Genomic DNA, 230686 nt, shown 5'->3' with positions numbered 1-230686 from the left:
GGCCGCCTCCTCGTTCTCGTCGGTGGCGTCGGTCGCGGAGACGGTGACGGTGGTCTCGTCGGCGTCGTTCTCGGCGGTGGGGGCGGTGGGCTCGTAGACGAGCACCGCGCGGTTGTCGGGGCGCAGGCGGGCCTTGGCGACCTCCTGGACCTCCTCCGCGGTCACCTCCAGCACCCGCCGCACGGCGGTGAGGGCGAGCTGCGGGTCGCCGAACAGGACGGCGTAGCGGCACAGTTCGTCGGCGCGGCCCGCGACGGTGCCCAGCCGGTCGAGCCACTCGCGCTCGAGCTGGGCCTGGGCGCGCTCCATCTCCTCGGGCGTGGGGCCCTCCTCGGCGAACCGGGCCAGTTCCTCGTCGACGGCGGTCTCGATGACCGGCACCTCGACGTCGCCGGACGTCTTCACGTCCAGCCACCCCAGGGAGGGTGCCCCGGCGAGCCGCAGCAGGCCGAACCCGGCGGCGACGGCCGTGCGGTCGCGGCGTACGAGCCGGTTGTAGAGACGGGACGACTCGCCGCCGCCCAGGACGGTGAGGGCCAGGTCGGCCGCGTCGCACGCGCGCGTGCCGTCCTCCGGCAGGCGGTAGGCCGCCATCAGGGCGCGGGCGGGGACCTCCTCCTCGACGACCTCGCGCAGTTGGCCGCCCATGACGTCGGGCAGCGAGCCGTCCCGGGGAGGCTGCTTTCCGTCGTGCGAGGCGATGGAGCCGAAGTACTTCTCGACCCAGGCGAGCGTCTGCTCGGGGTCGATGTCTCCGACGACCGACAGCACCGCGTTGTTCGGCGCGTAGTAGGTGCGGAAGAACGCGCGCGCGTCCTCCAGGGTCGCCGCGTCCAGGTCGGCCATCGAGCCGATCGGCGTGTGGTGGTAGGGGTGGCCCTCCGGGTAGGCGAGGGCGGTCATCTTCTCGAAGGCCGTGCCGTAGGGGACGTTGTCGTAGCGCTGGCGGCGTTCGTTCTTGACGACGTCCCGCTGGTTCTCCATCGACTCCTCGTCGAGGGCCGCCAGCAGGGAGCCCATGCGGTCGGCCTCCAGCCAGAGGGCCAGCTCCAGCTGGTGGGCGGGCATGGTCTCGAAGTAGTTGGTCCGCTCGAAGCTGGTGGTGCCGTTGAGGGAGCCGCCGGCGCCCTGGACCAGCTCGAAGTGGCCGTTGCCCTTGACCTGGGCGGAGCCCTGGAACATGAGGTGCTCGAAAAGGTGAGCCAGACCGGTGCGCCCCTTGACCTCGTGGCGCGAGCCGACGTCGTACCAGAGGCACACCGCCGCGACCGGGGTCAGGTGGTCCTCGGAGAGCACCACGCGCAGGCCGTTGGCCAGGCGGTGCTCGGTCGCTGTCAGGCCGCCGGAGCCTGCCTGGGCTGTGGCCGTGTGACCCATGGGCATGTGCATCCCTTCGATCGCGAAATCCTTGGTGGAATCACTGGGTGAGTCACTAGGTGAATCACTGGGTGAATCATGGGGCGGAACTGCGGGATTCCGCCGGTCCTGCCACTGTATGCAAGCGTGCGGGCCGCCGGTGGAGTTCCCGGACCTCGTACGCCGAGAGCGAGAACGCGGTTGGCGGGCCGCCGGGGACGGCGACCCGGGGCGAGGGCGTACCCTGCGGGCAGCGCCGGGCCGGCAGCCCGTGACGGGTCCTGGTCGGTCGCTGTCAGTGCCGCAGTCCACAATGGACGGCGTCAGATCACCGTTCACGCTTCAGCAAGGAGCCGGCAGCGATGGCCCGCCGTAGTACGAAGACCCCGCCGCCCGACGACTCGTACGAGGAGAAGATCCTCGACATCGACGTCGTCGACGAGATGCAGGGCTCCTTCCTCGAGTACGCGTACTCGGTCATCTACTCCCGCGCGCTGCCGGACGCCCGCGACGGCCTCAAGCCGGTGCACCGCCGCATCGTGTACCAGATGAACGAGATGGGCCTGCGGCCCGAGCGCGGCTATGTGAAGTGCGCCCGTGTCGTGGGCGAGGTCATGGGCAAGCTGCACCCGCACGGCGACGCCTCGATCTACGACGCCCTGGTGCGCATGGCCCAGCCGTTCTCGATGCGCGTGCCCCTGGTGGACGGCCACGGCAACTTCGGCTCGCTGGGCAACGACGACCCGCCGGCCGCCATGCGGTACACCGAGTGCCGGATGGCCGAGGCCGCCGGGCTGATGACGGAGTCCATCGACGAGGACACCGTCGACTTCGCGCCCAACTACGACGGCCAGGAGCGGGAGCCGGTGGCGCTGCCCGCCGCCTTCCCGAACCTGCTGGTCAACGGCGCCTCGGGGATCGCGGTCGGCATGGCCACGAACATGCCGCCGCACAACCTGCGCGAGGTGATCGCGGCGGCCCGGCACCTGATCCGGTACCCGAACGCCGACCTCGACGCGCTGATGAAGCTCGTGCCGGGCCCCGACCTGCCCACCGGTGGCCGGATCGTCGGTCTGCCCGGCATCCGGGACGCGTACGAGACGGGCCGCGGCACGTTCAAGATCCGCGCCACGGTGTCCGTGGAGACGGTGACGGCCCGCCGCAAGGGCCTGGTCGTCACGGAGCTGCCCTTCGCGGTCGGCCCGGAGAAGGTCATCTCGAAGATCAAGGACCTGGTCGGCTCGAAGAAGCTCCAGGGCATCGCGGACGTCAAGGACCTCACCGACCGCGAGCACGGGCTGCGCCTGGTCATCGAGATCAAGAACGGCTTCGTGCCCGAGGCGGTCCTGGAGCAGCTCTACAAGCTGACGGCCATGGAGGAGTCCTTCGGCATCAACAACGTCGCCCTGGTGGACGGCCAGCCGCTCACCCTGGGCCTCAAGGAGCTGCTGGAGGTCTACCTCGACCACCGCTTCACCGTCGTACGGCGCCGAAGCGAGTTCCGCCGGAGCAAGAGGCGCGACCGACTGCACCTGGTGGAGGGGCTGCTCACCGCCCTGGTCGACATCGACGAGGTCATCCGCCTCATCCGCTCCAGCGAGAACTCCGCGCAGGCCAAGCAGCGCCTGATCGAGCGCTTCTCGCTGAGCGACGTCCAGACGCAGTACATCCTGGACACGCCGCTGCGCCGGCTCACCAAGTTCGACCGCATCGAGCTGGAGTCCGAGAAGGACCGGCTGAACGCGGAGATCGAGGAGCTGACCCGGATCCTCGACTCGGACACCGAGCTGCGCAAGCTGGTCTCCACCGAACTGGCGGCGGTCGCCAAGAAGTTCGGCACCGACCGCCGTACGACGCTGCTGGAGTCGAGCGGCGCCCCGGTCGCCGCCGTGCCGCTCCAGGTGGCGGACGACCCCTGCCGGGTGCTGCTGTCCTCCACGGGCCTGCTGGCCCGCACCGCGACCGGCGAGCCCCTCGTCACCGAGGCGGGTGCCAAGCGCGTCAAGCACGACCTGATCGTCTCGGCGGTGCCGGCCACGGCGCGCGGAGAGGTGGGTGTGGTGACGTCCGCGGGGCGTCTGCTGCGGGTGAACGTCGTGGATCTGCCCCAGCTTCCGGAGGCCATGCCGACGCCGAACCTCGCGGGCGGCGCACCGCTGGCCGAGTTCGTGTCCCTGGAGGGCGACGAGGACGTCGTCTGCCTGACCACGCTGGACGAGTCCTCGCCGGGCCTGGCACTCGGCACGGAACAGGGCGTCGTCAAGCGGGTGGTGCCCGACTATCCCTCCCACAAGGACGAGTTGGAGGTCATCGCCCTCAAGGAGGGGGACCGCGTCGTCGGCGGCGCCGAGTTGCGCACGGGCGACGAGGACCTGGTCTTCATCACCGACGACGCGCAGCTCCTGCGCTACCAGGCCTCGCAGGTCCGCCCGCAGGGCCGTCCGGCGGGCGGTGTGGCGGGCGTGAAGCTCACCGACGGTGCCAAGGTCATCTCCTTCACGGCGGTGGATCCGGCCGCGGAGGCGGTGGTCTTCACCGTCGCCGGTTCGCGCGGCACCCTGGACGACTCGGTGCAGACCACGGCCAAGCTGACCCCGTTCGACCAGTATCCGCGCAAGGGCCGCGCCACGGGTGGTGTGCGGTGCCAGCGCTTCCTGAAGGGCGAGGACTGCCTGGCCTTCGCCTGGGCGGGTGCCGTGCCGGCCCTCGCGGCGCAGAAGAACGGCACGCCGGCCCAGCTCCCGGACATCGACCCGCGGCGCGACGGCTCGGGCGTGTCGCTGCCGAAGACGGTGTCGGTGGTGGCGGGCCCGGCCTAGGAATGCCTAGGGAGTGTCGGCGCGGGACGGCTCCTCGCCGTCGCGGTCCGGTACGTAGCGCAGGACGCCCCACATGCCGTGCTCGTCGGCGGGTGGGGCGTCGGCGTCCCGGCGGCACGCGTCCAGTTCCTCGCCGAGTGCGGCCGCGTCGATGCCGGAGCCGATGAGGACGAGTTGGGTGCGGCGTACGTCGGCGGCGTCGGCGGGTGTCCATGGCTCGGGGTAGAAGCGCAGGAAGCGTCCGACGGCGTGCACGGCGTACCGGTTCCGCGTGTCGTACGGGCCGAAGTCGACGTACCCCTTGATCCGGTACAGGCCCTCGGGCCGGCTGTCGAGGAAGCGCATGAGCCGGCGCGGGTCGAGCGGCAGGTCGGAGACGAACGACAGGGTGTCGTAGGCGGCGTGCAGGTGCCCGGCGTGTGCGCCGCTCTCGGCGTGGTCGTGCAGGTCGTCGAAGGACAGCTGCCCCACGCGTTCCTCGCTCGGCCGGCAGTCGTAGAGGAACTCGGGGTCGATACGGCCGTAGGTCGCCGGCACGACGGCGGCGCCGTCGACGAGCGAGTGGACCAGGGCGAGTACGCCCTCGGCGTCGTGGACCCGGTCCGTCTTGTTGACCACGACCAGGTCGGCGAGGGCCAGGTGCCGGTCGATCTCGGGGTGTCCGGCGCGGGTGTCGTCGAACTCGGCGGCGTCGACGACCTCGACGAGCCCGCCGTAGACGACCTCCGGCTGTTCGCTGGCGAGCAGCATGCGCACCAGTTCCTGCGGTTCGGCGAGCCCGCTGGCCTCGATGACGATGACGTCGATCCCGGCCTCGGGCCGGGCGAGGCGCTCCAGGTACCCGTCGAGTTCGCCGACGTCGACGGCGCAGCACAGGCATCCGTTGCCGAGCGACACGGTGGAGTCGCCGAGGGCGCCCGCGACGGCCATCGCGTCGATCTCGATCGAGCCGAAGTCGTTGACGACGGCGCCGATGCGGCTGCCTCCGCTGCGGTGGAGGAGGTGATTGAGGAGTGTGGTCTTCCCGGAGCCGAGGAATCCGGCGAGTACGACGACCGGGATCTGCTGCGGAGTCGGGCGCTGGCCCACCGTGCGACCTCTCTCTCACCCACGCGTACGCCGGCCCGCGGCCGGGTGTACGTCCATGTACGGAATTGCGGGCTCAGGATACGAGCCGGCGGAGTGCCCGCGGAGTGAACGATTGTTAGCCGCTCTTGCTGGGCAGACGTTGGGCAAGGCGCCGGACTGTGCGACCCTCGCTTCCCTCCGTGCGCCTCCTCTCCGCCTCCCCGCCGGTCAGCGCCGCTCGGCACTCTGGAGGCGGCAGCACCACCCATCGCTCGCCGGTCCCCGTCAGCCGACCCGCACTCGACGACCGGCGGGCGGTCGCCTGATTCGGGGGTTGACATGGTCACACGGAAGAGCGTCACGGGGAGGTTCGGCTCCGCCGCGGCTGGAATGCTGGTCGCCACGGCGGGAGTCTCGCTGGCCGCGCGGCAGCGGCGGCTGGACAAGATCCGCCTGGAAGAGCGGCGGACGGAGTTGGAGCAGCTGGCGATCCGGCACAAGTCACTGCAGCATCAGCAGCGCATGCACTGGGAGTTGCTGACCCGGGCCATGGACGACCCCTCGCTCGCGGAGGTCATCGACACCTACGACAAGAGCATCCCGGCCGAGAGGCGTCGCCAGTTCCTCTACGCCAACGCCTGGTACACGTACCTGTACCACACCCATCGGGCGGGGCTGCTGGACCGGGACGAACTCTTCCGTCACCTGCGCGAGTTCTTCCAGAGTCCCGTCTTCCGGGAGTACTGGGAGGCGTCGGCGCCCATGCGCGCGTCCCTGAGCGAGACGTCCGAGGAGGCGCAGGTGGGTCAGATGGTCGACGGGCTCGTGAGGGACCTCGACGAGGCCGACACCGACGAATGGTGGGTGGTGGGCAACCCGCCGGTCGACTGACGGCGCCCCGCCCCCGCCGGACAGGTGGACACCGGCACGCCGGGGCGGGGAGGGGCGGGGCGGGGCGGGGCGGGGTCAACGCGGACACGGGGGAGACACGCCGGAATGAGAATTCCGTCGACCAACCGCGAGAGTCTCAGGAACACCAGTACCGTGTGCTCGCCACATCTCCGCAGGCTCTCCGGCAGTCTGCTCTGGTCATAAGGAACGGTACCTTGAAGATCGTGCGCCGCATCGGTGTGCCTCCCAGCGCCCGGGGGAGCAACTCGGGAGCCACCTGCCCCGACGTGTTCGAACTGAGCGACGGCAACTTCGCCGTCATCGGCACCGAGGCCACCGAGGCGCTGGAGCGTGAGCTGCCCGCCGACGCCGCCCGCGCCGACTACGAACGCATCGTGGTCATCAGCCGGGAGACCCTCATCCGCGCCAAGGCGGACATCCCCGACGCCTGACGTCACCACGTGTCTCCGGTCGCGCCCATGCCACAGCGCCGGACACCACCACCGGCGAGCAATCCGGCACCCCGTCCTTGCTCGACGCTCCCCGACCAGGCCTGGCGCCCGAACGGCACCAGGCCGCTCGTGCTCCCTCAGGCCACCTCCGGCACCCCGACCGGCGCACCCGGCCCCACGTACCGGGCGGCCGGGCGGATGATCTTCGAGTCGTGGGCCTGTTCCAGGATGTTCGCGCTCCAGCCCACCACCCGTGCCGCCGCGAACGTGGGTGTGAACATCTCGCGGGGCAGACCGCACAGTTCCATGACCACGCCCGCGTAGAACTCGACGTTGGTGTGCAGCTCACGATCCGGTTTCAGCTCCGCGAGGATCGCCTCGACCTGTCGCTCCACCTCGACGGCGAACTCCACGCGCGAGCCGCCGAACCGCCGTGCCACCTCACGGAGCATCCGGGAACGCGGGTCCTCCGTGCGGTAGACCGCGTGACCGAAGCCCATGATGCGCTCACCGGCGAGGACCCGTTCACGGATCCACCCGTCGATGCGATCCGGCGTGCCGATCGCGTCCAGGGTGTCCAGCGCCCGGCTGGGCGCCCCGCCGTGCAGCGAGCCGGACAACGCCGACACGGCACCGGTCAGGCAGGCCGCGACGTCCGCACCCGTCGACGCGATGACCCGCGCGGTGAAGGTGGACGCGTTGAACCCGTGGTCGATGGTGGAGATCAGGTACTGCTCGATCGCCCGCGTGCGCCCCTCGTCCGGCTCCTCGCCGGTCAGCATGTAGAGGTAGTTCGCCGCGTACGACAGGTCCTCGCGGGGCTCCACGGGCTCGAGTCCCCGGCCCAGCCGGTGCAGCGCGGTGAGCAGCGTGGGTACGGCCGCGGCGGCCACCAGGGTGTCCCGCCGGCGCTGGTCGGCCGACAGGTCGTACACGGGCCCGAAGCCCAGGGACGCGCCCAGCAGGGACAGCCCCGTGCGCATCCCGGCGAGTGGGCCGGAGCGACCGCCGGCCGCAGCGATGCCGGGCAGTGCCGCGCGCACCGCGGCGGGCAGCCGCCGCATGGCCGCGGTCTCGGCGGCGAAGGCGGCCCCGTGTCGGGCGTCGGGGAGTTCCCCGTGGACCAGGAGATGCCAGACGTCCTCGAACCCGCGGCTCTGTGCGAGTTCGACGGCCGAGTACTGACGGTAGTGGTAGAAGCCCTCGAGCCCCCGCACGTCGCCGACCTCGGTGTCGGCCACCACGACACCGGCGAGCCCGCGCGGTACCTCGACGAGTGTCGGGACAGCCGCGGTTCTGTTGACGGACATGATTACCTCCTCGAACTTGATTCAACTGTCCACACTTGACTGATGCTCTGTCAATATTGATTGAATCAACACGTGGCTCGGCGTGGCTCAAGGCAGACCTTCACGATCGATACGGTGACCTCATGCGCGATCAAGACACCGGACACCCTGCGGACAGCCCGGACGGTGCGGACAGCCAGCGCGGCGAGCCGCGCCTGACCACCAGGGAGACCGCCGAACTGCTCGGTGTGAAACCCGAGACCGTGTACGCGTACGTCAGCCGCGGTCAGCTCGGCAGCCGGCGCGCGCCCGGCGGCCGGGGCAGCACCTTCGACGCGGGCGAGGTGCGGGCCCTCGCCCGGCGCAACCGACGCGACGGCGGCGCCTCCGCGCCCTCGGGTCAGGAAGCGGCCGTGCGGACCCGCCTCACGCTCATCGAGAGCGACCGGTTCTACTACCGGGGAGTCGACGCGGTCGACCTCGCCGCCCGCCACACCTACGAGGAGGTGGCCGAGTGGCTCTGGACGGGGCAGTTGCGCCCCGGCACCGTCTTCTCCGCCCCCGAAACCTCCGTGGCCGTCGCCCGCCGGGCCGCCGACGCGCTCCCCGAGCACGCCGGCCCCACCGACCGGCTGCGTGTCGCGGCGACCGCCGCCGCGGTCGCGGACCCGCTCCGTTTCGACCTCTCCGAGGACGCCGTACTGGGCACGGCCCGCATCCTCATCCCCACCCTCGTCGCCGCGCTGCCGCCCGTACTGCGCGACGGGCACGACCGGGACCCGCTCTCCCACCGCCTGTGGACGCGGCTCAGCGGTCGGCCCGCCGACGAACCGGCCCTGCGCGCCCTCGACACGGCGCTCTGCCTCCTCGTCGATCACGATCTGGCGGCCTCCACCCTCGCCGTGCGCGTCGCGGCGTCGGCACGGGCGCACGCCTACGCGGCCGTGTCCGCCGGGCTCGGCGTGATCGAGGGCCCCCTGCACGGCGCCGCCGGAGGTCTGGCCCACCGGATGCTGCAGGAGGTGCTCGAAGTGGGCAGCGCGGCTCCGGTGGTCGCGGAGGAGTTGCGGGCGGGCCGGCGCATCCCTGGACTCGGCCACCGCCTCTACCCGGGCGAGGACCCACGCGCGCGTGCCCTGTTCGCACTCCTGGAGGGCATCCCCCGGGCGGCGCCCGCGCTCGCGGCGGCCCGGGACATCCAGGCCACCGCCGCCCGCCACGCCCCCCTGCACGCCAACGTCGACCTGGCACTCGCCGTGCTCACCGCGTCCTCGGGCATGGCTCCCACGGCGCCCGAGACGATCTTCGCCGTGGCCCGTACGGCGGGCTGGATCGCGCACGCGCTGGAGGAGTACGGGGAGCGCCCGCTGCGCATGCGGCCGATCGGTCTGTACTCGGGTCCGAGGCCGCCGCGCCCCCTGCCGGAGTAGCGTTCGGGCGCGGCTGGAAGTCACCGCGAGGCAAGTCAGGTTAGGCTCACCTCTGTGAGTACGTGCTCAGCCGTCTCCTGGGACCTCGACGAGCCCGTTTCCGGCACCGCACCCGTCGCGAGGACCTGGTTGCTGCTCGAACAGCCCGGCCCGTGGGGCGCCAGGGCGCTCACCTCGAGCCACCTGGACCCCGTGCTGGGGCGTGCCCTGGAGGCGGCGGTGAAGGGTACGGGCGTACGCGTGGCGCTCGTGCGCCGCCCGGGGCGCCATGCGGATCGGGGCACACCCGCCGCGCGAAGGGTGTTCGCGGCGCACGGCGTGCCGGGGAACGTGTGGTTGCACGGCACCACGGTCGAGGATCCCCGCCGGCTTCTCGACCTCGACTTCGCGGCGCTGGGCCGGGGCGACCACCGCACCTTCGACTCGGTGCTCGACGGCGCTCCCCACCTGGGCGACCCGCTAGCCCTCGTCTGCACCAACGGCAAGCGCGACCGCTGCTGCGCACTCCTCGGCAGGCCCCTGGCGGCCGAACTCGCCGCGTCGGGGACCGACGGCGTCTGGGAAGTCACCCACCTGGGCGGACACCGCTTCTCGCCGACCGTCCTCGTACTGCCCCACGGATACGTGTACGGCCGGGTCCAGGCCCACGCCGTCAAGGGGATCCTGCACGGTGCCCGGGAGGGCCGGATCGTCGTCGAGGGCTGCCGCGGGAACTCCGCGTGGGAGCGTCCCGGCCAGGCGGCCGAGCTGGCCCTGCGCCTGGCCGTCGGCGAGGAGGCGGCCCAGGCGCTGACCGTCGTACGCACGGACGGCGCCGCACCGCGCTGGGAAGTGACCCTCGCCCACGGCGACGGCCGGCGCTGGCGCGTCACCGTCGTGCAGGACGCATCGTCACCGCCGCGCCCGGAGAGCTGCGGAGCCTCGGTGCTGGGCTCTCCGGCGCGCATGGACATCACCGCCGTGCGCGAACTGTCGATGGCGGCGGCACTGGCGAGCTGACCTCCCGGCTCACTCGGACCACCTAGGTCGGCTCGCCGACGCACACGGCCGGCCGACGCGAGCGGCGGGCACGCGGGCATGACGGGCACGAGAGCGCCGGGAACGCGGGAGCCACGGGGACGCCGGGGTGCGGGGACGCCGGGGCGCGGGGACGCCGGGGCGCGGGGACGCCGGGGCGCGGGGCCGTCGGGTGCGGAAGCGCCGGGGGCGCGGGAACGCCGGGGTGCGGGGACGCGGGGACGCGGGACCCACGGAAACACCGGGGCGCGGAACGGCAGACGCGCGGAACCGGCGGAGGGAGATCCTCGCCACACCCCTCTACGGCAGGCCGCCACCTCCCACGTACCGTCATGGCCATGAGCTCGACTCCCTCCGCACGCCGACTGCGCCTGGGCCTGCCGCGGCGGGTGTTCTCGCAGGTGCTGCTGATGCAGCTGGCGATCGCCGCGGGCGTCGCCGTGCTCGCGACCGGGCTGTTCCTGGCGCCGCTCGGCGACCAGCTGGACGACCAGGCGATGCGCCGGGCGCTGGCGATCGCGCAGACCACCGCGCAGCAGCCGCAGATCGTGCGGGACCTGCGGACCACCCGGCCGACGTCGAACGGACCGGTGCAGCGGGAGGCGGAGCGGGTCCGCGAGGCCACCAAGGCGGAGTACGTCGTCGTGATGGACCACAAGGGCGTGCGCTGGTCGCACACCGACCCGCGGCGGATCGGCGACGTCGTCTCCACCGACCCGGGGCAGGCCCTGGCCGGGCGCGAGGTCATGGAGATCGACAACGGCACCCTCGGCCGCTCCGCCCGCGGGAAGGTGCCCCTGCGCGACGAAGACGGCCAGATCGTCGGAGCGGTCTCGGTGGGCATCGCCTACGACAGCGTCCGGGCGCGGCTGATCCACGCCATTCCCGGCCTGTTCGCCTACGCCGGCGGCGCGCTGGCCGTCGGCGCCCTGGCGTCCTGGATCATCTCGCGCCGGGTGCAGCGGCAGACCAGGGACCTGGCCTTCTCGGACATCGCGGGGCTGCTGGCGGAACGCGAGGCCATGCTGCACGGCATCCGGGAGGGTGTCGTCGCCCTCGACCGCGGCGGGCGGGTGCGGCTGCTCAACGACGAGGCGCAGCGCCTGCTGGGCATCGGGGGCGAGGCCGTCGGCCGCTCCCCCGACGAGGCGCTCGGCGCGGGGCGCACGGCCGACGTCCTGGCCGGCCGGGTGACCGGCACCGACCTGCTGACCGTGCGCGGCCAGCGGGTCCTGGTGGCCAACCGGATGCCGACCGACGACGGCGGGGCCGTCGCCACGCTGCGCGACCGCACCGAGCTGGAGCAGCTCGGCCGGGAGCTGGACTCCACCCGCGGCCTGATCGACGCGCTGCGCGCCCAGGACCACGAGCACGCCAACCGCATGCACACCCTGCTGGGGCTGCTGGAACTCGAGATGTACGACGATGCCGTGGAGTTCGTCGGCGAGGTGGTCGGTGACCACCGGGTCACCGCGGAACAGATCACCGAGAGGATCCAGGACCCCCTCCTCGCCGCCCTCCTGGTCGGCAAGGCGACGGTCGCCGCCGAGCGCGGGGTCGCGCTGTGGGTGTCGGACCGGACGCGGCTGCCGGACCGCCTGGTCGATCCCCGGGGACTCGTGACGATCGTCGGCAACCTGGTCGACAACGCGCTCGACGCCGCCGCGGGAACACCGCACGCGCGCGTGGAGGTCGAACTGCGTGCGCGCGGACGCGCCGCCACGCTCACGGTGCGCGACACGGGACCCGGTGTTCCGGCGGATCACCGTGAGCTGGTGTTCACGGCGGGCTGGTCCACCAAGGAGCCGCCCGCACACCGCCGGCGCGGCATCGGGCTCTCGCTCGTACGGCGCCTGGCCGAGCGGCAGGGCGGCAGCGCGACCGTCGGCGAGGCGTACGGCGGTGGCGCGGAGTTCGTCGTCGTCCTGCCCGAGGCACTGGCCGAAACGGACCCGGAACCCGCCCCCACCACCCCTGTGACCACCCCCGCCGAGAAGGAGTCCCGATGATCGAGGTCCTGGTCGTGGACGACGACACGCGGGTCGCGCGGGTCAACGCCGCGTACGTCGAGAAGGTGCCGGGTTTCCACGTCGCGGGTGAGGCGCACAGTGCGCTGGAGGCACTGCGCACCGCGGAGCGGCTGCCCCGGCTGGACCTGATCCTGCTGGACCACTACCTGCCGGACCGCACCGGTCTGGAACTCGTCCAGGAGATGCGGCGACGAGGACTCCAGACCGACGTGATCATGGTGACGGCCGCCCGGGACGTGTCGACCGTGCAGGCGGCGATGCGTCAGGGCGCCCTCCAGTACCTGGTGAAACCGTTCGCCTTCGCCGGTCTGCGCGCCAAGCTGGAGGCGTACGCGGGGCTGCGGCGCACCCTCGACGGCGGCGGTGAGGCGGAACAGGCCGAGGTCGACCGGATCTTCGGCGCCCTGTCCGCCCCGTCCGAGCCCGGGCTGCCCAAGGGGCACTCCCCCACCACCGCCGAACTGGTGCGGCAGTGCCTGCTCAAGGCCGACGGCGCGCTCTCCGCCCAGGAGATCGCCGACCGGACCGGGGTGAGCCGCCAGACCGCCCAGCGCTACCTGAAGCTCCTGGAACGCACCGGACGGGCCAGGCTGACGCTCAAGTACGGCGACGCGGGCCGCCCCGAGCACCGCTACGAGTGGGTGACCCGCGCCTGAGCAGGCCGCCCGGCGGGGGCGCCCGGACGCCGCCACTCCCCCTTGCTACACGGCTCCCGCCCCGGTCAGCGACCGGACCTCGGTCTCCGCGTGCTTGGCCTCGTCCGGGACCTCCGCTGAGGTGACCGTGCCCAGCCAGCCCGCCACGAAGCCCAGCGGGACCGAGACGAGGCCGGGGTTCTGCAGCGGGAAGTACTGGAAGTCGACGCCCGGGAAGAGTGACTGCGGGCCGCCCGACACCACCGGGGAGAGCAGCACGAGCACCACGGAGGGAACCAGTCCGCCGTACACCGCCCACACCGCGCCGCGCGTGGTGAAGCCCCGCCAGAACAGCGAGTAGAGCAGCACCGGCAGATTGGCGGACGCGGCGACGGCGAAGGCCAGGCCCACCAGGAACGCGACGTTGAGGTCCCGGGCGAGCAGACCGAGCCCGATCGCCACGGCGCCGATGCCGACGGCGGCGACCCGCGCCACGGCGACCTCGCTGCGGGGCTTGGAGCCGCGGCGCCGCAGGGACGCGTACAGGTCGTGGGCCACGGACGCCGAGGAGGCCAGGGTGATGCCGGCGACCACCGCGAGGATGGTGGCGAAGGCGACTGCGGCGACGACCGCGAAGAGGACCGTCCCGCCGGTGGACTGCGCGCCGCCGCCGAGGTCCAGGGCGAGCAGCGGCACCGCCGTGTTCCCGGCGGCGTTCGACGCGCGTACCGCATCCGGTCCGACGACGGCGGCCGCACCGAACCCGAGCACGATCGTCATCAGGTAGAAGCCGCCGATGAGGCCGATCGACCAGACGACTGACCGCCTCGCCGCCCGCGCGGTGGGCACCGTGTAGAAGCGGGACAGGATGTGCGGGAGTCCGGCCGTGCCCAGCACCAGGGCGAGCCCCAGACTGATGAAGTCGAGGCGGGAGACCCAGTCCCCGCCGTAGGCCAGGCCCGGCGCCAGGAACGCCTCGCCGTGGCCGCTGCGCTCGGCCGCCGAGCGCAGCAAGTGGTCGACGTCGCCGTGGAAGCGCACCAGGACGAGCGTGGTCAGCGCCACGGTGCCGCCGAGCAGCAGCACCGCCTTCACGATCTGGATCCACGTGGTGGCGCGCATCCCGCCCAGCGACACGTAGATCACCATGAGGGCGCCGACGCCGATGACGGTCCACGTCCGCGCCGCCTCTGACGTCCCTCCCAGCAGCAGCGCGACGAGACTGCCCGCGCCCACCATCTGCGCCACCAGGTACAGGACGGAGACGGTGACCGAGGAGGTTCCCGAGGCGATGCGCACCGGCCGCTCCCTCATCCGGGCGGCCACCACGTCGGCGAGGGTGAACCGACCGCAGTTGCGGACCAGTTCGGCGACGAGGAACAGGACGACGAGCCAGGCCACCAGGAACCCAACGGAGTACAGCATGCCGTCGTAGCCGTAGAGCGCGATGAGCCCCGAGATGCCGAGGAAGGACGCGGCCGACATGTAGTCGCCGGCGATGGCAAAACCATTCTCCATCGGGGAGAAGAGACGGCCGCCCGCGTAGAACTCCTCCGCCGAACCACGCCGGTGGCGGCCCACCCACGTGGTGATCCCGAGCGTGACGGCGACGAACGTGCTGAACAGCAGCAGGGCCAACGTCTGATGGTCACCGGTCACGACGCTCCACCCCGCACCCCGCGTGTCAGCTCCTGGGTGTCCCAGCGCAGTTCGAGCGCTGCCCGGTCCCTGCGCAGCCGGGCGTGCCGCGCGTAGGCCCAGGTGAGCAGGAACGTGGTGAGGAACTGTCCGAGCCCCGCGACCATCGCCACGTTCACCGCGCCGGCCACCGGCCTGGCCATCAGGGCGGGCGCCGTCGTGGCGGTCACGACGTAGGCGACGTACCACAGCAGGAAGGCGGCGACCGCCGGGACCACGAACCCGCGGTAGCGGCTGCGCACCTCCTGGAAGGCCGCGCTCCGCTGAACCTCCAGGTACACGTCGGCCGCGGCCCGGGGCGCCTCCCCCGCCGGATCCCGGCGCGTCGTCGGCGGTGCCGGCTCGGGGTCTCCGGGACCGGCCGCCTCGCCCCAGCCGGAGGCGAGCGCGTCGTACCACGGATCGTCGTACCGGGAGTCGTCGTGGCGGGGAGCGTGGTGCGGGAGATGATCGTGCCGCGCGCTCGGGGGCGCCTCGACGTAGGCCCTGCCCGGCGTGGCGTGGTGGTCGACCGCGCTTCCCGGACCGCCCCCGGCGCCGCGGGGCCGATCGTTGCTTGACTGCATGCCCAAGGATGGACAGAACGGGAAGATCCCCGACTCTTCTTCGCCGCGCACTTCACCCCATCAGGTGATTCATCCGTTCGGTGGCCGTACAAGCCCCTTCCCGTAGGCGTAACGCACCGCTTGAGCACGTCCCTTGATGCCGGTCTTGGCGAACAGGTTGTTGATGTGGGTCTTCACCGTCGCCGTGGAGACGTGCAGTCTGCTCGCGATCTGCTGGTTGTCGAACCCTTCGGCGATGAGGACCAGCACCTCGATCTCCCGGGTGGTGAGGCCGTCCGGTGGCTCGGGCGGGCCCGCTCGCCTCGGCTCGGACTCGGACAGTCGCTCCAGCAGCCGCCGCTGGATGCTCGGAGCGAGTCCCGCGTCGCCGGACAGGACACTGTGCACCGCCCGGACGATCTCGTCCCCGCCGGCGTCCTTGGTGAGATAACCACGTGCCCCCGCTCTCAGCGCGGGGAACAGTGACGCGTCGTCCACGTAGGTCGTGAGGACGACGACCTGCGTCGCGGGGTGTTCGGCCCGAATCCTGGCGGTGGCCTCCACGCCGTCGCACCGGGGCATGCGCAGGTCCATCAGCACTACGTCCGGGGAGAGTTCGGCGACGAGCCGTACCGCCTCCTCACCATCGGCGGCGGCGCCCACGACGTCCACCCCGGGCAGCAGTCCGAGCAGCATCACGATCCCCTCCCGCACGACCGTCTGATCGTCCGCGACCACCACCCGCGCGGTCCTGTCCCCCGCCTCCTGCGTCATACAGGCACCTTCAACGTCACCACGAACCCCTCCTCGCCCGGGCCTGCCCGCAGCGAGCCGCCCAGCAACTCGGCACGCTCCCGCATGCCCAGCAGACCGTACCCAGCTCCGGTGCCGGTGGTCTCGTCCGGCGGGCCTCCCGAGTCCCGCACGTCCAGGATCACTTGGTGGACGCTGTATTCCAGGCGCACCCGTACTCTCGCGCCCGGGGCGTGTCTGCGGGCGTTCGTCAGCGCCTCCTGGGCCACTCTGCGCACGGCCTGCGACGCCTCGGCAGGCAGTGGTCGGCGGTCCCCCGTAATGGTGATCTCGGCTCCGCCCTCGGCCGTGTCGACGAGTTGACCCAGGAAGTCCTCCAGCGGCGTCAGCTCCCCTCGCAGCGCGGACAGCGCCTGCCTGGTCTCGGCGAGTCCGTCGCGGGCCATTCCCCGGGCCGCCACCACCCGGTCGAGGATCTGCTGCCGGTCGGCGTCCCGCTCGATCAGCAGCCGGGCCGCCTCCAGGTGCACCAACTGCGCCGAGAGACTGTGTGCCAGTACGTCATGGATCTCCCGGGCGATGCGAGCCCGTTCCGCGAGTGCCGCGGACTCCGCCTCGGCCGCTCGGGCCGCCCGCTCCTGGGCCAGCAGCCGTTGCGAGCTGCCCCGTGCTTCGGCGTCGAGCCGCAGGACGTACCCGGCGAGCGCCAGCCCGGCCGACGTCGCCCCCGTGGCCGGCCACGCGTCGTCACTGGTCACGGCGTAGGAGGCCAGGGCCGCCGAGGTCACGGGCAGCGCGGCCGCGAGGGGCAGCCGCTCCAGGGCCACGACGGCGCAGCCGCACCAGATGACCAGCGCGGGGGCACGGAAGCCGGCGGGCTGCGCGACGGCCCCGATGGCAAGCATGACGGCGACCAGCCCCAGGGAGGGCCACAGCCGGTGCTCGAGCGTGGTCCGGAAGAAGCCCCACGCCACGCTCACGGCCGCCGGCAGACCGAAGGCAGCGGCGACCGCCCCCGGCCCGTCCAGAGAGCCGCTGGTGAACGCGCCCCACAGCAACATCCCGCACACCACCAGGCGCACCGCCCAGGCGAGCAGGCGCCGGGGACGGGAAACCCCCTCGTGCAGGAGCGCCTCCCTGGAGGGCCACCTCGTCCAGACGTTCTCCCTCACGCAGGCTCCTTCCAGGTGGGCTGGGGCACGGCGGCACCGTACGCGGAGCCCGGCACTCCGGCCGGTCGCTGGGCCTGAACCCGCCAGGCCAGGATGCCGGAGCGGACCAGCAGGGTCGCCGCGAGGGCGAGCAGCAGGGCGGAGCTGTCCTGGCGCAGCCCCAGGAGCGCACCGATTCCGAAGAGCCCTGCCCGCAATGCGATGCCGACGCCCCACACAGCGACGCTCGCCCGGCTGCCCCTGCTCCACACGGCACCGTCGCCCTCGACCCATACGCGGGTGGTCCAGGCCCAGCCGGCTCCGGTGGCCAGGCCGACGAGTATCTCGGCGGCGAGCAGCAGCACGGAGGCAGTGGGGTGGTGGGCGTCGATCAGGCCCGGTTCGCGCAGGGCGACGACGGCGAGCACCGCGGGGAGCACCCACCAGCGCCGGTCGGTGTCGATCCGGCTTGCGCGGAACTGGCGGACGATCACCAGAGCGGCCACCGCGGCGATCACCAACACGTCTACGAGCCCGGACATCGTGCCTCCGTGAGCGGAAGGAGGTGATGTCGGCAGCGGTCCCGCCGACGCCTTCGACGTTACGGAAACGACGAGGTCACAGGATCGGAGCCCGGGTGGACCATGGGTGGAGCTCCATGAGCACAGCACTCCACCCGGGGGTGGAGAAGGGCCGGGGCCCGGGACGGGCGGCCAGACACGGGCCCGCATGCCGAACCGGACCCGGTTCTCGCTCCCGGGTCCGGTTCGACGACTCAGCGTGCTCAGGCGTCGATGCGCGACCGGTCCAGCGTCGCCGCCGAGTTGGAGATGAACTCCTTGCGCGGTGCGACGTCGTTGCCCATCAGCAGGTCGAAGACCTGCTCGGCGGATTCCAGATCGGTGAGGTTGATCCGACGAAGCGTACGGCGCCTGGGGTCCATGGTGGTCTCCGCCAGCTGGTCGGCGTCCATCTCACCCAGACCCTTGTACCGCTGGATGGAGTCCTTGTACCGGATGTTCTTGCTCTGGAGCTCCATGAGCTTGTCGCGCAGCTCACGGTCCGAGTACGTGTAGACGTACTTGTCCTGGCCCTTCTTCGGCTGGACCAGCTCGATGCGGTGCAGCGGCGGCACCGCGGCGAAGACCCGTCCGGCCTCGACCATGGGCCGCATGTAGCGGTGGAAGAGGGTCAGGAGCAGGGTGCGGATGTGGGAGCCGTCCACATCGGCGTCGGTCATCATGATGATCTTGCCGTAGCGGGCCGCGTCGATGTCGAAGGTCCGGCCGGACCCGGCTCCTATGACCTGGATGATCGCCCCGCACTCGGCGTTCTTCAGCATGTCGGTCACGGACGACTTCTGGACGTTGAGGATCTTGCCGCGGATCGGCAGCAGTGCCTGGAACTCGGAGTTGCGGGCGAGCTTCGCCGTGCCCAGCGCGGAGTCGCCCTCGACGATGAACAGCTCGCTGCGGTCCACGTCGTCGCTGCGGCAGTCGGCCAGCTTCGCGGGCAGGGAGGAGGACTCCAGGGCCGTCTTGCGGCGCTGGGCGTCCTTGTGCTGGCGGGCGGCGATGCGGGTACGGGCCGCGGCGACGGCCTTCTCCATGACCACGCGGGCCTGCTGGGCCGCGTCACGCTTGGTGGAGGTCAGGAACGCCTTGAGTTCCTTGGTGATCACGTTGTTCACGATGCGGCGGGCCGCCGAGGTGCCGAGGACCTCCTTGGTCTGCCCCTCGAACTGCGGCTCGGCGAGACGCACCGTCACCACTGCCGTGAGTCCCTCGAGGGCGTCGTCCTTGACGATGTCGTCCTCGGCGACGCGGAGCATCTTCTTGGTCCGCAGCACCTCGTTCATCGTCTTCGCCACCGCCTGCTCGAAGCCGGCGACGTGGGTGCCGCCCTTGGGCGTGGCGATGATGTTGACGAACGACTTGAGGGTGGTGTCGTACCCGGTGCCCCAGCGCATCGCGACGTCGACGCCGAGGTCGCGGGAGACCTCGGTGGGCGTCATCTGGCCGTCCTCGTCAAGGACCGGCACCGTCTCCTTGAAGCTGCCCTGCCCGGTGAAGCGGAGGACGTCGCAGACGGGCCTGTCACTGGCCAGGAACTCGCAGAACTCGCTGATGCCGCCGTCGAAGCGGAAGGACTCCTCGCCCTTGCTGCCGCCGTCGCCGAGGCCGAACTCGTCGCGGACGACGATGGTCAGTCCGGGCACCAGGAACGCGGTCTGGCGGGCCCGCTGGTGCAGCGTGTCCAGGGAGAGCTTGGCGTCCTTCGTGAAGATCTGACGGTCGGCCCAGTACCGCACGCGTGTGCCGTTGCGGCTCTTGGGGATCTTCTTGGCCTTGCGCAGCCCGTTTCCCGGCTCGAACTTGGCATCCGGGCCCCCTCGCGCGAACGCGCCCGGAACCCCGCGCCGGAAGCTGATGGCGTGGGTGTGCCCGCCACGGTCCACCTCGATGTCCAGGCGGGCGGACAGGGCGTTCACCACGGAGGCGCCGACGCCGTGCAGACCGCCGGAGGCGGCGTAGGAGCCACCGCCGAACTTGCCGCCGGCGTGCAGCTTGGTCATGACGACCTCGACGCCGGACAGGCCGGTCTTGGGCTCGACGTCGACCGGGATGCCCCGGCCGTTGTCCCGGACCTCCACCGAGGCGTCGTCGTGGAGGATCACCTCGATGTGGTCGCAGTATCCACCCAGGGCCTCGTCGACGGAGTTGTCGATGATTTCCCACAGGCAGTGCATCAGGCCACGGCTGTCGGTGGATCCGATGTACATGCCCGGGCGCTTGCGTACGGCCTCGAGCCCCTCGAGGACGAGCAGGTGCCGCGCGGTGTAGTTGGATCCGTCCCGGTCTGCTCCTGCCAGCAGCGCAGTGGACGGCACGGATGTCTCGGCGGTCACGCGGTTCGCTCCTCGCTGAATTTCAGATGGGGCCCCGCTGGGTAAGGGCGCGGCTCGGTTCACCGGTCAGAGGGTACCGATGCCTGGTAGAGCCGTTGTAACGCCACCCTCGTCGCGGACTCACCCTAGTCCAGCGTCGTATGCCTGTTCGATCCCTCGATGGGGTGAAGTACACATCACGTTCCCTTCGAGGCATGAACCATTTAGGCTCCGGGCACGTCCTCTTGAACAAACCGGCAACCCAGCCGGCGGGACCGACACTGACCGACCGCGCGAACCCGTACGACACAGAGACACGCAATACGGCACATTCGCCGCCAATCGGCAGCAGCCGACCCCTCGGAAAGTTTTTTCGAGGAAAGGCCTCGAGCGGGAACGTTTTGGGGCTGGTTGGATGTTGACCCTGGTACGACAGCTCGTCGAGCTAGAGAAGAGGCGACGTGACTACTGTTCTGACTTCCGCAAGCCCGCTGACGGCCGCTGATCGCTGCGACCGCTGCGGCGCTCAGGCATACCTGCGCGTCGTCCTGCTGAGCGGCGGAGAACTGCTCTTCTGCGCCCACCACGGTCGCAAGTTCGAGCCGGAACTCAAGAAGATCGCCGCTGAGATACAGGACGAGACGGAGCGGCTGACGGCCGTTCCCGAATCTTCCGCCGAGGAAGAGCGCTGACACGACGCGCCCGACGACGAGCCGACTCGGCACAGGCCGATGAGCGGGCGGCCGCCTCCGGATTCCGGAGGCGGCCGCCCGTGCTCGTACCCTGAAGGCTCTCAGTGGCCCCTCAGGCGCCCTCGCGCTGCGATGCGGCGGTGTCCCAGCCAAGCGTCCGCAGTATCGAGGAGACGCGCGTGTACACCCCCGGGCTGCCCGGCCGCCCGCAGCCGTTCCCCCAGGACACGAGGCCGATGAGCCTCCCCCGGCCGACCAGCGGCCCCCCGCTGTCCCCCTGGCAGGCGTCGCGGCCACCGGCGTTCTCACCGGCGCAGAGCATGCTGTCTGACAGGTAGCGCCCGTCCTCGTCCCCCGGATACGCGCGCTCGCACGACGCGTCGGGAAGGACTCGCACGCGGGCCGCGTGCAGGCCGTTCGCGTAGTCGCCGGCGCCCGAGGTGTCCCCCCAGCCGTAGACGAGGGCTCCGGTGTCCGGCGTGTACGCGGGGTCGCCGTCCGCCGCCATCCCTATGACCGAGTCGGCGGGGAGGGCCTCGGAGAGGGTGAGCACCGCGAAATCGCCGGCGTTGCTGCCGTCGTCGTGCGACGGGTTCACCCAGACGGACCGGACGGGGATCTCCTGCCCCTGGTCCGACAGCAGGTCGGTCCGACCCGCGATGATCCTCAGGTCGTCCACCTGTTCCGGCGGCGACCCGAGAACTTCCTCCCCCAGGCAGTGGGCCGCCGTCAGCACGGTGGTCCGGCCGACGGCCACTCCCCCGCAGAACTGCCCCGCCCGCGTACCCCCGAACCGGTCACGGCTGGAGAGGGCGACGGTCCACGGGCTGTCGGACACTTCGACCGGAAAGCCCCCGACGACGATGCTGTCGGCGGCAGCGGGGGCGGCGGTCCCCAGCGGTATCGCGGTCGCGGCGGCCGCCAGCACCAGCGGCCCGGCCAGTGCCCGGGCAAAGAGACGACGCATGCGGGCTCCTCACTCCTAGGTGGTCATGGGAGACCCAGAGTGATCCACTGCACCCTGCCGCGCACCCGCTGCACAGCGCTGGGGCCCGGTTCCGACTGACGGAACCGGGCCCCATTCGCTCGTACTGCCGCGGTCTACGCGATCCGGTCGGCCTAGTCGAGGTAGTCGCGCAGGACCTGAGAGCGCGACGGGTGACGCAGCTTCGACATGGTCTTCGACTCGATCTGGCGGATGCGCTCGCGCGTGACGCCGTACACCTTGCCGATCTCGTCGAGGGTCTTCGGCTGACCGTCGGTGAGACCGAAGCGCATGGAGACGACGCCCGCCTCACGTTCGGACAGGGTGTCGAGCACGGAGTGCAGCTGCTCCTGCAGGAGTGTGAAGCTGACCGCGTCGGCCGGGACGACCGCTTCGGAGTCCTCGATGAGGTCGCCGAACTCGCTGTCGCCGTCCTCACCCAGCGGGGTGTGCAGCGAGATGGGCTCGCGACCGTACTTCTGGACCTCGATGACCTTCTCGGGGGTCATGTCGAGTTCCTTGGCCAGCTCCTCCGGGGTGGGCTCGCGGCCCAGGTCCTGGAGCATCTGGCGCTGCACGCGCGCGAGCTTGTTGATGACCTCGACCATGTGCACCGGGATACGGATGGTGCGGGCCTGGTCGGCCATCGCGCGGGTGATCGCCTGACGGATCCACCAGGTGGCATAGGTGGAGAACTTGTAGCCCTTGGTGTAGTCGAACTTCTCCACGGCGCGGATGAGACCGAGGTTGCCCTCCTGGATGAGGTCCAGGAAGAGCATGCCGCGGCCGGTGTAGCGCTTGGCCAGGGAGACCACGAGGCGGAGGTTGGCCTCCAGCAGGTGGTTCTTGGCGCGGCGCCCGTCCTCGGCGATGATCTCCAGCTCGCGCTTGAGCTTGGGCGCGAGCTTGTCCGAGTTCGCCAGCTTGTCCTCGGCGAAGAGACCGGCCTCGATGCGCTTGGCGAGTTCGACCTCCTGCTCGGCGTTGAGCAGGGGGACCTTGCCGATCTGCTTGAGGTAGTCCTTGACCGGGTCGGCGGTGGCGCCGGCCGCGGCGACCTGCTGGGCCGGGGCGTCGTCCTCATCCTCGTCGGACAGCACGAAGCCCGCGTTCTCGGTGCCCTCGGGCTCCTCCGTCGCGGCCTTCGGCTCCTCGGTCGACTCGTCCTCGAGAAGCTCGCCGTCTTCCTTCTTGGCGGTGGTCTTCTTGGCCGCCGTCTTCTTGGCGGTGGTCTTCTTGGCCGTCGCCTTCTTGGCCGTCGCCTTCTTGGCCGTCGCCTTCTTGGCGGTGGCCTCTTCCTCGACGGCGGGCTCGCCGGCGGGCGCCGCCGGGGTGGCGGGAGCGGTCGTCTTCCTGCTGGTCACCGTCTTCGCCGCGACCGTCTTCGTGGCGGTGCGCTTGGCGGGACTCTTCGCTGCGACGCTCTTTCGGGTGCGCTTGGGTTCTGCGGCACTGACCATCAGCGTCACACCCTCTTCCTCGAGGATCTGGTTGAGGCTGCGCAGTACGTTCTTCCACTGAGTGGCCGGAATCTGGTCAGCTTCGAAGGCCCGACGCACGTCATCGCCGGCGATCTGCCCCTCAGCCTTTCCCCGCTCGATGAGCGCCATGACAGAGACGGACTCGGCGATCTCCGGCGGGAGCGTACGGGATGTGCTGGCCGACACGAACAACCTCTCGGAACGTTGAAAAACGGCTTCCGGCCCCGTCCACGGCGGACAGGAGCCGACCACCGGCTTGGGAATGGGCCGACGGTGCGGGCGGGCCGGGGAGATGCACAGCGCCGTGAACGGCGTCCGTATTCCTCCGCGGCTGTCACCTCTTAGGTCATCGTGTTGTTCCCAAGAGCGTTACGCCCAATCCGCGTGGCCCGAGTCACACCCCGTAAGCGATCAAAACCGGTCAGATGCGAATAAACAAGGTCACCAACTCGGGGTTCGGCCGCTTCGTAAGGGCTCAGCCTCTCATCAGACCGTCGGACCCCGTCGAGCCTGGAGCGGCTCCACGGGGTCCGACGGCGACGGCGAACGGCCGGCCACTGCCACAGGAGGGGTTTGGCGTGCCCGGCACGCGCCGTCCGGCGGAAGGCGGTCAGTGCTCGCGCGGGGCGGGCACCACGCGCTCCACCTCGGGGTGGACGGTCAGAAGCTGACGCATGGCGGACTCGGCCGCCGCACCGTCCCCGGTGGCGAGGGCGTCGACGATCCTGCCGTGCTGCGCCAGCGACGCGTCGTTCGGCCGGTCACAGCCCGTGACCGGGCCGCCGGAGACGTGGAGCGCCGCGGAGACGATCCCGGAGAGGTGGTCCAGCATCCGATTGCCCGCGACCTGGATGAGCAGGGTGTGGAACTCGGCATCGGCGCGCGAGAAGGTGAGCGCGTCACCCTGTCCCATGGCGTGGCCCATGATCCCGACCATGTCCGACAAGCGCTGCTGGACCTCCTCGCGCCCATGCCCGGCGGCCAGGCGCGCGGCGAGCGGTTCGATCGTCCAGCGCAGCTCGCTCAGCTCGCGGCGCTGGTCGTCGCGCTGCGGCCCGAAGGCACGCCACTCGATGATGTCCGGATCCAGAAGGTTCCAGTCACTGACGGGGCGCACGCGCGTGCCGACGTTGGGGCGGGCGCTGACCAGCCCCTTCGCCTCCAGCACGCGAAGGGACTCGCGGACCACTGTGCGCGAGACCTCGAAACGCTGCCCGATCTCCTCGGGCACCAGCGGGCGGTCGGCGCCCAGGTCGCCCGAAACGATCATCTGGCCGAGCTGCTGGACGAGTTGCCCGTGCAGTCCGCGGCCACGGTTGCCCGAGCTGCGCCGGCCCACGCGGCCCAGCTCGGGCTCCACTCCTTCCCAGGAGGGCGCCCCGACGCGGTCGACGGCGGGCGTCTCGGCGTACGGGTAGCGGTCGAGTTCGCCCGGGTTCGCGAGGCCGGAGTCGGCGGAGCGGGCGGCGGTCATCATGGTGTGCGCAAGGGTACTCACGCATCCTTTGTCGGCTCTGATCCCAACTCCCTTGAGGTCTTTGGTGAAAAGCACACGAAAGGGTGATCGCTCACCCCGTCGCAATTGACGCCTTATCGGAAAGAAATGGGCGTTCCCCGGGGAGTTGCGCACAGGGTCGGACCTGAAGGGTGGCCGGACGTCACCGGACGCGGCTGCGCAGAGTCGTGAGCAGGTAGGCGCAGAGCAGAGCGGTCAGTGACAACGTCATTGCGCCGCCCACCGGTTGGGCGACGAGACGCAGCACCTCCGCCACGTACCGCTCGCCGCCGAAGGGCCACTGGGTGAGGAGGACCTCGCGCACCCGCATCGGGAAGCCTGCGGCGGTCCGCACGGACGGACCCTCCCAGACCTTCTGTACGAGCGGCACGACGACCACCGGAACGGCGACCACCGCCGCCAGTCCGGCAGTGGTGGACCGGAAGACACCCGCGGCGAGCACCCCGGACCAGGCGCAGCCGACGACGAGTCCGAGCCAACCTGCGCTCAGCGCGGGCAAGTCCGCGGGAAGCTCCGCGAGCTCCTGTCCGAAGACCAGGCGGAGCACTTCGACGTTGCAGCCCACCGTCAGGGCGGCCAGCAGCAGCGCGACGGCGGCGGAGCAGACGAGTTTGGCGCTCAGCAGCCCCATGCGGCGGGGCACGGTCCCGCGGTCGGCCGCGAGGGCGGGGTGGCGGAACTCGTCGCCGAAGGCGAGCGCGCCGAGCAGGCCCGCGCCGAGTGCCGCGGGCGGCAGCGGGAGCTCCCGCGGCCAGGCCGCCAGGAGCCGCGGGTGCGGGGTGTGTCCGATCCGGGCCAGCACCACGGCGGTGACGGCGGACACGACGAGCACGACCGCTCCGGTGACGAACCCGGTACGGACACCCGTCGCGCGACGGACTTCGTAGCGCAGCGGGCGCAGCGGGCTGGGGGCGGAGCGGACGGAGATGGGGGGCGGGAGCGTGGAGGCGGCTGCCCGGGCCTTCGCCGTATTGAGGACGAGGGCACCCAGCGGGCGACGGGGGGCGGCATCGGCCGTGACCGAGTCGTCGGGGGACGGGAGCGGCGGGTTGGCGGTTGACGGGAGGCCGGGGGACGGGTGGGTGGCGGGTGCCGCCCTGGAGATCCGCGCCCGATCACCGCCCGCCGCATCCGGGGATTCCTGGTGCTCCTGGTGCTCCTGGTGCTCCTGGGCCTCTTGGGACTTTCGGGCCGCTTGGGGCTCTGGAGCGTCCGTGATGTGCGTCTTCGAGGGCTCCTGTGACTTCTGCGTTTCGCTCAGCGTCTGTCGCCTCTGTGCGGCCTGCTGCTGCCGGGCTGCGGGGACCGCGTCGGCACCGGGGCCCATGTCGCCGATCTCGTCGGCCAGTTGGTGTACGAGGATCCCGTGCCGGAAGGCTGCCTCGCCGATGTCGGCGCACGTACTGCCGTACACGGCGAGCCGGTTGCCGCCTTCGCACACGACCTCGACGGAACGGCGTGCCGTACGCGCCTCCTTGACCAGGAGGGCGCCGAGGCGGACGGCATGCGGACTGCGGACGGCGACGCGGGAGCGCAGCCGGGTGCGGGAGAAGTCCGCCGCCTCCTGGTCGGCGACGACTCTGCCCCGTTCCAGCGTGACGACGTGGTCGGCGGTACGCGCGGCCTCCTTGGGGTCCGCCGTGCTGAACAGGACGGTGCCTCCCTGGGCGGCATGGGTGCGCAGTGCGCCGTGCAGCCCGCGGGCCTCTCCGGCGGAGAGGGCGGCCGCGGGGTCGTCGAAGACCAAGGTGTGCGGGTCGGGAACCAGCGCGCAGGCCAGTCCGAGGCGTCGGTCCATGCCTCGGGAGAGGGTGCCGAGGCGTTCGTCCCGCAGGCTCACGAGACCGAGCGACTCCAGGACTTCGTCGGCCCTGCCGACCGGGACGCCCGCGGCCGCGCACAGCATGCGCAGATGGCCGCGCACCGTACGGGCGGGGTGCCCCGGGACGTCTCCCAGCAGCACGCCGACCTCGCGCGAGGGGTGGGCGATGCGGTGCAGGGGGCGTCCCCTGAAGTAGGTGAGACCACGCCCGTGTTGGAGCTCGAGCATGAGTCTGAGTGCCGTCGTCTTGCCGGCGCCCGGTGCTCCGAGCAGTGCGGTGACGCGGCCCGCGCGCGCCTCGAACGAGACGTCGTCGACGGCGGGCGGAAGCTCCTTGCGGGGGTTGCTGGTCAGTCCGAAGGCCTGGATCACCCGTAGCAAGATAGCGCGTCATATCCGATTTTTCGGGCATTGCGCGGCCTGCTTGGCCCCCCCGAACGGGCCGCACCGTCACATCTCGGGACGCAGCATCGGGGGGTTGAGAAGGGTGGCGCCGCCCGCACGGAAGAGCTGGGCGGGACGGCCGCCCTGACGGGTGGTCGTCCCACCGGTGGGCACGAGGAAGCCCGGTGTACCCGTCACCTTGCGGTGGAAGTTGCGGGGGTCGAGCGCCACGCTCCACACCGCCTCGTAGACGCGCCGCAGCTCACCGACGGTGAACTCGGGCGGGCAGAAGGCGGTGGCCAGGGACGAGTACTCGATCTTGGAGCGGGCTCGTTCCACTCCGTCCGACAGGATTTGGGCGTGATCGAAGGCGAGCGGTGCCAGCCCTTCGCCGGGGCGACCGTAGCCGCTCTGTTCCAGCAGTTCCTCGACCGGTGCCCAGCGGGCGTTGCTGGCGTCACCGCCCGCCCGCGGTGCGGGCAGGTCCGGCGCGAGCGCGAGGTGGGCGACGCTGACCACCCGCATCCGGGGATCGCGCCCGGGGTCGCCGTACGTCGCGAGCTGCTCCAGGTGAGCGCCATTGTCCTGGGTCGGCGCAGCGGGGTCGTGGACACACAGCCCGGTTTCCTCGGCCAGCTCCCGCGCCGCCGCCTGCGCGAGGTCCTCGTCGGCCCGCACGAACCCGCCGGGCAGGGCCCAGCGCCCCTGGAAGGGCGGCTCGCCCCTGCGCACCGCCAGCGCACACAGGGAGTGGCGGCGCACGGTCAGCACGACCAGGTCCACGGTGACGGCGAAGGGCGGAAACGCTGACGGGTCGTAGGGCATGCGGCGATCATAGTCGTCTGCCTGACGATAAACACTCCTTTCACCCACCGCTTCGGGCACTGATCCACTTGCGCACGCCGCGCGTGCCGCCGCGTGCCGCCGGGTGCCGAGAAGTCGCACGATGTGCCCGTCGCGCCAGGTCAAAGCCCTGACCGCGGTCCGCCCAGTCGATCCGACGGACGGGTCCCGGCCACCGGTTCAAGGACGCTCACCGCACCCCTCGCCGCCCCGTTCTCCCGCACGCGCCCCGTCCGGGCAGGCGCCCTCCCGTCCCATGGCCTGTGTGCCCGCGGCGCGAGAACGGGTCAGTCCCGTGCCCGCGGCCCCGGGCCGGTCGGTCGCGGAAGGAGTGCGGGGACGCACGATCTTCGCACTCGGCCCCTGCCCCCGCGCCCCGGCACGGCGACGGACGCCGTTGGCGGAGGCGAGGGAGCGCGAGCGGCGGCGACGGCCGGGCGGCGGACCGGACGAGGGCTTGGCGGGCTCGCGGTCCACGGGGTCGTCCGCGCGCCCGTCGCCTTCGGAACCGCCGCCTCCCTGGCCTGCGTCGCCTTCCCTGCCCTCACGCAGACAGCGGCGGATCGACTCGGGATCGAGGCCCTCGTTGCACGCCTGGTGCAGGAGCCGGGCGAAGAGGTAGTCGGGGTCCGCGCCCAGGGCCATGGCCAGGGCCTCCCGGGCCTCCAGCTCGTCGCCGGCGGACCAGGCGACCCATCCCGCGAGGGTGAGGGGCGCGGCCGCGTGTTCGCCGTACGGTACGACGCAGCGGCGTGCCAGGGCCCGCCAGAGGCGCATCGCGGGTGCCGCCTCGTCGCCCTCCATCCACGCGGCCGCACGGTCGCGCGTCGTACGGTCCTGCAGTCCGAGGATCAGGGCCGCCGCCTCGTCGTGACCGAGCAACTGGTCGTCACGCAGGTCCTCTGCGGGCAGGCCGGACACGGGCGGGGCCTCGGCGAGGCGTCGCATGACCCGCTCGGCGGTCTCCAGTGTCTCCTCGGCCACGTCCGAACGGCCGGCGGTGTCGAGGATCCGGGAGACCAGCGTCGTGGCGGCCCTGTCCAGGGCGGTCGCCTGCTCGGCCGCCACGCTCTCCCGGGGCAGCAGCCTGGCCCGCAGCTCACGGAGCGAGCCGCGCACCTGGATACCGGCGTAGGTGGCCGCCGCGGCCAGCACCGACGTACCGGGCAGCCCCATCGGGAGGCCTTCGGACGGGCAGCAGGCCTCCTCGTCGCAGCAGTAGGACCAGAAGCGTCCCGCGGAGATGCACAGCGCTTCGACGACGGGCACGTCGAGGGCGCCGCATTCGACGCGCAGCTTCTGGGCCAGTGGTCGCAGTCGCTGCATCACCTCGCGGCCGGTCTCGCCCGGGCTCGGTTCCTGGCAGAGGTAGGCGACCATCTGCTCCGGCCTGACACCTCGCCGCTCGCTTCCGGTCACGAGGCCATGGACCAGTTGACCGGCCGCGCCCGCCCAGTCGTCGGTGCTCGCCGGAATGCCGAGTCGCGCCCGGCCGCCGAAGCGGCCCCGCCCGTCCCTGTCGCGCAGGGCGGCCAGGACGATGCTGTCCTCGGGCCGGTACCCGAGCAGGTACGGCAGGGCGTCGGCCAGTTCGGCGGGGGTGCGCAGAGTGACCTGGTGTTCGTCCGCGGCGTCCTTGTACGAGGGGTGGTTCGTCCGACCCGGCTCCGCGCCTTCCGGGATGTCGCCGTTCTCGGGGGATCCAGTCGTTTCGCTGTGGTTCGTCATGGACCGACGATCTCGCGAATCGGGAAGTTCCGCTTTTGCCTGTGGATAACTCTCATCAGGGACACATCACCCCTCGGGTTCCTCCGGGTGGCGCGGAGGAACCGAGCGGCGGGCCTTGCCTACCCGGCCAGGGCGAGGACCAGGGGAAGCACCTCGCCGGCGCCCGCCTGGCGCAGGAGGCGCGCGCCTACGGCCAGGGTCCAGCCGGAGTCGGTGTAGTCGTCGACGAGCAGCACCGGGCCGGGGTTCTCCGCCAGGGCCGAGGCGAGTTCGTCGGGCACCGTGAACGACTCCGCCAGGGTGCGCAGCCGCTGGGCGGAGTTGCTGCGGTGGGCGGCGTACTCACCTGCACGGGGGCTGTGGGCGAGGCTGCCCAGCAGCGGGAGCCTGCCGACCCGCGCCACGCCCTCGGCGAGCGAGGTGACCAGCCGGGGGCGGGTACGGGAAGGAACGGCGACGACGCCCACCGGCCGCGCCACCGCGTCGGGGGAGCCGCCGGCCCAGCCGTCCGGTGACCGGGCCCAGTCGGCCAGCACCGTCACCACGGCGGCCAAAACGTCGTCCGGGACGGGCCCGTCCGCGGCCTGCGCGGACAGGAGAGGCCGCAGGCGGTTGCCCCAGCCGATGTCCGAGAGCCTCCCCAGCGCGCGCCCGGTGGCCGCCTGCCGGCCCGCGGGAATGCGCCCCTTGAGGTCCATGCCCACGGCGGCGAGGCCGGTCGGCCACATCTTGCGGGGCTCGACCTCCACGCCCGGGCGGCCCAGCTCGCCCGTCGCCGCCGCGAGGGCCGCGGAGGAGACGGCCGGATCGAGCCAAGGTCCGGCGCAGGTGTCGCAGCGGCCGCACGGGGCCGCCTTCTCGTCGTCGAGCTGCCGCTGCAGGAACTCCATTCGGCACCCCGTGGTCGTCACGTAGTCCCGCATGGCCTGCTGCTCCGACTGCCGCTGCCGGGCCACCCAGGCGTACCGCTCCGCGTCGTACGCCCACGCCTGGCCCGTGGCGGTCCAGCCGCCCTTCACGCGTCTCACCGCCCCGTCCACGTCCAGGACCTTCAGCATCGTCTCCAGTCGCGAGCGGCGAAGGTCCACCAACGGCTCCAGCGCCGGGAGCGACAGCGGCCGATCCGCTTCCTGCAGTACGCCCAGCGTGCGTCGCACCTGCTCCTCCGGCGGGAAGCCCACCGACGCGAAGTACGCCCAGATCGCCTCGTCCTCCCGCCCCGGCAGCAAAAGGACGTCCGCATGGTCCACGCCGCGCCCCGCCCGGCCCACCTGCTGGTAGTAGGCGATCGGCGACGAGGGCGAACCCAGATGCACGACGAAGCCCAGGTCGGGCTTGTCGAAGCCCATGCCCAGGGCCGAGGTCGCCACCAGCGCCTTCACCCGGTTCGCCAGCAGGTCCTCCTCGGCCTGCAGCCGGTCGGCGTTCTCCGTCTTGCCCGTGTAGGACGCCACCGGATGACCGCGCTGCCGCAGGTACGCCGCGACCTCCTCCGCCGCCGCCACCGTGAGCGTGTAGATGATCCCGGAACCCGGCAGGTCCCCCAGCCGCTCCCCCAGCCACGCCAGCCGGTGCGCCGCGTCCGGCAACTGGAGCACCCCCAACCGGAGGCTCTCCCGGTCGAGCGGTCCCCGCAGCACGAGCGCGTCCCCGCCACCGGTGCCCAACTGCTCCGCCACGTCGGCCGTGACCCGGGCGTTGGCGGTCGCGGTGGTGGCCAGCACCGGCACCCCGGCCGGAAGCTCGGCCAGCATCGTGCGCAGTCGGCGGTAGTCGGGACGGAAGTCGTGCCCCCAGTCGGAGATGCAGTGCGCCTCGTCCACCACGAGGAGACCGGTCGTGGCCGCGAGCCTCGGCAGTACCTGGTCGCGGAAGTCCACGGAATTGAGGCGTTCCGGGCTCACGAGGAGGACGTCGGTCTCCCCCCGCTCGACCTCCCCGTAGATCGTTTCCCACTCCTCCGGGTTGGCCGAGTTGATCGTGCGCGCGCGGATGCCCGCCCGCGCCGCCGACTCGACCTGGTTGCGCATCAGTGCCAGCAGCGGCGAGATGATCACCGTGGGCCCCGCCCCGCGCCGGCGCAGCAGCGCGGTGGCCACGAAGTACACGGCCGACTTGCCCCAGCCGGTGCGCTGCACCACCAGAGCACGCCGGTGCTCCTCCACCAGGGCCGCCACCGCCTGCCACTGGTCCTCCCGCAGGCGTGCCGGCCCCCCGGGGTCGCCGACGAGCTCGGCGAGGACGGCGTCGGCTTCGGTGCGGAGCTCCAGATGGTCCATACCCCCATGCAACCCGATGGCACTGACAATGGGCGAATCCGGAACGCGCGGCCCAAGATCAGCCACCGGCACGCAGCCGCACCGTGCCCCGGCGCCACCACTGCCCGCTGCCCGCTGCCCGCTGCCCGCTGCCCGCCCCGGGGTGTAGCACGTGCCGCGTCCCATGCGTCGCCGGGAGACACTCCGGGTAGGGATATAGAACGCACATCAGTCGATAACGGCCGTCGGCCTCAATTGCTCGTTGCCGCATTCAAGTTCGACAGGAAGAATTGAAGTCCGCTCCCCGCACGGCCCGTCCGTGATCCGGCAGGGCTTCACTGCGGTGCGCGCTCCCCGAATCCGACCCTGCCCGCAGTGTGGGCGCGTAGCCGAAGGGAGGAACGTGACCTTCGGATTCGCTCCGTCCTCGGCGGCCTCGCTTTCGTCGTCCGCCGTTTCCGCCACTCGCATGCTCGAACCGGCGGAGTGGGCCGCCGCCGGGATCCCGCTGCTGCGCAATCCTCGGGAGGTCGTCAGCGGGCTGCACTCGCGGCACCACCCGAAGCCGGCGACCGCGGTCGTGGCCGTGCTCGATCCGGACGAACGACTGCGCGCCAGCGCATCGTTCACCAGCCGCCGCTCACCCGCCGACGGCTGGATGTTCCGCAACGCGCTGCTGTCCCAACTGCGCCGTGTCATCCCGCACGATCTGCGGCGCCGCACACCGGTGCGCACCGCGGTGCTGCTCTACTGCCGTGAGGGCGACGCGCGTTGGACGGAGGAGGACGGCGCGTGGATGTGGGGACTGCGGGACGCGTGCACCCTGCACGGGCTGCGCTGCGGCGCGTACATCACGCTGACCCGGGACGGCTGGCAGGTCCTCGGCGAGGGCCGCGGCGGGCGCAGACCCAACGCGGCGTCGGCGCCGGAGCCCTTCGCGACGTCGGAGGCACCGCCCCCGGCACCACGCACCGGCGGTGTCGCGTCGGACGTACTGCGCCGCGCGGCGGCCCGCTGACCGTCCCCGGGACTGGACGGGACGCCGCGGCCGGCAACACGGGCCACCGCCCCACGACCGGCCGGCGACCGGGTCGGCCGGCCACCGGAGGGCCGCCCTGCGCCAGGACCGGTCAACGCCCGTACGCCGCCAGCGCCCTGGCGGCGCACACCGCCACTTGTCCGCTCGCGACGTGGGGGCCGGCGACGCATCGTGGGGCGCCGGGTGCGCCCGGGCACACCGAAGCCACCGCTGTGCGGGGGCCGCGGTCCGGCGGCCCCCGGTGTCACACCGGCGTCCGCCGCACCCGGCGCAACGGGCTCAGACGCCCGCGCCCAGCACCGAGTTGATCCGCTGCGGGTCGCCGCAGACGATCAGCAGGGCACCGGCCCGGGAGTGGGCGGCGGCCAGGGCGGTGGCAGCGGCGGCCTCCGGGCCACCGTTGAGCGCGACCACGACCACGGCCCGCGACGCGGCACGGTCGGCGACGGCGGCGTCCGCGTAGAAGACGTCGTCGCCCGCATCGTGCTGCGCCCAGTAGGCGGCGTCGCCGAAGGACAGTTCGTGGGCCGCCCACGGGTGGGGCTCGCCGGTGGTGATCACCAGCACGTCGCCCGGGGTACGGCCCGAGTCCAGCAGCAGGTCCACGGCCTCTTCGGCGGCGTCGAGCGCGCCGTCGGGAGTGGCCGGGATCAACTGGATCTGCGGGGCGGCCGGGGCAGCTGCCGGGGCGGCCGGACCCGAAGGTGCGGGCTTGGCCTCGGCCGTGTCACGCGACGCGCGTTGCGTCGGCGGCGCCGGCCGCACCGGGCCGGGACGGCCGGGGCGCGGTGGAGCCGCTGGGCGGGGACCGGGTACGGGGCGGGGGGTCGGCGCGGTGCGGCCACTGGCCGGAGTGGCGCGGGGACCCTGGGCCTTCTCGTGAATCTGAGGCTCCTCGGGAATGAGAGGCATGAGCTGATATTTATCAAACGTTGGTGCGGCTCGCGTCGGCGGGTGGCACATGCCTGCGAGCGGAACCGTCAGAAATCGAATCCGAGCTGACCCTCGATCTCCGGAACGCTTCCGTCCACCCAACTGCGGACCTTCTTGAGGTGCCGCCACTGGGGCAGCGCATCAAGATACGCCCACGACAACCGGTGGTGCGGGGTGGGGCCCCGCTCCGCCAGTGCGGCCTTGTGCACGGGCGACGGGTACCCGGCGTTGTCCGCGAAACCGAAGTCTGCATGGTCGACGCCCAGTTCGGCCATCATTTTGTCGCGCTGAACCTTGGCGAGCACCGAGGCGGCCGCCACGGCGACACAGGACTGGTCACCCTTGATCACTGTGCGCACCCGCCAAGGCGTCCCGAGATAGTCGTGCTTGCCGTCGAGGATGACGGCCTCGGGACGGACCGGCAGGGTCTCCAGGGCCCGCCCCGCCGCCAGTCGTAGCGCGGCGGTCATCCCCAGTGCGTCGATCTCCTCCGGGGAGGCGTGGCCCAGGGCGTAGGACGTGACCCAGGTCCGCAACTCCACGGCGAGTTCGGTGCGTCGCTTGATGGTGAGCAGCTTGGAGTCGGTCAGACCGACCGGAGGCCGACGCAGTCCGGTGATCGCGGCGCAGACCGTGACCGGACCGGCCCACGCTCCCCGCCCCACCTCGTCGACACCGGCAATGATCTTCGCTCCGGTCGTGGCGCGGAGAGAGCGCTCGACGGTGTGAGTAGGTGGTTCGTACGGCATGGCGCCCCTAGCCTACGCCGCCTGGATCAGCGGGCGACACCCCGGTTCCCCGAACGTGACCGGCCTCGTCGCCGGACGCGATCAGGTGCCATCGGGCCGCAGTAGCGGAACCATCAACTGGTCGATCATTTCCTCGAGCTCCCAGTCATCCCATTCGCTTGCACAAATTTTCGAGCGGTACATCATCATCGCCGGGATGGCGTCGAAGACGTAGCCGTTGGCGGCGTCGCTTCGGACCTCTCCCCGCTCTATGCCGCGGTTGATGACCTCGCAGAGCATCTTGAGGGTCGGCTCGACCACCCCCTTGATGATCACCGCATGGAAACGTTCGGCCTGCGCCGTGTCGCATTCGTGAATCACCGACCGCAGCGCGAATCCGGGCCTGGAGAACATCGCGTCGCGCGCTCTGCGGCAGAGTTCCAGCAGGTCCTCGCGCACGCTCCCCAGATCCGGCACCGTGTCGAAGCTCGGCAGCCCGGAGCGCAGGGCGTCCGCGACCAGGTCCTCCTTGGACGGCCAGCGGCGGTAGACGGCCGCCTTGCCGGTCTGCGCTCCCGCGGCCACTCCCTCCATCGTCAGGCCGTTCCAGCCGACCGTGCCGAGCTGATCCAGTGCCGCCTCGAGGATCGCGCGCTCCAGGACCGCGCCACGTCGGCGGGAGGGCGTCTGAGCGGAGGCGGCCGCCCAGTGCGAAGCAACCATGTCGGAGGACTCCAGAAAGCGGTGAAATCGGGTATTCGGGGACAAGGCACGCATCGTGCGGCCGCGACGGGGGACCGGACGCACGACGGCTCAATAAGTGAACGGTTGCGTTCACTGTCGGCGAGTCACTAACGTTGAAGCAACAGTGAACGCGAGCGTTCACTAAGCCATTCGTGGGGGACACATTGTGACAACCTCTTCTCTGATCAAAGACCAGAAGCCGGGTGCGGCCCGCCGGGAGGGGCATCCCGGCATCGCGCTCGCCGTCATCGCGGCCTGCCAGCTCATGGTCGTACTCGACGCGACGATTGTGAACATCGCACTCCCGCACATCCAGAACGCACTCGATTTCAGCACGACCGACCTCACCTGGGTCGTCAGCGCGTACACGCTCACCTTCGGCGGCCTGCTCCTGCTCGGCGGCCGGGCCGGAGACATCCTCGGCAGGCGTCGGGTCTTCATGACCGGCATCCTGCTCTTCACCTTCGCCTCGCTGCTCGGCGGCTTCGCCCAGGAACCCTGGCAGCTGCTGGCGGCACGCGTCCTGCAAGGCGTGGGAGGCGCGATCGCGTCGCCCACGTCGCTCGCCCTCATCACCACCACCTTCCCCGAGGGGCCGGAGCGCAACCGGGCCTTCGGCGTCTTCGCCGCCGTCTCCGCGGGCGGCGGCGCCATCGGTCTGCTGGCGGGCGGCATGCTCACCGAGTGGCTCGACTGGCGCTGGGTGCTCTTCGTCAACGTGCCGATCGGCGTGTTGATCGCCGTGCTCGCCCCGCTCTACATCAGCGAGTCCGAACGGCACTCCGGCCGCTTCGACATCGCCGGGGCGGTGACGTCGACGGCGGGTATGGCGTCCCTCGTCTACGGCTTCATCCGGGCCGCGGACGAGGGCTGGCGGGACAACCTGACCATCGGCTCCTTCGCCGCCGCGGTGGTCCTGCTGCTGGCCTTCGTCTTCATCGAGTCGCGGGCCAAGGAGCCGATCACCCCGCTGAAGATGTTCGCCGACCGCAACCGCTCCGGCACGTACGTGATCATGCTGAGTCTGGCCGCCGCGATGTTCGGCATGTTCTTCTACATCGTGCTGTTCGTGCAGAACGTGCTGGGCTACACCCCGATCGAGGCCGGTCTGGCCTTCCTGCCGGTGACGGTGGTGATCGCACTCGGAGCGGGGTTGTCGCAGCGGTTCCTGCCCGTGTTCGGCCCGAAGCCGTTCATGATCGTGGGTTCGGCGCTGGCCGCGCTCGGGCTCGGTTGGCAGGCCCTCATCAGTTCCGACAGCTCGTATGTCGGCGGGATCCTGGGACCGATGCTGATCTTCGGCTTCGGCATGGGGCTGAACTTCGTGACGCTGACGCTGACCGCGGTCTCCGGGGTCGCCCAGCACGAGGCGGGCGCGGCGTCGGGTCTGCTCAACGCGATGCAGCAGGTGGGCGGATCGATCGGGCTCGCGATCCTGACGACGGTCTTCGGCACGGCCAGCAAGGACGAGGCGGCGAAGCAGGTGCCGGACTTCCTCACCAACGGTTCGGCGGAGCAGAAGGCGGAGTTCGCCCGGACGCAGCAGTTGCCGGCGCCCTGGGAGCACGACGTGCTGGCTCAGGGCATATCGGCGGCCTTCATTCCGGCCGCCGCCATGGCCGTCCTCGCGCTGGCCACGGCGTGGCTGGTGATCCGGGTACGCAAGAGCGACCTGGAGGCCCTGTCCGGCTCGGCCGGTCCGGGGGTGGGCTGACGCCGCGGCACCAGGGGCCGGGCCGGGTCCGACGGTGGGCGTGCCACACGCCCGCCGGGGACCTGCCGCCCGGCCCGCGGCCGGCGCCCGGCCCGGTCGACCCGGCAGGACGAGGGAGAGGACGACGAAGAGGGCGACGGGCAGCAGCGCCACGAACAACGACAGCCCCTCCACCTCCCACCACACCCCCTCATGACCTACCAGGCCTGCGATTCGGGGCGACGCCCCGCACAGCGGTTGTCATGACAACGAGCGGGCGGTCACGGAGAGTTCCCACCATGCACGGAGAGTTCCCGGCGAGCGTCGCGAGTCTCCGCGCGGGCCTCTCAGGCCGATGCCGTCATCCAGGCGGGCAGCGCCTCGACCCGTCCGGCCCACTCGGCGGGCGGCGCCCCCGCCCGGTCGGCCGCGACGACTCCGCCCACGATGGCACAGGTCGTGTCCACGTCACCGCCGACCTGGGCGGTCGTCCAGAAGGCGGTCTCGTACTCCCCCAGGGCGCGGGCGGCGGACCAGAGCGCGAAGGGCACCGTGTCGTGCGCGGTCGTACGCCGACCGCAGCCCAGTACCGCCGCGACCGTGGCCGCGTCGCCGTAGTCGAGCATGTCCCGGGCGCGGCGGAGTCCGGCGCCGACCGCGCTCTTCGGCACCAGGGCGATCACCCCGTCGAGGAGGTCGTGCGCGCGGGGCGGGCCCGCCGGGTCCGCGGCCAGCGCCGCGGCCGCCGCGACGGCCATGGCGCCGACCACCGCCTCACGGTGCTGATGCGTGGGGTAGGCCGAGATCTCCGCCTGGTGGGTCGCCTGTTCCGGATCGTCCGCGTACCAGGCGCCGAGCGGCGCGATGCGCATGGCGGCGCCGTTGCCCCACGAGCCCTGGCCGTTGAAGAGGGCCGCGGCCAGCTCGCGCCAGTCGCCGCCCTCCCGGACCAGCCGCAGCAGCCGGTTGACCGCGGGGCCGTAACCCCGGTCGAAGTCGTGGTGCCGGGCGAAGGAGAGCGCCAGCGCGTCCTGGTCGATGCGGCGGTGGGAGGCCAGGACGGAGACGACGGAGCAGGCCATCTCCGTGTCGTCCGTCCACTGCCAGGTGCCCGGCGGCAACTCGCGGCGCCCCAGCAGCGGATAGTTCGCGGGTACGAAGAACTGTGAGCCCAGCGCGTCCCCCACCGACAGTCCGCGCAGGCTGGACAGGGCCCGGTCCAGGCGCCCGTCGGGAGAAGAATGAGCGGTCATCGCCCTGCCACTCTATCCGGTGATCCCGTACGGTTCCGGATCTCGCCAGCGTTCGAAAGGCCGGTCAAGAAGGTACTTGCCGTCCTCACCGAGAACGAGCATCCGCATCTCGGCGTTCCCCGGGTTGGACAGTGACTCGAACTCCGCGACCGTCCAGTGGAACCACCTCATGCAGAACAGGCGCATGGCGAGTCCGTGGGTCACCAGCAGCACGTTCTGCGGATGACCGGGGTCCTCGAAGCTGCGGAACAGGCTCTCGAGGAAGCCGCCGACCCGGTCGTACACGTCGGCGCCCGACTCGCCCTGGGCGAAGCGGTAGAAGAAGTGGCCGTAGGCGTCGCGGTAGGCCTTCTGCAGGCGCACGTCGTCGCGGTCCTGCCAGTTGCCCCAGTCCTGCTCACGCAGCCGCGGCTCCTCGCGTATCCGTATGAGTTCCGGGTCGAGGTGGAAGGCGCGAAGCGTCTCGTGGGTGCGGCGGTACGGGGAGACGTACACGCTGACCCGTTCGCGGCCGAACACTTCGCGCAGCCCTTTGCCGGTCTCCTCGGCCTGGGCCCGGCCCCGGTCGGTGAGGGCCAGCGCGTGGTCGGGTTCGCGCTCGTACACGGTGTCGTCGACGTTGCCGGTCGACTCGCCGTGCCGGACAAGAACGATGCGCCGTGGTCGTGCCATGCCAGAACCCTAGATCGAGACGGGCCGCGGCAGGCACTCGTACGGGCCCCGTACGGCGTACGTCACACGGTTTCCACACCTCGACGTGGACGGGCGGGTCCGGATCTCACACGGTCCAGGTGGGTTCCATCTGGATGATGTCCCCGGTCAGCGCCGCTATGTCGGCCTCCGTCCGGGCGCGCAGGGCGAGCCGCTCCACCCGCTCGGTGCGGTACTTGCCGTGTTCCGCGGCCGACCGCCACATGGACAGCACCAGGTACTCGTTGAACCCGTTCCCGGGCGCCTCGCCGAAGAGGCCCCGGACCATGCCGGGCGAGCCGGCCATCGCGGGGTTCCAGACCTTCTCCTGCATGAGGACGTAGTGCTCGGACCGCTCCTCGTGGACGCGGCACAGCGCCACCCGCAGCAGGTCCGCGTCGGTGAAGCGCGGCTCGAACCCGGTCTTCACGTCGAACCGGTGGTCGAAGAGCCTGACCTGGGCGTCCTTGAAGGTGCCCACCTGCGTCGAGGCCAGCCTGTCGTGGGAGCGCGCCATGAAGGAGTCGTAGAAGGCGCGGCTCTCCCAGAAGGCGAAGACGTGCGCCACGTCCGGCCGCCCCCGGCTCCAGCCACCCCCCTGTCCCCGAAAACCCGGCTCCCCCGGGAGCCCCGCCCACTTCCGCTGCCCCCGTTCGAAACCGCGGCGGTCCACCACGGTGCAGCGAATCCACTTGACCAGCACCGCGCCATGGTAAGGCCAGGGAACGTGGCACCGGTCACTCTCCGGGAGACCTCTTGTGCCCACCGTGGTCTCTCTGCGTGGCAGGATGGACAACCGGCCGTCACCGTCCGGCACTTCAGGTGGCCGGACAGGGCGGGGACCGGGGAAGGGGAAGTCTGTGAACGGCCTCAGCAAGGGAATGCGCAAGGTCGAGGTCGCACTGCGTTGGGACCCGAGTCCGGCGGGGCAGCCACCCGCCGACCTGGACCTGGTCGCCGGAACCTATCCGGCGGAGGATCCCTGCGGCAGTCCCTCGTACGTGGTGCACTTCGACAGCCGCTCGCCGGACGGCACCATCTATCTCAACCGGGACAGCAAGGACGGCAAGGGCTTCGGCTTCGACGAGGTCATGACGCTGGAGCTGGAGCGGCTCGACGCCCGCTACGCGCGCGTGGTGGTCGGCGTCGCCATACAGCAGCGCACGGAGGACCGGACGTTCGGCGACGTGACCAACCCGGGCCTGCGCATCCGGGAGGGCTACACGGACCTGGCCTCCGAGGACTTCGCGGGCGTCCTGGGCGCCACCGCGGCGACGGTCGCGGAGTTCGTCCGGGACGAGACGGGAGCCTGGGAGTTCCGGGCCGGCGTCCACGGCTTCGCGGGGGATCCCGCGACGTTCACCCGCGTGATGGGCGCGGAGCGTCGGTCCTGACGCCGCACTCATGAGTAAGGGGCGCCCGCCATGGCGGGCGCCCCTTACTCATCGGCGACTACGCGACCACGCGCCCCCTACGGGAGGCGGCGGGCCACCACGCGTCAGCTGCAACCGCTGGTCGAGCCGCAGCCCTCGCAGATGTAGCAGGAACCGGCGCGCTGCATCTTCGTGCCGCAGGAGAAGCACAGCGGGGCGTCGGCCTGGATACCCAGCTGCATCTCCACCAGTTCGGCGCTGGTGTGCGCCTGCTGCGGGGCGGGCTTGGCAGCCTCGACCTCGGCCTTCGGCGTGACGACGGCCTTCAGCTCCTGGGCGAGCGGCGCCGACTGGGCCAGGCCCTCGACGTCCATCTCGTCGTCGGACGGCTCGTACGAACCCGTCTCCAGGTGGCGCTGGCGCTCCTCGGCGGAGTGGATGCCGAGCGCGGAGCGCGTCTCGAAGGGCAGGAAGTCCAGCGCCAGGCGGCGGAAGATGTAGTCGACGATCGACTGCGCCATCCGCACGTCCGGGTCGTCCGTCATGCCGGCCGGCTCGAAGCGCATGTTGGTGAACTTCGAGACGTAGGTCTCCAGCGGCACGCCGTACTGGAGGCCGACGGAGACCGCGATGGAGAAGGCGTCCATCATGCCCGCGAGGGTCGAACCCTGCTTGGACATCTTGAGGAAGACCTCGCCGAGACCGTCGTCCGGGTAGGAGTTGGCGGTCATGTAGCCCTCGGCGCCGCCGACCGTGAAGGAGGTGGTGATGCCGGGCCGACCCTTCGGGAGGCGCTTGCGCACCGGGCGGTACTCGACGACCTTCTCGACCGTCTGGCGGATGGTGTCCTCGGCCTGCTTCGCGACGGCGTCGGTCGCGGGCTTCTCCTTGGTCTTGGCGGAGAGGGGCTGGCCGACCTTGCAGTTGTCGCGGTAGATGGCGAGCGCCTTGACGCCCATCTTCCAGGCCTCGAAGTAGACCTCCTCGACGTCCTCGACGGTCGCCGACTCCGGCAGGTTGACCGTCTTGGAGAGCGCGCCGGAGATCCACGGCTGGATGGCGGCCATCATGCGGACGTGGCCCATCGCGGAGATGGAGCGCTCGCCCATCGCGCAGTCGAACACCTCGTAGTGCTCGTGCGCGAGACCGGGGGCGTCGACCACGTTGCCGTTCTCGGCGATGTGGGCGACGATCGCCTCGATCTGCTCCTCCTGGTAGCCCAGGCGGCGCAGGGCCTGCGGGACGGTGCCGTTGACGATCTGCATCGAGCCGCCGCCGACCAGCTTCTTGAACTTGACCAGGGCGAGGTCGGGCTCGAGGCCGGTGGTGTCGCAGGACATCGCCAGACCGATGGTGCCGGTCGGGGCGATGACGGACGCCTGGGAGTTGCGGAAGCCGTTCTTCTCGCCGAGGCGGAGCACGTCCTGCCAGGCCTCGGTGGCGGCGGCCCAGATCGGCGTGTCGAGGTCGTCCATGCGGACGGCCTTGGCGTTCTCGTCGGAGTGCTGCTTCATGACCCGCAGGTGCGGCTGCGCGTTGCGGGCGTAGCCGTCGTACGGGCCGACGATCGCGGCGAGCTCGGCGGAGCGCCGGTAGGAGGTGCCGGTCATCAGGGAGGTGATGGCACCGGCCAGGGCGCGGCCGCCGTCCGAGTCGTAGGCGTGGCCGGTCGCCATGAGCAGGGCGCCGAGGTTGGCGTAGCCGATGCCCAGCTGGCGGAAGGCGCGGGTGTTCTCGCCGATCTTCTGGGTCGGGAAGTCCGCGAAGCAGATCGAGATGTCCATCGCGGTGATGACCAGCTCGACGACCTTCGAGAAGCGCTCGGCGTCGAAGGACTGCTTGCCCTTGCCGTCGTCCTTGAGGAACTTCATCAGGTTCAGCGAGGCGAGGTTGCAGGACGTGTTGTCCAGGTGCATGTACTCGCTGCACGGGTTCGAGCCGTTGATGCGGCCGGACTCCGGGCAGGTGTGCCAGGCGTTGATGGTGTCGTCGTACTGGATGCCCGGGTCGGCACACGCCCACGCGGCCTCGGCCATCTTGCGGAAGAGCGCCTTGGCGTCGACCTCCTCGATGACCTCGCCGGTCATCCGGGACGTGAGGCCGAACTTGCCGCCGTCCTGTACGGCCTTCATGAACGTGTCGTTCACGCGGACCGAGTTGTTGGCGTTCTGGTACTGGACGGACGTGATGTCGTCGCCGCCCAGGTCCATGTCGAAGCCCGCGTCGCGCAGGGCGCGGATCTTCTCCTCCTCCGAGACCTTGGTCTGGATGAAGTCCTCGATGTCGGGGTGGTCGACGTCGAGGATGACCATCTTGGCGGCGCGGCGGGTGGCGCCACCGGACTTGATCGTGCCGGCGGAGGCGTCGGCGCCGCGCATGAAGGAGACCGGGCCGGAGGCGTTGCCGCCGGAGGAGAGCAGTTCCTTGGAGGAGCGGATCCGGGAGAGGTTCAGGCCGGCGCCGGAGCCGCCCTTGAAGATCATGCCCTCTTCCTTGTACCAGTCGAGGATCGACTCCATGGAGTCGTCGACGGACAGGATGAAGCAGGCGGAGACCTGCTGCGGCTGGGGCGTACCGACGTTGAACCACACCGGGCTGTTGAAGCTGAAGATCTGGTGCAGGAGGGCGTAGGCCAGCTCGTGCTCGAAGATCTCGGCGTCGGCGGGCGAGGCGAAGTACTTGTTGTCCTCGCCCGCCTTCCGGTACGTCTTCACGATGCGGTCGATGAGCTGCTTCAGGCTCACCTCGCGCTGCGGGGTGCCCACGGCGCCCCGGAAGTACTTGCTGGTGACGATGTTGACCGCGTTCACCGACCAGAACTCGGGGAACTCGACGCCACGCTGCTCGAAATTGACCGAGCCGTCGCGCCAGTTGGTCATGACGACGTCACGACGCTCCCAGGCCACCTCGTCGTAGGGGTGGACGCCGGGAGTGGTGTGGACGCGCTCGACGCGGAGTCCCTTGCCCGCCTTGGTGGCCTTGGCGCGGGAACTCCGTGCCGGACCGCTCGCCGTCTCTGTCATGCCGCCTCCCTGTACGGGCGAAAACGCCCTGAAGTGCCCCGAATGTTCCCGTGGCACGGTGTTCTGTCTGGCGTTGCGGGCATCTCTCGCTGCGCCCGCAACAGGTTCTTCTCATCGCCGCCGTCCGGCCGGGCCCGGGCACCTGTCCGGGTCCGGCCCGCCGATCAGTCGGCGGCGCCTGCGGGCTCGGGGACCTGTCCTGCCCCCGTCGACCCGCGGTCGTTCTTCTGGCTCCCCGCGCCGGCGTCCTCGCCCGGGCCGGGGCGCCCCGTCGTCTCCCTCAGTTCCGCGATCGCGGCCTCGAAGTCCTCGAGCGAGCCGAATGCCCGGTAGACGGAGGCGAATCGCAGATAGGCGACGAGGTCGAGTTCCTGCAACGGGCCGAGGATGGCCAGCCCCACGTCGTGGGTGGTCAGCTCGGCGCTTCCGGTCGCCCGCACCGCCTCCTCGACCCGCTGGCCGAGCTGGGCCAGCGCGTCCTCGGTGACGGGTCGGCCCTGGCAGGCCTTGCGCACACCGTTGATGACCTTGGTGCGGCTGAAGGGTTCGGTGACCCCGGACCGCTTCACCACCATGAGCGAGCACGTCTCCACGGTGGTGAACCGCCGGGAGCAGTCGGGACACTGGCGGCGCCTGCGGATCGACGTGCCGTCGTCGGTCGTACGGCTGTCGACGACGCGGCTGTCGGGGTGCCTGCAGAAGGGGCAGTGCATGGGACTCCGAACCCTCCTCACAGCAGACTCAATAACCTCGAAAGGCCCTTCAGGCCCCTCGAAGCAGCCCCCAGCATAGGCGATCGCGGCGGGCCCGAAGACCCGGGGGACCACAACTTGTGGGCTGCTGATGCAATCCAACCACTAGATGTGGGGATTGGCCCATACAAACACGCCCCGCACGCGTGTCGCGCCTGTGCGTACGCGCACATCCGGCCGCGACTGCGTGGCGCACCCGTGCGCGCACGGTCGCCGGGCACTCACACACGGCCGCCCCGCCCCGAGGCATGCGGAGATACGGTGGCCACCGCGGGGAGGGGGCGTGGGACTACCGCAACAGATGGGAGACCCGCCCCGTCGAACGGGATGCCGAATGGCAGACTGGACCGACAGCCCCGAGGTTGTCGCCACGGCGGTGAAGAGTACAGCAATGAGCCCTTTTGTCCGCCAGGCACCACGGTAGCCATACACCCAGACACGCGAGACGGGCGAGAGATTCGCGGTTTTTCACTCGAACGTGTGTTTGGCGCAACCTTTCGAAAGCTACTACCGTTGTGCAGCAGGGAGACCATCGAGAGGGGCCGACGTGACCACCACCGCCGACAGTGCCGCCATCACTGCCCAGGACCGCCCCCAGGGCCGACCTGAGCCGGTGCACGCGATGAGCGACGCCGCGAATCCCGAGGGGCACAAGCGCTCCCTCCCGGGGCGACCTCCCGGCATCCGGGCGGACAGCTCGGGGCTCACCGACCGCCAGCGCCGGGTGATCGAGGTCATCCGCGACTCCGTGCAGCGGCGCGGATACCCGCCGTCGATGCGCGAGATCGGTCAGGCCGTCGGCCTTTCCAGTACCTCCTCCGTCGCACACCAGTTGATGGCGCTGGAGCGCAAGGGCTTCCTGCGCCGGGACCCGCACCGTCCCCGCGCCTACGAGGTGCGCGGCTCCGACCAGGCCGCCTCGGTGCAGCCCACGGACACCGCCGGAAAGCCGGCCGCGTCGTACGTCCCGCTCGTCGGGCGCATCGCCGCCGGTGGGCCGATCCTCGCCGAGGAGTCCGTCGAGGACGTCTTCCCGCTCCCCCGGCAGTTGGTCGGCGACGGCGAGCTGTTCGTGCTGAAGGTCGTCGGCGACTCGATGATCGAGGCCGCGATCTGCGACGGCGACTGGGTCACGGTCCGCCGCCAGCCGGTCGCCGAGAACGGCGACATCGTGGCCGCCATGCTCGACGGCGAGGCCACCGTCAAGCGTTTCAAGCGCGAGGACGGCCACGTCTGGCTCCTCCCGCACAACGCGGCGTACGAGCCGATCCCCGGTGACGACGCGACGATCCTCGGCAAGGTGGTGGCCGTACTGCGTCGCGTCTGAGCGCCACGGCGGGCGGGTACGCGCGACAGCGCCCCGCCGACCCGACCGGGCCCCGGAACCTCTGCGCCGGTTCCGGGGCCCCGCGCTGTGCGGGGCAGGCGGTCCGGCACAGCGGCCCGAGCGCTCAGTCGCCCTCCGTCCGCTCGGCGGCCCCGGTCTGCCCCGCGGCCCCGGGCTGCCCGGTGCCCTCCGCCTGCCGTGCCTTCGCGTCGATCGCTGCGAGGGACTTGCGGACCTGGTTGCGGTCCGTGGTGAACCAGAAGTCGGGCAGGGACGCCTTCAGGTAACTCCCGTACCGGGCCGTCGCCAGCCGCTGGTCCAGCACGGCGACCACTCCTCGGTCCCCGGACGCCCGGACGAGCCGGCCCGCGCCCTGCGCCATCAGCAGCGCGGCGTGGGTGGCGGCGACCGCCATGAAGCCGTTGCCCCCGGCCTCCTCCACCGCCTTCTGGCGGGCGCTCATCAGCGGGTCGTCCGGACGCGGGAACGGGATCTTGTCCATGACGACCAGCTGACAGCTCGGCCCGGGAACGTCGACGCCCTGCCACAGCGACAGGGTGCCGAAGAGGCAGGTCCGCGGGGCGGCGGCGAAGTTCTTGATCAGCTCGCCGAGGGTCTCCTCGCCCTGGAGGAGGATCGGGTACTCCGGGATGCGGGAGCGCAGCTCCTCGGCGGCCAGCTGGGCCGCGCGCATCGACGAGAACAGACCCAGCGTGCGGCCGCCCGCCGCCTGGATCAGCTCGGTGAGCTCGTCGAGCATGTCGCCGCGGTCGCCGTCCCGGGCGGGGCGGGCCAGGTGCTTGGCGACGTAGAGGATGCCCTGCCTGCGGTAGTCGAAGGGGGAGCCCACGTCGACGCCCTTCCACTGGGGCACGTCGTCGCCCTCGGTGCCCTCGGGGGCCAGGCCCAGCGACGCTCCGACGCCGTTGAAGTCGCCGCCCAGTTTCAGCGTCGCCGAGGTCAGGACCACCGAGCGGTCGGTGAAGAGCTTCTCGCGCAGCAGGCCGGCGACGGACATGGGCGCGACCCGCAGGGAGGCACCGAACCGGTCGTGCCGCTCGTACCAGACGACGTCCCACTCGGAGCCGTTCGTGATCCGCTCCGCCACGTCGTGCACGGACTCCACGGAGGCCAGCGCCTGCTTGCGGACCGCGTCCTCGTCCTGCACGGACTTGTCGCGGGTGCTGCCGATGGCCGAGATGACCGTGCGGCAGGCGTCCCGCAGCGCCATCAGGGCGTAGCCGAGGTCCTCCGGGATCTCCTCGAGGCGGCCGGGCAGCGCCAGCTCCATCAGCCGCTCGAAGCCCTCGGCGGCGGTCTGGAGCTGGTCGGCGGCCTTCTCGTTGGCCAGCTTCGCGGCGCGGCGCACGGCGCGGTTGACCTGGCCGGGGGTCAGCTCGCCGGTGGCGACCCCGGTGACCCGGGAGACCAGCTCGTGCGCCTCGTCGACGATCAGCACCTCGTGCTGCGGCAGGACGGGGGCGCCCTCGATGGCGTCGATCGCGAGCAGCGCGTGGTTGGTGACGACGACCTCGGAGAGCTTGGCGCGCTCACGGGCCATCTCGGCGAAGCACTCGGCGCCGTAGGCGCACTTGGAGGCGCCCAGGCACTCCCGGGAGGACACGGACACCTGCGACCAGGCGCGGTCGGAGACTCCGGGCGTGAGGTCGTCGCGGTCGCCGGTCTCGGTCTCGTCCGCCCAGTCGCGCATCCGCAGCAGGTCCTGGCCGAGCCTGCTGGTGGGGGCGGCGGCCTCGAACTGGTCGAAGAGGCCCTCCTCCTCGTCCTGCGGGACGCCCTCGTGCAGCCGGTGCAGGCACAGGTAGTTCGATCTGCCCTTGAGCATCGCGAACTCCGGGCGGCGGCGCAGCTGCGGATGGAGCGCGTCGACCGTACGGGGCAGGTCGCGCTCGACCAGCTGGCGCTGCAGGGCCAGGGTCGCCGTGGCCACGACGACCCTCTCTCCCTGCGCGAGCGCGGGCACCAGGTAACCGAGCGACTTTCCGGTGCCGGTACCGGCCTGGACGAGCAGGTGGGAGCCGCCGTCGATGGCTTCCTCGACGGCTTCGGCCATGGCCACCTGGCCGGGACGCTCCGTGCCGCCGACGGCGGTGACGGCGGCGTGCAGGAGTTCGGGGAGTGAGGGCTTCGTCATAGCGCGACCACCCTACGGCCCGGGACTGACAAACGGGGCGCCGCAGTGGACGCCGGGGGCGGGAAGGACGGGCCGAGGGGCAAGAGGGGCTCCGGTATGGCTGATCGGCGGGCGGGACAGGAGGGGCGGCGGTGACGGGTGCGGACCGTCACGGGGACACCCGCACCGTCCGTTCGCGGACCACGAGAGCGGCCCGCTTGGCCGGGAGGTCCACCTCGGCCTCCAGCCGGAACCCGGCACCGAGGAAGGCCGCGACGGACGCCTTGTTGCGGACGTCGGGTTCGGCGAGCACTCGGGTGCAGGCGGGGCGCCCCGCGAGGACAAGGGCGGCGACGGCCCTGATCAGCTCGGTCCCGATACCCCGCCCGCGGTCGGCGTCGTCGCCGATCAGAAGGTGGATGCCGGTGTCGTGCGGCCGGACCGGGCAGTACCGGGCCAGCGGGTCGAGGTCGGCCCGGTAGATCTCCCAGTAGCTCATCGGCGCCCCGTCCAGCATGCCGACGCACGGGACGCTGCGTCCGTCGCCCGCCAGCTGGGCCCGTAGGTGGTCCTCGGTCACGGCCTGCGGTCCGGTCAGTTCCCAGTACGCGCCGACGACGGGGTCGTTCATCCAGCGGGCGATGAGCTCGGCGTCCCGTTCCACCTCGACGGGGACCAGTCGGAACACACCGTCCGAGGTGTCGCTCGGACCCCAGTCGGCGAGGCGGTCGAGGAGGTCCTCACGCGCGCGTGCCGCCGCCGTCCGCTCGGGGCCGTCCCCCGCTTCCCGGAAGAGGGCGACGAACTCCTCGGGCAGGTGCAGGTCCAGGGTGTCTTCGGCGCTCGCGTCGGTGGAAGCCAAGGGATCGCTCTTTCGGGAGGGGCGGGAGGGCGGACGGGCCTGAGGGCGGGAGGGCGGAGGGAGCGGGAAGGAAACGCGCGGAAGGGGACCCGGCAGGGAGCCCGCTCAGGCGTGCAGGGGGTTGGCGATGGTGACGTAGACGGACTGGGTGTCCACCGGACCGACGAGTTCGTCGAGCCCGTGCAGCCGGGTCAGCAGGTTCGCCTTGCAGCGCAGTACCGGCGAGTCGAGGAGGTACGCGGGGAGCGGACCGCCCAGAGGGGCGGGGCCCCGGACCAGTTCGCCGAGGAAGCGGCGGAAGGCCGCCAGCAGTGTTCCCTCGTCGGCGAGACGCTGGGAGCCGAAGGCGCCGATGAGGCCGAACACGTTGTTGACGGCGAGGTAGTAGGCGAAGCGCTCGTCGGTGACGTCGTCGGCCACGAACGTGTCGCTGTGCTCGCCGATCCCGGGCAGCAGGGCGTCGAGTTCCGCGCGCCGGGACTCGCGGAAGTAGTACCCCTGGTTGTCGCGGTACCGGCCGCCCGTGGGCCAGCCGTCCGCGTCCAGCAGTACGAGCGTGTTCTGCTGGTGCGCCTCCAGGGCGATCCCCGCGTGGGTGTCGAGCCACAGGACGGGAAGCACGACGTGGTGGAGGTAGCGCAGGAACCACTCGACGGCGACGGCTCCGCTCGGGCGACCGGTCCGCCCGGCAAGCCGTGTGACGACCTCGGTCAGCCGGGAGCGCGTGGCGGCGCCGGACACACCGAGCGCTGGGGGGCCGTGCCGCAGCGCGGCGAGAGAGGCCACGCAGGAGACGTCGTCCGAGGGCCGGAAGGGGTTGTGACGGACGACGACGTCGAGTCCCCGCACGGGCCGGCCGTCGGGGCCGTTCACGCCGAGCCAGGCGGGGTCGCGGACGATGTCGAAGTCCGGGTGGGCGGCCTGCCACCGGCGGAACAGGCCCCGGCGCAGCAGGCGGTGGACCTCGACACCGCGGTGGAGTTCCTTGCGGAGGTTCTCCCGCCGGGAGTTGGTGATGCGCAGGGCCAGCGACAGTTTCAGTATGGCGGGGGCGCCGGTGCGGTGGACGGTCCGCAGGGAGGATGTGGCGTACCAGGGGGCGCCCCGGATGCCGAGGTCCCTCAGCAGCCCGGCGTCGAGGAGCGCCTCGGTCCGCGGCCGGTGCAGTACGGCGCGGAACTGCCACGGGTGCAGGGGCAGGAGCGCGAATCCGTCGGGCGGTGCGGGTCCGTCGCCGGAGAGGCGCGCGGTGAGCCGGGGTGCGGAGACCGGACGGCCGCGCTCGGTCCAGGCCGAGTCGGCGGCGAGCACGGAGGGCGCGACCGCCAGCCAGTGCAGGGGGAAGGAGCCGCGCAGCTCCGGTGAGTACCGGCGTGCCTCCGCCTCGGTGAGGCCCTCACGGCTCTTCGGAGTGGGGTGCAGCGGGTGCCCGAGGAGAAGTGCCTGTTCGGCGGCGAGGAAGAGGTCGGGCCCGCCATGGGCCCCGGGGCCTTCCCGCTGCCCCTTCGTGTCATCCGTACCGTCCGTGTCGTCCGTACCGCCCGTGTCGTCCGTACCGCCCGTGTCGTCGCCGGGGCGTTCCCCGCGGTGCCGCAGGAACACGGCGGTCCGGCGGACGGAGTCGGCGACGCGCGCGACGAGGTCGGGACCGTCGCGCCCCGGGGCGCCGGTACCGGCCGCCTCCCGCACGAGCAGCGCGGCCAGCGTGACCGCGTCCACGGGCGGCGCCGAGGCGGGCACGCCGACCAGGCGCGGGGGCCCGAAGCGGTGGCCGCCGGTCGGGGACCAGTAGTGGACGGGTACGGCCAGGGCCGTGCCGCCGGCCGGGAGCGGCACGTGGAGGACACCCCCGACCGGGGCGGGCGCGTCGGTCTCGCGGGCCCAGCAGCGGATCAGGTTCTCCGTGGCCGCGGCCTGGGCGGCGGCGTAGGGATCGGGACAGCCCAGGGGGTCACGGACGGTACCGGTACGCGTGACCGGTACGCGCGGGATGTCCGAGGAGGCGGGCCCTGTGCTGACGCGGCGTGCCTCGGCGGTCGGTGCCCCGGGGTCGGAGACGGCCGCGGGGGCCGGTTCGGGTGCGGAGTCGGTGTCCAACGCGGGTGCTCCTGACGTGCGGTGTCCGGGCGGTGTGTCTCAACGCGGAGGGTGCTGCCCGCGTATCGCGACAGGGTCGTCGGCGCGACGGTCCACCGCCTGTACGGCGTCGGCGAGTCGGGGCGGCAGGGTGCGCCGCGGTTCCGTGACGAAGGCGTCCTCGACGGGCGTGGTGAGGTCCATGACCTGCGAGGGGGCGCCTGAGTCGAGAACCCTGCGGATCGCTTCCAGCACGAGGGGGTGGTTGTGTCCGAGGGCCAGGCTGCCCGTTCCGGAGACGCAGTCCAGGCAGCGGTGGCCGTCGGCGCCCTCGATGGTCAGGCCCCGGGCCCGGACCGGTACGACCGGAAGGGCGCGCGGGGAGGTGCGCGCCGCGGCTTCGCGCGCCGGCTGGCGCCTCGAAGCGCCTTCCCGCGCGGCGCACTCCGGCGTCCCACCGTTGTGCGACGCGCACGCCCGCGTGCACACGGCACCCTCGCGCTCCCGCTCCCGCTCCTGGTCCCGGTCCATGGCCGGCCCGGCGTTCCCGCCTCCGGACGCGAGCGCCCCGTACACGGATTCCGTCACGGCTTGTCGACCTCCCGCCGCCCGGACACGGTGCGGCCTGCCGGGGCGCCCCGGCACGGGGACCCGCGTCCGGACAGCAGGCCCCCCACCGCTACCAACCGTCGACCGTTCACGGGGTTACGGCCTGTCCGAAGATCCCCGCCCGGACGGGCGGTTCACCGCCCGCGGCGCCGACCCGACGCTGCCACGGCGCTGCCTCGCGAACCATCTGACGCAGCGCGCCAGGTCAGAGGGCTGTGTCCGAACCGTTGCCGTTCCGTCGGGACTCCCCCACAGCCAGCTAATAGTGTGTGGTGCCGTTCCCGGTCCGCCGCCGTTCGGCGGTTCGGTCGCGGCACCACGTACGTTCACAGCAGGGGGAGTCAACACCATGCGATCCATACGTCCGTCGTTCACCACGCGCGGGTCCAGGCGCGGACGGCGCGGAACCTCCTCGGCGGCCGCCGCCGTGGCGCTCGTCTCCGCGCTCGCCCTCACCGCCACGGCGTGCGACGACGGCGACGCCGAGGCGGGCGGCGACGCCTCGGCCTCCGCATCCGCCGCGGACGACGGCAACGGCGGGATCCGGATCCCGGACCACATCAAGGACAAGCTCAAGGAACACGGGATCGACGTCGACGAGTGGAAGAACGGGGCCTGGAAGAACTGGAACAAGGACGACTGGCTGCGCGAGGCGCAGGACTTCGTCAACCCGATCATCGAGGGCCTGTGGGACCCGGACCGGATGCGGGACGCCGAGGAGCCGGACCAGGAAGTCGACGAGAACGACATCTCCGGTGACCAGGGCGTCACCGATCCGGAGCCCGCGCCCGTCGACGCGGAGGCCGTGCCGGCCAAGTACCACGACAACGCCGCCACGGCCGGCAAGCTCCTCTTCGACTCCCCCAAGGGCTCGATGGTCTGCTCGGCGACGGTCGTGAAGGACCCGGCCCACCCCGGGAAGTCCAACATGGTGTGGACGGCGGGTCACTGCGTGCACGCCGGCAAGAGCGGCGGCTGGTACCGCAACATCGCCTTCGTCCCGTCGTACAACGACGCGGACATGTCGGTCGAGGAACTGCAGACCGCCACCAAGGAGGAGGTGGCCCCCTACGGCGTGTGGTGGGGGGACTGGGCGCAGACCTCGGACCAGTGGATCGAGCAGGGGGGCGCCACGGGCGGTGACGGCGCCTCGTACGACTTCGCCGTGATCCATGTGACGCCGGAGGAGGGCAGCGGCGGCAAGTCGCTGGAGGAGACGGTCGGCTCGGCACTGCCGGTGGACTTCGACGCGCCCGCCGTGCCGGAGGTCGAGAGCATGAAGGCGATCGGCTACCCGGCCGCCCCGCCGTACGACGGGCAGAAGCTGTACCAGTGCCAGGACAAGCCCGGACGGCTGTCGATCAACGCCTCCGACCCGACGATGTACCGCATCGGCTGCACCATGACCGGCGGTTCGTCCGGCGGTGGCTGGGTCGCGGCCGGTTCCGACGGCAAGCCCGCGCTGGTCTCCAACACCTCGATCGGCCCGGTGACGGCCGGTTGGCTGGCCGGCCCGCGCCTCGGCAAGGAGGCCGAGGGCGTGTTCGACTCGGTGAGCGGCAAGTTCGCCAAGTAGCGGCCCGACGCGTCACGGCACCCGAAGCGGCGACCGCGCGACGGCCGAGGGCCCGCCCCCGACATGGGAGGCGGACCCTCGGCCGTCGCGGTACGTGCTCAGGCGAGCGGCGCCGGAACGTACGGCGTGAGCTCCGCCGCCAGTTCCTCGTGCACCCGGACCTTGAGCAGGGTGCCCTCCGGGGTGTGCTCCTCGGAGATCACCTCGCCCTCGTCGTGGGCGCGGGCGACCAGCTTGCCGTGGGTGTACGGCACGAGCGCCTCGATCTCGACCGAGGGACGCGGCAGCTCGTTGTCGATCAGCGCGAGCAACTGGTCGATGTTCCGGCCGGTGCGCGCCGAGACGGCGATGGACCGCTTCTCGACCCGCATCAGCCGCTGGAGCACCAACGGGTCGGCCATGTCGGCCTTGTTGATCACGACGATCTCGGGCACGTCGGTGGCGCCGACGTCCCTGATCACCTCACGCACGGCGGCCAGCTGCTCCTCCGGGACGGGGTGCGAACCGTCGACCACGTGCAGGATCAGGTCGGACTCGCCGACCTCCTCCATCGTGGAGCGGAACGCCTCGACCAGGTGGTGCGGCAGGTGCCGGACGAAGCCGACGGTGTCCGCCAGGGTGTACAGGCGGCCGCTGGGGGTCTCCGCGCGGCGCACCGTCGGGTCGAGGGTGGCGAACAGCGCGTTCTCCACCAGCACGCCCGCGCCGGTGAGGCGGTTGAGCAGAGAGGACTTGCCGGCGTTGGTGTAGCCCGCGATGGCGACGGAGGGCACCTTGTGGCGCTTGCGCTCCTGGCGCTTGATCTCGCGGCCGGTCTTCATCTCCGCGATCTCCCGGCGCATCTTCGCCATCTTCTCGCGGATCCGCCGCCGGTCCGTCTCGATCTTGGTCTCACCGGGGCCGCGGGTGGCGAGGCCGCCGCCCTTGCCGCCGCCCATCTGCCGGGACAGCGACTGGCCCCAGCCGCGCAGCCTCGGCAGCATGTACTGCATCTGCGCGAGCGCGACCTGCGCCTTGCCCTCTCGGGACTTGGCGTGCTGGGCGAAGATGTCGAGGATCAGGGCCGTGCGGTCGATGACCTTGACCTTGACGACGTCCTCGAGGTGGATCAGCTGCCCCGGGCTCAGCTCACCGTCGCAGATGACGGTGTCCGCGCCCGTGTCGAGGACGACGTCCCGCAGCTCCTCGGCCTTGCCGGAGCCGATGTAGGTGGCGGCGTCGGGCTTGTCGCGGCGCTGGACGACGCCGTCGAGGACGAGGGCGCCCGCCGTCTCCGCGAGGGCGGCCAGTTCGGCCAGCGAGTTCTCCGCGTCCCGCACGGTGCCCGACGTCCAGACGCCGACGAGGACGACCCGCTCCAAGCGGAGCTGGCGGTACTCGACCTCGGTGACGTCCTCGAGCTCGGTGGACAGGCCCGCCACGCGGCGCAGGGCCGCGCGGTCGGAGCGGTCGAACTGCTCGCCGTCCCACTGGGACTCGTTCTTGTGGCTCCAGGCGACGTCCTCTTCCATCAGGGCATCGGCCCGAAGGCCCTCGGGGTAGGTCTGCGCGAGACGCTTGGTGTCCTGGGAGGGGGAAGAAGAGGAGGTCATTGGATCCTTAGGTAGCTGGGAAGCGGTCGGCGCGACGCGTTCGCCGCGACATCGTGTACAACGTGCGAGCCGTCGGGGAGATTCCCGCGGCCCGTACCGCACCGTCCCGAAGATGGTCGCACGGCACGGGCCGTCTCGTCACCGGCTTATTCCCCGTGCGCCTTCGCCGACGCCTTGGCGGTGCCCTTCTCGGCGGGGGTCTGCTTCCAGTCCGGGTGGCCGGGCATCGGCGGGGTCTTCTCTTCGTACAGCCAGGCCTGGAAGAAGTCGCGCAGGTCGCGGCCGGAGATCTCCGAGGCGAGCCGGACGAAGTCGGCGGTGGTCGCCGTGCCGTCCCGGTGGCGGTCGACCCAGGCGGCTTCGAGGCGTTCGAAGGCCGGGCGGCCGATGTCCTGGCGCAGGGCGTAGAGCACGAGTGCCGAGCCGTCGTACATGTTGGCGCGGAAGATGCCGGTCTTGCTGCCGTTCTTCGGCGGCTTGGGGGCCGCGGGCGGTCCGCCCGCGGTGCGCCAGCGGTCGGAGGCGCCGTAGGCGGCCTTCATCCGTGCCGCCATGGGCTTCTCCGCGGTCTCCTCGGCGTACAGCGCCTCGTACCAGGTGGCGTGCCCTTCGTTGAGCCACAGGTCGGACCAGGTGGCCGGGCTGACGCTGTCGCCGAACCACTGGTGGGCCAGCTCGTGGACCATGATCGCCTCGACGTACCACTGCGGGTAGGCGGGCTCGGTGAACAGCTCCCGCTCGAAGAGGGAGAGCGTCTGGGTCTCCAGTTCGAAGCCGGTGGTGGCGTCGGCCATGAGCAGGCCGTACGTCTCGAAGGGGTAGCGCCCGACCTTCTTCTCCATCCAGGCGATCTGCTCCGGGGTCTTCTTCAGCCAGGGTTCCAGCGCCGTGCGGTGCTTCGTCGGCACGACGTCTCGGAGGGGCAGCCCGTGCGGGCCGGTGCGGTGCAGCACCGTGGAGCGGCCGATCGAGACCTGGGCCAGTTCGGTGGCCATGGGGTGCGGGCTGCGGTAGGTCCAGGTGGTGGTTCCACCGGTCCGGTCCACGTCCGTCGGCAGTCCGTTCGCGACGGCGGTGAGTCCGTCGGGGGCGGTGACGTGGAAGGTGAACCGGGCCTTGTCGGAGGGGTGGTCGTTGCAGGGGAACACCAGGTGGGCGACGTCGGCCTGGTTGGCCATGGCGAGTCCGTCGGCGGTGCGCACCCAGCCGCCCTGGCGGTCCTCGGGGTAGACGGGGTCGCTGGTGTGCCGCACGGTGATCCGGGTCCACTCCCCCTCGTCGAGCGCGTCCTCGGGCGTGACGACGAGGTCCTCGCCGGCGGTGGTGAAGCCGGCGGGCTCGCCGTCGACATCGACGGAGTCGACCCGGCCGTGGGCGAAGTCGAGGTTGACCCGGTCCAGGTCCGCCGTCGTGCGGGCCTCGATGGTGGTGACGGCCTTCAGCGGCTTGCTGTTGTCGCCGGAGTAGGTGAAGGAGAGGTCGTACGCCGCCACGTCGTAGCCGGGGTTGCCCAGGTGCGGGAAGAGGCGGTCGCCGACACCCAGCGGAGCCGGCGGGGCGCTCGCGGCGACCAGGCAGACGGACACGGCCGAGGCGAGCAGCGCGGCCGCCCTGAGCCGGCGCCGGGCGCGTGCGCGGGTTCGCGGAGTCGGGGAGTGAGGGGTGTGCAGCATCCCTCACCGCTATCAGCGCGCGCGTGCCCCACGGCGACGGCGCGCGCCCGGGGCACCCGAACGGGTACGTCCCCGGGCCCGGCGGCGGCTTCGCGGTGCGGCTCTCCCGTACGCCTCTCCCGGCGCGGCGCTGCGGCGGGAGGCCGTACCGGAGAGCCGCGGCGCGCGTACGGGTCAGGCGCCGGTCGGCTGCGGCGCGCGTACCGGTCAGGCGCCGGTCGGCTGCGGCTGTGCGCGGCTGACGTCGTAGACGCCGGCCACCTCGCGCATGGCGCGCATGAGGGCGGGCAGTCGGGCCGCGTCCGGGAGCAGGACGGTGTAGCTGTGCCGGACCCGCTGCCGGTCCGGGGGTTCGACGGTCGCGGAGACGATCTCGGCCCCTTCGAGGGCCATGGCCTCGGTGAGGTCGGCCAGCAGATGCGGGCGGCCGAACGATTCGGCGAGCAGGGTGACCCGGCACTCGGTGCTCTCGCCCCAGCGCACGGCGACCTCCGTGCGCCCCGCGTCCTTCATGCGCGCCACCACCGGGCACTGGGCGCGGTGCACGGTCACCACTCCCCCGCGCACGGCGAAGCCGGTGATCTCGTCCGGCGGTACGGGGGTGCAGCAGCCCGCCAGCCGCACGGTCGCACCCGGCGGGTCGACGAGGACGTCGGCGGAGGCGGGGCGGGCGGCCGGAGTGTCGGCGGCGGGACGCGGGGGGTGGGCGTCGGGTGCGGCGGGGTCGCGGAGCGGCTCCTCCGCTTCGGGCACGGGCTCCGGGTGGGCCGCGAGCCTGCGCTGGATGGCGATCCGCGCGGCGGGCGTGCGGGCGTGCTCCAGCCACTCCTTGGACGGCTCGGAGGCGGAGTCCTGACCCATCAGGAGCTGGACGGTGTCGCCGTCCCGCAGCACCGTGCTCATGGGCGCCAGGCGGCCGTTGACCCGGGCGCCGATGGTCGCGTGCGCGTCCTCGCCGTACTGGGCGTACGCGGCGTCGACGCAGGTCGCGCCCTCGGGCAGACCCAGGGTGCCGCCGTCGGGGCGGAAGACGGTGATCTCGCGGTCCTGGGCGAGGTCCTCCCGGAGGGTGGACCAGAACGTGTCGGGGTCGGGGGCGCCGCGCTGCCAGTCGAGCAGCCGGGAGAGCCAGCCGGGCCGGGTCGGGTCGGCGCGCTCGCCGTCGCCGGGGCTCTGCTCCTCCGCGGGCTGGGCGTAGGGGTTGCCGAGTGCGACGACGCCGGCCTCGGCGACCTTGTGCATCTGGTGGGTGCGGATGAGGACTTCGACGACCTGGCCGTCCTCGGCGCGGGCGACCGCCGTGTGCAGCGACTGGTACAGGTTGAACTTGGGGACGGCGATGAAGTCCTTGAACTCCGAGACGACGGGCGTCAGACAGGTGTGCAGTTCACCGAGGACGGCGTAGCAGTCGGCGTCCTCCTGCACGAGCACCAGGAGGCGGCCGAAGTCCGCGCCGCGAAGGGTGCCGCGCTTGCGGGAGACGCGGTGCACCGAGACGAAGTGGCGGGGCCGGATGAGGACTTCGGCCTGGATGTCGGCCTCGCGGAGCACGCCGCGCACCTCGTCGGCGACCGCGGTGAGCGGGTCGTCCGCGCGGGCGGCGTTGTCGTGGACCAGTTTGCGGGTGTGCTCGTACTCCTCGGGGTGCATGACCGCGAAGACCAGGTCCTCCAGCTCGGACTTGAGCGCCTGGACGCCGAGCCGTTCGGCGAGCGGGATGAGCACGTCGCGGGTGACCTTGGCGATGCGCTCCTGTTTCTCGCGGCGCATGACGCCGAGGGTGCGCATGTTGTGGAGCCGGTCGGCGAGTTTGATCGACATCACGCGGACGTCGTTGCCGGTGGCGAGGAGCATCTTGCGGAAGGTCTCGGGTTCGGCGGCGGCGCCGTAGTCGACCTTCTCCAGCTTGGTGACGCCGTCGACGAGGTAGCGGACCTCGGCGCCGAACTGGTCGCCGACCTGGTCGAGCGTCACCTCGGTGTCCTCGACCGTGTCGTGGAGGAGCGAGGCGGTCAGGGTCGTGGTCTCCGCGCCCAGCTCGGCGAGGATCAGGGTGACGGCGAGGGGGTGGGTGATGTACGGCTCGCCGCTCTTGCGCATCTGGCCGCGGTGCGAGGACTCGGCCAGGACGTAGGCGCGGCGCAGCGGGTCGAGGTCGGCGTCGGGGTGGTGGGCGCGGTGGGCCTCGACGACGTGGCCGATGGCGTCGGGCAGGCCCCGGCTGCGGGTGGCGGAGCCGAGCAGGGCGGCGCGGCCCAGCCGGCGCAGGTCGATGCGGGGGCGGGCCTTCCTGCGGGGCGTCGGCGCGGCGGCGCCGGTGGCCGCGGGCGGCACAGGGCCCGGGCTCGCTGGATTCACGGCCTCCGCGTTCATGGGCACCTCCGGCTGCGCGGACCGGCGGACGGGGAATCCCAGGGCGGACACGGCTCAGGGGATGGTGTCGGTCCCCCGTCCGGGCCGGTGCTTGATGCTATCGAGCCCATCACGTGCGGCCGACCGCCTCTCGCCGAGCGTGAAACGGATCACCCATTCGAGCGATGGTCCGAGGGTTTACGTTTTCGCACTGAGTGTCATGGACCGGGCTGTGGTTCACCGGTTTGCCGGACACCGGCCGGTCCGTCATCGGGTCGTGGTTCAGCCGAGTACCCCTTCCAGCCATGCGGAGTCGAACGCGCCCTCCGCGACGATCACCGCGGGCCCCGTCATGTCGATCTCGCCGTCGGGGCGCTCGGTGATCACCAGGGTTCCGCCGGGCACGTCGACGGTGTACGTCACCGGGGTGCCGGTGACCGCCGGGTCGACGCCGTCCCGGCGGGCGGCGGCGACGGCGACGGCACACGCGCCGGTGCCGCAGGAGCGGGTCTCCCCGGAGCCGCGCTCGTGCACGCGCATCGCGACGTGACGGGGGCCGCGGTCGACCACGAACTCGACGTTGACCCCGTCCGGGTAGGCGCCGGCGGGCCGGTGGGGCGGCGGGGCGTACAGGTCGCCGGCGTGGGCGAGGTCGGCGACGAAGGCGACCGCGTGCGGGTTGCCCATGTTCACGTTCCGCGCGGGCCAGGTGTGCTCGCCGACGCTCACCTCGACGTCGCCCTCGGGGAGCCGCGCGCGGCCCATGCCCACGGTGACGTCCCCGTTCTTGGCGAGGTGCACGGTCTTGACGCCCCCGCGCGTCGCGATCGCGAGGTCACCCTCGGTGGCGTGCCCGGCGTGCTGGAGGTAGCGCGCGAAGACCCGCACGCCGTTGCCGCACATCTCCGCCACCGAGCCGTCGCCGTTGCGGTAGTCCATGAACCACTCCGCGTCGGCGGCCATGCCCCTGGCCTCGGGATGGGCCGCGGACCGCACCACGTGCAGCAGTCCGTCGCCGCCGAGGCCCGCGCGGCGGTCGCACAGGGCGGCGACGGCGGCGGGGGGCAGGTCGAGGACGTTCTCCGGGTCCGGAACGATCACGAAGTCGTTCTCTGTGCCGTGCCCCTTGAGGAAGGCGATCCGCGTGCTCATTCCTCGATCGTACGGGGTGGGCGACCGGTGACCACGAGGGGCGGAGAGAGGCAGGTCCGGGGGTGCGCGGCCGGGTCAGCTCCGCAGGCGGGCCACCCGCCACACGGCGAGGACGACGACGGCGGCGACCGCCAGGGCGTACACGAGGATCATCCGCCAGTCGGCACGGCGTCCCGATCCCCGCTGCGGCAGGCCCGGCCACGTGTAACCGACCCGGCGGGCGGCCATCATGCCCCACCCCGCCGCGCAGGAGCAGATCAGCAGTCCCAGCATCGCGATCACGGCGCCGCTGTCGCCGAAGTCGAAGGCGAGCGGGAAGGCGAACATCAGGGAGCCGAGCGCGGCCAGGCACACGATCGGGGCGAGCTGCCAGATCCGCAGCCGGCGCTGGGGGCGCAGTTCGACCTCGACCTCGTCCCCGTACATCTCGTCGGCCTCGGGGCCGTCGGCCGCGACACCCTCCGGCGCCTCGTCGGGGCCGTCGGGGCTCAGGGCGACGCCGTCCGACTCCGGTGCGCCGGGCCGGCCGGTGCCGTGCTCGGTGCTCGGTGCGGTGTCACGAGGGCCGGCCTCCATCGCCACGCGCCCTCCCAACTTGGACTCACTCGGTCGATCGAAGCTCGATGATGGCACGCCGCCGCAGGCCCGGATGACGGCCGGGGCGTCCCGATGCCATCACGTGATCAGGCTGTAACCGGTCGTTCGACCAACGACAGGGCGAGCCGCGGAAGTTCCGTGCGGTCCGCCACACCCCCACTCAACCAGTGCACCCGCGGGTCGCGCCTGAACCACGAATCCTGGCGGCGCGCGAAGCGCTTGGTGGCACGGACGGTCTCGGCACGCGCCTCGTCCAGCGTGCACGCGCCGGTGAGCGCCGCGAGCACCTGCTGGTAGCCGAGCGCGCGCGACGCCGTGCGCCCCTCGCGCAGACCCTGTGCTTCGAGTGCCCGGACCTCGTCGACCAGGCCGCCCTCCCACATCCGGTCGACACGCGAGGTGATGCGCTCGTTCAGTTCGGGGCGGGCCACGTCGACGCCGATCTGCACCGTGTCGTAGACGGAGTCGTGGCCGGGGAGGTTGGCGGTGAAGGGCCTGCCGGTGATCTCGATCACCTCGAGGGCGCGCACGATCCGGCGTCCGTTGCTGGGCAGGATGGCCCGCCCGGCCTCCGGGTCGGCGGCGGCCAGGCGCGCGTGCAGGGCACCGGGACCGTGCAGTTCCAGCTCCGCCTCCAGCCGGGCCCTGACCTCGGGGTCGGTGCCGGGGAACTCCAGGTTGTCGACGGCGCCGCGGACGTAGAGGCCGGAGCCGCCGACGAGGACCGGCCAGCGTCCGGCGGCGAGCAGCGCGTCGATCCGCTCCCGTGCCAGCCGCTGGTACTCCGCGACGGAGGCGGTGACGGTGACGTCCCAGATGTCGAGGAGATGATGCGGCACTCCGCCGCGCTCCTCGGGGGTCAGCTTGGCGGTGCCGATGTCCATCCCACGGTAGAGCTGCATGGAGTCGGCGTTGACGACCTCGCCGCCGAGCCGCTCGGCCAGAAAGACGCCCAAATCGGACTTTCCGGCTGCGGTGGGTCCGACGACGGCGATGACGCGGGGTGCGGGGAATGCGCTGCTCACCACAACAGTCTCGCAAACCTCCCACGTCGCCCTCGAACGAGCTACGTGACGGTTGGCGGCCGGGGTCGTTGCCCGTTGCGAGGTTCCCGCTCCCCGGACCTCCGGGTCAGGGCCCCGGAGACGCGAACGGACGCACCGGATGCCGCGGGATGTCGCCCGCACGAGTAACGTATGGAGTTGATATGGGCGTTTTTGCACGGTTTTTCAGGAGGTCGAAGGCCACCGGGTCGAAGACCACCGAGGAGGCGTCGGCCGCCGAGATCCGAACCGACACCCCGGACACCGGGCGCGCGGCGGAGGAGAAGGCTGCCGGAGCCGCGGAGGCGGCCGACACGGGTCCCCGGAACACGGCGGAGGTCGACGAACCCGCGGCAGCCGCCGAAGCCGGCGACTCGGAGGGTGTCGGCATCCCCAAGCAGCAGTCCGCCGAGGAGGCCGTCGACAACGAGGCCGACAAGGGCGCCCGCACCTGACTGCCCCGTGAGGGAAGGCGAACCATGGGTCTCCTGGACAACTTGAAGGCCAGACTCGAACCGGCGAAGGGCAAGGTCTCCGATCTCGCGCAGCAGCACGGCGACAAGATCGATCGCGGTCTCGACAAGATGGCGCGGACCGTCGACGAGAGGACCAAGGGCAAGTACAGCGACCGGATCCAGACGGGCACCGGCAAGGCCAAGGGCGCCATGGACCGCCTCGCGCACAAGGACGACGAGGGCACGGGCGGAACCGGCGGCGCACCGGGCGGCACGCCCGGCGGCCCCCCTCCGGCCGGGCCGCCTCCGGCTTCCTGATCCCGGGTCCGCCCGTGTCCCCGGCGCTCGGCGGCCGGGGACGGGGCACCCGTGTGGCTGCGGACGGCTGCGGAGCGGATCGGCTCCGGGTCGTCCGCGCGCGGTTCCGCGCCCGGACGGACGACCGCGCGCGTGTCTCGCTCTTCGCGCCCGCGCGCGTTCCCGCCCCGAGTCCCTACGACTACGATTCCGACTCCGCCTACGACCAGGTGGCCGCGACGTAACCCACCCCGTAGGGCGCGTCCTCGTACAGCAGCGCGCCGCCGAGGTCCGTGCCCTCGGCCGCGCCCGCGAGGACCTGCCAGGGTGCCCGGCCGGACACCTTCAGCTCACGGGCCAGTGCCACGTCCAGGGCGGCCAGGGCGGCCACGTCCGCCGCTCCCAGCGCGCGTGCCGCCTCCGCGTCGAAGGGCGCCGCCCGGGCGTCGAGGTAGCCGGGCGCCTTGAGCGTGCGGCACGCGCTGGCGTCGCCCAGCACCAGCAGCGCCGTCCGCCCGGCCCGCTCGGCGACGTCCCGGCCGAGGGCCGCACACCGCTCGGCGGGCAGCGCCTCCCCCACACCGACGGCGTCGACGGGGACGCCGGCCCACCCGGTCCGCCCGAGCAGCCAGGCGCCGACGGCGAGCCCGTACGGCAGAACTGCTCCACCCACGTCGCCGCCGGTGCCGTCGGCGCCCAGGCACACGTCCAGGTCCACCCCGAAGCCGCGGAAGGAGCCCCGCGCGCCCTGCGGGTAGGTCTCGGGCCCCGCGGTGTCCGCGGGGCCGACGACCACGAGCCGGTCGGGACGGGACGCGGCGAGCACGCCCAGCGCGTCCGTGCACGCGGCGCGCGCGGCGTCCAGCTCGGGTGCGGCACCCGCGGCGACCTCCGGTACGAGGAGCGGCGGGCAGGGGCAGACGGCGGCGGCGACAAGCATGATCGGCAGCGTAGCCCCGTACCGCCGCCCCTCGCGGCACCCCCCGCGGTCAGTCGCAGCCGCAGCCGCTCGCCACGGCCGGCTGGGGCTCGGGCACGCCGATCTTCGGCAGGCCCAGCATGACGCCGGCCGGCTTGGCCTGCTCGGCGGCGTTGCGCTTCTCCCAGGCGTCGCCCGCGCGCGTGCGGCGCACCTCGAGCACCGCGCCCTCGGCGAGGAGGTGGTGCGGGGCGGCGTAGGTGACCTCGACGGTCACCACGTCGCCGGGGCGGACCTCCTGCTCCGGCTTGGTGAAGTGCACCAGGCGGTTGTCGGGGGCGCGGCCGGAGAGCCGGTGGGTGGCGCCGTCCTTGCGGCCCTCGCCCTCGGCCACCATCAGCTCCAGGGTGCGGCCGACCTGCTTCTTGTTCTCCTCCCAGGAGATCTCCTCCTGGAGGGCGACCAGACGCTCGTAGCGCTCCTGGACGACCGCCTTGGGGATCTGGCCGTCCATCTCGGCGGCCGGGGTCCCGGGCCGCTTGGAGTACTGGAAGGTGAAGGCCTGGGCGAAGCGGGCCTCGCGGACCACGTGCAGGGTCTGCTCGAAATCCTCCTCGGTCTCGCCGGGGAAGCCCACGATGATGTCGGTGGTGATCGCCGCGTGCGGGATGGCGGCCCGCACCTTCTCGATGATCCCCAGGTAGCGCTCCTGCCGGTACGAGCGGCGCATCGCCTTGAGCACCGGGTCGGAGCCGGACTGGAGCGGCATGTGCAGCTGCGGCATCGCGTTCGGCGTCTCGGCCATGGCGGCGATGACGTCGTCGGTGAAGTCGCGCGGGTGCGGGGAGGTGAAGCGGACGCGCTCCAGGCCCTCGATGCTCCCGCACGCGCGCAGCAGCTTGCCGAACGCCTCGCGGTCGCCGATGTCGGAGCCGTAGGCGTTGACGTTCTGCCCGAGGAGGGTGATCTCGCTGACCCCCTCGGCGACCAGGGCCTCGACCTCGGCGAGGATGTCGCCGGGGCGGCGGTCCTTCTCCTTGCCGCGCAGCGCGGGGACGATGCAGAAGGTGCAGGTGTTGTTGCAGCCGACGGAGATGGAGACCCAGGCCGCGTAGGCGCTCTCGCGCCGGGTGGGCAGCGTGGACGGGAACGCCTCCAGGGACTCGGCGATCTCGACCTGCGCCTCCTCCTGCACGCGGGCGCGCTCCAGCAGCACCGGGAGCTTGCCGATGTTGTGGGTGCCGAAGACGACGTCCACCCAGGGAGCCCGCCGCACGATGGTGTCGCGGTCCTTCTGCGCGAGGCAGCCGCCGACCGCGATCTGCATGCCGGGGCGGCTCGCCTTCCGCGGGGCGAGCCGGCCGAGGTTGCCGTACAGCTTGTTGTCCGCGTTCTCCCGCACGGCGCAGGTGTTGAAGACGACGACGTCCGCGTCGCCGTCGGCACCCTCGGGGGCGCGGACGTAGCCCGCGCCCTCCAGCAGGCCGGACAATCGCTCGGAGTCGTGGACGTTCATCTGGCACCCGTAGGTGCGTACTTCATAGGTGCGCGTGCCGCCCACTGACTGGCTCCGGTCGATGCTGCTCATGGCGACAAGGGTAGGCGGTCGCGATCGCGGCGAACGCCGCCCGCGGTGGAGCGGCCGTGCGGGCGGGGACGGCTCAGGGCTCGATGAGCCCCGCGCGGATCGCGTACCGGGTGAGTTCCAGGCGGTCGCGCACGCCCAACTTCTGCAGGAGGTTCGCGCGGTGGCGTTCGACGGTCTTGGCGCTGATGAACAGCAGCTCGCCGATCTCCTTGGAGGTGTGGCCCTCGGCGACAAGCTTGAGGATCTCCTCCTCGCGTTCCGTGATGGGCCGCTCGGGGAGGCCGCCGCCCCCCTGCATGCGGTCCAGGTAGGAACGGACGAGGGCCCGCTCCGCGCCGGGGTAGATGAACGGCTCGTCGCGCACCGCGGCCCGGCACGCCTCGACCAGGTCCCGGTCGGCGACGGACTTGAGCACGTATCCGCAGGCGCCGGCCTTGAGCGCCTCGAAGAAGTACTGCTCGTTGTCGTACATGGTCAGGATCAGGATGCGCAGCTCGGGCAGGCGGCGGGAGAGCTCGCGGGCGGCCTGGAGGCCGGTCATGCGGGGCATGGCGACGTCCAGGACCGCCAGGTCGACCTCGGTGGCCCGTGCGGCCGCGACCGCCTCGGCACCGTCACCGGCCTCCGCGACCACCGTCAGGTCCGGTTCGCCGTCCAGGATGAGGCGGACTCCGCGGCGTACGAGGGTGTGGTCGTCGGCGAGCAGGACGCGGATCGGGGGCCGTGCTGACATCAGGGGCTGTCTCCGGTTCGGTCTGCGGGACGGTCCCCCGGCGGCGCGGGGACGCGCAGGCGTACGTCGGTGCCCCCTCCGGGGGCGGGTTCGAAGTGGATCTCGGCTCCTATCAGCAGGGCCCGCTCCCGCATCCCCCGGATGCCGGCGCCCTCGGCGGCCGTGCCGAGGCCGGTGCCGTTGTCCCGGACGAGCAGTTCGACACCGCCCCCCTCGGGCTGCGGCAGCGGGCGCAGGGTGAGCGCGGCACGGTCGGCGGCGGCGTGGCGGGCGGTGTTGGTCAGACCCTCCTGAGCGACCCGGTACAGCACGAGTTCGGCCTCCGGGGCGAGCGGGGGCAGGTCGCCGGGGACGTGGTGGTGGACGGTCAGTCCGTGATGCGTGAACTCGGCGGCGAGCGAGCGCAGGGCGCTGGCGAGGCCGAGTTCCTCCAGCACGCCGGGGCGCAGGCGGCGGGCGATGCGGCGGATCTCGTCGAGGCCGGCCCGGGTGGCCTCCTGCGCCAGGGTCACCTCCTCGCGCAGCTCCCCGGGGACCCGGTCGGCGACCCGCTTGAGCTGGAGGAGGACGGCGGTCAGGGTCTGACCCACCTCGTCGTGGAGTTCGCGGGCGATGCGGTGGCGTTCGCGTTCCTGGGCCTGCAGCGCTCGGCCGGCGCCGGCGGCGCGTTCGGCCTGGAGCCGGTCCAGCATGGTGTTGTACGTCGCGATGAGCTGCGCCGCCTCGGCCGGTCCCGAGACCCTCGGCCGCGCGCCGGGCACCAGCAGGTCGGCGGTGGACATGGCCCGCCCCAGCCGGTGCAGCGGGGTGAGTCCGATACGCAGCACGACCGCGTTGCCGGCGAGCAGCGCCGCGAGGCCGGCCAGCAGGACGAGGGCCTCCCCGGCGAGCACGGGCGTCGACACGGTGACCGGGCCCAGCAGCAGTGCGGTGGCGACGACCAGGCCCGCGGCGTTGAGCGAGAAGATCCGCCAGAACAACGACACGTTCCTCTTTCCGCTCCTCCCGGATTTCGCGCACGACAGCCCCGCAGCCAGCTTCGCCGCCCGCGACCGGCTGCGTATATCCGTCACGACACCCATATCGCCACCGTACGTGCGGATGGCAGCATGGCGAGGTCGCGAGCACGTCACCCACGTGCGGGAAGTGCGGCACGAGACGCAGGACGAGTGAGGGGAAAGTACGTGTCAGCTCCACGCCTGAGGGCCACGCCGCTCCCGGGTATCGGGGTCCAGTACGACCTGGTGACCCGCGAACACCGCCACCTGTCGGTGGTGGCGCACCGCGACGGCACCCGCACGGTGAACGTGTACCGGACGGACGACCCCGACTCCTGCGCCCACTCGCTGCGGCTGACCTCGCCCGAGGCGGGCGCGCTGATAGACGCGTTGAAACCCTCCCACCACAGCGCGAGCCTGCTCTACACCACGGATCTGGGCCTGGTCGCCGAACGCGTCGAGGTGGCCGCCACCTCCCGCTGGAACGGGCGGCTGCTGGGCGACACCCGGATGCGGACCGACACGGGGGCCTCGATCGTGGCCGTACTGCGGCGGGCCGAGGCGATTCCCTCGCCGGCCCCGGACTTCCGGCTCGTGGGTGGTGACACCTTGATCGTCATCGGCACCCGCGAGGGCGTCGATGCCGCCGCGGCGATACTCGGGCAGGAGTGAGCCGGTGCACTCCGCGGTTCTGCTGATCGAGTTCGGTTCCATCATCCTGGGGCTCGGGCTGCTCGGCCGGTTCGCCGGCCGTTACCGGCTGTCCCCCATCCCGCTGTACCTGCTGGCCGGTCTGGCCTTCGGCGAGGGCGGGCTGCTCCCGCTCGGCGCGAGCGAGGAGTTCGTCGCGACCGGCGCCGAGATCGGCGTCATCCTCCTGCTGCTGATGCTGGGCCTGGAGTACACGGCCAGCGACCTGGTCACCAACCTCAAGTCCCACTATCCGGCGGGTCTCGTCGACTGCGCGCTCAACGCGGTGCCGGGCGCGGTGGCCGCGCTGCTGATGGGCTGGGGCCCGGTGGCCGCCGTCGTCCTCGCCGGCGTGACGTGGATCTCGTCGTCCGGTGTGATCGCCAAGGTGCTCGGCGACCTGGGCCGGGTCGGCAACCGCGAGACGCCGGTGATCCTCAGCGTTCTGGTCCTGGAGGACCTGGCGATGGCGGTGTACCTGCCGATCGTCACGGCCCTGGTCGCCGGTGCGGGCCTGATGACGGGAAGCATCACGCTGGCCGTCGCGCTGGCCGCGGCGGGCCTGGTGCTGTTCGTGGCGGTGCGCTACGGCCGGCTCATCTCCCGCTTCGTCTCCAGCGACGACCCGGAGAAGCTGCTCCTCGTGGTGCTGGGCCTGACGATCCTGGTCGCCGGTGTCGCGCAGCAGCTGCAGGTGTCGGCCGCGGTGGGTGCCTTCCTGGTGGGCATCGCGCTGTCCGGGGAGGTCGCGGAGGGCGCGCACACGCTGCTGAGTCCGCTGCGGGACCTGTTCGCGGCGGTCTTCTTCGTCTTCTTCGGGCTGCACACGGACCCGGCCAGCATCCCGCCGGTCCTGCTGCCCGCTCTCGCGCTGGCGCTGCTCACCGCAGTGACGAAGATCGCCACCGGGTACTGGGCGTCGAAGCGTGCGGGCATCTCCGTGAAGGGCCGCTGGCGCGCGGGCGGCGCGCTGGTGGCCCGCGGCGAGTTCTCGATCGTCATCGCGGGCCTCGCGGTCTCGGCCGGCATCGAACCGTCCCTGGGCCCGCTGGCCACGGCGTACGTCCTCATCCTGGTCGTCCTCGGCCCCCTCACGGCACGCTTCACCGAGCCCCTGGCGATGCGTCTGTTCCGCCGCCGCGACAACCCGGACCGCCCCGGCGGCCCCGGCGGCTCCACGGAGGAGACGCCCCGGACGACCGCGACGGAGGCGGAGGCCTCGGTGGGCGACTGACCCCACCCCACCCGGCCCTGCCCGCTGCCCTCACGACCCCGGCGCCCGAGCGCCGGGGTCGTCGCATCGACAGCGGGCGTGACCGGGGCGCGGGCCGTCGCACGCCCAACCCGGACGCGCGCGTAGCCGCACGACGGAGCCCAGGCCGCGGGTCGCGGCCCGACGGAGCCGGGCCGGGACCCGTCGGGATCCGGGGCGCGCGGCGTCTTCGTGGCCGAGCCGCTGGACCCGTCGGGCCCGCCGCCGCCTGTCCGGCATCGCCGTGTGAGCCCGGCCCTGGTCAGCACGGGTGCGGGCTGGCAGGATCGGGCGCATGTCCACGCTGCTCTCCCGTATCGGCAGGCGCCGGGCCGTCCAGGGCGCGGTGGCCGGTGCCGTCGTGCTCGGGCTGCTGCTGTGGTGGCTGCTGCCCCTGGGCGAGAAGCCGCCGAGCGGGACGATCACGTTCAGCACGGGCACCCGCGCCGGCGTCTACCAGAAGTACGGCGAGCTGCTGCGCACCGAGCTGCGCAGGGACATGCCAGGCCTGGAGGTGCGGCTGATGACCAGCGCGGGCTCGCAGGAGAACGTCGAGCGGGTGGCGTCCGGGGAGGCCGACTTCACCATCGCCGCGGCCGACGCCGTCGAGACGTACAAGCTCGCCGGAGGCCCCGGCGCCGATAGCCTGCGCGGTGTCACCCGCCTCTACGACGACTACGTCCAGCTCGTCGTGCCGAGTGACTCGGACATCCAGTCGGTCGCCGACCTGCGCGGCAAGCGGGTGGCGATAGGGCTGCCCAACTCCGGCGTACGGCTGATAGCCACCCGGCTGCTCAAGGCCGTGGGCATCGATCCGGAGACGGACATCACGCCCCGCGCGGACGGGATCGACACCGGTCCGGGGCGGCTGGGCGACGAGCTCGACGCGTTCTTCTGGTCGGGCGGCGTGCCGACGGACGGTCTCAAGCAGATCGCGGAGAAATCCGCCTTCCGGTTCGTGCCGATCGGCGACGACCTCGTCACGGAGCTGCACGAGTCCGGTGGCGCGACCCGCTACTACCGCACCACCAACATGCCGGAGTCCGCGTATCCGACCGTGCAGAACGGCGCCGTGGTGCCCACCATGGCGGTGTCCAACCTGCTGGTGACCCGCGCGGACGTCGATCCCCGGCTCACCGAGTGGCTGACCCGGACCGTCCTCGACAGCCGCGACGGCATCGGGGCGCACGTCCACTCCGCCCAGCTGGTCGACCTGCGTACGGCGATCTACACCGACCCGCTGGAACTGCACGAGGGCGCCCGGCGCTACTACCGGTCGGTCAAGCCGTAGGGCCGCTCCGGCTCCTTGGGCGCCGTACCGGTCCTGGGCACCGTGACCGTCACCGCCAGGCCGTGCGGCGCGTGGTGGTCGAAGGAGACCGAGCCGTCGCCCGCGGCGAGCAGCGCCCGGCTGATCGACAGGCCCAGCCCCGAGCCCTTGACGTTCTGGTGCCGCCCGCTGCGCCAGAAGCGGTCGCCCACGCGCGCGAGCTCGTCGTCGGTGAGCCCGGGGCCGTTGTCGGTGACGACGACCGTGACGGCGTCCCCGGTGGAGGCCACCTCGACCCGGACGGTCTCCTCGCGCGGCGTGAACTTCACGGCGTTGTCGATGACCGCGTCCAGGGCGCTGGAGAGCGTCACCGGGTCGGCCCAGCCCGTGGTCGGCGGGCAGTCGCCGATGAGCCGTACGCCCTTGGCGTCGGCCGTGGGTGCCCAGGACGCCACCCGCTCGGCCGCCAGCGCGCCGACGTCGGTGACCTGCAGGTCGGCCTGGCTGTGCTCGGCCAGCGCCAGGTCGAGCAGGTCGTCCAGGACCCGGGCGAGCCGCTTGCCCTCGGCCTGGACCGAGGCGATCTCCGCGTTGCCCTCGGGCAGTTCGAGGGCGAGCAGCTCGATGCGCAGCAGCAGCGCGGCGAGGGGGTTGCGCAGCTGGTGCGAGGCGTCGGCGACGAAGGCGCGCTGCTGTTCGAGCACGTCCTCCACGTGGTCGGCCATCTCGTTGAACGATCCGGCCAGCCGTCTGAGTTCCGGCGGCCCCCCGGACGGCGCGACGCGGGACTTGAGCCGCCCGGTGGCTATGTCGTGGGTGGTGGCGTCCAGCACGCGGACCGGCTTGAGCACCCAGCCCGTCAGCCGGAGCGCGGCGCCGACGGCGAGCAGCATCGCGGCGAACTCCCCGGCGGCGATGACCAGCCAGCCGCGCAGGGTCCGCGACCGCGTGGAGTCCGTCGGCGACTCGGTGACCACGACGGCGACCACGTCGCCGTCCCGGATGACCGGCGAGGCCACCACGAGCCGGCCGTCCTGCCAGGGCCACACCTGCTGGGGGTCGTGGCTGCGGCGGCTGAGCAACGCCTCGTCGAAGGAGTCGCGGACCTCGCCGGTCTGCGGCAGGAACCACGTCGTCGGGGCGTTGGCCATCGGGATGTGGTTGCGGTAGAAGACGCCCGCCTTGATTCCGTAGACCTCGTAGTAGCTGGTCAGCTCGGTCTGCAGGGTTTCCAGGCGTTCGTCGGTGTTCGTCCGGCGCGAGCCGCCCGGCACGTCCTCGGTGACGAACTGGGCGAGTGCGGCGAAGCGTGCCGTGTCGTCGATGCGGTCGATGACGACCTTCTGCTGCTCCGCGCGGGCGACGCTGACGCCGAGCGGAACGCCGAGCGCGAGCAGGACGGCCGCCATCAGGACGATGAGCAGCGGAAGCAGGCGTGTACTCACCCGGCCCCGCTGCCCGTGGGGGCGACGAGGCGGTAGCCGACGCCGCGGACGGTCTCGATCAGCGCGGGCATGTGCAGCTTGGAGCGCAGGGAGGCGACGTGCACCTCCAGGGTGCGTCCGGTCCCCTCCCAACTGGTGCGCCAGACCTCGCTGATGATCTGTTCGCGGCGGAAGACGACGCCGGGGCGCTGGGCGAGCAGGGCGAGCAGATCGAACTCCTTGCGCGTGAGCTGGACCACCGAGCCGTCGACGCTCACCTGGCGGGTCGGCAGTTCGATGCGCACCGTGCCGAGGCGCACCACGGTCTCGGTGCTGCCGGTGGCGTCCTCGTGGACGGTGCGCCGGCTGACGGCGTGGATCCGGGCGAGCAGTTCCCCGGTGTCGTACGGCTTGACCACGTAGTCGTCGGCGCCGAGGTTGAGGCCGTGGATGCGGGAGCGGACGTCGGAGCGCGCGGTGACCATGATGACCGGGGTGCTGGTGCGCTTGCGGATCTTGCCGCAGACCTCGTAGCCGTCCTGGTCGGGCAGGCCCAGGTCGAGCAGGACGACGCCGAAGCCGTCGACCTCAGGGACGAGCGCCTGGAGGGCTTCCTCGCCGCTGCGCGCGTGGGTGACGTCGAAACCGTGCCGGGCCAGGATCGCGGACAGGGCGGCGGCCACGTGGTTGTCGTCCTCGACGAGCAGCAGTCTCATCCGGGCTCCCTTCGGTTCATCGGCCGTACGCTCGGCGCGGGTAGAAATCGGGACGGGCGAAAGCACGGGCACGCGCGCGTGCGTCCTGTGCAGTGACGCCGATGGACGGGGACGGCGTCAAGAGGGTTCCGGTCACGGCCGCTCGAAGTTATCCGGCCGATATGCGCCCAGGTCACAAGTGCTACGACTCGTGTCCGATTGCTATCGGATCGTGATGCTCAGATCTCGCTCAGATGTAGAGACGCGGGGTGTCCGAGGTCACTACTGTCCTGCGAAACCCAGGAGGACGGAGCCCGAGAGCGATGACCGAAGTATCGGTGGCCAAGGAAGACAAGGCTGCGACCGGCGAACTGGTCGTCCTGAAGAGTGTCAACAAGCACTTCGGCGCGTTGCACGTGCTCCAGGACATCGACCTGACGATCACCCGCGGCGAAGTCGTCGTGGTCATCGGACCCTCAGGGTCCGGCAAGTCCACCCTGTGCCGCACCATCAACCGCCTGGAGACCATCGACGACGGTTCGATCACGATCGACGGCAAGCCGCTGCCCGCCGAGGGCAGGGAGCTGGCCAGGCTGCGGGCCGACGTCGGCATGGTCTTCCAGTCCTTCAACCTCTTCGCGCACAAGACGGTGCTCGAGAACGTGACCCTGGGCCAGGTCAAGGTCCGCAAGGTCGACGCGAAGAAGGCCGAGGAGCAGGCCCGCGCCCTGCTCGACCGGGTCGGTGTGGGCGCCCAGGCGGACAAGTACCCCGCGCAGCTCTCCGGCGGTCAGCAGCAGCGCGTGGCCATCGCGCGGGCGCTGGCGATGGGTCCGAAGGTCATGCTCTTCGACGAGCCGACGTCGGCGCTCGACCCCGAGATGATCAACGAGGTCCTCGAGGTCATGAAGCAGCTCGCCGAGGACGGGATGACCATGATCGTGGTCACGCACGAGATGGGCTTCGCCCGCTCCGCCGCCAATCGCGTGGTGTTCATGGCGGACGGCCGCATCGTCGAAGAGGCCACGCCGGACCAGTTCTTCAGCAACCCGCGCAGCGACCGTGCCAAGGACTTCCTGTCGAAGATCCTGCACCACTGAGACGCACCACGAGACGCGTCAGCGAGACGCGTCACCGAGATACACCTCTGAGACTTCGGAGCGGCTCCGGCGCCTCGCGCCGGCCGCCCCGGCGGCCCACTCCCGACGGCCGCACCCGATCGTCTGATCGCCTGATCGCCCGGTCCCCCGACCGTCCGATCGCAGCTCGATCTCAGCTGGACCAAAGCCAAAGGATGTTCACCATGAAGCTCCGCAAGGTCACCGCCGCCTCGGCCACCGTCCTCGCCCTCGCCCTCGCCGCCACCGCGTGCGGCAGCGACGACGACAGCGGCGACAGCGGCTCCTCCGGTGGCGGCAAGAAGATCACCATCGGCATCAAGTTCGACCAGCCGGGCCTCGGCCAGAAGACCCCCGACGGGTACGAGGGCTTCGACGTGGACATCGCCACGTACGTCGCCAAGAAGCTCGGCTACACCGAGGACCAGATCGAGTGGAAGGAGTCGAAGAGCGCCGACCGCGAGACCATGCTCCAGCGCGGCGACGTCGACTTCATCGCCGCCACCTACTCGATCACCCCGAGCCGCCAGGAGAAGGTCGACTTCGCCGGTCCCTACCTGCTCGCCCACCAGGACGTACTGGTCCGCGCCGACGACGACAAGATCAAGTCGCCGGAGGACCTGAACGAGGCGAAGCTCTGCTCGGTCACCGGCTCGACCTCGGCCCAGAACATCAAGGACAAGCTCGCTCCCAAGGCGCAGCTGCAGCCGTACCCGACGTACTCGGCCTGCCTGCCCGGTCTGCAGAACGGCGCCATCGACGCGCTGACCACCGACGACTCGATCCTCGCCGGTTACGCCTCCCAGTCGCAGTTCAAGGGCAAGTTCAAGCTCGGCGGCTTCAAGCTGACGAACGAGAACTACGGCATCGGCGTCAAGAAGGGCAGCGACCTCAAGAACAAGATCAACGACGCGCTCGAGGCCATGGTCGCGGACGGCGCCTGGGACAAGGCCGTGAAGGACAACTTCGGCCCGGCCAACTACAAGAACGAGCCGGCGCCGAAGATCGGCGACATCAAGAGCTGAGGCCGGGCCTGACGGAGTGCGCCGCCCCCGGACGGGGGCGGCGCACCGGGGCGGGCATCCCTACACGCGGAAGCGCGGGAGATCGTGTTCGACTTTCTTCAGGATTACGACCTGGCGGGTGCCGTCTGGACGACAGTGCAGCTCGCTGTGCTCTCGGCCGTCGGCTCGCTGATCTGGGGCACCATGCTGGCCGCCATGCGGGTCGGCCCGGTGCCGTTGATGCGTGGTTTCGGGACCGCGTACGTGAACATCGTGCGGAACATCCCGCTGACCGTGATCATTCTGTTCGCGTCGCTGGGACTGAGCCAGACGCTGGGGGTCACCCTCGGCGGCGGGAACGACTTCGAGACGATCAACTTCCGGCTCGCCGTCCTGGGCCTGATCCTCTACACGTCGTCGTTCGTGTGTGAGGCGCTGCGCTCCGGCATCAACACGGTGCCGGTCGGCCAGGCGGAGGCGGCCCGGGCGCTCGGCCTGAGCTTCGGGCAGGTACTCCGGCTGGTGGTGCTGCCGCAGGCCTTCCGCTCGTCCGTCGTTCCGCTGGCGAACGTGCTGATCGCTCTGATCAAGAACACCACGGTCGCCGCCGCCATCGGTGTGGCGGAGACGGCGCTGCTGATGAAGGAGATGATCGAGAACGAGGCTCAGCTCCTGCTCATCTCCGCGGTCATCGCTCTCGTGTTCGTGGTGTTGACGCTGCCGACCGGCCTGATCCTGGGCTGGGTGGGCAAGAAGGTGGCGGTGAAGCGATGAGCTCGGTCCTCTACGACGCGCAGGGACCCCGCGCCAAGCGGCGCAACGTCCTCCTCACGGTCGTCTTCCTGGTGGTCTTCGCCGCCCTGCTGTGGTGGGTGTTCAGCACCCTCAACGACAAGGGTCAGCTGGAGTGGGCCCTGTGGAAGCCGTTCTTCACCGGCACCGAGGCCTGGTCGACGTACATCTGGCCGGGTCTGCAGAACACGCTGAAGGCCGCGGCCCTCGCGGTGGTCATCGCGCTGCCGCTCGGCGCCGCACTGGGCATCGCCCGGCTCTCCGACCACAAGTGGGTCCGGGTGCCGGCCGCGGTCGTGGTCGAGTTCTTCCGGTCCATCCCCGTGCTGGTCCTGATGATCTTCGGTCTCGCCCTCTTCGCCGAGTACACGAACGTCAGCTCGGACGACCGTCCGCTCTACGCGGTCGTCACCGGCCTGGTGCTGTACAACGCCTCCGTCCTCGCCGAGATCGTCCGGTCCGGCATCCTGGCCCTTCCCAGGGGCCAGGCCGAGGGCGCGATGGCGATCGGGCTCCGCAAGGGCCAGGTCATGCGGCTGATCCTGCTGCCGCAGGCGGTCACGGCGATGCTGCCGGCCATCGTCAGCCAGCTCGTCGTCATCCTGAAGGACACCGCTCTCGGTGGCGCGATCCTCACCTTCCCCGAGCTGCTCGCGTCGGCCAACACGATGAGCGGCTACTACGGCGCCAACGTGATCGCCAGCTACACCGTGGTCGCCGTGATCTACATCGCGCTGAACTTCGCTCTCACGAGCTTCGCGAGCTGGCTGGAGCGCCGGCTGCGGCGGGCGAAGAAGTCGACCGGCGCGGTGCTCAGGGCGGACGACGTGGAGACCGCCGACGCCGGGGTCGGCGGCAAGGTCTGACGCACCTGACACTCGGTCACCTCGGGTGACCGTCGACGGAGGCCGTGGCGCGATCGCCACGGCCTCCGTCGCTTGACGCGGGCAGCGGCAGTAGGTTGCATACGTTCTGTGACCGTGCACCCTGCTCAAACGTCCTGTTCACTCACGTCCCCCGGGACACCGCCACGGGCAGGGGGCGCCGCGCCGTGGACCCGGTGATCGTCACCGGAGCGGGGCCCGTCGGGCTCACGCTCGCCCTGGCACTGGCGCGGCAGGAGGTGCCCTGCGTCGTCCTCGACGAGGGGCCGGGCAAGGACGAACCGCGCCCCGCGCGTACCGTCGTGCTGCGCGAGGACGCCGTCGCGCTCGTCGAGCGGCTGACCGGCACCCCGCTGGCGGGGCTGGGCAGCCGTTGGGCCGGATGGCGGTCGATGCGGCGCAAGCAGGTGACGCGCGTGGTCGAATTCGACGACGCCGACCCGGCTCCCCTGCACATCGCCCAGCACGAGCTGACCGCGGTCCTGCGCGGGGCGCTGGACCACGAGCCGCTCGTCAAGGTCGCGGTGGACAGCCGTCTGGACGCCGTCGAGCAGGAGAAGTCGGGCGTCACGGCCCACACCCGCGGCGCCACCGGCACCTGGTGGCGCGGCAGTTATCTGGTCGGCTGCGACGGCCCGCGCTCCACCGTCCGCAAGCTCCAGGACATCCGCTTCCCCGGCCGCACGGCGGTGGAACGCTACGCCGTCGCCGCGCTGCGCACCGAACTTCCCTGGTCCGACGAGGCGTTGCTGCACCGGATGCCGCCGTGGCGGACGGCCGGGCCGTCGGCCGGCGAGGTCGTCGGCCGCCCGCTGCCGGACGGCGTGTGGCGCCTGGACTGGCTGCTGCCGCCCGGCAAGGATCTGGTCACGCCCGAACTGCTGGTGAACCGGGTCCGCGAGACCCTCACCGGGTGGACCGACGGTTCAACCCCCGCCTACGAACTCCTCGACACCGGTGTCCACACGGTTCACCACCGCCTCGCCCGCCGCTGGCGGGTGGGCCGCGTGCTCCTCGCCGGGGACGCCGCCCACCTGTTGGGCGCGCTGGGCACCCAGGGCCTCGAGGAGGGGCTCCTCGACGCCGACAACCTCGCCTGGAAACTGGCCCTGGCCTGGCACCACGGGCCGCGCGAGGCGCTGCTCGACAGCTACCAGGAGGAGCGGCGGGCGGCGATCTCCGCGCGGCTGCGCGCCGCCGACCAGCTGCTCCCGCTGCTGCGCGGGGGCGGCGGACTGCGCTCCTACGTCCCCGGCGCGGCCCGCGGCAACGACGCGCTGCTGGCCGACGGCCACCTGGGGCGCGGAACGCTGGGCGAGCCCGGCACGTACGCCGCCTCGCCCCTGGCGCCCGCGAACCTCACCGGGGAGGTGTCCGTCGGCACCCCGGCGGGGGCGCCCGTCGCCGATGTGCGGGTGACGGCGGAGGACGGCACCTTCGTGCGGCTGGGCTCCCGGCTGGGTCGCGGGGCGCTGCTGGTGGTGCTGGTCGCACCGGGTACGGGGGTGTGGGACCGCAAGCACTGGGTGACGGCCGGGGTCATGCCCCGGCTGGCCGCGGCGGTGACGGCGCTGCCGCACCACGCCGAACTGCTGGTCGCCGAGAGCTATCCGGGTGCGGCGGCCCACACGGTGCTGCTGGTGCGGCCGGACGGGCATCTGGTCACGGCGCTGGGCGGGGTGCGCCCGGCGGACCTCTACGCGGCCGCGGAGAGCGCGCTGGGCGGGGCGGCGTCGGGTGCGGCGGCGGCCGAGGAGGGGCGGGCGCGGCGGCCGGGTCCCGTTGAGCGGGCCGTCCCGGCCGTACGACCGCCGCTGGTTCCCGGCCGCCGGACGGCCGGGAGGGGTGATCACTGTCCGCATGGTGACGCCGAGTTGACCGGCCCGCACCGTCGTGCTCTACTCCGGATCGTGACCGACACCTGTGTGCGCCTGTGGCGGAGGGTCCATATGGACCTGGTCCGCTATGCGGGCTGCGTGTGTCGTCCGTCCTGCTGAATTCGCATTCCCTTCCTTCGCGCGTGCGCCGCCGCTCCGACGTGCCGCCGCGCGCTCCCTCGCGAACTCCCAGGACGGTACCCGTGTCCCTCTCCTCCCCTTCCCCTGCCGCCGCTTCCACCGCCTCCTCCGCGGCCACCGACGCCCCGACTCAGGCGGAACTCCTCGACTTCGTGCGGCGAGCGGCCGCCGACGCCGGACTGATCGCCTCCCTGCCGCTCGACCCCGAGGGCCGTACCTGGGTGCGGCTGGCCGGGCCCGGCGGCAGTGAGGCCTGGCTGATCGGCTGGCCGCCCGGCACGGGCACCGGCTGGCACGACCACGCCGACTCCGTGGGCGCCTTCGTGACCGCGTCGGGCGAGCTGAAGGAGAACGCTCTCGCGGCCCGCCTGCCCACCGACGGCTGGAAGACCCTGGAGCTGAGCGAGGGTGTGGACCGGGGACGCCTGCTGACCGCCGGCCAGGGACGCGGCTTCGGCCGGCACCACGTGCACGAGGTCCTCAACGAGTCGACGGACCGGCACGCGGTGTCCGTGCACGCCTACTACCCGCCCCTGCCGCAGATCCGCCGCTACAGCCGCAGCGGGCAGACCCTGCGCCTGGAGCAGGTCGAGCGCCCCCAGGACTGGCAGTGAGCGGCGAGCCGACCGGAATCGACGACCTGCTGGAGCGGGTGCGGGCCGGGTTCCGGCGGATCGCGCCGAGGGAGGCGTACGACGCCGCCGAGGCCGGCACGGCACTGCTGGTCGACATCCGGTACGCCGCTCTGCGCGGTCGGGACGGCGTGATTCCCGGCGCCCTGGTGGTCGAGCGCAACGAACTGGAGTGGCGGCTGGATCCGCGGGGCAGCCACCGGCTCCCCGAGGCCGTGAGCCACGACGTGCGGGTCGTCGTGGTGTGCGACGAGGGGTACGCCTCCAGCCTGGCGGCGGAGTCCCTGCACCGTCTGGGCCTGCACCGGGCCACCGATCTCATCGGTGGCTTCCAGGCATGGCGGGCGGCGGGTCTCCCGGTGACAGGCCGGGGACAGCTGTCGGCGGAGCGGTAGGTCCGCGCCGAGTCGGAACCGTCGCGGGGAGGCGCCCGTGCCTCACCGCGGCGAGTTTCCCCTCCGTGCCGTTGTGGCCGGTCACGGTCCTGCCCTGTCCGGCACCGGCGGTCGCCCTGCGCGGCGCTTCGCTTCCGGGGCGGGGTGGAACAGAGTCGAGCGGCTGGGACGGAGTGGTGCGGGCGGTGTACCGTGCCGGACGCGCCGGCCTGGCGCCGAGACCGGGGCGGCTCGTGCGCGCCTGCCGTCGCGTCGGTCCCCGTCGGCGTGACGCGGGGTCAGAAGTGCTCGTCGCCGAGGAACTCGGTGTCCTCGCCCTCCTCCTCCAGCGCCTGGCGGACCACCCGCAGGGCCATGCCCTCGGGGTAGCCCTTGCGGGCGAGCATGCCCGCGAGGCGGCGCAGCCTCTTGTCGCGGTCGAGGCCCCGGGTGGCGCGCAGCTTGCGGGCGACCAGGTCGCGCGCGGTCTCCTCCTCCTGCTCGGAGTCCAGCTGGGACACCGCCTCGTCGATGAGCGTGGCGTCGACGCCCTTGGTCCGCAGCTCTCTGGCGAGGGCACGCCTGGCCAGCCCGCGGCCGTGGTGCCGGGACTCCACCCAGGCCTCCGCGAACGCGCCGTCGTTGATCAGGCCGACCTCCTCGAACCGGGACAGCACCTCTTCCGCGGCCTCGTCGGGGATCTCGCGCTTGCGCAGGGCGTCGGCCAGCTGTCTGCGGGTGCGCGGGGTCCCGGTGAGCAGGCGCAGGCAGATCGCCCGTGCCTGCTCTACCGGGTCCCGCGGAGGCTCCCCCTTCTCGGCCCTCGACGAGGAAGTGGCACCTCCGTCCTCGGCGGACGGCTCGGCGCGCTCGCGCCGACGGCGCCCGCGGGCGCCTCCCGCTCCACGGCCCCGTCCCCCTGTGCGGCGTGCCTCGCCGTCACCTCGGCACGCCTCGTCGTCACGGGAACCCGCCGCGGAGGGGTCCGTCTCGTACGGGGCCGCAGCCGCCCCGTACGCGCCGTCGTCGGTCCCGGCGGAGCCGCCCGTGTACTCGGCCCAGTCGGTTCGTCGTGTCACGGATCAGCTCTTGGCCGCCGCGGCCTTGGACTTGGTGGCCTTGGCGGTCGCGGGGGCGGGCACCGCCGGAGCGGCGTCTGCCGTGGCTGCGGAGGCGTCGGCGCCCGGCTCGGTGGCCGTCTCCTCGGGGCGTACACCGACGCCCAGCTTCTCCTTGATCTTCTTCTCGATCTCGTTGGCCAGGTCGGGGTTGTCCTTCAGGAAGTTGCGCGCGTTCTCCTTGCCCTGGCCGAGCTGGTCGCCCTCGTACGTGTACCAGGCACCGGCCTTGCGGACGAAGCCGTTCTCCACGCCCATGTCGATCAGGCCGCCCTCGCGGCTGATGCCCTGGCCGTAGAGGATGTCGAACTCGGCCTGCTTGAAGGGCGGCGCGACCTTGTTCTTGACGACCTTGACGCGGGTGCGGTTGCCGACCGCGTCGGTGCCGTCCTTCAGCGTCTCGATGCGCCGGATGTCGAGTCGCACCGAGGCGTAGAACTTCAGCGCCCGGCCACCGGTCGTGGTCTCCGGCGAGCCGAACATCACGCCGATCTTCTCGCGGAGCTGGTTGATGAAGATCGCGGTGGTCTTGGACTGGTTCAGCGCGCTGGTGATCTTCCGCAGGGCCTGGCTCATCAGCCGGGCCTGCAGACCGACGTGACTGTCACCCATCTCGCCCTCGATCTCCGCACGCGGGACGAGCGCGGCGACGGAGTCGATGACGATGAGGTCGAGGGCGCCGGAGCGGACCAGCATGTCCACGATCTCCAGGGCCTGCTCGCCGTTGTCCGGCTGGGACAGGATCAGGTTGTCGATGTCGACGCCGAGCTTCTTCGCGTACTCGGGGTCGAGGGCGTGCTCGGCGTCCACGAACGCGACCTGGCCGCCGGCCTTCTGCGCGTTCGCCACCGCGTGCAGGGTCAGGGTCGTCTTGCCCGAGGACTCGGGGCCGTAGACCTCCACGACACGGCCGCGCGGGATGCCTCCGACACCAAGGGCCACGTCGAGCGCGGTCGACCCGGTCGGGATGACCTCGATGGGCTCGTTGGTCCGGTCACCCATGCGCATGACCGCGCCCTTGCCGAACTGCCGTTCAATCTGTGCGAGCGCGGCGTCGAGGGCCTTCTCGCGGTCGGTTCCTGCCATGGGTTCCACCCGGTTTGCTTGATTCGATCGCTTCACGTCAAAGACGCTAATGCCTGCCACTGACAATGGGCCCCGGTGCGGGTCCGGCCTGTGGATAACTCGGGCACTTCTCCGCCCAAACCCACTTGAATCACCCGTCACGAGCCTTGCCGGAGCTTCCATAAGAATGGATGTTCGATTTTGGTGTCAAGCGCACCACGCGGCACCTCCGAGCGTACGTCCGCCGATCCGGCGGCGACTCGGTCGGCGGCATGGCGGTCCTGCGGACTGACGGACGGAGGGGCCGCCCCTGCTCCCCCCGGCGTACGGCGGATGCCTCCGGCCGGACGACGACGGCAGGGACGACTCGTTGTCAGGCTCCAGCCATGCAGAACGCGAGGATCTCCACGACCGCACACAGGACCGGACCCGCCGCCCCCGTCCCCGAGGCCGCACCCGCCGACCGCTCCCCCGTGCCGCGCCTGTGCCTCGTGACCGGCCTCCTGCTGATCCTCTCCGGCCTCGCGCACCTGGTGGTGTTCGCGGTGGCCGGCGGGCCCTGGGACGGGCCGGTGTCCTGGCGGAAACCGGTGACGTTCGGGCTGTCCTTCGGGGTGACGCTGATCGCGGTCACCTGGATCACCTCGTACCTGGCCGTCCGGCCGCGGCTGCGCGCCGTGCTGCTGGTGGTGTTCGCGGCCGACTGCCTCGTCGAGGTGGGCGGGATCACCCTCCAGGCGTGGCGCGAGGTGCCCTCGCACCTCAACATGGAGACGCCCTTCAACACGGCCGTGTCCCTGACGCTCGCGGTGGGCGGGGGCGTTCTGGTCGTGCTGCTCACCGCGTTCGCCCTCGTCTCGTTCCTCCGCCGCCCCACGGGCCCGGCGGGGATGGCCCTGGCGGTGCGCTCCGGGTTCGCGGTGCTGCTCGTCGGGCTCACCTCGGGCGCCGCGATGATCGCGCGCGGTGTGGCGCTCACCCGCACCGGTCACCAGGAGGACGCCTACCACTCCACGGCATGGCTCAAGCCGCTGCACGGGGTGTCCCTGCACGCCGTGCTGGTCCTTCCGGCACTGGCCCTGCTGCTGGACCACACCCCGTGGAGCGAGAAGGTGCGGCAGCGGGTCGTGACCGGGGCCGTCTGCTGTTACGCGGCCGCCGTCGTCGGCGCCGGTGTGCGGGCCGCTCTCACTTACTGACGCGGCGCCGTCCGCTCAGAGGGAGCCGCCGCCCGGCGCCCCCGCCATCGGACGTCACTTCTCCGGCCCCTGCTCCGGAGGCTCCTGGTCCGGGGGTTCCTGCTCCGTGGGGCCCTGCTCCGGGTGCCGGGTCCACAGGGTGCGCAGGCGCGTGGATGTGCCGGGCTCCGCCGCCCGGCGGCTCCGGCGCCCGAGTACGCGAGGATCGTCCGTGACGTCGTAGCGCTTGACGTACGCGCCGAGGAACGCCTGCAGCGTGGCGACCGCCGGGATGGCGATGAGCGCGCCGACGGCGCCGAGCAGGGCGGTGCCCGCGATGACCGAGCCGAAGGCGACGGCGGGGTGGATGTCCACGGTCTTGGACGTCAGCTTGGGCTGCAGTACGTAGTTCTCGAACTGCTGGTAGATCACCACGAAGACCAGCACCCACAGCGCGTACCACGGGTTGACCGTGAAGGCGATCAGCATGGGCAGGGCGCCCGCGAGATAGGTGCCGATGGTGGGGATGAACTGCGACACCAGGCCCACCCACACCGCGAGCGCCGGGGAGTAGGGCACCGCCAGGATCTCCAGGACGATGTAGTGCGCGATGCCGGAGATCAGTGCCATCAGCCCGCGTGAGTACAGGTAGCCGCCGGTCTTGTCCACGGCGATCTCCCACGCGCGCAGGACCTCGGCCTGGCGGGCGGGCGGCAGGACGGAGCAGAGTCCGCGCCGCAGCCGGGGGCCGTCGGCGGCGAAGTAGAACGAGAACAGCAGGACCGTCAGCAATTGGAAGAGGCCGCCGAGGACCTGGGCCGACACGTCCAGGACGCCCGTCGCGCTGTTCTGCACGTAGTTGCGCAGCCAGTCGGAGCGGAGCAGCCCCTCCTGGATGTCGACCCGTCTCAACTCGGTGTGGAAGTGGCCGTTGATCCAGTTGATGACGGAGTCGAGGTACTCCGGGAAGTCCTCGACCATCTTGACGATCTGGCCCGCGAGCATGGAGCCGAGCAGGGTGACGAACCCCGCGGCGGCTATCAGTACGGCGAGGAAGACGAGGAACGTGGCGAACCCCCGGCGCATGCCGCGCGCCGCCATCCAGCTCACCGCCGGTTCGATGGCCAGGGCCAGGAAGAACGCGATGAGGATGTTGATCAGCAGCCCGGTGAGCTGGTGGAAGGCCCAGCTGCCCAGTTGGAAGGCGGCGATGAGGGCGAGGGCCAGCACCATGGCGCGCGGCAGCCAGCGCGGCATGCGGGCGCCCGGCCCGGCGGCGCCGTCGGCGGGTGGGCCGGTGGGCGGCGTGGTGCCGACCGGGGATGCGTGCCGGGCCGTCTGCCCGGTCTCGTCAGTGGATGCCACGGAGCAAGTCTCGCCCACGCCACCGACGGGGGAGCCCCGTCCGGGGATCTTCACCGGCCGTCACCGCTGTTCCCGCGGCACGTCCATGGCGGTGCAGACGACCCGCCACACGTCCTTGGCGTCCCAGCCGGCGTCCAGCGCCTCGTGCACCGTACGCCCGCCCAGCTCCGCCATCACGTGATCGCGCGCGAAGGTGTCGGCGTACCCCGGACCGAAGTGATCCGTCATCCGCTCCCAGAAGACCGTCAACCGCATGCCACCAGTATCCCGCCCCTGAGAGTGGGCCCTGAGCCGGGACCGCCTGCCGGGACCGCTTCGCGGCCTACGGTCTGTCCCATGGCCGAAACCGGAGCTTCCCCACTCCCCACCTCCCCGCCGCCGGTGGCGACGACGCCCGGCGTCCTCGCCCCGCGTTCACCGCTCGCGCGGGCGGAGCAGTTCGTGTGGCTCACCGCGCGCGTGCTGGAGCAGCGCCTCTTCGCCCACCACTTCCGTGACGGGGGCACCGACCCGGTGGAGGCCGCGCTGGACGCCTACCGCAACGAGGACGGCGGTTACGGCCACGCCCTGGAGCCCGATCCGCGCGGCCCCGTCAGCCGGCCGTCGCACACCGCGCGTGCCCTGCGCGTGCTGGACGCGGTAGGACGCTGCGGCGGGCAGCGTGCCGAACGGGTGTGCCGCTATCTCACCTCCGTATCCGCCTCGGACGGCGCCCTGCCGGCGGAGCGTCCGAGCCTGCGCGGACATCCGGCCGCACCCTCCGTGCCGGTCGCGGGCGGTCCCCGGGGCGAGCTGCTCGCCACCGGTCCGGTGGTCGGTCTGCTGCACCGCAACGAGGTCTGGCACGCCTGGCTGTTCCGTGCCACCGACTTCTGCTGGCAGGCGGTCGAGTCCCCGGGGATCTCGCACCCGTACGAGATCGAGGCCGCCGTGGCCTTCCTGGACGCCGCTCCGGACCGCCCACGCGCGCGTGCCGCGGCCGCCCGGCTCGGTCTCCTGGTGCGCGAGCATCGCCTCGCCGTTCTGGACCCGGACGACCTCGCCGCGTACCCCGTCCCGCGCGGCCACGCCCCCGGCGAGCACTGCTTCCCGCACGACTACGCGAGCGACCCGCTCTCCCTCGCGCGCGCGTGGTTCACCGACGGCGAGATGGCCCGCTCCCTCGACTTCCTGGCGGCGCGGCAGGAGGACGACGGCGGCTGGCCCGTCCGCCGGCCCGGCCCGGCATCCGGGCCGACGCTGGAGGCCCGTCCCTGGGTGACGATCGGGGCTCTGCGCACGCTGCGCGCGTACGGCCGTTCCCTCGACTGACCGGTCGGCTCAGCCGCCCATGGCCCGTACGCCCGCGGTGACCACCACGGCCGCCGCGACCACGAGCAGGAACGGCGCCCGCAGCAGCAGCGCCACCGCGGCGGCGGCGACTCCCGCGGCCCGCGCGTCCAGCACGAGCGCCTGCCCGTCGGCGAAGGTCTGCTGGGCGGTGAGCGCCGCGAGGAGGGCGACGGGCAGCAGGGCGGCGAGCCGACGGACCAGGGGCCGTTCCAGGGCGCCCGCGGGCACCAGCAGCCCCAGGAGCTTGACCGCGTAGCAGCCCACCGCGGTCACGCCGATCGCGATCCACACGCTCATCGCTCCCCCTCCCCGGCACCGACCGGACGGTCCGCCCCGTCCCCGGCGCCGCCGGAGCGGCGTCCACGCGCCCACAGGACGATCGGTGCCGCCAGCGCGGCCGTCAGCACGGGCACGCCCGCCGGGAGCACGGGCAGCAGACCGAGCCCCAGGAGCACGGCCAGGGCGGCGACGGCGCGTTCGGTGCCGGACTTCAGCATCGGAGCGAGCAGCGCGAGGAAGACCGCGGGTCCGGCCGCGTCCAGACCCCAGGCGTCGGTGTCCCCGATGGCCTCGGCGCCCAGCGCACCGAGCAGTGTGGTGAGGTTCCACAGGACGTAGAGGGTGAGCCCCGTGACGGTGAAGCCGATCCGGACGCCGCGCCGTGTGGGCTGCGCGAGGGCCACGGCGGTCGTCTCGTCGATGACCCACTGTGCGGCGAACGGGCGCACCGCGCGCGGGAGGGCCAGCAGCTGCGAGAGCCGCAGCCCGTAGAACGCGTTGCGTACGCCCAGGAAGAAGGCCCCCGCCGCCGCGGTGAGGGGGTTGCCGCCGGCCGCGAGTGCCCCGACGAGCGCGAACTGGGACGCCCCGGTGAACACCAGGAGACTGAGCGCACAGGTCTGGGCCAGGGTGAGTCCGCTGCCGGCCGAGGTCACCCCGAAGGCGAACCCGGACAGTCCGACGGCGACTCCGACCCCGAGGGCGTCCCGTACGACGGCGGCGTCCGGCTTGCCGTCGGCGGCACCCGCGTCGGGAAGGGCTGTCTGTTCTCTCACGCCTCGAACGGTAGGAGCGGTCCTCGCCTCGTGTCTTGTACGTTCTTGCGCTCCCGCCGGTAGGCGCCGGGCGGCACGCCCACGATGCGCGCGAAGTGCCGGTTCAGGTGCGGCTGGTCGGTGAAGCCCACAGCGACGGCGGCCTCGGCCGGGGACGTCCCGGTGTCCAGCAGCCGTCGTGCCCGGCGTACCCGGGCGTCCGTCAGCCAGGTATGGGGCGGCATCCCGTAGGCGTCCCGGAAGGCCCGCAGCAACGCGAAGGGGCTGCTTCCCAGCTCTCCGGCGAGCCGCTCCAGGCTCGGCGGGTCGGCCATCCGCGCCTCCAGCACGGCACGCGCGCGTGCCGCCGTTCCTGCTCCGGCCGTCCGCACCGGGCGCCGGGGCAGCGGGCCGCCGTTGAGGCGCAGCAGCCGCGTCACGGCCACTCTCAGCAGGGTGTCCGCGGCGAGCGCGTTCCCGTCGTCGGCGGCCCGCAGCACGCGGTGCACCAGCTCGACGGTGTACGGATCGTCGAGCACCGGCCGGACGAAACCGGGCGTCCCGCGCAGCGTCGTCGTCTCCGCCGCGATCCCGGCCACCAGCTCGGGCGCCGGGTACACGGCTCCATACCGCCACCCCTCCGGCACTCCGGCCCGCCCCGTGTGCGGGGTGTCCGGGTTGACCAGGGCGAGCGATCCCGCCCCGGCGTACTGGTCGCCCCCGCCGTGGTGGAAGACCTCCACGCCCGCGGCGATGGCGGCGATGACGAAGTGCTCGTGCGTGTGGCGCACGAAGGTCTTCCTTATGTACTGGGCACGGAGCAGGTCGACGTCGGGCAGCTCCGCGTACCGCCAGTGCCGTGCCCGCTCGCCCGATCCCGCCATGCCCCCATTGTCCGTCACCCGTCACCCGTCACCCGTCACCCGTCACCTGTCCTCCGCCCTGCCGACGACGGCCCGACCGGGCCCTTCCACCCCGGCGGCCGGCCGCCCCGCCCACCCGGCACGCTCGGCGGCCGGGTCCGGCTCGGGCTCCGATTGTCAGTGCCCGGGTGCACGATGGATCCATGGTCAGCTCCGCACACCGAGCCCTGGACGGCTTCTCCCCCGCGACCCGCGGCTGGTTCACGGGGGCGTTCTCCGCGCCCACCTCCGCCCAGGCGGGCGCGTGGCAGGCGATCTCGGAGGGCTCGGACGTGCTGGTGGTCGCCCCCACCGGCTCGGGCAAGACGCTGGCCGCCTTCCTCGCCGCGCTGGACCAGCTGACCTCGACGCCCCCGCCCGCCGACCCCAAGAAGCGCTGCCGCGTCCTGTACGTCTCGCCGCTCAAGGCCCTGGCCGTCGACGTGGAGCGCAATCTGCGCAGCCCGCTGACCGGCATCCGGCAGGAGTCCGTACGCCTCGGGCTGCCCGAGCCCGAGGTCAAGGTCGGCATCCGGTCCGGCGACACCCCGGCCGCCGAGCGCCGCGCCCTGTCCACCCGGCCGCCGGACATCCTGATCACCACCCCGGAGTCGCTGTTCCTGATGCTGACGTCGGCCACGCGCGACGCGCTGACCGGCATCGAGACGGTGATCCTGGACGAGGTGCACGCGGTGGCGGGCACCAAGCGCGGCGCCCATCTCGCGCTCACCCTGGAGCGGCTGGACGAGCTGCTGCCGAAGCCGGCCCGCCGCATCGGGCTGTCGGCGACGGTCCGGCCGGTGGACGAGGTCGCCCGGTTCCTCGCCCCGCGCGGCCGGGTCGAGATCGTCCAGCCGGAGTCGGGCAAGGAGTTCGACCTGTCCGTCGTGGTGCCGGTCGAGGACCTCGGCGAGCTGGGCGGCTCCCCGGTCGCGGACGGCAACGAGGGCGCGGAACGCCCGTCGATCTGGCCGCACGTCGAGGAGCGGATCACCGACCTGGTCCAGTCGCACCGCTCCACGATCGTCTTCGCCAATTCGCGGCGGCTGGCCGAGCGCCTGTGCAACCGGCTCAACGAGATCGCGTACGAACGCGCGACCGGCGAGCCCCTGGACGAGCATCACTCCCCCGCCGAGCTGATGGGTGGTTCGGGTGCCGCCCAGGGCGCCCCGCCCGTGATCGCCCGCGCCCATCACGGCTCGGTGTCCAAGGAGCAGCGCGCCGTCGTCGAGGAGGACCTCAAGGCGGGCCGGCTGCCCGCCGTCGTCGCGACCTCCAGCCTGGAGCTGGGCATCGACATGGGCGCCGTCGACCTGGTCGTCCAGGTCGAGTCGCCGCCCTCGGTCGCCTCCGGCCTCCAGCGCGTCGGCCGCGCGGGGCATCAGGTCGGCGCGGTCTCCACGGGCGTGGTCTTCCCCAAGTACCGCGGCGACCTGGTGCAGTCGGCCGTGGTCACCGAGCGGATGCGCAGCGGCGCCATCGAGGCCCTGAGGATTTCCGCCAACCCGCTGGACGTGCTGGCCCAGCAGTTGGTGGCGATGACCGCGCTGGACACCTGGCAGGTCGACGACCTCCTCGCCACCGTCCGCCGCGCCGCGCCCTTCGCCTCGCTGCCGGAGTCGGCGTTCACCGCGGTCCTTGACATGCTCGCGGGCCGCTATCCCTCCGACGCCTTCGCCGAGCTGCGTCCGCGCGTGGTGTGGGACCGGGTCGCCGGCACGGTCACCGGCCGTCCGGGAGCGCAGCGGCTCGCCGTGACGTCCGGGGGCACGATTCCCGACCGCGGGCTCTTCGGGGTGTTCCTGGCCGGTGCCGATCCGAAGAAGGGCGGCGGCCGGGTCGGCGAGCTGGACGAGGAGATGGTGTACGAGTCCCGGGTGGGGGACGTCTTCACGCTCGGCACCAGCTCCTGGCGGATCGAGGACATCACGCGCGACCGGGTCCTGGTCTCCCCCGCTCCGGGGGTGCCGGGCAGGCTGCCGTTCTGGAAGGGCGACCAGTTGGGCCGTCCGCTGGAGCTGGGCCGGGCGCTGGGCGCGTTCCTGCGCGAGGTCGGCGCCCTTTCCACGGAGGACGCCCGGCTGCGCCTGGTCACGGCGGGCCTGGACGCCTGGGCCGCGGACAACGTCCTGGCGTACCTCGACGAGCAGCGGGAGGCCTGCGGCCACGTCCCCGACGACCGCACCATCGTCGTCGAGCGCTTCCGGGACGAGCTGGGCGACTGGCGGGTCGTGGTCCACTCCCCCTTCGGCGCCCAGGTGCACGCCCCGTGGGCCCTCGCCCTGGGCGCCCGCCTGTCCGAGCGGTACGGCATGGACGCGCAGGTCATGCACGCCGACGACGGCATCGTGCTGCGCCTGCCGGACGCCGACATGATGGGCCTGGACTTCCTCGACCAGGACCCCGCGAAGCCGGGCCTCGAGTACGACGCCGAGAAGGCCCCCGTAGGCGCGGGCGACGTCGTCTTCGACAAGGGTGAGGTCGACCGGGTCGTCACCGACCAGGTGGGCGGCTCGGCCCTGTTCGCGTCCCGTTTCCGCGAGTGCGCCGCCCGCGCGCTGCTGCTGCCGCGCCGCAGCCCCGGAAAGCGGACCCCGCTGTGGCAGCAGCGCCAGCGCGCCGCGCAGCTGCTGGAGGTGGCGAGCGAGTACGGCTCGTTCCCGATCGTCCTGGAGGCGGTGCGCGAGTGCCTCCAGGACGTGTTCGACGTGCCCGGCCTGGTCGAGCTGATGGGCGACGTCGAGGCCCGCAAGGTGCGCCTGGTCGAGGTCACCACGCCGGAGCCGTCCCCGTTCGCCCGCTCGCTGCTCTTCGGCTACGTCGCCCAGTTCCTGTACGAGGGCGACTCTCCGCTCGCCGAGCGCCGGGCCGCCGCCCTGTCCCTGGACTCGCGGCTGCTGGCCGAACTGCTCGGCCAGGCGGAGCTGCGCGAGCTGCTCGACGCGGAGGTGCTCACCGAGCTGGAGCGCGAGCTGCAGTGGCTCACCGAGGACCGCCGCGTCAAGGATCCGGAGGGCGTCGCGGACCGGCTGCGAATGCTCGGTCCGCTGACGGACGCGGAGCTGGCCGAGCGGGGCGCCGAACCGCAGTGGGCGCCCGAGCTGGCCGCGGCCCGCCGCGCGATCAAGGTGCGCATCGCCGGCGCCGACCACTGGGCGGCGATCGAGGACGCGGGCCGGTTGCGCGACGCGCTGGGCACGGCGCTGCCTGTGGGTGTGCCTGAGGCCTTCACGGAGCCGGTCAAGGATCCGCTCGGCGACCTGCTCGCCCGCCATGCCCGCACCCACGGCCCCTTCACCTCGGTCACGGCGGCGGCCCGCTTCGGCCTGGGCGTGGCGGTCACCGAGGGCGCCCTGCAGCGGCTCGCCGGGACGGGGCGGGTCGTGCAGGGCGAGTTCCATCCGGCGGGCATCGGCCAGGAGTGGTGCGACGCGACCGTGCTGCGCAGGCTGCGCCGCCGTTCCCTGGCCGCGCTCCGGCACGAGCTGGAGCCGGTGGCGCCGGCCGCCCTCGGCCAGTTCCTCCCCCAGTGGCAGCACATCGGCAAGGGGCACACCCTGCGCGGCATCGACGGGCTGGTCCGCGCGGTCGAGCAGCTGCAGGGCGCGTCCGTGCCCGCCTCCGCCCTCGAGAAGCTGGTCCTGCCGTCCCGGGTGGCGCACTACAACCCCGCGATGCTGGACGAGCTGACGGCCGCCGGCGAGGTGGTGTGGGCGGGCGCGGGTTCGCTGCCCGGCAAGGACGGCTGGGTCTCCCTCTACCTGGCGGACGCCGCGCCGCTCCTCCTGCCGCCGCCGCACCCGCTGGAGGAGACCGCCCTGCACGAGTCCGTGCTGAGCACCCTCTCGGGCGGGTACGGCCTGTTCTTCCGGCAGATCGCCGACCAGGTCCGCGCCACCACCCATCCGGAGGCCACCGATCCGCAGCTGGCCGACGCCCTGTGGGACCTGGCCTGGTCCGGGCGGCTGACCAACGACACGCTCGCGCCCCTGCGCTCCCTGCTGGGCTCCGGGCGCACCGCGGGCTCCACCGCCCACCGCGCCAAGCGCGCGGTGCCCCGGGGGCGGTACGGCTCGCTGACGGCCGCCGCCCGTCCGGCGTCCCGCACCGGCCCACCGACGGTCGCGGGCCGCTGGTCGCTGCTCCCGGCCCGCGAGGCCGACGGCACGGTGCGCGCGCACGCTCTGGCCCGCACGCTCCTCGACCGGCACGGCGTGGTGACCCGTGGCGCCGTCGCCGCGGAGGGCGTCGAGGGCGGCTTCTCGGCGGTGTACCGGATCCTGGCCGCGTTCGAGGAGAGCGGCCAAACCCGGCGCGGCTACGTCGTGGAAGGGCTCGGGGCGGCGCAGTTCGCCATGGAGGGTGCCGTGGACCGATTGCGCGCGGTGGCGAACGCCCGCGAACGCGGCGACGTCCCGCCGGGGCGGGCCGGGTTCCCCGGCGGCGGCCCCGGCGATCCGGACCCCTTCGGCGGCCTCGCCCCGGGGGGCGACGGAGTCAGTGAAGGCGCGGCCCCCTTCGACGACGTCTTCACCGACCCCGACGGCCTGGGCCGCCCACCCTCCCGCGGCGACTTCATCTCCCCGCGCGACTACGCCGAGCCCGGTGCCGGCGGTCCGCGCGGAGGCGGTCCGCACAGCGGCTTCGGCGGCCCGCGCACGCCGTACGACACCGGATTCCCCGGCCGTCGCGGCCGTACCGCCGTCGGCCCGCGGGCCGTCGTCCTGGCCGCCGCCGATCCGGCGAACGCGTACGGCGCGGCCCTCGGCTGGCCCGAGCCGCCGGCCGGTGCCACGCACAAACCGGGCCGCAAGGCGGGTTCCCTCGTGGTCCTCGTCGAGGGCGAACCGGCGCTCTACATGGAACGCGGTGGCAAGACACTCCTGCTGTGGCCCGCCGCCCCGGACGATCCGCCCGGCGACGACCCGCGGCTGCGAGCCGCCACGGAGGCGCTCGCGGAGGCCGCCCGAGGCGGCTCCCTCGGTACGGTCACGGTGGAGCGTGTCAACGGCGCGGCGGCTCTGACGTCCCCCTTCGGCCCGCTCCTGGAGGAGGCGGGGTTCATCGCCACGCCGCGCGGCCTGCGCATCCGGGCGTGAGCCTGTCACCCTTGAGCCATGCCCGAAGGTGACACGGTCTGGCAGGCGGCGCGGCGGCTGCACGACGCCCTGGCGGGCAAGGTGCTCACCCGCAGCGACTTCCGCGTCCCCCGGTACGCGACGGCCGACCTCACGGGCCGTGCCGTCCTGGACGTCACCCCTCGCGGCAAGCACCTGCTCACCCGTGTCGAGGGCGGCCTGACCGTGCACTCGCACCTGCGGATGGACGGCTCCTGGAAGGTGTTCGCGCCCGGTCAGCGCTGGAGCGGCGGTCCGGCACACCAGATCAGGGTGGTCCTCTCCACCGCCGACCGCACCGCCGTCGGCTACCGCCTCCCGGTGCTGGAGATCCTGCGCACCGCCGAGGAGCAGCGCGTCGTGGGCCATCTCGGCCCGGATCTGCTGGGCCCCGACTGGGATCCCCGGCAGGCCCTCGCCAACCTGCGCGCGGACCTGGCCCGACCGCTCGGCGAAGCGCTGCTCGACCAACGCAATCTCGCCGGTGTCGGCAACGTCTACAAGAGCGAGATCTGCTTCCTGCTCGGTGTCACGCCGTGGCTGCCGGTCGGTGAGCTGCCCGCCGACCGGGCCGCGCACCTGCCCGTGCTCTCGCAGCGGCTGCTGGAGGCCAACCGCGACCGCCCGGTCCGCCGTACGACGGGCCTGCGCGGCCAGGACCTGTTCGTGTACGGCCGGGCGCCCCGCCCCTGCCTGCGCTGCGGGACGTCGGTCCGCGTGGCCGACCAGGGCGACGGCTCCCGCGAGCGCCCCACGTACTGGTGCCCGACCTGCCAGAGCGGGCCCGCACCGCGTCCGGGGGGTCCCGTCGGCGCCCGGCGGCGGCGCTGAGGAGGTCTCGCTCCCGGCCCGCGCGGGAGGGCCGCGCAGGAGGGCCCGGCGGGAGGGGATCGCGGAGCGGGCCGCAGGAACGGATCAGCCGGTGAGCAGGGCGTCCATCTGGCCGGCCGCCTCGCGCAGCCCCTCGTCCATGCCCATCATCATGAGCCGGTCCATCTGCTCGGTGGTGTCGAAGACCGCCCGCATCTCCAGGCGGGTGCCGCCGTCGTGCTCCGTGAGGGTGACCCGGTTCGCGGTCGTCGGCATGGCGGCGTCCGGTACCCCGTCGGCGTCGGCGAATCCGTCGGTGAACTCCAGGGACCTCGGTGCGTCGACCGTGGCCACCCGCCACCAGCCGCGGTACCTCTCGCCCTCCGGGCCGGTCATGTAGTACGTGACGTCCCCGCCCGGGGTCAGGTCGTGCTCCTCCACCGTCGCCGGGAAGGCGGGGGGACCCCACCAGCGTTCCAGTTGCCGGGGGTCGGACCACAGCCGCCACACGCGTTCCGCGGGTGCGGCGAAGTCGGCGACCAGGGTGAGGGTCAGGTTGTCGAGGTCCTTGTCCAAGCCGGTGACGCTCATGGGCTCCGTCCTTCCGTCGACGGGTGTGCTCGGGGCTCCGGCGCCGTCCCGCGCAGGGCCCGCCGCCACCGCCCGGCCTCCAGTGCCCCGGCGGCCCGGCGCCGCGGCACACAGTGCACCGGCAGCACGCTCAGTCCCCAGCCGCCGGCCGCGACCGCCCCTTCGAGCACCCCGGCGCCGGGCTCCAGCGCCAGGCGCAGCACGGCCCACCACCACAGCGCGCCGAGGCCCAGCGCGGCCGCCCGGCGGGCCGTCCGCGCCGAGGCCATCCCACGTCATCCGTTTCCGGCCTGGAACATCCAGTGCTGCTTCTCGAGATCGGCCGTGATCTGGATGAAGATGTCCTGGCTCACGGGATCGGGGTCGTCGCTGGCCGCCACCCGTTCACGCATCCGCCCGATCACCGCGCCCAGTGCGTCCACGATCGTCTGTACGGCGGTGGTGTCGTCGACCCAGCCCTCGGGGGTCACGTCGATGCCGCTGCCGACGGCGACCGTCGCGGCCCGCCCGTCCGGGGACACACCGAGCGCCGAGGCACGCTCCGCCACGGTGTCCGAGTGCGCGCGGGCGGTGTCGACGAGTTCGTCGAGCTGGAGGTGCACGGAGCGAAAGCGCGGCCCGACCACGTTCCAGTGGATCTGCTTCGCCACCAGGGCCAGGTCGACCAGGTCGACGAGGGCGCCCTGCAACGCCTCGGAGACGGTCTTCAGGTCCGCGTCGGACAACGGGCTCTTCACGACGTACATCCACGCCTCCGTCGGTTCGCCCCCCGGCCATCTCCCTCCACGATGACCGCACCCGAACGGACCGGCAAACCGGCGGGCGCGCTTCCGGCGGCAGCCCACGCGGCCCGGCACCTGTACGCGGCGACCCGCCCGGCAGGCGAAAACCCCGGCCAGGTCGCTCCGGTCTTCCGGAGGGACCCCGGCCGGGGTCTTCACACGCACACGTTCTCGGGCGCTCAGGCGGCGACGACGTCCACTGCCTCGGCGGGCGCCTTGATGGTCACCCGTTCCGGTGGCACACCGGCCACCGAGACGGAACCGAGCATCGGGCGCACCGGTGCCGGAACGGTCTCGCTGGGCGTCGCCGCGGCGGACCGTGCCAGCTCGGCGAGGGCGAGTTCGTCGCTCACTTCCCGCATGAGCTCGGACATCCGTACGTCCAACGCGTCGCAGATGGCGGAGAGCAGTTCGGAAGAAGCCTCCTTCTGCCCCCGCTCCACCTCGGAGAGATAGCCGAGTGAGACTCGGGCGGACGAGGAGACTTCGCGCAGAGTACGGCCCTGGCGCTGGCGCTGCCGACGCAGCACGTCACCCAGCAGGCGACGGAGCAGAATCATCGGTGGCTCCCTCCTCGGACCGTGTAACCGCATCCTTCACGCCCCACCGTACCGCCTCGCGCCGCGGCCGTGCGGGGAGCGATGTCGTGTTCACTCAGGGCTGCAAACATCAAAACCCCCCGTTCCGTTCCGTATCCTGTGCCCGCTCATTCCCGGTCTGTTCGCTCGCAAGCTCCCTCAAAAGAAGTGCGAGTACGCTCCGTACACTCTCCATACGAATTTCCGCGCGGTCGCCGTTCAACCGCAGCGCCTCCACTTTTCCGCCATGGGCGCGACCCACGCCGCTTGCGACGGGCCCGTCCACGGCCACGAAAACCGTCCCCACGGGCTGCCCGTCCTGCGGGTCCGGGCCGGCTACGCCCGTCGTCGCGATGCCCCAGTCGGCGCCCAGCGCCGTACGCACGCCCGCTGCCATCCGGGCCGCCACCTGCGGGTCCACCGCTCCGCGCACCGCGAGCAGCTCGCCGTCGACGCCGAGCAGTTCCCGCTTCAGTTCCGTCGCGTAGGCGGTGACCGAGCCGCGGAAGGCCTGCGAGGCCCCGGGGACCGCCGTGAGCGCGGCAGCGACCATTCCACCCGTCAGGGACTCGGCGACCGCGAGGGTCTCGCCCCTGACCGTGAGTAGTCGCACCACGTCGGCGGCCGTGGAACTCAAGCTTCCGTCTCCTTCAACGCCGCTCTGCGTTCGGCGATTCCCCGGCGGCGCAGCACAATGGCCTGCTTCACATAGTCCAGCCCGGTCGCCACGGTCAGAACGACCGCCGCCGCCATCACCCAGAACCTCAGGGTGGCCAGGGGCCCCGTCAGCGCCAGGACGTACATGCCGACGGCGATGCCCTGGGTGAGGGTCTTGAGCTTCCCGCCCCGGCTCGCGGGGATGACGCCGTACCGGATGACCACGAAACGCAGGACGGTGATCCCGAGTTCCCGGCCGAGGATGACGGCCGTCACCCACCACGGCAGGTCGCCCAGCGCGGACAGGCAGATGAGCGCCGCTCCCATGATCGCCTTGTCGGCGATGGGGTCGGCGATCTTCCCGAAGTCGGTGACGAGGTTGTAGGTGCGCGCCAGATGCCCGTCGAAGAGGTCGGTGATCATGGCGACGGCGAAGGACGCCCAGGCGAACGACCGCCAGGCCGGGTCGTACCCGCCGTTGCCGAGCATCAGCGCGACGAAGGCCGGCACGAGGAGCAACCGGAGCATCGTCAGCAGATTGGCGACGTTCCAGACGCTCGCCTGGTTGACGGCCGCGGCCGCGATCTTGCCACCGCGTCCGGCGGCACCGCCCTCGGTCGCGCCCCGTTCCGCCGTATCCCGTTCCACGGCGCCCCCCGGTGTCGTGCGCTCGGCCGGTTCCGGCGTCGCGCCCGAGGCGCCCCGCGGGCCGGTCCTGCGCGCACTGGAGGAGCCGCCCGCCGCGGACGCCGGGACTCCGGTCATCTGCCGGCCTCCTCACTCCACTCGGGCGACCCCGGCAGCGGCTCGGCCACCAGGTCGACGCCCTCCGTACCGACCACCTTCGCGTCGACCATACGACCGACACTCAGGCCTTCGCCGCTCGTGAGCAGCACCTGGCCGTCCGTCTCGGGCGCCTGGTGGTCCGCGCGCCCGCGGACGCCGTCGCCCTCGTCGGCGGACTCCACGGACTCGACCAGCACGCGCACGGTGGCGCCTACGCGCTCCTCGGCCCGCTGCGAGACCAGCTCCTCGGCCAGGCGGGACACGCGTGCCAGCCGCTCGGCGACGACGTCCTCGTCCAGCTTGTCGGCGTAGGTCGCCGCCTCGGTGCCCTCCTCGTCGGAGTAGCCGAAGACGCCGATGGCGTCGAGCCGGGCGTGGTTCAGGAACCGCTCCAGCTCGGCGAGGTCGGCCGCGGACTCGCCGGGGAAGCCGACGATGAAGTTGGAGCGCACACCGGCCTCGGGGGCCTTGCTCCGGATGGTGTCGAGCAGTTCCAGGAAGCGGTCGGTGTCGCCGAAGCGGCGCATCGCGCGCAGCACGTTCGGAGCGGAGTGCTGGAAGGAGAGGTCGAAGTAGGGCACGACCTTCTCGGTGGAGGTCAGCACGTCGATCAGCCCGGGGCGCATCTCGGCGGGCTGGAGGTAGCTGACGCGCACCCGCTCGATGCCGTCGACGTCGGCGAGGTTCGGCAGCAGCGACTCCAGCAGGCGGATGTCGCCGAGGTCCTTGCCGTAGGAGGTGTTGTTCTCGGAGACCAGCATGATCTCCTTGACGCCCTGCTCGGCCAGCCACCGTGTCTCGTTCAGCACGTCGCTGGGGCGACGCGAGATGAAGGAGCCGCGGAAGGACGGGATGGCGCAGAAGGAGCAGCGCCGGTCGCAGCCGGAGGCCAGCTTCACCGAGGCGACCGGCGAGCCGTCCAGGCGGCGGCGCAGGGGGGCGCGCGGCCCGGAGGCGGGGGCCACTCCCTCGGGCAGGTCGGTCGGGCCGTGTCCGGGCAGGGCGACCGAGGCGCCGGCCTCCTGCCGCTCGGCGGGGCTGATCGGCAGCAGCTTGCGCCGGTCGCGGGGGGTGTGGGCGGCGTGGATGCCGCCGTTCAGGATGGTCTGGAGCCGGTCGGAGATGTCGGCGTAGTCGTCGAAGCCGAGGACGCCGTCGGCCTCCGGGAGGGCCTCGGCCAGCTCCTTGCCGTACCGCTCGGCCATGCAGCCCACGGCCACCACGGCCTGGGTTCTTCCGTGGCCCTTGAGGTCGTTGGCCTCCAGGAGGGCGTCGACGGAGTCCTTCTTGGCGGCCTCGACGAAGCCGCACGTGTTCACGACGGCGACGTCCGCTTCCTCGGCGTCCTCGACGAGCTTCCAGCCGTCCGCCTCCAGACGGCCTGCGAGCTCCTCCGAGTCCACCTCGTTACGGGCGCAGCCAAGGGTGACGAGTGCGACGGTACGGCTTTCAGGCATGGGCTCAAGACTACTTCGTCCCGCCGACGGCCCACGTCGACGGGGTTGACCGACTCCGGCCAACCCCGTGGTGACTCGCTTCTCCGGTCCGCTATCCGGCCTGCGGGTCGCCCTTCGTGTACGTCAGGCGCTCGACGGCGCCGGGCTGGAAGTCGTCCTCGATCTTCTTGCCGTTGACGTAGAGCTGGATGGCACCGGCGTCGCCGAGGACGAGGTCGACCTTCTCGTTGTCCTGGAAGGTCTTGGTGTCGCCCTGCTTGAGCAGTCCGTCGAAGAGCAGGCGTCCGTTGTGGTCCTTGGCGGAGATCCAGCTGCGGCCGTCGGTGGCACTGACCTTGACGGTGACCTTGTCCGCGGGCGCGGCGGCGATGGCGCTGTCGCTCGGCTCCGGCTTGGGGGCGGCCGGCTTCTTCGGTCCGGTGCTCGACGAGGCGGACTCGCCGGACGACGGCTGGGCGCCCTCGGCGACGCTCGCCTCGTTGCCGCCGTCGTCGCCGCCCTTGACGAAGGTGAAGCCGACGAAGCCGATCACGGCGACGATCGCGGCGACCATGGCGGCGGTCCAGTTGGGTCCACGCCGCTCGGGGCGGATGCGTTCCGCCTCGAACAGGGGCGCGGCGCCGGTCGGCTCCGGGCGCCCGCCGTGCTCGGCGTCGAACCGCGCGAGCAGGTCGGCGGGGTCGAGCCCGACGGCCTTGGCGAGGGTGCGGATGTGGCCGCGCGCGTAGACGTCGCCGCCGCAGGGCGTGAAGTCGTCCGCCTCGATGGCGTGCACGATGGCGATACGGACCCGGGTGGCGGTGGAGATGTCGTCGACGGTCAGCCCGGCGTCGATCCGGGCCTGCTGCAGGGCGCGGCCGACGGAGGGGCGGGCTTCCTCGGAAACGCCTTCAGGGACGTCGTGGGACACGTCTTCGATCGGACGCTCGTCTTCGGGGGAGTTGCCGTTGGACACGGGGGCGCCTTTCGAGCGTTTAGCCGCCTGTGCTGGGCGTTCAGTCTAGGAGGGGTGCAACGGGGCGGGGCAACCGGGCGGTACGACCTTTACGCCATCGGAATGGCCCGGCACACCGATGGTGGACCACCTGTTTGTCACTTCCCTCAATTTGACGTAGGGCAGGGGGAAACGGTTGCCCAATGATCCCTAACGGGTGAGTCACGATCGGCCGGCCGGCCGCCGTGGCCCTCCGTCGGCGGAACGTCGCAGGAACGGCTGCGGAACCCTTCGCCTACCCGTTCCTACCCCTCGGACTCCCCCCGGATCACCGCGAGCACGCCGTCCAGCTCGTCGGCCTTCACGAGGACGTCACGAGCCTTCGAGCCCTCGCTCGGCCCGACGATGCTCCGCGACTCCATCAGGTCCATCAGCCGCCCGGCCTTGGCGAAGCCGACGCGCAGCTTGCGCTGGAGCATGGAGGTGGACCCGAACTGCGTGGAGACGACCAGCTCGGCCGCCTGGCACAGCAGGTCGAGATCGTCGCCGATGTCCTCGTCGATCTCCTTCTTCTGCTTGGTCCCGACGGTGACGTCGTCCCGGAAGACCGGCGCCATCTGGTCCTTGCAGTGCTGGACGACGACCGCGATCTCCTCCTCCGTCACGAACGCGCCCTGCATGCGGGTCGGTTTGTTCGCGCCCATCGGCAGGAAGAGGCCGTCGCCCTTGCCGATCAGCTTCTCGGCGCCGGGCTGGTCGAGGATGACCCGGGAGTCGGCGAGCGAGGAGGTGGCGAAGGCGAGCCGCGAGGGCACGTTGGCCTTGATGAGGCCGGTGACGACGTCCACGGAGGGCCGCTGGGTGGCGAGCACCAGGTGGATGCCGGCCGCACGCGCGAGCTGCGTGATCCTCACGATCGCGTCCTCGACGTCGCGCGGGGCGACCATCATCAGGTCGGCCAGCTCGTCCACGATCACCAGCAGGTACGGGTACGGCTGGAGTTCGCGCTCGCTGCCCTCGGGCGTCTTGGCCCTGCCCTCGCGCACCGCGCGGTTGAAGTCGTCGATGTGCCGGTAGCCGTAGGCGGCGAGGTCGTCGTAGCGCAGGTCCATCTCGCGCACGACCCACTGGAGCGCCTCGGCGGCCCGCTTCGGGTTGGTGATGATCGGTGTGATCAGGTGCGGGATGCCCTCGTACGCGGTCAGTTCGACGCGCTTGGGGTCGACCAGGATCATCCGGACGTCCTCGGGGGTCGCCCGCATCATGATCGAGGTGATCAGGCAGTTGATGCAGGACGACTTGCCGGAGCCGGTGGCGCCGGCCACCAGCATGTGCGGCATCTTCGCCAGCGAGTGCATGACGTAGCCGCCCTCGACGTCCTTGCCGAACGCGACCAGCATCGGGTCGTCGTCCTCCGCGGACTCCGCGAGGCGCAGCACGTCGCCGAGGTTGACCATCTCCCGGTCGGTGTTGGGGATCTCGATGCCGACCGCGGACTTGCCGGGGATCGGGCTGATGATCCGCACGTCGGGGCTGGCGACGGCGTACGCGATGTTCTTGGTCAGCGCGGTGATCCGCTCGACCTTCACGGCGGGGCCCAGCTCGACCTCGTAGCGCGTGACGGTCGGGCCGCGGGTGAAGCCGGTGACGGCGGCGTCGACCTTGAACTCGGTGAAGACGGTGGTCAGCGAGGCGACTATGGCGTCGTTGGCGGCGCTGCGCGCCTTGCCGGGGCCGCCGCGTGTGAGGGAGTCGAGGGACGGCAGGGAGTAGGTGATGTCGCCGGAGAGCTGGAGTTGCTCGGCGCGCGGCGGCAGGTCCCGTTCCTTGGGCAGCGGCGTCTTGGTGAGGTCGGGGACCCCACCGCCCGCCGCGTCCTCGTCGGGCGCCTTGGCGGGGTCCTTCCTGAGCTTCCCCGGCTGCGGTCGCGCGGCCGGCACGGGCGTGGGCGTCGGGGTCGTGGACTCGCGCTCCCCCGTGCTCACGCCCTGGGTGAGGTCGGCGACCAGCGGCGAGGGCGGCATCCCGTGCAGGACCGCGCCGTCGAGCGCGGCGGCGGCTGCCGCGGCGACGTCCACGGCGTCCATCGGACGGTTCATCTCGGGCTGCGGCACGGCGGACCGCCGGGGCCTGCCGCGGCGCCGGCCGAGCGCCTCCTGCTCGGCCGCGTCGTGGTCGTAGGGTTCGTCGGCGGCCGGTGCCCCGCGCTTGCGGGCGCGGGCGGGCAGCGCCTCGCGCCACTGTTCGTCGTAGCGCTCGTCGTCGTCCGTGAAGGCGTCCGCCTCCCGGTCGCCGACCACGCCGAGCCGCACCCCGAGCTGACGCAGCCGCTGCGGGATCGCGTTGACCGGGGTGGCCGTGACCACGAGCAGCCCGAAGACCGTGAGCAGCACGAGCAGCGGCACGGCCAGCACGTCGGTCATCGTGTACGACAGCGGGGTCGCCGCGCCCCAGCCGATGAGCCCGCCTGCATCCCTTATGGCCTGCATGCCGTCGCTGCGGGCCGGTGAGCCGCAGGCGATGTGCACCTGGCCGAGCACGCCGACGACGAGCGCGGACAGGCCGATCACGATCCGTCCGTTGGCCTCGGGCTTCTCGGGGTGCCGGATCAGGCGTACGGCGATGGCACCGAGCAGGATCGGCACGAGCAGGTCGAGGCGGCCGAAGGCGCCGGTCACGAGGATCTCTACGAGGTCGCCGACGGGGCCCTTGAGGTCGGCCCAGGTGCCCGCGGCGACGATCAGCGCGACACCGAGCAGCAGCAGGGCGACGCCGTCCTTGCGGTGGGCCGGGTCGAGGTTCCTGGCGCCCTGCCCTATGCCGCGGAAGACGGCGCCGACTCCGTGCGCGAGGCCCAGCCAGAGCGCGCGCGCCAGCCGGTAGACGCCCCCGGTGGGGTTGGGAGCCGGTTGGGGCGCGGGCTTCTTCGCCGCGGCCTTCCTGGCGGGCGCCTTCTTCGCGGGCGCCTTCTTGGCGGCGGCCTTCTTGGCGGGACCCTTCGCGGGAGCGGCCGCCTTCTTCGCGGGCTGCTTCTTGGCTGCGGAGGGACGTGAGGCCATGGGTGTGAGGTTACCGGGGGAGACGGCCGTCGACACGTGTGCCTACCGCTTCACCCGTTCGTGTCGCCCACGGGAGGGACAGGAACTGACGACTCCGGTACCGGCTCTGACAGGCCTTCACCGACCGCCTCACGGCCCCGCCAAACCGCACTCACGGGAGGTCACGGGCGGGGTTCGCGCCGCTCGGCGTCAGTTGACGGCGGCCTGGCCCCCGGACGAGCCCGGCTCCAGGGCGTCCAGCGCCCGCCGCAGTCCGGTGAGCTTGCGCTCCAGATGGGCCGCCGTCGCCACCGCGGCCGCGTCCGTCGACTCGTCGCCCAGCTGCTTGGACAGGGCCTCCGCCTGCTCCTCCACGGCCGCCAGCCGCGCCGACAGCTCGGCGAGCAGTCCCGCGGGCTCCTTGGCCGCACCGGCCTCGGCCTTGCCGTTGCCCTCCAACTGGAGGCGCAGCAGCGCCGCCTGCTCACGCAGCTGGCAGTTCTTCATGTACAGCTCGACGAAGACGGAGACCTTCGCGCGGAGCACCCACGGGTCGAACGGCTTGGAGATGTAGTCCACCGCGCCCGCCGCGTAGCCGCGGAAGGTGTGGTGCGGCCCGTGGTTGATCGCGGTGAGGAAGATGATCGGGATGTCCCGGGTCCGCTCCCGTCGCTTGATGTGCGCGGCGGTCTCGAAACCGTCCATGCCCGGCATCTGGACGTCCAGCAGGATGACCGCGAAGTCGTCCGTGAGCAGTGCTTTGAGTGCTTCTTCCCCGGACGATGCCCGCACCAGCGTCTGATCGAGCGCCGAGAGGATCGCCTCCAGCGCAAGCAGATTCTCCGGCCGGTCATCGACCAGGAGGATCTTGGCCTTCTGCACCATGGCCCGCCCTCCTCGCCCCGGCGTGGGGCCTCCCCTGTCCGCAGGACTCGGCACGGCACCGGCTGGTGCCGCCCCGGGGGGCGACTCCCTTGCGCCGCCCGTCCTTGTGCCGGTCATCGTAGCCGCACCCCGCCTGTCGCCACACCCTGTCACCGTGATGTCACTGTGCTCGTAGCGGAAACGCGGCGGGAGACCAGAAGGTTCCCCGAATCCCGTGCTTCTACACGGCTTCGGGCACGCTGAGTCAGCGACTCCGCGTGGACCGCGAAGACCCCCCGCCGTTCACGCACACCCCACGTTCGCACACTGCCGCAGCGAGTCGCACCGAAGGTGCCCGCAGGTACGAGGAACTCGTGCCCGAACGTACTACGGGCACGACGTCCGAAGGTACCGACCCCTTCCCGCCGGTCCCGGCCGTGCCCGCCGAAGCCCGGTTCGCGGGCCCCGGCGGCGCTCCCCGCCCCCACTCCCTCGTTCACTCCTCGCGCATCCACTGCTGCATCACCGTCAGCAGGTGGTCGGGGTCGACCGGCTTGGTCACGTAGTCGGAGGCGCCGGACTCGATCGCCTTCTCCCGGTCGCCCTTCATCGCCTTCGCGGTCAGCGCGATGATCGGCAGACCGGCGAACTGGGGCATCCGGCGGATCGCCGTGGTCGTCGCGTATCCATCCATCTCGGGCATCATGATGTCCATCAGGACGACCGCCACGTCCTCGTGCTGCTCCAGGACCTCGATGCCCTCGCGCCCGTTCTCCGCGTAGAGCACGGACAGGCCGTGCTGCTCCAGGACGCTGGTCAGCGCGAAGACGTTGCGGATGTCGTCGTCGACGATCAGCACCTTCTGCCCGCCGAACCGGATCCCCCGGCTCGACTGCGGCGCCGACTCCTGCCCGGCGTCCGGCCGGCGTTCCCGCACCGCGGGCAGGTCCTCGGTCTCGGCCGACCGGCGACGGCGCCGGAACAGTGCCGCCGCACCGTTCTGCGAGTCCTGGTACGACCTCACCTCGGCCGGCGTCTCGACCTCCGATCCCGGCAGCTCGGCCACGGCCCCGGAGGGTGCGGGCAGCTCACCGGCCTCCGCGGAGGGCAGCGGCTGCTGGTACCCGTGCGGGGGCAGCTCGCTCGGACGCAGCGGCAGGTACAGCGTGAACGTCGAGCCGCGGCCCGGTTCGCTCTGGGCCTGGATCTCGCCACCCAGCAACTGCGCGATCTCCCGCGAGATGGACAGGCCCAGGCCCGTGCCGCCGTACTTGCGGCTGGTGGTGCCGTCGGCCTGCTTGAACGCCTCGAAGATCACCCGCATCTTGCTGGCCGCGATCCCGATCCCGGTGTCGCTCACCGAGAACGCGATCAGCTCGGCGTCCGGGTCGTTCATCGAACCCGCCTCCAGCAACTGCTCCCGGATCGCCTGCGGGACGTCGTCCCGGGCCGGCCGGATGACCAGCTCGACGGCGCCCGAGTCGGTGAACTTCACCGCGTTGGACAGCAGGTTGCGCAGCACCTGGAGCAGCCGCTGCTCGTCGGTGTGCAGCGTGGCGGGCAGCTCCGGCGAGACCCGCACCGACAGGTCCAGGCCCTTCTCCGCGGTCAGCGGCCGGAAGGTGGCCTCCACGTAGTCGACCAGCTGGACGAGCGCGATGCGCGTCGGGGAGACGTCCATCTTGCCCGCCTCCACCTTGGACAGGTCGAGGATGTCGTTGATGAGCTGGAGCAGATCGGATCCGGCACCGTGGATCGTCTCGGCGAACTCGACCTGCTTCGGGGAGAGGTTCGCGTCGGCGTTGTCCGCGAGCAACTTGGCCAGAATCAGCAGCGAGTTGAGCGGCGTACGCAGCTCGTGCGACATGTTGGCCAGGAACTCGCTCTTGTAGCGCATGGAGACCGCGAGTTGCTCGGCACGCTCCTCCAGGACCTGCCGCGCCTCCTCGATCTCGGTGTTCTTCACCTCGATGTCGCGGTTCTGCTGCGCCAGCAGCTCGGCCTTCTCCTCCAGTTCGGCGTTGGACGACTGGAGTGCCTTCTGCCGCTGCTCCAACTCCTCGGACCGTTCACGCAGTTGCTCGGTCAGCTCCTGCGACTGGCTCAGCAGCACCTCCGTCTTGGTGTTGACGGAGATGGTGTTGACGCTGGTCGCGATCATCTCGGCGATCTGGTTCAGGAAGTCCTTCTGGATGTGCGTGAACGGCGTGAACGACGCCAGCTCGATGACGCCGAGCACCTGCCCCTCGAACAGCACCGGCAGGACGATCACCTGGGCGGGCGGGGCCTCGCCGAGCCCGGAGGAGATCTTCAGGTAGCCGCTCGGCGCGTTCTCCACGAGGATCGTGCGCTTCTCCTGGGCGGCCGTGCCGACCAGCGCCTCCCCGGGCCGGAACGAGGTGGGCATGGACCCCATCGAGTAGCCGTACGACCCGAGCATCCGCAGCTCGTACGCGTCGCCCTCCGCGCCCGCCTGCTCCTGGCCGTCGACCAGGGGCATCGCGAGGAAGAACGCCCCGTGCTGCGCGGAGACCACGGGCGTCAGCTCGCTCATGATCAGCGAGGCCACGTCCTGGAGGTCCCGGCGGCCCTGCATGAGTCCGGAGATCCGGGCCAGATTGCCCTTGAGCCAGTCCTGCTCCTTGTTGGCGATCGTGGTGTCGCGCAGGTTGGCGATCATCTTGTTGATGTAGTCCTGCAGCTCGGAGATCTCACCGGAGGCGTCCACATCGATCTTCAGGTTCAGATCGCCGCGCGTCACCGCGGTCGCCACGCGCGCGATGGCACGCACCTGCCGGGTCAGGTTCCCGGCCATCTCGTTCACGGACTCCGTCAGGTCGCGCCAGGTGCCGTCGACGTCCCGCACGCGCGCCTGACCGCCCAGCTGCCCCTCGGTGCCCACCTCGCGGGCCACCCGGGTGACCTCCTCGGCGAAGGAGGACAGCTGGTCGACCATCGTGTTGATGGTCGTCTTCAGCTCCAGGATCTCGCCACGCGCGTCAATGTCGATCTTCTTGGTCAGGTCGCCCTTGGCGATCGCCGTGGTGACCATGGCGATGTTGCGCACCTGACCGGTCAGGTTGGACGCCATCTGGTTCACCGACTCGGTGAGGTCCTTCCAGGTGCCCGCCACCCCGGGCACCTGCGCCTGGCCGCCCAGGATGCCGTCGGTACCCACCTCGCGGGCCACCTTGGTCACCTGGTCGGCGAAGGACCGCAGCGTCCGCACCATGGTGTTGAAGGTGTCGGCGAGCTGCGCGACCTCGCCGCGCGCCTCGATCGTCACCGTCCGCGTCAGGTCGCCGTTGGCGACGGCCGCGGCCACCTGGGAGATGTTGCGCACCTGGACGGTGAGGTTCTTGGCCATCAGGTTGACGTTGTCGTTGAGGTCCTTCCAGATACCCACGACGCCCGGCACGCTCGCCTGTCCGCCGAGGATGCCCTCGGTGCCCACCTCGCGGGCCACGCGCGTGACCTGCTCCGCGAACGACGACAGCTGGTCGACCATCGTGTTGACGGTGGTGACCAGCTCGAGGATCTCGCCCTTGGCGTCGACGGTGATCTTCTTCGACAGGTCGCCCTTGGCTACGGCCGTGGTGACCTCGGCGATGTTGCGGACCTGCATGGTCAGGTTGTTGGCCATGCCGTTCACGGACTGCGTGAGGTCCTTCCAGGTGCCGGAGACACCCTGCACCTCCGCCTGCCCGCCGAGGATGCCCTCGGTGCCCACCTCGCGCGCGACGCGCGTGACCTCCTGGGCGAACGACGACAGCTGGTCCACCATCGTGTTCAGGGTGTTCTTCAGCTCCAGGATCTCCCCGCGCGCGTCCACGGTGATCTTCTGGGACAGGTCGCCGCGCGCCACCGCCGTGGCGACCTGCGCGATGTTGCGGACCTGCGCGGTGAGATTGCCGGCCATGCCGTTCACCGAGTCGGTCAGGTCCCGCCACACACCGGCGACGCCGGGCACCTGCGCCTGACCGCCGAGGCGGCCCTCGGTGCCCACCTCGCGGGCCACGCGCGTGACCTGCTCCGCGAACGACGACAGCTGGTCGACCATCGTGTTGATGGTGTTCTTCAGCTCCAGGATCTCGCCGCGCGCGTCGACGTCGATCTTCTGGGACAGGTCACCCCGCGCCACGGCCGTGGTCACCTGCGCGATGTTGCGCACCTGGGAGGTCAGATTGCCGGCCATGGAGTTGACGGAGTCCGTCAGCTCCTTCCAGGTACCCGACACGCCGTCGACCCTGGCCTGACCGCCGAGGCGGCCCTCCGTGCCCACGTCCCGGGCCATCCGCGTCACCTGGTCGGCGAAGCTGGAGAGCTGGTCCACCATCGTGTTGACGGTGTTCTTCAGCTGGAGCATCTCGCCGGAAACGTCCACGGTGACCTTCTGCGACAGGTCGCCGTTGGCCACCGCCGTCGTCACCTGGGCGATGTTCCTCACCTGACCGGTGAGGTTGCGGAACGCGGTGTTGACGGAGTCCGTCAGGTCCTTCCACGTCCCCGCCGCCCCGGGCACCTGCGCCTGCCCGCCCAGCTCACCCTCGACACCGACCTCCCGGGCCACCCGCGTGACCTCGGCGCCGAAGGCGGACAGCTGGTCCACCATCGTGTTGACGGTGTTCTTCAGCTCCAGCATCTCCCCGGCCACGTCCACCGTGACCTTCTGCGACAGGTCGCCGCTGGCCACCGCCGTCGTCACCGCGGCGATGTCGCGCACCTGCGTGGTCAGGTTCCGGAAGACGGTGTTGACGGAGTCCGTCAGGTCCTTCCAGATACCGGCCGCGCCCGGCACGTTCGCCTGCCCGCCGAGCTGGCCCTCACCGCCGGTCTCGTTGGCCACGCGCGTGACCTCGTCCGCGAAGATCCGCAGCGTCTCGGTCATCTGGTTGATCGTCTCGGCGAGCTGCGCGACCTCGCCCCGGGCCGGCACCGTCACCTTCTTCGACAGGTCGCCGTTGGCGACCGCCGTCGTCACATGCGAGATCTCACGCACCTGGGCCGTCAGGTTCCCGGCCATGGTGTTGACGGAGTCGGTCAGCTCCTTCCACACCCCGGCCACGCCCGGCACCTGCGCCTGCCCGCCCAGGGCGCCCTCCGTGCCCACCTCGCGCGCGACGCGCGTCACCTCGGAGGAGAACGCCGAGAGCTGGTCCACCATCGTGTTGACGGTGTTCTTCAACTCCAGCATCTCCCCGGCCACGTGCACCGTGACCTTCCGGGACAGGTCGCCCTTGGCCACGGCCGTCGTCACCAGCGCGATGTCCCGCACCTGGGCGGTGAGCCGGTACGCCATGGTGTTGACGGAGTCCGTCAGGTCCTTCCAGGACCCGGACATGCCCCGCACCCTGGCCTGACCGCCCAGCTTGCCCTCGGTACCGACCTCACTGGCCACCCGAGTGACCTCGTCGGTGAAGGTCGACAACTGGTCGACCAGGTTGTTCACGGTCCGGCCGACCTTCAGGAACTCACCGCGCAGCGGCTGCCCGGTGCCCTCCTCCGTCTGCGTCCGCAGCTCCATGCGCGGCGACAGGTCGCCGTCCGCGACCGCCGACAGCACCCGGCTGACCTCGGACACGGGCCGTACGAGGTCGTCCACCAGCGCGTTCGAGTGGTCGATCGCGGCCGCCCAGGAGCCCTCACAGGCCCCCGTCTCCAGTCGTTCCGTGAGTTTTCCCTCACGTCCGACCATGCGGCGCACCCGCGTCAGCTCACCCGTGAGGTGCAGATTGCGGTCGGCCACCTCGTTGAAGACCGCCGCGATCTCCGACATCACGCCGTCGCCGGACACCGTGAGCCGCCTGCGGAAGTTCCCCTCCCGCATGGACACCAGCGCCGCGAGCAGCCGGTTCAGCGCGGCCGTGTCCACCGTCGTACTGCCGCTCCGCGCGCCGCCGCCCCGCGGTTTGCCCTGGTTACTCAGGGACTGTCCGCCTTTCGCGCGCGTCTTCGTGGCCCGCGTCGCTGCGCCAGACTCCACTGTGTCCCTCCCGCAGGGGTCGACCGATACCGCTGTGCCCGGCCGCCCATACTCGGCGCACCGGGTTACCGCCGCTTGCTTTCCGTACTGCCGGGCGATCCGGCCCGGCACGCCGGACCGCTTCCAGGGCTGCTGCCCACCCGACTCGGCGCGCATTCACCTGCCCGGACCTTCATAAGCAGCCTGCCCAGTGTTTCACCCCGGCTGAACCAGGCCATAACAGTTCGGCAGCTTCGCACATCGTCCGCACACCCTCTGGGCGGAAACACTGCAGACCGGCATCCGCATGGACGGCGAAGGTAAGTAACCTTGCATGCGGCTGTCCAGCCAAGCCGGTCCGACCGGTCTGGGCGGTGGCACGGAGACGAGCGGGCATCGGAGGGGCGGCCGGAATGACCACCGGACTGATCCCGGGGGAGCAGCCCCCGGATCCCGGGCCGACGGACGGGCTGCCGCAGCAGCGGCAGGAGCCGGTCGGCCATGAGGCCGTGCACGGGGAGAGAGGGTCGAGGAGTTCTGTGATCACCGCGCGTGCGGCCGCCAGCTTCGAACCCGTGGGCCGGTCCGTGGCGAGTGCCCGGTCCTTCGTCCGCGACACGCTTCAGGGCTGGGGTCATGCCGACATCGTCGACGACGCCGTGGTGCTCACCAGTGAGCTGGTGACCAACGCCGTCGTGCACGCCGGCACCACCGCCGACGTCGTGTGCCTGCGCAGTGACGACGGCGTACGGATCGAGGTCGCCGACCACTATCCGGAGCGCGAGGTCCCGCTCCAGGGCTCCCCCGCCACCATGGGCAGCCTCGACCGCGAGGGCGGCCGCGGCCTCCAGCTGTGCGCGGCGCTGGCCGACCGCTGGGGCGTCGAGTACACGCCCACGCTCAAGAACGTCTGGTTCCACCTTCATCTGCCCGAGCGTCCGGTCGGCACCCGCGCCGCGGGCCCCGCCCTCCCGGCCGCCCTGCTGCCCCTGGCCGACGGCCGGGTCCGCGTCGCCGTCGTCCAGATCGACCGCAGCGGCGCGGTCACGTCCTGGAACGAGGACGCGGAGGATCTCTTCGGTTACTCCGCCGACCAGGTCACCGGCAAGCCGCTGACCGACCTCGCGGCCTGGCCGCACACCCCGGGCACCAGCACGGGCATCGCCGAGGCACTCCGGCTCTCCCGCTGGGAGGGCAGCTACGGCATAAGGGGCGCCAACGGCCGTGTGACTCCGGTCTACGCCTCCCACCTCCGCGTCCGCGACGCCGACGGCGAGCCCTCCACGGTCTGCCTCCTCGTCCGCGACCACGAACGCGCGGTGCTGCAGACCCCGTTGCGCGTGCCGGCCTGCGACTCCTCGTCCTCCGAGGGGCAGAGCGCCGATCCCTTCGAGGTGTTCATCGGCTCTCCGGCCCCGGACGACCTCGACGGCCTGCTCCAGCGCACGGTCGAACGCGCCCGCGACATGCTCGACGCCGACGCCGCCTTCCTGCTCCTGGCCACGGACGACGAAACGGAGTTGGAGGTCCGCGCGTCCACGGGGCTGCCCTCCGCCCGTCAGCGGTTCGCCCGCGTTCCCGTCGAGGCCGGACCCGGCCGCTACGGTTCGGCGCGCATGCCCGCCGTCCACGACGACCTCCCGGCCGTCCCCGGCGCGGTCCCGCTGCTCAACGGCACCGGCATGCGCTCGGTCGTCACCGTCCCCCTCAAGGTGGAGGGCCGCCTGACCGGTTCCCTCGGCGTCGCCGCCGAGTCGGCCGGCCGGTACTCCAACGAGGAGGCGCTGCGGCTCCAGTTCGCGGCCGACCGCATCGCCCTGGCCGTCGAGTCGGCCCGCCTCGGCGAGCTGGAGCGGTTGCGCCGCGGCTCGCTCAGCTTCCTCGTGGAGGCCTCCGACCTCCTCGCCGGCACGCTGGACCGCGACCAGACGCTGGCCCTGATGGCGCAGATGACGGTCCCGACGCTGGCATCCTGGTGCGCCGTCTACACCATCGCCGACCAGTCCTCGGACCCCTACCTGTCCTACGTCCTGCACGAGGACGAGGAACTGATCGACGGCATCAAGTCCCTCCTGTCGAAGATCGCGCCGCCCGACCCGGTGCCCACCCCGGGCGCCCGGGTGTGGACGGCCCCCGCCGAGATGGCCCACCAGGCGGCCCTGCGTACCTCCATGCGCGATCTCGGCCTCAGCGGCAGCCCGACGCAGCCTTTGAGCACCGGCATCGGTCCGACGCTTGCCACGGCCTCCGCGGTCGGCGGCGAGACCGTCGTCCTTCCGCTGGTCGCCCGCAACCGCGTCATCGGCATGCTGACGCTCGGCAAGCCGACCGACGACCACTTCCGCCAGGAGATCCTGGAGCTGGCCGAGGATCTGTCCCGCAGGGCCGCTCTGGCCCTCGACAACGCCCGGTTGTACTCGGAGCGCACGGCCATCAGCCAGTCCCTGCAGCGCAGTCTCCTGCCGCCCGAGCTGCCGTTGATCGACGGTGTCGAGGTGGAGGTCATCTACCGCGCGGCCGGCGAGGGCAACGAGGTCGGCGGCGACTTCTACGACCTCTTCCCGATCAGCGACGGCGCCTACGGCTTCGCCATCGGCGACGTCTGCGGTACGGGCCCGAACGCCGCGGCCGTCACGGGCCTGGCCCGGCACGCGCTGCGCCTGCTCGCCCGCGAGGGCCTGACCGGCCCGGCGGTCCTGGAGCGCCTCAACTCCGCGATCCTCGACGAGGGGGCCCGCAGTCGTTTCCTCACGCTGTTGTACGGCGAGATGCGCCCGCAGGAGGACGGCAGCGCCGAGCTGAAGGTGGTCTGTGCCGGGCATCCGCTGCCGCTGCGTCTCCGTCAGGACGGCACGGTCGAGCCGGCCGCGGAACCGCAGCCCCTGCTGGGTGTCATAGAGGACCTGGAGCTCTACGAGCAGACGGTCACCCTCGACCCGGGCGATGTCCTGCTCTGTGTCACGGACGGCGTCACCGAGCGCCGTGAGGGCACCCGCATGCTGGGCGACGACGGGCTCGCCGATGTGCTCACCACTTGCACGGGCCTGACCGCCGGCGCGGTGGCGGCCCGCATCATGCGCGCGGTGGAGCGTTTCGCGTCGGACGCACCGTCCGACGACATGGCGATTCTCGCGATGCGTGTCCCGGAGCCCCACGCGGACTAGCGTGCGGGCCCGGGGCCTTGGCCCCGGGTATGCGAAAGGCCCCGCCCGAGTGGGCGGGGCCTTCGTCGTGGAGCCCCCAAACGGAATCGAACCGTTGACCTTCTCCTTACCATGGAGACGCTCTACCGACTGAGCTATAGGGGCCTGTCGCATTTCGAGGTTTCCCTCGCGGCAACGGAATAGATCATACCCCGAACAAGCCGGTGCTCCCAACCACGGACTCGGTCTCAGTACGCGGGTTGCAGCAGTCCCCCGAGGGAATTGCAGGCGGACACGATCCGCTGCATGTCCCGCTTGGTCAACGCGGCCTCGACGGGCAGCGCGAGCGTTTCGTCGACGGCACGTTCCGTTTCCGGCAACGACACGCATTGGCGAAATTCCGGCATACGGTGCACGGGAGTCCTTACGGGCACCCGGCATTCCACTCCCCTGGCCCGCACGGCACGGGCGAAGGCGTCACGGTCGGGCCGGCCGTTCCCCGGCACCCGCACCACGTACTGCTGGTAGGTGTGCCCGTCGCCCCAGTCCGGGGTGCGCAGGCCCCTGAGTTTCCCGTCGAGGTAGGCCGCCCGTTGCCTGCGTCGCGCCGTCTCGTCGTACGGCGTCTCGGATTCGCCGTGTTCCAGTACGAGCAGCCCCTGCCGCTGTCCGACCTCGTGCAGCGGACGCATGTCCGCAGGCCGCCCGAAGCGGTGCACGACGACGACGGCCGCGGTCCGGGGCGTCAGCGCCGCCTCCACGACGGCACCGTCCAGGCAGTACGTCGTCGGTTCTATGTCCGCGAACACCGGTGACGCGCCGACCTGTGAGACGGCCTCGGCGACTTCCACGTTGCCGAAGGCAGGTACGACGACCTCGTCGCCGACGCCCACGCCGGCGGCCCTGAGCATTGCTGCAGTACCCATACGTGGGATGGTCGGGGCGCAACGTGAACTCGAAGTGACGGAAAGTAAAAAAGGGTGGGTCCCGGAACCGAAGTTCCGGGACCCACCCTCCAATGATTGTTCGGCGGCGTCCTACTCTCCCACAGGGTCCCCCCTGCAGTACCATCGGCGCTGTAAGGCTTAGCTTCCGGGTTCGAAATGTAACCGGGCGTTTCCCCTACGCTATGACCACCGAAACACTATGAAACATACAACCGCACCACGCTGTGGACGTGGGGTTGTTCGTGGTTTCAGAACCAACACAGTGGACGCGAGCAACTGAGGACAAGCCCTCGGCCTATTAGTACCGGTCACCTCCACACCTCACGGTGCTTCCAGATCCGGCCTATCAACCCAGTCGTCTACTGGGAGCCTTAACCCCTCAAGGGGGTGGGAGTCCTCATCTCGAAGCAGGCTTCCCGCTTAGATGCTTTCAGCGGTTATCCCTCCCGAACGTAGCCAACCAGCCATGCCCTTGGCAGGACAACTGGCACACCAGAGGTTCGTCCGTCCCGGTCCTCTCGTACTAGGGACAGCCCTTCTCAAGACTCCTACGCGCACAGCGGATAGGGACCGAACTGTCTCACGACGTTCTAAACCCAGCTCGCGTACCGCTTTAATGGGCGAACAGCCCAACCCTTGGGACCGACTCCAGCCCCAGGATGCGACGAGCCGACATCGAGGTGCCAAACCATCCCGTCGATATGGACTCTTGGGGAAGATCAGCCTGTTATCCCCGGGGTACCTTTTATCCGTTGAGCGACGGCGCTTCCACAAGCCACCGCCGGATCACTAGTCCCGACTTTCGTCCCTGCTCGACCCGTCGGTCTCACAGTCAAGCTCCCTTGTGCACTTACACTCAACACCTGATTGCCAACCAGGCTGAGGGAACCTTTGGGCGCCTCCGTTACTCTTTAGGAGGCAACCGCCCCAGTTAAACTACCCATCAGACACTGTCCCTGATCCGGATCACGGACCCAGGTTAGACATCCAGCACGACCAGACTGGTATTTCAACGACGACTCCACCCACACTGGCGTGCGAGTTTCAAAGTCTCCCAGCTATCCTACACAAGCCGAACCGAACACCAATATCAAACTGTAGTAAAGGTCCCGGGGTCTTTCCGTCCTGCTGCGCGAAACGAGCATCTTTACTCGTAGTGCAATTTCACCGGGCCTATGGTTGAGACAGTCGAGAAGTCGTTACGCCATTCGTGCAGGTCGGAACTTACCCGACAAGGAATTTCGCTACCTTAGGATGGTTATAGTTACCACCGCCGTTTACTGGCGCTTAAGTTCTCAGCTTCGCCACACCGAAATGTGACTAACCGGTCCCCTTAACGTTCCAGCACCGGGCAGGCGTCAGTCCGTATACATCGCCTTACGGCTTCGCACGGACCTGTGTTTTTAGTAAACAGTCGCTTCTCGCTGGTCTCTGCGGCCACCCCCAGCTCAGAGTGTAAAACTCGTCACCAGGTGTGGCCCCCCTTCTCCCGAAGTTACGGGGGCATTTTGCCGAGTTCCTTAACCATAGTTCACCCGAACGCCTCGGTATTCTCTACCTGACCACCTGAGTCGGTTTAGGGTACGGGCCGCCATGAAACTCGCTAGAGGCTTTTCTCGACAGCATAGGATCATCCACTTCACCACAATCGGCTCGGCATCAGGTCTCAGCCACATGTACGACGGATTTACCTATCGCACGGCCTACACCCTTACCCCGGGACAACCACCGCCCGGGATGGACTACCTTCCTGCGTCACCCCATCACTCACCTACTAACCGCTTGGTTCGGCGGCTCCACCACTCCCCTCAACTCCGAAGAGATCAGGGCGGCTTCACGGCCTTAGCATCACGATGCTCGATGTTTGACGCTTCACAGCGGGTACCGGAATATCAACCGGTTATCCATCGACTACGCCTGTCGGCCTCGCCTTAGGTCCCGACTTACCCTGGGCAGATCAGCTTGACCCAGGAACCCTTAGTCAATCGGCGCAAACGTTTCTCACGTTTGTATCGCTACTCATGCCTGCATTCTCACTCGTGAACCGTCCACAACTCGCTTCCGCGGCTGCTTCACCCGGCACACGACGCTCCCCTACCCATCACAGCCGGCGTTGGCCGTATTGCTGCAATGACACGACTTCGGCGGTACGCTTGAGCCCCGCTACATTGTCGGCGCGGAATCACTAGACCAGTGAGCTATTACGCACTCTTTCAAGGGTGGCTGCTTCTAAGCCAACCTCCTGGTTGTCTGTGCGACTCCACATCCTTTCCCACTTAGCGTACGCTTAGGGGCCTTAGTCGATGCTCTGGGCTGTTTCCCTCTCGACCATGGAGCTTATCCCCCACAGTCTCACTGCCGCGCTCTCACTTACCGGCATTCGGAGTTTGGCTAAGGTCAGTAACCCGGTAGGGCCCATCGCCTATCCAGTGCTCTACCTCCGGCAAGAAACACACGACGCTGCACCTAAATGCATTTCGGGGAGAACCAGCTATCACGGAGTTTGATTGGCCTTTCACCCCTAACCACAGGTCATCCCCCAGGTTTTCAACCCTGGTGGGTTCGGTCCTCCACGACCTCTTACAGCCGCTTCAACCTGCCCATGGCTAGATCACTCCGCTTCGGGTCTTGAGCGTGCTACTGAAACGCCCTGTTCGGACTCGCTTTCGCTACGGCTTCCCCACCCGGGTTAACCTCGCAACACACCGCAAACTCGCAGGCTCATTCTTCAAAAGGCACGCAGTCACGACGCAAGGACAAGTCCTTGCGCGACGCTCCCACGGCTTGTAGGCACACGGTTTCAGGTACTATTTCACTCCGCTCCCGCGGTACTTTTCACCATTCCCTCACGGTACTATCCGCTATCGGTCACCAGGGAATATTTAGGCTTAGCGGGTGGTCCCGCCAGATTCACACGGGATTTCTCGGGCCCCGTGCTACTTGGGTGTCTCTCAAACGAGCCGCTAATGTTTCGACTACGGGGGTCTTACCCTCTACGCCGGACCTTTCGCATGTCCTTCGCCTACATCAACGGTTTCTGACTCGTCCTGTTGCCGGCAGACAACAGAAGAGAGATCCCACAACCCCGCACACGCAACCCCTGCCGGGTCTCACACGTATACGGTTTGGCCTCATCCGGTTTCGCTCGCCACTACTCCCGGAATCACGGTTGTTTTCTCTTCCTGCGGGTACTGAGATGTTTCACTTCCCCGCGTTCCCTCCACTTGCCCTATGTGTTCAGGCAAGGGTGACAGCCCATGACGACTGCCGGGTTTCCCCATTCGGACACCCCCGGATCAAAGCCTGGTTGACGACTCCCCGGGGCCTATCGTGGCCTCCCACGTCCTTCATCGGTTCCTGGTGCCAAGGCATCCACCGTGCGCCCTTAAAAACTTGGCCACAGATGCTCGCGTCCACTGTGCAGTTCTCAAACAACGACCAACCACCCATCACCCCGGGAAGAAACTCCCGAGTGCACTGGGGCCGGCAACTGAAGGAAGATCATTCCCTCAGACACCCAACAGCGTGCCCGACACGTTCAGTCAAGACCCTGCGTTCCACGCCGAAGCAGTACTAGCAGTCCTCATCCCGATCGTGCCGAATAGTCAACGTTCCACCCATGAGCAACCAGTGCGAGACATTCGCCCGCATACTGGCCTCTGACCAGCCCGAAGACCGGTAAGAAATGCTCCTTAGAAAGGAGGTGATCCAGCCGCACCTTCCGGTACGGCTACCTTGTTACGACTTCGTCCCAATCGCCAGTCCCACCTTCGACAGCTCCCTCCCACAAGGGGTTGGGCCACCGGCTTCGGGTGTTACCGACTTTCGTGACGTGACGGGCGGTGTGTACAAGGCCCGGGAACGTATTCACCGCAGCAATGCTGATCTGCGATTACTAGCGACTCCGACTTCATGGGGTCGAGTTGCAGACCCCAATCCGAACTGAGACCGGCTTTTTGAGATTCGCTCCACCTTGCGGTATCGCAGCTCATTGTACCGGCCATTGTAGCACGTGTGCAGCCCAAGACATAAGGGGCATGATGACTTGACGTCGTCCCCACCTTCCTCCGAGTTGACCCCGGCGGTCTCCCGTGAGTCCCCAACACCCCGAAGGGCTTGCTGGCAACACGGGACAAGGGTTGCGCTCGTTGCGGGACTTAACCCAACATCTCACGACACGAGCTGACGACAGCCATGCACCACCTGTACACCGACCACAAGGGGGGCACCATCTCTGATGCTTTCCGGTGTATGTCAAGCCTTGGTAAGGTTCTTCGCGTTGCGTCGAATTAAGCCACATGCTCCGCCGCTTGTGCGGGCCCCCGTCAATTCCTTTGAGTTTTAGCCTTGCGGCCGTACTCCCCAGGCGGGGCACTTAATGCGTTAGCTGCGGCACGGACAACGTGGAATGTTGCCCACACCTAGTGCCCACCGTTTACGGCGTGGACTACCAGGGTATCTAATCCTGTTCGCTCCCCACGCTTTCGCTCCTCAGCGTCAGTATCGGCCCAGAGATCCGCCTTCGCCACCGGTGTTCCTCCTGATATCTGCGCATTTCACCGCTACACCAGGAATTCCGATCTCCCCTACCGAACTCTAGCCTGCCCGTATCGACTGCAGACCCGGGGTTAAGCCCCGGGCTTTCACAACCGACGTGACAAGCCGCCTACGAGCTCTTTACGCCCAATAATTCCGGACAACGCTTGCGCCCTACGTATTACCGCGGCTGCTGGCACGTAGTTAGCCGGCGCTTCTTCTGCAGGTACCGTCACTTTCGCTTCTTCCCTGCTGAAAGAGGTTTACAACCCGAAGGCCGTCATCCCTCACGCGGCGTCGCTGCATCAGGCTTTCGCCCATTGTGCAATATTCCCCACTGCTGCCTCCCGTAGGAGTCTGGGCCGTGTCTCAGTCCCAGTGTGGCCGGTCGCCCTCTCAGGCCGGCTACCCGTCGTCGCCTTGGTGAGCCATTACCTCACCAACAAGCTGATAGGCCGCGGGCTCATCCTGCACCGCCGGAGCTTTCGAACCTCGCAGATGCCCGCGAGGATCAGTATCCGGTATTAGACCCCGTTTCCAGGGCTTGTCCCAGAGTGCAGGGCAGATTGCCCACGTGTTACTCACCCGTTCGCCACTAATCCCCACCGAAGTGGTTCATCGTTCGACTTGCATGTGTTAAGCACGCCGCCAGCGTTCGTCCTGAGCCAGGATCAAACTCTCCGTGAATGTTTACCCGTAATCGGGTGACACCACGAGAGCGGAACAGTCGGAGGAATAATCCGACCGTTCACAGCGTCCTCGCTGTGTGTTACTTCAAAGGAACCTCGTCCCAGCCGAATGGCCGGAGACGGGGTATCAACATATCTGGCGTTGACTTTTGGCACGCTGTTGAGTTCTCAAGGAACGGACGCTTCCTTTGTACTCACCCTCTCGGGCTTTCCTCCGGGCGCTTCCCTTCGGTCTTGCGTTTCCGACTCTATCAGATCTTTCCGATCCGATTTCCTCGGTGCTTTCCAGGTTCTCGCTTTCGCGTTTCCCTTTCCGGCGGTTCCGACTTTATCAGAGATTCTGAGTCGGAATTTCCACCCTCCGGGGCCGACTCCGATCCACGAAGTGGTCGGGTGCCCGTCCGAGCGGAGATGTAAACGTACTGGAGCGGGGCGCCTCGATGCAAATCGAGGCGCCCCGCTCCAGGTTGGCGCTGTCAGCGGCCCGACGGGCCGTCAGACCTCGACGACGACAGGCAGGATCATCGGCCGGCGTCGGTACGTGTCCGACACCCACTTGCCGAGGGTCCTGCGCACCAGCTGCTGGAGCTGGTGCGGCTCGACGACGCCGTCCTGGGCCGAGCGTTCCAGCACTTCGACGACCTTGGGGAGCACCGCGGCGAACGCCGAGTCCTCGATGCCCGAGCCCCGGGCCTGGACGTGCGGCCCACCGGTGATCTTGCCGGTGGACGAGTCCATCACCACGAAGACCGAGATGATGCCCTCGTCACCGAGGATCTTGCGGTCCTTGAGGGCCGGCTCGCCGACGTCACCGACCGAGAGGCCGTCGACGTAGACGTACCCCGCCTGCACCTTGCCGGAGATCTTGGCCTTGCCCTCGACCAGGTCGACGACCACGCCGTCCTCCGCGATGACGATGCGGTCGTGCGGGACACCGGTCAGGGCGCCCAGTTCGGCGTTGGCGCGCAGGTGGCGCCATTCACCGTGGACCGGCATCAGGTTCTTCGGGCGGCAGATGTTGTAGAAGTACAGCAACTCGCCGGCCGAGGCGTGGCCCGAGACGTGGACCTTGGCGTTGCCCTTGTGGACGACGTTGGCGCCCCAGCGGGTCAGGCCGTTGATCACGCGGTACACCGCGTTCTCGTTGCCGGGGATGAGGGACGAGGCCAGGATCACGGTGTCGCCGTTGACGATGCGGATCTGGTGGTCCCGGTTGGCCATGCGGGACAGGGCGGCCATCGGTTCGCCCTGGGAGCCCGTGCAGACCAGGACCACTTCGCTGTCGGGCAGGTCGTCGAGCGTCTTGACGTCGACGACGAGGCCCGGCGGCACCTTGAGGTAGCCGAGGTCCCGGGCGATGCCCATGTTGCGGACCATGGAGCGGCCGACGAAGGCGACCCTGCGGCCGTACTCGTGCGCCGCGTCCAGGATCTGCTGGATGCGGTGGACGTGGCTGGCGAAGCTCGCCACGATGATCCGCTTGCGGGCGCCGCCGAAGACCTGGCGCAGCACGTTCGAGATGTCCCGCTCGGGCGGGACGAAGCCCGGCACCTCGGCGTTCGTCGAGTCGGCCAGGAGAAGGTCGATGCCCTCTTCGCTGAGCCGGGCGAACGCGTGCAGGTCCGTGAGGCGGCCGTCCAGCGGAAGCTGGTCCATCTTGAAGTCGCCGGTGTGGACGACCATGCCCGCCGGCGTGCGGATGGCCACGGCCAGCGCGTCCGGGATGGAGTGGTTGACCGCGACGAACTCGCAGTCGAAGGGGCCGACGCGTTCGCGGTGCCCCTCCGCCACCTCGAGGGTGTACGGGCGGATGCGGTGTTCCTGGAGCTTGGCCTCGATGAGCGCGAGGGTCAGCTTGGAGCCGATCAGCGGGATGTCCGGCTTCTCGCGCAGGAGGAAGGGAACGCCGCCGATGTGGTCCTCGTGGCCATGGGTCAGGACGATGCCCTCGATGTCGTCGAGGCGGTCCCGGATGGACGAGAAGTCCGGCAGGATCAGGTCGATTCCGGGCTGCTCCTCCTCGGGGAAGAGCACCCCGCAGTCGACGATCAGCAGACGGCCGTCGAACTCGAAGACCGTCATGTTGCGGCCGATTTCGCCCAGCCCGCCGAGCGGGGTGACCCGGAGGCCACCCTTGGCGAGCGCCGGGGGCCGGCCCAGTTCAGGATGCGGATGACTCAAAAGACTCTCCTCACCACGCGCGCCACGTACCGGTGGCACGTGGCGCGCGTGACGTTCGTGCAGAAGCAGTTGTCGAAGTGGGTGCGGGCACCGGTGGCCCGCCTATTCAGTTGTGAAGTCCGTCGTCCGGCCGTGCGGTGGTGCGAAGTCCGTTGTCAGAGCTGTACCCCGCCGGCGGCAAGATCGATCTTGAGCTGGTCGGTCTCCTCGGTGGTGAGACCCACCATCGGTGCGCGCAGGGGCCCGGCGGGCAGCCCCAGAAGGGCGAGCGCGGCCTTGGTGGTCATGACGCCCTGGGTGCGGAACATGCCGGTGAACACCGGGAGTAGCTTCTGGTGGATCTCCAGTGCCTTCTGTACGTCACCCGCGACGTGCGCGTCCACCATGGCGCGCAGTTCGGGGGTGACGACGTGGCCGACGACGGAGACGAAGCCGACCGCGCCCACGGAGAGCAGCGGCAGGTTCAGCATGTCGTCGCCGGAGTACCAGGCGAGGCCGGAGCGCGCGATGGCCCAGCTCGCGCGGCCGAGGTCGCCCTTGGCGTCCTTGTTCGCGACGATCCGCGGGTGCTCGGCGAGGCGTACCAGCGTCTCGGTGTTGATCGGGACGCCGCTGCGGCCGGGGATGTCGTAGAGCATGACCGGCAGCGCCGCCGCGTCGGCGATCGCCGTGAAGTGGAGGTACAGGCCCTCCTGCGGGGGCTTGTTGTAGTACGGCGTGACGAGCAGCAGGCCGTGTGCGCCGGCGCGCTCGGCGGCGCGGGCCAGTTCGATGCTGTGCTGGGTGTTGTTGGTGCCGACTCCGGCTACGACGTGCGCCCGGTCGCCGACGGCCTCCAGGACGACTCGTACGAGGTCCGATTTCTCCGCGTCGCTGGTGGTGGGGGACTCGCCGGTGGTGCCGTTGACGATCAGGCCGTCGTTGCCTGCGTCCACCAGGTGGGTGGCGAGCCGCTGGGCGCCGTCGAGGTCGAGTGCGCCGTCCGCCGTGAAGGGCGTGACCATGGCGGTGAGGACCCGCCCGAAGGGGGTCTGCGGAGTGGAGGTCGGAGCCATGGGTTACACGCTACTCGTTGCTCAGGGCGGGGTCTGCCCTCGGGGGAGGCGGCAGGTCGGAACGGATGTGGAGCCCGGCACTGCCTGCTCGGGGGTTCAGGCAGTGCCGGGTCCCTTTGATCAGGCTAGATGAACTTCTCCAAACGCCGCAATCCGGACACTTCGCACGGCTGATCCGTACATCTGTGCCCGCCCGGCGCATGAGCCGGTCCGAACGGGCCGGTCGGACCGGCTCACGCGCCGGCGCGTTACGGCGCCACGCGCCCGTTGGCGTTGAAGGCGGCGTGGGTGAGCGGCATGAGACGGGCCCACTCCGCCTCCATCTTCTCGCCGACCATCTCGATCTCCCGCTGCGGGAAGGAGGGCACCTTCGCCAGCTCGTGCTGGGTGCGCAGGCCCAGGAAGTGCATCAGCGAGCGCGCGTTGCAGGTCGCGTACATCGAGGAGTACAGGCCGACGGGGAGCACCGCGCGGGCCACTTCGCGGGCGACGCCGGCGGCGAGCATCCGCTGGTACGTCGCGTAGGCCTGGCGGTAGGAGTCCTCCATGGCGCCGCCCACCAGCTCGTGCTGCTCCGGGGTGCCCTCGACGAAGACGTACTTGCCGGGGCGGCCCTGCTGCACCAGCTTGCGGGAGGCGTCGGGCACGTAGAAGACCGGCTGGAGCTCCCGGTAGCGGCCCGACTCCTCGTTGTAGGACCAGCCGACGCGGTGCCGCATGAACTCCCGGAAGACGAAGATCGGGGCGCTCACGAAGAAGGTCATCGAGTTGTGCTCGAACGGGCTGCCGTGCCGGTCCCGCATCAGGTAGTTGATCAGGCCCTTCGAGCGCTCCGGGTCCTTCTTCAGCTCGTCCAGGGACTGCTCCCCGGCGGTCGAGACGCGGGCCGCGAACAGCACGTCGGAGTCGGTCGCGGCGCTCTTGACCAGCTCCACGGTGATGTCACTGCGGAGGTCGATCTTGAAGTCGTCGGCGGGGGTGTCGGTCACGGGTGGAGGGCCTTCCCATCTGGTCGCTCGGCGCCCGGCGCGGCGCCCGGCGAGGCCACTCTACGGCCCGCCAAGTGGCACCGAATCGGGCGTTCGATGCCGTGCCGCAATGAAGTCGGCGAAACAGGGCACCTGGAGGGCCGTTCGTTCGTCTGTATGAGTAACAGCACTTCATTCCAGTCCCTGAAGGGAGACGCAGCCCCTATGATCCGCCGGCGTGAACCCGTGCCGTTCGCCTTCGTCGCCGAAGCCGACAGGTTCCGCAGCAATGTCACACCCCCGCCCCGCGAGCGGGCGTCCTTCGGCCAGCTGGCCGGACGCTGGCTCCTCGGTCTCACCGTCGTCGCCGGTCTCGTGGGCTCCCTGGTGATCGGGATGCCCGCCCTGTCGGCCGACCAGCCCTCCCCGCACAAACAGCCGTCACAGGCGTCCGAGGGCCGCTGACAGGCGGTAGGGACGGTCGACCCGGCCTCCGTCCGGACCCCCGAGGGTGGTGACCGGAGACACAGGTCGGTAGCCTCACCGGGCACAACACTTGCCATGGAACGAGTGAGGACCAGCCGTGCCCCTGCCCTTCCTGACGGCCGACCGCGCCTTTGACACGGCCGACGACGTCGCGCTGCCGTACGACGACCGCGACCTCTGGCGCCGGCCCTACCGGCCGGGGCCGTGGCGCGTCGGGGCGGCGGCGCTGACGCTGCTGCTCGCGTCGTTCGTGCTGTTCGCGGCGGTCATCATCGCGGCGACGGGCGGGCTGTCGTCCGCCGGGGTGGTCTTCGGCCTCGCGGTCGTCGCCATCCTCTGCGCCCTGCGGATGCTGCGCATGGGCGCGTGGGTCAGCGCCCACGGGGTGCGCCAGGTGAGCTTCTTCACCACGCGTACGGTGTCCTGGCAGCAGGTCGCCAGCCTGCGCACGGTGCAGCAGCCGGTGCGCTGGCTCGGACTGCCGCGCACGGTGCAGGGGCAGGCACTGCTCCTCGTCCGGCAGGGCCGGTCGGCCGAGCCCGCGTCCCCGCTGCTGACCACGCACAACTCCGACTTCCTCGCTCGGGACGGCGCCTTCAACCGGGCGGCCGACGCCATGGAGGCGTGGGCCGACGAGTACCGGCGGGGCTGAGCGCCCGACGGTCGAAAGGCCGGGGCCCGGACCGCAGCTGTGCGGTCCGGGCCCCGGCCTTTCGTCTGCGGTCCCCTCAGGCGGCCTCGATGTGCTTGCCGTCGTGGAGGGCGATCGCCCGTTGCATCGCCTTGCGGGCGCGCGGGGTGTCGCGGGCGTCGTGGTAGGCGACGGCGAGCCGGAACCAGCTGCGCCAGTCGCCGGGCGCGTCCTCGGTCTCGGCGCGGCGCAGCGCGAAGACCTCGTCGGCCGATTCCCGGTCGACGCGGCCGCTGGGGGTGCGCTTCAGCTCGTCGACGGGCAGCCCGCCCTCGGCGTCGAGTTCGGCGGCGAGCTGGTTGGCCCGGTGGACGAACTGGGTGTTCTTCCAGAGGAACCACAGGCCGATCACCGGCAGGATCAGCACCGCGACGCCGAAGGTGACGGTGATCAGGGTGCCGGTCTTGATGAGCAGCACGCCGCGGCTGCCGACCAGGACGAAGTAGAAGACCAGGACGGCGGCCGTGACGAGGTAGGTGATCTTCGCGCGCATCGGGGTGAGGGCCTCAGTTCAGGTCCAGGAAGTGTTCCAGGCCGAAGGTGAGGCCCGGGGTGGTGGCCACCCGGCGGGCGCCCAGCAGGATGCCCGGCATGAAGCTGCTGTGGTGCAGGGAGTCGTGCCGGACGGTGAGGGTCTCGCCCTCGGCGCCGAGCAGGACCTCCTGGTGGGCGAGCAGGCCGCGCAGCCGCACCGCGTGCACCGGGACCCCGTCCACGTCCGCGCCGCGGGCGCCGTCCAGGGCGGTGGCAGTGGCGTCGGGCGCCGGTGCGGAGCCTGCCTTCTGCCGGGCCGCCGCGATCAGCTGGGCGGTGCGGGTGGCGGTGCCGCTGGGGGCGTCCACCTTGTTCGGGTGGTGCAGCTCGACGACCTCGACGGACTCGAAGTACGGGGCGGCGAGCTGCGCGAACTTCATGGTCAGCACGGCGCCGATGGAGAAGTTGGGCGCGATGAGCACGCCGGTCTCCGGGGAGGCCTCGAGCCACGCGTTGAGCTGCGCGAGGCGTTCGTCGGTCCAGCCGGTGGTGCCGACGACGGCGTGGATGCCGTGGCGTACGCAGTAGTCGAGGTTGTCCATCACCGAGGCGGGGGTGGTCAGCTCGACGGCGACCTGGGCACCGGTCTCGGCCAGCGTCTCCAGGCTGTCGCCCCGGCCGAGGGCGGCGACCAGCTCCATGTCCCCGGCGGCCTCGACCGCCCGTACCGCCTCGGAGCCGATCCGGCCCTTGGCACCGAGGACGGCCACGCGCAGCTTGCTCATGTCACATGCTTCCTTCTCGAACTTCTGGCAACGGGACCGTCAGGCGACGGCGTCCCGCAGCCGGGACGCCTGCTTGTCCTTGAGCGGGCCGATGACCGACAGGGACGGCCGTCGTCCCAGCACGTCCCGGGCCACGGCGCGGACGTCGTCCGGCGTGACCGAGGCTATCCGGGCCAGCATGTCGTCGACGGACATCTGCTCGCCCCAGCACAGTTCGCTCTTGCCGATACGGTTCATCAGCGCGCCCGTGTCCTCCAGGCCGAGGACCGTGGAGCCCTGGAGCTGGCCGACGGCACGGCCGATCTCGTCGTCCGTGAGGCCGTGCTCGGCGACGTGGTCCAGCTCGTCGCGGCAGATCCGCAGCACGTCGTGCACCTGGGAGGGCCGGCAGCCCGCGTACACGCCGAAGAGGCCGCAGTCGGCGAAGCCGGAGGTGTACGAGTACACGCTGTACGCCAGGCCCCGCTTCTCCCGGACCTCCTGGAAGAGGCGCGAGGACATGCCCCCGCCGAGGGCGGTGTTGAGCACGCCCATCGCCCAGCGCCGTTCGTCGGTGCGGGCCAGGCCCGGCATGCCGAGGATGACGTGGGCCTGCTCGGTCTTGCGGCCGACCAGCTCGACACGGCCGGCGGCACGGATACTGCGCCGGCCGGCCCGCGGGGCGATCGGCGCGGCCACCGGGTCGCGGAACGCGCCGGCCTTCTCGAAGGCGGCGCGGACCTGGCGTACGACCTTGTGGTGGTCGACGTTGCCGGCCGCGGCGACCACCAGGTGCGTGGGGTCGTAGTGCTTCTTGTAGAAGCGGCGGATGCGGTCGGCGGTGAGGGCGTTGACCGTGTCGACCGTGCCGAGGACGGGGCGGCCGAGGGCGCTGTCGCCGAACATGGTGTGCGCGAACAGGTCGTGCACGCAGTCACCCGCGTCGTCCTCGGTCATCGCGATCTCCTCGAGGATGGCGCCGCGCTCTACGTCGACGTCCTCCTCCTGGATCAGCGAGCCGGTCAGCATGTCGCAGACGACGTCGATGGCGAGCGGCAGGTCGGTGTCGAGCACGCGCGCGTAGTAGCACGTGTACTCCTTCGCCGTGAACGCGTTCATCTCGCCGCCGACCGCGTCGATGGCGGAGGAGATGTCCAGGGCACTGCGCTTGTCCGTGCCCTTGAAGAGCAGGTGCTCCAGGTAGTGGGTGGCGCCGTTCAGGGCCGGGGTCTCGTCGCGGGAGCCGACGTGGGCCCAGATGCCGAAGGTCGCGGAGCGGACCGAGGGCAGGGTCTCGGTGACGATGCGCAGGCCGCCGGGGAGGGTCGTCCTGCGGACCGTGCCGATGCCGTGCTCGCCCTTGATGAGGGTTTGGGTACGGGCGACGGCCCGCGCCTCCGAGGAGGTGCGGGCCGTCGCCGTGGCGCTACGGGACGTCACTTGTCGGCGTCGTCCTTCTTGTCGTCGTCGCCTGCTTCGCCCTCGATCACGGGGATCAGGGAGAGCTTGCCGCGGGAGTCGATCTCGGCGATCTCGACCTGGACCTTGGCGCCCACGCCGAGCACGTCCTCGACGTTCTCCACGCGCTTGCCGCCGGCGAGCTTGCGGATCTGCGAGATGTGCAGCAGACCGTCCTTGCCGGGCAGCAGGGAGACGAACGCGCCGAAGGTGGTCGTCTTCACGACCGTGCCCAGGTAGCGCTCGCCGACCTCGGGCATGGTCGGGTTGGCGATGCCGTTGATCGTGGCGCGGGCGGCCTCGGCGGCCGGGCCGTCGGCGGCACCGATGTAGATGGTGCCGTCGTCCTCGATCGTGATGTCGGCGCCCGTGTCCTCCTGGATCTGGTTGATCATCTTGCCCTTGGGGCCGATGACCTCACCGATCTTGTCGACCGGGATCTTCACGGTGATGATCCGCGGCGCGTTCGGGGACATCTCGTCCGGCGTGTCGATCGCTTCCATCATCACGTCGAGGATGTGGAGGCGGGCGTCACGGGCCTGCTTGAGGGCGGCGGCCAGGACGGAGGCGGGGATGCCGTCCAGCTTGGTGTCGAGCTGGAGGGCGGTCACGAACTCCTTGGTGCCGGCGACCTTGAAGTCCATGTCGCCGAAGGCGTCCTCCGCACCGAGGATGTCGGTGAGGGCTACGTAGTGCGTCTCGCCGTTGCTCTCCTGGGAGATCAGGCCCATGGCGATACCGGCGACGGGGGCCTTGAGCGGCACACCGGCGTTCAGCAGCGACATGGTGGAGGCGCAGACCGATCCCATGGACGTCGAGCCGTTGGAGCCGAGGGCCTCGGACACCTGGCGGATCGCGTACGGGAACTCCTCGCGCGTCGGCAGCACCGGCACGATGGCGCGCTCGGCGAGAGCGCCGTGGCCGATCTCGCGGCGCTTCGGGGAGCCGACGCGGCCGGTCTCACCGACGGAGTACGGCGGGAAGTTGTAGTTGTGCATGTAGCGCTTGCGGGTCACCGGGGAGAGGGTGTCCAGCTGCTGCTCCATGCGGAGCATGTTCAGGGTGGTGACGCCCAGGATCTGGGTCTCACCGCGCTCGAACAGGGCGGAGCCGTGCACGCGCGGGATGGCCTCGACCTCGGCGGCCAGGGTGCGGATGTCGGTGACACCGCGGCCGTCGATGCGCTTCTTCTCCTTGATGACGCGCTCACGGACCAGGGACTTGGTCAGCGAGCGGTACGCGGCGGAGATCTCCTTCTCGCGGCCCTCGAACTCCGGGAGGAGCTTCTCGGCGGCGAGGCCCTTGACGCGGTCCAGCTCGGCCTCGCGCTCCTGCTTGCCGGCGATGGTGAGCGCCTGGGTCAGCTCGGGCTTGACGGCGGCGCTGAGCGCCTCCAGGACGTCGTCCTGGTAGTCCAGGAAGATCGGGAACTCGCCGGTCGGCTTGGCGGCCTTGGCGGCGAGGTCGGCCTGGGCGCGGCACAGCACCTTGATGAAGGGCTTCGCGGCGTCCAGACCGGCGGCGACGACCTCCTCGGTGGGCGCCTCGGCGCCGCCCTCGACCAGCTTGACGGTCTTGTCGGTGGCCTCGGCCTCGACCATCATGATCGCGACGTCGCCGTCCTCCAGGACGCGGCCCGCGACGACCATGTCGAAGACGGCGTCCTCGAGCTCGGTGTGCGTCGGGAAGGCCACCCACTGGCCGCGGATCAGCGCGACGCGGACGCCGCCGATCGGGCCGGAGAAGGGCAGGCCGGCCAGCTGCGTCGACGCGGAGGCGGCGTTGATCGCCACGACGTCGTACAGGTGGTCGGGGTTGAGGGCCATGATCGTCGCGACGACCTGGATCTCGTTGCGCAGGCCCTTCTTGAAGGACGGGCGCAGCGGGCGGTCGATCAGGCGGCAGGTGAGGATCGCGTCCTCGGAGGGCCGGCCCTCACGGCGGAAGAAGCTGCCGGGGATCTTGCCGGCGGCGTACATCCGCTCCTCGACGTCCACCGTGAGCGGGAAGAAGTCGAGCTGGTCCTTCGGGTTCTTGGAGGCGCTGGTGGCCGACAGCACCATGGTGTCGTCGTCCAGGTACGCCACGGCGGAACCGGCGGCCTGACGGGCCAGGCGGCCCGTCTCGAAGCGGATGGTGCGGGTGCCGAAGGTGCCGTTGTCGATCACGGCTTCGGCGTAGTGGGTCTCGTTCTCCACTAGTGATTTCTCCGATGCTTGTCGTCTTTTGTCCCGCCCGCCCGTGTGGCGGAGGGGACGGTGCCGGAGAAGCGTTCCGTGCAATGCGGGCCGGTCTTCGATCGAAGCACCCGGGGATCTGCCCCCGGGGGCCACTACCGAGGACCGGCGGCGGCGGTGCGGTCCGCTTCTCCTCGTACGTCTTGTTCTTCTGTTACCACACTACAAAGCGGCGGCGACACCGCGCACGTACAGCAAAGGGAGCGGCCCCCGAATCGATGGGAACCGCTCCCTTCACGACGTCCTAGCGGGCGCCCGCCGCACCGCGGCGGATGCCGAGGCGCTCGACCAGCGCACGGAAGCGCTGGATGTCCTTCTTGGCGAGGTACTGCAGCAGCCGGCGGCGCTGACCGACCAGGATGAGCAGACCACGACGGGAGTGGTGGTCGTGCTTGTGGGTCTTGAGGTGCTCGGTCAGGTCGGAGATCCGACGGGACAGCAGGGCGACCTGGACCTCGGGGGAGCCGGTGTCGCCCTCCTTGGTACCGAACTCGGTGATGATCTGCTTCTTCACTGCGGCGTCGAGCGACACGCGTACTCCTCTTGGTCCGTGACTGGCCACCGAGTGCCCCCGGTCTACGTCTCGGGGGATCTTCCGTGACTCGGAAGGCGGGGATCCGCTGGGCGCGACCTCCAGGGCTCCAGGGCTCCGGGGGCGCGTACACAAACGGCCGTCACACAGAGTACCAGTCGGGACGGAGGCCCCGTTCCGCGGGCTTCGCGCCCGGCCCCGCCACTCTTCCGGTCACGGGCATCCGCAAACCGCTGAACAGGGAGAACGACGGCAAGTAGGCTGGCCGCACCGACCGACCGCAGTGCAGGAAGGACCGAGCCACCATGGCCGATGCCGAGGACCGGGAAGTCAAGGCGCGCAAGGAACGGGAGCGGGACGAGCTCTACGCCCTCGACATCTCCGGCGTCGAGTGGCACAGCGCACCCGGCACCGAGCAGCACGAGGAACGGGTCGAGATCGCCTACCTCCCCGAAGGGGCCGTGGCCATGCGATCGTCGCTCGACCCGGACACCGTGCTGCGGTACACGGAGGCGGAGTGGCGGGCGTTCGTGCTGGGAGCTCGGGACGGGGAGTTCGACCTGGAGCCGGCGGGGCGGGAGACCACGAGCGGCGCCGAGTGACGCCCCGGGCGGGCGGCACTCCGGATGCCGTCCGCCCGTCGGTTCGTCCTCGCGGAACAGTGCGGAACAGTTTCGGCACGTGAGGGGATCACGCGACCGGGACGCCGGGCACTCCTGGCGCCCGCGGGCCCCGCCCTCAGTCGCCCGTCATCGACCGTGCCGCGGCGTAGACGTCGAACACCGCGAGAGCCAGGGGAATCAGCGTCAGGAGCACGAAGACCTCGGCGATCTCCATGAAGCGCCCCCAGAACGGCGTCACGCCGCGACGGGAAGTGATCAGCCCGACCGCGGTGACCAGAGCCACGGCCGCGGCCACCGCCGCCACCAGCCACACGCTGCGGATGTCGAGGCCGCTGCTGTCCCCCGCGAGCGCGTCCCGCCAGTACTCCGTCGGCGGGTTCATCGCCAGCCCCAGGCCGAGGGCGACCAGGCACGCGAGCCCGGCGGCCAGCGTGGCGGCGACCTGGGTGGTGTAGCGGAACAACTGTGCCCGCATCACCATCGCGATGCCCGTGGCGAGCGTCAGCAGTTGCGCCCACACGTTGCCCGTGAAGCCGAGGACGATCGACGCGCCCACGGAGAGCAGCGCGCAGCCTCCGACCAGCCCCGCGAGAAGCTCGTGGCCGCGGCGGGCCTGGGCCGCGACGCGCTCGGCGTCCACGGGCTCCGGCGCGCTCTGCTCGTCGGACGCGTAGGAGCCGCGCGGCTGGTTGGGCGGTTCGAAGCCGATGGGCAGCCGTGCGAAGCGCACGGACAGGCCCGGCAGGAATGCCAGGGCGCACACCGACAGGACGGCGCAGACCGCGGCCGTCTCCATGGGATCCAGGTCCGTCAGCATCGCCACGAACGTCGCCAGCAGGCCGATCGCGGAGGAGAAGACGAACGCCACGAAGGCGCTGTCGCCGCTCGGTGACATCAGGGTGAGCAGGACGGAGACGACCAGGACCGCCGCGCACGCCAGGAGGAACTGGAGCCGTCCGATGCCCTGTCCCTCGGCGAGCGGGACCAGTCCGGAGCCCGCCACGGCCACGTTCGCGAGGGCACCCAGGCCGAGGGCCAGGGCGGAGCCCCGGTCCTTGTAGACGCGCGCCCGCACGCAGGCGAAGGTGACGAGCAGGACTCCGGCCACCGCGGCGAGAATGCCCTGCAGGCCGTGCATGTCGTGGCGGACCTGGGAACTCCAGGCCACGAACGCCAGCAGGACGGGGAAGACACCCGCCCCGACCAGGCAGGCCACACGGGTGAGCGCACCGTCCCACAGCGTGCGGTCATGGACGACGGCGGAGGCGACCGCCTCCGACACGTCGTCGAACACGGCCGGGGGCAGCGAGTCGGCGAACGGACGCAGGGTGAGCAGCTCACCGTCCAGGATGCGCTGCGCCGCGAAGGAGCGGGCGCTGTCGAGGACGGTGCCGTCACGGCGTACGAGGTGGTACCCGACCGGCGCACCTTCGGCGGGGCTCTGCTGGGAGAACCGCAGGATCTCCGGATACAGGTCGGCGACCGGCACGTCGTCGGGCAGGGCCACGTCGATGCGGCTGTCGGGCGCCACGATCGTGACCCGGCAGAAGCCGAGTCCCGAGCCCGCTGCGGCCGGGCTTCCGGCACCACCCGTGCGTGCGCCGCCTGTCGCGCCGGTCGGCGCGGAGGCCGTCATGCTCACCCGTTGTCCCCCTAGTAGGTGATGTCGGCGGGGTGCGGCACCGACGCGCCCCGCCTCTCGGTAACGATCCTGCTCGGTTGTCTCCGTGGCACCCCTTCACCGCTGTGCGGCGCGGGGGTTGCTCGTGCCGAGCGTTGCGCTGTCCGCGGGGTTTCACTCGGGCCCGGGCGGGTTCGCAACTGCTCACGCGTCTCACGGGCACCCTACCGCCCACTGCTGTCCGTGTGTGTCAGTAGGATCGCCCTTTGCGATCGACGTCCACCGGGAGACGGGCGGTGGACGGAACAGGTCGGGCCGGCAAGGGAATTGGTGCGAAGTGAGCCACATCGTCGTCAAGCGCCCACCTCGGGCGCTGCCGAAGAACGTGCCCACCGAGGAGGTCCACCTGCAGTCGCCGCCGGAGCTTCCGCGCGGGCAGCAGGAGGGCGCGTGGATGCAACTCCTGCCCATGCTCGGCATGGGTGGGTCCGTGGTGTTCTTCTTCAACCCCTCGGCCCAGCCCATCATGAAGATCATGGGCATGGTGATGATCGCGTCCACGATCGCCATGGGCATCGCGATGCTGGTGCGCTACCGCCGCGGCAACCAGGGGCAGATGGCCGACACGCGCAGGGACTACCTCCGCTATCTGTCGCAGACCAGGCGCACCGCCCACGCGACGGCGAAGGCCCAGCGCGACGCGCAGTACTACCTGCATCCGTCGCCGGAACAGCTGTGGGCCCTGGTCGCCGAGGGCAGCCGGCTGTGGGAGCGGCGCACGGGCGACGAGGACTTCGCCCAGGTCCGCGTGGGTCTCGGCCCGCAGGCCCTGGCCACTCCCCTGGTGCCGCCGGAGACCGCTCCCGTGGACGAGCTGGAACCGCTGACCGCCGGTGCCATGCACCGGTTCCTCGCCACCCACAGCACCCTCGAGCACCTGCCGATGGCGGTCTCGCTGCGTGCGTTCTACCACCTGACGATCAGCGGCGAGCCCGTCACCGTGCGCGGCACCGCCCGGTCCGTCACCGCCTCACTCGCCGCGTTGCACTCCCCCGAGGACCTGGTGATCGCCGTCGCCACCGGGCGGGAGTCGGCGGCGGAATGGGAGTGGGCCAAGTGGCTCCCGCACGCCCAGGCGGGCGGCGCCGCGGACGGCGCGGGTTCCCGGCGTCTGATGACGGCCGATCCGGGGGCCCTCGAAGAGCTGCTCGGCGCCCGTCTCGAGGGCCGCCCCCGGTTCCATCCGGAGGGCCGCCCGGTGCCCGACCAACCGCACCTGGTCATCGTGCTCGACGGGGTCTCCCTGCCGCCGACGTCACTGCTGGCGAGCCCCGAGGGCCTGCAGGGGGTGACCGTCCTCGAAGTGGTCCCCGGCACCCTCACCACCGGACGCGGCGACCTCTCGGTCGTCGTACAGCCGAAGGAACTGCGCCTGGAGGCGGCACACGGCGCCGTCTACGAGGGCGTCCCCGACGTCCTCTCCCAGGAGAGCGCGGAAGCGCTGGCGAGGCAGCTCGCGCCGTTGCGCGTGGGAACGGGCGGGGACAACGACGAGCCGCTGCTCGCCAATCTGGAGTTCACCGACCTCCTCAATCTCGGTGACGCCGCTTCGGTCGATCCGCGTCGGACCTGGCGGCCCCGCTCCCAGTCCGAGCGGCTCAGGGTGCCGATCGGTGTCGGCGAGGACGGCAGGCCCGTGATGCTCGACCTCAAGGAAGCCGCGCAGGAGGGCATGGGGCCGCACGGACTGTGCGTGGGCGCGACCGGTTCCGGCAAGTCCGAGCTGCTGCGCACACTGGTCCTCGGTCTGGCCGTGACCCACTCGTCCGAGACCCTCAACTTCGTACTCGCCGACTTCAAGGGCGGTGCGACCTTCGCCGGGATGGCGCAACTGCCGCACGTCGCCGCCGTGATCACCAACCTCGCGGACGACCTGACCCTGGTCGACCGGATGGGCGACTCGATCCGCGGCGAGCTCAACCGCCGTCAGGAGATGCTCCGCGACGCGGGCAACTACGCCAACATCCACGACTACGAGAAGGCCCGTGCGGCCGGAGCCGCGCTCCAGCCGATCCCCTCGCTCGTCCTGGTGATCGACGAGTTCAGCGAACTGCTCACGGCGAAGCCCGACTTCATCGAGATGTTCGTGCAGATCGGCCGTATCGGCCGATCGCTGGGCGTCCATCTGCTGCTCGCCTCGCAGCGGCTGGAGGAGGGCCGTCTGCGCGGTCTGGAGACGTACCTGTCGTACCGGATCGGTCTGCGTACCTTCTCCGCGGCCGAGTCCCGCGCCGCGCTCGGCGTGCCCGACGCCTACGAGCTGCCCAACGTCCCCGGTTCCGGTTTCCTCAAGTTCGGCACGGACGAGATGGTGCGCTTCAAGGCGGCCTACGTCTCCGGCATGTACCGCACGGGCGCGCAGCAGACGGCTGTCCCCGGCGGCGGGCTGCCGGTCGACCGGCAGCCCGTGCTCTTCACGGCCGCCGAGGTCCCGGTGCGGTACGTGGCGGTGCCACCGCAGCGCGAGGAGAGCCCGGACGAGGTCGACGAGGCGCTCGCCGACACGGTCCTCGACGTCGTCGTACGGCGCCTGGAGGCGCAGGGTCCGAGCGCCCATCAGGTGTGGTTGCCGCCGCTGGACAGCCCACCGTCGCTCGACGCGCTGCTGCCCGGCCTCGCCCAGGTAACGGGTCGTGGGCTGACGCAGCCGGGCTACGAGGGCGCCGGGCGGCTCGTGGTACCCGTCGGCATCGTCGACAAGCCGTACGAGCAGCGCCGGGATCCGCTCTGGGTGGACTTCGGGGGTGCCGCCGGCCACATGCAGATCCTGGGCGGACCGCAGTCCGGCAAGTCGACGCTCCTGCGCTCGCTCATCGCGTCCTTCGCACTCACCCACACCCCGTACGAGGTGCAGTTCTACGGCCTGGACTTCGGCGGCGGCGGCCTGTCGGCAGTGGCCGGCCTTCCGCACGTCGGAGGTGTGGCCTCGCGCCTCGACCCCGAGAAGGTACGGCGCACGGCGGCCGAGGTCTACGGGGTGATGACCCGTCGCGAGGAGTACTTCCGTGCGGCGGGAATCTCCTCGATCGCCGAGTTCCGCACCCGCCGCGCCCGGGGCGACATCTCGGTGACCGACCAGCCGTGGGGCGACGTCTTCCTCGCCATCGACGGCTGGGGGAGCTTCCGCGCGGACTACGAGGCGCTGGAGTCGATCGTGCTGGACATCGCGGCGCGCGGTCTCGGCTACGGCATCCACCTGATCCTCACCGCGTCGCGTTCCATGGAGGTCCGCAGCAACCTCAAGGACCAGCTGATGAACCGCCTCGAGCTGCGGCTCGGCGACCCCATGGACTCCGAGTTCGACCGCAAGGTGGCGGCGACCGTGCCGACGGGGGTGCCCGGGCGCGGCCAGACTCCGCAGAAGCAGCACTTCATGGCGGCCGTCCCGCGCATGGACGGTCTGTCGTCCGACACGGACCTCGCCGAGGCCACGCAGGCACTCGGGGCCGAGGTCTCCCGGCACTGGCAACAGCCGGGCGCACCCGCGGTGCGTCTGCTGCCGCGCGAGTTCCCGCTGCGCCAGCTTCCTCCCGGCGACCGGTTCCCGCGGCGCGGCGTGTCCTTCGGACTCGACGAGGACGCCCTCGAGCCGGTCTTCGTGGACTTCGACCAGGATCCGTTCTTCCTGGTCTTCGGTGAGAGCGAGTCCGGCAAGTCGAACGTGCTGAAGGCACTCATCCAGCGGCTCACCGAGCGCTACGACGGCGACTCCTGCAAGCTGTTCGTCATCGACAACCGCCGCTCCCTGCTGGGGGTGACGCCGGCCTCGCACCTGGCCGAGTACGTGCCCATGTCGAACCAGATGCAGCACCACATGGACGCGCTGGCCGAGCTGATGCAGCGCCGTACCCCGACCGCCGACGTCACACCGGAGCAGCTGCGCAACCGGAGTTGGTGGCAGGGTCCGACGGTGTACATCGTCGTCGACGACTACGACCTGGTCGCCACGTCGAGCGGCAACCCGCTGGCGGGCCTGACCGAACTCCTGCCCTTCGCCCGCGACGTCGGCGTGCGCTTCATCATCGCCCGCTCCACGGCGGGCGCGGGCCGGGCCGGTTACGAGACGTTCATGCAGCGCATCAAGGAACTGGGCGCCCAGGGAGTCGTCCTCAGCGGCGATCCCACCGAGGGCGACCTGCTGGGCGGGGTCCGCCCGCGTCCGATGCCGCCGGGGCGCGGCGTGTTCGTCTCCCGCCGGCGGGGGAAGCCGCTGGTTCAGGTCGGCTTGGTGGAGGAGGACGGCACGCAGTGAAGGTCGTCCGGCGGCTCGCGTTCTTCTGCGTCCTGCCCTTGGCGCTCGCCCTCACGGCGGTCTACGTCTGGTACCGGGTGAGCGACACGGGCAGGGGGTGGCGGTACGAGGACAAGCTCGCGACCTACTGCGGCGGGCTGGTCCCGTACGACGAGTCGGCCGTCTTCACCGCTCTCAACACCGAGGTCGGCCTCTCCCAGGATGCGGAGGAAGGCTACGGCCAGGACCGCTTCCGCTCGTGCCGGGTCGCGGACCTCGTGGTGAGCATCGGCTTGATCCGTGCCGACGCGACCCGGCAGGACGTCGGTCCCGACATGCTGAGCACGCTGCGCAGAAACGCCTCTGACCACCTGCCCGTGGGGCTGGGCGGCGGTTGGCGCGGCTACACGGACCTGCGGACCACGGCTGTCGTCCTGCCCTGCACCAACCAGGACGCGTCCCTGGTGGTGAGCATCGACGGCGACGAGTCCCACGAGAACGCGGAGGAGAGCCGCGCCGTGGGCGAACTGGCCACAGCCATCGCGCGCGAGGCGGCAGACCGGCAGTCGTGCGAGGCGTCCTTCGGCGGACGCATACCCGAACTCCGGCTCGCACAGGGGCAACTCGCCCCGCCCGGGACCTCGGGAACCTGCGAGGGCATCCGGATACCGGAGTCCCAGTGGATCAACTGGATCCGGGAAGGCGTGGCATCGGACAGCTCACCGCTGGAGCGCTGTCTACTGGGAGAGACCGAGGCGAGGGACGAGGTCCTCTACTCCCTGGAGGCGTCCTTCGGTCCCTACGCGCAGCGTCTTCGGCCGGCCGACCACGAGGACGACGGGCCGGAACCGGCCCTCACGCGCGACAGTGCGACCGCGACGGCGTCCTGCCCGGGCAGCAGTGTCCCGGCCGTCTTCCGTATCGACGCGACGGTCTACGCCGCTCCGACGAAGCAGTTCCTCCGCTCGGCCCTGCACGCCTTCGCCGAGCGTTCGGCGGTCCGGCACGGTTGCACGGGCCTGGAACTGCCCGACTGACCCTCGCCCTGCTCCCGAAACGCCGCGAGGGTGGACGTCTCCCGCGCACGCCCACCCTCGTTGTTGTTGCTGCTGTGACTACTGCAGGTACCTGGACGCAGCCAGGTCACCCTCCATGTACGTACCGCCGGACATGCCCACGACGTGGCCGATACCCATGAGTGCCTGGTGGATGTCCCTGGTTTCCACGTCCCAGCGGCCCAGCTTCTCGTCGTAGGTGCCCTGGGCCTTGCCTACCCAGTACTGCCTGCTGTTCTCCACCATCTTACGGAGCTGCTGAATGTCCTCGTCGAGCAGCTTCGCCTCGTTGGCGATGTTGGTCGCAGCGACATCGAGCCCGTCGTACGATACCTGCAGACCATCCGCGTTACGGCCCGGTCCTGTCATTCCTGCCTACCTCGTTTCGTTTCGACTGCGGCTGATGCTGTTTCCACCGACGCCCGTACTCGGCAGCGCGCCGATGTTGAACCCACTCGGTCAGAACGAGTTGAACGGCGAAGACGCGGGAGCGCCGTCGTGGACGTCGATTTTCCTCACGGCCGCGCGGACTTCGTCTTCCTTGTCGTCCTTGATGTTGCGCGTCGCGGTCATCGCCTCGATGACATCACCCAGGATGCGGCCCATGTTCTGCAGAGACGTGTTGATCTCGTACTGCTTCTTGTCGAACTCAGCACGACCGATGCCCTGCCACTGACCCTCAAGGCTGTCGATGACACCCTGGAGGTTGTGCACCCGCTTGCGGATGCTGTCGAACTTCTCGTACATGTCCTTCTGCAGCTTGGCTACCGCTGCATCTTCGAGCTTCTGGTCGACGGCCATGTCCGCCTCTGCCCTCCCTGTTCCTTCTCTGATACGACACCGGCGACGCCGGCGTCAGTTCGCGCGCCGCGCCCGCAGTACGGCGAAGGCGACCCCGCCGATCACGACCACGGCTGCGGCGGCACCCAGCGTGATCCACAGCGTGCTGCTGCTGTCGTCGGCCGCGTCGGCCGACGCGGCCTTCGCATCGTCCGATCCTGCTGCCGCCTGCTTGTCCGCAGAAGAGCCTTCCGCACCTTGTGACGCGGCTGTTGCACCCGCGGAGGGCTTGGCGGAGGCGGACGCGGACGCGGGGGGAATCTCGGTCACCAACTGTCCCCCCTTCTCCTTGTTCTCCTTCCCGAGTGGGTCGGAGTACGGGGGGCCCGGGTCGTAGTCCGGGTTCAGCAACACCGAGCGAGGACGGATGGTCCCGTAGCCGGCGTTCTTGGTCGGCTCGTCCTTCGGCCACGTGCGGCCGGCGGTGTCGATCAGCGCACGCGTGACCTGGTTCGCGGTCCAGTCCGGGTGGGCGGACCAGATGAGGGCGGCGGCACCGGAGGCAATGGCGGCGGAGGCGCTGGTGCCCGAGAGGTCGTGACAGTAGTCCTTGAAGTTCGGCTTGCAATAGCCCGGCATGTCTTCACCCGGGGCCACCAAGTCGACGTACTGGCCGCTTGAGGCGAAGTCCGAGATATGACTCTTCTCGTCGATCGACGAAACGCCCAAGACGTAGTGGTAGGCAGCGGGCAGCCCAATGAAGCCGTCATCCAGGCCCCTATTGCCCACGCTCGCAATCAACAGCTTCCCCTTGGAAGCAGCGTATTTCACCGCCTCTTCCATCTCCGCCTCGTAAGCTTCGCCGCCGAAGGACATACTGATGATCTGTGCGTCGCTGTCTGCAGCCGCTCTGACTGCTTCCTGCGAGGTAGGAGCGAGTTCCTTCTCCTTGGCGTCACTCAAACCCGACAGCGCGAGGCGATACGGCACGATCTTCGCGCCAGGCGCCAAGCCCTTGATTCCGCCGCCCGCGCCGGTGCCGGCAATCAACTCGGCCATGGACGTCCCGTGGCCTTCGTAGTCGTCCGTGGCACCGTGGGCGACCTCCTTGGGCACTTCATCGACCAGAACCTGGCCTTTGAGGGACGCCGTATTGGGATTGACTCCGGAGTCGATGACGGCGACCTTGACGCCCTCACCGGTGGTGACCTTCCACATCTCCTCGGCCTTCATCGGTGCCAGGTACCACTGCTCGGACTGCACATCCGCAGCAGTGGCGCCTGGGGCGAAGCCCACGCCGACGGCGACCAGGGCACTCACGGCGGCGCTCCCGACACGTACTCGTAGCCCTCGACGTGTTGCTGACTTCATGATGGGGTGAGTCCTCGCTCGCGCTCAGTTGACAACTGGCGGCACATCGCGCCGCGGATTCGTGGGCAGGTGCGTCTCTTCGTCCTCGACCAGGTAGTCGGGGCGCTGTGTCCCTTCTTCCCTGCGCTCGTCACGAGGGCGGCCACGTCCCCCAGGCCCGCGTACAAGACCTGCGCCACCGCGAGTCATCCCGTTCCGCTGCGCGTCGGCTGCGGAGTTGCGCCCCGTGGGCGTGCTGGTGATACGCGGCTGCGTACGCGAGGCGGCTGTGCTGTCGGCGCCGCCACGCTGACCGGGTCGACCCCTCCCCGACTGAGCATTGGACGTGGCACCGGAACCGACGACTGTGCCACGAGGCAGCCTCGGACCGCCGCGCGTGGCAGCTCCGGGGGCAGCCCCGGGCCGGCCTCCGACTACGCCACTCGTGCGACCTGCACCGGTGACCGGACCGCCTGTTGTTCTGGGTCCTCCGCCCGCGGGATTGGCGCGCGGTGTGCCACCACTGACTCCGTGCCCCGTCGGGAACTGCTTCGCCCCTGGGGCGCCACCCTTGGCCACACCCGACTGCCCAGCACCTGTTGCCCGACCCACCTGGTTGATGGGGCCCTGATTCGTGGGACGACCCGGACCCGTGCCACCGGTTCTGCCATCGCTGGTGCCCGCTCGATCCTGACGGGGCTGGGGCGATCTCAGGCCATTCGGTCCACCCGTGGTACGCCCCGAACGAGCCGGGGGAGCGGGAGTTGCGTAGCCAGTCGAGAACGGCCCGTTCGGCCCGCTGCCGTCGCTCAGTGGTGGCGGCGTCGGCAACGTGTGTACGGGCCCGGACCCTGCCGGAGGCAGCGGAGTACGTACGCTGTCAATGGTCGTTCCGACAGGCACGTCGGGATGGACGGCCTGAAGGCTGGTGTTGTCCGGAGCTCCCACAGTGCGGCCCGTGTCCAGTGGTGCTACGCCGCCTTCTGCGGTGACGACCGCGTGCCGATTCGAGACACCACCGGTTCCGCTCCCCCGTACCTGTCCGGCAGTCCCGCCACCCGGCTCCTGGTACTCGGTCCCGCCAGTGGGCTTCGGCACCCCGACGTCCGGCATGGTCTCGAATGTTGGCGCCGGCAGGTTCTGCAACTGCTCCCGGGAGACCGCGTAGTACGACGACAACCGGTTCATCTGGTTGATCGCCTCTTGGCGGTTCTTCTCCGCCGCGACCGCCGCGGCGTAATCCTTGTTGTCGGGGACCTGCTCGTCGGCCGGGAAGGACTTGGGCAGGGTAGGTACGGCCCGCGAATCACGCGGAGGCATGGCGACACGGACTGCGGCCAATCCGGCTGCGGCAGCGCTGATCTGGTCGGCGGCCCCGGCCGCGTACTCGCCCAAGTCCTCCGTACTGGTAACGAGTGAACGCCCCCACTTACGGAACGCATCGCCCGATTCGCCCACCCAGTGGACTCGGTCGACGTGGCCCTTGAGCTCCCCGGCCGCCTCTTGGATAGCGGTCCGAGCGCTGTACAGAGCCTCTCCGGAGGACGTCAGGTCCTCCGGGTTGGTCTGCTCGACCAAGTCGCGCATGTCGTTGAGGGTGTAGTTCTCGAAGTTCGTGCGCCCCCGAACAACCGAGCCGTAGGGCGTTGTCTCGACTGCTGCCTCGACCGCAGAGCGCATCATGTTGTTGAGGAGACCGCTCGGCCGCTCGTCGATCTCCCGGATGACATCCGTGAGTGAGTTCTGCTGCTGAACCCGCGCGACGTCCGCCTCGTGCTGCTTGTCGGTCATCGTCACAGGCTCCCGCTGGTGTCCGTCGACCTTGTGTGCCTAACGTCGCCGTTCGCGTTCTCGATCAATTTGATCTGAATCTGGATGTCCGCGAAGCGCCGCCGCTGCTCCTCTTCGAGGTTGGCGAAGCCGACGTGGGCGCCCTGAACGGCGATGCCGATCGCCTCGATCTGCAGGTGCAACGTCTTCGACAGATTGGTGAGCTGCTCGTGGACACGGTTGTACTCGAGGTACAGGTCCTCGGCCTCGTTGAAGGCTCGACTGCCGCTGTTCAGCGACGTAGGCGTGATCGTCTGCGCGCCGACCCGCTTCGGATTGCCGGCCGAGCCCTCCAGATCTGCGAGGACCTTGTCGACCCGCTTCATGAACGTGGTCAGCGCCTCATTGCTTGCCTCCAGGTTGGCTGCCCTGGTGGCCGACACGCCCCCAACTGCTGGTAGCACCACGTCAACTCTCCCCCGTTCCCCGTTCCCCGTACGCACTTCGACCCGAGGCCGCCGGCCCTTCGTTTGCACACTGTTGTACTCAAGTCGCGCCGAACATCACTGTAGTCAACAGCTACGTTGCGACCAACCAGGTTGCGCGTCGACCTCGCCAACTGTGACGGACAGGTTACTTGGCGGCTGTCGCTCGCCGACGGGCGGCCAGGAGAGACTCCCGCATTCTGGCTGGGCCTGGCCCGGCCCTCGGTTCGGCGAACGCCGGCTCCCACGTTGCGAGGCGGATCAGCAGTCGCCGGCTCCGCTCGAAACGGTGAACGTGTACTTCGGCAGCTTCACCGCCGCCGCGTCACCGGAGAGACCCGGAGCCACCGTCTCGACGTACCCGGCGTGCGTGCGTTTGACGTCCATGCAGAAGGCCGTGTCCGCCCCGTGGGCGGTGATGCGGTACTGGGCCTCGTCGGACACCGCCGGACCGACCGATGCGGCGTTCACCCCCAGTTGCGGGGCGTCTCCGCCGCCGTGCTCGACCACCTCTTGCTCGACCTTCCGGGCGTATTCCCCGTCGAAGTCGGCCGGAGCGTCGGCCTCCAGTGGGTCGCCGTAGGTGAAGCTGCCGTTCAGGGCCCGAGTTGCGCCTTCGACCGCGCTTGTCAGCTCGTCGTCGCTCCACTCTCCGTTGTCCTGTACAGCCAGCCCTTGTACACCCACGACGACGCAGGCGACGGCCATGGCGACCAGGACGACGCGGCCGACCACGAAAGCCGCGTCCGGGAGAGCCGGTCCGGAGGGATTCAGCGATTCACGCCAAGAACGGACGCGGTCCGCCTTGATACAGGCCATAAGGACGAGCAGGGCAGAGAGCACAAACAGGAAGATCGTCAGTCCCGTCAGTTCCGACATGGCATGTCAACCCTTCCCTCGGAACGCCACGATCGTGACAGGCCGGGTCGGAATGTCACCGTGCTGCCTCTATTACTGTCTCGGGCGCCCCTAGGCCTGCATCGCCCCGCCTTGCCGTTGCTAGGTTATGGCAGAGTCCGGTCACCGCACGTCGCCATCCGGTCCGCGAGGGCGTCGACGGTCCTGCACACGGGGAAGGTAGCCGTCCATGGCATGGGACGAGTGGGAACAGCTCAAAGCCAACGCGCTGGAGCGGCAGCAGGGCGGCTCCACGCATATGCAGTTGAACCAACTGGACGGAGGCGGCCCCGTCACTCCGCCGAGCCAGTACGGGGATCTGAAGGTCAAGAACGACGCCCTCACCAAAGTCGGCAAGGACGCCCACACCCTGTACAACCAGCTCTGGGACAAGGCCCGGGTCCACATCACCAGCAGTGACAGCGCTGCGGGAGATCTGTCGAAGCAGGGCTTCGCGCTGGGCGCCGGACTCAAGCACGTGTCGACCCGGTGGGACGAACAGCTCAAGTCCCTGATGGACGCGTGTGCCCAGATCTCGAACCACATGCAGGTCACCAAGAAGACCCATGACGGTGACGAGGGCTACATCCTGCGGCAGATGAGCAGCATCGCGACGTTGGACACGGGCTTCGACGAGCGAGTCGGGCCGCCCGGGAAGAAGAACGAGATCTACGGCGAGCAGAGTCCGAAGAAGGACGACTGACACACCGCCCGAGGGCCGGTTGCCACGACGAGCTCCGCACTGTCGGGCGGGCCATCCCGGTTCTTCTCTCTTCACCGACTCGCGAGGAACGGACACCCCATGGAACTCGAAGCGCTGCGCGACGCCAACTTCAAGCTGGTCGACGACGCCGTGACGGACTGGTCGACGCTCGTCGGCAGTCTCGCGGAGATGAAGAAGGACGCCGAGGACAATCTGCACCAGGGCGCCAACAAAGCCGAGTGGGCCGGTGTGAACGCCCAGGTGTCCAAGGAGTTCATCGGGAAGACGGCGGGCGAGTTCGCCGACGCCCACACCCAGGCGAGGACCATCTACAAGATCCTCAACGATACGGTTGGCGAGCTGAAGGGTTATCACCAGCAGCTTCTCGACGCTCTTGAGGGCGGCCGCAAGAAGAACCTCACGGTCATCGGCTACGAGGGTGGGTTCACCGTCACCACCAACGCGCCGCCCGAGGCCCGTAGCAAGATGGACCAGGACAACAAGGACGACATCACCGCGCTGCGGGACCAGATCCAGGGCATTCTGAACAAGGCGACCGAGAGCGACACCTCGGCGAAGACCGTCCTCCAGGCCATCGCCGACCAGAGCCAGCTGGGCTTCTCCAACGCCAACTACGGCGACCGGGACTCCGCCGCCGAGGCAGTCAAGAAGGCCGATGAGCTGGCCGCGCTCGCGAAGAAGAACCCGGACGACCTGAGCGTCAAGGACTTCGACACGCTCAACGCGGGGCTCAAGAAGTACGCCGGCGACGAACTGTTCGCCGAGCGGTTCGCCACCGCGCTCGGCCCCAAGAAGACGCTGGAGTTCTGGACCGGGATCACCGATCCGCAGCGGGGAAACTGGGACTTGGGACATGAGCGCCTCGACCAGTTCGACGATCTGCAGCGCAGTCTGGGTATGACGCTGGCCACCGCGACGCAGAGCGACTCGACGGCGATGGGCACCTGGAAGCAAACGATGATCGACATCGGTGACAAGCCCCTGTACGGCGACCGGGGTGGACCGATGGGCTTCCAGGTCATGAGCAACCTGATGAGGACCGGTGACTACGACGACGGGTTCCTCAGGGATTACGGCACCAAGCTCATGGAGACCGAGCGGAAGCTCACGGGGAACGGGGAGCACCGCAATGGTGCGTGGCAGCGCATGGGGATGGACCCGTACCTGAACCGTATCGGGGAGGACAGTGGTTCGGACCCTATGACGGGATATCTCAAGGGGTTGTCCAACAGCCCGGACGCGGCCACCGACTTCTTCAACCAGCAGTTCGTATCGAAGGACGATCCCGATAACCCGTTCGAGCGCGACCCTGACGGCAACGGTAAGAACAGCAAGGTCTCCCTGTCCAACTTCCAGTACCTGTTCGAAGAACGGGACTGGCCACAGGAGTCGAACCTCAAGGGTGACGAGCTTCACACCGGGCAGAACAATCTGGCGCTTGCCCTGGAGGCGGCGACTACGGGCCATCCCGCAGGTGAGCTGTTCCCGTTGTCGGATACCTCTGGCCACACCACCGGACAAACCCAACTATTCGAAAGCCTCGTCACGTCAATCTCCGATGACCCCGAGCGACTGACCGAACACAGCTATATGTCGGACAGCATGGGACAAATCGCTTCCGAATATTTGCCCGACATCAATCGTGCGGCAACCGATGTGGACCCCAACCCAGATAGGGGCGATGTCGACGCTCAACAGGCCTGGAAGCGCGTGGAGAATCTCTACCCAGTCTCTGGATCTTCAGCAGAGTTGAATCACCGAGACGTCTCTCGGTTCCTCTTTGCTGTCGGACAGAATCCAGAAGGGTACTCTGCTGTCGAGGTCGGACAGAAGAGTTATATGGCCTCGTTGATGGACTATCACCTAAACCCCGATCTACCCGAGAGCCGACACCCCGATCACGACATGGAGCTTACCGTCCGGTCCATCGCCAGACATTCGGGCGAGGTCTCGGGGACGCTGGCAATGGGCCGCAACGAAGGAGTTGCATCCGGCGCCGTGGAGAACGATGCCGCTTACAACCACTCTGTAGCCCAGTGGAAGAACACCATTTCGGGAACAGTGGGACTCGGCGTGGGTGTTGGTACGTCGTTTATCGCTTCTCCTGTTGCTGGCGCAGTGGTCGGGGGAACCGCAGGAACTGTCACCAGCGTGATCATGGAACAGATTTTCAAAGATGTGGAGGGCGATGCGAAGAGCGACGCCGGCTCGAAAATGGGCGAGAACTGGGAAAACGGTCAGGACGACAACATGAAGTACACCCGCCGTGCCGCTTTTGAAGCCGCAAGGGCACATCAGCACCCTGGCGATGTTGCCACCTGGGCAGAAGAGGAAGCATCTCAGGGCTATCTGTCTGCAGGGGACTACATGGATCGAGTTGGGGCCGAGTTGCTGACTGACATTTGAGCTACAAAGCTCACTAAGCCGCACCTAGCTCTCATGCCCCCTCCCCTGGACGAACCGGAACTGGAGTTCTCCCGTGAAAATCTACCGAGCCGCAATCATGTCGATGGCGCTGATGGCGCTCGCCGGATGCTCTGGGACCAAATCTGAACGATCCTATGACATTCCCGAGAAACTTTGCGGCACTCTGGTAGACCGCGAAACAATCTCGGAACTTCTACCGGCGGGCGAAAAGATCACTGTCCAGAAGAAAACGCCTGTACCCAGCCGCCAGCGCTGTCAGGTGAGCGTCGATGATGAAGTCGCCCTCAAAGTGAGTCAGGAATGGTGGAAGGCGGGTAGCAACGTCACCGACGTAGCCAGGGGCGTGCCTCAATTGGATTCCGCCACGTTGACCGATTCCGAAGATTTCTTGCAGTCGAGCACAGGCGCCGCCCAACGTGCACGTTGTAAGAGTCCGGAGCACGGTGACCAAACACTTTTCGTAACCTTCCAGGTTTACTCGGGCGAGGTGGGCGATTCAGCAGCCGTGAAGAAGCTGGTCACCGCATACACCCAGGCTGTAGAAGACTCCTCATTGTGTCAGTGATCGCGAAGCCTGGAGGAGCGTTCGACTCAGCCCCGTCGCCGCGAGTCCCGTACCGCCACTGCCGTGCCGCCGAGACCCGCTGCCAGGACCAGGCCGCCGATGACCACGTAGGTGCCGAGGCGGGTGTTGCGTTCCTCGGGGGTTTCGCCGACGTGGAGGGGAGGGACGTCGGGGGCCTTGGCGCGGGCGCCTGCCTGTTCGGCCGACGGGGACTCCACCGGGTTGGCGGGGTCCACGGCGGTGAGGGCCTTGACCGGGTCGATCACGCCCCAGCCGACGAGGCGGTCGTGGCCGGGGATGGAGCGTTCGGCGGTCTGCTCGATCTGGGCGACGACCTGGGCGGCCGTCCACTTGGGGTACGCCGACTTCAGCAGCGCCGCGACCGCCGCCACGTAGGGCGCGGAGAAGCTGGTGCCGTTGTCGGAGCAGTGGCCGCCGCCGGGGACGGTGGAGATCATGTCGACGCCGGGGGCCGCCACGCCCACGGAGTCGTTGGCCTGGGAGAAGGACGCGCGTTCGTTGTTGCGGTCGGAGGAGGCCACGGCGAGGACGCCCTCGTACGAGGCCGGGTACGTCTTCTTGTTCTTGCCTCCGAGGCCGTCGTTGCCCGCCGAGGCGACGACCACCACGTTCTTGCCCAGGGCGTAGTCGACGGCTGATTTCAGGGGCGAGTCGGGTTTGACGGCCTTGGCCGTGTCCTGGGAGACGTTGATGACGTCGGCGCCCGCGTCCACGGCGTAGCGGATCGACGTGGCCAGGGTGTCGGCCGTGCCGTTGCCTTCCGCGTCGTTCTGCTTGATGGGGATGATCGTGGCCTCTGGGGCCAGGCCGACGAATCCGGTGCCCTTGGCGGGGCGGGCGGCGATGATGCCGGCGACGCGTGTGCCGTGACCGACGGTGTCGGTGGTGCCGTGGGCGTTGCCCCGTTCGATCTTCTCGCCCTTGTCGTCCTTCTCGGGCAGGTAGTTCCGGCCCTTGGACGCGTCGACGGCGGCGGTGAGTTGGGGGTTCTTCACGTCGACGCCGGTGTCGATCACGGCGACCTGGACGCCCTTGCCCTTCGACTGGGCCCACAGCTCGTCCAGGTTGACGCGCTGGAGGGCCCACGGCCTGCCCTCGTAGTTCTTGGAGGGGAAGGTGCACTGCCCGCTGTCGGCGGCCCGCGCCCCGGGGGCGGCGGGGAGGAGCGTGAGTACGGTCGGTGCGGCGAGCACGGTGGCGGCGAGCACGGCCGACGTCAGTGACCGGACCCGGCCGGCTCCGCGCCCGGGGAAGGGTCGTCCGGGCTGTCGCTCGGGGAGGATCGCGGACTTCTGCGCCTGCATGGTCTCGGTCTTCCGGGGAGCCACGGTCGTCACGATCCCTGCGGCTGGCGTGCGGCCGCCTCGGACAGCCGCGGGCCGGTGGGCAGGAACGTCGACCACTGCACCGGAACGGGTGAAGGGTCCACCTTCTCGTAGCCGAGCCGCGTCTGGGCGATGCGGGACTCGCTCAGTTCCTGCTCGCGCTTCTTGTCGGAGGTGCCGATGCCCTTGTCGTCGGTGGCGCTGTCGCTGTTGGACTGCAGGGCGTAGCGCAATCCGGTGTCGGTGACCAGGAAGACTCCGCCCGCCTTCGTCTCGCTGCCCTGGAACTGGCGGTACAACTGGCCGGAACCCGGTGTCACGTACGCGCTGGAGGAGCCGGTCGGCAGTTGGGCCGGGAAGTCGGTGCTCGCCCAGGTGGACAGCGTCGTGGTGCCGTTCTTGGCGTCCACCGAGCGCAGGACGTTGCAGACGGTGTTGCGGCCGGAGGCCTCGGAGGTACCGTCGTTGACCGTCTTCGGGCGGTACGACGGCCAGTTCCGCTGGCCCGCGAACTCGATGCTGTCGACGACCGCGCCGGGACTCACCTGCTGGGCCTCGCCGGCCTGGCCGACGTCGACGAGGGCGCCGCTGTTGAGGAGCAGGGTGGCCGTGAACTCCGAGACGCGGGCCACGGCGCCGCTCTGCACGACGTAGTACTGCATGCGCCGTCCGTCGTACGCCTTGATGACCATGCCCACCTTGTCGTACTCGCCCAGCATGTCGGAAGCTCCCGCGGCCGCGCCGGGCGTGCCCTTGATCTCCGGGATGTCGACGGGGTCGCCCTTGTGGAGGGTGTCCAGCCACTCCTGGGAGACGCGCTGCGGGACCCGGCCCTGGGTGTCGAGGGCCTTGAGGAGTTCCTTGTCGGCGGGGTCGGCCAGGGGGTAGGCGGAGCCGCGTGAGTCGACCACGTACTGGGAGGTGCCGTCCGGTCCGACGACGTACATCAAGTCGCCGCCGGAGAGCCTGTCGCGGCCCTCCGCCTTGCTCCAGTCCTTCTTCGCGAGGACGAACGCCGCCTTCTGGATGGCCCTGCCGCCGGGGCCGGGGCGTTCGCAGACCGCCCAGCGCTTGGCCTGCTCGGCGTCGTCGGGACCGGGCAGGCGGTCGGGGGCGTAGGGAATGCCGATCGTGGCGCCGTGCGGTGGCTCGCCGCTGTCGAGGACGCCCTCGTCGACCGTGATGACGTTGTCCTTGTCGGGGTTGAGGAGGAGCTTGGCGGAGGCCATGTTGAGGACCGGGTGCAGTTGCGTCTTCCCGTCGGTCTTCAGGACGACGTACCGCGTCGTGGAGTCGCTGGCCACGATCACGTGCCCTCCGACGTCGTCCCAGCCCTTCGGTGCGGTCGGGCTGAACAGTCCGACCGCACCGAACACGGCGAGGACCACGATGCCGACGACGGCACCGGGCACGATCGCCCGCAGCGGCCTGGGCGCGCCCTCCTCCGAACCCGAGGGGGACGGCTGCAGGAAAGACGCGAGAGTGCGGCGCTTCGCGAAGGTGTGGGCGTTCAGTTCATCGCGCCGTGATGCCATGTGTCTTCGTTCTCTCCCCGTACGAGGGCGTGGTGGAGCGGGGGGCACAGTGGTCGCCACTGGTCCCTCTTCCGCTCCGGTCGCCTCCGGAACCTCGGCTGTCAGACCCGGCCCCTACTATGCCTGTTGCCGGACGGTGCATGGGGCACGGGTAGGCTTCCGGAGCCTGCCGTGTGCTGAGCACAATATCTTTGGTGAGAGTTCGGGGGATTTGGAGTGATGGCTTCCGCGTCGCGGACCCGGTCACGCACGCATTCGGCGCCCCGTCGTTCCGACGCGCCGCCGGACGCCGGAGGCATCGCGCCGACCGTCCGGGCCTCTGTCACACCGCATCTGCAGGCCCGTCCGGCACGTGGTGGTTCCTCCACCCTGCAGCGGCTGGTGCTGCTGGAGTTGGCCGCCGCGCTGGCGGTGAGCGGCTGGCTCGTCGGGCCGGTGGCGATGGTGCCCTCGGTCGCCGTCGCCGTGGTGCTGGTACTCCTCGCGGTGGTACGTCGACGTCGGCGCTCGCTGCCCGAGTGGCTGGCCAGCCACCTCGCGCTGCGTGCCCGCCGCCGCGGCGCATCGCAGGTCCCGGTGGCGCAGGGCATCGACGCAGGTCTGGTCCCGGCGGTGGAGTGCGAACCGAACCTGCGCACGTACAGCTTCGTCCACCGGGACGAGCGCGACCGCCGGCCGGTGGGCATGGTGGGTGACGGGGGCTTCCTCACCGCCGTGCTCCAGGTGGAGGCCGACGCCGGTGCGCTGCGGGCCGAGCGCGGCCGCAGACCGCTCCCGCTCGCCCTGGTCCGGGACGCGCTCGAGGTGGACGGCATCCGTCTGGAGTCCGCGCAGATCGTGCTGCACACGCAGACCGCGCCCGCACCCCACCTGCCCAGGCAGTCGGTCGTGGTGACCAACTACGCGCAGTTGCAGTCCGAGATCGCCTCTCCCGCCGTCCGCATCATGTGGATCGCGCTGAAACTCGATCCCGAACTGTGCCCCGACGCGGTCGCCGCGCGCGGTGGCGGGCTGCCGGGAGCGCAGAAGTGTCTGGTCCGGTCGGCCGAGCACCTCTCCAGTCGGCTGACGGGGGCCGGCTTCCGCGTGAACCTGCTGACCGAGGAGGAGGTGTCGTCCGCTCTCGCCACCTCGATGTGCGCCAACCCGATGGTGACCGTCCAGTCGGGGCAGGGCGACACCCCGCGGCGGCGGACCGAGGAGTCCAGCCGCAGTTGGCGGTGCGACAACCGGCGGCACACCACGTACTGGGTACGCCGTTGGCCGCAGTTGGGCGGTCAGGGAGTCGGATTGCCCCAGTTGGTGGCCCAGTTGACGGCGGTGCCCGCGCTGGCCACCACGTTCAGCCTCACCCTGGCGCCGAGCGGGCACCAGGACGTGACGATCTCAGGGCACGTACGGGTCACCGGTCGCAGCAGCACGGAGCTGGCCGACGCGCGGCGGGACCTGGAGAACGTCGCACGCCAGGCGCGGACCGGGCTCGTGCGTCTGGACCGTGAACAACTGCCCGGCGTACTCGCCACCCTGCCTCTCGGAGGTGCCCGCTGATGGCCTCTACGCAGCCCGCCGCTCCCACCCCTGCGGCCGCCGCTTCCGGGCAGTCGGCCAGGGGCCTCCGGGAGCGTCTACGCACCGGTTTCGGTCTCCTGGGCCCTCGTCATCCCCGGCACACGCTCTCCATGGCGCAGGTCGACACGCTCGGTCTGCCCGTCGGGGACGACGGTGTCGTGGTGGGCGTCAACAGCGAGGGGCAGCCAGCCGTGCTCGGGGTGAACCGCCCGACGCCCTTCGACATCCTGCTGATCGGCGGACTCTGGACCACGCAGGTCCTGGCGCTGCGCGTGGCTGCGACCGGAGCCCGGGTGGCCGTGGAGACCGGTCGCCCCGCTCACTGGGCACAGGTGGTGCAGGCGGTCGGTGGCGGTCAGTCCGGCATGACCGTGCACGAGGTGGGCCGGGTCCCGCCGCAGGGCGCCTCGGCGACGGCTCCGGTCCTGGTCATCCGGGACTGCGGCATGCGTCCGCCCCGTGGCCGGGTGGTTTCCGCCCCCTGGCAGTCCGTGTTGACGCTGCTGCCGTACCTGAGCCCTCTCGCACCGCGGTTGATGCGTCAGGCACGCCTGGTCGGCGTGCAGCGTGTGTCGCCGGACGAGTCCGTGGAGATCGGACGCGTGACCGGTCTGCCCCGCTCCGAGTACGAGGCACTGCCGACCCTCGCGGACGGGGTCACCCTGTGGTGTACGGAACGGGACCGGCAGTACGTGATGACGCAGCCGACCGATGTGGAGGCCGGGCTCCTGGGCACACCTCGGCGGATGGACTGACGGAACCACGTCGACCGGCCCACCCGATTGCGTCCGGTATGGCGTGAAAGGGCATGGCTTTTGTGTGAGTTGTGGCGTGGGGCACCCGAGTGCGCCGGGGCAAGGGGCCTGACGGGGGTGGGTCACTCGTGATTAGGCTGGTGTCGGGCGCGACGTCAGGACCCGTGGAACGGGCGTCGGCGTCCTCAGGGGGAAGAGCCGGTGCGTCGGACGACCTCGAACGGCCTCGGACAACTTCGAACGACAAGCAAGGGTCGCCCCAGTACGGCATGAGGGTGCTCGACCACACCAGGAGGAACTGTGAGCAGCGATCGGGACGGGATCCGCGGGGGCTGGGCCACACCCGGCGATGACCAGCCCGACGCGGAGTCCTCAGTCGAGGCGACCGGCGAATTCACCATCGATTACGCGCCGCCCGCCTGGTACACGCAGAACGCCTCCGGCGACAGCGGGCAGGGGGCGGCCCGGGGCGTTGGCCCGTCTTCCGGTCCGGGGGGTTCCTCGCCTTCCGCTCCGGCTGCGCCCTCTCCCCTCGGTCCGGTTCCGCCGGTGCCCGGGGCGACTCCTCCCCCGCCGTCGGCGCCGGCTCCGGGTTCCGCGTTCACGCCGCCTCCGCCGCCGGTCCCCGGGGCGCCGTTCGCCCCGCCGGTGCCGCCCGGCGGCGAGTCGGCCGGGGTGCCCAGGCTGCCGGTCGGGAGCGGGTTCGAGCCGCAGCAGCCGCAGTCGGCCTCTTCGGAGCCCGAGCAGGAGGCCGCGGCCGTTCCGCCGCCTGCTCCGGGCCCCCTGTTTCCCATGGCCCCGCCGACCTTCCCAGCCGGCGAGTTCCCTCTCCAGGCCCCGGCCCCGCCGCCCGGCGAGGAACCCGAGAGCGTCCCCGAGACCGAGATCGAGGACAGGGCCGACGCGGGCCACGACGGTCTCGACAACGGCGACCTCGAGAGCGGCGCGACCATGCGGTTCTCCGCGGTCGCCCTGAAGCGTGAGATCACCGAGCGGGCCGCCGCGGAGGCCGCCGACGAGGAGGGCCCGGCAGGCGGCTCCGACGAGGCCGGTACCGCGCCGGACGAGGCCTCGACGGTCGTGGACGACACCGCGGAGCCCGAGGACTCCGACGGAGCGGAACGGGACGCCGGTTCCGATTCCGGTTCCGGTTCCGGTTCCAGTTCCAGTACCGCGGATGCTGTCGGTGCCGGTTCCGAGGAGGGCACCTATGACGCCCCCGGAGCCCTCGACGCGGCCCGTGGTGCCGAGGACGACGGCTGGGACGACCCCCGCGTCGCCGGGCCGGACCAGGAGTCCGCGTCCGGCGCCGGGCCCGAGGACGGGCCTCCCGCGGACAGCGTCCCGCAGGATGCCGCCGCCCCGGACGCGTCCCCGGACGCCACCCCGGTGCAGAGCGCCCCGGTGCAAGACGCTCCCCCGCCCGTCCAGGACCCGCAGCCCGGGATGCCCCCGCTCCCCCCGTCGTACCCACCGGTCGCGCCCGCGTCGGCTCAGCAGTGGCCCGTGCAGGCGCAGGCCGCGCCCGCGCCTCCCGAGCAGCCCGGGGTGGCGGGCCCGCAGCCGCCGTTCCAGCCGCAGGCTCCGCAGCCCGCGCCCGCCGCGTGGAACCCGTCGGCCGCCGCGCCGACGCCGCCGGACCAGGTGCCCGCTCCGCCCGCTCCCCCGGTCGGTTACGGCTTCCCGCAGCCTCCGGCGCAACAGCCGGGCGGCGTTCCCGCGGCCGGGGCCGGGGGCGGGATCGGCGCCGGTTACGGGTTCCCCCAGCAGCCGTATCCCGGCGTGCCGCCCCAGGGACCGCCTCACGGTCAGCCGCAGGGGCAGTCGCAGGGATTTCCGCCGCAGGCGCCGTCGGCCCAGCCGATGCCCCAGCCCTCGCCCCAGCCGGGGCAGGGGCAGCCGAACTTCCAGGCGCAGCCGACTCCTCAGGCGCAGCCGACTCCCCCGGGACCGCCGGCCCCTCAGGGCCCGCCGAACGCGGCTGCCCCGCTGCCCGGGCAGCCGGGTCATCAGCCCCCGCACCAGCCCCACGCGCCGCAGGCACAGGCGCAGCCGATGCCGCCCCAGCAGGCCGCCGATCCCCGGCTCGGTGCGGCCTGGCCGCAGCCCATGCAGCACGACCAGCGGCAGGCCACCAACCCGGGGGCCGCGCCGCTCGGTTACACGGCGGCCGTGGAACTGTCCTCCGACCGGTTGGTGAACAACAAGCGGCAGAAGGCGAAGAGCAGCCGTCCGACGGCCGGTGGGTCGCGGTTCAAGCTGGGCGGGAAGAAGGAGGAGGCCGAGCGGCAGCGGAAGTTGGAGCTGATCCGCACTCCGGTGCTGTCCTGCTACCGCATCGCCGTCATCAGCCTCAAGGGCGGTGTCGGCAAGACGACCACGACCACCGCGCTGGGTTCCACGCTCGCCACCGAGCGGCAGGACAAGATCCTCGCGATCGACGCCAACCCGGACGCCGGTACGCTCGGCCGCCGGGTGCGCCGGGAGACCGGGGCGACCATCCGGGACCTCGTCCAGGCCATCCCGTACCTCAGCTCCTACATGGACATCCGGCGGTTCACCTCGCAGGCGTCGTCCGGTCTCGAGATCATCGCCAACGACGTCGACCCGGCCGTGTCCACGACGTTCAACGACGAGGACTACCGGCGGGCGATCGACGTGCTCGGCCGGCAGTACCCGGTCATCCTGACCGACTCGGGCACGGGTCTGCTGTACAGCGCCATGCGTGGCGTGCTCGACCTCGCCGACCAGCTCATCATCATCTCGACACCGTCCGTGGACGGGGCGAGCAGCGCCAGTACGACCCTGGACTGGCTGTCCGCGCACGGGTACGCCGACCTCGTGTCGCGGTCGATCACGGTCATCTCCGGGGTGCGCGAGACCGGCAAGATGATCAAGGTCGACGACATCGTCGGGCACTTCCAGACCCGGTGCCGCGGCGTGGTCGTGGTTCCGTTCGACGAGCATCTGGCGGCCGGCGCCGAGGTCGACCTGGACATGATGCGGCCGAAGGTGCGGGAGGCGTACTTCAACCTCGCGGCGATGGTCGCCGAGGACTTCGTCCGCCACCAGCAGTCGCACGGTCTGTGGACGTCCGACGGCAACCCGCCGCCGGTCGCCGCACCGCCGATGCCGGGGCAGCAGGCCGGCCCGGGGCAGCAGCCGGTGCCGGGGCAGCAGCACGTACCGGGGCAGCAGTCCGCCCCGGGGCAGCAGTATCCGCCCCAGCAGCCTCCGCCGGGGCAGCCCGCACCGGGGCAGCCGTTCCCGCAGCAGCCCGGGCAGCCGCAGCCGTATCCCCAGGCCGGGCAGCAGCCCTACCCGCAGCCCGGTTACGGGTATCCGCAGCCGGGACAGGCGCCGCCGCCCCCGCAGCAGTAGGTCCCGCGCACGCGCGAAGGCCCGCACCGTCGGCTGACGGTGCGGGCCTTCGCGCGTGCGCGGACAGAACCGGTGGGGCTCGGGCGCCAGGCTCTCACCAGCGAGGCGCCAGTGGTCTGTGCCAATGAGGGTGACGCTGTGGTCAACTCGTTGTTTCCGCAGGCCACATGGGGTTTGACAGACCGTTGACGCGCGCAGACTGCCGCTGGTAGACACACACTTCGTTCCGCCCTGCGCCACCCGGTCACGTCCGTTCGCCACTGTTCAAGCCCGCCTCACGCGGGGGCGCTCCGCGTTCCTCGCGTGCGATGACGCGAGGTCAGGTAGTCATGAGCACACACGATCAGCACGGCAGAGCACGTACCGCGTCCCGCCCGAGGAGATTCCGGTTCCTCGCCGCGGCGGGCGCCGCCGCACTCCTCCTCGCGTCGGGGGTGGCGGCCCCCTCGGCCACGGCCGAGGAGAGCGGCGGAGGGGACGGGGGCGGCGGGGGCGACAAGGTGCTCACCGTCGCCGTGGCGCAGAGCGTCGACTCGCTCAGCCCGTTCCTGGCGGTCCGGCTGCTCAGTACGAGCATCCACCGGCTGACGTACGAGTACCTGACCAACTACGACGCCAAGGACAACCACGTCATACCGGGGCTGGCCACCGAGTGGAAGTCGTCGCCGGACAAGCTGACCTGGACGTACACGATCCGTTCCGACTCCAAGTGGTCGGACGGCGAGCAGGCCACCGCCGAGGACGCGGCGTGGACGTTCAACACGATGATGACCGACTCGGGCGCCGCCACCGCCAACGGCAGCTTCGTCGGCAACTTCGCGAAGGTCACCGCGCCCAGCCCGACCGAGCTGGTGATCCGGCTGAAGAAGCCGCAGGCCACGATGACCGCGCTGGACGTGCCGATCGTGCCCAAGCACGTCTGGGAGAAGGTCGACGACTTCTCGAAGTTCAACAACGACAAGGACTTCCCCGTGGTCGGCAACGGGCCGTTCGTGCTCACCGACTACAAGCCGGACAGCTATGTGCGGCTGAAGGCCAACAAGGACTTCTGGCGCGGCGCACCAAAGTTCGACGAGCTGGTCTTCCGCTACTACAAGGACCAGGACGCCGCCGTCGCCGCCCTGCGCAAGGGCGAGGTGTCGTTCGTCGCCGGGTCGCCGTCGCTGACGCCGGCCCAGGCCGCCTCGCTCAAGGGCCAGGAGAACATCCGCGTCAACGACGCCCCCGGCCGCCGCTTCTACGCCCTCGCCACCAACCCGGGGGCGCGGGCCAAGGACGGCACGAAGTTCGGTGACGGCGACCCGTCCCTGCTGGACCAGCGGGTGCGCAACGCGCTGTTCATGGCGGTGGACCGCAAGGCGATCGTCGACAAGGTGTTCCAGGGCCACGCGGTCGAGGGGGCGGGCTACATCCCGCCGCGCTTCTCCTCGTACTTCTTCGAGCCGTCGGCCGACCAGAAGCTGGCGTACGACCCGGAGGGGGCCGGAAAGCTCCTCGACGAGGCGGGGTACCGGAAGAACGCCGACGGCAAGCGTGTCGGCAAGGACGGCAAGCCGCTGAACTACCGCGTCCTGTGCCACGCCACCGACCCGAACGACAAGGCGGTCGGCAAGTACCTCCAGGAGTGGTGGGGCGATCTCGGTATCTCGATCACCCTCGACTGCCTGGACAACGTGTCCGATCCCTGGCTCGCCGGCGAGTACGACCTCGCCTTCGACGGCTGGTCCGTCAACCCCGACCCGGACTTCGTGCTCTCCATCCACACCTGCGACGCGCTCCCGGCGACGCCCAAGGAGACCGGGGCCACGGACAACTTCATCTGCGACCAGCAGTACGACGAGCTGTACGCCCGGCAGTTGGGCGAGTACGACGCCGGGAAGCGGGCGGAGATCGTCAAGCGGATGGAGTCCCGGCTGTACGACACCGGGTACATGAACGTCATGGCGTATCCGAACGCCGTCGAGGCCTATCGCACGGACCAGATCGAGTCGATCACCACGATGCCGTCGGCCGCGGGCAACATCTACGGGCAGGACGGCTACTGGAGCTGGTGGTCGGCGGTTCCCGCCGACTCCGGTGACTCCTCGGGCGGTTCGTCGTCGACCGGCACCGTGATCGGGATCGTCGCGGGCGTCGTCGTCCTCGTCGGCCTCGGGGTGCTCTTCGCCGTCCGCCGCCGGGCGTCGGCCGACGAGCGTGAGTAGCGCCACCGGCGCCGAGACCGGCCCTGCGGGCGCTTCGGCGAACGGTGCGGCGGCTGCCTCCGCGACCGGGAAGCCCGCGTCCACGGCACCGCGGAGGCGCTCCGGCGGCACGTATCCGCGGTACGTGGCGGGGAAGCTGGCCGGGGCGGCCGTCTCCCTCTTCGCCGTCCTCGTCACCAGCTTCTTCCTGTTCCGGCTGATCCCGGGCGACCCGGTGAAGTTCATGACCGGCGGCCGCCCGGTCTCCGCCGAGCAACTCGCCGCGTACCGCAGTGACTTCGGTCTCGATCTGCCGATGTGGCAGCAGTTCACGGACTACTGCCTCAAGGCGCTGACCGGGGACCTGGGCACGTCGTACCAGTTCCACGCGCCCGTGATCGACAAGATCAGCGAGGCGCTGCCGAACACGCTGCTGCTGACCGGCACGGCCTTCGTGCTGTACACGGCGCTGGGTGCCTTCCTCGGCACCCGGTCGGCGTGGCGGCACGGCGGGCCCGGTGACCGGTTCCACACCGGTCTGGCGCTGACGCTCTACTCCATTCCGTCCTTCTGGCTGGGGCTGCTGCTGATCATCGTCCTGTCGGTGGGCGTGGACCCGATCCCGGGTCTGTTCCCGACCGGGGGCATGGAGTCGGGCCGCGAGGAGGGCTTCGCGCACGTGCTGGACGTGGCGCACCATCTCGTCCTGCCGGTGGTGACGCTGGTCGCCGTGGAGTACGGGCAGACGCTGCTGGTCACCCGGTCGGCGCTGCTGGACGAGATGGGCAGCGACTACCTGACGACGGCGCGGGCCAAGGGGCTCAGGGACGACCTCGTGCGGCGCCGTCACGCCGTGCCGAACGCGCTGCTGCCGACCGTGACGCTGGTCTTCGTCAACCTGGGGCGGACCGTGGCGGGGGTCATCCTCGTCGAGACGGTGTTCTCCTGGCCGGGGCTCGGCGGGCTGTTCTACCAGGCGCTGAGCGTGCCCGATCTGCCGCTGGTGCAGGGGTTGTTCTTCGTCTTCGCCGCGGCGGTGATCCTGATGAACACCCTCGCCGACCTGCTGTATCCGATGCTCGATCCGAGGGTGGGCCGATGAGCGACGAGACCACCGAGCCCGCGTCCGACGCCGCCCCGGCCAAGGCTCCGGCGGTCAGTCCTCGCGCTCTCGCCCGGCGGCGGCGCCGGGCCTCCGTCGCCCGCTTCTGGAGGGAGTACCGCAGGCACCGCGCGGGGGTGCTCGGGCTGGCCGCGCTGGGGCTGTTCGCGCTCGTGGCGCTGACCGCGCCGCTGACCGTCGGCTCCGACGTGGACAACGTGACCGACGCGCCCGGACAGCCGCTGGAGAGCCCGAGCGGCCGGTTCCCGCTGGGCACCGACCAGTTCGGGCGGAACCTGCTGGGGCTGCTGATCTGGGGCTCGCGCGTCTCGCTGCTCGTCGGGCTGCTCGCGGCGGCGCTGTCGGTGACGATCGGGGCGCTCATCGGGATCACGGCCGGGCACTTCCGCGGCTGGTACGCCACGGTGATGATGCGGATCACGGACTGGTTCCTGGTGATGCCGACGCTGGTGCTGGCGATCGTGCTGGCGACGGTGCTGTCCCGGTCGCTCGGCACGATCGTGCTGGCGATCGGTGTGACCACCTGGCCCACCACGGCCCGGCTGGTGCGGGCGCAGACGCTGGCGGTGGAGTCGCGGCCGTACATCGAACGCGCGAAGGCGCTCGGGGGCGGGCACTGGCACATCATGTCCCGGCACGTGCTGCCGAACGTCATGCCGCTGATCCTGGCGCAGACGACGCTGATCATCTCCTCCGCGATCCTGGCCGAGGCGACGCTGGCCTTCCTCGGGCTCGGTGACCCGGGGGTCGTGTCCTGGGGCGGGCTGCTGCAGGACGCGCGGGAGGCGGGCTCGGTGAGTTCCGGTGACTGGTGGTACCTGGTGCCGCCGGGCATCGGGATCGCGGTGGTGGCGCTGGCGTTCACGCTGTGCGGGCGTGCGGTGGAGGCCGTTCTCAATCCGAGGCTGGGGGTGTCCCGTTGAGTCTGCTCGAGGTCCGGGACCTGAAGGTGACGTATCCGGGCGGCGCGGCCGCCGTGCGCGGGGTCGACCTCACCGTGGAGGCGGGCGGGAAGCTCGGCATCGCGGGCGAGTCCGGCTGCGGCAAGTCCACCCTGGCGCTGGCGCTGCTGCGGCTGCTGCCGCCGGGTGCGCGGGTCGGCGGGGAGATCCTGCTGGACGGCGAGGACGTGCTGACGATGAGGTGGGGCCGGGTGCGGGCGGTGCGCTGGGCCGGGGCGTCGATCGTCTTCCAGGGCGCGATGCACTCGCTGAACGCCGTCCACCGCATCGGCGACCAGATCGCCGAGCCGATCCTGCTGCACCGCGGGGCCACACCGGCCGGTGCGCGCGCGAGGACCGGTGAGCTGCTGGAGCAGGTCGGTCTGCCGGCCGCGCGGGCGAGCGCCTACCCGCACGAGCTGTCCGGCGGCCAGCGGCAGCGGGTGATGATCGCGATGGCGCTGGCCTGCGACCCGCGGCTGATCGTCGCAGACGAGCCGACCACGGCGCTCGACGTGATGATCCAGGCGCAGATCCTCCGGCTGATCGAGGGGTTGGTGTGCGAGCAGGACGTCGGCCTGATCATGATCAGCCACGACCTGGCCGTGCTGGCCGGCACCTGCGACCGGCTCGCGGTGATGTACGCGGGCCGGGTGGTCGAGGAGGGCCCGGCCCGGCAGGTCTACGACGACGCCCGGCACCCGTACGGCCGGGCGCTGTCGGGGGCGTTCCCGAGGATCGGGGACCCGGCCTCGCGGTTCGCACCGCGCGGGCTGCCCGGCGATCCGCCCGACCCGGCGGCGGTGCCGTCCGGGTGCGCGTTCCATCCGCGCTGCCCGGTCGCCCTGGACGTCTGCGCCACCGAGGACCAGGCGCTGCGGGACGCGGGCACGCGGCGACGGGCGGCGTGCGTGCGCGTGGGGCCGGACGGCGGTGTCCGGGCGGTGGGCGGCGAAACGCCGGCCGAGGGCACGTCCGGCGGTACCGCGTCGGCGCAGGACGACGGAGTGAGGAGCAGGACCCCATGACCGGCAGCACGCCCCGCAGCACCCACGGCGCCATTCCCGATCCCACGCCCGACGTCACGTCGCCGCTGCTGAGCGTCCAGGGGTTGCGCGTCACCTTCCCCGGCAGGCGCGGGGCGTCCGCGGCACGGGCGGTGGACGGGGTCGATCTCGACATCCGACGCGGCGAGATCGTCGCCCTGGTCGGCGAGTCGGGCTGCGGGAAGACGACTCTCGCCCGTTCGCTGCTGGGCCTGGTCGAGCCGTCCGGGGGACGCGTCACCTTCGACGGTGCCCCGCTCGCCTACTCCTCCCGCGCCCTGAAGGCGTACCGCAGGCGGGCCCAGTTGGTCCTCCAGGACCCGAGCGGCTCGCTGAACCCGCGGCACACGGTGTACGACATCGTCGCCGAGGGCCTGCGTATCCACGGTCGGGCGGGGAACGAGCGGACGGCGGTCGCCGAGGCTCTGTCGCGGGCCGGGCTGCGGCCTCCGGAGCGCTTCTTCCTGCGCTACCCGCACGAGCTGTCCGGCGGCCAGCGCCAGCGGGTCGTCATCGCGGGCGCGCTGGTGCTGAGTCCGGAACTCCTCGTCGCCGACGAACCGGTGGCGTCCCTCGACGCGTCGGTGCGCGGCGAGATCCTCGCGCTGCTGCTGCGGCTGCGCGCCGAGCTGGGCCTGTCGGCGCTGGTGGTGACCCACGACCTCGGTCTGGCCTGGAACATCGCCGACCGGGTCGCGGTGATGTACCTCGGCCGGATCGTCGAGACGGGCGCCGTGGAGCAGGTGCTGACGGCGCCCCGGCACCCCTACACCCAGGCCCTGCTGTCCGTGCTGCCGGAGGCGCCCGGTATCCCGGTCGTGCTCAGCGGCGAGCCTCCCGACCCCTCCGACATCCCCGGCGGCTGCCGCTTCCATGTGCGGTGCCAGGTCCTGGGCGGTGGCAAGGCCGAGCGGGCGGGCGTCGCGGACGCCTGCCGGGGCCGCGATCCCGGGATCCTCGACGGGAGCGGCGAGTCCCAGGTCGCCTGCCACTGGGCCCGGTCGGCGCCGCGGGCGGTCAGTCCCGGCTGAGGTCCGCCGGGTCAGTCCCGGCCGAGGTCCGCCGGGTCAGTCCCGGCCGAGGTCCGCCGCGACGATCTCGCGGCACTTGTCGACGTCCTGGGCCATCTGCGCGAGCAGCGCGTCCAGCGTCTCGAACTTCGCCTGTCCGCGGACGAAGGCGACGAAGTCCACGGCGACGTGCAGGCCGTACAGGTCGAGGCCGACGCGGTCGATGGCGTACGCCTCGACCGTGCGCTCGGTGCCCTCGAACTGCGGGTTGGTGCCGACGGAGATCGCGGCCGGCATCGCCTCGCCCTGGGCGTGCAGCCGGCCGGCGTAGACGCCGTCGGCCGGAATCGCGGTGTGCGGCAGCGTCTCGACGTTGGCCGTGGGGAAGCCCATCTCCCGGCCGCGCTGGGCGCCGCGCACGACGACGCCCTCCACACGGTGCGGGCGGCCCAGGATCTCGGCGGCGCCGGACACGTCGCCCTCGGCGACCAGGCGGCGGGTCAGGGTGGAGGAGAACGGCTCGCCGCCGCCCGCCTCTCCGGTGACGTACAGGTCGACGACCTCGACCTCGAAGTCGTAGACCTTGCCCTGCTCGACGAGGAAGTCGACGTTCCCGGCGGCCTTGTGGCCGAAGCGGAAGTTGGGGCCCTCGACGACGGCCTTGGCGCGCAGCCGGTCGACGAGGACCTTGACCACGAAGTCGGCCGCGGAGAGCTTGGAGAACTCCTTGGTGAACGGGAGGATCAGCACCGCGTCCACGCCGAGGTCCGCCATCAGTTCGGCCCGGCGGTGGTGCGGGGCGAGCAGCGGCGGGTGGCTGCCGGGGCGGACGACCTCGCTGGGGTGCGGGTCGAAGGTGACGACGACGGCGGGGACGCCCAGCTCGCGGGCGCGGTCCACGGCGTGCTTGATGATCAGCTGGTGTCCGCGGTGGACACCGTCGTAGGAGCCGATGGTGACGACGCTGCGTCCCCAGTCCTCGGGGATGTCCTCCAAGCCACGCCAGCGCTGCACTGTGTCCGCTCCTCGGTGCTTCCGTGGTTTCCATGGTTTCCGTGGTGACCCTTACGCAGGTCTAAGGGTGCCATGCCGTCCGGCTCCCGCCCGCATCGGTATCGGTGCTGTGACCGGGTGCACGCGGGCCGGGGCGGGCCGGGGTCGTGGCGGGGTCGGGTTCCGGGTCGGAGTCGGGGCCGGGGCCGGTTCACGCGGGGACGCGGACGCCCGCCAGGTGCTCGATCGTACGGCGTGCGCTGGGGCCCACCAGTACGTCCCAGTCCTGGGGCGCGTCGGTGAGCCAGCCGGTCAGGCGGGTGGCGAAGCCCGGAACATGGCGGGCCAGGTCGACCAGAGCACGGTCGAGACGGGTGGCGCCGTCCGGGGTGCGGGCGAGGAGCAGGCCGGTGCGGTGGACGAGGGCGCGCTGTTCCTCGCCGTCGCAGGCCGCTGCCGCGTGCAGCAGCGCGTCCAGGACGGCGGGTTCGTGCTCGTGGGCGAGGAGGTGTTCGCGCAGTTCACGGCGGAGCGGGGCGCTTCCCGTGGGCCCGTCGGCGGCGAGGACCCCGGCGAGCGCGGCCCGTACCGGTTCGGGGCCGTCGTCCAGCAGGGCGGTGATCAGGGGGAGGAGTACGGCGCGGGGTGCGGGGTCGCGGTCGAGGCGCCGGTCGGCGTAGGCGGCCAGGTGCCCGGCGGTCTCGGGGCGCTCCGCCGCGGTCCGCCCGACGAGGGCGGCCACCGGCCGGGCCAGCGCGGGTGTGGTGGCGTCGGCGAGGCTGCGCAGCGCCTCCCCGGCGTCCGGGCCGAGCAGCCGGGCCCGGAATGCCTCGAGGACGGGCTCGGGGTGTGTCGGCAGGGCGGCGGCCACGGCACCCGGTGGAAGGTGCGGGTCACCGGCGGCGAAGTGGTCGAGCGCCCTGGGGAGGTGACGGTCGCGGCTGCCCGGGTCCTGGATCAGCACGGCCAGCGCGCCGCCGCGCAGGGTGCTGTCCGAGGGGCCCGCCAGCAGCACCAGGGCGGCATGGCGCAGGAGGGTGCGGTCGGCGGCGGTACGCGCGTGCGGGGCGGTGCGCAGGCCGTGGGCGACCGCCGCCGCCTGCCGCGCCGGGTGCTCTTCGCGGGCCCACCGCTCCACCGCCCGGCAGAGCGCCGACGGCTCCTCCTCGGCCAGGACGGCGAGCAGTTCGTCGGCCCGCCGGTGCGTGCTGTCGACGAGTACTTCGGTGAGGCCGTCCAGGCCGCGGTGGCGGTGGGTGTGCAGCAGCGCCTGGGCTGCCGTGGCCACGGTGGCGTGCGGGGTGGCGGGCAGGGGCCGCTCGTCGTCGAACCAGCGCACGAGGAGCGGCTGTACGGCCGCGGGGTCGGCGGTGAGCAGTGCGGCGACGGTGTCGAGGTGGCGGGGGCCGGGCTCGTGCGGCGGGCCGTCGGCGAGGACGAGGCGGCGCAGCAGGTCCAGGCGGATGGGCCGGGGCAGCCGCAGCGCCGTCCAGAAGCCGGGCCCGAAGTCGGGCCCGAACGACCGCGCCGCGGGCTGCCCCTCGCCCCGCCGTTCCGCGATGCCGTCGGCGAGCAGCCGCAGCACCTCCGTGTAGGGCGTCGCGTCGGGCACCCGGGTCAGTACCCCGGTGAGCAGCCGGGCGGCCCACCAGGAGTGCGGGTCGGTGTCGAGGGCTCCCACCAGCTCTTCCAGCGTCAGCGCCAGTTGGGGGGTGCCGCGTTGCCGTGCCAGGAGCAGCAGGGCCTCGACGACGGGGCCGATGCGGTGGTGGGGCACGGGGAGGGTGTGCGTGTCGTGCGGGGTGTCACGGCGGTGGACCAGGGCGCGCAGCGCCTCGTCCAGGTCGAGGTGGGTGCCCTGGATCCAGTCGGCGAGTTCCTCGTGCGCGAAGCGGTACCCGTCGCCCGCGGGTACGAGGAGGCCCTCGGTGAGTACGGCGGGCGCCCAGCCGCTGCCGCCGCCGAGCCGGGCCGGGGCCGGGCCCCACGGGAACAGCGCCTCGAAGGACTCCCGGTCCAGGCCGCCCTGCCCGGGGCCGAGACTGCGCCGGGCCGCCTCGTGGACCTGCCCGGAGACCTTCGCCGCGAGGCGCCTCACGCCGCTGCCGTGCACGCCGTTCTCCCGGGCCAGCCGGGTGGCGACGCGCAGGCACATCAGGTCCAGGTAGGCCGTGAAGACCGCGTCACGGTCGACGGGCACGGGGGGCGGGGCGCCGGGGAGGGCGGCGTACACCTCCGAGAGCAGGCGGAGGGTGAGGGGGTGGCGAGCGTCCCGGTCCGCCAGGGCACCGTCGGGTACGCGGTACCGCGCACGCGCCTGACGGGCCTCGGCGTCGGCCAGGTCACCGAGCCGGACACAGGGCGGGGGGCCGGGGGCGGTGCCCTGGGGGGCGGGGGCGCCGTACGGCCCCCACAAGGTGATCGTCGTCCGTGACCACGGTCCGGCGGGCGCGTCGACCGACGCCCCGGCCGGTACGGGCACCAGCCCGTCGGCGTCCGACCCTGAGGGGGCCGCCGGTCCGTGAGCGGTCCCGGCGCGAACCGACCACCACGCCCCTTCTCCCCCGGGCATCGCGTACTCCGCGCCACCCGCGCCACCCGCTCCGGATCCCGGGCCCGCGACCTCCGGCCCGGGGGCCGGCGCCCCCACCCCGTACACGGGCCCCACCCAACCCGCTGACCACGGCCCCTCTCCCCCGGGCCGCACGCGCTCCGCGCCACCCGCTCCCGGCACCGGGTCCGCAGATCCCGGGTGACGGGCGGGCGCTCCCGCGCCGTGCCGGAAGTCCGCCGCCGGCCGGCGTGGTGCCGCGGGTGTCTGTCCCGGTGGCCGCGCTTGGGTGCCGGGGTCGTCGGTCGGCGGTGCGGTGTCGGCCCGGGGCGGCCTCGTCCGCCCCGTGTCGACGGTTCGCCGACGGGACGCGTCCGGGGCCTTCGGGGGCGTCGCCTTCCCGGGCCCGGGCGGTGCCCACGCGGCGGCCGGCAAGGAGGGGCGTTCCTCGGGTGCCGTGCCGTACAGCAGCTCACGCGGGAACTCCGCTCCCGCGTGCTCCCAGTACTCGGCACGGCAGGCCACCACCAGCCGGGCGCCCGTCTCCCGGAGCCAGGCCGCGGTGCCCTCGGTCCACTCGGGCAGGCGGTGGGCCAGGAGGGGCGGCATCTCTTCGGGACTGTCGAGGAGGAGCAGGAGGGGACGTCCTGCGCTGCGGGCGAGGCGGGCCAGCCGCTCGGGGGTGATGTCGCCGAGTCCGGCGGGGCGGGAGCGGTCCGAGGCGGCCACGATGCGCGCGGCCCGGGCCAGGGTCCGCCGTGCCGCGTCGGCCAGCGACCTGTCGTCGTCGTGGAGGTCGGCGCCGCGCAGCCACAGCGTGGGCGCCGGCCGGGTGCCCCGGGAGCGGCGGGCGGTGAGCGCCGTCAGCTCGGTCGTACGGCCGGTGCCCGGCGCTCCGACGAGGCCCAGCACACTGGCGCGGCTCGCGGTGAAGGCGGCGAACCGGCGGGTCACCTCGACCCGTTCGACCGGCTCGGCACGGTCGGGGCAGCCGTCCCGCCCGCCGCCGAGGCCGTGCTCCGCACCCCCGTACCGCCCGGCGGCGAGTCCCGTGACCGGGCTCCGGTCCCCGCCCGCGCCGCCACTCCCGCCGCCCGCCGACGCTCCCGGCGGTCCGTCCTGCGCCACCGAGGTCGCCGTGAGGGCGAGCACACCGGCCGGGTTGAGGTCGGCGCCGTACGCCGGGACGGTCGCCGCGTTCTCGGCGAGGAGGTCGGCGAGCGGGCCCACGGCCGCGCGGCGCAGCGGTACGGCGAAGCCGACGTCGCTGTGTCCGGAGCTGAGGGCGGTGCCGAGGACGCCGAGGACGGCGCCGGTCGCGACGTCGAGCACGGGCCCGCCGGCCGCACCGCCGCCGAGCCGCAACGCGTCCCGCCCGGACGTGCCGACGGCCAGCTCCAGGGCGCCGCCGAGGAGATGGAAGCGGTCGGTCGCGGTGTAGGTGACGTCCGTGCTGCCCAGGACCCTGGCCTCGCGCCAGCCGCCGGCGGCGATGCGGACGTAGGTGCCGGCCTCGACGCGGTCCCGGGTGGTGAGGGGCAGCGGCTCGACGCCGAGGCCCTCGGTGCGTACGAGGGCCAGACCGAGGTCCGGCAGGGGGGTCACGTCGGCGGCGGCCACGACGCGACGGCGGTCCCCGGCGGTGCGCAGGACCAGCCGGGACAGGCCGTCGACCGCTTCGTGGCTGGTGAGCACCGTGCCGTGGTGGTCGGCGACGAACCCGGTGCCGCGGGGGCGACCGGCGAGGTCGTGGAAGCCGATCAGGGCGTCGTCGGGCGCATACTCCTGCGGACCGGTGTCCCGCTCTCCCGGTCCACCGCGCGCTTCCCGGGAGTCGTCCCCGGGTCGCTGCCCCGCCCTGCCGCCCGCCTCCCCGGACCGGTTCCGCGACGCCATCGTCGAACCTCCCCGCCCTGCACCCGTGCCGTGTCTCCGACGGTAGGCGGGTGATGATCAGCAGGACAGAGTCCCTGGCGAACGCGCCCCCTTCCACTCCCCCGGTTCACTCCGAGCGCCTGCCCGGACGGGTGAACAGAAGGGGTGGGTTGGATACACCCTAGGTGGTGGGGGAACCGAGGGGGGACCGTGGAGCGGCGACAGTGGTAGTCCCCGTGATCGCCGCTCCACGGGCGGACGTGACGGCGCGTCGGCTCAGCCGAAGACGGCCAGGCTCTTCGCCTTGCCCCTGTGCTCCTCCACGAGCGCGAGGAGGCGTCCCTCGGGGTCGAAGACGGCCACGGCACCGGCGCCCGCGTACTGCTCGGGCATCTCCAGCCGCACGCCGTTGGTGAGCAGCCGGGCCCGCTTGGTGTCCACGTCCCAGCGCGGGAAGGCCGCGCCGGCCGCGTCCGCGACGGGCATGACGGTGAGGTCCCCCTGGAGTTGGTCCAGCGTCCGGGCGCCGTCCAGCTTGTACGGGCCGACGCGGGTGCGGCGCAGCGCCGTGAGGTGCCCGCCGACGCCGAGGTCGGCGCCCAGGTCGCGGGCCAGGGCCCGGATGTAGGTGCCGGAGGAGCAGGTCACCGAGACCACCAGGTCGAGCACCGGGGTGCCGTCGTCGGCGACGGCGTCCCGGACGTCGTACACCGCGAAGGAGGAGACGGTGACGGGGCGGGCGGGGATCTCGAACTCCTCGCCCTCGCGTGCCCGCTTGTAGGAGCGCACGCCCTTGATCTTGATGGCGCTGACCTTGGACGGCACCTGCATGATGGCGCCGCTGAGCTTGGCGACGCCGGCGTCGATCGCTTCCCGGGTGACCTTCGAGGCGTCCCGCGACCCCGTGATCTCGCCCTCGGCGTCGTCGGTCAGCGTCGTCTGCCCGAGCCTGATGGTGCCCAGGTACTCCTTCTCGGTGAGGGCGAGGTGCCCGAGGAGCTTGGTCGCCCTCTCCACACCGAGGACCAGGACGCCCGTCGCCATCGGGTCGAGCGTGCCGGCGTGCCCGACGCGCCGGGTGCGGGCGATGCCCCGCATCTTGGCGACGACGTCGTGCGAGGTGAAGCCCGACGGCTTGTCGACGATGACAAGGCCGTCGGGCGTGGTGTGCTTCTCGCTCATTTAGCGGTGTCGTCCGTCTCGTCGGCCTCGGTGTCGTCCTCGTCCGGCTTGCGGTACGGGTCCGCCTCGCCCGCGTACGCGGCGCCCGCGGACGCCTCGCGCACCTTCTCGTCGGACTGCCGCGCCTTGTCGAGGAGGTCCTCGATGTTGCGGGCGGTGTCCGGCAGGGCGTCCATGACGAAGGTCAGGGTCGGCGTGAACTTCACGCCCGCCGCCTTGCCGACCTCGGAGCGCAGGATGCCCTTGGCGCTCTCCAGGCCCGCGGAGGCGGCCTTGCGCTCCTCGTCGTCCCCGTAGACCGTGTAGAAGACGGTCGCCTCCCGCAGGTCGCCCGTGACCCGGGTGTCCGTGATGGTGACGTGCGAGCCGAGCCGCGGGTCCTTGATCCCGCGCTGCAGCTTCTGGGCCACCACCTCTCGGATGAGGTCCGCCAGCCTTTTCGCCCGCGCGTTGTCGGCCACTGGTCCGTCTCCCGTTCCTTGTTCTCTATGCCTGATCCGGTCTCTTGCCCGATCTGGTCAGTCGTCGTCTCAGTCGTCGTGTCAGTCGTCGTCGCCGTGGAGGCGCCGTCTGACGGACAGCAGCTCCACCTCGGGGCGGCCGGCCACCAGCCGTTCGCACCGGTCGAGCACGTCGCTGAGGTGGCCCGCGTCGCCGGACACCACGGCCAGGCCGACGACCGCCCGGCGGTGGAGGTTCATGTGCTCCACCTCCGCCGCGCTCACCGCGTATTTCCGCTGGAGTTCGGCGACGATCGGGCGGACGACGGAGCGCTTCTCCTTCAGCGAATGTACGTCGCCGAGGAGGAGGTCGAAGGACAGCGTCCCCACATACATGTGCAACCGGTTCACCCGCCGGTCCGGGATCGATGGCCCCGCCGTTCACGGGCGGGGACATCTGAACCGTACAACGAACGGCCGGGGCCGATCGACGGATATTGTGCTCCGCCGACCGGCCCCGGACCGGTCACTCCCGGAAGTCGCGGTACTTACACCCGCGGCTTCTCGCGCATCTCGTACGTCGCGATGACGTCGTCGACCTTGATGTCGTTGAAGTTTCCGAGGTTGATACCGCCCTCGAAGCCTTCGCGGATCTCGGTGACGTCGTCCTTGAAGCGACGCAGACCCTCGATGTTGAGGTTCTCCGCGATGACCTTGCCATCGCGCAGCAGACGCGCCTTGGTGTTGCGCTTGACCTCGCCGGAGCGGATGAGAACACCCGCGATGTTGCCCAGCTTGGAGGAGCGGAAGACCTCGCGGATCTCCGCCGTGCCCAGCTCGACCTCTTCGTACTCCGGCTTGAGCATGCCCTTGAGGGCCGCCTCGATCTCCTCGATCGCCTGGTAGATGACCGAGTAGTACCGGACGTCCACACCCTCGCGCTCGGCCATCTGCGCGGCACGCCCGGCGGCGCGCACGTTGAAGCCGATCACGATGGCGTCGGAGCCCATCGCCAGGTCGATGTCGGACTCCGTGACCGCACCGACGCCGCGGTGCAGGACGCGGATGTCGACCTCTTCGCCGACGTCCAGCTGGAGCAGGGAGGATTCCAGCGCCTCGACCGATCCGGACGCGTCGCCCTTGATGATCAGGTTGAGCTGCTGGACCTCGCCGGCCTTCAGCACCTTGTCCAGGTCCTCCAGCGACACGCGGCGCGTGCGCTTGGCGAACGCGGCGTTGCGCTCGCGGGCGGCGCGCTTCTCCGCGATCTGGCGGGCCGTACGGTCCTCCTCGACCACGATGAAGTTGTCACCGGCGCCCGGGACGTTGGTCAGGCCCAGGACCTGGACCGGCGTCGACGGACCGGCCTCGGCGACGTTGTTGCCGTTGTCGTCGAGCATGGCGCGGACGCGGCCGTAGGCGTCGCCCACCACCATCGTGTCGCCGACCCGCAGGGTGCCTCGCTGCACGAGGACCGTCGCCACGGCACCGCGGCCGCGGTCGAGACGGGACTCGATCGAGATGCCCTGCGCGTCCTGGTTCGGGTTGGCCCGCAGGTCGAGCGAGGCGTCCGCGGTGAGGACCACGGCCTCCAGCAGGGAGTCGATGTTGAGACCCTGCTTGGCGGAGATGTCGACGAACATGGTGTCGCCGCCGTACTCCTCGGCCACCAGGCCGTACTCGGTCAGCTGACCGCGCACCTTGGTCGGGTCGGCGCCCTCGACGTCGATCTTGTTGACCGCGACGACGATCGGGACCTCGGCGGCCTTGGCGTGGTTGAGCGCCTCGACCGTCTGCGGCATGACGCCGTCGTTGGCCGCGACGACCAGGATCGCGATGTCGGTCGACCGCGCACCGCGGGCACGCATGGCGGTGAACGCCTCGTGACCCGGGGTGTCGATGAAGGTGATCTTGCGATCCTCTTCGTTGACCTCGGTCGCGACCTGGTAGGCACCGATGTGCTGGGTGATGCCGCCGGCCTCGCCCGCGATGACGTTCGTCTTGCGGATGGCGTCGAGCAGTCGGGTCTTTCCGTGGTCGACGTGACCCATGACGGTCACGACCGGCGGACGGACGACCAGGTCCTCCTCGGAGCCCTCGTCCTCGCCGAACTCCAGGTCGAAGGACTCGAGCAGCTCGCGGTCCTCCTCCTCCGGGCTGACGATCTGAACCGTGTAGTTCATCTCGCCGGCGAGGAGGTGGAGCGTCTCGTCGGAGACGGACTGGGTCGCGGTGACCATCTCGCCGAGGTTCATCATGACCGCGACGAGCGACGCCGGGTTGGCGTTGATCTTCTCGGCGAAGTCGGTGAGCGACGCACCGCGCGACAGGCGAATGGTCTCGCCGCTGCCGCGGGGCAGCATCACGCCGCCGACCGACGGGGCCTGCATGGCCTCGTACTCCTGGCGCCTCTGCCGCTTCGACTTGCGACCGCGACGCGCGGGACCGCCGGGACGACCGAAGGCGCCCTGCGTGCCACCGCGGCCACCCGGACCACCGGGACGACCGCCGAAGCCGGGACGGCCACCGCCGCCACCGAAGCCACCGCCACCGGGACGACCGGCGAAACCGCCGCCGCCACCGGGACGACCGCCGCCGCCACCGCCGCCGGGACGACCGGCGAAGCCGCCGCCGCCGGGACGACCGCCGCCGCCGGGACGACCGGCACCGCCGGGACCGCGACCGCCGCCACCGGGGCCGGGACGCGGGCCGGCAGCGGGACGCTGCGGCATCATGCCGGGGTTCGGACGCGGACCGCCGCCGGGGCGGGGGCCTGCGCCGCCGCCCTGCGGACGCGGCATCGCGCCCGGGGTCGGGCGGTTGCCGCCCGGAGCCTGGGGACGGGGACCGCCGCCCTGGCCGCCGGGACCCTGCGGACGGGGACCGCCGCCGGGAGCACCGGGACCGCCGGGACGGGGACCGCCCTGCGGACGGGGCGCCTGCGGACGTGCCATGCCGGCGTTGCCGCCGGAGGTGAAGGGGTTGTTGCCCGGACGCGGACCGCCGGGACGACCGCCGGGACGCTGGCCCGGGGCGCCGGGGCGCTGGCCGCCCGGACGGCCCTGGCCACCCTGGCCCTGGCCGCCCTGCTGGCCGCGGTCCTGACCCGGACCGGACGGACGGGCACCACCGGGCTTGGGGGCACCGGGACGCGCGCCGCCGGGCTTCGGGCCGGACTGAGCCGGGGCCGGAGTGGACGGAGCGGCCGGAGCCGCGGGAGCCGCCGGCGGAGCGGTGAACTCCGGTGCGGCCGGGGCCGGACGCGGCGCGGGCTTGGGGCCCGGCGTCGGACGCGAGCCCTGGGAGGGGGCGGCGCGGGGGCCGACGGGGCCGCGGGCTCCTGGGCGGCCGGAGGCTTGGGAGCCGCCGGAGCCGCGGGACCCGGACGGGGCGCAGCCGGGCGGGCCGCCTGCGCCGGGGACGGCGCCGACGGCCTGGGGGCAGCCTTCTTCGGGGCCGCGGGGCGGCCGGCGGACCGGCCGTTGCCGCCGCCCTGCTGGAAGGCGTCTGTCAGCTTGCGTACTACGGGCGCTTCGATGGTCGAAGACGCCGAACGGACGAATTCACCGAGTTCCTGGAGCTTGGCCATGACGACCTTGCTCTCGACGCCGAACTCCTTGGCGAGTTCGTAGACCCGGACCTTAGCCACTTCGCTCCTCTGAGGTCCGGGTTGCGTCCGGACCGTCGCTAGTTCATGGGCGTACTCATCGCGTACTCATCGAGTGCTCATCGCAATCTCGACCTGCTTTCGACTCGCGAGGTACCAGGCCGTGCGGGGTTCCGCGCGGCATGTCTTCCTTACCACGTTGCTCACATGCTGCTTTCAGCAGCCTTGTCGCAACCTTGTGCCTGCTCGACGTAGTGGCGCAACGCCTTTACGTCGAGCGGACCCGGGACGCGGAGCGCCCGGGGGAACGCCTTGCGGCGCACCGCCTGGTCGACACAGACCGGTGCGGGGTGTACGTACGCACCCCGGCCGGGCAGCGTACCGCGTGGATCAGGGGTGCAATGACCCTCGACCGCCACGGTGCGCAGCAGCTCGCTCTTGACCGCTCGCTCCCGGCACCCCACGCAGGTGCGCTCGGGGCATGCTCGGGTACGTGTCCGGCCAGACACTTCTAAGTCTACCTCCCCGGACCGACCTCACCCCTTCGGGGTAAGAATCGAACACGTGCCGCACACAAAGCTGTCGTGATCTCAGCGGCGTGCGGCTTGGATCTATTCCCCGCGGCCGCCGGACGGACGCTCCGACGGCTGGTTCGACGGCCGGTTCGCCGGCCGGTCGTCCGACTCCGGCTGCTCGGTGTCCGGGCGGATGTCGATCCGCCAGCCGGTCAGCCGGGCCGCGAGCCGGGCGTTCTGCCCCTCCTTGCCGATGGCCAGCGACAGCTGGTAGTCGGGCACGATCACGCGCGCGGAGCGGGCCGCCAGGTCCACGACCTCCACCTTGGAGACGCGGGCCGGGGAGAGCGCGTTCGCCACCATCTCGGCCGGGTCGTCCGACCAGTCGACGATGTCGATCTTCTCGCCGTTCAGCTCGCCCATCACGTTGCGCACCCGGCCGCCCATGGGGCCGATGCAGGCACCCTTGGCGTTCAGGCCCGAGCGGGTGGAGCGCACCGCGATCTTGGTGCGGTGGCCGGCCTCGCGGGCGATCGCGGAGATCTCCACGGACCCGTCGGCGATCTCCGGCACCTCGAGGGCGAACAGCTTCTTCACCAGGTTCGGGTGGGTGCGGGAGAGCGTCACGGAGGGGCCGCGTACGCCCTTGGCCACCCGGACGACGTACGAGCGCAGGCGCGTGCCGTGCGGGTAGGTCTCCCCGGGGACCTGCTCCTGCACCGGCAGGATGGCCTCCAGCTTGCCGATGTCGACCAGCACGTTCTTCGGGTCGCGGCCCTGCTGCACCACGCCGGTGACGATGTCGCCCTCACGGCCGGCGTACTCGCCGAGCGTGGCGTCGTCCTCGGCGTCGCGCAGCCGCTGCAGGATGACCTGCTTGGCGGTGGTGGCGGCGATGCGGCCGAAGTCGGACGGGGTGTCGTCGAACTCGCGGGCCGCCTGGCCCTCCTCGAGGTCGTCGGGGTCCTCCTTCGCCCACACGGTCACATGCCCGGTGTTCCGGTCGAGCTCCACGCGCGCGTGCCGGCGGCTTCCCTCGGTGCGGTGGTAGGCGATGAGGAGGGCCGACTCGATCGCCCCGACCAGCAGGTCGAAGGAGATCTCCTTCTCCCGGACCAAGCCCCGCAGGGCGCTCATGTCGATGTCCACGGCTACGCCTCCTCCTCTTCCGTCTTGTTGTCGCTCTTGGTGTCGCTCTTGGTGTCGCTGTCCTTGGGGTCCTTGCGGTTGAACTCGACCTGGACGCGTGCCTTGTCGATGTCGCCGAAGGAGACTCTGCGCGTGGTGGCCTTGCGGCCCTTGACCCCCGGTACCTCGAGGTCGAGTCCGTCCTCGTCCACGCCGAGGATGCGGGCGACGAGTTCGCCGCCCTCGTGCAGCTGGAACCGCACCAGGCGGTCCGTCGCGCGCACGTAGTGACGGTGTTCGCTGAGGGAGCGCTCCGCGCCCGGGGTGCCGACCTCGAGGGTGTACTCGGCCTCGCCCATCGCGTCGCTCTCGTCGAGCTTCGCCGAGAGCGCGCGGCTCACATCGGCGATCCGGTCCAGGTCCGCGCCGGTGTCGGAGTCGACGACCACGCGCAGCACGCGCCTGCGGCCGACCGAGTCCACCGCGAGCTCTTCGAGGTCCAGTCCCTGGGAGGCGACGAGCGGCTCCAGCAGCTCTCGCAGCCTCTCGCTCTGGGTGGTGCTCATCCGGGTGACTCCTCGGCCGCGTGTGCTGTTGTGGGACGGTGCGCGTGTCTGGTCAAAGGGTATCCGGTCGCGGGGGGTGTTGCGGTCCACCCCGGTCCGGCGGTGCCGATGAGTGGTGCCCGGGCCGGGCACGGGTACCGTGATCACGGGCAGGCCGCACCGCGGGTTCCCGCCGCGTCGCCCGTCGCTCCGCCGTCGCTTTGCCGTCGCTTCCGTACGAGCCTGTCGAGGACGTCTGCCGTGTCGCTTTCCCCCTTGCCGCGCCCGCCCCGAGGGCCGCGCAGAAGGAGCCTGCTCGCGTCGGCGGCCGGGGCCGCCCTGCTCGTGGGCTGCACCGGCGGTTCGGGCTCCGGTGACTCCGGGGCCGATCCGTCGGCCGACGACCGGGCACGCGCGCGTGCGGCCCGGGACAGCGAGCAACTGGCCGAGCGGTACGCGGCGGTGATGGCCGCGCATCCCGGACTGGCCGAGCGGCTGCGGCCGCTGCGGGAGGAGGTCGTACGGCACGCGGACGCGTTCGGCGCCGCGCGGGCCGCCTCGCCCTCGGTGTCGGCCTCTGTCTCCGCGCGGGCCGCCGGGCCGGGGAACGGGACCGGGGAATCCGGTGACTCCGGTGACTCCGGTGACTCCGGTGCCGTGCCTGGGGATCGGAAGGGTGCCCTCGCCCTGCTCGCCGGTGCCGAGCGGGACGTGGCCGACCGGCGGGCCAAGGAGCTGCTCGGTGTGTCGGGCGAGTCGGCGCGGTTGCTGGCCTCGGTGGCGGCGGCCGGGGCGGCCCACGTGTTTCTGCTGACGGAGGATGACGGGTGAGCAAGGCGGAGGACGGGCGGCTGGACGCCCTCCAGGCGGCGTTGGCGGCGGAGCACGCGGCCGTGTACGGCTACGGGGTCGTCGGCGGGCGCGTCGACGAGGAACGGCGCACCGAGGCACGGACGGCGTACGACGCGCACCGGGCGCGGCGGGACGCGCTGGCGCGCGAGGTGCGCGACCTGGGCGGCGAGCCGGTCGCTGCGGCGGCGGGGTACGCGCTGCCCTTCTCCGTCCCGGACTCGGCGGCCGCGGTGCGGTTGGCGGCCGAACTGGAGGACCGGGTGGCCGGGGTCTGCTCCGACCTGGTGCGGGCCGCCGAGGGCGCCGCGCGGGCCGACGCGGCGGGGGCGCTCCGTGAGGCCGCGGTCCGTGCGGTGCGCTGGCGGGGCGGGAGCGTAGCCTTCCCGGGGCTCGCGGAGCGTGCCGGCGCCTCGCCCTCGCGGGGTTCGGGCCCGACTCCGACTGCGTAACACGTACGGCTGTCCGTACGGGAAGGGAACGGCTCGCGTATGGCTTTCGAACCGCCGCGGCGTCTGATCAAGGCCCTCGGTGAGACGGCACCGGACGGTGACGACTGGCTGGCGAGGCTGCCCGGAGCGGCGGAGCGGGCCGTCGCGCTGCGCGAGTTGACCGTGGAGCGGGTGCAGGTGCCCGGCGGGCGCAGCAGCCTGGTGGTGCTGGTGCGGACGGCCGACGGAGCGCCCGCGGTGCTGAAGCTGGCCCCGCGCCGGGCACGCCCGGAGAGCGAGCGGGCCGCGCTGGTCCACTGGGGCGGGCTGGGTGCCGTGCAGGTGCGCGAGGAGGCCGGCGAGGAGGGTGTGCTGCTGTTGGAGCGGCTGCATCCGGACGTGTCGGTGCGGTCGCTGCCGGAGGCGAAGGCGTTGCTGGAGGCGGCGGGGACGCTGCGGCGGCTGTGGGTGGAGCCGCCGGCCTCCCATTCCTTCGAGACCGTGGCCGAGCGGACCGGGCGGCAGGCGGAGGCCATGCGGGCGGGCGCGGTCGCCGATTCCGAGGTGGCGCCGCTGGTCGACGCGGCGCTCGCGGTTCGCGAGGAGCTGTTGGCCGCGCCGCCGGAGGAGCGGCTGCTGCACGGGACGTTCCGGCAGAGCAAGGTGCTCGCCGGGGACCGGATGCCGTGGTTGGCGGTGGGGCCCGATCCGGTGGTCGGGGAGAGCGCCTTCGATCTGGCGCGGCTGGTGCGGGACCGGGTGGAGGATCTGATCGCGCAGCCGTCGGGGGCCTCCACGACGCGGCGGCGGATCAAGCGGCTCGCGGAGTCGCTGGAGGTCAACCGGGAGCGGCTGCGGGGGTGGACGCTGTTCCGTGCCGTGGAGTCGGGGGTGCGGGCTCGGCGGGTGGGGCGGGAGCAGGACGCGGAGCTGTTGTTGGAGTTCGCGGGCTGGTTGTGACTGGTGGTGCGGGGGGGGGCCTGCGGCGGCTGTGCGGGTGGGGGTGCGCGTGATGCCTGCGGCGCCTGGTGCGGGTTCGGTGGGGGTGCGGGGAGCGCCTTGGGCTGGGTGGGGGGTCGGGGCCGGGACGGGGGGTGTCCGTCCTCGGAACGGCGCGGAATCGGTCGGCCACAGAAGCGGGTGGCGTTGACGCGCCAACCGCTGCGGGCGGACACCCCCCGACCCGTCCCCTTCCCGCCGTACGCGGCTGACCCTCGCCCCTCTCCGGTGCCGCCTCGCGCCGTACGCGGCTTTCCGGCGACTCCTCTTCGGGGGCGCTTCCCGCCGTACGCGGCTCTCCGGCGACTCCTCTTCGGGGGCGCTTCCCGCCGTACGCGGCTCTCCGTCGACTCCTCTTCGGAGTCGCTTCGCGCCGTACGCGGCTGACCGCCGCCCGGCCTGCGGTGCCGCTTCGCGCCGTCCTAGTTGCGGGCGGTCGTGCCTCCCCCAGTGCCTGAACGGCCTGGGAGGTGCCCCCAGGGCGGCACGGGTGGGCGCAGCGGCGCCCCGCAACGCCGGACCCACTGACCGGGCTCACGCCGGGGCACGCCGTACGGGGCCCGCCCGGGGGGAGGTCAGTTGGTGAGGCGGGTGAGGGCCTCCTCTACCGTGACCTCTTCGCGCTCCCCCGTGCGGCGGTCCTTCAGTTCCACGACGCCCTCGGCGGAGCGGCGGCCGGCGACGAGGATCTGGGGGACGCCGATGAGTTCGGCGTCGGTGAACTTGACGCCCGGGGAGACGCCGGCCCGGTCGTCCACGAGGACGCGGACGCCGGCGGCGGCCAGCTTGTCGGAGACCTCCAGGGCCAGCTCGGTCTGGAGGGCCTTGCCGGCGGCGACGACGTGGACGTCGGCCGGGGCGACCTCCTTGGACCAGACGAGGCCCTTGTCGTCGGCGTGCTGCTCGGCGAGGGCGGCCACCGCGCGGGAGACGCCGATGCCGTAGGAGCCCATGGTGACGCGGGCCGGCTTGCCGTTCTGGGCGAGGACGTCGAGCTTGAGGGCGTCGGCGTACTTGCGGCCCAGCTGGAAGATGTGGCCGATCTCGATGGCACGGTCAAGCTTGAGGCCGGTGCCGCAGTTGGGGCAGGGGTCGCCCTCCCGGACGACCACGACGTCGACGTAGGTGTCCACCTCGAAGTCGCGGCCCGCCACGACGTTCTTGGCGTGGGTGTCGGCCTTGTTGGCGCCCGTGATCCACGCGGTGCCGGGGGCGACGCGGGGGTCGGCGATGTACTTGACCTTGTCGCCGAGGCCCTGCGGGCCGACGTAGCCGCGGACCAGGTCGGGGCGGCCGACGAAGTCCTCGGCGGTGACCAGTTCGACGGCGGCGGGGGCGAAGTGTGCCTCGACCTTGTCCAGGTCGACCTCGCGGTCGCCGGGGACGCCGACGGCGACGATCTCGCCGTCCACCTTGACGAGGAGGTTCTTGAGGGTGGCGGAGGCTTCGACGCCGAGGGAGGCGGCCAGGGTCTCGATGGTGGGGGTGTCGGGGGTGGGGATGTCCTCGGCGGCCGGGACGCCGGTCGCGTCCACTGGCGTGAGGGCGTGGGTGATCGCCTCGGTGTTGGCGGCGTAGTCGCAGTTCGGGCAGTCGGCGAAGGTGTCCTCGCCTGCCTCGGCGGGGGCCAGGAACTCTTCGGACTTGGAGCCGCCCATGGCGCCGGCGGTGGCCGCGACGATGCGGTAGTCGAGGCCGAGGCGCTCGAAGATGCGCTGGTAGGCGGCGCGGTGCAGGGCGTAGGACTCGGCGAGGCCCTCGTCGGCGACGTCGAAGGAGTAGGAGTCCTTCATGAGGAACTCGCGGCCGCGCAGGATGCCGGCCCGGGGGCGGGCCTCGTCGCGGTACTTGTTCTGGATCTGGTAGAGGATGACCGGCAGGTCCTTGTAGGACGATGCCTGGTCCTTGACGAGGAGGGTGAAGATCTCCTCGTGGGTGGGACCGAGGAGGTAGTCGCCGCCCTTGCGGTCCTGGAGGCGGAAGAGTTCGGGGCCGTACTCCTGCCAGCGGCCCGTCGCCTCGTACGGCTCGCGCGGCAGCAGGGCGGGGAGCTGGACCTCCTGGGCGCCGATGGCGTCCATCTCCTCGCGGACGATGCGCTCGATGTTGCCGAGGACCTTCTTGCCGAGCGGCAGCCAGCTCCACAGGCCGGCGGCGGTGCGGCGCACGTAGCCGGCGCGGACCAGCAGCTTGTGGCTGAGGACTTCGGCGTCCGCCGGGTCGTCGCGCAGCGTCTTCGCCATCAACTTCGACATGCGCTGGACCGGTGCGTTGGCCATGGTTCTCGTGTCTCCTGCTGCGTAAGGGTGGTGCTAGGAGGTTAGCCGGGTGGTCCGGTGGGGTGGAAATCGGTTATCGACCGGCAGTGCGCCTCAGCAGGGGGAGCGTGGCGCCCATCACCGCGTACGGCTTGGGGGCGCTGGGGAAGAGGACCCGGCGGGCGAGGTCCTGGTAGCCGAGGGAGCGGTAGAGGCCGCGGGCGGGGCTCTCGGTGTCGATGGCGGAGAGGATCGAGCGGGGCTGCGGGGCGGCGTCGGTGATCGTGGTGATCAGGGCGCGGCCCGCGCCGCGGTTCTGGTGGGAGGGGTGGACGTGGAGTTCGGTGATGACGAAGGAGTCGTCGAGCCAGGGGTCGGTGCCCTGGGCGCGGAGGTAGGGCTCGACGACGGTGGACCACCAGTGGGCACGGTCGTTGGGCATGCCGTAGACGAAGCCGACGAGGCGGCCCCGGTCGGTGGCGCCGAGGGCTCTGGCGCCCGCGTGGGTCATGTGGCGCAGGACGATCTGACGGCGGACGGCCACCTCGTCGGGGCCGAGGCCGAACGCGGCGGCTTGGACGGCCAGGGCCTCGTCCACGTGCGCGGAGAGGTCCAGTGGGCCGATCGCGAGGTCCATGGCGGGGAGCCTACAGGGGGTTCCGGTTGCCGTCCGGGTGCCTGTGGCGCGGCCGGGGGCGCCGGGGCTTCAGAACAGCACGCTCATGAAGGCGCCCACTTCTTGGAAGCCGACGCGCAGGTACGTCCGTCGCGCCGCCGTGTTGAAGTCGTTGACGTACAGGCTCGCCACCGGGGCGACGTCCGCGAGGGCGTAGCGCAGGACCGCCGCCATGCCCGGTGCCGCGATGCCCTTGCCGCGGTACTCGGGGGCCACCCACACGCCCTGGATCTGGCAGGCGCGGTCGGTGGCGGCACCGATCTCGGCCTTGAAGACGACCCTGCCGTCGGTGTCGAAGCGGGCGAAGGAGCGTCCGGCGCCGACGAGTTCGGCGACGCGGGCCTGGTAGAGGAGGCCGCCGTCGCCGGCCATCGGGGAGATGCCGACCTCCTCGGTGAACATCGCCACGCAGGCCGGCATGATCCGTTCCACCTCGTCCTTGCGGACCCGGCGGACGTAGGGGTCCGCGGCGACGTCGCCGGGGAGGTGGTCGGTGACCATGAGGGGCTGGTGGGTGCGGACCTCGCGGGCCGGGCCCCAGCCGGGTTCGAGCAGGCGCCACAGCTGGGCGGTCGGCTCGGCGGGGCCGACGATCGAGGAGCAGCGGCGGCCGGCCCGGCGGGCGCGGTCGGCGAAGGCGCGGACGGCGCGGGGGGTGGCGCAGATGGGGACGAGGTTGGCGCCCGCGTAGCACAGGGACGTGAGCATGCCGTGCTCGTACCAGCCCCACATCTCGCCGCCGAGGCGCCACGGGTCGAGTCCGGCGATCTGGACCCGGGCGGTCACGAAGGCGTTCGCGACCGGCTCGCGGTCGAGGACGGCGAGCGCGGCGTCCAGGTCGCTCGGTTCGAGCACGCGGGAGGTGGTCTGCGTCAACACGTGCGGGGGCCTCACCCTGAGATCTGCTGGTCTCCGCACTGTACCCGCCGTGCATATGCCGCGCCGCCCCCTGGGGCGACGCGGCATCGGCGGGCGGATCAGCCGGCGACGGCGACGGAGGGTTCGCCGGAGGTCACGCCGTCCTTCTCCATCTGCTCGGCGATCTTCATGGCCTCTTCGATGAGGGTCTCCACGATCTTGGACTCGGGGACGGTCTTGATGACCTCGCCCTTGACGAAGATCTGCCCCTTGCCGTTGCCGGAGGCGACACCGAGGTCGGCCTCGCGGGCCTCGCCGGGACCGTTGACGACGCAGCCCATGACGGCGACGCGCAGCGGGACCTCCATGCCCTCCAGACCGGCGGTGACCTCTTCGGCCAGCTTGTAGACGTCGACCTGGGCGCGGCCGCAGGACGGGCAGGAGACGATCTCCAGGCCGCGCTGGCGCAGGTTCAGCGACTCCAGGATCTGGATGCCGACCTTGATCTCCTCGACCGGCGGGGCGGAGAGGGAGACGCGGATGGTGTCGCCGATGCCCTGGGAGAGCAGGGCGCCGAAGGCGACCGCCGACTTGATGGTGCCCTGGAACGCCGGGCCCGCCTCGGTGACGCCGAGGTGCAGGGGGTAGTCGCACTGGGCGGCGAGCTGGCGGTAGGCCTCGACCATGACGACCGGGTCGTTGTGCTTGACCGAGATCTTGATGTCGCGGAAGTCGTGCTCCTCGAAGAGCGATGCCTCCCACAGGGCGGACTCGGCGAGGGCCTCGGGGGTCGCCTTGCCGTACTTCTGGAGCAGGCGGCGGTCGAGGGAGCCCGCGTTCACGCCGATGCGGATGGGCGTGCCATGGTCCTTGGCCGCCTTGGCGATCTCCTTGACCTTGTCGTCGAACTGCTTGATGTTGCCCGGGTTCACGCGGACAGCGGCGCAGCCGGCCTCGATCGCGGCGAAGACGTACTTGGGCTGGAAGTGGATGTCGGCGATCACCGGGATCTGCGACTTCCTGGCGATCACGGCCAAGGCGTCGGCGTCGTCCTGGGTGGGGCAGGCCACGCGCACGATCTGGCAGCCGGAGGCCGTCAGCTCGGCGATCTGCTGGAGGGTGGCCCCGATGTCGGAGGTGCGGGTCGTGGTCATGGACTGCACGGACACGGGTGCGTCGCCGCCCACCGCCACGGTTCCGACCTGGATCTGCCGGCTCTTGCGGCGCTCCGCGAGCCTGGTCGGAACGTCCGGCATGCCGAGAGAAATCGCAGTCATCTGCTGTGCAACCCCAAGTCGTGGATCAAGGTCCGGCCCCGTTCAGCGGCGGGCTCCGGCATTCGAGATTACGGCACGGACATGAACGCCGGGCACAGGGCGTACGGGAGATGCATCCTTTGGCGTCCATCTGCCGGGCGAACGGAGTGAAGCCCGACCCGGAGGGACATGCTCTCCGGATCGGGCTTCTCATCGGATCGTTGGGATCGTCCGCACGTCGGGTGATGCGGACGGTCCGGTCGTCGGTTCATGCGGACGGTCCGGTCGTCAGTTGTGCGGACGGTCCGGTCGTCAGGTTATCCGCACCGGGTTGACGACGTCCGCCACCAGCACGAGCAGCGTGAAGCAGACGAAGACGCCCGCCACCACGTAGGCCACCGGCATCAGCTTCGCCACGTCGAAGGGCCCGGGGTCGGGCCTGCGCAGCACCCTGGCCGCGGCGCGGCGCAGCGACTCCCACAGCGCGCCCGCGATGTGTCCGCCGTCGAGCGGCAGCAGCGGGAGCATGTTGAAGAGGAACAGGGAGAGGTTGAAGCCGGCCACCAGCATCACGAACATGGCGAGCTGCTGGGTGGGCGGGATGTCCAGGGTGGCGATCTCGCCGCCGACGCGGGCGGCGCCGACGACGCCCATCGGGGAGTCGGCCTCGCGGGGGCCGTCGCCGAAGGCCGCGTCCCACAGGGCGGGGATCTTGGCGGGCAGGGCGGCCAGCGAGTCGACGGCGTCGCCGATCCGGTCGCCCATCCAGGTCACGGACTGGCCGAAGTCCTGCTTCACCACGCCGTTGGCGGCGCTGAAGCCGAGGAAGCCGGCGGTGACGTACTCGCCCTGGACGATCTGCCCGCTGGAGTCCTTCTTGGCGACCTTGTTGGTGGCGATGGTCGCGTGGAGGGTGACCTGCTCGCCCTTGCGCTCGACGACGACCGGCACGTCCTGGCCGGGGTTGGCGCGGATCAGGTCGGAGAGCTTGTCCCATTCGTCGGTCCGTACGCCGTCGAAGGAGACGATCTTGTCGCCCGCCCGGAGTCCGGCCGCGGCGGCCGGGGAGGCCGGGTCGGACTTGGTGCAGTCGTCGCGGTTCTCGCTCTGTGAGATGACGCACTGGGAGACGGAGCTGACGGTGGTGGTCTGCTGCGCGATCCCGAAGCCCATCAGGACGGTGAGGAAGAGCGCCACCGCGAGGACGAGGTTCATGAAGGGGCCGGCGAACATGACGATGACGCGCTTCCACGGCTTGCGCGTGTAGAAGAGGCGCTTGTCGTCACCAGGCTGCAGTTCCTCGAAGGCCGCCGAGCGGGCGTCCTCGATCATGCCGCGCCAGGGCGAGGTGGAGCGGGCCTCCATGCGGCCGTCGGGACCGGGCGGGAACATGCCGATCATGCGGATGTAGCCGCCGAAGGGGATGGCCTTGACCCCGTACTCGGTGTCGCCCTTCTTCTTCGAGAAGATCGTCGGTCCGAAGCCCACCATGTACTGCGGCACCCGGATGCCGAACATCTTGGCCGTGGACAGGTGGCCCAGCTCGTGCCAGGCGATGGAGAAGAGCAGCCCGACGGCGAAGAGGACTATGCCGAGGATGAACATCAGGGTCGTCATGCACGGGCCTCCGCCGTCTGTGCCGCCAGTTGCCGGGCCCGGGCGCGTGCCCAGGTCTCCGCTTCGAGGACGTCCGCGACGGTGAGCGAGGTTCCCGTGCGGGGGGTGCCGTGCTCCTCGACCACCCGCGTGACGGTCTCCATGATCCCGAGGAACGGCAGGGCGCCGCCGCGGAACGCCTCGACGCACTCCTCATTGGCGGCATTGAACACCGCCGGAGCCGTGCCCGCGAGCTGTCCGACGTGCCGGGCCAGGTTCACCGAGGGGAAGGCCTCGTTGTCGAGCGGGAAGAACTCCCACGTCGAGGCCTTGCTCCAGTCGAAGGCGGGGGCGGCGTCGGGGACGCGTTCGGGCCAGCCGAGACCGACGGCGATGGGCCCGCCCATGTCGGGGGGCGTCGCGTGGGCCAGGGTCGATCCGTCCGTGTACTCGACCATCGAGTGGACGTACGACTGCGGGTGCACGACCACCTCGATGCGGTCGAAGGGAATGTCGTAGAGCAGGTGGGCCTCGATCACCTCCAGGCCCTTGTTGACGAGGGTGGCGGAGTTGATCGTGATCACCGGGCCCATGGCCCAGGTGGGGTGGGCGAGGGCGTCCTCGACGGTGACGGCCGCCAGCTCGTCCTTCGTGCGCCCGCGGAAGGGGCCGCCGGAGGCGGTGACGACCAGCTTGCGCACGTCGGCGCGGGTGCCGGCGGCCAGCGCCTGGAAGAGCGCGGCGTGCTCCGAGTCCACCGGGATGATCTGGCCCGGCTTGGCCAGCGCCTTGACCAGCGGGCCGCCGACGATGAGCGACTCCTTGTTGGCCAGCGCGAGGGTGCGGCCCGCCTCCAGGGCGGCGAGGGTCGGCGCGAGTCCGATGGAGCCGGTGATGCCGTTGAGCACAGTGTGGCAGTCGGAGGCGGCGAGCTGGGTGGCCGCGTCCGGTCCGGCGAGGATCTCGGGGAGCGGCTCGCCCGCGCCGTACTGGGCGGTGAGCGCCTCCCGCAGCGCCGGTACGACGTCCTCGCGGGCGACGGCGACGGTCCGCGCCCTCAGCCGGTACGCCTGCTCGGCGAGGAGGGCGACCCGGCCGCCGTTGGCGGACAGGGCGGTGACCCGGAAGCGGTCCGGGTTGCGCAGCACGAGGTCGATGGCCTGGGTCCCGATCGACCCGGTGGACCCGAGGACCACCACGTCCTTCGGGCCGTCGCCCGCCACCGGGTCGTAGACGAGGTGGGGGTCGGCGAGTGGGGCTGGACTGTCGCTCATCCCCCCATTGTGTCCGCAACGGCCCTCCGGGAGGACAGCGCGTCCCTCGGTCGGGTGTCGGCAACGCGCCCCCGCAGCCGCGAGCAGGCGTCGCGGATGCCGTACGGCCGACACGCCGACCCGACGGCCGGGCTCACGCCGGGGCCCCGACCAGGCTCTCGGCCCCGGCCCCAGCTGCGCGGGGCGGGGACGCCGGATCCCACCGCGCCGGCAGCGCGGGGCCGGGCGCCCGGCCGCCCCCGGACACCGGCACCCACACGCGGCAACCCCGCCCCGGCACACACCCCCACGGGCGGCGACCCGGAGCCGGCGGCTGTCCCCGGACCCGGGCACCCGGCCCGCCCCCGGACACCAGGAGCCACACGCAGCCACACCACCCCGACGCACACCCCCACGGGCGACGACCCGGACCCCCGGGCCTCGCGCCGGGTGAGGAGGCCGGCCCCGGACCGGCTGGGCACCGGGGGTGGTCCGGTGGCGGTCGGGGGCCGGTGGGGTTTCCGGGTGGGGTGCCCCGGTTCAGCCGATGGCGCGGCGGACGTTCTCCCTCCGGGGCGGGCCCGGTGTCGCGTCCGCGATCCAGGGGCCGTCGCCGGAGGGGTCGACGACGCCCTGCTCCAGCCACTCGTAGGCGCCGCCCAGCACGCCCTTGACGACCTTGCGGTCCAGGTCGTCGGTGTTGCTCCACAGGCGGCCGAAGAGCTCCTCGACGCGGATGCGGGACTGGCGGCAGAAGGCGTCGGCGAGCTGGTAGGCCTCGCGGCCGTGGTCGTCCACGGCGCGCAGGTGCTCGGCGCGGACACAGGCCGCGCTCATCGCGAACAGCTCCGCGCCGATGTCGACGATGCGGCCCAGGAAGCCCTGCTTGGTCTCCATCCGGCCCTGCCAGCGGGACATGGCGTAGAAGGTGGAGCGGGCGAGCTTGCGGGCGCTGCGCTCGACGTAGCGCAGGTGCCCGGACAGGTCCTGGTGGCCGGGCGGGTGGAAGTCGGCGTACGAGCACGGGAGTTGGCCGGGGCCCGCGACGAGCTTCGGCAGCCACCTGGCGTAGAAGACGCCGGCCTGCGCGCCCGCCCGCGCCTTGTCGGACAGGGTCTTGTCGGGGTCGATCAGGTCGCCCGCGACCGACAGGTGGGCGTCGACCGCCTCACGCGCGATCAGCAGGTGCATGATCTCGGTGGAGCCCTCGAAGATGCGGTTGATGCGCAGGTCGCGCAGGAGCTGCTCGGCGGGGACCGCGCGCTCGCCGCGGGCTTCGAGTGAGGCCGCCGTCTCGAAGCCCCGGCCGCCGCGGATCTGGACCAGCTCGTCGGCCATCAGGCAGGCCATCTCGGAGCCGTAGAGCTTGGCGAGGGCGGCCTCGATGCGGATGTCGTTGCGGTCCTCGTCGGCCATCTGGGAGGAGAGGTCCAGGACGGCCTCCAGGGCGAAGGTCGTCGCCGCGATGAAGGAGATCTTGGAGCCGACCGCCTCGTGCAGCGCGACCGGCTTGCCCCACTGCTCGCGCACCGCCGACCACTCGCGGGCGATCTTCAGGCACCACTTGCCCGCACCGACGCACATGGCGGGCAGCGAGAGCCGGCCGGTGTTCAGGGTGGTGAGCGCGATCTTGAGGCCGGCGCCCTCCGGACCGATGCGGTGGGCGACGGGCACCCGCACCCGGTGGAAGCGGGTGACGCCGTTCTCCAGGCCGCGCAGGCCCATGAAGGCGTTGCGGTTCTCCACCGTGATGCCCTCGGAGGCGGCCTCGACCACGAACGCGGTGATGCCCCCCTTGCCACCCGCCGCGTCCGCGCCGCCCTCGGGCTTCGGGACGCGGGCCATGACCACGAGCAGGTCGGCGACGACGCCGTTGGTCGTCCACAGCTTGACGCCGTCGAGGACGTACTCGTCGCCGTCGCGGACCGCGGTGGTCGCCAGCCGCGCCGGGTCCGAGCCGACGTCCGGCTCGGTCAGCAGGAACGCCGAGATGTCGGTGCGGGCGCAGCGCGGCAGGAACGTGTCCTTCTGCTCCTGGGTGCCGAACATCTTCAGCGGCTGCGGTACGCCGATCGACTGGTGCGCGGAGAGCAGCGCGCCGATCGCGGGGTTCGCGGAGCCGACCAGGGCGAGGGCCTTGTTGTAGTAGACCTGGGTGAGGCCGAGGCCGCCGTACTTGGTGTCGATCTTCATGCCGAGGGCGCCGAGCTCCTTCAGCCCGGTGATCACCTCGTCGGGGATGCGTGCGTCGCGTTCGATCACGGCCCCGTCGATCTTCGTCTCGCAGAAGTCGCGGAGCTTGGCGAGGAACTCCTCGCCCCGCTGGACGTCGTCGGCGGCGGGGAGCGGGTGGGGGTGGAGGAGGTCGAGACGGAAGCGTCCGAGGAACAGCTCCTTGGCGAAGCTGGGCTTGCGCCAGTCCTGTTCCCGGGCCGCCTCGGCGACCTGACGTGCCTCACGTTCGGTGACGGTTGGCCGGGAGGAGGGGGTGGTTGGTGCGGACATGAGGCTCACCTCGCCGCGAATCGGCATCGGGGGAAGATACGACGGACGTACGGTACTTAGTCGGGCTACCCGACCGTATGTACCCGATCCCGGGCGGCCCCACCACCCTTCGTGCGGCCGTTCGGCCGATCCCCGGGGGTGGGTGAGCGAGGAGCGCGGGAGAAAGGTGTCGAAGCGCTTCGACGGCCTCTGGACACCCCATCGCTGCTGGGGTTACTGTCGATCCACCCTCACCCGCTCACTCCCACCCCGCGCGCTGTCGAAGCGCTTCACAAAGCTTGGAGAGCCGGATGGTCACTCTCGCCGAGGTCGCCCAGCACGCCGGAGTCTCGGCGAGCACGGTGAGCTATGTCCTCAGCGGCAAGCGGTCCATCTCCGCCACCACCCGGCAGCGGGTCGAGGAGAGCATCCGCAAGCTCGGTTACCACCCGAACGCCGGCGCCCGCGCACTGGCCAGCAGCAGGTCGAACATCATCGCGCTCATGATCCCACTGCGCACCGACATGTACGTGCCGGTGATGATGGAGATCGCCATCGCGGTCGCGGCCGGTGCGCGCACCCACGGATACGACATCCTGCTGCTCACCGACGAGGAGGGGCCCGACGCGGTGCGCCGGGTCACCGGCAGCGGGCTCGCCGACGCGATGATCCTCATGGACGTCGAACTCGACGACGAGCGGCTCCCCCTGCTGCGCGAAGGGGGTTCGCCCGGTCGAGCGAGGTCGGGAGTGGCGGACGACCAGCCGTCCGTGCTGATCGGCCTGCCCGCCGACACCACCGGGCTCACCTGTGTCGATCTCGACTTCCGGGCGACCGGTGCGCTGTGCGTGGAGCACCTGGCCGAGTTGGGGCACCGCGACATCGCCGTCATCGGCGAGGCGCCCGCGGTCTACGAACGGCACACCGGCTTCGCCGAACGCACCCTCGACGGTCTGCGGACCCGGGCGCGGGAGCTGAAGCTGCGGCTGCTGCACCGGCCCTGCGAGGGCGGGTACGACGCGATGGCCGCGACGCTGGCCCGGATCTTCGACGAACGCCCGGACACCACGGGGTTCGTCGTCCAGAACGAGTCGGCGATCGAGCCGCTGCTCGCCCTGCTGCGCCAGCAGGGCCGGGCCGTGCCGGAGGACGTGTCGGTGGTGGCCATCTGTCCCGAGCAGGTCGCCACCCAGGCCTCGGTACGGCTCACCTCGGTGGCGCTGCCCGCGCAGGAGATGGGGCGCCACGCGGTGGAGCAACTGGTGGCCAAGCTCGGCGGCCGTGGAAGCGACGAGGTCGTGCTCCTCGCACCGGAGCTGACCGTCCGCGCCAGCACCGGCCCGGCGCCCGTCCGGCCGTAGCGCGGCTGCAGCCGCAGCGCCTCCACGGCCGTGGCACGTCCACGGTGGTGGCGCGGCGGTCGGTTCGACGGTGGCGCCGCGCGCGGGGGCTGGTGCTATCGCGCCGTGACGCTGATGACGCGGTCCTCCCCGGCGACGAGGTCGAGCGGTTCGGCGCCGGTGGGGGTCCTGACTTCGATGCGGTGCGTGCGGTCCGGGCGCAGTACGGCCGTCGCGCCGCCGTCGGGCGTCCAGCTGAGGTCGAGCGTCGCACCGAACCGGGTGCGTACGCCCTGGAGTTCGCCCTGCGGGCAGGAGGCGGGGAGCGCGGGCAGCAGGACCAGCCGGCCGGGGGTGGACTGGACGAGCATCTCGATGAGCACGGCGGGCAGGGCGTGCGCGGCGTCCGCGTTGTAGACGTCGCGGTGGGGGTAGTGCGCGCTCATCAGCGAGGCGTGGAAGTAGTCGCCGTCGAGTACCCGGCCGACGGCGTGGGCGACCCGGGCGCCGTCCCCGAGACGGGCCGCGATCAGGGCGTGGTGGAGGTGACCGTGGGCGGAGTCGTTCTCGGTGCCGCGCAGTTCGAGGGCGCGGTGGGCGGCCTCGGCGAGGCCGGGGGTGTCGTACGGGTTGATCTCGTCGAGGGGCCAGACGCCGTAGAGGTGGCTGAGGTGGCGGTGGTCGTAGGTGTCCTCCAGGCCGGGCCGCGCCCACTCCGCGAGGGCGCCGTCGGGGTTGATCCGGTGCGCGGGGAGGCGGGCGGCGAGGGCGCGCAGGCGGTCGGCGTGCTCGGGGTGGTGGTCGGCGGCGGTGAGCAGGGCGTGCCGGGCGGCGGAGAGGTCCATGGCCGCGTCGAGGGTGCCCCAGCTCGCGTTGGCGGGACGGTTCTCGGGCGAGTAGGACGGGACGACGACCAGGTGGCCTTCGTCGTCGGTCCGGGTGAGGAAGTCCTCGTAGAAGAGGGCGACTTCGCCGAGGGCGGCGGCGGTGCGGGGATCGGGCCCGCCGTAGGTCTCGTCGTGGTCGACGAGGGGCTTGAGCAGCCAGTCGGCACCCGCGGTCCACAGGTGCAGGGGGTACTCGCGGCTGAAGTGGTACGTGTGGCCGGACTCGCCGTCGGTGTGCGAGGGCGCGACCGCGCCCCGGGTGCCGAAGATGGCGCGGGCGTTGTCCCGCCAGTGCGGGAGCTGGCGGTGGACCAGGGCGGCGTGTGCCTCGGTGACCTCGGGGAGGGCGGCGGCGGCCGCGGAGGCGGTCTGGAGGTTGAGGTTGGCGTTGGTGGTGAAGGCGCCGGACCAGGCGGTGTTCCAGTCGCCGGTCCACAGGCCGGTCAGGCGGGGCGGGAACAGGCCGCTCGCCGACAGCAGGTGGTAGCGGCCGGCGGCGAAGAGGCGCTCCAGCAGGGCGGCGCCGCGCGGCCGGGCGAGCAGGGCCGAGCCCGGCAGGGCGCGTTCGGCGGGGTCCGCGGCGAGGTCGAGGGTGACGCGGTCGTAGGCGGTGCGGTGGCGGGTGAGGTGCCGGGCGAGGAGGCCGTCGTACGAGGCTGGGCGCGGGGCTGAGTGCGATGCCGAACGCGAGGCTTCGTACGAGGCTGGGCGCGGGGCTTCGTGGGAGTCCTCGTGCAGCAGGTCGCGCAGGGCGCGGCCCTCGGTGAGCGCGTCCAGTTCGCCGGTGTGCCGGTGGACCCGGGTCAGCAGCAGCACCTCGGTGGCGCCCTCGGCCTGGACGCCGGGCGGCACGAGTCGCACGCTGCCGCCGGTGACGGCGACCAGGGTGACGCCCGTGTACGCCAGGTCGCTGCCGGGGTAGCGGGCGCGCAGGGTGAGCAGGGCGCCCTCGGGGGTGCGGACGGTGCCGTGGCCGACGCCCAGTGCGGCGGGGGCGCCCGGGAGGCGGGCGTCGAGGGACAGGCGGAGGGTGAGGTCCGGGGCGGTGACGTGCTGGACGATCACGTCGTCGGCGCGGGAGACGAAGACGCGGCTGGTCCAGCCGCCGCGCGTGGCCGTGGCCTCGCCGGTGGCGAAGTCGACGGCACGGCGGTAGGGGGCGTTCGTGTCGTCGGGGGACGGTCTGTTCAGGCGCAGTTGGAAGGCCGGGTGGAAGGGGCGCACCCATTGCGGCGGACGGCCGTCGGTGAAGCTCTCGGCGGCGGTGGTGTCCCCGGCCAGCAGGCGGTCCTGGAGGGCGGGCAGCTCGGCGGCGAGTGCGGGCGGGCGGCGGTGTTCGTCGCCGTTCGGGCGGACGAGGGTGTGGTGGGTGACGATGATCCGGTCGGCGTCCGGGTCGCCGTACACGAGGGTGCCGTGGTGGCCGTTGCCGCTCAGGAAGGCGTCCTCCCAGCGGGCGGCGGGCTCGGGCTCCCAGGTGCCGTGGACGGGCGTGGCGCTCATGGTTTCAGCACCGCGGCGCCGTAGCGGCCGAGGGTGATCCGGTCGGTCGCCCTCGTCTCCGTGAGCAGGTCGTGGTGGGTGGCGGGGAGGTCGACGACGACGGGTTCGCGGCCGTGGTTGAGCAGGAACAGCAGGTCGCCGCGCCGGACCGCCTCGACCTGGTCCGGCAGTCCGTCGAGCACCGGGCGGACGCCCGCTCCGGCGGCGACGCGGGCCAGCAGCGCGCGCAGCGCGTCCGGCTCGGGGAGCGTGGAGACGTACCAGGCGCGGCCCTTGCGCAGTACGGCGGGCAGTCCGTCGAGTTCCCCGCCCCGGTACGGCACGGTCTCGTCGGCGGTGCCGTCGGGCTCCAGTTCCTCGGACCACAGGGTGCCGCGCAGGCCGCCCGCGCAGTCGGCGCTCTCGCCCGGCTGAAGCGGCCACCACTCGTGCAGGGTGCGGATCCCGAACAGGTCGCGCAGCCGGGCGTCCATGGCGCCGGGCCGTACCCGGTCGTCCTGGTCGGCGACGCCGGTCAGGAAGCCGCAGACGAGGGTGCCGCCGCCGCGGACGTACGCGAGGAGGTTGTCGACGGCGGTGTCGGTGAGGAGGTAGAGCTGCGGGACGACGACGAGCCGGTAGCCGGTGAGGTCGTGCTCGGGGTGGGCGAAGTCGGTGGTGGGGCCGGCCCGCCAGAGCGCGCGGTGCCAGGCGCGGAGGACGTCCGGGTAGTCGACCTCGCGGGAGGGCCTGGCCTCCTGGTCGCCCGCCCACCAGGAGTGCCAGTCGTGCAGGACGGCGACGTCGGCGGCGACCGGGCCGCCGGTGACGTGCGGGGCGATCCGGGCCAGGTCCGCGCCGAGCCGCTTCACCTCCTGGTACGTCCGTCCCTGCTCGCCCGCGTGGGAGACCATGCCGGAGTGGAACTTCTCGGCGCCCTGCCGGGACTGCCGCCACTGGAAGTAGCAGACGGCGTCGGCGCCGCGGGCCACCGCCTGGAGCGACCGGAGGCGGGTGAGGCCGCGCGGTTGGGGATGGTTCACGCGGCGCCAGTTGACGGGTCCGGCGGCCTGTTCCATGAGCATCCACGGGCCGCGTGCCTGGGAGCGGGTCATGTCCTGGACGAGGGCGCCTTCCTGGGCGCCGGACGGGTCGCGCGGGTCGGGGTAGAGGTCGACGGAGACGACGTCCTCCTCCGCTGCCCAGCGCCAGGCGTCCTGGCCGGACCACAGCGGCATGAAGTTGGTGGTGACCGGGAGGTGCGGGGTGTGGCGGCGGACGATGTCGCGCTCGGCGGCGTAGCACTCCAGGAGCATGTCGGAGGTGAAGCGCCGGAAGTCCAGGACCTGCGCCGGGTTCTTGAGGTAGTGGGTGCGGCGGGCCGGCAGGATCTCCGCCCAGTCGCCGTAGCCCTGGCTCCAGAAGGCGGTGCCCCAGGCGGCGTTGAGGGCGTCGAGGGTGCCGTAGCGGTCCTGGAGCCAGCGGCGGAAGCGGGCGGCGGCCTCGTCGCCGTGGTCGTGGGTGCAGTACTCGTTGTTGATGTGCCACATGGTGAGGGCCGGGTGGTGCGCGTAGCGGGCGGCGAGGGCCTCGGTGATGGCGGCGGCGTGGCGGCGGTAGACGGTGCTGGAGTGCGAGAAGTGCTGGCGGCCGCCCCACCACTCGGTGCGGCCGTCCTCGTCGCGGGGCAGGGTGTCGGGGTGGAGCCGGCCCAGCCAGGGCGGGGGCGAGGCGGTGGGAGTGGCGAGGACGACGCCGATGCCGGCCTCGTGCAGCAGGTCCATGAGCCGGTCGAGCCAGCCGAAGTCGTGGACGCCGGGGCGCGGTTCGAGCATCGACCATGAGAAGACGCCGAGGGTGACGGAGTTGACCCCGGCGGCCCTCATCAGGCGGATGTCCTCGGACCAGATCTCCTCGGGCCACTGCTCGGGGTTGTAGTCGCCGCCGAAGAGGATGCGGCGGCGGGTGACGTCCGACAGGTCCGGCATCAGCCCTTCACCGCCCCGGTGAGCATGCCCTTCTTGAAGTGGCGCTGGACGAAGGGCGACAGGACGGCGACCGGCAGCAGGGCCATGACCATGACGGCCATCTGCACGGCCAGACCGGACAGTTCACCGGTCTTGATGGCCTGGCCGAGGCCTACGGGGGCCTCCTGCTTCTGCACGAGCTGGATCATCACGTTCTGCAGGGGCAGCATGTCCTGGTCGTTCAGGTAGAGGGAGGCGTTGAACCAGGCGCTCCAGTAGCCGACGGCGTAGAAGAGCGTGATCACCGCGACCACCGCGCGGGACAGCGGCAGCACGATCTGCCACAGGATGCGCAGGTCGCCGGCGCCGTCGATGCGGGCGCTGTCGGTCAGCTCCGGCAAGATGCCCATGAAGAAGCCGCGCAGCACGAGGATGTTGAAGACGCTGATCGCGCTGGGCAGGATCAGCGCGAGGTAGCTGTCGGTCAGGCCGATCGACTGCACCAGCAGGTAGGTGGGGATCAGGCCCGCGCTGAAGAACATCGTGGCGAGCAGCACCATGAGGATCCAGCGGTGGCCGACGGAGCCGGTGCGGGACAGGCCGTAGGCGCACAGCACGGACACCGCCATGGAGAAGAGGGTGCCGACGAGGGTGACGCCGATACTGACGAGGGCGGCGCGGGTGACCTGGCCGCCGCTGAGCAGTTCCTGGTAGGCGACGAAGGTGATGTCCTTGGGGATCATCACCAGGCCGCCGGCCTCGTCGATGGACTTGCGCGAGGAGAGGCTGGTGACGACGACGATCCACAGCGGGAACAGGATCGCCAGGCAGGCCAGGAGCAGCACCAGGCCCTTGCCCGCGACTCCGGCGCGGGTGGGCTCCTCCTCCCACACCGGCCGGGGCGGGGCCGCCCACCGGCCGGGTGGGCGCCGGGGTCCGTCGGCCACGGGGGTCGTCGCTTCTTGCACGGCGGTCACTTCTTGTACACCCCCTGCTCGCCCATGAGGTGGGCCACCTTGTTCGCGATGAGGACCAGACCGAGACTGATGACGCCCTTGACGAGCCCCGCGGCGGCCGCGTAGCCGAAGTCCTGGTTGCGCACGCCGTTCCACCACACGAAGGTGTCCAGGACCTCCGCGGCTCCCGGTCCCACGGCGTCGCGTTGCAGCAGGATCTGTTCGAAGCCGACGGTGAGGGCGTCGCCGACGCGCAGCACCAGCAGCAGGGCGATCACCGGCCGCAGCGCGGGCAGCGTGACGTGCCACATGCGGCGCCAGCGGTTCGCGCCGTCCATCGCGGCGGCCTCGTACAGGTCGGGGCTGACCGAGGCGAGCGCGGCGAGGAAGACGATGATCCCCCAGCCGGCGTCCTTCCACACGCTCTGCGCGGTGACCAGGAACTTGAAGGTGTCCGGGTCGGTCATGACGCTGAGCCCGTCGTACCCGTGGTCGCGCAGCAGCTGGGACAGCAGCCCGGCCCCGCCGAGGAGTTGCTGGAAGACGGCGACGACCAGCACCCACGAGAAGAAGTGCGGCAGGTACAGGATGGCCTGCGAGATCGCCCGCACCCGGGGGCGCACCACGCTGTTGATGAGCAGCGCGAGGGCGATGGGGATCGGGAAGTACAGCACGAGCTGGAGCAGGAAGAGCACCAGCGTGTTGCGCACCGAGTTCCAGAAGGCGGAGTCCTCGAAGATCCGCTGGAAGTTCTCCAGACCCACCCAGGGGCTGTGCAGGATGGAGACGATCCCGTTGTCGCTGAGGTAGGGGTCGTACTCCTGGAAGGCGACGACGTTGCCGAGGATCGGTACGTAGTTGAAGAGCAGCACCAGCAGGATCGCGGGCAGCGTCATCAGCAGCAGCACGCGGTCGCGTCGGAACCTCAGCCGCAGGCTCAGTCTCCCGGTCGGCGGTTTCCCCGGGGCCCCGGTGCCGCCGCCGTGCGCCGCCTCGGGGGCCGCTGCGCTCTCGTTGTCGGCCTCGGTGTCGGTCCGAGGCACCGTGCTGTGGGACACGGCGGTTCTCCTTGCCTCGGTACCCGGTCAGCCGGCCGCCGGACCGTTGTCGTCCAGGATCTTCCGGTACCAGTCGCGGAGTTCGTCGCCGCCCTTGCTCTTCCAGTCCGACACGGCCTGCTGCATGTCGCCGATCTTCTTGCGGCCGCGGACGATGTCGTCCTCGAGCTGCTCGAAGTCGTTGGCGAGGTTGGTGTAGCGGGCGGGTTCGGTGATCTGCATGCCGTAGAAGGCGGGCTTCCTGGTGAAGGCGCCCATCCGCTGCTGCCATTCGACCTGCCCCTTGGCGACCTGGGGGAAGTCGGGGTGGGCGATGGTCGCGGCGGGGCTCGCCACCATCACGAAGGCGTTCATCACGTCGATGTTGCCCTGGTCGGTCTTGGTGGGCACACCGTCCTCGACGGTGTAGTGGGTGCCCTCCACGCCGTAGTTGGTGGCCATGTACTCCTTGGTGCCGTACGGAGCGGCGGTGACGTTGGCGACGGCCAGCACGTCGCGGATCACGGACTTGGACGCCTTCTTGTTGACGAAGGCGAAGATGCTCGCCGGGTTCTGCGCCCACAGGGTGGGGTCGCCGCCGTCGTGGCCGAAGAGATCCATGCCCCAGATCTTGAACTCGGGGTTCTGCACGGCCTGTTCGGCGGTGCGGCTCCACCACTGGGACATGTCCTGGTTGTAGATCAGGAACTCTCCGGCGGCGAACTTGGGGCCGGGGTCGGCGGCGTTGCTCTTGCCGAGCTTCGCGTCGGGGTGGACGACGCCCGCGGCGAACAGCTTGCGCGTCCACTCCAGGGCCTCGAGGTACTCCTCGGTCTCGATGCGGTGGACCAGCTTGCCGTCGACCTCGTTCCAGCCGAGCGACTTCTCGTTGCCGGAGAGCACGCCGAAGGCGTTGAAGGCGGTCCACTTCATGTCCAGGCAGGCCCAGCGCTTGGCCTTCGCGTTGGTGGCGTCCTTGGCCAGGGCCATGAACTCGTCGCAGGAGCGGGGGACCTCGTAGCCCTCCTTCTCGAAGACGTCCTGCCGGTACAGCGGCACGATGGCGGTCACGTACGAGGACGGCATCGGCAGACCGCGCAGCTTGCCGCCGAAGAGGGACCGCTGCCAGGCGTCGGTGGGGATCGCGGCGAGGTTGGGGTACTCCTTGACCGCGTCTCCGGAAAGGTGGGGGCCGAGGTCGGCGAACTTGCCGATGATGGCGCTGGGGATCTTGCCGGTCATGTTCCAGCCCGGCACGACGACCACGTCGGGCACCTCGCTGGAGGCGAGGACCGCGCCGAGTTTCTGGTCGTAGGTGTTGCCGTCCTGGTTCTGCCAGACCACGTCGACGCCGATGAGGTCGTTCATCGCCTTGTAGTAGGCGTTGTCCTCCTTCGGCGGGGACCCCCAGAACGGCGACATGACGGTGACCCGGCCGCCCTTGCCGAGCTTCTTCGGCACCGAGGTCTTCAGGTCGGCGACGGCGAGCTTGCCGGTGAAGCCGACCGCGGAGCCGTTCTTGCTGGGGATGTCCGGGGTGACCACGTTGCCGGCCACGTACGCGGGCAGCAGCTTCCGGGCGTCCTTGGCGGACGTGGTGCCGTCCCGCGAACCGCCGTCGGATCCGCCGCCGCAGGCGGAGAGCAGCGGCAGTCCTCCCGCCACCGCCGCGGTGGCGACCGCGGAGGAGGCGAGGAACTTTCTCCGGCTGGGACCGGAGTCGGCGTTCGGCGTCATGTGTGTCAACCCTTCGTGCCTTCGTGGCACACCGGACGGCCGACGGTGGTCGTCGGCTGCGGTGTCTTGAGGGAACAGGAGACGTGCTGTGTCGAAGCGCTTCGATGTTGCAGCGAGGTTAAGTGAACCCCTGGGGGCACACAAGAGTCGTTTCCAAGATTCCTGGTCGGCGTCACCGGCTGCGATCCGGACGAACTCGACCTCCCCATACGGCGCGACGGCAGAAGGGACGTCCCGATCCGTCGCGGTGTCTTGACACCCGCCCGGGGCGGGCCTGAGCATCGAAGCGCTTCGAAAGCGCCCGGCCGCACCATTCCAAGGGGAACCTCACGTGACCGCACCCATGCCGCCCACGCCGCCCTTCCGTGATCCGGACCTGGCGTTCGCGAAGCGCGTCGACGACCTGGTGTCGCGGCTCACGCTCGACGAGAAGACCGCTCTCCTGCACCAGTTCGCACCCGCCGTCGAACGCCTCGGCATCGGCGCCTTCCGCACCGGCCAGGAGGCACTGCACGGTGTGGCCTGGATGGGCCCGGCGACCGTGTTCCCCCAGGCCGTGGGCCTCGGCGCCACCTGGAACGAGGACCTCGTGCGCCGGGTCGGTGAGGCGGTGTCCAAGGAGGCCCGGGCGATGCGCGCGCGGGACGAGCGCGTCGGGCTCAACGTCTGGGCCCCGACCGTGAACCTGCTCCGCCACCCCCTGTGGGGCCGCAACGAGGAGGGCTACTCCGAGGACCCGAAGCTCACCTCGGCCATCGCCACCGCCTACACCCGGGGACTGCGCGGCGACCACCCCGTGTACTGGCGCACCGCGCCCGTCCTCAAGCACTGGCTCGCCCACAACAACGAGACCGCCCGGGACACCTCCTCGTCCTCGGTCCGCCCGCGCGTCCTGCACGAGTACGACCTGCGGGCCTTCCGCGACACGGTCGAGGCCGGCGCGGTGGCCGGGGTGATGCCGGCCTACAACCTGGTCAACGGCCGTCCCAACCACGTCTCGCCGTACCTCGGCCGCCATCTGCGCGGCTGGACGCAGGAGGACCTCCTGGTCTGCTCGGACGCGGGGGCGCCCTCCAACCTGGTCGACTCCGAGCACTACTTCGACACCCACGAGGAGGCGACCGCCGCCGCGCTGCGGGCCGGCGTGGACAGCTTCACCGACCACGGCACGGACGCGTCGAAGAGCGTCGCGCGCGTCCGGGGCGCCCTGGAGCAGGGCCTGCTGACGGAGGCGGACGTGGACGCCGCCGTGCGCCGGCAGCTGTCGGTCCGCTTCCGGCTCGGCGAGTTCGACCCGGAGCACGACCCGTACGCCGTCACGTCCGAGACCGCGACGGACTTCGACACGCCGGAGCACCGGGCGCTCGCGCGGGAGGCGGCCGAGCAGGCGGTGGTCCTGCTCAGGAACGACGGCGTACTGCCGCTGGCCCCCGGCACCCGTGTCGCCGTCGTCGGACTGCTCGCCGACGAGTGCAAGCTCGACTGGTACAGCGGCACGCTCATCCACCGCTCCACCCCGTTGGAGGGGCTGTACGAGCGGTTCGGCGCCGATCGCGTGGGCTTCGCGGAGGGCGTGGACAGGGTCCGGCTGCGCGGGGCCGACGGCACGTTCCTGCACGTGCTCCCGTCGGAGGACTCCCCCTCCGGGGAACGCGGCACGCAGGGCGCCCTCGATCCGGCCCTGCTCGCCGGACGGACCGACCTGCCGCCCCTGACGAGCGACGCCGTCGGCACCGAGCTGGCGCTCGTCGACTGGGGCGAGGGCGTCCTCACCCTCCGCGCCCCCGACGGCCGGTACCTGTCGGTCGCCGAGGACGGTTTCGTCCGCGCCTCCGCCGACCAGCCCGGCGGGTGGGTCGTGCAGGAGACGTTCCGCCTGGAACCGCACGAGAACGGTCACCTCCTCCGGCACACGGGAACGGGTCGCCCCGTCCAGGTCGCCGCCGACGGTGTGAAGGTTGCCGCGGACGACGCGGACGCCGGGATCTTCACGCTGGTCGTCACCGAACGCGGCGAGGACGCGGTGGCGCGGGCCGCGGCGGAGGCGGACGTGGTCGTGGTGGTGGCGGGCAACGACCCGCACATCAACGGTCGGGAGACCGAGGACCGTACGACGCTGCGCCTGCCCGGCCACCAGGAACGGCTGCTGCGCGCGGCCCGCGCCGCCAACCCGGCGACCGTGCTGGCGCTGGTCTCCGCCTACCCGTACGCCGTCGACGTGGAGACCCTCCCGGCGGTGCTGTGGACCGCGCACGGCGGTCAGGCGGCCGGTACCGCGCTCGCCCGGGTCCTCGCCGGCGACGTCTCCCCGGCCGGACGGCTCCCGCAGACCTGGTACGCCGACGACGCCGACCTGCCGGAGCTGCTCGACTACGACGTGATCGGCGGCCGGCAGACCTACCTGTACTTCGAGGGGACGCCGCTGTTCCCGTTCGGGCACGGCCTGTCCTACGCGTCCTTCGGCTACGCGGACCTGACGGCCGAGGTGCGGGACGGGACGGTGTCCGTGTCCTTCACGGTCACCAACACCGGGGACATGGCCGCCGACGAGGTGGCCCAGCTCTACGTACGCGCCGAGGACCCGTCGGTGCCGCGCCCGCGCCGCGAGCTGCTGGCCCACCGCCGCCTCGCCCTCGCCCCGGGCGCGACGGACCGGGTCTCCTTCGAGGTCCCGCTGTCCGCCCTCGCGTTCTGGGACGTCGCACAGGATCGGTGGCGGCTGGAGCCCGGCCCGTACGCCCTGCTGGTGGGCGCCTCCAGCGAGGACGTGCGCCTGTCGACGACCGTGGCGCTCGACGGCGAGCCCGCCGCGCCGCGCCCCGTCGGCCGACGCGGCCTGGAGGCGGCCGACTTCGACGAGCAGAGCGGCACGGAGATCGCCGACCGGGCGAAGACGGCGGGCGACGCGGTGACGCCGGCCGCCGGACGGACCGGTGAACTGCTGTACCGCGACTGCGACTTCGGTACCGGCGTGACCCGGATGACCGTGTCGGTCGCGGGCGGGGGCACGGTCGAGGCCGCCCTCGACGGGGGCCCGTGGACGTCGGCGCCGTCCCCGGACGCGCCGACCGCGGGACCGTACGACTACGTGGAGGTCACGGGCGCCTTCGCCGCCGAGGGTGTCCACGACCTCCGCCTCAGGCTGCGCGGCTCACTGCGGCTCGCGCACGTCGGCTTCTCCGGCTGAGGGTCCGGAGGAGTCCGGCACAGGGACGGGGCCCGGCACCGGTGGCTACCGGTACCGGGCCCCCGACTCGCCCGGGCCATGGGCGAGGAGGGCCGCCGCTGGGTGCGCACCGCCTGGTCCCGGGACCGGTCGTACGTGACGCCGCGGGACCTGCTGTCGGGTCGGACGGCGGACTGCCGCACAGTAGGACCGTCGCGCCCACCCGCGCGCCGGCCGACGGCACCCGGCCCGACGCCGCCCGACAACCGACAGGACAGAGGCCATGGAACCGCAGACGCACCCCGTCGACCACGCACTCGTCGAGGCCGCGACGCACGTGGCCCGCACCCGGTGCCGGGGCGACAACCACACCGTGGCGGCGGCGGCCCGCGCCGCCGACGGCCGGATCGTCACGGCGGTCAACGCCTACCACTTCACCGGCGGCCCCTGCGCCGAGCTGGTCGTCGTGGGCGCGGCGGCGGCACAGGGCGCGTACGAGCTGGAGACGATCGTCGCCGTCGGGGACCGCGAGCGAGGGGTCGTACCGCCGTGCGGCCGGTGCCGTCAGGTGCTGCTCGACTACTTCCCCCGCCTCACGGTGATCGTCGGCCACGGGGACCACATGCGCGCGGTCCCCGTCGCCGACCTGCTGCCCGAGACGTACGTCTGGGCGGATCACCAGCTCGACGCCGGATGAGAGCCGGCGTCAGAGCGCGAGACCCGTGAGGACCAGCACCCGCTCGTAGGTGTAGTCGTCCATCGCGAACCGCACGCCCTCACGGCCGACGCCGGACTGCTTGGCACCGCCGTACGGCATCTGGTCGGCGCGGTAGGAGGGGACGTCGCCGATGACCACGCCGCCGACCTCCAGGGCGCGGTGGGCGCGGAAGGCGGCCTGGAGGTCGTGGGTGAACACGCCTGCCTGGAGGCCGTACTTGGAGTCGTTGACGGCGGCGAACGCCTCGGCCTCGCCGTCGACCCGCCGCACGCTGAGCACCGGGCCGAAGACCTCCTCGCGGGCGAGGGTGGTGTCGGCGGGCAGGTCGGTGAGGACGGTCGGGGCGTAGGAGGCGCCGTCGCGCTTGCCGCCGGTGAGGAGCTTCGCGCCCGCGTCGACGGCCTCCCGCACCCACGCCTCGACGCGCTCGGCGGCGGCCTCGCTGACCAGCGGGCCGACGTCCGTGGCGTCGTCGTGGGGGTCGCCGGTGACCTGGGCCTCGACGGCGGCGACGACACGGGGCAGCAGGCGGTCGTACACGGCGGCGTCGGCGATCACGCGCTGCACGGAGATGCAGGACTGGCCGCCCTGGTAGTTGGAGAAGGTCGCGATGCGCGCCGCGGCCCGGTCCAGGTCCTCGTCGCTCGCCCAGTCGGCGAGGACGACGGCCGCGCCGTTGCCGCCCAGTTCCAGCGTGCAGTGCTTGCGCGGGACCGAGTCCATGATCGCGTAGCCGACGGTCTCGGAGCCGGTGAAGGAGATGACCGGCAGCCGCTCGTCCTGGACGAGGGCGGGCATGCGGTCGTTGGGGACCGGGAGGATGCTCCAGGAGCCGGCGGGCAGGTCGGTCTCGGCGAGCAGTTCGCCCAGGATCAGGCCGGAGAGGGGGGTGGCGGGGGCCGGCTTGAGGATCAGGGGAGCGCCGGCGGCGATCGCGGGGGCGATCTTGTGGGCGCACAGGTTGAGGGGGAAGTTGAAGGGCGCGATGCCGAGGACGACGCCCTTGGGGAAGCGGCGGGTGAGGGCGAGGCGGCCCTGGCCGCCTGCGTCGGTGTCCAGGCGCTGGGCCTCGCCGCCGTTGAAGCGGCGGGCCTCCTCGGCGGCGAAGCGGAAGACGGACACCGCGCGGCCGACCTCGCCGCGGGCCCACTTGACGGGCTTGCCGTTCTCGGCGGAGATCAGACGGGCGATCTCCTCGGTGCGCTCCGCCAGCCGGCGGCCGACGTGGTCGAGGGCGGCTGCCCTTACGTGGGCGGGGGTGGCGGCGAACTCGTCCCGTACGGCGTACGCGGCCGCCACGGCCTCCTCGACCTGGGCGTCGGTGGGCAGGCTCACCGTGCCGACGGTGGTGCCGTCCCAGGGGGACGTGACGTCGAAGTCGGACTCGCCGGTGGCCTGGCGGCCGGCGAGCCAGAAGGCGTGGGTGGAAGTCATGTCGAGTCCCGGCCCTTCCGCGTTGAGGGTGGTGGTGTGTTCGGGTGCGGGGTCCACGGTAGGGCGGGGCGGCGCGACGCGGGTTTGTCCGGGGCGTAGTGGTGGGGGTGCGCTCTTCGACGGTGTGGCCAGTACGGGTCTACTCGGGTGCCGTCGCCTTCAGGGCGAGCCACAGCTCCATGCGTACGTCCGGATCGTCCAGGGAGCGGCCGAGGATCTCCTCCACGCGGCGCATCCGGTAGCGCAGGGTGTGGCGGTGGACGCCCAGGTCGGCGGCGGCCGCGTCCCACTGGCCGTGGCGGGAGAGCCAGGCGCGCAGGGAGGCCACCAGGTCTCCGCGGCCGGTGGCGTCGTGGTCGCGCAGCGCCCTCAGGAGGCCGTCGGCGAAGGCGCGCACGGCGTCGTCGGCGAGGAGGGGCAGGACGGAGCCGGCCGCCAGGTGCTCGTGCTCCACGCAGACACGGCCGCGCCGACGGGCCACCGACAGGGCCTGTTCGGCCTGTTTGTAGGCGGCGGAGGCGGCGATGGGTCCGGAGGGCGCCGAGAGGCCGACGACCAGGCTCTCCTCGTCGCCTGCCGTGCGGGGCTCGGGCGTGGGGCGGGCGGCCTCCAGCGCCGAGGTGTACTCGACGCAGGCGGCGACGGCCGCGCCCCCGTCGGTGGCCAGCACCACCAGGCGTTCGCCCTCGGGGACGGCCAGCACCGCCTCGCCCGACCGGGCCGCCGCGGACTCCACGATCTCGGTGAGGACGCCGAGCGCGTCGCCCGCCGCCTGCGCGGAGTGCGCGGAGTGCGCGGAGTGCGCGGAGTGCGCGGAGTGCGCGGAGTGCGCGGAGTGCGCGGAGTGCGCGGACTGCGCGCCGGTGGAGGCCCTGGCCCTGGCCGGTGCCGACTCGGCGACGATGATCCGGAACGGCGCGTCCAGCAGGCCGCCGTACAGGTCCCCGGCGACCGTGCGCGCGTGGTCGGGTTCGCCGGCCAGCAGCATGCGCAGCACGGCCGCGTCGATGCGCAGCCCGGCCTCGTGCAGGGAGCGGGAGCGTTCCGTGGTGAGGGTGAGCAGGGCGATGGCGGAGTGGACGGCGTACCGCTCGGCGGTGCCGAGGGCGGCGGCGGTGCCGACGGCGAGCGCGGAGCGGGGCCTGCGGGAGGTGCCCAGGGAGTGCAGCTCGACCCGGTCGGCGTTCTCGGGGTGCTCGGAGTTCCCGGCTCCGCCGACCACCGACGAGGCGGGCGCGGGGCGCTCGCGCAGCCGCTGCACGTCCGCGGTGAGCCGGGCGGCCCTGCGGCCCGCCCACTCCGGTGCGGTGGCGACGACGGCGCCCGAGGCGTCGTACAGCGCCGCCCAGCCGTCGACCTGCACGGCGAGGGCGGCCAGCAGGCCCTCGGGGCCGTCGGTCAGGGTCCGCCGGGTCAGTTCGCGCTGGGCGGCGAAGCCCGCGGTGACCGCGCGGTACTGGTCGGCGGCGATCGCGGCGGAGACGGCCTTGCTGATGGCGAGGAACGGCGTGCGGCGCGGCACCTCCAGGAGCGGCAGTCCCTCCTGCCGGGCCGCTGCGACCAGCGCCTCGGGGACGTCCTCGTAGTTGACCCCGACGGCGAAGCCCAGACCCACCACCCCGGCGCCCACCAGCCGCTTCACGTACCGGCGCATCACCTCGGGGTCCTCGGCGTCGAGCTTGAGGGCGGTGATCAGCAGCAGCTCCCCGCCCTCCATGTAGGGCACGGGGTCGGCGAGTTCGCTGACGTGCGCCCAGCGCACCGGGACGTCGAGGCGGTCCTGGCCCGCGCGCACGGTCAGCTTGAGCGCCGAGTGGTGGACGAGCGAGGCGAGCGTGGGAGGCATGGGGCCTTGAGCCTTCGGGTCTGCGTCAGGGGTGCGTGGCGGCTGCGGGTTCGGTGTGGAGTCTCGGTGACCTTTTGGCCGCCGCGTATGAACGGGCCGTGTCGATCCTGCCTCACTGTACGGTCCCCGGGCCCCGTACACCTCACGCGTGCAGATCCACCAGCAGCGGCGGCGCGTACTCCCCCTTGACGCTGGTCAACGACAGCACGGCGTGCCCGGCCGGCACGGCGTGCGCCAGCTCGGAGGCCGACCAGCGTTCCCGCTCGACCTGCCGGACGGTCACGGCGTCCGTGGTGACCGCCCTGCCCGTCACCAGCTTGCGCACCGCGTGGATGAAGCGCGTCATCGGCTGGTCGGCGAAGACCGTGTGCTTGGCGACCTCCGTGGTCTCCACCCACTCGGTGCCCCACGCCTCCGCGAGCGCCCGCCCGTCCCAGGTGGAGACGCCGGAACAGGCCGCCCTGCAGCCCACGGCGCTCAGCAACGGCCCGTGCAGCGTCTGCGGAACGTCGCCCAGCGTGCGCAGCCCGAGCACGACACCGGCGTGGTGCGCACGCAGCCGCTGAACGGCCCGGACGGTGCCCGGAGTCAGGGTGCCGGAGGCATCGTCGAGGACGAGGCAGACGAAGTGCGACCGGTCCCCGTTGGCGCGGGCCACGGCAAGGAACTGGGCCAGTACGAGCCGGGCCAGGAGCTGGGCCGCCTCTTCGTGCCCCTGCCCGGGCAGATCGATGCGGACCCTCAGCGGATGGTGGCCGACGGCGCTCAGGGAGAACGGGCGCGCCGCGTGGGTCTGCTCTGCCCCGTCTTCTGCGGCCTGGGGACCCGTGCCGAAGAAGCCCCTGAACACCGGGCGGTCCAGCAGCGCGAGCCGGTCGGCGAGCGGCGGGCCGCACTCGGCCGCGGTGCCGGTCCGCCGCAGCCACGGCTCCAGCTCCCGTCGCATCGCGGTGGCGTCCGGCGGCAGCGCCTCCAACAGTTCGGCCAGGGTCTGCGGGCGCCCTTCGAGGAGTTCACGCAACACCGGAACGGCGGGGAAGCGGCCGTGCGCGGCCCGGTAGGGGCCGATCAGCTGAGCCAGTGCCGTGGCCGCCCGGCCGGCGCCAAACGTTTCGAGGTCACCGGCCAGGCCCTCGGCCAGGACCGCGGCGGCCGCGTCGGGGTCGGTGGCTTCGGCGTACAGGTGCAGGTCGTGCACGGAAGCCGGGTCACCAGGCCGGATCACCACGTCGAACGCATCGTCGGGGCCCAGCGAGGAACCCACCGTACCGACGGCGACCACGGCGCAGGCGCCGGTGAGTGCCCCGAGGGTGAGGGATTCCACCACGGGAACGGTCAGCCGTTCCGTCCTGCCCGAGCCGGGTGGCCCGACGGCGAGCAGGGAAGTGCCGAGCGTCGCCGGGTCGAGCGCCACGCCGGCGTTCCGGTAGGCGGGGGGCGTCCGCTCGTCGCTTCCGCAGCGGCCGACACGGACCTGCCCGACGAGCAGATCGTGTTCCGTCGTCCGCCGCGGCAGGTCACGCGCGCCCGAGGGGTGGGTCCATGCGGCACCACCATGGCGCACCACGGTCTCGGTGAACGAGACGAGGCGTCCCTGGGTATGGAGGAGGTCCCAGGCGCGCCCGACGCGGGCACAGTCCACGTCGGTCATCCGTCCGGTAAGCACGTCGGCCGACAGCAGGTCGGCCGCCTGCGTCTGCCCGGCCACCCGCAGGAGAGGCCATCTCGACGGGGGCGCTACGGCGGCAGGGGCACCGTCGGGCCGGGGCCCCGCCTGCCGGGCGGTGCGCCAGTGCCGCACCAGCGGCCGCCAGTCGCCCCAGCGGGCGGCCACCCACAGGACCGCGAGTGTGATGGAGGTGTCGACCAGGAACACGGTCACCGGTGCGCCCGCGGCCGCCCAGCCGTCCGCGAAGAGAGCGATGAGGTAGATGATCGTGGTGTAGACGGGCACCGGATCGCTGTCGAGAACGGGGAAGACCAGCACCAGGGCGACCGCCGCCCCCGCAGCTGTGATGGCCGCTCGTTGCGGCTGAGACCGGTTGCCGAGCCAGAAACGGATCAGGGTCGGCCAGCTGCCCAGGTAGCCCGCCGCGATCAGGAGGACGACGAAGAAGATCTCGTCGTACACCGCCCGGGCGACCCAGCCCTGCCACGTCTGAGGCGAGAGGGTGGGGGAGTACCACCAGTCCCCGGGGGTGACAAGGGCCAGCAGGCTGCCCTTGTAGGGGAACGTGTTGTTGAGCCACAGGGACCACAGGACGATGCCGATACCCAGGGGGATGAGGGCACCGAGGCGGGACGCCGGGGCAAGCTTCCGCTTCCGGGGCACCCGCGGGGGGACGTGTCCGAACCGCCAGATGCCGACCTCGGCGTCCGCCCGCGGCACGTCGAGCCACGTGGCCACCGGGGAGGACTGCGGGACATGCGGATGCCCGGGCGGCGCGGGTGGCACGGGCGGCATCGGAGGTGGACCGCTTGCTGGACGCGGTACCGCTCGCCGCGTGCCCCGTGCGTCCCGCGTCTCGTCGCCGTCCATCGCCCTTGCCCCCTGACCAGCCGCTCCGTCCACCGTCCGCGAGCCAATCTAGCGCCCTCCCAGGGGGAGTTCACCGCTCACGCGGCCGGGCCCGCGTCGACGTGTCCCTATGTCGCCGTGTCCGCCACCTGTCCACGGCGGACAAGCAGCGTCACGGACAACGCCCACATGGAGCATGCCCACCCCACACCGCCGGTCCTAGCCTGCGAGAAAGAAGGCAAGCGTTCACCCGCACGACCCCAGGAGCCCCCCATGACCGCACTTCCGCAGGAGCGCCGCGTCGTCACCGCCATCCCCGGCCCGAAGTCGCAGGAGCTTCAGGCCCGCCGTACGGCCGTGGTGGCGCAGGGTGTGGGCTCCACGCTGCCCGTCTTCGTCGCGCGCGCCGGCGGCGGTGTCATCGAGGACGTCGACGGCAACCGCCTGATCGACTTCGGTTCGGGCATCGCGGTGACCTCCGTCGGCGCCTCCGCCGAGGCCGTCGTACGCAGGGCGTCGGCGCAGCTCGCCGACTTCACCCACACCTGCTTCATGGTCACGCCGTACGAGGGCTACGTCGCCGTCGCCGAGGCGCTGGCGGAGCTGACGCCGGGCGACCACGCGAAGAAGTCGGCGCTGTTCAACAGCGGCGCGGAGGCCGTCGAGAACGCCGTCAAGATCGCCCGTGCGTACACGGGGCGGCAGGCCGTGGTCGTCTTCGACCACGGGTACCACGGCCGGACCAACCTGACGATGGCGCTGACCGCCAAGAACATGCCGTACAAGCACGGCTTCGGCCCGTTCGCGCCCGAGGTGTACCGCGTGCCGGTCGCCTACGGCTACCGCTGGCCGACCGGTGCGGAGAACGCCGGTCCGGAGGCCGCCGCCCAGGCGATCGACCAGATCACCAAGCAGGTCGGCGCCCAGAACGTGGCCGCGATCATCATCGAGCCGGTGCTCGGCGAGGGCGGCTTCATCGAGCCGGCCAAGGGCTTCCTGCCCGCGATCAGCCGGTTCGCCGAGGACAACGGCATCGTCTTCGTCGCGGACGAGATCCAGTCCGGCTTCTGCCGCACCGGCCAGTGGTTCGCCTGCGAGGACGAGGGCATCGTCCCGGACCTGATCACGACGGCCAAGGGCATCGCGGGCGGCCTGCCGCTGTCCGCCGTCACCGGCCGCGCCGAGATCATGGACGCCGCCCACTCCGGCGGCCTCGGCGGCACCTACGGCGGCAACCCGGTGGCGTGCGCGGGCGCGCTCGGGGCCATCGAGACGATGAAGGAGCTGGACCTCAACGCCCGGGCGAAGAACATCGAGGCGGTCATGAAGTCCCGCCTGTCCGCCATGGCGGAGAAGTTCGACGTCATCGGCGACGTCCGGGGCCGCGGCGCGATGATCGCGATCGAGCTGGTCGAGGACCGCGCCACCAAGGAGCCGAACCCGGAGGCGACCGCCGCGCTCGCCAAGGCGTGCCACGCCGAGGGCCTGCTGGTCCTGACCTGTGGCACCTACGGCAACGTGCTGCGCTTCCTGCCGCCGCTGGTGATCGGGGACGACCTGCTGAACGAGGGCCTCGACATCATCGAGCAGGCCTTCGCCGGCATCTGAGCGAGGCCGTTCGGGCGGTCGCGCACGAGCACGTGCGCGAGCGCCCGAACGCGCATCTGAGCTGCGTTTCGCACGCCTGGCGCAGTGACCGGCAGAGCGTGTGAAGAACGTGTGCGGGGTGGATGTCAGGACGCCGATGCCCCTGTCCTGAGCGCACCCCCTGCCGTAGGTTCTACGCAGATGAGAGATACACCCCGCCCACAGGGGACTGTGGGCGGATCATCAGGCCGGGGCTTCCCCAGCTTCGACCTGGTCGTGCCTCGCGCACACGACCGGAGCCCGCGGGTTCCGGCTTCCTCACCGATCGGACGGTCGCCCGCCCCAAACCCCCCGGGGCGCGCGGCGTTCCGGTCAGGACGGCCGCCTCGGCACTCGGGACGGTGGTTCACCGAAGGGCCGGCACACTCCCCCCCTTGTGCCGGCCCTTCGGTGTCTCTCCCGGAATCCGCCCGTGGTCCCGTCGGCGGGCCTGCGAAGCTGGGCGTCATGCCGGTCTCCGCCCTGCCACGTGCCCTGTCCGCCCTCGTCGGGCTTCCCGTGCTCCTCTTCGCGCTGATCACCTGGCAGGTCCTCGTCGACGGTCCGCTGGTCGGGGTGGACGAGCGGGTGAGCAGGGGACTCGTCCACCCCGACCGGTTCTCCGAGCTGCTGGCCGACCTCGGCAACGTGCCGGTGGCCGTGCCCGTCCTCGTCGTGGCGCTGGCGTACGCGGCGTGGCACGGGCGTGCCAGAGGTGCGGACCGCTGGTGGCTGCCGCCCCTCGCGGGGGCGGTGGCGATGATGCTGGTGCCCGCGCTGGTCGCGCCGTTGAAGGAGTGGACCGACCGTCCCGGCACCCCGGCGGTGCCCCCGGCCGTCGGCTACTACCCCTCCGGTCACACCGCCACGGCGGTCGTCGCGTACGGCGCGGCGACGCTGCTGCTGCTCGGGACGCTGCGCTCGCCCGCCGTACGCCGGGCGCTGGTCGCGCTGTGCGCCGTGCTGGTGCTGGGCACCTCCTACGGGCTGGTGCGGCGGGGCTACCACTGGCCGCTGGACGTGGTGGCCAGTTGGTGTCTGGGGGCGGTGCTGCTGGCCGGGGTGTGGCTGGTGTTGCGCCACACCCCGGCCGGCCGGCGGACCCCGCCGGGGGTCAGCCGAAGTACGCGTCGAAGTTCTTCTGGAACTCCCAGTTCGAGTAACGGTCCCAGTTGATCGACCACGTCATCAGGCCGCGCAGGTCCGGCCAGGTGCCGTGGGTGGCGTACGAGCCGCAGTCGGTCTTCTTGGTCAGGCAGTTCAGGGCCTTGGTGACCTCGGCCGTGGAGACGTGGCCGTTGCCCGCCTGGGTGGAGGCCGGCATGCCGATCGCGACCTGGTCCGGGCGCAGCGGCGGGAAGACGTTGTTCGCGTCGCCCGCGACCGGGAAGCCGGTGAGCAGCATGTCGGTCATGGCGATGTGGAAGTCGGCGCCGCCCATGGAGTGGTACTGGTTGTCGAGGCCCATGATCGAGCCCGAGTTGTAGTCCTGGACGTGCAGCAGGGTCAGGTCGTCGCGCAGGGCGTGGATCACGGGCAGGTAGGCCCCGGCCCGCGGGTCCTGGCCGCCCCACTTGCCGGTGCCGTAGTACTGGTAGCCGAGCTGGACGAAGAAGGTCTCGGGCGCCATGGTCAGCACGAAGCGGTCGCCGTACTTGGCCTTCAGGGTCTTCACGGCCGAGATGAGGTTGACGACGACGGGGGTCTTCGGGTTCTTGAAGTCCGTGTCGTCGGCGTTCAGGGAGAGGGAGTGGCCCTCGAAGTCGATGTCGAGGCCGTCCAGGCCGTACTCGTCGATGATCGCGGAGACGGAGGAGACGAACGTGTCGCGGGCGGCGGTGCTGGTGAGCTGCACCTGGCCGTTCTGGCCGCCGATGGAGATCAGCACCTTCTTGCCGGCCGCCTGCTTGGCCTTGATCGCCGCCTTGAACTCGGCGTCGCTCTCCACGTTCGGGCACTCGGCGACCGGGCAGCGCTCGAAGCGGATGTCGCCGGAGGTGACCGAGGTGGGCTCGCCGAAGGCGAGGTCGATGACGTCCCAGCTGTCGGGCACGTCGGCCATGCGGGTGTAGCCGGAGCCGTTGGCGAAGCTGGCGTGGAGGTAGCCGACCAGGGCGTGGGCGGGGAGGTCGGAGGAGCCGCCGCCGTCGTCCGGGCGCTGGGCGGTGGTCGCCGTGACCGTGGCCGAACGCGCGGACTCGCCCGCGTCGTTGACCGCGGTGACCTGGAAGGAGTACGCCGTCGACGGGGTCAGGCCGGACACGGTGGTGGAGGTGCCGGTGACCGTGCTGACCCTGGCGCCGTCGCGGTAGACGGCGTAGCCCGTCGCGCCCGGCACCGGTGACCAGGACAGGGCGACGCTGGAGGAGGTCACCGAGCCGGTCTTCAGGCCGCCGGGGACCGCCGGGGGCTGCTGCGTCTCCCCGCCGGGGCCGGTGAGGGAGATGTCGTCGGCGTGGTAGGCGCCGGTGCCGTACCAGCCGTGGGTGTAGATCGTGACCTTGGTGGTCGACGGGCCGGTGCGGAAGGTGGTCGTGAGCTGCTGCCAGTCGGGGGCGGACTGGGCCCAGGTGGAGACGTCGGTGGTACCGGTGCCGCTCGCCCCGAGGTAGACGTAGGTGCCCCGGACGTATCCGGAGAGCGTGTACTGGGAGTCCGGTTTGACGGACACCGTCTGCGAGCAGCGGGCGTTGTCGGCGCCCGCCGGGGTGGCTTTCAGGGCCGCCGCACCGCTGTGCACGGGCGAGGTCACGGTCGTGCCCGCGGTACAGGTCCAGCCGTCGAGGGCGGATTCGAAGCCGCCGTTGCGGGCGAGGTCCGCGTCGGCCGCACGGGCGGCCGACGTGAGCGCGGTCAGGCCGGACGCGGCGAGGGCCGCGGCCGTGAGCAGGGTGACGAGGGGGCGGCGGGCGAGAGGTCTGGCGCGTTGTACGCGTGCGCGTTCCACAAGTGCCTCCGGACATGGGGGAGATGGGGAGGGTGGAGCGCGCCCAATTTGGTCCAGACCAATTCTGTTGTCAACCCCTCGCGCATCTCACCCCCCGCCGCCTTCGCTCTCCTCCACCGCCAGGGCCGCCGCCGCCTCGTGCATCGCCAGCTCCAGGAGCGAGGGGTCGGTGAGGGTGCCGGTCCCGTCCGGCGGGATCAGCCAGCGGGTGCCCCCGGTCGACAGCCCGCCCGGGTACGGCACCACGATCCAGGTGCCGGGTCCGGCGGTCCGGACGCCGGTGCCCAGCCATCGTGCCGCGGTACCGGCCGGCACGAAGAAGCCCGTGCGCGCGTCGCCGAAGTCGGCGAGCACCGGGCCGGGCTGGTCCAGGATCCGGGAGAGTACGTCGAGGGTCGGATAGCCGAGCCTGCTCGGCAGGATGAGCACGTCCCAGGCCTTGCCGGCGGGCAGCAGCGCGACGCCCGAGGGGTCGCGCTCCCAGTCCCGTCGGCAGGACTCGGGATCCGGTGCGACGGATGCCAGCCACGCGACCGCCGACTTCGCACCAGGCATGTGAGACCTCCCTTTCACTCGTGGACGCGGTGTGCGTCACGAGGGAGAGGGGGTCTCCCGGCCGGCATTACGCGGGTCGCCGCACCTCGTTGGGGTGAACCGGGTCACAGGCCCGCGGGCGGCGCGCGGGTTCAGCTGTCGAAGCCGAGCCCCAGCCGGTCCATCGTGCGCAGCCACAGGTTGCGCCGGCCGTCGTGCGTGTCCGCGCGGGCCAGCGACCACTTGGTGAGCGCGATGCCGGTCCAGGCGAAGGGCTCGGGCGGGAACGGCAGCGGCTTCCGGCGGACCATCTCCAGCCCGGTGCGTTCGGTCCGCTCCCCCGCCAGCAGGTCGAGCATCACCTCGGCGCCGAACCGGGTCGCGCCCACACCGAGGCCGGTGTACCCGGCCGCGTACGCCACCTTGCCCCGGTGGGCGGTGCCGAAGAACGCGGAGAAGCGCGAGCAGGTGTCGATGGCGCCGCCCCAGGCGTGGGTGAAGCGGACGCCCTCCAGTTGCGGGAAGCAGGTGAAGAAGTGCCTGGCGAGCTTGGCGTAGGTCTCGGGGCGGTCGTCGTACTCGGCGCGCACCCGGCCGCCGTACGGGTAGACGGCGTCGTAGCCGCCCCACAGGACGCGGTTGTCGCGGGTGAGGCGGAAGTAGTGGAACTGGTTGGCGCTGTCCCCGAGCCCCTGCCGGTTGTGCCAGCCGATCGAGGCCAGCTGCCCGGCGCTGAGCGGTTCGGTCATCAGGGCGTAGTCGTAGACGGGGACGGTGTACGAGCGCACCCTGCGGACCAGGTTCGGGAAGACGTTGGTGCCGAGCGCGACCGTGCGGGCGCGGACCCCGCCGTACGGGGTGCGTACGGCCATGCCTGCGCCGTACGGCTTCAGGGTGAGCGCCGGGGTGTGCTCGTAGACGCGGACTCCGAGCGCGAGGCAGGCGCGCTTGAGGCCCCAGACCAGCTTGGCGGGGTTGACCATCGCCACGCCCCGCCGGTCCCAGAGGCCCGCCCGGAAGGTCGGTGAGTCGACCTGTGCGCGCACGGCGTCGGCGTCCAGGTACTCGATGCCCTCGGCGAGGCCCTTGGCGCGGATCTCCGCGTACCAGTCCTTCAGCTCCCGGGCCTGGTAGGGCTCGGTGGCGACGTCGATCTCGCCGGTGCGCTCGAAGTCGCAGTCCAGGCCGTGGCGGGCGACCGCGTCCTCGATGGCGTCGAGGTTGCGGGCGCCCAGTTCCTCCAGTTGGTGGATCTCGTCCGGCCAGCGGGTGAGGCCGTTGGACAGGCCGTGGGTGAGGGAGGCGGCGCAGAAGCCGCCGTTGCGGCCGGACGCGGCCCAGCCCACCTCGCGGCCCTCGATCAGCACGACGTCCCGGCCCGGGTCGCGCTCCTTGGCGATCAGTGCGGTCCACAGCCCGCTGTAGCCGCCGCCGACGACCAGCAGGTCGCAGGTCGCGGCGCCGGTGAGGGCGGCCTCGGGGCGGGGCCGGCCGGGGTCGTCCAGCCAGTACGGGACGGGCTGGGCGTCGGAAAGGGATTTCGTCCAGTCGTTGCCGCGGCTCATGGCGCCAGGGGCCATGATTTCAACTCCCTAGGAATGCAGGTGATGCGCTCTATGCCTTGCGGCGATTTCGGCGGTTGCCGATGACCATGGAGGCCAGAACGAACAGTACGGCGACGACGAACATGGCCGTACCGACGACATTGATCTGAACGGGCGTTCCGCGCTGCGCCGATCCCCACACGAACATGGGGAAGGTGACCGTGGAGCCCGCGTTGAAATTGGTGATGATGAAATCGTCGAAGGACAGCGCGAAGGCGAGCAGTGCGCCGGCCGCGATGCCGGGGGCGGCGATGGGCAGCGTGACCCGGACGAAGGTCTGGAAGGGGCCGGCGTACAGGTCCTGCGCCGCCTGTTCGAGGCGCGGGTCCATCGACATGACGCGCGCCTTGACGGCCGTGACGACGAAGCTGAGGCAGAACATGACGTGGGCGATGAGAATGGTCCAGAAGCCCAGCTGGGCACCCATGTTGAGGAAGAGGGTGAGCAGCGAGGCGGCCATCACGACCTCGGGCATCGCCATCGGCAGGAAGATCAGCGAGTTGATCGCGCCCCGCGCGCGGAAGCGGTAGCGGACCAGCGCGAAGGCGATCGCGGTGCCGAGCGCGGTGGCTCCCAGCGTCGCCCAGAAGGCGATCTGAAGGCTGAGCGAGAGCGAGCCGCACAGCCCGGCGACGCCGCACGGGTCCTTCCAGGCGTCCGTGGAGAACTGCTGCCATTCGTAATTGAAGCGCCCGTTCGGCTTGTTGAACGAGAACACCGTGACGATGACGTTGGGCAGCAGGAGATACGCGAGCGTGAGCAGTCCGGCGATCACGACCATACGGCGCTTGAACCAGTTGACGAGGGCCATCTAAACCAGATCCTCCGTCCCGGACTTGCGGATGTAGAAGGTGACCATGGCGAGGATCGCGGCCATGAGGACGAAGGAGAGCGCCGCCGCGGTCGGATAGTCCAGCACCCTGAGGAACTGCGACTGGATCACGTTGCCGATCATTCCGGTGTCGGCCGAGCCCAGCAGGGAGGCGTTGACGTAGTCGCCGGTGGCCGGGATGAAGGTCAGCAGGGTGCCGGAGACGACGCCCGGCATCGACAGCGGGAAGGTGACCTTGCGGAAGACGGTGGAGGGCTTCGCGTACAGGTCGCCGGCGGCCTCGTGCAGCCGGCCGTCGATGCGCTCCAGGGAGGTGTAGAGCGGCAGGATCATGAAGGGCAGGAAGTTGTACGTCAGGCCGCAGACCACCGCCAGCGGGGTCGCCAGCACACGGTCGCCGGAGGTCCAGCCGAGCCAGCCGGTCACGTCCAGGACGTGCAGCGTGTTCAGGGCGCCGACCACCGGGCCGCCGTCCGCGAGGATCGTCTTCCAGGCCAGGGTGCGGATCAGGAAGCTGGTGAAGAACGGCGCGATCACCAGGATCATGATCAGGTTGCGCCAGCGCCCCGCGCGGAAGGCGATGAGGTACGCGAGCGGGTAGCCGAGCAGCAGGCACAGCACGGTCGCGGAGGCGGCGTAGGCGACCGAGCGCAGGAACTGCGGCCAGTACTCGGACACCGCGTCCCAGTAGGTCACGAAGTGCCAGGCGACCTTGTAGCCCTCCTCCAGCGAGCCCGTCTGTACGGAGGTGGAGGCCTGGTAGACCATCGGCGCCGCGAAGAAGACGACCAGCCACAGGATGCCGGGCAGCAGCAGCCAGTACGGCGTCCAGCGGCCGCGTTTGCGCGGGGGCTTCTTCGCGGGCGCGGGCGGGGCCGGGGGCGGTGGCGCCTCGGTGAGGGTGGACATCAGGCGGCCTCGCCCTCGGACACTCCGGCGTCGATGTCCTGTTCAGCGTCCAGGCCGAAGGTGTGCGCCGGGTTCCAGTGCAGGACGACCTCGGCGCCGGGCGCGAGGCGGGGGTCGCGGTCGATGTTCTGGGCGTAGACCTCGAACTCGGGGCAGGCCGCGCAGTCCACGACGTACTGGGTGGAGACGCCGATGAAACTGGTGTTGCCGATCCTGCCGGTGACGCGGTTGCGGCCCTCCGGTATGGAGCCCGCGTCGTCCGCGTGGGTGAGGCTGATCTTCTCGGGGCGGACCCCGACCAGGACCTTGCCGCCCGCCTTCACCTGGGCGGAACACCGGGCGCCCGGCAGGACGAGCTTGTCGCCGGCCGCCCGCACCACGACGTCGTCGCCGCGGCGGGTGTCGACCTCGGCCTCGATGAGGTTGGAGGTGCCGAGGAAGTTGGCGACGAACGTGGTGCGCGGGTTCTCGTACAGGTCGGCGGGGGCGCCCAGTTGCTCGACGCGGCCCGCGTTCATCACGGCGACCTGGTCGGCCATCGTCATGGCCTCCTCCTGGTCGTGGGTGACGTGCACGAAGGTGATGCCGACCTCGGTCTGGATGCGCTTGAGTTCCAGCTGCATCTGGCGGCGCAGTTTGAGGTCGAGGGCGCCGAGCGGCTCGTCGAGGAGCAGGACCTTGGGGTGGTTGATCAGGGCGCGGGCGACGGCGACGCGCTGCTGCTGGCCGCCGGAGAGCTGGTGCGGCTTCTTGCGCGCCTGCTCGCCGAGCTGCACCAGGTCGAGCATCTCCCCGACCTGCTTCCTCACGCTCTTGATGCCGCGCCGGCGCAGGCCGAAGGCGACGTTCTCGTAGATGTCCAGGTGCGGGAAGAGGGCGTAGGACTGGAAGACGGTGTTGACCGGCCGCTTGTAGGGCGGCAACGGGGTCACGTCCTGGTCGCCGAGGTGGACGGTGCCGCTGCTCGGCTCCTCCAGCCCGGCGATCATGCGCAGGGTGGTGGTCTTGCCGCAGCCGGAGGCGCCGAGCAGGGCGAAGAAGGAGCCCTGGGGCACGGTCAGGTCGAGCGGGTGCACGGCGGTGAAGGAGCCGTAGGTCTTGCCGATGCCGGCGAGGCGGACGTCGCCGCCGCGGTCCTTCGCGGCTGTCTCGTTCTTCGTCGTATGCGTCGTCATCGTCGTCACGCCCCAGTGAGCTTCGCGAACTTCTCTTCGTATGCCGTCTCTTCCTTCGAGCTCAGGGAGCGGAAGGAGTGCGACTTGGCCTGCATGGCCTGGTCGGGGATGATCAGCGGGTTGTTCGCCGCGTCCTCGTCGATCTTCGCCAGGTCGTCCTTCACGCCGTCGACCGGGCAGACGAAGTTGATGTAGGCGGCGAGTTCCGCGGCCGGGCCCGGCTCGTAGTAGTAGTCGATGAGCCGTTCGGCGTTCGTCTTGTGCCGCGCCTTGTTGGGGATCAGCATGTTGTCGCTCGACGTGATGTATCCGCTGTCCGGGATGACGAAGCCGATGTCCGGGTTGTCGGCCTTGAGCTGGACCACGTCGCCGGCCCAGGCCAGACAGGCCGCGAAGTCGCCCTTGCTGATGTCGGCGGTGTAGTCGTTGCCGGTGAAGCGGCGTATCTGGCCGCGGTCGACGCCCTTCTGGAGCCGGGCGATCCCCGCGTCGTAGTCGTCGTCGGTGAAGCGGGCCGGGTCCTTGCCCATGTCGAGCAGCGTCATGCCCATGGTGTCGCGCATCTCGGTGAGGAAGCCGACCCGGCCCTTGAGCTTCGGGTTGTCGAGCAGGTCGGAGACCGTCCTGACCTCGACGCCGTCCAGGGCCTTCTTGTTGTAGGCGATGACGGCGGAGATGCCCTGCCAGGGGTAGGAGTAGGCCCGGCCGGGGTCCCAGTCGGGGGTGCGGAACTGGGGCGACAGGTTGGCGAAGGCGTGCGGCAGGTTGGCCGGGTCCAGCTTCTGGACCCAGCCGAGGCGGATCAGGCGGGCGGCCAGCCAGTCGGTGAGGACGATGATGTCGCGGCCGGTCTCCTGGCCCGCGGCGAGCTGCGGCTGGATCTTGCCGAAGAACTCGCTGTTGTCGTTGATGTCCTCGGTGTACGTGACCTTGACGCCGGTGCGCTCGGTGAACGCCTCCAGCGTGGGGTGGCGGCGGCCGCTCTCGTCGACGTCCATGTACTCGGTCCAGTTGGAGAAGCGGACCTGCTTCTCCGCCTCGGAGTGGTCCTCCGCGGACACGCCGCCCTCGGTCTTGCCGGCCGCCGGGATGCCGCACCCGCTCAGCAGACCGAGTGCGCCGACCGCGAGCGCACCGCCCGTGGAGGCGCGCAGCAGCGAGCGGCGGGTGAGGGCGGCCCTGCCGCTCCTGAGACTGCGCCGCATGGCGGCCACTTGGGCCGGGGACAGGCGGTCGGGCTCGTACTGCTCCATGCGCGTGGTTGCCCTTTCGGGTGGGTCGGCCGTGGTCGGCGGCCTGCCGTGATGGGTGTCGGTCCTACCGGTCCCCGAAGACGGTGCGGTGCCAGTCCTTGGCCGCCACCGCGGTGTTGTCGAACATGACGTGCTTGACCTGCGTGTACTCCTCGAAGGAGTAGGCGGACATGTCCTTGCCGAAGCCGGACGCCTTGTACCCGCCGTGCGGCATCTCGCTGATGATCGGGATGTGGTCGTTGATCCACACGCAGCCCGCCTTGATCTCGCGGGTGGCGCGGTTCGCCCGGTACACGTCCCGGCTCCAGGCGGAGGCCGCGAGCCCGTACGGCGTGTCGTTGGCCAGCCGGATGCCCTCGTCGTCGGTGTCGAAGGGCAGGACGACCAGGACGGGGCCGAAGATCTCGGACTGGACCGCCTCGCTGTCCTGGGCGGCGTCCGCGATCAGGGTGGGCCGGTAGTAGGCGCCGTCCTTCAGGTCGTCCTGAGGCGCCTCGCCGCCGGTCACCACGCGCGCGTAGGAGCGGGCCCGGTCGACGAAACCCGCGACGCGGTCGCGCTGGACGTGGCTGACCAGCGGGCCGAGGTCGGTGCCGGGGGCGAAGGGGTCGCCGACGCGGACGGTGTCCATGAGGGCGGCGGTCTGCTCGACGAACGCCGCGTAGAGGGGTCGCTGCACGTACGCGCGCGTGGCGGCCGTGCAGTCCTGGCCGGTGTTGATGAGCGCGCCCGCGACCGCGCCGTGGACGGCGGCGTCGAGGTCGGCGTCGTCGAAGACGAGGAAGGGGGCCTTGCCGCCGAGTTCCAGGTGGAGGCGCTTGACGGTGGAGGTGGCGACCTCGGCGACGCGCCTGCCGACGGCGGTGGACCCGGTGAAGGAGGTCATGGCGACGTCGGGGTGGGCGACGAGGTGCTCGCCTGCCTCCCGTCCGGTGCCGCTGACGATGTTGATCACACCGTCGGGGATGCCGGCCTCGGTCGCGGCCTGGGCGAACATCAGGGAGGTGAGCGGGGTGATCTCGGCGGGCTTGAGCACGATGGTGTTGCCCGCGGCGATCGCCGGGAGGATCTTCCAGGCGGCCATCTGGAGGGGGTAGTTCCAGGGCGCGATCGAGCCGACGACCCCGATGGGCTCGCGGCGGACGTACGAGGTGTGGTCGCCGGAGTACTCCCCGGCCGACTGGCCCTGGAGGTGCCGGGCGGCTCCCGCGAAGAAGGCCGCGTTGTCGACCGTGCCCGGCACGTCGAACTCGCGGGTCAGCTTCAGCGGCTTGCCGCACTGGAGGGACTCCGCGCGGGCGAAGTCCTCGGCGCGTTCCGCGAGGACGGCGGCGAACCGGTGCAGGGCGTCGGAGCGCTCGCCCGGGGTGGCGCCGGACCAGCCGGGGAACGCCTCCCGCGCGGCGGCGACGGCCGCGTCGACGTCGTCGGGGCCCGCGAGTTCGTAGGTGAGGACGTCCGCGCCGGTCGCCGGGTCGACGACGGTGTGCGTCCGTCCGGAGGTGCCCTTCGCGAGACGGCCCGCGATGTACTGCGCCCCGTTCGCGAAGCGGTCCTGGGCCGGGAATCGGTCCGGGGTGGCGTTGCCCGGGTTGTGCATGTCGGCTCTCCTCGGTCTCCCCGTGGCGGGGGCCGGCGTGGCTCAGGCTCGATGTGAGTGCCGATCCTGGCAGAGCACTAGGCCTCCAACAAGTGATTCCGTTGTTGCCATTTGGTTACGCGACGGAATCTGTCGACCAGGTGTCGAGTCGCCACGGAAAAGGGCGGACGGAGTGTCAGTGGCACGTGTCAGACTCGCGTGCATGACGAGGACCGCGGGAGCGGAGGAGGTCACGGGGGTGGCGGTGGAGAGCGTCGACAGCAGGGAATCGCTGGTCGGACGGGCCCGGGCGGGCGAGCGGATCAAGTACCTGTGCTTCTGGGGGCACCGGCCGCTGCCGGACGGCAGGCTCGGCCCGACCTGTCTGAGCCAGTGGTGGCCGTCACCGTTCACCGTGGCGGGGGTTCGGTACGCGACGGCGGAGCACTGGATGATGGCCGGCAAGGCCCGGCTGTTCGACGACGCGGAGGCGGAGCGGCGGGTGCTGGCGGCCGGTCATCCCGCCGGGGCGAAGAAGGCGGGCCGACTGGTGCGCGGCTTCGACGAGGCGGTGTGGGAGCGGGAGCGGTTCCGGATCGTGGTGGAGGGCAGCGTCCACAAGTTCGCCTCGGACCCGGCGCTGCGGGCGTTCCTGCTGAACACGGGCGACAGAGTGCTGGTGGAGGCCAGCCCCGTCGACCGGGTGTGGGGCATCGGCCTGGCCGCGGACGACGCGGCGGCGACCGATCCGGAGCGCTGGCGGGGTCCGAATCTGCTGGGATTCGCGCTGATGGCGGCCCGTGAGCGGCTGCGCGAGGGCGACGTCTGAGGGAACGGCGGCTGAGGGGGCGGCGGACCGCCCCCTCCCGGACCTGGCTCAGAGGGGCTCAGGTCTCAGGCGACGCTCATCAGGCTCGCGAAGGCGAGGAAGCCGAGCAGCGGCAGGATCACCGTGGCGGTGATGCCGAGCACGAGCCCCGCGGTCGCGGCGCCCTTGTTGGTGGCCTCGCCCCGGTTGGCCCTGCCCCGTCCGACCGCGCCGAAGATGATCGCGAGGATGCCCAGGACGACGCCGAAGAACCAGAGGAAGAAGGTCAGGCTGCACACCACGCCGATGATGCCGAGGACCAGCCCCGAGGTGCCCAGGCCGTTGCTCGGCTGCATCGGCATGCCGTAGCCCGGGACCTGCGGGTAGCCGACCGGAGGGGCGGCCGGGTACGACGGCCCCTGGCCCGGGTGGCCGTACCCCGGCGCGGACTGCGGGTAGGCGTATCCCCCGGCAGGCGGCTGGCCCGGCTGCGGAGGTGGCCCGTAACCCCCGGGTCCGGGATTGGTGTGCGACATGAACTGCTCTCCCCTCGTTGGCGTTTGACATCGTAGAGGAGTCGCTGCCGGGGCGAAGTCAGCTTTCCGCGACCACCGAGGCCGCCATCGCGGTCGCCACCGGGACCGGCGCCGGACGTGCGGAACCGTAGTAGGGGTCGTCGTCGTACGAGTCGTCGTTGATCGCGGCCGTGATCCCGACGGCGATCAGGACGATCACGGCGATGCCGAGGATGACGCCGATGATGCCCATGACGAATCCGGCCTGCGCCTGCCCGTGGTTGTTGGCCACGCCGCTCTCCGCCTTCCGGCGGCCCTTGATCCCGAAGACGATGGCGAGGATGCCGAGCACCACGGAGACCACGCCGTACAGGCAGAACAGGGCGCAGGCCAGGATGCCCAGCACCATCGACGCGGTGCCCATGCCGTTCTGCGGGGGCATCGGCATGCCGGGCCAGCCGTAGCCCTGCCCGTAGCCGGGGTAGCCGTAGCCGCCCGGGGCACCGGGGCCGCCGGGTGCGACCGGCGGTGGGGGCACGGCGGAGGGGGGAGCGCCGAACCCGGCGTTCGGCATCGACGTGACCGTGGCCTGATCGTGCACGGTCGGCGGCGGAAGCCAGGGGGGCGGCGCGTCGGAGACGGGCGGCCGGGGCGGCTCCGGCGGCTGCCCCGCACCGGCGCCCTTGTCCAGGGACGGCCCGCTCTCCGGGGGCGCCCAAGGGTCGTGGCCGCCGGCGGAGTCCCCGTCCGGCCGTATCTCGTCCGTCATGCCTTGCCCCCCAGGGTCGTTCGTGCCCGTCATGCTACGGTCCCGGGCCGCCCGGCGTGCCACCGGCCTACGATGATCCCCTGCACCACCGATCAGCCGATCACCCGTGCCCCACCGCCGCCCCGCGCGGCCCGGGGCGCCGCTTTGGGGAGGAACCCTTGACCGAGCACCTCGTCGACCCCGACGTCCCTCGTGACCTGCACGCCTTCATCTCCGGGCTGCCGAAGGCCGAGTTGCACGTCCACCACGTCGGCTCCGCCTCCCCGCGCATCGTCTCGGAGCTGGCCGCGCGCCACCCCGACTCCAAGGTCCCCACCGACCCCGAGGCCCTGGTCGACTACTTCACGTTCACGGACTTCGCGCACTTCATCGACGTGTACCTGTCCGTCGTGGACCTGATCCGCACCCCGGAGGACGTCCGGCTGCTGACCTACGAGGTGGCCCGGGACCTGGCCCGGCAGCAGGTGCGGTACGCCGAGCTGACCATCACGCCCTTCTCCTCCACCCGGCGCGGCATCGACGAGGCCGCCTTCATGGCCGCGATCGAGGACGCCCGCAAGGCCGCGGAGGCCGAGTTCGGGACCGTACTGCGCTGGTGCTTCGACATCCCGGGCGAGGCCGGTCTGGAGTCCGCCGAGGAGACGACACGGCTCGCCACCGACGACCGGCTGCGCCCGGAGGGCCTGGTCTCCTTCGGGCTCGGCGGGCCGGAGATCGGGGTGGCCCGCCCGCAGTTCAAGCCGTACTTCGACCGGGCGATCGCCGCGGGCCTGCACTCGGTGCCGCACGCCGGCGAGACCACGGGCCCGCAGACCGTGTGGGACGCCCTGGAGTACCTGCGCGCCGAGCGCATCGGGCACGGCACCAGTTCCGCCCAGGACCCGAAGCTTCTCGCCCACCTCGCCGAGCGGCGCATCCCGCTGGAGGTGTGCCCGACCTCGAACATCGCCACCCGTGCGGTGCGCTCCCTGGACGAGCATCCGATCAGGGAGTTCGCCCGCGCCGGTGTCCTGGTGACGATCAACTCCGACGACCCGCCGATGTTCGGCACCGACCTCGACAACGAGTACGCCGTCGCCGCCCGGCTCCTCGACCTGGACGAGCGGGGGCTCGCCGCCCTGGCGAAGAACGGGGTCGAGGCGTCCTTCCTGGACGCGCCGGGCAAGGCGCGGATCGTCGACGAGATCGACACGTACACCGCCGCCTGGCTCGCCTCCTGAGAGTTGCCGCCACCATGGACACGCCCCGCGCCCTGACCGCCGTCGCCCACCGCGGCGACCCCTACCGGCACCGCGAGAACACGATCGCCTCGCTGCTTTCCGCCCTGGACCGCGGCGCGGACGCGGTCGAGACCGACGTCCGCCTCACCCGGGACGGCGTGCCGGTACTGCTGCACGACGAGACGCTCAAGCGCCTGTGGCAGCGGGACCGGCCGCTGCGGTCGCTGATGGCCGAGGAGGTGCGGTCGCTGACGGCGGGCCGCGTGCCGACGCTCGCCGAGGCGCTGACGGCGACCGGGGACGGCCGGCTGATGCTGGACCTGCCGGGCGGGCCGGGCGAGCGTGCGGTGCGGCGCGTCGTGGACGTCGTCCGCGAGTGCGGGGCGCGGGAGCGGGTGTACTACACCGCGGGCGCGGCCGCCATGCTCGCCGTGCGGGCCGCCGACCCCTCGGCCGAGATCGCCATGACCTGGACGACGGCCGCACCGCCCCGGCCCGCACTGCTGGCGGCGGTCCGGCCGCGGTGGCTCAACTACCGGTTCGGGCTGGTGAACCGGGCCCTGGTCGAGCGCGTCCACCGCGACGGCTTCCTGCTGTCCGTCTGGACTCCCGACACCCGCCGCACCATGCGCCGTCTGCGCACGCTGGGCGTCGACTCCATCACGACCAACCGCATCGACACGCTCCGCGCCCTGCGCGACGGCACCGGACCGCGCCCTTAGGGGGACGGCCCGCACAAGCACCCCTGCCTGTAAGGGACTTCCCCGAGTGCGGGCCCCGGGCCGCTGCCCTCCTCGCAGCGGATCCGCGACGACTCGGGCCGGACGAGGATGATCACCGACCTTCCCGTCCGGCCCCTGGAGCAGTCGATGCGTGCCCGTGCCTCCTCCGTCCTCGCCGCTTCCCTCGTCCTCGCCCTCGCCGTCGGCCCGCTGGCGGCGCCCGCGTTCGCCGCCCCGCACTCCCCCGCCACTGTCTCCGCTTCCGCCTCCACCTCCACCGGCACCGGCACCGGCACCGGAACGGACGGAACGAGGGGGTTGGACAGGAAGGCGCTGCGCGCCGCGATCGGCGTCGTCCCGGACCAGTACGCCACCGCCGCCCTCGTACGGGTCGGCGGCACCGACGGCAGCTGGCGCGGCAGCGCGGGCGTGCGCGACCTGGCCAGTGGCCGCCCGGCCCACCCCGACGCCCGGTTCCGGGCCGGTTCGATCACGAAGGTCGTCACGGCCGCCACCGTCCTGCGGCTCGCGGCGCAGGGCGGCATCGATCTGGACGCGCCGGTGCAGCACTACCTCCCCGGCCTGTTCACCGCGGCCTTCGACAAGCCGATCAGCGTGCGCCAACTGCTCAACCACACCAGCGGCATCCCGGCGGGCGACGGACTCGGCGACGACTTCGCCGAGCTGTACGCGCACCGCTTCGACACCTTGACCCCGCAGGAGGACGTGGCGTCGGCGATCGCGAAGGGACCCGAGTTCGACCCGGGCGATCAGCAGCACTACCTCAACGTCAACTACACCGTCCTCGGCCTGCTCGTCGAGAAGGTGACCGGCCGCTCCTACGCCGCCGAGGCCACCCGCCTGGTCCTGCGTCCGGCCGGGATGCGGCACACGTACTTCCCGGGCACCGACCCGCGCATCCGGGGCCCGCACAACCGGGGCTACCAGACGGTGGCACGGCCGGACGGGACGACCGGGCTGCTCGACGTGACCGAGTGGAACCAGGCGGACCGCTGGGCGGCCGGAGACATGATCTCGACGACGGCCGACCTGGAGCGGCTGCTCACGTCGCTGTTCCGGGGGCGGATCGTGCCCCAGCCGCAACTGGAGGAGATGTTCACGACCCCGCCGGGTCTCCCGGAGGCGACGCGCAGTGCGGGGCTGGAGTACAAGAAGGTGGGGGACCAGGTCTTCTGGGGCAAGTCGGGCTCGCGCTACGGCTACAGCGCGCTCGTCGGCGGCACCCGCGACCTCTCCCGCACCCTCGTCTACTCGGTCAACGCCACGGACGCCAAGAGCGCCGACCCGAATCCGGTGCTCGACGCCATCACCGCGGCCGCGCTGAAGTAGCCCCGCCGGCGGTCAGCCTCTCGTCAACCGCCGCGCCACCCCGTGCGCCGCCACGGTCGCCGCCCCCGCGAAGCCGAGGCCCACGGCGAGGTCGCGCGGGCGGGTGGCGCGCAGGACGCCGGCACGGCGCAGGCGCCGGCGGGCCCAGAGGGTGAAGGGGACGACGATCAGGGGGGACGTGGCCGACCCGGGTGTGTAGCCGCGCACCAGTCCCGCCTGGGCGAGGTGGACCAGGCCGTGCAGGCCGAAGGCGTTGAGCGCGGCCTGGTACGTCGCCGAGCGGCCGCCGGTCAGCCGCCCCGCGAGGGACGCGGAGGCCACCACCGCGGCCATCGCGCCGACCGCCACCGCGAACTCCCGCCCGTCGGCCGCCCCGGCCCGCCGCCACACGGCCTCGGGCACGGCCGGGTACCGCTCGCGCAGGGCGGGGAGGTTGCGCCGCCACCAGCCCGGCACGGTCGCCAGCTCCTCCAGGTCGTGCAGCGCCCAGGCGGCCAGCAGCCCCAGCGTGACCGCACCTCCGACCTCGGCGTCCCTGGCCCCGGCGTTCGTTCCACCGTTCGTTTCACCGCTCGATGAATTGATCACGCGGGTCAGTCTGCTACACGCCGACGATGCCGTTCCACCGCTTCGCGAACTCCGTCCGCTGCCCCGCCGGGATGTCCTTCGCGATGGCGAGCCGTTCGCGCGTCGCGGTGTCCGGGAAGATCGGCGGGTCCTCGGCCAGGGCGGCGGTCTCCTCCTCGTCGGAGGAGGCGAGCACGTCCTGGGCGGTGGGGAACGGGCAGACGTAGTTGACCCAGGTGGCCAACTCGGCGGCGGCCTCGGGCCGGTAGTCGTGGTCGATCAGCAGCTCGGCGTTGGCCTTGTGGCGGGCCAGGTCGGGGATCATGAGGGACTCGGCCCACAGTTCGGCACCCTCCTCGGGGACGACGAACTCGATGTCCGGGTCGTCCGCCTGGAGTTGGACGAAGGCGTCGTTCGGTGGCGGACCGGTCGGTAGCGGCACGGTCGCCGGGGGCGACGTACGCGGCGGGTACACCGCAGCCGGCCAGCGCGCCGAACGTGCCGAGCGCGGCGGAGCCGCCCGGGCCGCGCAGCAGGGACCGGCGGGAGAGCGGGGGCGTCCTCGGGAGCGGGGGCATGGCCAGAGGGTTCCGCGCCCCTGTCCGCCGCGACAATCGACGCCGCGTCGAGCGCGTCCGGCCAGGCGCGACACCCTGTCGAGCGGCGGGAGTCCGCAGCACACGCGCCGCGGCCCCGGAGCGGGCCTGTCCGCCTGCGTCCGGGGCCGCGCGCACCGCGTGGGGGGTCACATGTCCAGCGACGTCATCACGTGCTTGATCCGCGTGTAGTCGTCGAAGCCGTACCCCGACAGGTCCTTGCCGTAGCCGGACTTCTTGAAGCCGCCGTGCGGCATCTCGGCGACCAGCGGGATGTGGGTGTTGATCCACACGCAGCCGAAGTCCAGCCGCTTGGACATCCGCATCGCGCGCCCGTGGTCCTTGGTCCACACCGAGGAGGCCAGTGCGTACTCGACGCCGTTGGCCCACTCGACGGCCTGGTCCTCGTCGCGGAAGGACTGGACGGTGATGACGGGGCCGAAGACCTCCTGCTGGATGATCTCGTCGTCCTGCTTGAGGCCGGAGACGACGGTGGGGGCGTAGAAGTAGCCCTTGTCGCCGACCCGGTGGCCGCCCGCCTCGACCTTGGCGTGCGCGGGCAGCCGCTCGATGAACCCGGAGACCTGCTTGAGCTGGTTCGGGTTGTTGAGCGGGCCGTAGAGCACGTCCTCGTCGTCGGGCTGCCCGGTCTTGATCTCGGACGCCGCCTTCGCGAGGGCGCTCACGAACTCGTCGTGGACCGACTCGTGGACCAGCACCCGGGTGGCGGCGGTGCAGTCCTGGCCCGCGTTGAAGTAGCCCGCCTCCGAGATGCCCTCGACGGCCTTGGGGATGTCGGTGTCCTCGAAGACGACGACCGGCGCCTTGCCGCCCAGCTCCAGGTGGACCCGCTTGAGGTCCTTCGACGCCGACTCGGCGACCGACATGCCGGCCCGCACGGAGCCGGTGATGGAGGCCATCGCCGGGGTGCCGTGCTCGACCATGAGGCGGCCGGTGTCGCGGTCGCCGCAGACGACGTTGAAGACGCCCTTGGGCACGATCGAGCCGATGATGTCGGCCATCAGGGCCGTGGAGGCGGGGGTGGTGTCCGACGGCTTGAGGACGACCGTGTTGCCCGCGGCGAGCGCCGGGGCGAACTTCCACACGGCCATCATCATCGGGTAGTTCCACGGCGCGACCTGCGCGCAGACACCGATGGGCTCGCGGCGCACGAAGGAGGTCAGCCCCTCCATGTACTCGCCCGCGCCGCGCCCTTCGAGCATCCGCGCCGCGCCCGCGAAGAAGCGGATCTGGTCGACCATCGGCGGGATCTCCTCGGAGCGGGTCAGCCCGATCGGCTTGCCCGTGTTCTCCACCTCGGCCGCGATCAGCTCCTCGGCCCGCTCCTCGAACGCGTCCGCGATCTTCAGGAGGGCCTTCTGCCGCTCCGCCGGTACCAGGTCCCGCCAGGCCGGGAAGGCCGCGGCGGCGGCCGCCATGGCGGCGTCCACGTCGGCCTGCCCGGACAGGGGGGCGGTCGCGTAGGCCTCGCCGGTGGCCGGGTTGACCACCTCCGTGGTCCGTCCGTCGGCGGCGTCCCGGAACTCACCGTCGATGTAATTGCGCAGACGACGCAGCTCGGTGCTCACTGCCGGCCCTCCAAGTTCGGGTGTCCAGTAACTGAGACACCCACCCTAGACGGAGTCCCGACGTTTTCAACACCCCCGCTCGCCCCTGAGTTGCGATATCCGTAGGATGGGGCGTTCCAAACAACGAATTTCATCGCTTCGACCTTGCGAAACTATCGATACGTCGTGCACAGTGAAGCCGTGGCCAGTCGAAGCGCAGACCAGAAGGACTCCCGCGAGTCCCGGAACGGCGGTGCCCAGTTGGACGCCGTCTCCCTCGCCATCATCGAGCAGCTCCAGGAGGACGGCCGCAGGCCCTACGCCGCGATCGGCAAGGCCGTCGGCCTGTCGGAGGCGGCCGTGCGCCAGCGCGTCCAGAAGCTCCTCGACCAGGGCGTGATGCAGATCGTCGCCGTCACGGACCCGCTCACGGTGGGCTTCCGGCGCCAGGCGATGGTCGGCGTCAATGTCGAGGGCGACGTGGAGGCCGTCGCGGAGGCGCTGGCGGCCATGTCGGAATGCGAGTACGTGGTGATGACCGCGGGCTCCTTCGACCTCATGGTGGAGGTCGTCTGCGAGGACGACGACCACCTCCTGGAGGTCATCAACCGCCGCATCCGGGCCGTCCCCGGCGTGCGCTCCACCGAGAGCTTCGTCTACCTCAGGCTCAAGAAGCAGACCTATATGTGGGGAACCCGATAATCGTGAGCAGCGACAGCCCCAAGGACCTCAGCCGCACCGCCTACGACCACCTGTGGATGCACTTCACCCGCATGTCGTCGTACGAGAACGCCCCCGTCCCCACCATCGTCCGCGGTGAGGGCACCCACATCTACGACGACAGGGGCAGGCGCTACCTCGACGGCCTCGCCGGCCTGTTCGTGGTCCAGGCCGGACACGGCCGCCAGGAGCTGGCGGAGACCGCCGCGAAGCAGGCGCAGGAGCTGGCCTTCTTCCCGGTGTGGTCCTACGCCCACCCCAAGGCCGTCGAGCTGGCCGAGCGCCTGGCGAACGAGGCCCCCGGCGACCTCAACAAGGTCTTCTTCACCACCGGTGGCGGCGAGGCGGTCGAGACCGCCTGGAAGCTCGCCAAGCAGTACTTCAAGCTGACCGGCAAGCCCACCAAGTACAAGGTGATCTCCCGCGCGGTCGCCTACCACGGCACCCCGCAGGGCGCCCTGTCCATCACCGGCCTGCCCGCGCTCAAGGCCCCCTTCGAGCCGCTGGTCCCGGGCGCGCACAAGGTGCCGAACACCAACATCTACCGCGCCCCGCTCTTCGGCGACGACCCCGAGGCCTTCGGCCGCTGGGCCGCCGACCAGATCGAGCAGCAGATCCTCTTCGAGGGCCCGGAGACGGTCGCGGCGGTCTTCCTGGAGCCGGTGCAGAACGCCGGCGGCTGCTTCCCGCCGCCGCCCGGCTACTTCCAGCGGGTGCGCGAGATCTGCGACCAGTACGACGTACTGCTGGTCTCGGACGAGGTCATCTGCGCCTTCGGACGCCTCGGCACGACCTTCGCCTGCGACAAGTTCGGCTACGTCCCGGACATGATCACCTGCGCCAAGGGCATGACCTCTGGCTACTCCCCGATCGGCGCGTGCGTCATCTCCGACCGCCTCGCCGAACCGTTCTACAAGGGCGACAACACCTTCCTGCACGGCTACACCTTCGGCGGCCACCCGGTCTCCGCCGCGGTCGGCATCGCCAACCTCGACCTCTTCGAGCGCGAGGGCCTCAACCAGCACGTGCTCGACAACGAGGGCGCCTTCCGCGCCACCCTGGAGAAGCTGCACGACCTGCCGATCGTCGGCGACGTCCGCGGCAACGGCTTCTTCTACGGCATCGAGCTGGTCAAGGACAAGACCACCAAGGAGTCCTTCGACGAGGAGGAGACCGAGCGGGTCCTGTACGGCTTCCTCTCCAAGAAGCTCTTCGAGAACGGCCTGTACTGCCGTGCCGACGACCGCGGCGACCCGGTCATCCAGCTCGCCCCGCCGCTGATCTCCAGCCAGGAGACCTTCGACGAGATCGAGCAGATCCTGCGCGCCACGCTGACGGAGGCGTGGACGAAGCTCTGATCATTTTCTGATCACCCTCCGATCATTCTTTGGGACGATCACCCCGGCCCCGGCGCCGCCCGTTCGAGTGAGACACGGCGGCCCGGGGCCTCGGGCTGTCCGGCCCCCGCGCGCGGACTGCTTAGCGTGCCCAGTGACCGATCGGCCCCGCCTTCGTTCCCCCGGAAGAGGGACGTGACCGGGGAAATACGGATCAGAACCGAGGTGTACGCCCATGGAGGCCCCGCCGGACAACGACGTGCTCTGGGCCCGCGCCCTGCACTTCCAGCACCACGACGGCTCCCCCGCGCTGCAAGGCGTGTCGCTCGGTGTCCGCGTGGGCGAGATCCTCGCCGTGAGCGGCCCGCGCGGCAGCGGCAAGACCACGCTGCTGCGCTGCCTGTCCGGACTGGTGCGGCCGCAGGACGGCGAGGTGTGGTTCAACAGCGTGCCGGTGCACACCATGGGCGCCCTCAGCCGCGAACGGCTGCGCCGCGACCGCTTCGGCTGGATCGACCCCGCCCCGGTGCTCGTCCCGGAGCTGAACGCCTGGGAGAACGCCGCGCTCCCCCTGATGCTGCGCGGCACCGGCAGGCGCCGGGCCAAGACCGCCGCCCTGGAGTGGCTGGACCGCCTCGACGTCGGCGACAAGGCGCGCAGGCGCCCGCACGAACTCCAGCAGGCCGAGCGGCAGCGCGTCTGCATCGCCCGCGCCCTCGCCGTCGCCCCGGCGGTCCTCTTCGCCGACGAGCCGACGGCCCCCCTGCACCGCGCCGACCGAGCCCAGGTGCTGCGCACGCTCACCACGGCGGCCCGCTCGCACGGCATCACCGTCCTGCTCGCCACGCACGACGCGCAGACCGCCGCCCTGGCGGACCGCGCGGTGGCGCTCCTCGACGGACGGCGGGTACGCACCGTGCACCTCCCCCCGCTCGCCGAGACCACGGTGGCCACGGGTGCCGCCGGGACTCCCGGAACGGAAGGCCGGGCGGCGTGCTCGCTCTCCGCCTGACCCGCACCGCCCGCCTCGCCGTCCACCTGCGCCGCCTGCTGGTCGCGGTGGCCTCGGCGGGCACGGGCTTCCTGCTGCTGTGCGCCCTCGGCTACGCGCTGAGCCACCCGGACACCCCCGGCGCCGCCGCGCTCCGCCTGGCCTGGTGCGTGGCGCCGCTGGCCGCCGCGGTGCACCTCGCGGTCGCCGTGGCCCGCACCGATCCCGGTACCCGGCCCCGCTCGGGGCTGTCGGCGATCGGCCTGGGCCCCGGCCGCCTGATGGCCGTATCGGCGACGACGACGGCCCTGGCCGCCGCGCTGGGTTCGGTGGCGGCCCTGCTGCTCTTCCTCCACCTGCGCGGCGACCTGACGGGCGGTCGGCCCTCCGGCCGCGTGGCCGCCGACGCCCTGGCCGTCGGCCAGTCCCTCCCCGCCCCGGCCGTCCTGACCCTGCTGGTCCTCGGGCCGGCCTTCGCGTCGGCCGCGGTGGCCCACTCGCTGCGCCCCCGCGAGCCCCGGCCCGCCGCGGCCGCCGCACCGCGCGGCTACGGCCGCTTCGGCGCCTACGGCTGGGGCAAGGCCCGCGAGACCTTCGGCGCGTACGGCCGCTTCGGCTCCCGGGCCGTCCGGCCCGCCACGGCCGCGGGCAGTCGTGCCGCGGGGGCGGCATCGGCGGGCGCGGGCGGCACCCTGCAGACGCAGGCCATCGCCCCCGAGCCCCCGGCCCCGGCGGACGTCGCCCCGCAGGCGCCGGGCACGCGGGCCGAGCCGCCCCCGCCCCCAGGGCACCAGCGCTCTGCCCTGGGGTTTCGCCGTCCTCGCCGCGGGCCTCACCGTCGAGACGTACACCGGCGGCGCGGCCACCGCCCCCGCGCCCGGCACGGCCCCCTCGGCCGGTGTCCTGATCGGCTGGGCCCTCACCGCCCTGGGTCTGGCCCTGGCCGGTCCCGGCCTCACCCAGCTGTGCGGCCGCCTGCTCCAGGCCGCCCGCCCCCGCGCCCTGCGGCTGCTGGCCGGCCGCGTCCTCATGGAGGAGTCGCACCGCATCGGCCGCCCCTCGGCGTCGTGGCCGCCGTGGCCGCCGCGGCCTACGTGGCCGGCACGGTGTACGCCGGCGACGGACCGGCGTTCGGCCCGCTGAGCACCCTGGGCGCCCTCCTCGTGGCCGGCTGCACGGTGGCCGCCCTCCTCACCGCGGCCGTCGAGGCCAAGCACGCGCGTGCCGACACGACGCAAGCCCTGCTGCGGCTGGGAGCGCCCCCGGCGACCCTGCGCGGCGCCGCCGCCGTGCGCGCCGCCGCCCTGCTCGCCCTGTTCGGTCCGCTGACCCTGGTCGTCGCCGTGCTGGCGGCGCTGCCGCTGGCCGACTGAGCCGGGAACATTCCTTCGAGAAAGTCCGCGGACCGGCGATGAGTTTCCCGGCCGCCTCCCGTCTACCTCTTCGAACGGCACGACAACGGCAGCACATCGACGGGAGAGGCCCCCCATGTACCAGCAGATGATCTTCGTGAACCTGGCCACCGGCGACCTCGACGCCTCCAAGAAGTTCTTCGCCGGGCTCGGATGGGAGATCAACGCCCAGTTCAGCGACGACAGCACCGCCTCGTTCCCGGTCAGCGACACCATCGTGGTGATGGTGCACACCCCGCAGAAGTACCGTGAGTTCACGAAGAAGGACATCGCGGACTCGGCGAAGTCCAGCGAGGTGCTGATCGCGCTGAGCGCCGAGAGCCGCGAGAAGGTCGACGAGCTGGTGGAGAAGGCGGTCGCGGCCGGCGGCTCGGTCACCGGCGAGACCCAGGACCACGGCTTCATGTACGGCCGGGCCTTCGACGACGTCGACGGCCACACCTTCGAGGTCGTGTGGATGGACCCGGCGGCGGTCCAGGGCTGACCGAGCGGTCCCCGGCACGGACGGGCGGACCGGGAGCCGGCGGCTCGGGAGGGGTGGGCGACGGGGGTCGGGGAGCGCCCTGATTGGCCGGATCGAAGAGGCACCCAGGGTGCTGAAACGTACCGGCGGTTAATAAGACGGCAAAGTCAACGGCCTTGACCGGCATATGCGTTGACACTTCTTACGCCCCGCTTATAGACCAGTGAGGCTCATGGGTGTGCTGATGCCGCGTCGTCGAGCGTCGGCACCCCCTCCACCCCCCGCATCCGCGCTCCCGTAAAGGACAAACGTGGCAGTCCTGTCCATAATCAGCCGTACGGCATCCCGCCGCGGCGTCCGCGCCCTCGGCGTCGTCGCCGCCTCCGCGGCCCTGGCGCTGAGCGCCTCCGGCACCGCCCTCGCCTGCAACATCGGCGAGTTCTCCGCTGAAGCCAAGTGCGAAGGCGACAACGGTGTCATCACCGTCACCGACGTGGACCCGGCCGGCATCCCGGCCACCGTCACCGTCTACCTCAAGGACGGCGACAGGCAGGTCGGCCAGCAGACGGTCAAGGGCTCCAAGGACGGCACCACGGTCACCTTCCCCGTGGACTGGCAGCCGAACACGGAGTACCGCGTCCACGTCAAGGCCGACACGTACGTCGACGAGGACATCCAGCCGGACGTGAAGACCCCGTCGACCCCCTGCAAGACCGAGGACACTCCGGCCCCGGCCCCGTCGGAGAGCTCCTCGACCCCGTCCGACGAGACGGAGACCCCGGCCCCCGAGCCGTCCACCTCGGCCCCCGCGCCGTCGCAGGCGGAGAGCACCGCGCCGGCGGCCGTGCCGAACGACAACGCCCCGTCCCCGGCGGCCGGTGACTCCAACCTCGCCGAGACCGGTGCCAACTCCAACACCGGCATGATCGCCGGTATCGCGGCGGCCCTGGTCGTCGTCGGTGGCGGCGCCGTCTTCTTCGGCCTGCGCCGTCGCGGAGCGAACAGCAACCGCTGACGCCCGCACCGACGCACGTCGTGGTGGCCCGTCCCCGGCCGGGGGCGGGCCACCGTCGTGTCAGCCGAACGTCGCCTTCTCCAGCCAGAGTTCGAGCAGCTTGCGGTCACCGAGCACGTCGAGCCCCGGGGTGTCCAGCGGCAGCCGGCCGTAGAAGGCCAGCAGCACGTCCGTGAGCGGCCCGCGCAGGGTCACGGTCGCCTTCTCGTGGCCGCGGCGCCAGACGACGCCCTCGTCGGCCAGGTCGACGAGCCACTCGGTGTCCAGCTCCGTCGGGGTGCCGGTCGC

General features: G+C 71.4%; 173 protein-coding genes, 1 tRNA gene, 3 rRNA genes and 5 pseudogenes (2 of these 182 running past the window's edge). 65 read left to right on the top strand and 117 right to left on the bottom strand.

Annotated features, from left to right (window positions below):
* On the bottom strand, positions 1–1383 hold the 5' portion of the coding sequence (locus tag BJ961_RS08935) for a M16 family metallopeptidase (RefSeq protein ID WP_271320767.1). 6 nt of this gene lie to the left of the window's left edge; only the first 1383 of its 1389 coding nucleotides appear in the window; the start codon lies at positions 1381–1383; its stop codon lies beyond the left edge, outside the window.
* Between the two features lie 335 nt (positions 1384–1718).
* Between BJ961_RS08935 and BJ961_RS08930 the strand changes: the two genes are divergently transcribed.
* Positions 1719–4175: a DNA gyrase/topoisomerase IV subunit A gene (locus tag BJ961_RS08930; protein WP_271320766.1), complete on the top strand. Its 2457-nt coding sequence runs from the start codon at positions 1719–1721 to the stop codon at positions 4173–4175.
* 6 nt (positions 4176–4181) lie between these two features.
* Here the strand turns inward: BJ961_RS08930 and BJ961_RS08925 are convergent, their stop codons facing one another.
* Complete coding sequence (locus BJ961_RS08925; RefSeq protein ID WP_271320765.1) at positions 4182–5264, bottom strand: CobW family GTP-binding protein; 1083 nt, start codon at positions 5262–5264, stop codon at positions 4182–4184.
* Positions 5265–5582: 318 nt separating this feature from the next.
* Here BJ961_RS08925 and BJ961_RS08920 point away from each other — a divergent pair, with 318 nt between their 5' ends.
* Both BJ961_RS08920 and BJ961_RS08915 read left to right on the top strand, forming a co-directional pair.
* The gene (locus BJ961_RS08920) at positions 5583–6134 is read left to right on the top strand and encodes a DUF6082 family protein (protein ID WP_271320764.1); all 552 of its coding nucleotides are present in this window, start codon (positions 5583–5585) and stop codon (positions 6132–6134) included.
* A 215-nt stretch (positions 6135–6349) separates the two neighbouring features.
* Positions 6350–6586 (top strand): hypothetical protein, encoded by a 237-nt coding sequence (locus BJ961_RS08915; protein WP_271320763.1) that lies wholly within the window; start codon positions 6350–6352, stop codon positions 6584–6586.
* A 137-nt stretch (positions 6587–6723) separates the two neighbouring features.
* On the opposite strand, the gene BJ961_RS08910 is transcribed toward BJ961_RS08915, so the two are convergent.
* Positions 6724–7896: a citrate synthase/methylcitrate synthase gene (locus BJ961_RS08910; protein ID WP_271320762.1), complete on the bottom strand. Its 1173-nt coding sequence runs from the start codon at positions 7894–7896 to the stop codon at positions 6724–6726.
* A 122-nt stretch (positions 7897–8018) separates the two neighbouring features.
* Here BJ961_RS08910 and BJ961_RS08905 point away from each other — a divergent pair, with 122 nt between their 5' ends.
* The 4 genes from BJ961_RS08905 to BJ961_RS08890 all read left to right on the top strand — a co-directional run bounded on the left by BJ961_RS08905 (position 8019) and on the right by BJ961_RS08890 (position 13008).
* Positions 8019–9305, top strand: coding sequence for a citrate synthase (locus tag BJ961_RS08905; protein WP_271320761.1), 1287 nt, complete (start codon positions 8019–8021; stop codon positions 9303–9305).
* A gap of 54 nt (positions 9306–9359) precedes the next feature.
* Positions 9360–10304, top strand: coding sequence for a sucrase ferredoxin (locus BJ961_RS08900; RefSeq protein ID WP_271320760.1), 945 nt, complete (start codon positions 9360–9362; stop codon positions 10302–10304).
* A gap of 356 nt (positions 10305–10660) precedes the next feature.
* Positions 10661–12331 (top strand): ATP-binding protein, encoded by a 1671-nt coding sequence (locus BJ961_RS08895; protein ID WP_271320759.1) that lies wholly within the window; start codon positions 10661–10663, stop codon positions 12329–12331.
* Complete coding sequence (locus tag BJ961_RS08890; protein ID WP_271320758.1) at positions 12328–13008, top strand: response regulator; 681 nt, start codon at positions 12328–12330, stop codon at positions 13006–13008. Before BJ961_RS08895 ends, BJ961_RS08890 begins: the two co-directional genes overlap by 4 nt.
* Before the next feature lie 45 nt (positions 13009–13053).
* Here BJ961_RS08890 and BJ961_RS08885 read toward each other — a convergent pair whose 3' ends face one another.
* From BJ961_RS08885 to BJ961_RS08860, 6 genes are all read right to left on the bottom strand, one after another.
* Positions 13054–14646, bottom strand: coding sequence for a solute symporter family protein (locus BJ961_RS08885; protein WP_271320757.1), 1593 nt, complete (start codon positions 14644–14646; stop codon positions 13054–13056).
* A complete protein-coding gene (locus tag BJ961_RS08880) occupies positions 14643–15251 on the bottom strand; it encodes a DUF485 domain-containing protein (protein WP_271320756.1) in 609 nt (202 codons plus the stop codon). Before BJ961_RS08880 ends, BJ961_RS08885 begins: the two co-directional genes overlap by 4 nt.
* Positions 15252–15320: 69 nt before the next feature.
* A complete protein-coding gene (locus BJ961_RS08875) occupies positions 15321–16004 on the bottom strand; it encodes a response regulator transcription factor (protein ID WP_271320755.1) in 684 nt (227 codons plus the stop codon).
* A complete protein-coding gene (locus BJ961_RS08870; RefSeq protein ID WP_271320754.1) occupies positions 16001–17155 on the bottom strand; it encodes a histidine kinase in 1155 nt (384 codons plus the stop codon). Before BJ961_RS08870 ends, BJ961_RS08875 begins: the two co-directional genes overlap by 4 nt.
* Positions 17152–17676, bottom strand: coding sequence for a DUF1453 domain-containing protein (locus BJ961_RS08865; RefSeq protein ID WP_271320753.1), 525 nt, complete (start codon positions 17674–17676; stop codon positions 17152–17154). The genes BJ961_RS08870 and BJ961_RS08865 overlap by 4 nt, the downstream gene beginning before the upstream one ends.
* A gap of 242 nt (positions 17677–17918) precedes the next feature.
* Entirely contained in the window at positions 17919–20042 is a 2124-nt protein-coding gene (locus tag BJ961_RS08860; RefSeq protein WP_271320752.1) for a DNA gyrase/topoisomerase IV subunit B, read from the bottom strand.
* A 440-nt stretch (positions 20043–20482) separates the two neighbouring features.
* Between BJ961_RS08860 and BJ961_RS08855 the strand changes: the two genes are divergently transcribed.
* Positions 20483–20713 (top strand): DUF7455 domain-containing protein, encoded by a 231-nt coding sequence (locus tag BJ961_RS08855; RefSeq protein WP_031035360.1) that lies wholly within the window; start codon positions 20483–20485, stop codon positions 20711–20713.
* A gap of 112 nt (positions 20714–20825) precedes the next feature.
* Here BJ961_RS08855 and BJ961_RS08850 read toward each other — a convergent pair whose 3' ends face one another.
* From BJ961_RS08850 to BJ961_RS08820, 7 genes and pseudogenes are all read right to left on the bottom strand, one after another.
* Positions 20826–21680 carry a S1 family peptidase gene (locus tag BJ961_RS08850; RefSeq protein WP_271320751.1) on the bottom strand — a complete coding sequence of 285 codons (855 nt, stop codon included), beginning with the start codon at positions 21678–21680 and terminating at the stop codon, positions 20826–20828.
* Positions 21681–21832: 152 nt separating this feature from the next.
* Complete coding sequence (locus BJ961_RS08845; protein ID WP_271320750.1) at positions 21833–23365, bottom strand: RNA polymerase sigma factor; 1533 nt, start codon at positions 23363–23365, stop codon at positions 21833–21835.
* Between the two features lie 424 nt (positions 23366–23789).
* Positions 23790–24677 carry a sporulation transcriptional regulator WhiH gene (gene whiH / locus BJ961_RS08840; protein ID WP_271320749.1) on the bottom strand — a complete coding sequence of 296 codons (888 nt, stop codon included), beginning with the start codon at positions 24675–24677 and terminating at the stop codon, positions 23790–23792.
* Positions 24678–24837: 160 nt separating this feature from the next.
* Positions 24838–26889, bottom strand: a pseudogene (locus tag BJ961_RS08835) (ABC transporter ATP-binding protein).
* A gap of 78 nt (positions 26890–26967) precedes the next feature.
* The gene (locus BJ961_RS08830; RefSeq protein ID WP_271320747.1) at positions 26968–27726 is read right to left on the bottom strand and encodes an NUDIX hydrolase; all 759 of its coding nucleotides are present in this window, start codon (positions 27724–27726) and stop codon (positions 26968–26970) included.
* A 198-nt stretch (positions 27727–27924) separates the two neighbouring features.
* The gene (locus BJ961_RS08825) at positions 27925–29472 is read right to left on the bottom strand and encodes a DUF4192 domain-containing protein (protein ID WP_271320746.1); all 1548 of its coding nucleotides are present in this window, start codon (positions 29470–29472) and stop codon (positions 27925–27927) included.
* 119 nt (positions 29473–29591) lie between these two features.
* Positions 29592–31751 (bottom strand): RecQ family ATP-dependent DNA helicase, encoded by a 2160-nt coding sequence (locus BJ961_RS08820; RefSeq protein ID WP_271320745.1) that lies wholly within the window; start codon positions 31749–31751, stop codon positions 29592–29594.
* A 382-nt stretch (positions 31752–32133) separates the two neighbouring features.
* On the opposite strand from BJ961_RS08820, the gene BJ961_RS08815 reads away from it, so the two are divergent.
* Complete coding sequence (locus BJ961_RS08815) at positions 32134–32748, top strand: hypothetical protein (RefSeq protein WP_271320744.1); 615 nt, start codon at positions 32134–32136, stop codon at positions 32746–32748.
* A gap of 300 nt (positions 32749–33048) precedes the next feature.
* On the opposite strand, the gene BJ961_RS08810 is transcribed toward BJ961_RS08815, so the two are convergent.
* The 3 genes from BJ961_RS08810 to BJ961_RS08800 all read right to left on the bottom strand — a co-directional run bounded on the left by BJ961_RS08810 (position 33049) and on the right by BJ961_RS08800 (position 35153).
* Entirely contained in the window at positions 33049–33681 is a 633-nt protein-coding gene (locus BJ961_RS08810; RefSeq protein ID WP_271320743.1) for a hypothetical protein, read from the bottom strand.
* A gap of 68 nt (positions 33682–33749) precedes the next feature.
* Positions 33750–34451, bottom strand: coding sequence for a ribonuclease HII (locus BJ961_RS08805; RefSeq protein ID WP_271320742.1), 702 nt, complete (start codon positions 34449–34451; stop codon positions 33750–33752).
* Positions 34452–34532: 81 nt separating this feature from the next.
* On the bottom strand, positions 34533–35153 hold the full coding sequence (locus BJ961_RS08800; protein WP_271320741.1) for a TetR/AcrR family transcriptional regulator: 621 nt from the start codon (positions 35151–35153) through the stop codon (positions 34533–34535).
* Positions 35154–35340: 187 nt separating this feature from the next.
* On the opposite strand from BJ961_RS08800, the gene BJ961_RS08795 reads away from it, so the two are divergent.
* Positions 35341–36888, top strand: a complete 1548-nt coding sequence (locus BJ961_RS08795; protein WP_271320740.1) for an MFS transporter — start codon at positions 35341–35343, stop codon at positions 36886–36888.
* Between the two features lie 326 nt (positions 36889–37214).
* Here BJ961_RS08795 and BJ961_RS08790 read toward each other — a convergent pair whose 3' ends face one another.
* From BJ961_RS08790 to BJ961_RS08780, 3 genes are all read right to left on the bottom strand, one after another.
* The gene (locus BJ961_RS08790; RefSeq protein ID WP_271320739.1) at positions 37215–38120 is read right to left on the bottom strand and encodes an ADP-ribosylglycohydrolase family protein; all 906 of its coding nucleotides are present in this window, start codon (positions 38118–38120) and stop codon (positions 37215–37217) included.
* A 12-nt stretch (positions 38121–38132) separates the two neighbouring features.
* The gene (locus BJ961_RS08785) at positions 38133–38792 is read right to left on the bottom strand and encodes a histidine phosphatase family protein (RefSeq protein ID WP_271320738.1); all 660 of its coding nucleotides are present in this window, start codon (positions 38790–38792) and stop codon (positions 38133–38135) included.
* Between the two features lie 106 nt (positions 38793–38898).
* Entirely contained in the window at positions 38899–39513 is a 615-nt protein-coding gene (locus BJ961_RS08780) for a YdbC family protein (protein ID WP_271320737.1), read from the bottom strand.
* Between the two features lie 157 nt (positions 39514–39670).
* Here BJ961_RS08780 and BJ961_RS08775 point away from each other — a divergent pair, with 157 nt between their 5' ends.
* Positions 39671–40204 (top strand): TerD family protein, encoded by a 534-nt coding sequence (locus BJ961_RS08775; protein ID WP_271320736.1) that lies wholly within the window; start codon positions 39671–39673, stop codon positions 40202–40204.
* Positions 40205–40308: 104 nt separating this feature from the next.
* Here BJ961_RS08775 and BJ961_RS08770 read toward each other — a convergent pair whose 3' ends face one another.
* Both BJ961_RS08770 and nrdR read right to left on the bottom strand, forming a co-directional pair.
* On the bottom strand, positions 40309–43206 hold the full coding sequence (locus BJ961_RS08770) for a vitamin B12-dependent ribonucleotide reductase (protein WP_271320735.1): 2898 nt from the start codon (positions 43204–43206) through the stop codon (positions 40309–40311).
* Positions 43207–43370: 164 nt separating this feature from the next.
* Positions 43371–43919, bottom strand: a complete 549-nt coding sequence (gene nrdR, locus BJ961_RS08765; protein WP_271320734.1) for a transcriptional regulator NrdR — start codon at positions 43917–43919, stop codon at positions 43371–43373.
* A 586-nt stretch (positions 43920–44505) separates the two neighbouring features.
* Between nrdR and lexA the strand changes: the two genes are divergently transcribed.
* Complete coding sequence (gene lexA, locus BJ961_RS08760) at positions 44506–45285, top strand: transcriptional repressor LexA (protein WP_271320733.1); 780 nt, start codon at positions 44506–44508, stop codon at positions 45283–45285.
* Between the two features lie 124 nt (positions 45286–45409).
* Here the strand turns inward: lexA and BJ961_RS08755 are convergent, their stop codons facing one another.
* The 4 genes and pseudogenes from BJ961_RS08755 to BJ961_RS08740 all read right to left on the bottom strand — a co-directional run.
* A complete protein-coding gene (locus BJ961_RS08755; protein WP_271320732.1) occupies positions 45410–47440 on the bottom strand; it encodes an ATP-dependent DNA helicase in 2031 nt (676 codons plus the stop codon).
* A 148-nt stretch (positions 47441–47588) separates the two neighbouring features.
* A complete protein-coding gene (locus BJ961_RS08750) occupies positions 47589–48281 on the bottom strand; it encodes a GNAT family N-acetyltransferase (protein ID WP_271320731.1) in 693 nt (230 codons plus the stop codon).
* A gap of 105 nt (positions 48282–48386) precedes the next feature.
* Positions 48387–50378 (bottom strand): IucA/IucC family protein, encoded by a 1992-nt coding sequence (locus tag BJ961_RS08745; RefSeq protein WP_381157224.1) that lies wholly within the window; start codon positions 50376–50378, stop codon positions 48387–48389.
* 108 nt (positions 50379–50486) lie between these two features.
* Positions 50487–50888 (bottom strand): annotated as a pseudogene (locus BJ961_RS08740) (aminotransferase class III-fold pyridoxal phosphate-dependent enzyme); the annotation flags it as partial.
* 427 nt (positions 50889–51315) lie between these two features.
* Here BJ961_RS08740 and BJ961_RS08735 point away from each other — a divergent pair.
* Positions 51316–52542: a trypsin-like serine peptidase gene (locus BJ961_RS08735; protein ID WP_271320730.1), complete on the top strand. Its 1227-nt coding sequence runs from the start codon at positions 51316–51318 to the stop codon at positions 52540–52542.
* 98 nt (positions 52543–52640) lie between these two features.
* Here the strand turns inward: BJ961_RS08735 and hflX are convergent, their stop codons facing one another.
* The 6 genes from hflX to miaA form a co-directional block, all read right to left on the bottom strand.
* Positions 52641–54134: a GTPase HflX gene (gene hflX / locus BJ961_RS08730; protein WP_271320729.1), complete on the bottom strand. Its 1494-nt coding sequence runs from the start codon at positions 54132–54134 to the stop codon at positions 52641–52643.
* 146 nt (positions 54135–54280) lie between these two features.
* Positions 54281–55807 (bottom strand): M1 family metallopeptidase, encoded by a 1527-nt coding sequence (locus BJ961_RS08725; protein ID WP_271320728.1) that lies wholly within the window; start codon positions 55805–55807, stop codon positions 54281–54283.
* Positions 55808–56014: 207 nt separating this feature from the next.
* The gene (locus tag BJ961_RS08720) at positions 56015–58180 is read right to left on the bottom strand and encodes a RelA/SpoT family protein (RefSeq protein WP_271417002.1); all 2166 of its coding nucleotides are present in this window, start codon (positions 58178–58180) and stop codon (positions 56015–56017) included.
* 261 nt (positions 58181–58441) lie between these two features.
* The gene (gene dapF, locus BJ961_RS08715) at positions 58442–59311 is read right to left on the bottom strand and encodes a diaminopimelate epimerase (protein ID WP_271320727.1); all 870 of its coding nucleotides are present in this window, start codon (positions 59309–59311) and stop codon (positions 58442–58444) included.
* Positions 59312–59386: 75 nt separating this feature from the next.
* Positions 59387–59887, bottom strand: coding sequence for a hypothetical protein (locus BJ961_RS08710; RefSeq protein ID WP_271417001.1), 501 nt, complete (start codon positions 59885–59887; stop codon positions 59387–59389).
* Positions 59888–59994: 107 nt separating this feature from the next.
* A complete protein-coding gene (gene miaA / locus BJ961_RS08705) occupies positions 59995–60933 on the bottom strand; it encodes a tRNA (adenosine(37)-N6)-dimethylallyltransferase MiaA (RefSeq protein ID WP_271320726.1) in 939 nt (312 codons plus the stop codon).
* 182 nt (positions 60934–61115) lie between these two features.
* Here miaA and BJ961_RS08700 point away from each other — a divergent pair, with 182 nt between their 5' ends.
* Positions 61116–61406, top strand: coding sequence for a hypothetical protein (locus BJ961_RS08700; RefSeq protein ID WP_271320725.1), 291 nt, complete (start codon positions 61116–61118; stop codon positions 61404–61406).
* Positions 61407–61430: 24 nt separating this feature from the next.
* Positions 61431–61724 carry an antitoxin gene (locus BJ961_RS08695; protein WP_271320724.1) on the top strand — a complete coding sequence of 98 codons (294 nt, stop codon included), beginning with the start codon at positions 61431–61433 and terminating at the stop codon, positions 61722–61724.
* A gap of 199 nt (positions 61725–61923) precedes the next feature.
* Here BJ961_RS08695 and BJ961_RS08690 read toward each other — a convergent pair whose 3' ends face one another.
* The 4 genes from BJ961_RS08690 to BJ961_RS08675 form a co-directional block, all read right to left on the bottom strand.
* Positions 61924–62643 carry a class III extradiol dioxygenase subunit B-like domain-containing protein gene (locus tag BJ961_RS08690; RefSeq protein WP_271320723.1) on the bottom strand — a complete coding sequence of 240 codons (720 nt, stop codon included), beginning with the start codon at positions 62641–62643 and terminating at the stop codon, positions 61924–61926.
* Between the two features lie 49 nt (positions 62644–62692).
* Entirely contained in the window at positions 62693–64210 is a 1518-nt protein-coding gene (miaB, locus tag BJ961_RS08685; RefSeq protein ID WP_271320722.1) for a tRNA (N6-isopentenyl adenosine(37)-C2)-methylthiotransferase MiaB, read from the bottom strand.
* A 73-nt stretch (positions 64211–64283) separates the two neighbouring features.
* On the bottom strand, positions 64284–64943 hold the full coding sequence (locus BJ961_RS08680) for a response regulator (protein WP_271320721.1): 660 nt from the start codon (positions 64941–64943) through the stop codon (positions 64284–64286).
* The gene (locus BJ961_RS08675) at positions 64943–65929 is read right to left on the bottom strand and encodes a HAMP domain-containing sensor histidine kinase (RefSeq protein WP_271320720.1); all 987 of its coding nucleotides are present in this window, start codon (positions 65927–65929) and stop codon (positions 64943–64945) included. Before BJ961_RS08675 ends, BJ961_RS08680 begins: the two co-directional genes overlap by 1 nt.
* Here BJ961_RS08675 and BJ961_RS08670 point away from each other — a divergent pair.
* From BJ961_RS08670 to BJ961_RS08655, 4 genes are all read left to right on the top strand, one after another.
* The gene (locus BJ961_RS08670) at positions 65898–66116 is read left to right on the top strand and encodes a hypothetical protein (protein WP_271320719.1); all 219 of its coding nucleotides are present in this window, start codon (positions 65898–65900) and stop codon (positions 66114–66116) included. The two genes, BJ961_RS08675 and BJ961_RS08670, sit on opposite strands and share 32 nt — an antisense overlap.
* 11 nt (positions 66117–66127) lie before the next feature.
* Positions 66128–66613, top strand: coding sequence for a cation:proton antiporter regulatory subunit (locus tag BJ961_RS08665; RefSeq protein ID WP_271320718.1), 486 nt, complete (start codon positions 66128–66130; stop codon positions 66611–66613).
* Between the two features lie 4 nt (positions 66614–66617).
* Positions 66618–67865 carry a cation:proton antiporter gene (locus BJ961_RS08660; RefSeq protein ID WP_271320717.1) on the top strand — a complete coding sequence of 416 codons (1248 nt, stop codon included), beginning with the start codon at positions 66618–66620 and terminating at the stop codon, positions 67863–67865.
* A 313-nt stretch (positions 67866–68178) separates the two neighbouring features.
* The gene (locus tag BJ961_RS08655) at positions 68179–69174 is read left to right on the top strand and encodes a TAXI family TRAP transporter solute-binding subunit (RefSeq protein WP_271320716.1); all 996 of its coding nucleotides are present in this window, start codon (positions 68179–68181) and stop codon (positions 69172–69174) included.
* Here the strand turns inward: BJ961_RS08655 and BJ961_RS08650 are convergent.
* Together BJ961_RS08650 and BJ961_RS08645 are read right to left on the bottom strand one after the other, a co-directional pair.
* A complete protein-coding gene (locus BJ961_RS08650; protein WP_271320715.1) occupies positions 69153–70598 on the bottom strand; it encodes a HAMP domain-containing sensor histidine kinase in 1446 nt (481 codons plus the stop codon). The genes BJ961_RS08655 and BJ961_RS08650 overlap by 22 nt on opposite strands.
* Entirely contained in the window at positions 70595–71293 is a 699-nt protein-coding gene (locus BJ961_RS08645) for a response regulator transcription factor (protein WP_271320714.1), read from the bottom strand. The genes BJ961_RS08650 and BJ961_RS08645 overlap by 4 nt, the downstream gene beginning before the upstream one ends.
* A gap of 302 nt (positions 71294–71595) precedes the next feature.
* Here BJ961_RS08645 and BJ961_RS08640 point away from each other — a divergent pair, with 302 nt between their 5' ends.
* The 7 genes from BJ961_RS08640 (at position 71596) to BJ961_RS08610 (ending at position 78115) form a co-directional block, all read left to right on the top strand.
* Positions 71596–72372: an amino acid ABC transporter ATP-binding protein gene (locus tag BJ961_RS08640; RefSeq protein WP_271320713.1), complete on the top strand. Its 777-nt coding sequence runs from the start codon at positions 71596–71598 to the stop codon at positions 72370–72372.
* Positions 72373–72575: 203 nt separating this feature from the next.
* Positions 72576–73415, top strand: coding sequence for a glutamate ABC transporter substrate-binding protein (locus BJ961_RS08635; protein WP_271320712.1), 840 nt, complete (start codon positions 72576–72578; stop codon positions 73413–73415).
* Positions 73416–73499: 84 nt separating this feature from the next.
* Positions 73500–74168, top strand: coding sequence for an amino acid ABC transporter permease (locus BJ961_RS08630; RefSeq protein ID WP_271320711.1), 669 nt, complete (start codon positions 73500–73502; stop codon positions 74166–74168).
* Positions 74165–75052, top strand: a complete 888-nt coding sequence (locus BJ961_RS08625; protein ID WP_271320710.1) for an amino acid ABC transporter permease — start codon at positions 74165–74167, stop codon at positions 75050–75052. The genes BJ961_RS08630 and BJ961_RS08625 overlap by 4 nt, the downstream gene beginning before the upstream one ends.
* Positions 75053–75237: 185 nt before the next feature.
* Entirely contained in the window at positions 75238–77067 is a 1830-nt protein-coding gene (locus BJ961_RS08620; protein WP_271320709.1) for an FAD-dependent monooxygenase, read from the top strand.
* Between the two features lie 83 nt (positions 77068–77150).
* Positions 77151–77702 (top strand): cupin domain-containing protein, encoded by a 552-nt coding sequence (locus BJ961_RS08615; RefSeq protein ID WP_271320708.1) that lies wholly within the window; start codon positions 77151–77153, stop codon positions 77700–77702.
* Positions 77699–78115, top strand: coding sequence for a rhodanese-like domain-containing protein (locus tag BJ961_RS08610; RefSeq protein ID WP_271320707.1), 417 nt, complete (start codon positions 77699–77701; stop codon positions 78113–78115). Before BJ961_RS08615 ends, BJ961_RS08610 begins: the two co-directional genes overlap by 4 nt.
* Positions 78116–78393: 278 nt before the next feature.
* On the opposite strand, the gene recX is transcribed toward BJ961_RS08610, so the two are convergent.
* Together recX and recA are read right to left on the bottom strand one after the other, a co-directional pair.
* The gene (gene recX, locus BJ961_RS08605) at positions 78394–79173 is read right to left on the bottom strand and encodes a recombination regulator RecX (protein WP_271320706.1); all 780 of its coding nucleotides are present in this window, start codon (positions 79171–79173) and stop codon (positions 78394–78396) included.
* Between the two features lie 3 nt (positions 79174–79176).
* A complete protein-coding gene (gene recA, locus BJ961_RS08600) occupies positions 79177–80298 on the bottom strand; it encodes a recombinase RecA (RefSeq protein ID WP_271320705.1) in 1122 nt (373 codons plus the stop codon).
* 365 nt (positions 80299–80663) lie between these two features.
* On the opposite strand from recA, the gene BJ961_RS08595 reads away from it, so the two are divergent.
* Positions 80664–81476, top strand: a complete 813-nt coding sequence (locus BJ961_RS08595) for a hypothetical protein (protein WP_271320704.1) — start codon at positions 80664–80666, stop codon at positions 81474–81476.
* A 54-nt stretch (positions 81477–81530) separates the two neighbouring features.
* Here BJ961_RS08595 and BJ961_RS08590 read toward each other — a convergent pair whose 3' ends face one another.
* On the bottom strand, positions 81531–82820 hold the full coding sequence (locus tag BJ961_RS08590; RefSeq protein ID WP_271320703.1) for an AI-2E family transporter: 1290 nt from the start codon (positions 82818–82820) through the stop codon (positions 81531–81533).
* A gap of 60 nt (positions 82821–82880) precedes the next feature.
* A complete protein-coding gene (locus tag BJ961_RS08585) occupies positions 82881–83075 on the bottom strand; it encodes a DUF3046 domain-containing protein (RefSeq protein WP_271320702.1) in 195 nt (64 codons plus the stop codon).
* Positions 83076–83156: 81 nt separating this feature from the next.
* Here BJ961_RS08585 and BJ961_RS08580 point away from each other — a divergent pair, with 81 nt between their 5' ends.
* Positions 83157–84131 carry a hypothetical protein gene (locus tag BJ961_RS08580; RefSeq protein WP_271320701.1) on the top strand — a complete coding sequence of 325 codons (975 nt, stop codon included), beginning with the start codon at positions 83157–83159 and terminating at the stop codon, positions 84129–84131.
* A gap of 9 nt (positions 84132–84140) precedes the next feature.
* Here BJ961_RS08580 and BJ961_RS08575 read toward each other — a convergent pair whose 3' ends face one another.
* The 3 genes from BJ961_RS08575 to BJ961_RS08565 are packed head-to-tail and all read right to left on the bottom strand — an operon-like array spanning position 84141 to position 86070.
* A complete protein-coding gene (locus BJ961_RS08575; protein ID WP_102932689.1) occupies positions 84141–84449 on the bottom strand; it encodes an AzlD domain-containing protein in 309 nt (102 codons plus the stop codon).
* The gene (locus tag BJ961_RS08570) at positions 84446–85207 is read right to left on the bottom strand and encodes an AzlC family ABC transporter permease (protein ID WP_271320700.1); all 762 of its coding nucleotides are present in this window, start codon (positions 85205–85207) and stop codon (positions 84446–84448) included. Before BJ961_RS08570 ends, BJ961_RS08575 begins: the two co-directional genes overlap by 4 nt.
* Positions 85204–86070 carry an AraC family transcriptional regulator gene (locus BJ961_RS08565; RefSeq protein ID WP_271320699.1) on the bottom strand — a complete coding sequence of 289 codons (867 nt, stop codon included), beginning with the start codon at positions 86068–86070 and terminating at the stop codon, positions 85204–85206. The genes BJ961_RS08570 and BJ961_RS08565 overlap by 4 nt, the downstream gene beginning before the upstream one ends.
* Positions 86071–86252: 182 nt before the next feature.
* Between BJ961_RS08565 and BJ961_RS08560 the strand changes: the two genes are divergently transcribed.
* Together BJ961_RS08560 and BJ961_RS08555 are read left to right on the top strand one after the other, a co-directional pair.
* Positions 86253–91187 carry an ATP-dependent helicase gene (locus BJ961_RS08560; protein ID WP_271320698.1) on the top strand — a complete coding sequence of 1645 codons (4935 nt, stop codon included), beginning with the start codon at positions 86253–86255 and terminating at the stop codon, positions 91185–91187.
* 18 nt (positions 91188–91205) lie between these two features.
* Positions 91206–92036: an Fpg/Nei family DNA glycosylase gene (locus BJ961_RS08555; RefSeq protein WP_271320697.1), complete on the top strand. Its 831-nt coding sequence runs from the start codon at positions 91206–91208 to the stop codon at positions 92034–92036.
* 84 nt (positions 92037–92120) lie between these two features.
* Here BJ961_RS08555 and BJ961_RS08550 read toward each other — a convergent pair whose 3' ends face one another.
* From BJ961_RS08550 to BJ961_RS08500, 11 genes are all read right to left on the bottom strand, one after another.
* Positions 92121–92606: an SRPBCC family protein gene (locus BJ961_RS08550; protein WP_271320696.1), complete on the bottom strand. Its 486-nt coding sequence runs from the start codon at positions 92604–92606 to the stop codon at positions 92121–92123.
* Positions 92603–92875, bottom strand: a complete 273-nt coding sequence (locus BJ961_RS08545; RefSeq protein ID WP_271320695.1) for a hypothetical protein — start codon at positions 92873–92875, stop codon at positions 92603–92605. The genes BJ961_RS08550 and BJ961_RS08545 overlap by 4 nt, the downstream gene beginning before the upstream one ends.
* Positions 92876–92881: 6 nt before the next feature.
* Positions 92882–93352, bottom strand: coding sequence for a Dps family protein (locus tag BJ961_RS08540; RefSeq protein WP_271320694.1), 471 nt, complete (start codon positions 93350–93352; stop codon positions 92882–92884).
* A gap of 215 nt (positions 93353–93567) precedes the next feature.
* Entirely contained in the window at positions 93568–93948 is a 381-nt protein-coding gene (locus tag BJ961_RS08535) for a helix-turn-helix domain-containing protein (protein ID WP_217163829.1), read from the bottom strand.
* Positions 93949–94057: 109 nt separating this feature from the next.
* Entirely contained in the window at positions 94058–94603 is a 546-nt protein-coding gene (locus BJ961_RS08530; RefSeq protein WP_271320693.1) for a CinA family protein, read from the bottom strand.
* Positions 94600–95388, bottom strand: coding sequence for a CDP-diacylglycerol--glycerol-3-phosphate 3-phosphatidyltransferase (gene pgsA / locus BJ961_RS08525; RefSeq protein ID WP_271320692.1), 789 nt, complete (start codon positions 95386–95388; stop codon positions 94600–94602). Before pgsA ends, BJ961_RS08530 begins: the two co-directional genes overlap by 4 nt.
* Positions 95385–96866, bottom strand: coding sequence for a 30S ribosomal protein S12 methylthiotransferase RimO (rimO, locus tag BJ961_RS08520; protein WP_271320691.1), 1482 nt, complete (start codon positions 96864–96866; stop codon positions 95385–95387). The genes pgsA and rimO overlap by 4 nt, the downstream gene beginning before the upstream one ends.
* A 91-nt stretch (positions 96867–96957) precedes the next feature.
* On the bottom strand, positions 96958–97821 hold the full coding sequence (locus BJ961_RS08515) for a helix-turn-helix domain-containing protein (protein WP_271320690.1): 864 nt from the start codon (positions 97819–97821) through the stop codon (positions 96958–96960).
* Between the two features lie 284 nt (positions 97822–98105).
* Positions 98106–100859 carry a DNA translocase FtsK gene (locus BJ961_RS08510; RefSeq protein ID WP_271320689.1) on the bottom strand — a complete coding sequence of 918 codons (2754 nt, stop codon included), beginning with the start codon at positions 100857–100859 and terminating at the stop codon, positions 98106–98108.
* Positions 100860–101048: 189 nt separating this feature from the next.
* Positions 101049–101723: a response regulator gene (locus tag BJ961_RS08505; protein ID WP_271320687.1), complete on the bottom strand. Its 675-nt coding sequence runs from the start codon at positions 101721–101723 to the stop codon at positions 101049–101051.
* Positions 101724–102198: 475 nt separating this feature from the next.
* On the bottom strand, positions 102199–107685 hold the full coding sequence (locus tag BJ961_RS08500; protein WP_271320686.1) for a HAMP domain-containing protein: 5487 nt from the start codon (positions 107683–107685) through the stop codon (positions 102199–102201).
* 392 nt (positions 107686–108077) lie between these two features.
* Here BJ961_RS08500 and BJ961_RS08495 point away from each other — a divergent pair, with 392 nt between their 5' ends.
* The gene (locus BJ961_RS08495) at positions 108078–110828 is read left to right on the top strand and encodes a SpoIIE family protein phosphatase (protein ID WP_271320685.1); all 2751 of its coding nucleotides are present in this window, start codon (positions 108078–108080) and stop codon (positions 110826–110828) included.
* Between the two features lie 68 nt (positions 110829–110896).
* Here BJ961_RS08495 and BJ961_RS08490 read toward each other — a convergent pair.
* The 8 genes from BJ961_RS08490 to thyX all read right to left on the bottom strand — a co-directional run bounded on the left by BJ961_RS08490 (position 110897) and on the right by thyX (position 121204).
* Positions 110897–110972 (bottom strand) — tRNA-Thr (locus BJ961_RS08490).
* An 83-nt stretch (positions 110973–111055) separates the two neighbouring features.
* Entirely contained in the window at positions 111056–111718 is a 663-nt protein-coding gene (locus BJ961_RS08485; RefSeq protein ID WP_271417000.1) for a DegT/DnrJ/EryC1/StrS family aminotransferase, read from the bottom strand.
* Positions 111719–111831: 113 nt separating this feature from the next.
* Positions 111832–111948, bottom strand: a 5S ribosomal RNA gene (gene rrf, locus BJ961_RS08480).
* A gap of 84 nt (positions 111949–112032) precedes the next feature.
* Positions 112033–115153: ribosomal RNA gene (locus BJ961_RS08475) — 23S ribosomal RNA — on the bottom strand.
* A gap of 297 nt (positions 115154–115450) precedes the next feature.
* A 16S ribosomal RNA gene (locus tag BJ961_RS08470) occupies positions 115451–116977 on the bottom strand.
* Together the 16S, 23S and 5S rRNA genes form the textbook arrangement of a ribosomal RNA operon.
* A 497-nt stretch (positions 116978–117474) precedes the next feature.
* Entirely contained in the window at positions 117475–119160 is a 1686-nt protein-coding gene (locus BJ961_RS08465; protein ID WP_271320684.1) for a ribonuclease J, read from the bottom strand.
* 155 nt (positions 119161–119315) lie between these two features.
* Positions 119316–120215: a 4-hydroxy-tetrahydrodipicolinate synthase gene (gene dapA / locus BJ961_RS08460; RefSeq protein ID WP_271320683.1), complete on the bottom strand. Its 900-nt coding sequence runs from the start codon at positions 120213–120215 to the stop codon at positions 119316–119318.
* 248 nt (positions 120216–120463) lie between these two features.
* Positions 120464–121204, bottom strand: coding sequence for an FAD-dependent thymidylate synthase (gene thyX, locus BJ961_RS08455; RefSeq protein WP_271320682.1), 741 nt, complete (start codon positions 121202–121204; stop codon positions 120464–120466).
* 204 nt (positions 121205–121408) lie between these two features.
* On the opposite strand from thyX, the gene BJ961_RS08450 reads away from it, so the two are divergent.
* Both BJ961_RS08450 and BJ961_RS08445 read left to right on the top strand, forming a co-directional pair.
* Entirely contained in the window at positions 121409–121648 is a 240-nt protein-coding gene (locus BJ961_RS08450; protein WP_061442225.1) for a hypothetical protein, read from the top strand.
* A 118-nt stretch (positions 121649–121766) separates the two neighbouring features.
* Positions 121767–122321, top strand: a complete 555-nt coding sequence (locus BJ961_RS08445) for a hypothetical protein (RefSeq protein WP_271320681.1) — start codon at positions 121767–121769, stop codon at positions 122319–122321.
* A gap of 76 nt (positions 122322–122397) precedes the next feature.
* Here BJ961_RS08445 and BJ961_RS08440 read toward each other — a convergent pair whose 3' ends face one another.
* The 5 genes from BJ961_RS08440 to rpsO form a co-directional block, all read right to left on the bottom strand.
* Entirely contained in the window at positions 122398–122853 is a 456-nt protein-coding gene (locus tag BJ961_RS08440; RefSeq protein ID WP_271320680.1) for a tetratricopeptide repeat protein, read from the bottom strand.
* Positions 122854–122866: 13 nt separating this feature from the next.
* Positions 122867–123619: a 4-hydroxy-tetrahydrodipicolinate reductase gene (dapB, locus tag BJ961_RS08435; RefSeq protein ID WP_271320679.1), complete on the bottom strand. Its 753-nt coding sequence runs from the start codon at positions 123617–123619 to the stop codon at positions 122867–122869.
* A gap of 39 nt (positions 123620–123658) precedes the next feature.
* Positions 123659–125038: a M16 family metallopeptidase gene (locus tag BJ961_RS08430; protein ID WP_271320677.1), complete on the bottom strand. Its 1380-nt coding sequence runs from the start codon at positions 125036–125038 to the stop codon at positions 123659–123661.
* A complete protein-coding gene (locus BJ961_RS08425) occupies positions 125035–127254 on the bottom strand; it encodes a polyribonucleotide nucleotidyltransferase (RefSeq protein ID WP_271320676.1) in 2220 nt (739 codons plus the stop codon). Before BJ961_RS08425 ends, BJ961_RS08430 begins: the two co-directional genes overlap by 4 nt.
* Positions 127255–127537: 283 nt before the next feature.
* Positions 127538–127825, bottom strand: coding sequence for a 30S ribosomal protein S15 (rpsO, locus tag BJ961_RS08420; RefSeq protein ID WP_003973291.1), 288 nt, complete (start codon positions 127823–127825; stop codon positions 127538–127540).
* A 305-nt stretch (positions 127826–128130) separates the two neighbouring features.
* On the opposite strand from rpsO, the gene BJ961_RS08415 reads away from it, so the two are divergent.
* Positions 128131–128427 (top strand): DUF397 domain-containing protein, encoded by a 297-nt coding sequence (locus tag BJ961_RS08415; RefSeq protein ID WP_271320675.1) that lies wholly within the window; start codon positions 128131–128133, stop codon positions 128425–128427.
* A 136-nt stretch (positions 128428–128563) separates the two neighbouring features.
* Here BJ961_RS08415 and eccD read toward each other — a convergent pair whose 3' ends face one another.
* Positions 128564–130084, bottom strand: a complete 1521-nt coding sequence (gene eccD, locus BJ961_RS08410; RefSeq protein WP_271416999.1) for a type VII secretion integral membrane protein EccD — start codon at positions 130082–130084, stop codon at positions 128564–128566.
* Between the two features lie 322 nt (positions 130085–130406).
* Between eccD and eccCa the strand changes: the two genes are divergently transcribed.
* Both eccCa and BJ961_RS08400 read left to right on the top strand, forming a co-directional pair.
* Complete coding sequence (gene eccCa, locus BJ961_RS08405; protein WP_271320674.1) at positions 130407–134381, top strand: type VII secretion protein EccCa; 3975 nt, start codon at positions 130407–130409, stop codon at positions 134379–134381.
* On the top strand, positions 134378–135397 hold the full coding sequence (locus tag BJ961_RS08400) for a hypothetical protein (protein ID WP_271320673.1): 1020 nt from the start codon (positions 134378–134380) through the stop codon (positions 135395–135397). Before eccCa ends, BJ961_RS08400 begins: the two co-directional genes overlap by 4 nt.
* Before the next feature lie 78 nt (positions 135398–135475).
* On the opposite strand, the gene BJ961_RS08395 is transcribed toward BJ961_RS08400, so the two are convergent.
* From BJ961_RS08395 to BJ961_RS08375, 5 genes are all read right to left on the bottom strand, one after another.
* Positions 135476–135784: a WXG100 family type VII secretion target gene (locus tag BJ961_RS08395; protein ID WP_271320672.1), complete on the bottom strand. Its 309-nt coding sequence runs from the start codon at positions 135782–135784 to the stop codon at positions 135476–135478.
* A 90-nt stretch (positions 135785–135874) separates the two neighbouring features.
* A complete protein-coding gene (locus tag BJ961_RS08390) occupies positions 135875–136216 on the bottom strand; it encodes a WXG100 family type VII secretion target (RefSeq protein WP_271320671.1) in 342 nt (113 codons plus the stop codon).
* 54 nt (positions 136217–136270) lie between these two features.
* Positions 136271–137566, bottom strand: a complete 1296-nt coding sequence (locus BJ961_RS08385; RefSeq protein ID WP_271320670.1) for a S8 family serine peptidase — start codon at positions 137564–137566, stop codon at positions 136271–136273.
* 1772 nt (positions 137567–139338) lie between these two features.
* On the bottom strand, positions 139339–139758 hold the full coding sequence (locus BJ961_RS08380; protein ID WP_381157273.1) for a hypothetical protein: 420 nt from the start codon (positions 139756–139758) through the stop codon (positions 139339–139341).
* 303 nt (positions 139759–140061) lie between these two features.
* Positions 140062–140679, bottom strand: coding sequence for a hypothetical protein (locus BJ961_RS08375; protein WP_271320669.1), 618 nt, complete (start codon positions 140677–140679; stop codon positions 140062–140064).
* A gap of 208 nt (positions 140680–140887) precedes the next feature.
* Between BJ961_RS08375 and BJ961_RS08370 the strand changes: the two genes are divergently transcribed.
* The 3 genes from BJ961_RS08370 (at position 140888) to BJ961_RS08360 (ending at position 144413) form a co-directional block, all read left to right on the top strand.
* Positions 140888–141400 (top strand): hypothetical protein, encoded by a 513-nt coding sequence (locus tag BJ961_RS08370; protein WP_271320668.1) that lies wholly within the window; start codon positions 140888–140890, stop codon positions 141398–141400.
* A 99-nt stretch (positions 141401–141499) separates the two neighbouring features.
* Positions 141500–143827, top strand: a complete 2328-nt coding sequence (locus tag BJ961_RS08365) for a hypothetical protein (RefSeq protein WP_271320667.1) — start codon at positions 141500–141502, stop codon at positions 143825–143827.
* Positions 143828–143900: 73 nt separating this feature from the next.
* Positions 143901–144413, top strand: coding sequence for a hypothetical protein (locus BJ961_RS08360; protein WP_271320666.1), 513 nt, complete (start codon positions 143901–143903; stop codon positions 144411–144413).
* 26 nt (positions 144414–144439) lie between these two features.
* On the opposite strand, the gene mycP is transcribed toward BJ961_RS08360, so the two are convergent.
* Positions 144440–145642 (bottom strand): type VII secretion-associated serine protease mycosin, encoded by a 1203-nt coding sequence (gene mycP, locus BJ961_RS08355; RefSeq protein ID WP_381161171.1) that lies wholly within the window; start codon positions 145640–145642, stop codon positions 144440–144442.
* Between the two features lie 125 nt (positions 145643–145767).
* Entirely contained in the window at positions 145768–147294 is a 1527-nt protein-coding gene (eccB, locus tag BJ961_RS08350) for a type VII secretion protein EccB (protein WP_271320664.1), read from the bottom strand.
* Between the two features lie 219 nt (positions 147295–147513).
* Here eccB and eccE point away from each other — a divergent pair, with 219 nt between their 5' ends.
* The 8 genes from eccE (at position 147514) to BJ961_RS08310 (ending at position 159323) form a co-directional block, all read left to right on the top strand.
* Positions 147514–148842 (top strand): type VII secretion protein EccE, encoded by a 1329-nt coding sequence (gene eccE, locus BJ961_RS08345; RefSeq protein WP_271320663.1) that lies wholly within the window; start codon positions 147514–147516, stop codon positions 148840–148842.
* Positions 148842–149618, top strand: coding sequence for a hypothetical protein (locus tag BJ961_RS08340; RefSeq protein WP_271320662.1), 777 nt, complete (start codon positions 148842–148844; stop codon positions 149616–149618). Before eccE ends, BJ961_RS08340 begins: the two co-directional genes overlap by 1 nt.
* A 300-nt stretch (positions 149619–149918) precedes the next feature.
* Positions 149919–152999, top strand: coding sequence for an SCO5717 family growth-regulating ATPase (locus BJ961_RS08335; RefSeq protein WP_271320661.1), 3081 nt, complete (start codon positions 149919–149921; stop codon positions 152997–152999).
* Positions 153000–153328: 329 nt separating this feature from the next.
* A complete protein-coding gene (locus tag BJ961_RS08330) occupies positions 153329–155203 on the top strand; it encodes an ABC transporter substrate-binding protein (protein WP_271320660.1) in 1875 nt (624 codons plus the stop codon).
* The gene (locus BJ961_RS08325; RefSeq protein WP_271320659.1) at positions 155196–156284 is read left to right on the top strand and encodes an ABC transporter permease; all 1089 of its coding nucleotides are present in this window, start codon (positions 155196–155198) and stop codon (positions 156282–156284) included. The genes BJ961_RS08330 and BJ961_RS08325 overlap by 8 nt, the downstream gene beginning before the upstream one ends.
* Positions 156281–157228 (top strand): ABC transporter permease, encoded by a 948-nt coding sequence (locus tag BJ961_RS08320; protein WP_271320658.1) that lies wholly within the window; start codon positions 156281–156283, stop codon positions 157226–157228. The genes BJ961_RS08325 and BJ961_RS08320 overlap by 4 nt, the downstream gene beginning before the upstream one ends.
* Positions 157225–158274, top strand: a complete 1050-nt coding sequence (locus BJ961_RS08315; protein WP_271320657.1) for an ABC transporter ATP-binding protein — start codon at positions 157225–157227, stop codon at positions 158272–158274. Before BJ961_RS08320 ends, BJ961_RS08315 begins: the two co-directional genes overlap by 4 nt.
* Positions 158271–159323, top strand: coding sequence for an ABC transporter ATP-binding protein (locus tag BJ961_RS08310; protein WP_271320656.1), 1053 nt, complete (start codon positions 158271–158273; stop codon positions 159321–159323). Before BJ961_RS08315 ends, BJ961_RS08310 begins: the two co-directional genes overlap by 4 nt.
* Before the next feature lie 36 nt (positions 159324–159359).
* On the opposite strand, the gene BJ961_RS08305 is transcribed toward BJ961_RS08310, so the two are convergent.
* The 9 genes and pseudogenes from BJ961_RS08305 to rimP all read right to left on the bottom strand — a co-directional run bounded on the left by BJ961_RS08305 (position 159360) and on the right by rimP (position 172159).
* On the bottom strand, positions 159360–160316 hold the full coding sequence (locus BJ961_RS08305; protein WP_271320655.1) for a bifunctional riboflavin kinase/FAD synthetase: 957 nt from the start codon (positions 160314–160316) through the stop codon (positions 159360–159362).
* A gap of 190 nt (positions 160317–160506) precedes the next feature.
* Entirely contained in the window at positions 160507–164742 is a 4236-nt protein-coding gene (locus BJ961_RS08300; RefSeq protein WP_271320654.1) for a trypsin-like peptidase domain-containing protein, read from the bottom strand.
* A gap of 255 nt (positions 164743–164997) precedes the next feature.
* Positions 164998–165903, bottom strand: a complete 906-nt coding sequence (gene truB, locus BJ961_RS08295; protein WP_271320653.1) for a tRNA pseudouridine(55) synthase TruB — start codon at positions 165901–165903, stop codon at positions 164998–165000.
* Positions 165900–166364 (bottom strand): 30S ribosome-binding factor RbfA, encoded by a 465-nt coding sequence (gene rbfA, locus BJ961_RS08290; protein WP_271320652.1) that lies wholly within the window; start codon positions 166362–166364, stop codon positions 165900–165902. The genes truB and rbfA overlap by 4 nt, the downstream gene beginning before the upstream one ends.
* Positions 166365–166445: 81 nt before the next feature.
* On the bottom strand, positions 166446–166739 hold the full coding sequence (locus BJ961_RS08285; RefSeq protein WP_064730112.1) for a DUF503 domain-containing protein: 294 nt from the start codon (positions 166737–166739) through the stop codon (positions 166446–166448).
* A gap of 152 nt (positions 166740–166891) precedes the next feature.
* Positions 166892–169992, bottom strand: a pseudogene (infB, locus tag BJ961_RS35965) (translation initiation factor IF-2).
* 161 nt (positions 169993–170153) lie between these two features.
* Positions 170154–170459: a YlxR family protein gene (locus tag BJ961_RS08265; RefSeq protein ID WP_271320649.1), complete on the bottom strand. Its 306-nt coding sequence runs from the start codon at positions 170457–170459 to the stop codon at positions 170154–170156.
* 102 nt (positions 170460–170561) lie between these two features.
* Positions 170562–171614 (bottom strand): transcription termination factor NusA, encoded by a 1053-nt coding sequence (nusA, locus tag BJ961_RS08260; protein ID WP_271320648.1) that lies wholly within the window; start codon positions 171612–171614, stop codon positions 170562–170564.
* 2 nt (positions 171615–171616) lie between these two features.
* Positions 171617–172159 carry a ribosome maturation factor RimP gene (gene rimP, locus BJ961_RS08255; protein WP_271320647.1) on the bottom strand — a complete coding sequence of 181 codons (543 nt, stop codon included), beginning with the start codon at positions 172157–172159 and terminating at the stop codon, positions 171617–171619.
* Positions 172160–172399: 240 nt separating this feature from the next.
* Here rimP and BJ961_RS08250 point away from each other — a divergent pair, with 240 nt between their 5' ends.
* From BJ961_RS08250 to BJ961_RS08240, 3 genes are read left to right on the top strand one after another with little or no spacing between them, the layout of a single operon-like run.
* Positions 172400–172969 (top strand): hypothetical protein, encoded by a 570-nt coding sequence (locus tag BJ961_RS08250; protein WP_271320646.1) that lies wholly within the window; start codon positions 172400–172402, stop codon positions 172967–172969.
* Positions 172966–173439: a ferritin-like domain-containing protein gene (locus BJ961_RS08245; RefSeq protein ID WP_271320645.1), complete on the top strand. Its 474-nt coding sequence runs from the start codon at positions 172966–172968 to the stop codon at positions 173437–173439. The genes BJ961_RS08250 and BJ961_RS08245 overlap by 4 nt, the downstream gene beginning before the upstream one ends.
* A 39-nt stretch (positions 173440–173478) precedes the next feature.
* Positions 173479–174378, top strand: coding sequence for an aminoglycoside phosphotransferase family protein (locus BJ961_RS08240; protein ID WP_271320644.1), 900 nt, complete (start codon positions 173479–173481; stop codon positions 174376–174378).
* A gap of 614 nt (positions 174379–174992) precedes the next feature.
* Here BJ961_RS08240 and BJ961_RS08235 read toward each other — a convergent pair.
* From BJ961_RS08235 to BJ961_RS08205, 7 genes are all read right to left on the bottom strand, one after another.
* On the bottom strand, positions 174993–176696 hold the full coding sequence (locus BJ961_RS08235; protein ID WP_271320643.1) for a proline--tRNA ligase: 1704 nt from the start codon (positions 176694–176696) through the stop codon (positions 174993–174995).
* Between the two features lie 73 nt (positions 176697–176769).
* Complete coding sequence (locus BJ961_RS08230) at positions 176770–177312, bottom strand: GNAT family N-acetyltransferase (RefSeq protein ID WP_271320642.1); 543 nt, start codon at positions 177310–177312, stop codon at positions 176770–176772.
* 69 nt (positions 177313–177381) lie between these two features.
* Positions 177382–178230, bottom strand: a complete 849-nt coding sequence (locus BJ961_RS08225) for a GNAT family N-acetyltransferase (protein ID WP_271320641.1) — start codon at positions 178228–178230, stop codon at positions 177382–177384.
* Between the two features lie 98 nt (positions 178231–178328).
* A complete protein-coding gene (gene ispG / locus BJ961_RS08220) occupies positions 178329–179486 on the bottom strand; it encodes a flavodoxin-dependent (E)-4-hydroxy-3-methylbut-2-enyl-diphosphate synthase (RefSeq protein WP_271320640.1) in 1158 nt (385 codons plus the stop codon).
* A 291-nt stretch (positions 179487–179777) separates the two neighbouring features.
* Positions 179778–181070, bottom strand: a complete 1293-nt coding sequence (locus BJ961_RS08215; protein WP_271416996.1) for a M50 family metallopeptidase — start codon at positions 181068–181070, stop codon at positions 179778–179780.
* A gap of 8 nt (positions 181071–181078) precedes the next feature.
* Complete coding sequence (dxr, locus tag BJ961_RS08210; RefSeq protein WP_271320639.1) at positions 181079–182335, bottom strand: 1-deoxy-D-xylulose-5-phosphate reductoisomerase; 1257 nt, start codon at positions 182333–182335, stop codon at positions 181079–181081.
* A gap of 519 nt (positions 182336–182854) precedes the next feature.
* The gene (locus BJ961_RS08205; protein WP_271320638.1) at positions 182855–184819 is read right to left on the bottom strand and encodes an acyl-CoA dehydrogenase family protein; all 1965 of its coding nucleotides are present in this window, start codon (positions 184817–184819) and stop codon (positions 182855–182857) included.
* 290 nt (positions 184820–185109) lie between these two features.
* Between BJ961_RS08205 and BJ961_RS08200 the strand changes: the two genes are divergently transcribed.
* A complete protein-coding gene (locus BJ961_RS08200) occupies positions 185110–186159 on the top strand; it encodes a LacI family DNA-binding transcriptional regulator (protein WP_271320637.1) in 1050 nt (349 codons plus the stop codon).
* 95 nt (positions 186160–186254) lie between these two features.
* Here BJ961_RS08200 and BJ961_RS08195 read toward each other — a convergent pair whose 3' ends face one another.
* The 5 genes from BJ961_RS08195 to BJ961_RS08175 are packed head-to-tail and all read right to left on the bottom strand — an operon-like array spanning position 186255 to position 194204.
* On the bottom strand, positions 186255–188528 hold the full coding sequence (locus tag BJ961_RS08195; RefSeq protein ID WP_271320636.1) for a glycosyl hydrolase family 95 catalytic domain-containing protein: 2274 nt from the start codon (positions 188526–188528) through the stop codon (positions 186255–186257).
* Positions 188525–190495: a beta-galactosidase gene (locus BJ961_RS08190; protein WP_271320635.1), complete on the bottom strand. Its 1971-nt coding sequence runs from the start codon at positions 190493–190495 to the stop codon at positions 188525–188527. Before BJ961_RS08190 ends, BJ961_RS08195 begins: the two co-directional genes overlap by 4 nt.
* Positions 190495–191421, bottom strand: coding sequence for a carbohydrate ABC transporter permease (locus tag BJ961_RS08185; protein ID WP_271320634.1), 927 nt, complete (start codon positions 191419–191421; stop codon positions 190495–190497). Before BJ961_RS08185 ends, BJ961_RS08190 begins: the two co-directional genes overlap by 1 nt.
* Before the next feature lie 26 nt (positions 191422–191447).
* Positions 191448–192488, bottom strand: a complete 1041-nt coding sequence (locus BJ961_RS08180; protein ID WP_271320633.1) for an ABC transporter permease — start codon at positions 192486–192488, stop codon at positions 191448–191450.
* Positions 192489–192515: 27 nt separating this feature from the next.
* Entirely contained in the window at positions 192516–194204 is a 1689-nt protein-coding gene (locus BJ961_RS08175; protein WP_271320632.1) for an extracellular solute-binding protein, read from the bottom strand.
* Between the two features lie 331 nt (positions 194205–194535).
* Between BJ961_RS08175 and BJ961_RS08170 the strand changes: the two genes are divergently transcribed.
* Positions 194536–197391: a glycoside hydrolase family 3 C-terminal domain-containing protein gene (locus BJ961_RS08170; RefSeq protein ID WP_271320631.1), complete on the top strand. Its 2856-nt coding sequence runs from the start codon at positions 194536–194538 to the stop codon at positions 197389–197391.
* Positions 197392–197653: 262 nt separating this feature from the next.
* Positions 197654–198067, top strand: a complete 414-nt coding sequence (locus tag BJ961_RS08165; RefSeq protein WP_271320630.1) for a cytidine/deoxycytidylate deaminase family protein — start codon at positions 197654–197656, stop codon at positions 198065–198067.
* A 9-nt stretch (positions 198068–198076) separates the two neighbouring features.
* On the opposite strand, the gene BJ961_RS08160 is transcribed toward BJ961_RS08165, so the two are convergent.
* From BJ961_RS08160 to BJ961_RS08150, 3 genes are all read right to left on the bottom strand, one after another.
* Positions 198077–199522 (bottom strand): aldehyde dehydrogenase family protein, encoded by a 1446-nt coding sequence (locus BJ961_RS08160; RefSeq protein ID WP_271320629.1) that lies wholly within the window; start codon positions 199520–199522, stop codon positions 198077–198079.
* Positions 199523–199661: 139 nt separating this feature from the next.
* On the bottom strand, positions 199662–201368 hold the full coding sequence (locus tag BJ961_RS08155) for a PucR family transcriptional regulator (RefSeq protein WP_271320628.1): 1707 nt from the start codon (positions 201366–201368) through the stop codon (positions 199662–199664).
* Between the two features lie 142 nt (positions 201369–201510).
* Positions 201511–203907 carry a type IV secretory system conjugative DNA transfer family protein gene (locus BJ961_RS08150; RefSeq protein ID WP_271320627.1) on the bottom strand — a complete coding sequence of 799 codons (2397 nt, stop codon included), beginning with the start codon at positions 203905–203907 and terminating at the stop codon, positions 201511–201513.
* A 252-nt stretch (positions 203908–204159) separates the two neighbouring features.
* Here BJ961_RS08150 and gabT point away from each other — a divergent pair, with 252 nt between their 5' ends.
* Both gabT and BJ961_RS08140 read left to right on the top strand, forming a co-directional pair.
* Entirely contained in the window at positions 204160–205494 is a 1335-nt protein-coding gene (gene gabT / locus BJ961_RS08145) for a 4-aminobutyrate--2-oxoglutarate transaminase (protein ID WP_271320626.1), read from the top strand.
* A 486-nt stretch (positions 205495–205980) separates the two neighbouring features.
* Positions 205981–206688 (top strand): phosphatase PAP2 family protein, encoded by a 708-nt coding sequence (locus tag BJ961_RS08140; protein WP_271320625.1) that lies wholly within the window; start codon positions 205981–205983, stop codon positions 206686–206688.
* Here the strand turns inward: BJ961_RS08140 and BJ961_RS08135 are convergent.
* The 8 genes from BJ961_RS08135 to BJ961_RS08100 all read right to left on the bottom strand — a co-directional run bounded on the left by BJ961_RS08135 (position 206627) and on the right by BJ961_RS08100 (position 216366).
* A complete protein-coding gene (locus BJ961_RS08135) occupies positions 206627–208459 on the bottom strand; it encodes a chitinase (protein WP_271320624.1) in 1833 nt (610 codons plus the stop codon). The genes BJ961_RS08140 and BJ961_RS08135 overlap by 62 nt on opposite strands.
* Positions 208460–208546: 87 nt before the next feature.
* Positions 208547–209014, bottom strand: coding sequence for a hypothetical protein (locus BJ961_RS08130; RefSeq protein WP_271320623.1), 468 nt, complete (start codon positions 209012–209014; stop codon positions 208547–208549).
* Between the two features lie 131 nt (positions 209015–209145).
* Positions 209146–210573 (bottom strand): NAD(P)/FAD-dependent oxidoreductase, encoded by a 1428-nt coding sequence (locus BJ961_RS08125; RefSeq protein ID WP_271320622.1) that lies wholly within the window; start codon positions 210571–210573, stop codon positions 209146–209148.
* A 34-nt stretch (positions 210574–210607) separates the two neighbouring features.
* Positions 210608–211408: an ABC transporter permease gene (locus tag BJ961_RS08120; protein WP_271320621.1), complete on the bottom strand. Its 801-nt coding sequence runs from the start codon at positions 211406–211408 to the stop codon at positions 210608–210610.
* A complete protein-coding gene (locus tag BJ961_RS08115) occupies positions 211409–212338 on the bottom strand; it encodes an ABC transporter permease (RefSeq protein ID WP_271320620.1) in 930 nt (309 codons plus the stop codon).
* Positions 212338–213513 carry an ABC transporter ATP-binding protein gene (locus BJ961_RS08110; protein WP_271416995.1) on the bottom strand — a complete coding sequence of 392 codons (1176 nt, stop codon included), beginning with the start codon at positions 213511–213513 and terminating at the stop codon, positions 212338–212340. Before BJ961_RS08110 ends, BJ961_RS08115 begins: the two co-directional genes overlap by 1 nt.
* A 5-nt stretch (positions 213514–213518) precedes the next feature.
* Complete coding sequence (locus BJ961_RS08105; protein ID WP_271320619.1) at positions 213519–214766, bottom strand: ABC transporter substrate-binding protein; 1248 nt, start codon at positions 214764–214766, stop codon at positions 213519–213521.
* A gap of 64 nt (positions 214767–214830) precedes the next feature.
* Entirely contained in the window at positions 214831–216366 is a 1536-nt protein-coding gene (locus BJ961_RS08100) for a gamma-aminobutyraldehyde dehydrogenase (RefSeq protein WP_271320618.1), read from the bottom strand.
* Between the two features lie 202 nt (positions 216367–216568).
* Between BJ961_RS08100 and BJ961_RS08095 the strand changes: the two genes are divergently transcribed.
* Positions 216569–217174, top strand: a complete 606-nt coding sequence (locus tag BJ961_RS08095) for an NADAR family protein (RefSeq protein WP_271320617.1) — start codon at positions 216569–216571, stop codon at positions 217172–217174.
* Between the two features lie 65 nt (positions 217175–217239).
* Here BJ961_RS08095 and BJ961_RS08090 read toward each other — a convergent pair whose 3' ends face one another.
* Together BJ961_RS08090 and BJ961_RS08085 are read right to left on the bottom strand one after the other, a co-directional pair.
* The gene (locus tag BJ961_RS08090) at positions 217240–217689 is read right to left on the bottom strand and encodes a DUF4190 domain-containing protein (protein WP_271320616.1); all 450 of its coding nucleotides are present in this window, start codon (positions 217687–217689) and stop codon (positions 217240–217242) included.
* A gap of 58 nt (positions 217690–217747) precedes the next feature.
* Positions 217748–218437, bottom strand: coding sequence for a DUF4190 domain-containing protein (locus tag BJ961_RS08085; protein WP_271320615.1), 690 nt, complete (start codon positions 218435–218437; stop codon positions 217748–217750).
* Positions 218438–218595: 158 nt separating this feature from the next.
* Here BJ961_RS08085 and BJ961_RS08080 point away from each other — a divergent pair, with 158 nt between their 5' ends.
* The 3 genes from BJ961_RS08080 to BJ961_RS08070 all read left to right on the top strand — a co-directional run bounded on the left by BJ961_RS08080 (position 218596) and on the right by BJ961_RS08070 (position 221729).
* Complete coding sequence (locus BJ961_RS08080; RefSeq protein ID WP_271320614.1) at positions 218596–219657, top strand: adenosine deaminase; 1062 nt, start codon at positions 218596–218598, stop codon at positions 219655–219657.
* A 14-nt stretch (positions 219658–219671) separates the two neighbouring features.
* Complete coding sequence (locus tag BJ961_RS08075; RefSeq protein ID WP_271320613.1) at positions 219672–220379, top strand: glycerophosphodiester phosphodiesterase; 708 nt, start codon at positions 219672–219674, stop codon at positions 220377–220379.
* Between the two features lie 147 nt (positions 220380–220526).
* Entirely contained in the window at positions 220527–221729 is a 1203-nt protein-coding gene (locus BJ961_RS08070; protein ID WP_271416994.1) for a serine hydrolase domain-containing protein, read from the top strand.
* A 12-nt stretch (positions 221730–221741) separates the two neighbouring features.
* On the opposite strand, the gene BJ961_RS08065 is transcribed toward BJ961_RS08070, so the two are convergent.
* The 3 genes and pseudogenes from BJ961_RS08065 to BJ961_RS08055 all read right to left on the bottom strand — a co-directional run bounded on the left by BJ961_RS08065 (position 221742) and on the right by BJ961_RS08055 (position 224481).
* The gene (locus BJ961_RS08065) at positions 221742–222314 is read right to left on the bottom strand and encodes an HXXEE domain-containing protein (RefSeq protein ID WP_271416993.1); all 573 of its coding nucleotides are present in this window, start codon (positions 222312–222314) and stop codon (positions 221742–221744) included.
* Positions 222315–222330: 16 nt separating this feature from the next.
* A pseudogene (locus BJ961_RS08060) lies at positions 222331–222699 on the bottom strand (spermidine/putrescine ABC transporter substrate-binding protein); the annotation flags it as partial.
* Between the two features lie 342 nt (positions 222700–223041).
* Positions 223042–224481: a gamma-aminobutyraldehyde dehydrogenase gene (locus BJ961_RS08055; RefSeq protein WP_271320612.1), complete on the bottom strand. Its 1440-nt coding sequence runs from the start codon at positions 224479–224481 to the stop codon at positions 223042–223044.
* Between the two features lie 165 nt (positions 224482–224646).
* Between BJ961_RS08055 and BJ961_RS08050 the strand changes: the two genes are divergently transcribed.
* From BJ961_RS08050 to BJ961_RS08025, 6 genes and pseudogenes are all read left to right on the top strand, one after another.
* Positions 224647–225162: an Lrp/AsnC family transcriptional regulator gene (locus BJ961_RS08050; protein WP_271320611.1), complete on the top strand. Its 516-nt coding sequence runs from the start codon at positions 224647–224649 to the stop codon at positions 225160–225162.
* A gap of 2 nt (positions 225163–225164) precedes the next feature.
* Positions 225165–226538, top strand: coding sequence for an aspartate aminotransferase family protein (locus tag BJ961_RS08045; RefSeq protein ID WP_271320610.1), 1374 nt, complete (start codon positions 225165–225167; stop codon positions 226536–226538).
* A 214-nt stretch (positions 226539–226752) separates the two neighbouring features.
* Positions 226753–227529 carry an ABC transporter ATP-binding protein gene (locus BJ961_RS08040; protein ID WP_271320609.1) on the top strand — a complete coding sequence of 259 codons (777 nt, stop codon included), beginning with the start codon at positions 226753–226755 and terminating at the stop codon, positions 227527–227529.
* Positions 227511–228881, top strand: a pseudogene (locus BJ961_RS08035) (hypothetical protein). Before BJ961_RS08040 ends, BJ961_RS08035 begins: the two are co-directional and overlap by 19 nt.
* Before the next feature lie 115 nt (positions 228882–228996).
* Positions 228997–229404: a VOC family protein gene (locus BJ961_RS08030; RefSeq protein WP_271320608.1), complete on the top strand. Its 408-nt coding sequence runs from the start codon at positions 228997–228999 to the stop codon at positions 229402–229404.
* Between the two features lie 289 nt (positions 229405–229693).
* Positions 229694–230398 (top strand): LAETG motif-containing sortase-dependent surface protein, encoded by a 705-nt coding sequence (locus BJ961_RS08025; RefSeq protein WP_271320607.1) that lies wholly within the window; start codon positions 229694–229696, stop codon positions 230396–230398.
* Positions 230399–230458: 60 nt separating this feature from the next.
* Here BJ961_RS08025 and BJ961_RS08020 read toward each other — a convergent pair whose 3' ends face one another.
* On the bottom strand, positions 230459–230686 hold the 3' portion of the coding sequence (locus BJ961_RS08020; RefSeq protein ID WP_271320606.1) for a maleylpyruvate isomerase family mycothiol-dependent enzyme. Its footprint extends 573 nt past the window's final position; the window shows 228 of its 801 coding nt (coding positions 574–801); its start codon lies beyond the right edge, outside the window; it ends in the stop codon at positions 230459–230461.

The organism is Streptomyces lienomycini, assembly GCF_027947595.1.
Classification (GTDB): Bacteria; Actinomycetota; Actinomycetes; order Streptomycetales; family Streptomycetaceae; genus Streptomyces; species Streptomyces lienomycini.
This window is presented reverse-complemented; position numbering and strand designations above follow the sequence as displayed.

Excerpts from the sequence above, each read along its gene's own strand:
- BJ961_RS08930 (WP_271320766.1), top strand. The coding sequence starts at position 1,719 with ATGGCCCGCCGTAGTACGAAGACCCCGCCGCCCGACGACTCGTACGAG.
- BJ961_RS08920 (WP_271320764.1), top strand. The coding sequence starts at position 5,583 with ATGGTCACACGGAAGAGCGTCACGGGGAGGTTCGGCTCCGCCGCGGCT.
- BJ961_RS08910 (WP_271320762.1), bottom strand. The coding sequence starts at position 7,896 with ATGTCCGTCAACAGAACCGCGGCTGTCCCGACACTCGTCGAGGTACCG.
- BJ961_RS08905 (WP_271320761.1), top strand. The coding sequence starts at position 8,019 with ATGCGCGATCAAGACACCGGACACCCTGCGGACAGCCCGGACGGTGCG.
- BJ961_RS08895 (WP_271320759.1), top strand. The coding sequence starts at position 10,661 with ATGAGCTCGACTCCCTCCGCACGCCGACTGCGCCTGGGCCTGCCGCGG.
- BJ961_RS08890 (WP_271320758.1), top strand. The coding sequence starts at position 12,328 with ATGATCGAGGTCCTGGTCGTGGACGACGACACGCGGGTCGCGCGGGTC.
- BJ961_RS08880 (WP_271320756.1), bottom strand. The coding sequence starts at position 15,251 with ATGCAGTCAAGCAACGATCGGCCCCGCGGCGCCGGGGGCGGTCCGGGA.
- BJ961_RS08875 (WP_271320755.1), bottom strand. The coding sequence starts at position 16,004 with ATGACGCAGGAGGCGGGGGACAGGACCGCGCGGGTGGTGGTCGCGGAC.
- BJ961_RS08865 (WP_271320753.1), bottom strand. The coding sequence starts at position 17,676 with ATGTCCGGGCTCGTAGACGTGTTGGTGATCGCCGCGGTGGCCGCTCTG.
- BJ961_RS08850 (WP_271320751.1), bottom strand. The coding sequence starts at position 21,680 with ATGCGTCGTCTCTTTGCCCGGGCACTGGCCGGGCCGCTGGTGCTGGCG.
- BJ961_RS08830 (WP_271320747.1), bottom strand. The coding sequence starts at position 27,726 with ATGCCCTACGACCCGTCAGCGTTTCCGCCCTTCGCCGTCACCGTGGAC.
- BJ961_RS08825 (WP_271320746.1), bottom strand. The coding sequence starts at position 29,472 with ATGACGAACCACAGCGAAACGACTGGATCCCCCGAGAACGGCGACATC.
- BJ961_RS08820 (WP_271320745.1), bottom strand. The coding sequence starts at position 31,751 with ATGGACCATCTGGAGCTCCGCACCGAAGCCGACGCCGTCCTCGCCGAG.
- BJ961_RS08810 (WP_271320743.1), bottom strand. The coding sequence starts at position 33,681 with ATGCCTCTCATTCCCGAGGAGCCTCAGATTCACGAGAAGGCCCAGGGT.
- BJ961_RS08805 (WP_271320742.1), bottom strand. The coding sequence starts at position 34,451 with ATGCCGTACGAACCACCTACTCACACCGTCGAGCGCTCTCTCCGCGCC.
- BJ961_RS08800 (WP_271320741.1), bottom strand. The coding sequence starts at position 35,153 with ATGGTTGCTTCGCACTGGGCGGCCGCCTCCGCTCAGACGCCCTCCCGC.
- BJ961_RS08790 (WP_271320739.1), bottom strand. The coding sequence starts at position 38,120 with ATGACCGCTCATTCTTCTCCCGACGGGCGCCTGGACCGGGCCCTGTCC.
- BJ961_RS08785 (WP_271320738.1), bottom strand. The coding sequence starts at position 38,792 with ATGGCACGACCACGGCGCATCGTTCTTGTCCGGCACGGCGAGTCGACC.
- BJ961_RS08770 (WP_271320735.1), bottom strand. The coding sequence starts at position 43,206 with ATGACAGAGACGGCGAGCGGTCCGGCACGGAGTTCCCGCGCCAAGGCC.
- nrdR (WP_271320734.1), bottom strand. The coding sequence starts at position 43,919 with ATGCACTGCCCCTTCTGCAGGCACCCCGACAGCCGCGTCGTCGACAGC.
- BJ961_RS08755 (WP_271320732.1), bottom strand. The coding sequence starts at position 47,440 with ATGACGAAGCCCTCACTCCCCGAACTCCTGCACGCCGCCGTCACCGCC.
- BJ961_RS08735 (WP_271320730.1), top strand. The coding sequence starts at position 51,316 with ATGCGATCCATACGTCCGTCGTTCACCACGCGCGGGTCCAGGCGCGGA.
- hflX (WP_271320729.1), bottom strand. The coding sequence starts at position 54,134 with ATGACCTCCTCTTCTTCCCCCTCCCAGGACACCAAGCGTCTCGCGCAG.
- BJ961_RS08725 (WP_271320728.1), bottom strand. The coding sequence starts at position 55,807 with ATGCTGCACACCCCTCACTCCCCGACTCCGCGAACCCGCGCACGCGCC.
- BJ961_RS08720 (WP_271417002.1), bottom strand. The coding sequence starts at position 58,180 with ATGAACGCGGAGGCCGTGAATCCAGCGAGCCCGGGCCCTGTGCCGCCC.
- dapF (WP_271320727.1), bottom strand. The coding sequence starts at position 59,311 with ATGAGCACGCGGATCGCCTTCCTCAAGGGGCACGGCACAGAGAACGAC.
- BJ961_RS08710 (WP_271417001.1), bottom strand. The coding sequence starts at position 59,887 with ATGGAGGCCGGCCCTCGTGACACCGCACCGAGCACCGAGCACGGCACC.
- BJ961_RS08700 (WP_271320725.1), top strand. The coding sequence starts at position 61,116 with ATGGGCGTTTTTGCACGGTTTTTCAGGAGGTCGAAGGCCACCGGGTCG.
- BJ961_RS08695 (WP_271320724.1), top strand. The coding sequence starts at position 61,431 with ATGGGTCTCCTGGACAACTTGAAGGCCAGACTCGAACCGGCGAAGGGC.
- BJ961_RS08690 (WP_271320723.1), bottom strand. The coding sequence starts at position 62,643 with ATGCTTGTCGCCGCCGCCGTCTGCCCCTGCCCGCCGCTCCTCGTACCG.
- miaB (WP_271320722.1), bottom strand. The coding sequence starts at position 64,210 with ATGAGCAGCATCGACCGGAGCCAGTCAGTGGGCGGCACGCGCACCTAT.
- BJ961_RS08680 (WP_271320721.1), bottom strand. The coding sequence starts at position 64,943 with ATGTCAGCACGGCCCCCGATCCGCGTCCTGCTCGCCGACGACCACACC.
- BJ961_RS08655 (WP_271320716.1), top strand. The coding sequence starts at position 68,179 with ATGTCCACGCTGCTCTCCCGTATCGGCAGGCGCCGGGCCGTCCAGGGC.
- BJ961_RS08645 (WP_271320714.1), bottom strand. The coding sequence starts at position 71,293 with ATGAGACTGCTGCTCGTCGAGGACGACAACCACGTGGCCGCCGCCCTG.
- BJ961_RS08640 (WP_271320713.1), top strand. The coding sequence starts at position 71,596 with ATGACCGAAGTATCGGTGGCCAAGGAAGACAAGGCTGCGACCGGCGAA.
- BJ961_RS08635 (WP_271320712.1), top strand. The coding sequence starts at position 72,576 with ATGAAGCTCCGCAAGGTCACCGCCGCCTCGGCCACCGTCCTCGCCCTC.
- BJ961_RS08625 (WP_271320710.1), top strand. The coding sequence starts at position 74,165 with ATGAGCTCGGTCCTCTACGACGCGCAGGGACCCCGCGCCAAGCGGCGC.
- recA (WP_271320705.1), bottom strand. The coding sequence starts at position 80,298 with ATGGCAGGAACCGACCGCGAGAAGGCCCTCGACGCCGCGCTCGCACAG.
- BJ961_RS08595 (WP_271320704.1), top strand. The coding sequence starts at position 80,664 with ATGCAGAACGCGAGGATCTCCACGACCGCACACAGGACCGGACCCGCC.
- BJ961_RS08585 (WP_271320702.1), bottom strand. The coding sequence starts at position 83,075 with ATGCGGTTGACGGTCTTCTGGGAGCGGATGACGGATCACTTCGGTCCG.
- BJ961_RS08580 (WP_271320701.1), top strand. The coding sequence starts at position 83,157 with ATGGCCGAAACCGGAGCTTCCCCACTCCCCACCTCCCCGCCGCCGGTG.
- BJ961_RS08575 (WP_102932689.1), bottom strand. The coding sequence starts at position 84,449 with ATGAGCGTGTGGATCGCGATCGGCGTGACCGCGGTGGGCTGCTACGCG.
- BJ961_RS08565 (WP_271320699.1), bottom strand. The coding sequence starts at position 86,070 with ATGGCGGGATCGGGCGAGCGGGCACGGCACTGGCGGTACGCGGAGCTG.
- BJ961_RS08560 (WP_271320698.1), top strand. The coding sequence starts at position 86,253 with ATGGTCAGCTCCGCACACCGAGCCCTGGACGGCTTCTCCCCCGCGACC.
- BJ961_RS08555 (WP_271320697.1), top strand. The coding sequence starts at position 91,206 with ATGCCCGAAGGTGACACGGTCTGGCAGGCGGCGCGGCGGCTGCACGAC.
- BJ961_RS08550 (WP_271320696.1), bottom strand. The coding sequence starts at position 92,606 with ATGAGCGTCACCGGCTTGGACAAGGACCTCGACAACCTGACCCTCACC.
- BJ961_RS08545 (WP_271320695.1), bottom strand. The coding sequence starts at position 92,875 with ATGGCCTCGGCGCGGACGGCCCGCCGGGCGGCCGCGCTGGGCCTCGGC.
- BJ961_RS08540 (WP_271320694.1), bottom strand. The coding sequence starts at position 93,352 with ATGTACGTCGTGAAGAGCCCGTTGTCCGACGCGGACCTGAAGACCGTC.
- BJ961_RS08535 (WP_217163829.1), bottom strand. The coding sequence starts at position 93,948 with ATGATTCTGCTCCGTCGCCTGCTGGGTGACGTGCTGCGTCGGCAGCGC.
- pgsA (WP_271320692.1), bottom strand. The coding sequence starts at position 95,388 with ATGACCGGAGTCCCGGCGTCCGCGGCGGGCGGCTCCTCCAGTGCGCGC.
- rimO (WP_271320691.1), bottom strand. The coding sequence starts at position 96,866 with ATGCCTGAAAGCCGTACCGTCGCACTCGTCACCCTTGGCTGCGCCCGT.
- BJ961_RS08510 (WP_271320689.1), bottom strand. The coding sequence starts at position 100,859 with ATGGCCTCACGTCCCTCCGCAGCCAAGAAGCAGCCCGCGAAGAAGGCG.
- BJ961_RS08505 (WP_271320687.1), bottom strand. The coding sequence starts at position 101,723 with ATGGTGCAGAAGGCCAAGATCCTCCTGGTCGATGACCGGCCGGAGAAT.
- BJ961_RS08495 (WP_271320685.1), top strand. The coding sequence starts at position 108,078 with ATGACCACCGGACTGATCCCGGGGGAGCAGCCCCCGGATCCCGGGCCG.
- BJ961_RS08485 (WP_271417000.1), bottom strand. The coding sequence starts at position 111,718 with ATGCTCAGGGCCGCCGGCGTGGGCGTCGGCGACGAGGTCGTCGTACCT.
- dapA (WP_271320683.1), bottom strand. The coding sequence starts at position 120,215 with ATGGCTCCGACCTCCACTCCGCAGACCCCCTTCGGGCGGGTCCTCACC.
- BJ961_RS08450 (WP_061442225.1), top strand. The coding sequence starts at position 121,409 with ATGATCCGCCGGCGTGAACCCGTGCCGTTCGCCTTCGTCGCCGAAGCC.
- BJ961_RS08440 (WP_271320680.1), bottom strand. The coding sequence starts at position 122,853 with ATGCGCGCGAAGATCACCTACCTCGTCACGGCCGCCGTCCTGGTCTTC.
- dapB (WP_271320679.1), bottom strand. The coding sequence starts at position 123,619 with ATGAGCAAGCTGCGCGTGGCCGTCCTCGGTGCCAAGGGCCGGATCGGC.
- BJ961_RS08415 (WP_271320675.1), top strand. The coding sequence starts at position 128,131 with ATGGCCGATGCCGAGGACCGGGAAGTCAAGGCGCGCAAGGAACGGGAG.
- eccD (WP_271416999.1), bottom strand. The coding sequence starts at position 130,084 with ATGACGGCCTCCGCGCCGACCGGCGCGACAGGCGGCGCACGCACGGGT.
- BJ961_RS08395 (WP_271320672.1), bottom strand. The coding sequence starts at position 135,784 with ATGACAGGACCGGGCCGTAACGCGGATGGTCTGCAGGTATCGTACGAC.
- BJ961_RS08390 (WP_271320671.1), bottom strand. The coding sequence starts at position 136,216 with ATGGCCGTCGACCAGAAGCTCGAAGATGCAGCGGTAGCCAAGCTGCAG.
- BJ961_RS08385 (WP_271320670.1), bottom strand. The coding sequence starts at position 137,566 with ATGAAGTCAGCAACACGTCGAGGGCTACGAGTACGTGTCGGGAGCGCC.
- BJ961_RS08375 (WP_271320669.1), bottom strand. The coding sequence starts at position 140,679 with ATGTCGGAACTGACGGGACTGACGATCTTCCTGTTTGTGCTCTCTGCC.
- BJ961_RS08370 (WP_271320668.1), top strand. The coding sequence starts at position 140,888 with ATGGCATGGGACGAGTGGGAACAGCTCAAAGCCAACGCGCTGGAGCGG.
- BJ961_RS08365 (WP_271320667.1), top strand. The coding sequence starts at position 141,500 with ATGGAACTCGAAGCGCTGCGCGACGCCAACTTCAAGCTGGTCGACGAC.
- eccB (WP_271320664.1), bottom strand. The coding sequence starts at position 147,294 with ATGGCATCACGGCGCGATGAACTGAACGCCCACACCTTCGCGAAGCGC.
- eccE (WP_271320663.1), top strand. The coding sequence starts at position 147,514 with ATGGCTTCCGCGTCGCGGACCCGGTCACGCACGCATTCGGCGCCCCGT.
- BJ961_RS08340 (WP_271320662.1), top strand. The coding sequence starts at position 148,842 with ATGGCCTCTACGCAGCCCGCCGCTCCCACCCCTGCGGCCGCCGCTTCC.
- BJ961_RS08330 (WP_271320660.1), top strand. The coding sequence starts at position 153,329 with ATGAGCACACACGATCAGCACGGCAGAGCACGTACCGCGTCCCGCCCG.
- BJ961_RS08320 (WP_271320658.1), top strand. The coding sequence starts at position 156,281 with ATGAGCGACGAGACCACCGAGCCCGCGTCCGACGCCGCCCCGGCCAAG.
- BJ961_RS08310 (WP_271320656.1), top strand. The coding sequence starts at position 158,271 with ATGACCGGCAGCACGCCCCGCAGCACCCACGGCGCCATTCCCGATCCC.
- BJ961_RS08300 (WP_271320654.1), bottom strand. The coding sequence starts at position 164,742 with ATGGCGTCGCGGAACCGGTCCGGGGAGGCGGGCGGCAGGGCGGGGCAG.
- truB (WP_271320653.1), bottom strand. The coding sequence starts at position 165,903 with ATGAGCGAGAAGCACACCACGCCCGACGGCCTTGTCATCGTCGACAAG.
- BJ961_RS08285 (WP_064730112.1), bottom strand. The coding sequence starts at position 166,739 with ATGTATGTGGGGACGCTGTCCTTCGACCTCCTCCTCGGCGACGTACAT.
- rimP (WP_271320647.1), bottom strand. The coding sequence starts at position 172,159 with ATGAGCACCACCCAGAGCGAGAGGCTGCGAGAGCTGCTGGAGCCGCTC.
- BJ961_RS08240 (WP_271320644.1), top strand. The coding sequence starts at position 173,479 with ATGGCTTTCGAACCGCCGCGGCGTCTGATCAAGGCCCTCGGTGAGACG.
- BJ961_RS08235 (WP_271320643.1), bottom strand. The coding sequence starts at position 176,696 with ATGGCCAACGCACCGGTCCAGCGCATGTCGAAGTTGATGGCGAAGACG.
- BJ961_RS08230 (WP_271320642.1), bottom strand. The coding sequence starts at position 177,312 with ATGGACCTCGCGATCGGCCCACTGGACCTCTCCGCGCACGTGGACGAG.
- ispG (WP_271320640.1), bottom strand. The coding sequence starts at position 179,486 with ATGACTGCGATTTCTCTCGGCATGCCGGACGTTCCGACCAGGCTCGCG.
- BJ961_RS08215 (WP_271416996.1), bottom strand. The coding sequence starts at position 181,070 with ATGTTCATCCTCGGCATAGTCCTCTTCGCCGTCGGGCTGCTCTTCTCC.
- dxr (WP_271320639.1), bottom strand. The coding sequence starts at position 182,335 with ATGAGCGACAGTCCAGCCCCACTCGCCGACCCCCACCTCGTCTACGAC.
- BJ961_RS08205 (WP_271320638.1), bottom strand. The coding sequence starts at position 184,819 with ATGTCCGCACCAACCACCCCCTCCTCCCGGCCAACCGTCACCGAACGT.
- BJ961_RS08200 (WP_271320637.1), top strand. The coding sequence starts at position 185,110 with ATGGTCACTCTCGCCGAGGTCGCCCAGCACGCCGGAGTCTCGGCGAGC.
- BJ961_RS08195 (WP_271320636.1), bottom strand. The coding sequence starts at position 188,528 with ATGAGCGCCACGCCCGTCCACGGCACCTGGGAGCCCGAGCCCGCCGCC.
- BJ961_RS08190 (WP_271320635.1), bottom strand. The coding sequence starts at position 190,495 with ATGCCGGACCTGTCGGACGTCACCCGCCGCCGCATCCTCTTCGGCGGC.
- BJ961_RS08175 (WP_271320632.1), bottom strand. The coding sequence starts at position 194,204 with ATGACGCCGAACGCCGACTCCGGTCCCAGCCGGAGAAAGTTCCTCGCC.
- BJ961_RS08165 (WP_271320630.1), top strand. The coding sequence starts at position 197,654 with ATGGAACCGCAGACGCACCCCGTCGACCACGCACTCGTCGAGGCCGCG.
- BJ961_RS08160 (WP_271320629.1), bottom strand. The coding sequence starts at position 199,522 with ATGACTTCCACCCACGCCTTCTGGCTCGCCGGCCGCCAGGCCACCGGC.
- BJ961_RS08155 (WP_271320628.1), bottom strand. The coding sequence starts at position 201,368 with ATGCCTCCCACGCTCGCCTCGCTCGTCCACCACTCGGCGCTCAAGCTG.
- BJ961_RS08150 (WP_271320627.1), bottom strand. The coding sequence starts at position 203,907 with ATGGACGGCGACGAGACGCGGGACGCACGGGGCACGCGGCGAGCGGTA.
- gabT (WP_271320626.1), top strand. The coding sequence starts at position 204,160 with ATGACCGCACTTCCGCAGGAGCGCCGCGTCGTCACCGCCATCCCCGGC.
- BJ961_RS08140 (WP_271320625.1), top strand. The coding sequence starts at position 205,981 with ATGCCGGTCTCCGCCCTGCCACGTGCCCTGTCCGCCCTCGTCGGGCTT.
- BJ961_RS08130 (WP_271320623.1), bottom strand. The coding sequence starts at position 209,014 with ATGCCTGGTGCGAAGTCGGCGGTCGCGTGGCTGGCATCCGTCGCACCG.
- BJ961_RS08125 (WP_271320622.1), bottom strand. The coding sequence starts at position 210,573 with ATGGCCCCTGGCGCCATGAGCCGCGGCAACGACTGGACGAAATCCCTT.
- BJ961_RS08120 (WP_271320621.1), bottom strand. The coding sequence starts at position 211,408 with ATGGCCCTCGTCAACTGGTTCAAGCGCCGTATGGTCGTGATCGCCGGA.
- BJ961_RS08115 (WP_271320620.1), bottom strand. The coding sequence starts at position 212,338 with ATGTCCACCCTCACCGAGGCGCCACCGCCCCCGGCCCCGCCCGCGCCC.
- BJ961_RS08110 (WP_271416995.1), bottom strand. The coding sequence starts at position 213,513 with ATGACGACGCATACGACGAAGAACGAGACAGCCGCGAAGGACCGCGGC.
- BJ961_RS08105 (WP_271320619.1), bottom strand. The coding sequence starts at position 214,766 with ATGGAGCAGTACGAGCCCGACCGCCTGTCCCCGGCCCAAGTGGCCGCC.
- BJ961_RS08100 (WP_271320618.1), bottom strand. The coding sequence starts at position 216,366 with ATGCACAACCCGGGCAACGCCACCCCGGACCGATTCCCGGCCCAGGAC.
- BJ961_RS08095 (WP_271320617.1), top strand. The coding sequence starts at position 216,569 with ATGACGAGGACCGCGGGAGCGGAGGAGGTCACGGGGGTGGCGGTGGAG.
- BJ961_RS08090 (WP_271320616.1), bottom strand. The coding sequence starts at position 217,689 with ATGTCGCACACCAATCCCGGACCCGGGGGTTACGGGCCACCTCCGCAG.
- BJ961_RS08085 (WP_271320615.1), bottom strand. The coding sequence starts at position 218,437 with ATGACGGACGAGATACGGCCGGACGGGGACTCCGCCGGCGGCCACGAC.
- BJ961_RS08075 (WP_271320613.1), top strand. The coding sequence starts at position 219,672 with ATGGACACGCCCCGCGCCCTGACCGCCGTCGCCCACCGCGGCGACCCC.
- BJ961_RS08070 (WP_271416994.1), top strand. The coding sequence starts at position 220,527 with ATGCGTGCCCGTGCCTCCTCCGTCCTCGCCGCTTCCCTCGTCCTCGCC.
- BJ961_RS08040 (WP_271320609.1), top strand. The coding sequence starts at position 226,753 with ATGGAGGCCCCGCCGGACAACGACGTGCTCTGGGCCCGCGCCCTGCAC.
- BJ961_RS08030 (WP_271320608.1), top strand. The coding sequence starts at position 228,997 with ATGTACCAGCAGATGATCTTCGTGAACCTGGCCACCGGCGACCTCGAC.